This window comes from Streptomyces sp. G45 (assembly GCF_049542095.1).
GTDB lineage: Bacteria > Actinomycetota > Actinomycetes > Streptomycetales > Streptomycetaceae > Streptomyces.
In genome coordinates this window covers 4,256,749-4,483,089 of record NZ_JBMUZU010000001.1, presented here as the reverse complement: position 1 = coordinate 4,483,089, position 226,341 = coordinate 4,256,749, and the positions used below count along the sequence as shown (strand labels likewise).

General features: G+C 72.5%; 203 protein-coding genes, 2 tRNA genes and 17 pseudogenes (1 of these 222 only partly in view). 107 read left to right on the top strand and 115 right to left on the bottom strand.

Annotated elements, in window-relative coordinates; all coding sequences use genetic code 11:
* Positions 1-362 precede the first annotated feature (362 nt).
* From ACOBQU_RS18580 to ACOBQU_RS18565, 4 genes are all read right to left on the bottom strand, one after another.
* Positions 363-1,130, bottom strand: a complete 768-nt coding sequence (locus ACOBQU_RS18580; protein ID WP_423628407.1) for an SDR family NAD(P)-dependent oxidoreductase — start codon at positions 1,128-1,130, stop codon at positions 363-365.
* The gene (locus tag ACOBQU_RS18575) at positions 1,123-1,596 is read right to left on the bottom strand and encodes a cupin domain-containing protein (protein ID WP_423628405.1); all 474 of its coding nucleotides are present in this window, start codon (positions 1,594-1,596) and stop codon (positions 1,123-1,125) included. The genes ACOBQU_RS18580 and ACOBQU_RS18575 overlap by 8 nt, the downstream gene beginning before the upstream one ends.
* Positions 1,586-2,032 carry an ATP-binding protein gene (locus tag ACOBQU_RS18570; RefSeq protein WP_423628403.1) on the bottom strand — a complete coding sequence of 149 codons (447 nt, stop codon included), beginning with the start codon at positions 2,030-2,032 and terminating at the stop codon, positions 1,586-1,588. Before ACOBQU_RS18570 ends, ACOBQU_RS18575 begins: the two co-directional genes overlap by 11 nt.
* A gap of 96 nt (positions 2,033-2,128) precedes the next feature.
* Positions 2,129-2,488 (bottom strand): hypothetical protein, encoded by a 360-nt coding sequence (locus tag ACOBQU_RS18565; RefSeq protein WP_423628401.1) that lies wholly within the window; start codon positions 2,486-2,488, stop codon positions 2,129-2,131.
* Between the two features lie 151 nt (positions 2,489-2,639).
* On the opposite strand from ACOBQU_RS18565, the gene ACOBQU_RS18560 reads away from it, so the two are divergent.
* The 8 genes from ACOBQU_RS18560 to ACOBQU_RS18525 all read left to right on the top strand — a co-directional run bounded on the left by ACOBQU_RS18560 (position 2,640) and on the right by ACOBQU_RS18525 (position 6,561).
* Complete coding sequence (locus tag ACOBQU_RS18560; RefSeq protein WP_423628399.1) at positions 2,640-3,491, top strand: helix-turn-helix domain-containing protein; 852 nt, start codon at positions 2,640-2,642, stop codon at positions 3,489-3,491.
* A gap of 39 nt (positions 3,492-3,530) precedes the next feature.
* Positions 3,531-3,731, top strand: a complete 201-nt coding sequence (locus tag ACOBQU_RS18555) for a DUF397 domain-containing protein (protein WP_423628397.1) — start codon at positions 3,531-3,533, stop codon at positions 3,729-3,731.
* A 21-nt stretch (positions 3,732-3,752) separates the two neighbouring features.
* Positions 3,753-4,034 carry a DUF397 domain-containing protein gene (locus ACOBQU_RS18550; RefSeq protein WP_423628395.1) on the top strand — a complete coding sequence of 94 codons (282 nt, stop codon included), beginning with the start codon at positions 3,753-3,755 and terminating at the stop codon, positions 4,032-4,034.
* A gap of 21 nt (positions 4,035-4,055) precedes the next feature.
* Positions 4,056-4,331: a DUF397 domain-containing protein gene (locus ACOBQU_RS18545; RefSeq protein WP_423628394.1), complete on the top strand. Its 276-nt coding sequence runs from the start codon at positions 4,056-4,058 to the stop codon at positions 4,329-4,331.
* Between the two features lie 16 nt (positions 4,332-4,347).
* Positions 4,348-4,545 carry a DUF397 domain-containing protein gene (locus tag ACOBQU_RS18540; protein WP_423628392.1) on the top strand — a complete coding sequence of 66 codons (198 nt, stop codon included), beginning with the start codon at positions 4,348-4,350 and terminating at the stop codon, positions 4,543-4,545.
* Between the two features lie 16 nt (positions 4,546-4,561).
* Positions 4,562-4,840: a DUF397 domain-containing protein gene (locus ACOBQU_RS18535; RefSeq protein WP_423628390.1), complete on the top strand. Its 279-nt coding sequence runs from the start codon at positions 4,562-4,564 to the stop codon at positions 4,838-4,840.
* 411 nt (positions 4,841-5,251) lie between these two features.
* Positions 5,252-5,416, top strand: a complete 165-nt coding sequence (locus tag ACOBQU_RS18530; protein WP_423628389.1) for a hypothetical protein — start codon at positions 5,252-5,254, stop codon at positions 5,414-5,416.
* Positions 5,416-6,561, top strand: a complete 1,146-nt coding sequence (locus tag ACOBQU_RS18525; RefSeq protein ID WP_423628387.1) for a protein-L-isoaspartate(D-aspartate) O-methyltransferase — start codon at positions 5,416-5,418, stop codon at positions 6,559-6,561. The genes ACOBQU_RS18530 and ACOBQU_RS18525 overlap by 1 nt, the downstream gene beginning before the upstream one ends.
* Positions 6,562-6,833: 272 nt before the next feature.
* Here ACOBQU_RS18525 and ACOBQU_RS18520 read toward each other — a convergent pair whose 3' ends face one another.
* The 4 genes from ACOBQU_RS18520 to ACOBQU_RS18505 all read right to left on the bottom strand — a co-directional run bounded on the left by ACOBQU_RS18520 (position 6,834) and on the right by ACOBQU_RS18505 (position 8,542).
* The gene (locus tag ACOBQU_RS18520) at positions 6,834-7,793 is read right to left on the bottom strand and encodes a methyltransferase domain-containing protein (RefSeq protein WP_423628385.1); all 960 of its coding nucleotides are present in this window, start codon (positions 7,791-7,793) and stop codon (positions 6,834-6,836) included.
* The gene (locus ACOBQU_RS18515) at positions 7,772-7,987 is read right to left on the bottom strand and encodes a hypothetical protein (protein WP_423628383.1); all 216 of its coding nucleotides are present in this window, start codon (positions 7,985-7,987) and stop codon (positions 7,772-7,774) included. The genes ACOBQU_RS18520 and ACOBQU_RS18515 overlap by 22 nt, the downstream gene beginning before the upstream one ends.
* Entirely contained in the window at positions 7,984-8,193 is a 210-nt protein-coding gene (locus ACOBQU_RS18510) for a hypothetical protein (protein WP_423628382.1), read from the bottom strand. Before ACOBQU_RS18510 ends, ACOBQU_RS18515 begins: the two co-directional genes overlap by 4 nt.
* Positions 8,194-8,326: 133 nt before the next feature.
* A complete protein-coding gene (locus ACOBQU_RS18505; protein WP_423628380.1) occupies positions 8,327-8,542 on the bottom strand; it encodes a hypothetical protein in 216 nt (71 codons plus the stop codon).
* Between the two features lie 192 nt (positions 8,543-8,734).
* Here ACOBQU_RS18505 and ACOBQU_RS18500 point away from each other — a divergent pair, with 192 nt between their 5' ends.
* Complete coding sequence (locus ACOBQU_RS18500) at positions 8,735-10,291, top strand: alpha/beta hydrolase (protein ID WP_423628378.1); 1,557 nt, start codon at positions 8,735-8,737, stop codon at positions 10,289-10,291.
* A complete protein-coding gene (locus ACOBQU_RS18495; protein WP_423628376.1) occupies positions 10,288-11,493 on the top strand; it encodes a serine hydrolase domain-containing protein in 1,206 nt (401 codons plus the stop codon). The genes ACOBQU_RS18500 and ACOBQU_RS18495 overlap by 4 nt, the downstream gene beginning before the upstream one ends.
* Positions 11,494-11,516: 23 nt before the next feature.
* Here the strand turns inward: ACOBQU_RS18495 and ACOBQU_RS18490 are convergent, their stop codons facing one another.
* Positions 11,517-12,164 (bottom strand): TetR/AcrR family transcriptional regulator, encoded by a 648-nt coding sequence (locus ACOBQU_RS18490; protein WP_423628374.1) that lies wholly within the window; start codon positions 12,162-12,164, stop codon positions 11,517-11,519.
* A 147-nt stretch (positions 12,165-12,311) separates the two neighbouring features.
* Complete coding sequence (locus tag ACOBQU_RS18485) at positions 12,312-14,447, bottom strand: ATP-binding protein (protein WP_423628373.1); 2,136 nt, start codon at positions 14,445-14,447, stop codon at positions 12,312-12,314.
* A gap of 244 nt (positions 14,448-14,691) precedes the next feature.
* Here ACOBQU_RS18485 and ACOBQU_RS18480 point away from each other — a divergent pair, with 244 nt between their 5' ends.
* Together ACOBQU_RS18480 and ACOBQU_RS18475 are read left to right on the top strand one after the other, a co-directional pair.
* Positions 14,692-15,753 (top strand): PP2C family protein-serine/threonine phosphatase, encoded by a 1,062-nt coding sequence (locus tag ACOBQU_RS18480; RefSeq protein WP_423628371.1) that lies wholly within the window; start codon positions 14,692-14,694, stop codon positions 15,751-15,753.
* 188 nt (positions 15,754-15,941) lie between these two features.
* The gene (locus ACOBQU_RS18475; protein WP_423628370.1) at positions 15,942-16,970 is read left to right on the top strand and encodes an esterase/lipase family protein; all 1,029 of its coding nucleotides are present in this window, start codon (positions 15,942-15,944) and stop codon (positions 16,968-16,970) included.
* A gap of 271 nt (positions 16,971-17,241) precedes the next feature.
* Here the strand turns inward: ACOBQU_RS18475 and ACOBQU_RS18470 are convergent, their stop codons facing one another.
* Positions 17,242-17,601 (bottom strand): hypothetical protein, encoded by a 360-nt coding sequence (locus ACOBQU_RS18470; protein ID WP_423628368.1) that lies wholly within the window; start codon positions 17,599-17,601, stop codon positions 17,242-17,244.
* Complete coding sequence (gene ctaD, locus ACOBQU_RS18465) at positions 17,598-19,226, bottom strand: cytochrome c oxidase subunit I (protein ID WP_423628366.1); 1,629 nt, start codon at positions 19,224-19,226, stop codon at positions 17,598-17,600. Before ctaD ends, ACOBQU_RS18470 begins: the two co-directional genes overlap by 4 nt.
* Before the next feature lie 106 nt (positions 19,227-19,332).
* Here ctaD and ACOBQU_RS18460 point away from each other — a divergent pair, with 106 nt between their 5' ends.
* From ACOBQU_RS18460 to ACOBQU_RS18450, 3 genes are all read left to right on the top strand, one after another.
* Positions 19,333-19,869 (top strand): RNA polymerase sigma factor, encoded by a 537-nt coding sequence (locus ACOBQU_RS18460; RefSeq protein WP_423628364.1) that lies wholly within the window; start codon positions 19,333-19,335, stop codon positions 19,867-19,869.
* On the top strand, positions 19,862-20,452 hold the full coding sequence (locus ACOBQU_RS18455) for a hypothetical protein (RefSeq protein WP_423628362.1): 591 nt from the start codon (positions 19,862-19,864) through the stop codon (positions 20,450-20,452). Before ACOBQU_RS18460 ends, ACOBQU_RS18455 begins: the two co-directional genes overlap by 8 nt.
* A 203-nt stretch (positions 20,453-20,655) precedes the next feature.
* Entirely contained in the window at positions 20,656-20,811 is a 156-nt protein-coding gene (locus ACOBQU_RS18450) for a hypothetical protein (protein ID WP_423628361.1), read from the top strand.
* Between the two features lies 1 nt (position 20,812).
* On the opposite strand, the pseudogene ACOBQU_RS18445 reads toward ACOBQU_RS18450, so the two are convergent.
* A pseudogene (locus ACOBQU_RS18445) lies at positions 20,813-21,780 on the bottom strand (SGNH/GDSL hydrolase family protein).
* Positions 21,781-21,997: 217 nt separating this feature from the next.
* Between ACOBQU_RS18445 and ACOBQU_RS18440 the strand changes: the two are divergent.
* On the top strand, positions 21,998-22,375 hold the full coding sequence (locus ACOBQU_RS18440) for a nuclear transport factor 2 family protein (protein ID WP_423628359.1): 378 nt from the start codon (positions 21,998-22,000) through the stop codon (positions 22,373-22,375).
* Positions 22,376-22,441: 66 nt separating this feature from the next.
* Here ACOBQU_RS18440 and ACOBQU_RS18435 read toward each other — a convergent pair whose 3' ends face one another.
* Positions 22,442-22,774: a putative quinol monooxygenase gene (locus tag ACOBQU_RS18435; protein WP_423628357.1), complete on the bottom strand. Its 333-nt coding sequence runs from the start codon at positions 22,772-22,774 to the stop codon at positions 22,442-22,444.
* An 83-nt stretch (positions 22,775-22,857) separates the two neighbouring features.
* Positions 22,858-23,223: a PH domain-containing protein gene (locus tag ACOBQU_RS18430; RefSeq protein ID WP_030688977.1), complete on the bottom strand. Its 366-nt coding sequence runs from the start codon at positions 23,221-23,223 to the stop codon at positions 22,858-22,860.
* A 683-nt stretch (positions 23,224-23,906) separates the two neighbouring features.
* Between ACOBQU_RS18430 and ACOBQU_RS18425 the strand changes: the two genes are divergently transcribed.
* A complete protein-coding gene (locus tag ACOBQU_RS18425; protein WP_423628355.1) occupies positions 23,907-24,332 on the top strand; it encodes a pyridoxamine 5'-phosphate oxidase family protein in 426 nt (141 codons plus the stop codon).
* On the opposite strand, the gene ACOBQU_RS18420 is transcribed toward ACOBQU_RS18425, so the two are convergent.
* The 7 genes and pseudogenes from ACOBQU_RS18420 to ACOBQU_RS18390 all read right to left on the bottom strand — a co-directional run bounded on the left by ACOBQU_RS18420 (position 24,280) and on the right by ACOBQU_RS18390 (position 31,605).
* Positions 24,280-25,053: a hypothetical protein gene (locus tag ACOBQU_RS18420; protein WP_423628354.1), complete on the bottom strand. Its 774-nt coding sequence runs from the start codon at positions 25,051-25,053 to the stop codon at positions 24,280-24,282. The two genes, ACOBQU_RS18425 and ACOBQU_RS18420, sit on opposite strands and share 53 nt — an antisense overlap.
* Before the next feature lie 75 nt (positions 25,054-25,128).
* Positions 25,129-26,115, bottom strand: a complete 987-nt coding sequence (locus ACOBQU_RS18415) for a Ppx/GppA family phosphatase (RefSeq protein ID WP_423628352.1) — start codon at positions 26,113-26,115, stop codon at positions 25,129-25,131.
* 28 nt (positions 26,116-26,143) lie between these two features.
* Positions 26,144-27,616 (bottom strand): aminotransferase class I/II-fold pyridoxal phosphate-dependent enzyme, encoded by a 1,473-nt coding sequence (locus tag ACOBQU_RS18410; RefSeq protein ID WP_423628350.1) that lies wholly within the window; start codon positions 27,614-27,616, stop codon positions 26,144-26,146.
* Positions 27,617-27,820: 204 nt separating this feature from the next.
* Entirely contained in the window at positions 27,821-29,008 is a 1,188-nt protein-coding gene (locus ACOBQU_RS18405) for an ABC transporter permease (protein WP_423628348.1), read from the bottom strand.
* A 101-nt stretch (positions 29,009-29,109) separates the two neighbouring features.
* Positions 29,110-29,826, bottom strand: a complete 717-nt coding sequence (locus ACOBQU_RS18400) for an ABC transporter ATP-binding protein (RefSeq protein ID WP_423634578.1) — start codon at positions 29,824-29,826, stop codon at positions 29,110-29,112.
* 47 nt (positions 29,827-29,873) lie between these two features.
* Positions 29,874-30,958, bottom strand: a pseudogene (locus ACOBQU_RS18395) (peptidoglycan-binding domain-containing protein).
* A complete protein-coding gene (locus tag ACOBQU_RS18390) occupies positions 30,955-31,605 on the bottom strand; it encodes a hypothetical protein (protein WP_423628346.1) in 651 nt (216 codons plus the stop codon). The pseudogene ACOBQU_RS18395 and the gene ACOBQU_RS18390 overlap by 4 nt, the downstream one beginning before the upstream one ends.
* 144 nt (positions 31,606-31,749) lie before the next feature.
* Between ACOBQU_RS18390 and ACOBQU_RS18385 the strand changes: the two genes are divergently transcribed.
* From ACOBQU_RS18385 to ACOBQU_RS18375, 3 genes are read left to right on the top strand one after another with little or no spacing between them, the layout of a single operon-like run.
* Positions 31,750-32,439, top strand: coding sequence for a response regulator transcription factor (locus ACOBQU_RS18385; RefSeq protein ID WP_423628344.1), 690 nt, complete (start codon positions 31,750-31,752; stop codon positions 32,437-32,439).
* Positions 32,436-33,977: an ATP-binding protein gene (locus ACOBQU_RS18380; protein ID WP_423628342.1), complete on the top strand. Its 1,542-nt coding sequence runs from the start codon at positions 32,436-32,438 to the stop codon at positions 33,975-33,977. The genes ACOBQU_RS18385 and ACOBQU_RS18380 overlap by 4 nt, the downstream gene beginning before the upstream one ends.
* Positions 33,974-34,474, top strand: a complete 501-nt coding sequence (locus tag ACOBQU_RS18375) for a hypothetical protein (RefSeq protein ID WP_423628340.1) — start codon at positions 33,974-33,976, stop codon at positions 34,472-34,474. Before ACOBQU_RS18380 ends, ACOBQU_RS18375 begins: the two co-directional genes overlap by 4 nt.
* Positions 34,475-34,521: 47 nt before the next feature.
* Here the strand turns inward: ACOBQU_RS18375 and ACOBQU_RS18370 are convergent, their stop codons facing one another.
* The 4 genes from ACOBQU_RS18370 to ACOBQU_RS18355 all read right to left on the bottom strand — a co-directional run bounded on the left by ACOBQU_RS18370 (position 34,522) and on the right by ACOBQU_RS18355 (position 38,641).
* A complete protein-coding gene (locus ACOBQU_RS18370) occupies positions 34,522-35,850 on the bottom strand; it encodes a PQQ-binding-like beta-propeller repeat protein (protein ID WP_423628338.1) in 1,329 nt (442 codons plus the stop codon).
* Between the two features lie 136 nt (positions 35,851-35,986).
* Entirely contained in the window at positions 35,987-37,111 is a 1,125-nt protein-coding gene (locus ACOBQU_RS18365; RefSeq protein WP_423628336.1) for a hypothetical protein, read from the bottom strand.
* Positions 37,108-37,629 (bottom strand): hypothetical protein, encoded by a 522-nt coding sequence (locus ACOBQU_RS18360; protein WP_423628334.1) that lies wholly within the window; start codon positions 37,627-37,629, stop codon positions 37,108-37,110. The genes ACOBQU_RS18365 and ACOBQU_RS18360 overlap by 4 nt, the downstream gene beginning before the upstream one ends.
* Positions 37,630-37,792: 163 nt before the next feature.
* The gene (locus ACOBQU_RS18355; RefSeq protein WP_423634576.1) at positions 37,793-38,641 is read right to left on the bottom strand and encodes a DUF4394 domain-containing protein; all 849 of its coding nucleotides are present in this window, start codon (positions 38,639-38,641) and stop codon (positions 37,793-37,795) included.
* Positions 38,642-39,219: 578 nt separating this feature from the next.
* Between ACOBQU_RS18355 and ACOBQU_RS18350 the strand changes: the two genes are divergently transcribed.
* The 3 genes from ACOBQU_RS18350 (at position 39,220) to ACOBQU_RS18340 (ending at position 42,865) form a co-directional block, all read left to right on the top strand.
* Positions 39,220-40,491, top strand: a complete 1,272-nt coding sequence (locus ACOBQU_RS18350) for a PucR family transcriptional regulator (protein ID WP_423628332.1) — start codon at positions 39,220-39,222, stop codon at positions 40,489-40,491.
* Between the two features lie 407 nt (positions 40,492-40,898).
* Positions 40,899-42,200 carry a hypothetical protein gene (locus tag ACOBQU_RS18345; RefSeq protein ID WP_423628330.1) on the top strand — a complete coding sequence of 434 codons (1,302 nt, stop codon included), beginning with the start codon at positions 40,899-40,901 and terminating at the stop codon, positions 42,198-42,200.
* Complete coding sequence (locus ACOBQU_RS18340; protein ID WP_423628328.1) at positions 42,197-42,865, top strand: hypothetical protein; 669 nt, start codon at positions 42,197-42,199, stop codon at positions 42,863-42,865. The genes ACOBQU_RS18345 and ACOBQU_RS18340 overlap by 4 nt, the downstream gene beginning before the upstream one ends.
* A gap of 74 nt (positions 42,866-42,939) precedes the next feature.
* Here ACOBQU_RS18340 and ACOBQU_RS18335 read toward each other — a convergent pair whose 3' ends face one another.
* Positions 42,940-44,511, bottom strand: coding sequence for a tetratricopeptide repeat protein (locus ACOBQU_RS18335; RefSeq protein WP_423628326.1), 1,572 nt, complete (start codon positions 44,509-44,511; stop codon positions 42,940-42,942).
* On the bottom strand, positions 44,508-45,371 hold the full coding sequence (locus ACOBQU_RS18330) for a hypothetical protein (RefSeq protein WP_423628324.1): 864 nt from the start codon (positions 45,369-45,371) through the stop codon (positions 44,508-44,510). Before ACOBQU_RS18330 ends, ACOBQU_RS18335 begins: the two co-directional genes overlap by 4 nt.
* A 195-nt stretch (positions 45,372-45,566) precedes the next feature.
* Here ACOBQU_RS18330 and ACOBQU_RS18325 point away from each other — a divergent pair, with 195 nt between their 5' ends.
* Positions 45,567-48,668 carry an AfsR/SARP family transcriptional regulator gene (locus ACOBQU_RS18325; protein WP_423628322.1) on the top strand — a complete coding sequence of 1,034 codons (3,102 nt, stop codon included), beginning with the start codon at positions 45,567-45,569 and terminating at the stop codon, positions 48,666-48,668.
* Positions 48,669-49,237: 569 nt separating this feature from the next.
* On the top strand, positions 49,238-49,825 hold the full coding sequence (locus ACOBQU_RS18320) for a hypothetical protein (protein ID WP_423628320.1): 588 nt from the start codon (positions 49,238-49,240) through the stop codon (positions 49,823-49,825).
* Positions 49,826-49,861: 36 nt separating this feature from the next.
* Here the strand turns inward: ACOBQU_RS18320 and ACOBQU_RS18315 are convergent, their stop codons facing one another.
* Together ACOBQU_RS18315 and ACOBQU_RS18310 are read right to left on the bottom strand one after the other, a co-directional pair.
* On the bottom strand, positions 49,862-50,170 hold the full coding sequence (locus ACOBQU_RS18315) for a hypothetical protein (protein WP_423628318.1): 309 nt from the start codon (positions 50,168-50,170) through the stop codon (positions 49,862-49,864).
* A gap of 81 nt (positions 50,171-50,251) precedes the next feature.
* The gene (locus ACOBQU_RS18310; protein WP_423628316.1) at positions 50,252-50,902 is read right to left on the bottom strand and encodes a MerR family transcriptional regulator; all 651 of its coding nucleotides are present in this window, start codon (positions 50,900-50,902) and stop codon (positions 50,252-50,254) included.
* A gap of 366 nt (positions 50,903-51,268) precedes the next feature.
* Here ACOBQU_RS18310 and ACOBQU_RS18305 point away from each other — a divergent pair.
* Positions 51,269-52,147 (top strand): annotated as a pseudogene (locus ACOBQU_RS18305) (hypothetical protein); the annotation flags it as partial.
* Positions 52,148-52,341: 194 nt separating this feature from the next.
* Positions 52,342-52,806 carry an ABA4-like family protein gene (locus tag ACOBQU_RS18300; protein ID WP_423628314.1) on the top strand — a complete coding sequence of 155 codons (465 nt, stop codon included), beginning with the start codon at positions 52,342-52,344 and terminating at the stop codon, positions 52,804-52,806.
* Between the two features lie 50 nt (positions 52,807-52,856).
* On the opposite strand, the gene ACOBQU_RS18295 is transcribed toward ACOBQU_RS18300, so the two are convergent.
* Positions 52,857-53,711, bottom strand: coding sequence for a DUF72 domain-containing protein (locus ACOBQU_RS18295; RefSeq protein WP_423628312.1), 855 nt, complete (start codon positions 53,709-53,711; stop codon positions 52,857-52,859).
* 250 nt (positions 53,712-53,961) lie between these two features.
* Here ACOBQU_RS18295 and ACOBQU_RS18290 point away from each other — a divergent pair, with 250 nt between their 5' ends.
* Both ACOBQU_RS18290 and ACOBQU_RS18285 read left to right on the top strand, forming a co-directional pair.
* Entirely contained in the window at positions 53,962-54,834 is an 873-nt protein-coding gene (locus ACOBQU_RS18290) for a hypothetical protein (RefSeq protein ID WP_423628310.1), read from the top strand.
* A 69-nt stretch (positions 54,835-54,903) separates the two neighbouring features.
* Complete coding sequence (locus tag ACOBQU_RS18285) at positions 54,904-55,704, top strand: HEAT repeat domain-containing protein (protein WP_423628308.1); 801 nt, start codon at positions 54,904-54,906, stop codon at positions 55,702-55,704.
* Positions 55,705-55,721: 17 nt separating this feature from the next.
* Here the strand turns inward: ACOBQU_RS18285 and ACOBQU_RS18280 are convergent, their stop codons facing one another.
* From ACOBQU_RS18280 to ACOBQU_RS18265, 4 genes are all read right to left on the bottom strand, one after another.
* Entirely contained in the window at positions 55,722-56,030 is a 309-nt protein-coding gene (locus tag ACOBQU_RS18280) for a DUF6578 domain-containing protein (RefSeq protein WP_423628306.1), read from the bottom strand.
* Positions 56,027-56,116 carry a DUF6578 domain-containing protein gene (locus ACOBQU_RS18275; protein WP_423628304.1) on the bottom strand — a complete coding sequence of 30 codons (90 nt, stop codon included), beginning with the start codon at positions 56,114-56,116 and terminating at the stop codon, positions 56,027-56,029. The genes ACOBQU_RS18280 and ACOBQU_RS18275 overlap by 4 nt, the downstream gene beginning before the upstream one ends.
* Positions 56,117-56,296: 180 nt before the next feature.
* Positions 56,297-57,115, bottom strand: coding sequence for a hypothetical protein (locus ACOBQU_RS18270; RefSeq protein ID WP_423628302.1), 819 nt, complete (start codon positions 57,113-57,115; stop codon positions 56,297-56,299).
* Between the two features lie 566 nt (positions 57,116-57,681).
* The gene (locus ACOBQU_RS18265; protein ID WP_423628300.1) at positions 57,682-58,284 is read right to left on the bottom strand and encodes an HNH endonuclease; all 603 of its coding nucleotides are present in this window, start codon (positions 58,282-58,284) and stop codon (positions 57,682-57,684) included.
* A gap of 80 nt (positions 58,285-58,364) precedes the next feature.
* Between ACOBQU_RS18265 and ACOBQU_RS18260 the strand changes: the two are divergent.
* Positions 58,365-59,093: pseudogene (locus ACOBQU_RS18260) on the top strand (heavy metal transporter CzcB); the annotation flags it as partial.
* Positions 59,090-59,664, top strand: a pseudogene (locus ACOBQU_RS18255) (flavoprotein). The pseudogenes ACOBQU_RS18260 and ACOBQU_RS18255, both read left to right, overlap by 4 nt.
* 303 nt (positions 59,665-59,967) lie before the next feature.
* On the opposite strand, the gene ACOBQU_RS18250 reads toward ACOBQU_RS18255, so the two are convergent.
* The 5 genes from ACOBQU_RS18250 to ACOBQU_RS18230 all read right to left on the bottom strand — a co-directional run bounded on the left by ACOBQU_RS18250 (position 59,968) and on the right by ACOBQU_RS18230 (position 64,677).
* Entirely contained in the window at positions 59,968-60,267 is a 300-nt protein-coding gene (locus ACOBQU_RS18250; RefSeq protein ID WP_423628298.1) for a hypothetical protein, read from the bottom strand.
* Positions 60,268-60,681: 414 nt separating this feature from the next.
* A complete protein-coding gene (locus tag ACOBQU_RS18245) occupies positions 60,682-61,593 on the bottom strand; it encodes a DNA adenine methylase (protein WP_423628296.1) in 912 nt (303 codons plus the stop codon).
* Positions 61,590-62,939 carry a hypothetical protein gene (locus ACOBQU_RS18240; protein WP_423628294.1) on the bottom strand — a complete coding sequence of 450 codons (1,350 nt, stop codon included), beginning with the start codon at positions 62,937-62,939 and terminating at the stop codon, positions 61,590-61,592. The genes ACOBQU_RS18245 and ACOBQU_RS18240 overlap by 4 nt, the downstream gene beginning before the upstream one ends.
* An 837-nt stretch (positions 62,940-63,776) precedes the next feature.
* Positions 63,777-64,214, bottom strand: coding sequence for an ATP-binding protein (locus ACOBQU_RS18235; protein WP_423628292.1), 438 nt, complete (start codon positions 64,212-64,214; stop codon positions 63,777-63,779).
* Positions 64,215-64,260: 46 nt separating this feature from the next.
* A complete protein-coding gene (locus ACOBQU_RS18230) occupies positions 64,261-64,677 on the bottom strand; it encodes an NUDIX hydrolase (protein ID WP_423634574.1) in 417 nt (138 codons plus the stop codon).
* 116 nt (positions 64,678-64,793) lie between these two features.
* Here ACOBQU_RS18230 and ACOBQU_RS18225 point away from each other — a divergent pair, with 116 nt between their 5' ends.
* Positions 64,794-65,582 (top strand): GntR family transcriptional regulator, encoded by a 789-nt coding sequence (locus ACOBQU_RS18225; RefSeq protein WP_423628290.1) that lies wholly within the window; start codon positions 64,794-64,796, stop codon positions 65,580-65,582.
* Positions 65,583-65,718: 136 nt separating this feature from the next.
* Here the strand turns inward: ACOBQU_RS18225 and ACOBQU_RS18220 are convergent.
* Positions 65,719-65,792, bottom strand: a tRNA-Gly gene (locus ACOBQU_RS18220).
* 281 nt (positions 65,793-66,073) lie between these two features.
* Between ACOBQU_RS18220 and ACOBQU_RS18215 the strand changes: the two genes are divergently transcribed.
* From ACOBQU_RS18215 to ACOBQU_RS18205, 3 genes are all read left to right on the top strand, one after another.
* Positions 66,074-66,244, top strand: a complete 171-nt coding sequence (locus ACOBQU_RS18215) for a hypothetical protein (RefSeq protein ID WP_423628288.1) — start codon at positions 66,074-66,076, stop codon at positions 66,242-66,244.
* A 122-nt stretch (positions 66,245-66,366) separates the two neighbouring features.
* A complete protein-coding gene (gene dcd / locus ACOBQU_RS18210) occupies positions 66,367-66,942 on the top strand; it encodes a dCTP deaminase (protein ID WP_318202246.1) in 576 nt (191 codons plus the stop codon).
* 8 nt (positions 66,943-66,950) lie between these two features.
* On the top strand, positions 66,951-67,460 hold the full coding sequence (locus ACOBQU_RS18205) for a phosphoribosyltransferase (protein WP_423628285.1): 510 nt from the start codon (positions 66,951-66,953) through the stop codon (positions 67,458-67,460).
* A 105-nt stretch (positions 67,461-67,565) separates the two neighbouring features.
* On the opposite strand, the gene ACOBQU_RS18200 is transcribed toward ACOBQU_RS18205, so the two are convergent.
* The 9 genes from ACOBQU_RS18200 to ACOBQU_RS18160 all read right to left on the bottom strand — a co-directional run bounded on the left by ACOBQU_RS18200 (position 67,566) and on the right by ACOBQU_RS18160 (position 80,100).
* Positions 67,566-68,558 carry a Yip1 family protein gene (locus ACOBQU_RS18200; protein ID WP_423628283.1) on the bottom strand — a complete coding sequence of 331 codons (993 nt, stop codon included), beginning with the start codon at positions 68,556-68,558 and terminating at the stop codon, positions 67,566-67,568.
* A 139-nt stretch (positions 68,559-68,697) separates the two neighbouring features.
* Positions 68,698-70,182, bottom strand: a complete 1,485-nt coding sequence (locus tag ACOBQU_RS18195) for an FG-GAP repeat protein (RefSeq protein ID WP_423628281.1) — start codon at positions 70,180-70,182, stop codon at positions 68,698-68,700.
* 235 nt (positions 70,183-70,417) lie between these two features.
* Positions 70,418-71,050, bottom strand: coding sequence for an HAD family hydrolase (locus tag ACOBQU_RS18190; RefSeq protein ID WP_423628279.1), 633 nt, complete (start codon positions 71,048-71,050; stop codon positions 70,418-70,420).
* Complete coding sequence (locus ACOBQU_RS18185) at positions 71,047-71,553, bottom strand: nucleotide triphosphate diphosphatase NUDT15 (RefSeq protein WP_423628277.1); 507 nt, start codon at positions 71,551-71,553, stop codon at positions 71,047-71,049. Before ACOBQU_RS18185 ends, ACOBQU_RS18190 begins: the two co-directional genes overlap by 4 nt.
* Positions 71,554-71,740: 187 nt before the next feature.
* Positions 71,741-73,177: an FG-GAP and VCBS repeat-containing protein gene (locus tag ACOBQU_RS18180; RefSeq protein ID WP_423628275.1), complete on the bottom strand. Its 1,437-nt coding sequence runs from the start codon at positions 73,175-73,177 to the stop codon at positions 71,741-71,743.
* Between the two features lie 58 nt (positions 73,178-73,235).
* Positions 73,236-74,636, bottom strand: a complete 1,401-nt coding sequence (locus ACOBQU_RS18175; protein ID WP_423628273.1) for an FG-GAP repeat protein — start codon at positions 74,634-74,636, stop codon at positions 73,236-73,238.
* Between the two features lie 212 nt (positions 74,637-74,848).
* Positions 74,849-76,294, bottom strand: coding sequence for an FG-GAP repeat domain-containing protein (locus tag ACOBQU_RS18170; RefSeq protein WP_423628271.1), 1,446 nt, complete (start codon positions 76,292-76,294; stop codon positions 74,849-74,851).
* Positions 76,291-77,601 (bottom strand): FG-GAP repeat domain-containing protein, encoded by a 1,311-nt coding sequence (locus tag ACOBQU_RS18165; RefSeq protein WP_423628269.1) that lies wholly within the window; start codon positions 77,599-77,601, stop codon positions 76,291-76,293. Before ACOBQU_RS18165 ends, ACOBQU_RS18170 begins: the two co-directional genes overlap by 4 nt.
* Before the next feature lie 231 nt (positions 77,602-77,832).
* Positions 77,833-80,100 carry a (Fe-S)-binding protein gene (locus ACOBQU_RS18160; RefSeq protein ID WP_423628267.1) on the bottom strand — a complete coding sequence of 756 codons (2,268 nt, stop codon included), beginning with the start codon at positions 80,098-80,100 and terminating at the stop codon, positions 77,833-77,835.
* A 512-nt stretch (positions 80,101-80,612) separates the two neighbouring features.
* Here ACOBQU_RS18160 and dnaK point away from each other — a divergent pair.
* The 5 genes and pseudogenes from dnaK (at position 80,613) to ACOBQU_RS18135 (ending at position 85,711) form a co-directional block, all read left to right on the top strand.
* Positions 80,613-82,477, top strand: a pseudogene (gene dnaK, locus ACOBQU_RS18155) (molecular chaperone DnaK).
* Entirely contained in the window at positions 82,477-83,196 is a 720-nt protein-coding gene (grpE, locus tag ACOBQU_RS18150; protein ID WP_423628265.1) for a nucleotide exchange factor GrpE, read from the top strand. The pseudogene dnaK and the gene grpE overlap by 1 nt, the downstream one beginning before the upstream one ends.
* A 117-nt stretch (positions 83,197-83,313) precedes the next feature.
* On the top strand, positions 83,314-84,501 hold the full coding sequence (gene dnaJ, locus ACOBQU_RS18145; RefSeq protein WP_423628263.1) for a molecular chaperone DnaJ: 1,188 nt from the start codon (positions 83,314-83,316) through the stop codon (positions 84,499-84,501).
* Positions 84,502-84,505: 4 nt separating this feature from the next.
* Complete coding sequence (locus tag ACOBQU_RS18140) at positions 84,506-84,961, top strand: heat shock protein transcriptional repressor HspR (protein WP_423628261.1); 456 nt, start codon at positions 84,506-84,508, stop codon at positions 84,959-84,961.
* A 210-nt stretch (positions 84,962-85,171) separates the two neighbouring features.
* On the top strand, positions 85,172-85,711 hold the full coding sequence (locus ACOBQU_RS18135; RefSeq protein ID WP_423628259.1) for a hypothetical protein: 540 nt from the start codon (positions 85,172-85,174) through the stop codon (positions 85,709-85,711).
* 609 nt (positions 85,712-86,320) lie between these two features.
* Here ACOBQU_RS18135 and ACOBQU_RS18130 read toward each other — a convergent pair.
* Positions 86,321-87,307: a LuxR C-terminal-related transcriptional regulator gene (locus ACOBQU_RS18130; RefSeq protein ID WP_423628257.1), complete on the bottom strand. Its 987-nt coding sequence runs from the start codon at positions 87,305-87,307 to the stop codon at positions 86,321-86,323.
* Positions 87,308-87,792: 485 nt separating this feature from the next.
* Between ACOBQU_RS18130 and ACOBQU_RS18125 the strand changes: the two genes are divergently transcribed.
* From ACOBQU_RS18125 to ACOBQU_RS18110, 4 genes are all read left to right on the top strand, one after another.
* Positions 87,793-88,770, top strand: coding sequence for an MBL fold metallo-hydrolase (locus ACOBQU_RS18125; RefSeq protein WP_423628255.1), 978 nt, complete (start codon positions 87,793-87,795; stop codon positions 88,768-88,770).
* A 258-nt stretch (positions 88,771-89,028) separates the two neighbouring features.
* Positions 89,029-89,886: a PhlD gene (locus ACOBQU_RS18120; protein ID WP_423628253.1), complete on the top strand. Its 858-nt coding sequence runs from the start codon at positions 89,029-89,031 to the stop codon at positions 89,884-89,886.
* Positions 89,887-90,083: 197 nt separating this feature from the next.
* Positions 90,084-90,920, top strand: coding sequence for an XRE family transcriptional regulator (locus ACOBQU_RS18115; protein ID WP_423628251.1), 837 nt, complete (start codon positions 90,084-90,086; stop codon positions 90,918-90,920).
* 21 nt (positions 90,921-90,941) lie between these two features.
* A complete protein-coding gene (locus ACOBQU_RS18110) occupies positions 90,942-91,415 on the top strand; it encodes a hypothetical protein (RefSeq protein ID WP_423628249.1) in 474 nt (157 codons plus the stop codon).
* An 84-nt stretch (positions 91,416-91,499) separates the two neighbouring features.
* Here ACOBQU_RS18110 and ACOBQU_RS18105 read toward each other — a convergent pair whose 3' ends face one another.
* The 6 genes and pseudogenes from ACOBQU_RS18105 to ACOBQU_RS18080 form a co-directional block, all read right to left on the bottom strand.
* Positions 91,500-92,594, bottom strand: coding sequence for a response regulator transcription factor (locus tag ACOBQU_RS18105; RefSeq protein ID WP_423628247.1), 1,095 nt, complete (start codon positions 92,592-92,594; stop codon positions 91,500-91,502).
* 73 nt (positions 92,595-92,667) lie between these two features.
* Positions 92,668-93,647: pseudogene (locus ACOBQU_RS18100) on the bottom strand (helix-turn-helix transcriptional regulator).
* A 29-nt stretch (positions 93,648-93,676) separates the two neighbouring features.
* Complete coding sequence (locus ACOBQU_RS18095) at positions 93,677-94,564, bottom strand: helix-turn-helix transcriptional regulator (RefSeq protein ID WP_423628245.1); 888 nt, start codon at positions 94,562-94,564, stop codon at positions 93,677-93,679.
* Positions 94,565-94,811: 247 nt separating this feature from the next.
* Positions 94,812-95,657 (bottom strand): LuxR C-terminal-related transcriptional regulator, encoded by an 846-nt coding sequence (locus ACOBQU_RS18090; RefSeq protein WP_423628243.1) that lies wholly within the window; start codon positions 95,655-95,657, stop codon positions 94,812-94,814.
* Between the two features lie 268 nt (positions 95,658-95,925).
* Positions 95,926-96,906, bottom strand: coding sequence for a LuxR C-terminal-related transcriptional regulator (locus tag ACOBQU_RS18085; protein ID WP_423628241.1), 981 nt, complete (start codon positions 96,904-96,906; stop codon positions 95,926-95,928).
* The gene (locus ACOBQU_RS18080; protein ID WP_423628239.1) at positions 96,903-97,892 is read right to left on the bottom strand and encodes a helix-turn-helix transcriptional regulator; all 990 of its coding nucleotides are present in this window, start codon (positions 97,890-97,892) and stop codon (positions 96,903-96,905) included. The genes ACOBQU_RS18085 and ACOBQU_RS18080 overlap by 4 nt, the downstream gene beginning before the upstream one ends.
* Positions 97,893-98,379: 487 nt before the next feature.
* Here ACOBQU_RS18080 and ACOBQU_RS18075 point away from each other — a divergent pair, with 487 nt between their 5' ends.
* Positions 98,380-98,757 carry a hypothetical protein gene (locus ACOBQU_RS18075; protein ID WP_423628237.1) on the top strand — a complete coding sequence of 126 codons (378 nt, stop codon included), beginning with the start codon at positions 98,380-98,382 and terminating at the stop codon, positions 98,755-98,757.
* Positions 98,758-98,865: 108 nt separating this feature from the next.
* Here ACOBQU_RS18075 and ACOBQU_RS18070 read toward each other — a convergent pair whose 3' ends face one another.
* On the bottom strand, positions 98,866-99,282 hold the full coding sequence (locus ACOBQU_RS18070; RefSeq protein WP_423628235.1) for a pyridoxamine 5'-phosphate oxidase family protein: 417 nt from the start codon (positions 99,280-99,282) through the stop codon (positions 98,866-98,868).
* 184 nt (positions 99,283-99,466) lie between these two features.
* Here ACOBQU_RS18070 and clpB point away from each other — a divergent pair, with 184 nt between their 5' ends.
* Positions 99,467-102,163, top strand: coding sequence for an ATP-dependent chaperone ClpB (gene clpB / locus ACOBQU_RS18065; protein ID WP_423628233.1), 2,697 nt, complete (start codon positions 99,467-99,469; stop codon positions 102,161-102,163).
* Positions 102,164-102,268: 105 nt separating this feature from the next.
* Complete coding sequence (locus ACOBQU_RS18060) at positions 102,269-102,811, top strand: YbjN domain-containing protein (protein ID WP_423628231.1); 543 nt, start codon at positions 102,269-102,271, stop codon at positions 102,809-102,811.
* A gap of 40 nt (positions 102,812-102,851) precedes the next feature.
* Here ACOBQU_RS18060 and ACOBQU_RS18055 read toward each other — a convergent pair whose 3' ends face one another.
* Positions 102,852-104,042, bottom strand: coding sequence for a mannosyltransferase family protein (locus ACOBQU_RS18055; RefSeq protein ID WP_423628229.1), 1,191 nt, complete (start codon positions 104,040-104,042; stop codon positions 102,852-102,854).
* Positions 104,043-104,388: 346 nt separating this feature from the next.
* A pseudogene (locus tag ACOBQU_RS18050) lies at positions 104,389-105,590 on the bottom strand (pyridoxal phosphate-dependent aminotransferase).
* A gap of 817 nt (positions 105,591-106,407) precedes the next feature.
* Between ACOBQU_RS18050 and ACOBQU_RS18045 the strand changes: the two are divergent.
* The 6 genes from ACOBQU_RS18045 to fbaA all read left to right on the top strand — a co-directional run bounded on the left by ACOBQU_RS18045 (position 106,408) and on the right by fbaA (position 113,166).
* Positions 106,408-106,926, top strand: coding sequence for a DUF2617 family protein (locus ACOBQU_RS18045; protein ID WP_423628227.1), 519 nt, complete (start codon positions 106,408-106,410; stop codon positions 106,924-106,926).
* A 299-nt stretch (positions 106,927-107,225) separates the two neighbouring features.
* Entirely contained in the window at positions 107,226-108,809 is a 1,584-nt protein-coding gene (locus ACOBQU_RS18040) for a polyamine aminopropyltransferase (RefSeq protein WP_423628225.1), read from the top strand.
* 144 nt (positions 108,810-108,953) lie between these two features.
* Positions 108,954-109,709 (top strand): SRPBCC family protein, encoded by a 756-nt coding sequence (locus ACOBQU_RS18035; RefSeq protein ID WP_423628223.1) that lies wholly within the window; start codon positions 108,954-108,956, stop codon positions 109,707-109,709.
* Between the two features lie 899 nt (positions 109,710-110,608).
* Positions 110,609-111,403: an aldose 1-epimerase gene (locus tag ACOBQU_RS18030; protein ID WP_423628221.1), complete on the top strand. Its 795-nt coding sequence runs from the start codon at positions 110,609-110,611 to the stop codon at positions 111,401-111,403.
* 30 nt (positions 111,404-111,433) lie between these two features.
* Positions 111,434-111,985 (top strand): orotate phosphoribosyltransferase, encoded by a 552-nt coding sequence (gene pyrE, locus ACOBQU_RS18025; protein WP_423628219.1) that lies wholly within the window; start codon positions 111,434-111,436, stop codon positions 111,983-111,985.
* Between the two features lie 149 nt (positions 111,986-112,134).
* A complete protein-coding gene (gene fbaA, locus ACOBQU_RS18020) occupies positions 112,135-113,166 on the top strand; it encodes a class II fructose-bisphosphate aldolase (protein ID WP_423628217.1) in 1,032 nt (343 codons plus the stop codon).
* 190 nt (positions 113,167-113,356) lie between these two features.
* Here fbaA and ACOBQU_RS18015 read toward each other — a convergent pair whose 3' ends face one another.
* The 4 genes and pseudogenes from ACOBQU_RS18015 to ACOBQU_RS18000 form a co-directional block, all read right to left on the bottom strand.
* Positions 113,357-114,250: an alpha/beta hydrolase gene (locus ACOBQU_RS18015; RefSeq protein WP_423628215.1), complete on the bottom strand. Its 894-nt coding sequence runs from the start codon at positions 114,248-114,250 to the stop codon at positions 113,357-113,359.
* Between the two features lie 186 nt (positions 114,251-114,436).
* Positions 114,437-115,765, bottom strand: a complete 1,329-nt coding sequence (kynU, locus tag ACOBQU_RS18010; protein ID WP_423628213.1) for a kynureninase — start codon at positions 115,763-115,765, stop codon at positions 114,437-114,439.
* Positions 115,758-116,630, bottom strand: coding sequence for a tryptophan 2,3-dioxygenase family protein (locus ACOBQU_RS18005; RefSeq protein ID WP_423628211.1), 873 nt, complete (start codon positions 116,628-116,630; stop codon positions 115,758-115,760). Before ACOBQU_RS18005 ends, kynU begins: the two co-directional genes overlap by 8 nt.
* A 156-nt stretch (positions 116,631-116,786) precedes the next feature.
* Positions 116,787-117,199 (bottom strand): annotated as a pseudogene (locus ACOBQU_RS18000) (DUF3151 domain-containing protein).
* A 119-nt stretch (positions 117,200-117,318) separates the two neighbouring features.
* Between ACOBQU_RS18000 and ACOBQU_RS17995 the strand changes: the two are divergent.
* Genes ACOBQU_RS17995 through ACOBQU_RS17985 form a run of 3 tightly spaced genes read left to right on the top strand, consistent with a single transcriptional unit; the run spans position 117,319 to position 120,678 of the window.
* Positions 117,319-118,671, top strand: coding sequence for a sensor histidine kinase (locus ACOBQU_RS17995; RefSeq protein ID WP_423628208.1), 1,353 nt, complete (start codon positions 117,319-117,321; stop codon positions 118,669-118,671).
* Positions 118,668-119,342: a response regulator gene (locus ACOBQU_RS17990; protein WP_423628206.1), complete on the top strand. Its 675-nt coding sequence runs from the start codon at positions 118,668-118,670 to the stop codon at positions 119,340-119,342. Before ACOBQU_RS17995 ends, ACOBQU_RS17990 begins: the two co-directional genes overlap by 4 nt.
* A gap of 19 nt (positions 119,343-119,361) precedes the next feature.
* Entirely contained in the window at positions 119,362-120,678 is a 1,317-nt protein-coding gene (locus tag ACOBQU_RS17985) for a cytochrome P450 (protein ID WP_423628204.1), read from the top strand.
* Positions 120,679-120,730: 52 nt separating this feature from the next.
* Here ACOBQU_RS17985 and ACOBQU_RS17980 read toward each other — a convergent pair whose 3' ends face one another.
* Together ACOBQU_RS17980 and ACOBQU_RS17975 are read right to left on the bottom strand one after the other, a co-directional pair.
* Positions 120,731-122,353 carry an ABC transporter permease gene (locus ACOBQU_RS17980; protein ID WP_423628202.1) on the bottom strand — a complete coding sequence of 541 codons (1,623 nt, stop codon included), beginning with the start codon at positions 122,351-122,353 and terminating at the stop codon, positions 120,731-120,733.
* A complete protein-coding gene (locus tag ACOBQU_RS17975; protein ID WP_423628199.1) occupies positions 122,350-123,318 on the bottom strand; it encodes an ATP-binding cassette domain-containing protein in 969 nt (322 codons plus the stop codon). Before ACOBQU_RS17975 ends, ACOBQU_RS17980 begins: the two co-directional genes overlap by 4 nt.
* A 114-nt stretch (positions 123,319-123,432) precedes the next feature.
* On the opposite strand from ACOBQU_RS17975, the gene ACOBQU_RS17970 reads away from it, so the two are divergent.
* Complete coding sequence (locus ACOBQU_RS17970) at positions 123,433-124,053, top strand: GbsR/MarR family transcriptional regulator (RefSeq protein ID WP_423628197.1); 621 nt, start codon at positions 123,433-123,435, stop codon at positions 124,051-124,053.
* Positions 124,054-124,098: 45 nt separating this feature from the next.
* Here the strand turns inward: ACOBQU_RS17970 and ACOBQU_RS17965 are convergent, their stop codons facing one another.
* Positions 124,099-124,953: a diacylglycerol kinase gene (locus ACOBQU_RS17965; RefSeq protein ID WP_423628195.1), complete on the bottom strand. Its 855-nt coding sequence runs from the start codon at positions 124,951-124,953 to the stop codon at positions 124,099-124,101.
* A 173-nt stretch (positions 124,954-125,126) separates the two neighbouring features.
* On the opposite strand from ACOBQU_RS17965, the gene ACOBQU_RS17960 reads away from it, so the two are divergent.
* The 4 genes from ACOBQU_RS17960 (at position 125,127) to ACOBQU_RS17945 (ending at position 128,460) form a co-directional block, all read left to right on the top strand.
* A complete protein-coding gene (locus ACOBQU_RS17960; protein ID WP_423628193.1) occupies positions 125,127-126,410 on the top strand; it encodes an adenylosuccinate synthase in 1,284 nt (427 codons plus the stop codon).
* 896 nt (positions 126,411-127,306) lie between these two features.
* Entirely contained in the window at positions 127,307-127,666 is a 360-nt protein-coding gene (locus ACOBQU_RS17955; RefSeq protein WP_423628191.1) for a hypothetical protein, read from the top strand.
* Positions 127,667-127,804: 138 nt separating this feature from the next.
* Positions 127,805-128,068: a hypothetical protein gene (locus ACOBQU_RS17950; protein WP_423628189.1), complete on the top strand. Its 264-nt coding sequence runs from the start codon at positions 127,805-127,807 to the stop codon at positions 128,066-128,068.
* Positions 128,065-128,460, top strand: coding sequence for a hypothetical protein (locus tag ACOBQU_RS17945; protein WP_423628187.1), 396 nt, complete (start codon positions 128,065-128,067; stop codon positions 128,458-128,460). The genes ACOBQU_RS17950 and ACOBQU_RS17945 overlap by 4 nt, the downstream gene beginning before the upstream one ends.
* A 53-nt stretch (positions 128,461-128,513) precedes the next feature.
* Here the strand turns inward: ACOBQU_RS17945 and ACOBQU_RS17940 are convergent, their stop codons facing one another.
* Positions 128,514-130,088 carry a WD40 repeat domain-containing protein gene (locus ACOBQU_RS17940; protein ID WP_423634573.1) on the bottom strand — a complete coding sequence of 525 codons (1,575 nt, stop codon included), beginning with the start codon at positions 130,086-130,088 and terminating at the stop codon, positions 128,514-128,516.
* A gap of 105 nt (positions 130,089-130,193) precedes the next feature.
* Positions 130,194-132,100 (bottom strand): annotated as a pseudogene (locus ACOBQU_RS17935) (hypothetical protein); the annotation flags it as partial.
* A gap of 382 nt (positions 132,101-132,482) precedes the next feature.
* Here ACOBQU_RS17935 and ACOBQU_RS17930 point away from each other — a divergent pair.
* Complete coding sequence (locus ACOBQU_RS17930) at positions 132,483-132,893, top strand: hypothetical protein (protein ID WP_423628185.1); 411 nt, start codon at positions 132,483-132,485, stop codon at positions 132,891-132,893.
* 63 nt (positions 132,894-132,956) lie between these two features.
* Here the strand turns inward: ACOBQU_RS17930 and ACOBQU_RS17925 are convergent, their stop codons facing one another.
* The 3 genes from ACOBQU_RS17925 to ACOBQU_RS17915 all read right to left on the bottom strand — a co-directional run bounded on the left by ACOBQU_RS17925 (position 132,957) and on the right by ACOBQU_RS17915 (position 136,132).
* Complete coding sequence (locus ACOBQU_RS17925; RefSeq protein ID WP_423634571.1) at positions 132,957-134,867, bottom strand: serine/threonine-protein kinase; 1,911 nt, start codon at positions 134,865-134,867, stop codon at positions 132,957-132,959.
* A gap of 120 nt (positions 134,868-134,987) precedes the next feature.
* Positions 134,988-135,545 (bottom strand): MarR family winged helix-turn-helix transcriptional regulator, encoded by a 558-nt coding sequence (locus tag ACOBQU_RS17920; RefSeq protein ID WP_423628183.1) that lies wholly within the window; start codon positions 135,543-135,545, stop codon positions 134,988-134,990.
* Positions 135,542-136,132, bottom strand: coding sequence for a DJ-1/PfpI family protein (locus ACOBQU_RS17915; protein ID WP_423628181.1), 591 nt, complete (start codon positions 136,130-136,132; stop codon positions 135,542-135,544). The genes ACOBQU_RS17920 and ACOBQU_RS17915 overlap by 4 nt, the downstream gene beginning before the upstream one ends.
* Before the next feature lie 176 nt (positions 136,133-136,308).
* Here ACOBQU_RS17915 and ACOBQU_RS17910 point away from each other — a divergent pair, with 176 nt between their 5' ends.
* Positions 136,309-136,938, top strand: coding sequence for a DUF4956 domain-containing protein (locus ACOBQU_RS17910; RefSeq protein ID WP_423628179.1), 630 nt, complete (start codon positions 136,309-136,311; stop codon positions 136,936-136,938).
* Positions 136,935-137,750: a VTC domain-containing protein gene (locus tag ACOBQU_RS17905; protein WP_423628177.1), complete on the top strand. Its 816-nt coding sequence runs from the start codon at positions 136,935-136,937 to the stop codon at positions 137,748-137,750. The genes ACOBQU_RS17910 and ACOBQU_RS17905 overlap by 4 nt, the downstream gene beginning before the upstream one ends.
* On the opposite strand, the gene ACOBQU_RS17900 is transcribed toward ACOBQU_RS17905, so the two are convergent.
* The 3 genes from ACOBQU_RS17900 to ACOBQU_RS17890 form a co-directional block, all read right to left on the bottom strand.
* Complete coding sequence (locus tag ACOBQU_RS17900; protein WP_423628175.1) at positions 137,680-139,020, bottom strand: sensor histidine kinase; 1,341 nt, start codon at positions 139,018-139,020, stop codon at positions 137,680-137,682. The two genes, ACOBQU_RS17905 and ACOBQU_RS17900, sit on opposite strands and share 71 nt — an antisense overlap.
* A gap of 2 nt (positions 139,021-139,022) precedes the next feature.
* On the bottom strand, positions 139,023-139,700 hold the full coding sequence (locus ACOBQU_RS17895; protein ID WP_423628173.1) for a response regulator transcription factor: 678 nt from the start codon (positions 139,698-139,700) through the stop codon (positions 139,023-139,025).
* A gap of 118 nt (positions 139,701-139,818) precedes the next feature.
* On the bottom strand, positions 139,819-140,025 hold the full coding sequence (locus tag ACOBQU_RS17890) for a hypothetical protein (protein ID WP_423628171.1): 207 nt from the start codon (positions 140,023-140,025) through the stop codon (positions 139,819-139,821).
* A gap of 61 nt (positions 140,026-140,086) precedes the next feature.
* Here ACOBQU_RS17890 and ACOBQU_RS17885 point away from each other — a divergent pair, with 61 nt between their 5' ends.
* From ACOBQU_RS17885 to ACOBQU_RS17865, 5 genes are all read left to right on the top strand, one after another.
* Positions 140,087-140,374, top strand: coding sequence for a hypothetical protein (locus tag ACOBQU_RS17885; RefSeq protein ID WP_423628169.1), 288 nt, complete (start codon positions 140,087-140,089; stop codon positions 140,372-140,374).
* A gap of 508 nt (positions 140,375-140,882) precedes the next feature.
* The gene (locus tag ACOBQU_RS17880) at positions 140,883-142,241 is read left to right on the top strand and encodes an aspartate aminotransferase family protein (RefSeq protein ID WP_423628167.1); all 1,359 of its coding nucleotides are present in this window, start codon (positions 140,883-140,885) and stop codon (positions 142,239-142,241) included.
* A 516-nt stretch (positions 142,242-142,757) separates the two neighbouring features.
* Entirely contained in the window at positions 142,758-143,570 is an 813-nt protein-coding gene (locus ACOBQU_RS17875) for a GntR family transcriptional regulator (RefSeq protein ID WP_423628165.1), read from the top strand.
* Positions 143,567-146,029, top strand: coding sequence for a glycosyltransferase (locus ACOBQU_RS17870; protein WP_423628163.1), 2,463 nt, complete (start codon positions 143,567-143,569; stop codon positions 146,027-146,029). The genes ACOBQU_RS17875 and ACOBQU_RS17870 overlap by 4 nt, the downstream gene beginning before the upstream one ends.
* A 111-nt stretch (positions 146,030-146,140) precedes the next feature.
* Entirely contained in the window at positions 146,141-146,791 is a 651-nt protein-coding gene (locus tag ACOBQU_RS17865; protein WP_423628161.1) for a hypothetical protein, read from the top strand.
* A gap of 547 nt (positions 146,792-147,338) precedes the next feature.
* On the opposite strand, the gene ACOBQU_RS17860 is transcribed toward ACOBQU_RS17865, so the two are convergent.
* Positions 147,339-148,139 (bottom strand): SLATT domain-containing protein, encoded by an 801-nt coding sequence (locus ACOBQU_RS17860; protein ID WP_423634569.1) that lies wholly within the window; start codon positions 148,137-148,139, stop codon positions 147,339-147,341.
* 495 nt (positions 148,140-148,634) lie between these two features.
* Here ACOBQU_RS17860 and ACOBQU_RS17855 point away from each other — a divergent pair, with 495 nt between their 5' ends.
* The 7 genes from ACOBQU_RS17855 to ACOBQU_RS17825 all read left to right on the top strand — a co-directional run bounded on the left by ACOBQU_RS17855 (position 148,635) and on the right by ACOBQU_RS17825 (position 155,397).
* Positions 148,635-148,976 (top strand): YbaB/EbfC family nucleoid-associated protein, encoded by a 342-nt coding sequence (locus ACOBQU_RS17855; RefSeq protein ID WP_423628159.1) that lies wholly within the window; start codon positions 148,635-148,637, stop codon positions 148,974-148,976.
* A gap of 127 nt (positions 148,977-149,103) precedes the next feature.
* Positions 149,104-149,703 carry a recombination mediator RecR gene (gene recR, locus ACOBQU_RS17850; protein ID WP_423628157.1) on the top strand — a complete coding sequence of 200 codons (600 nt, stop codon included), beginning with the start codon at positions 149,104-149,106 and terminating at the stop codon, positions 149,701-149,703.
* Positions 149,704-149,737: 34 nt separating this feature from the next.
* Positions 149,738-150,481, top strand: a complete 744-nt coding sequence (locus ACOBQU_RS17845) for a DUF5063 domain-containing protein (protein WP_423628155.1) — start codon at positions 149,738-149,740, stop codon at positions 150,479-150,481.
* Between the two features lie 266 nt (positions 150,482-150,747).
* Positions 150,748-152,019 (top strand): aspartate kinase, encoded by a 1,272-nt coding sequence (locus ACOBQU_RS17840; protein WP_423628153.1) that lies wholly within the window; start codon positions 150,748-150,750, stop codon positions 152,017-152,019.
* Positions 152,016-153,074 (top strand): aspartate-semialdehyde dehydrogenase, encoded by a 1,059-nt coding sequence (locus ACOBQU_RS17835; RefSeq protein WP_423628151.1) that lies wholly within the window; start codon positions 152,016-152,018, stop codon positions 153,072-153,074. The genes ACOBQU_RS17840 and ACOBQU_RS17835 overlap by 4 nt, the downstream gene beginning before the upstream one ends.
* Positions 153,075-153,487: 413 nt before the next feature.
* Positions 153,488-154,144, top strand: a complete 657-nt coding sequence (locus ACOBQU_RS17830) for a SigE family RNA polymerase sigma factor (protein ID WP_423628149.1) — start codon at positions 153,488-153,490, stop codon at positions 154,142-154,144.
* Positions 154,141-155,397 (top strand): hypothetical protein, encoded by a 1,257-nt coding sequence (locus tag ACOBQU_RS17825; RefSeq protein ID WP_423628147.1) that lies wholly within the window; start codon positions 154,141-154,143, stop codon positions 155,395-155,397. The genes ACOBQU_RS17830 and ACOBQU_RS17825 overlap by 4 nt, the downstream gene beginning before the upstream one ends.
* Positions 155,398-155,531: 134 nt before the next feature.
* Here the strand turns inward: ACOBQU_RS17825 and ACOBQU_RS17820 are convergent, their stop codons facing one another.
* The 3 genes from ACOBQU_RS17820 to ACOBQU_RS17810 all read right to left on the bottom strand — a co-directional run bounded on the left by ACOBQU_RS17820 (position 155,532) and on the right by ACOBQU_RS17810 (position 158,954).
* Positions 155,532-156,314, bottom strand: a complete 783-nt coding sequence (locus tag ACOBQU_RS17820; protein ID WP_423628145.1) for an SURF1 family protein — start codon at positions 156,312-156,314, stop codon at positions 155,532-155,534.
* A gap of 112 nt (positions 156,315-156,426) precedes the next feature.
* Complete coding sequence (locus tag ACOBQU_RS17815) at positions 156,427-158,247, bottom strand: prolyl oligopeptidase family serine peptidase (RefSeq protein WP_423634567.1); 1,821 nt, start codon at positions 158,245-158,247, stop codon at positions 156,427-156,429.
* A gap of 200 nt (positions 158,248-158,447) precedes the next feature.
* Entirely contained in the window at positions 158,448-158,954 is a 507-nt protein-coding gene (locus tag ACOBQU_RS17810) for a hypothetical protein (RefSeq protein ID WP_423628143.1), read from the bottom strand.
* A gap of 292 nt (positions 158,955-159,246) precedes the next feature.
* Between ACOBQU_RS17810 and ACOBQU_RS17805 the strand changes: the two are divergent.
* Positions 159,247-161,111: pseudogene (locus tag ACOBQU_RS17805) on the top strand (GAF domain-containing protein).
* Between the two features lie 7 nt (positions 161,112-161,118).
* Here ACOBQU_RS17805 and ACOBQU_RS17800 read toward each other — a convergent pair.
* Positions 161,119-161,778 (bottom strand): response regulator, encoded by a 660-nt coding sequence (locus tag ACOBQU_RS17800; RefSeq protein ID WP_423634565.1) that lies wholly within the window; start codon positions 161,776-161,778, stop codon positions 161,119-161,121.
* Between the two features lie 2,154 nt (positions 161,779-163,932).
* Between ACOBQU_RS17800 and ACOBQU_RS17795 the strand changes: the two genes are divergently transcribed.
* Positions 163,933-164,085: a hypothetical protein gene (locus ACOBQU_RS17795; RefSeq protein WP_423628141.1), complete on the top strand. Its 153-nt coding sequence runs from the start codon at positions 163,933-163,935 to the stop codon at positions 164,083-164,085.
* Between the two features lie 77 nt (positions 164,086-164,162).
* The gene (locus tag ACOBQU_RS17790; RefSeq protein ID WP_423628139.1) at positions 164,163-164,420 is read left to right on the top strand and encodes a hypothetical protein; all 258 of its coding nucleotides are present in this window, start codon (positions 164,163-164,165) and stop codon (positions 164,418-164,420) included.
* Here ACOBQU_RS17790 and ACOBQU_RS17785 read toward each other — a convergent pair.
* Complete coding sequence (locus tag ACOBQU_RS17785) at positions 164,417-164,647, bottom strand: DUF4287 domain-containing protein (protein ID WP_423628137.1); 231 nt, start codon at positions 164,645-164,647, stop codon at positions 164,417-164,419. The genes ACOBQU_RS17790 and ACOBQU_RS17785 overlap by 4 nt on opposite strands.
* Before the next feature lie 350 nt (positions 164,648-164,997).
* Between ACOBQU_RS17785 and ACOBQU_RS17780 the strand changes: the two genes are divergently transcribed.
* Both ACOBQU_RS17780 and ACOBQU_RS17775 read left to right on the top strand, forming a co-directional pair.
* Positions 164,998-166,215, top strand: coding sequence for an amidohydrolase family protein (locus tag ACOBQU_RS17780; protein ID WP_423634563.1), 1,218 nt, complete (start codon positions 164,998-165,000; stop codon positions 166,213-166,215).
* A 51-nt stretch (positions 166,216-166,266) separates the two neighbouring features.
* A complete protein-coding gene (locus ACOBQU_RS17775) occupies positions 166,267-167,196 on the top strand; it encodes an FkbM family methyltransferase (protein WP_423628135.1) in 930 nt (309 codons plus the stop codon).
* A 345-nt stretch (positions 167,197-167,541) separates the two neighbouring features.
* On the opposite strand, the gene ACOBQU_RS17770 is transcribed toward ACOBQU_RS17775, so the two are convergent.
* The 7 genes from ACOBQU_RS17770 to ACOBQU_RS17740 form a co-directional block, all read right to left on the bottom strand.
* Positions 167,542-168,339: a glycosyltransferase family 2 protein gene (locus ACOBQU_RS17770; protein ID WP_423628133.1), complete on the bottom strand. Its 798-nt coding sequence runs from the start codon at positions 168,337-168,339 to the stop codon at positions 167,542-167,544.
* A gap of 423 nt (positions 168,340-168,762) precedes the next feature.
* A complete protein-coding gene (locus tag ACOBQU_RS17765) occupies positions 168,763-172,839 on the bottom strand; it encodes a hypothetical protein (protein ID WP_423628131.1) in 4,077 nt (1,358 codons plus the stop codon).
* Positions 172,840-173,577: 738 nt separating this feature from the next.
* Positions 173,578-174,402 (bottom strand): hypothetical protein, encoded by an 825-nt coding sequence (locus ACOBQU_RS17760; protein ID WP_423628129.1) that lies wholly within the window; start codon positions 174,400-174,402, stop codon positions 173,578-173,580.
* Positions 174,399-175,319, bottom strand: coding sequence for an AAA domain-containing protein (locus ACOBQU_RS17755; RefSeq protein ID WP_423628127.1), 921 nt, complete (start codon positions 175,317-175,319; stop codon positions 174,399-174,401). Before ACOBQU_RS17755 ends, ACOBQU_RS17760 begins: the two co-directional genes overlap by 4 nt.
* A complete protein-coding gene (locus ACOBQU_RS17750; protein ID WP_423628125.1) occupies positions 175,262-177,007 on the bottom strand; it encodes a DEAD/DEAH box helicase in 1,746 nt (581 codons plus the stop codon). The genes ACOBQU_RS17755 and ACOBQU_RS17750 overlap by 58 nt, the downstream gene beginning before the upstream one ends.
* A gap of 341 nt (positions 177,008-177,348) precedes the next feature.
* Positions 177,349-179,046 (bottom strand): AAA domain-containing protein, encoded by a 1,698-nt coding sequence (locus tag ACOBQU_RS17745; protein ID WP_423628123.1) that lies wholly within the window; start codon positions 179,044-179,046, stop codon positions 177,349-177,351.
* A gap of 307 nt (positions 179,047-179,353) precedes the next feature.
* A complete protein-coding gene (locus tag ACOBQU_RS17740; RefSeq protein ID WP_423628121.1) occupies positions 179,354-180,601 on the bottom strand; it encodes a DNA sulfur modification protein DndB in 1,248 nt (415 codons plus the stop codon).
* A gap of 1,220 nt (positions 180,602-181,821) precedes the next feature.
* Between ACOBQU_RS17740 and ACOBQU_RS17735 the strand changes: the two genes are divergently transcribed.
* The 11 genes and pseudogenes from ACOBQU_RS17735 (at position 181,822) to ACOBQU_RS17685 (ending at position 190,534) form a co-directional block, all read left to right on the top strand.
* Positions 181,822-183,432 (top strand): GmrSD restriction endonuclease domain-containing protein, encoded by a 1,611-nt coding sequence (locus ACOBQU_RS17735; RefSeq protein ID WP_423628119.1) that lies wholly within the window; start codon positions 181,822-181,824, stop codon positions 183,430-183,432.
* On the top strand, positions 183,422-184,633 hold the full coding sequence (locus ACOBQU_RS17730; protein ID WP_423628118.1) for a type II toxin-antitoxin system HipA family toxin: 1,212 nt from the start codon (positions 183,422-183,424) through the stop codon (positions 184,631-184,633). Before ACOBQU_RS17735 ends, ACOBQU_RS17730 begins: the two co-directional genes overlap by 11 nt.
* 378 nt (positions 184,634-185,011) lie before the next feature.
* Positions 185,012-185,230: pseudogene (locus ACOBQU_RS17725) on the top strand (plasmid transfer protein); the annotation flags it as partial.
* A gap of 111 nt (positions 185,231-185,341) precedes the next feature.
* On the top strand, positions 185,342-186,160 hold the full coding sequence (locus tag ACOBQU_RS17720; protein WP_423628116.1) for a DUF7221 family queuine tRNA-ribosyltransferase-like protein: 819 nt from the start codon (positions 185,342-185,344) through the stop codon (positions 186,158-186,160).
* Positions 186,161-186,181: 21 nt separating this feature from the next.
* Positions 186,182-186,852, top strand: a pseudogene (locus ACOBQU_RS17715) (DUF2637 domain-containing protein).
* A gap of 11 nt (positions 186,853-186,863) precedes the next feature.
* Positions 186,864-187,019 carry a hypothetical protein gene (locus tag ACOBQU_RS17710; protein WP_423628114.1) on the top strand — a complete coding sequence of 52 codons (156 nt, stop codon included), beginning with the start codon at positions 186,864-186,866 and terminating at the stop codon, positions 187,017-187,019.
* A gap of 24 nt (positions 187,020-187,043) precedes the next feature.
* Positions 187,044-187,358: a SpdD-like protein gene (locus tag ACOBQU_RS17705; protein ID WP_423628112.1), complete on the top strand. Its 315-nt coding sequence runs from the start codon at positions 187,044-187,046 to the stop codon at positions 187,356-187,358.
* Between the two features lies 1 nt (position 187,359).
* Positions 187,360-187,542, top strand: coding sequence for a hypothetical protein (locus tag ACOBQU_RS17700; RefSeq protein ID WP_423628110.1), 183 nt, complete (start codon positions 187,360-187,362; stop codon positions 187,540-187,542).
* Between the two features lie 275 nt (positions 187,543-187,817).
* A pseudogene (gene repSA / locus ACOBQU_RS17695) lies at positions 187,818-189,187 on the top strand (replication initiator protein RepSA).
* A complete protein-coding gene (locus ACOBQU_RS17690; protein WP_423628108.1) occupies positions 189,184-189,369 on the top strand; it encodes a helix-turn-helix domain-containing protein in 186 nt (61 codons plus the stop codon). The pseudogene repSA and the gene ACOBQU_RS17690 overlap by 4 nt, the downstream one beginning before the upstream one ends.
* Positions 189,369-190,534 (top strand): annotated as a pseudogene (locus ACOBQU_RS17685) (site-specific integrase). Before ACOBQU_RS17690 ends, ACOBQU_RS17685 begins: the two are co-directional and overlap by 1 nt.
* Before the next feature lie 545 nt (positions 190,535-191,079).
* Here ACOBQU_RS17685 and ACOBQU_RS17680 read toward each other — a convergent pair.
* The gene (locus ACOBQU_RS17680; protein ID WP_198503269.1) at positions 191,080-191,646 is read right to left on the bottom strand and encodes a peptide deformylase; all 567 of its coding nucleotides are present in this window, start codon (positions 191,644-191,646) and stop codon (positions 191,080-191,082) included.
* Complete coding sequence (locus ACOBQU_RS17675; protein WP_423628106.1) at positions 191,643-192,617, bottom strand: helix-turn-helix domain-containing protein; 975 nt, start codon at positions 192,615-192,617, stop codon at positions 191,643-191,645. The genes ACOBQU_RS17680 and ACOBQU_RS17675 overlap by 4 nt, the downstream gene beginning before the upstream one ends.
* A gap of 144 nt (positions 192,618-192,761) precedes the next feature.
* Here ACOBQU_RS17675 and ACOBQU_RS17670 point away from each other — a divergent pair, with 144 nt between their 5' ends.
* From ACOBQU_RS17670 to ACOBQU_RS17650, 5 genes are read left to right on the top strand one after another with little or no spacing between them, the layout of a single operon-like run.
* Positions 192,762-193,916, top strand: a complete 1,155-nt coding sequence (locus ACOBQU_RS17670; protein ID WP_423628104.1) for a glycosyltransferase family 1 protein — start codon at positions 192,762-192,764, stop codon at positions 193,914-193,916.
* The gene (locus ACOBQU_RS17665; protein ID WP_198503272.1) at positions 193,913-194,617 is read left to right on the top strand and encodes a hypothetical protein; all 705 of its coding nucleotides are present in this window, start codon (positions 193,913-193,915) and stop codon (positions 194,615-194,617) included. The genes ACOBQU_RS17670 and ACOBQU_RS17665 overlap by 4 nt, the downstream gene beginning before the upstream one ends.
* Positions 194,614-195,843 (top strand): glycosyltransferase, encoded by a 1,230-nt coding sequence (locus ACOBQU_RS17660; protein WP_423628102.1) that lies wholly within the window; start codon positions 194,614-194,616, stop codon positions 195,841-195,843. The genes ACOBQU_RS17665 and ACOBQU_RS17660 overlap by 4 nt, the downstream gene beginning before the upstream one ends.
* Entirely contained in the window at positions 195,844-196,710 is an 867-nt protein-coding gene (locus tag ACOBQU_RS17655; protein ID WP_423628100.1) for a glycosyltransferase family 2 protein, read from the top strand.
* A 49-nt stretch (positions 196,711-196,759) separates the two neighbouring features.
* Positions 196,760-197,284 carry an AAA family ATPase gene (locus tag ACOBQU_RS17650; protein ID WP_198503275.1) on the top strand — a complete coding sequence of 175 codons (525 nt, stop codon included), beginning with the start codon at positions 196,760-196,762 and terminating at the stop codon, positions 197,282-197,284.
* Positions 197,285-197,427: 143 nt separating this feature from the next.
* On the opposite strand, the gene ACOBQU_RS17645 is transcribed toward ACOBQU_RS17650, so the two are convergent.
* The 7 genes from ACOBQU_RS17645 to ACOBQU_RS17615 all read right to left on the bottom strand — a co-directional run bounded on the left by ACOBQU_RS17645 (position 197,428) and on the right by ACOBQU_RS17615 (position 202,918).
* Positions 197,428-199,110 carry a relaxase/mobilization nuclease domain-containing protein gene (locus ACOBQU_RS17645; RefSeq protein WP_423628098.1) on the bottom strand — a complete coding sequence of 561 codons (1,683 nt, stop codon included), beginning with the start codon at positions 199,108-199,110 and terminating at the stop codon, positions 197,428-197,430.
* Entirely contained in the window at positions 199,107-199,766 is a 660-nt protein-coding gene (locus tag ACOBQU_RS17640; RefSeq protein ID WP_423628096.1) for a plasmid mobilization relaxosome protein MobC, read from the bottom strand. The genes ACOBQU_RS17645 and ACOBQU_RS17640 overlap by 4 nt, the downstream gene beginning before the upstream one ends.
* Before the next feature lie 144 nt (positions 199,767-199,910).
* A complete protein-coding gene (locus tag ACOBQU_RS17635; RefSeq protein ID WP_423628094.1) occupies positions 199,911-200,033 on the bottom strand; it encodes a hypothetical protein in 123 nt (40 codons plus the stop codon).
* Between the two features lie 68 nt (positions 200,034-200,101).
* Positions 200,102-200,839 carry a DUF2637 domain-containing protein gene (locus ACOBQU_RS17630; RefSeq protein WP_423628092.1) on the bottom strand — a complete coding sequence of 246 codons (738 nt, stop codon included), beginning with the start codon at positions 200,837-200,839 and terminating at the stop codon, positions 200,102-200,104.
* A complete protein-coding gene (locus tag ACOBQU_RS17625) occupies positions 200,836-201,078 on the bottom strand; it encodes a hypothetical protein (protein WP_423628090.1) in 243 nt (80 codons plus the stop codon). The genes ACOBQU_RS17630 and ACOBQU_RS17625 overlap by 4 nt, the downstream gene beginning before the upstream one ends.
* A 197-nt stretch (positions 201,079-201,275) precedes the next feature.
* Positions 201,276-201,935, bottom strand: coding sequence for an ATP-binding protein (locus ACOBQU_RS17620; RefSeq protein ID WP_423634561.1), 660 nt, complete (start codon positions 201,933-201,935; stop codon positions 201,276-201,278).
* A 62-nt stretch (positions 201,936-201,997) separates the two neighbouring features.
* The gene (locus ACOBQU_RS17615; RefSeq protein WP_423628088.1) at positions 201,998-202,918 is read right to left on the bottom strand and encodes a hypothetical protein; all 921 of its coding nucleotides are present in this window, start codon (positions 202,916-202,918) and stop codon (positions 201,998-202,000) included.
* Between the two features lie 386 nt (positions 202,919-203,304).
* On the opposite strand from ACOBQU_RS17615, the gene ACOBQU_RS17610 reads away from it, so the two are divergent.
* The 3 genes from ACOBQU_RS17610 to ACOBQU_RS17600 all read left to right on the top strand — a co-directional run bounded on the left by ACOBQU_RS17610 (position 203,305) and on the right by ACOBQU_RS17600 (position 205,852).
* Entirely contained in the window at positions 203,305-203,820 is a 516-nt protein-coding gene (locus ACOBQU_RS17610; RefSeq protein WP_423628086.1) for a helix-turn-helix domain-containing protein, read from the top strand.
* A 126-nt stretch (positions 203,821-203,946) separates the two neighbouring features.
* Positions 203,947-204,306 carry a helix-turn-helix domain-containing protein gene (locus ACOBQU_RS17605; protein WP_423628084.1) on the top strand — a complete coding sequence of 120 codons (360 nt, stop codon included), beginning with the start codon at positions 203,947-203,949 and terminating at the stop codon, positions 204,304-204,306.
* Between the two features lie 28 nt (positions 204,307-204,334).
* Positions 204,335-205,852 (top strand): LacI family DNA-binding transcriptional regulator, encoded by a 1,518-nt coding sequence (locus ACOBQU_RS17600; RefSeq protein WP_423628082.1) that lies wholly within the window; start codon positions 204,335-204,337, stop codon positions 205,850-205,852.
* A gap of 325 nt (positions 205,853-206,177) precedes the next feature.
* On the opposite strand, the gene ACOBQU_RS17595 is transcribed toward ACOBQU_RS17600, so the two are convergent.
* From ACOBQU_RS17595 to ACOBQU_RS17545, 11 genes are all read right to left on the bottom strand, one after another.
* Positions 206,178-206,543, bottom strand: coding sequence for an STAS domain-containing protein (locus ACOBQU_RS17595; protein ID WP_423628081.1), 366 nt, complete (start codon positions 206,541-206,543; stop codon positions 206,178-206,180).
* Positions 206,544-206,731: 188 nt separating this feature from the next.
* Positions 206,732-207,448 carry an ANTAR domain-containing protein gene (locus ACOBQU_RS17590; RefSeq protein WP_423628079.1) on the bottom strand — a complete coding sequence of 239 codons (717 nt, stop codon included), beginning with the start codon at positions 207,446-207,448 and terminating at the stop codon, positions 206,732-206,734.
* Between the two features lie 91 nt (positions 207,449-207,539).
* Positions 207,540-208,283, bottom strand: a complete 744-nt coding sequence (locus ACOBQU_RS17585; RefSeq protein ID WP_423628077.1) for a GAF and ANTAR domain-containing protein — start codon at positions 208,281-208,283, stop codon at positions 207,540-207,542.
* 248 nt (positions 208,284-208,531) lie between these two features.
* Complete coding sequence (locus ACOBQU_RS17580) at positions 208,532-209,980, bottom strand: PP2C family protein-serine/threonine phosphatase (RefSeq protein WP_423628075.1); 1,449 nt, start codon at positions 209,978-209,980, stop codon at positions 208,532-208,534.
* A 57-nt stretch (positions 209,981-210,037) separates the two neighbouring features.
* Entirely contained in the window at positions 210,038-210,679 is a 642-nt protein-coding gene (locus ACOBQU_RS17575; protein ID WP_423628073.1) for a hypothetical protein, read from the bottom strand.
* On the bottom strand, positions 210,676-210,834 hold the full coding sequence (locus tag ACOBQU_RS17570) for a hypothetical protein (protein WP_423628071.1): 159 nt from the start codon (positions 210,832-210,834) through the stop codon (positions 210,676-210,678). Before ACOBQU_RS17570 ends, ACOBQU_RS17575 begins: the two co-directional genes overlap by 4 nt.
* Positions 210,835-210,839: 5 nt before the next feature.
* Positions 210,840-211,175 (bottom strand): DUF5994 family protein, encoded by a 336-nt coding sequence (locus ACOBQU_RS17565; protein WP_423628069.1) that lies wholly within the window; start codon positions 211,173-211,175, stop codon positions 210,840-210,842.
* Positions 211,176-211,284: 109 nt separating this feature from the next.
* Positions 211,285-212,286 (bottom strand): acyl-CoA desaturase, encoded by a 1,002-nt coding sequence (locus ACOBQU_RS17560; RefSeq protein WP_423628067.1) that lies wholly within the window; start codon positions 212,284-212,286, stop codon positions 211,285-211,287.
* Positions 212,287-212,364: 78 nt separating this feature from the next.
* Complete coding sequence (locus tag ACOBQU_RS17555) at positions 212,365-212,676, bottom strand: hypothetical protein (protein WP_423628065.1); 312 nt, start codon at positions 212,674-212,676, stop codon at positions 212,365-212,367.
* A complete protein-coding gene (locus ACOBQU_RS17550) occupies positions 212,673-212,951 on the bottom strand; it encodes a hypothetical protein (protein WP_423628064.1) in 279 nt (92 codons plus the stop codon). Before ACOBQU_RS17550 ends, ACOBQU_RS17555 begins: the two co-directional genes overlap by 4 nt.
* A 6-nt stretch (positions 212,952-212,957) precedes the next feature.
* Positions 212,958-213,533 carry a DUF5994 family protein gene (locus tag ACOBQU_RS17545; RefSeq protein ID WP_423628062.1) on the bottom strand — a complete coding sequence of 192 codons (576 nt, stop codon included), beginning with the start codon at positions 213,531-213,533 and terminating at the stop codon, positions 212,958-212,960.
* 414 nt (positions 213,534-213,947) lie between these two features.
* On the opposite strand from ACOBQU_RS17545, the gene ACOBQU_RS17540 reads away from it, so the two are divergent.
* Positions 213,948-214,418 carry a DUF5994 family protein gene (locus tag ACOBQU_RS17540; protein WP_423628061.1) on the top strand — a complete coding sequence of 157 codons (471 nt, stop codon included), beginning with the start codon at positions 213,948-213,950 and terminating at the stop codon, positions 214,416-214,418.
* Positions 214,419-214,562: 144 nt separating this feature from the next.
* Here the strand turns inward: ACOBQU_RS17540 and ACOBQU_RS17535 are convergent.
* A tRNA-Pro gene (locus ACOBQU_RS17535) sits at positions 214,563-214,636 on the bottom strand.
* Positions 214,637-214,745: 109 nt separating this feature from the next.
* Positions 214,746-215,680: pseudogene (locus tag ACOBQU_RS17530) on the bottom strand (metallophosphoesterase).
* A 196-nt stretch (positions 215,681-215,876) separates the two neighbouring features.
* Here ACOBQU_RS17530 and ACOBQU_RS17525 point away from each other — a divergent pair.
* On the top strand, positions 215,877-216,344 hold the full coding sequence (locus tag ACOBQU_RS17525) for a GatB/YqeY domain-containing protein (RefSeq protein WP_423628059.1): 468 nt from the start codon (positions 215,877-215,879) through the stop codon (positions 216,342-216,344).
* Positions 216,345-216,511: 167 nt separating this feature from the next.
* On the opposite strand, the pseudogene ACOBQU_RS17520 reads toward ACOBQU_RS17525, so the two are convergent.
* A pseudogene (locus tag ACOBQU_RS17520) lies at positions 216,512-218,814 on the bottom strand (transglycosylase domain-containing protein).
* 395 nt (positions 218,815-219,209) lie between these two features.
* Here ACOBQU_RS17520 and ACOBQU_RS17515 point away from each other — a divergent pair.
* Positions 219,210-219,581, top strand: a complete 372-nt coding sequence (locus ACOBQU_RS17515; RefSeq protein ID WP_423628057.1) for a WhiB family transcriptional regulator — start codon at positions 219,210-219,212, stop codon at positions 219,579-219,581.
* A gap of 409 nt (positions 219,582-219,990) precedes the next feature.
* Here ACOBQU_RS17515 and ACOBQU_RS17510 read toward each other — a convergent pair whose 3' ends face one another.
* Positions 219,991-221,472 (bottom strand): ArsA family ATPase, encoded by a 1,482-nt coding sequence (locus tag ACOBQU_RS17510; RefSeq protein WP_423628055.1) that lies wholly within the window; start codon positions 221,470-221,472, stop codon positions 219,991-219,993.
* A gap of 115 nt (positions 221,473-221,587) precedes the next feature.
* The gene (locus ACOBQU_RS17505; RefSeq protein ID WP_423628053.1) at positions 221,588-222,559 is read right to left on the bottom strand and encodes an ArsA family ATPase; all 972 of its coding nucleotides are present in this window, start codon (positions 222,557-222,559) and stop codon (positions 221,588-221,590) included.
* 106 nt (positions 222,560-222,665) lie between these two features.
* On the opposite strand from ACOBQU_RS17505, the gene ACOBQU_RS17500 reads away from it, so the two are divergent.
* From ACOBQU_RS17500 to ACOBQU_RS17485, 4 genes are all read left to right on the top strand, one after another.
* A complete protein-coding gene (locus ACOBQU_RS17500; protein ID WP_009189813.1) occupies positions 222,666-222,824 on the top strand; it encodes a DUF4177 domain-containing protein in 159 nt (52 codons plus the stop codon).
* Between the two features lie 5 nt (positions 222,825-222,829).
* Positions 222,830-223,300, top strand: a complete 471-nt coding sequence (locus ACOBQU_RS17495; RefSeq protein ID WP_423634560.1) for a RidA family protein — start codon at positions 222,830-222,832, stop codon at positions 223,298-223,300.
* Between the two features lie 284 nt (positions 223,301-223,584).
* Complete coding sequence (locus ACOBQU_RS17490) at positions 223,585-224,454, top strand: NUDIX hydrolase (RefSeq protein ID WP_423628051.1); 870 nt, start codon at positions 223,585-223,587, stop codon at positions 224,452-224,454.
* Positions 224,455-224,512: 58 nt separating this feature from the next.
* Positions 224,513-225,343, top strand: coding sequence for an MBL fold metallo-hydrolase (locus ACOBQU_RS17485; protein WP_423628049.1), 831 nt, complete (start codon positions 224,513-224,515; stop codon positions 225,341-225,343).
* Here the strand turns inward: ACOBQU_RS17485 and ACOBQU_RS17480 are convergent.
* Positions 225,340-226,182, bottom strand: coding sequence for a nucleotidyltransferase domain-containing protein (locus ACOBQU_RS17480; RefSeq protein ID WP_423628047.1), 843 nt, complete (start codon positions 226,180-226,182; stop codon positions 225,340-225,342). The genes ACOBQU_RS17485 and ACOBQU_RS17480 overlap by 4 nt on opposite strands.
* 102 nt (positions 226,183-226,284) lie before the next feature.
* Positions 226,285-226,341 carry the 3' end of a Crp/Fnr family transcriptional regulator gene (locus ACOBQU_RS17475; protein ID WP_006382668.1) on the bottom strand. Its footprint extends 618 nt past the window's final position, so 57 of the gene's 675 nt are visible here — the last part of the coding sequence; its start codon lies off the right edge, out of view — the gene reads right to left on this strand; it ends in the stop codon at positions 226,285-226,287.

Below are 226,341 nucleotides of genomic sequence, written 5' to 3'. Positions count from 1 at the left end.
GGGGTGGCCCTGGCACCCCGTATCGGCGCTCCGCGCCTCGTCCTCAAACGCCGGACGGGCTGGATCTGTCGTCCTCGCCGTCTTCGGCCCTCCGTGATCCGCCGCTTCGCGGCGGATGTTCCCCGCCCACCCGCCCCCTCCGGGGCGGGTGGTCTGTTCTTGGCCCGCCCGGCGCCCGAGCACGAGCCGCGCAGCGCGACCCATCCAGCCCGTCCGGCGTTTGAGGACGAGCGCGGAGCGCGATGATTCAGCCCGTCCGGCGTTTGAGGACGAGGCCGCCAGGCCGATTTACGGGGGTGCCAGGGGGCGGAGCCCCATGGTTTCGGTGAAGGGGCGGGATTGGGGCGCCCCCCCGCGAGGGTTCACCACGTGGGGCGCGCGCTCACCCCGCCGTCGACGACCAGATCCGCCCCGGTGATCCACCCCGCCGCCTCCGACGCGAGGAACACGCACGCCGCCCCCACATCCTCAGGCCGCCCCAACCGCGCCAGCGGCGCCGCCCGGCCCCACCGCTCCACCCCCTCCGGCCAGTCCTCCGCGAGCCCGGGCCGCCCGATCAGCCCCGGCGACACGCTGTTGACGCGGATGCCCCGCGCCCCGTACTCCAGCGCGGCCCCCCGCGCGAACATCACCAGGGCCGCCTTGGACGCCGCGTAGTGCGCGTGCCCCGCCGCGGGCTGGTGCGCCTCGATGGACGCGATCTGCACCACGGACCCGCCCGGCTCCATCACCTCGACCGCCGCCTGCGTACAGCTGAACGCACTGGTCACATTGGCCTCCTGCATCTCCCGCCACTCCTTGGCGGTCATCCCGGCCAGCTCCCGCACGGGCTGCACCCCGGCGTTGTTGACCAGCGTGTCCAGGCGCCCCCGCCAGGCGTGCGCCGCCTCCACCAGGCGGCGGCAGGCGTACTCCTCCCGCAGGTCGGCGGTGACCACGGTGGCGTCCCCGCCCGCCGCCTTGAGCGCGTCGGCCACCTCCTGCGCCTGGTCCGCGCCCCGGTGGGCGTGCAGCACGACCGCCGCGCCCGCCGCCGCGAACCGGCGGGCGATACCGCCGCCGAGCACTCCACTCGCCCCCGTCACGAGGGCCACCTTGCCCTCCAGGGACGGCAGTTGGGGGTCACGCACGGCACAGCCTCCTGATCATCTGGGCCCGCCCCGGATACCGGGCGGCCAACTCCTCCGGATCCCCACCCTCGTAGTCCCGCTCAAGGAACCCGGGCGCCATCGTCGTACCGAACAACGACCACGCCCCGCCCTCCCGCACCCGCGCCCCCATCCACGTCCCCGCCCGCACCACCACCTGGAACGCGTCGTCGGGCCCCGGCCCCAGCACCCGCACCTCGTCCGTCCCGTCCGGCGCGAGGAGCAGCAGCTCCAGCGGGTCGCCCCGGTAGAAGTGCCAGATCTCGTCGGTGGGGAGGCGGTGCAGCGCCGAGAAGTCACCGGGGCGCGAGGTGAGCAGCATGACGATCGCCGTCCCCGCCGGATGCCCGTCCGCGCCGCCCGGCCCCGCCCACGTCTGCCGGAACATCCCGCCCTCGAAGTCCAGCGGTACGAGCCCGTGCCGGGCGATCAGTTCCTCAGGGGTCACCGGCCACCACTCCCACTCCTTCTCGGTCGTCGCACTCGAACCAGATGGTTTTTCCCGCGCGGTCGCGCAGCACCGTAACGTCCCAGCGGTCCGTCACCGCGTCCACGAGCAGCAGGCCCCGGCCGTGTTCGGCCAACCCGCGCAGCCGTACGGGAGTGGGGAGCGCCGGGCACCCGTCGGTGACCTCCACCCGCACCCCGCCCTCCCGCCGCGCGATCAGCACCGAGCAGTGGCGGTCCGGCACGTGCCGGATGACGTTCGTGACCAGTTCCGTCAGCGCCAGCTCCGCCGCGTCCCGCAGGCCGTCGAGGCCCCAGCCGACCAGGTACATCCGCAGGATCCTGCGCACCGGTCGCACGGAGTGCTCACCCACGGTGAAGGTGAGGCGGTAGCTGTCGCCAACTCCCAGGTCAAGGAGTTCCGTTGCGTGATTCATGTCACGAGCGTGAAGTCAAGTGATTACGCACCGCTACGGATTGAGCCCCACGGCGGGCGGTGTGGGTTTGCCCGCCCCCTCCGCCGGGCCCGCTCCTCACTGGTCTTCCCCGACGTCGTCCTCGGCATCGTCCTCGGCGTCCCGCCGCGCGCAGGTCTCGCACGGCGCCTCGTGCTGCCAGCCGTCGTCGTCCGTCCACTCGATCGCGCCGCTGCCCCCGCACGACGAGCACAACGGCACCGTCCACGCCTCCAGATCCGACGGCTCCAGCTCCGCCGGGTCCACGGCCTCCAACTCCGCCGCGTCCACCAGCAGGCTCCGCCGCAGCATGTAGTCCTCCGCCTCCAGGCGGATGCGCACCTTCCCCTCGTGCCCACCCGCCACGATGGCCCGCATCCCCGCGTGCGTCACCCGCGTACCGTCCGCCGGACGGGCGCGGCGCTCTGGCTCCCGCATGGCGCCAGTGTGACAGCGCGAGCGCCAACCTCTGGGCAGAGGAGGCCAGTTCAGTGATTCCCGTCACTCCGGAGCGACGACGCCGTTACGCTCGGCGACACGTTGAATCCCATGCCGTACGGCATGTGCCTTGGGGGTGACCCGGCCCATCATGGTCAACATCCGCGATCTCGACCCCAGCGCGTCCCCGCTGGACTACTACGGCGCGGAACTGCGCCGCGCGAGAGAGGCCGCGGGCCTCAAGCAGGCGGAGCTGGCGTCCTGCATCTTCTGCGCCACGTCGCTGGTGGGCCAGATCGAGACCGCCCGGAAGGTCCCCACCAGGGATTTCTCGGAGCGGGTGGATGCGGCGCTCTGTACGGATGGGATGTTCTCGCGGTTGGTGGGGCTGGTGCTGCGCAGCCAGCTGCCGAGCTGGTTCCAGCCGTATGCGGAGATGGAGGCGCGGGCTACCTACATCTCCTCGTTTCAGGCTCAGTTGATGTACGGGCTTCTCCAGACCGAGGCCTACGCGCGAGCCGTGCTCGGTGTGACGACCGACGACAACCTTGACGCTCGCGTGGCGGCACGAATGGACCGACAACGCGTCCTGCACCGCGAGAACCCGCCGCTGATCTGGGTAGTGCTCAGTGAGGCCGTGTTGCACCAGGAGATTGGTGGCAAGCGCGTCATGCGTGAGCAACTGGCACACCTGCTACACGTGAACGATCAGAGGGAGTGGGTGAAGGTGCAGATCCTGCCCTTCACAGCAGGGGTGCATGGGGGGCTACAAGGGACGTTCAATCTGCTGCGCTTCGACGACGACCCCGACATCGCGTACACCGAGGACTTCATTCAGGGCCACATGACGGCCAATCCGCAGGCTCTCAAAGAGGGCTCGCTCCGTTACGATCACTTGCAGGCTGCCGCACTATCCGTTCAGGATTCTGCGGCACTCATCGCCCGCGTGATGGAGGAGCGTTATGAGCAGCAGCCGAACACTGACGGGCTCGGAGTGGCGTAAGTCGTCGTACAGCGGAGATAAGGGCGGTGACTGCGTCGAGTGCGCCCCCTCAGCGGTGCCGAGTGGACCAAGTCGTCGTACAGCGGCGATACCGGTGGGGACTGTGTTGAGGTAGCCGACCTCGTCCCGCACATCGCGATCCGTGACAGCAAGCGCCCCGACGGCCCGGTCGTCACGGTCCCGGCGGCCGCGTTCACGGCCTTCGTGACCGCCACCGCGAAGGGCACCCTCGTCCGATAACCCGCGTACGGGAGGAACGGCATGAGGACCAACCCGACCCTGACGAGCGCACGGTGGCGCAAGTCCTCGTACACCGGCAGCACCGGTGGTGACTGCGTGGAGTGCGCCCCACTGAACGGCGCCGAGTGGACCAAGTCCTCGTACAGCGGAAACACCGGCGGCGACTGTGTCGAAGTCGCCGCCCTCACCCCCCACATCGCGATCCGTGACAGCAAGCGCCCCGACGGCCCGGTCGTCACGGTCTCGGCGGATGCCTTCACCGCCCTTGTGACCGCCACCGCGAAGGGCGCCCTCACCCGATAACCCGCGTACGGGAGGAACGGCATGAGGACCAACCCGACCCTGACGAACGCACGGTGGCGCAAGTCGTCGCACAGCGCCTCGGGCAGCGGCCAGTGCGTCGAGTGCGCCCCGCTGAACGGCGCGGCGTGGCGCAAGTCCTCGTACAGCGGAGACACCGGCGGCCACTGTGTCGAAGTCGCCGCCCTGGCCCCGCACATCGCGGTCCGTGACAGCAAGCACCCCGACGGCCCCGTCGTCACCGTCGCAGCGGAAGCGTTCACGGCCTTCGTGACCGCCGCCGCGCAACGTGCCCTCTAGGGCAGGGAGAAGAGTCGTGGACGCAACCCCACCAAGCGCACAGTGGCGTAGGTCCTCGTACAGCGCAGACACCGGCGGTGAGTGTGTCGAGGTCGCCGACCTCGTCCCGCACATCGCGATCCGTGACAGCAAGCGCCCCGACGGCCCCGCCATCACCATCCCGGCAGCCGCCTTCACCGCCTTCGTGACCGCCGCCGCGCAACGTGCCCTCTAGGGCAGGGAGGAGTGTCGTGGACGCAACCCCACCAAGCGCACGGTGGCGTAGGTCCTCGTACAGCGGCTCGGGCGGCGGCGAATGCGTGGAGTGCGCCCCGCTGAACGGTGCCGCGTGGGCCAAGTCCTCGTACAGCGGCACCACCGGCGGCGACTGTGTCGAAGTCGCCGCCCTCGTCCCGCACATCGCGATCCGCGACAGCAAGCGCCCCGACGGCCCCGTCGTCACGGTCCCGGCGGCCGCCTTCACCGCCTTCGTGACCGCCACCGCACACGGTGCCCTCATCCGGACATGACGCTGAGGTCCGTCGCGCTGGAGATCACCGGGGCCTGCCAGCTAGCTCCACCGCACGCATTGCTTCGCTGAGTCCGGGCCGGGCGGCACGCACGGTGTGCTGGCGGCCGACGACCCACCCGGCGTGGGGCGTGCCCGGGTAGCCATCGGCGCACGCGGGCGAACCGCGCTGAGCCGTGCGCCGAGGTGTTCCGGTACGCGTCGGCATCGTGTCGGTCCTGCCCGGGCAACGGGCGGCCGAGGCACGGGTCGAACTGGAAGCCTCGGCGTGACGGCCATCCGCACGGACCGGACTCGACGACTGGGCCGGGCCGCGCCGCCTGGGGCCCGGGTGAACGTGGCGGAGCTGTGCGGGCGGTGCGGAGTCGGACAGGCGGCCGTGCTGCCGTCGGATGAGGTGACGCCGTGCGTCATGAACCTGGCGGCGATCATCGGCGGTGAGGCGTGGACGGAGGCGCTGCGCGCGGTTCGGGCGCGCGGGAGGGCCGATCCGTGTGACCCTGACCGCAAGCCCTCGCTGGACGGCGGTGACGGTTCGCCCGCGGAGCAACCGGCCTGCGACCCGAAGTACGAGTGATGAGCGCGCCGACGCAATGGAAGAGGCACGCCGAGCGGCTGGCCGCCGAGGTCACGTCCCCCGTCTCCCGGTGGCGGAACGCCGTCGCCGACACGCCGCGGCACCTGTTCGTGCCGCGGTGGTGGGAGCGGGCGGACGGCGGTGCGTGGACCCTGCGGGACGGCAGCGCCGACGCGGCGGCGTGGCTGCGTGCCGCCTACTCGGACACGTCCCTGGTGACCCGGGTCGGGCCCCGGCACGCCGACCACGCGCGGCCCGGCGAGCAGGTGTCCGGCAGGCCGACGTCGTCGAGCACCATGCCGGGCCTGGTGGTGCGCATGCTGCGGCACGCGGAACTGTACGACGGGGCGGACCTCGCCCTGATCGGGGCGGGCAGCGGGGCCAGTACCGCGCTGGCGGTCCACAGGCTGGGGGAGAGGCACGTCACGGCGGTGGACGTCGACCCGTACCTGACTGAGGCCGCGGCGGCGCGGCTCGGGGCGCTCGGCATGGCACCCCGGGTGCTCACCGGGGACGTGATGGGCTCGCTGCCGGGCGGCTTCGACCGGCTGGTGTCGCTGGTGGCGCTGCCCCACCTCGCGGGCGCCCTCGGCGCGCTCCGCCCCGGTGGCCGCCTGGTGACCACGCTCGCCCGCATGCCGGTGATCGTCACGGCCACGAAGGAGGAGGACGGCGGGGCCCGGGGGGTCGTTGAGTGGGACCGGGCCGGGTTCATGGCGGCGCGGAGCGGGGACGACTACCCGGCGGACGCGTACCGCGTGTTCACGGCGGTGCGGGACCGCGAGGGCGACGAGGTGACCAGCGGTCGCTATCCGGTCCTGAACGTGTCCGAGGCGTGGGACGTGCGCGCCATGCTCGAACTCGCCGAGCCAGGGGGCGTCGAGGCGTACTACGAGGAGGACGGCGAGCGGCGCACGGCGTGGCTGGTCCACCCCGATGGCTCATGGGCGCGCGCCCGCGCCACGTGGCTCGACCCGCCCACGGTCCACCAGGGGGGCCCGCGCCGCCTGTGGACCACGCTGGAGCGCATCCGGAACCGGCTCAACGCCGAGGGCGGCCTGCCCGTGTACGGCAGCCGGGTGCGGGTCACCCCGGACGGCGTGTGCCACTTCAGGCGCGGCGCGTGGACGGCGTCGTACGGCTGAGCGGCGGCCCCCGCGCCACACGGGTCCGTATCGCGATCCGCGACGGCAGACGTCCCCACGGCCGGTCGAGACCGGCACCGCACAGATGACCCGGCAGCGGATGCCGTAGGCGAATCCGACACCCCCCAAACACCGCCCCCAACTTGTGACACTCGCACCGAAAGCGTCACATTCCCGCAGCCAGATGCTCAGCCTCGGCGGACGCCCCGCCAGCGAAAGGCGCCCCCGCCAGCGAAAGGCGCCCCCGCCAGTGAAGCGTGCGCACCCGCGCTTCACACCGGCAGGTTCCAGCCCGGCCCCTCGGGGTCGCCGAGCCAGACGCGTTGCGCGGCGGGGGTGATGGTGAGGCCGAACTCCGACACGTGGGGGGACCCGGCGGCCCGCCAGAGGCCCACCGCGTCCTCGACGGCGTCCCACAGCCGCAGCGGGCCGCGCTGCACCACGGTCCAGCCGTCGTCGGCGGGGCGGGTGCGGGCCTGGGAGCCGGTGGCGACGTCCAGGAGGACCTGGGTGCCGCCCCCGCCGACCCGCTCCGCGGAGGGCGCGGCGAGCTGGGCGACGAACCGGCCCGTCCAGTCGTCGAGCAGCGCCGGGTCGACGCGGCTGGGCCGTGCCTCGCCGGGCAGCCACTCGACCGGGCCGCGCGGCGGGTGGGCGTGGGCACGGGCGATCATGAACTGGGCGCTGCCGGGCAGGAAGCGCCCACACGCGCCGCCGTGCTCGTCGACCGTGAGCCGCACCAGGCCGTGCCCGAAGCCCCACCCGGCGAGGGTGACGAGCAGTGTCCCCCCGGCGGTGATCTGCCGCAGCAGCCCGTACGGCACGTGCCGCATGGAGCAGAAGGCGATCACCGTGTCGTAGGGGGCGCCGTCGGGGTGGCCGAGGAGGCCGTCGCCGGTGAGGAGCGTGGGGGCGTACCCGGCCTCGGCGAGCGCCTTGCGGGCGCGCTCGGCGGCGGCCGGGTCGGTCTCGATGGCGGTCGTGTGCTCGGCGCCGATCAGCTCGCACACGTACGCCGTGGACAGCCCGGTGCCGGTGCCGATGAGGAGGACGCGCTGCCCCGGCGCGATGCCCGCCAGCTCGATCATCCGCGTGACCAGGCCCGGCAGCGTCGACGACGAGCTCGGCACGCCCGGCTGGGGCCCGCTGGCCTCCTCGGCGAGCACGCCGTCGATCTGGGTGACCCAGGTCGTGTTCTCGTACGTGAGGCTCAGCCACTCCCCGGCGGGCACGCTGTCGCGGTGCAGGGGGGTCCAGGTGGTGGGGCCGGGGGTTCGCTCGGCCGGTAGATGGCGGGGCCGAGGAAGATCTCCCGGGGCACGGTCTCCACGGCACGGCGCAGCCTCGGGTCGTGCAGGGAGCCGGTGTCGCGGAGCCTCTCCGCGAGGCGCTGGCGCAGCATCTCGGGGGCGGGCCTTGAGGTCACGTGGGTACGCCCTTCTGGAGTGTGTCGGCGAGTGCGCGGGTGACCGCGCGGCTGGTGGGACCGTCCACGAACGCCCACTGCCCGTTGGGGTTGCATTCGAGGAACCACCATGTCCCGTTGCCGTCCAGGGCGAAGTCGAAAGCACCGAAAATCAGCCCGTACGCGTGGAGGTAGGCGATCACGGCGGCGCGGACCGGCGCGGGCACGGATGCATGCGGCTGCCTCCCTCAGGGTTCCGCCGTGCTTGAGGTGTACTGTCCACCAGTTGCAGGTCAGGGGGAAGGCGGCTTTGCGCGCGAGGCGGCATCCGGTGGCCGGGCCCCGCCCGGGGGCGCCGCGTCAGACGCCGCTCGGGTCGCAGGCCGAGCAGGGGACCCGGTACGGGTGCTTCGTGGCGGGGTCCAGGAGGACCGTCAGGCGCAGGCCGTGGCAGTGGGCGCAGGCCACGATGCGGTGGCGGGACGCCGCCTGGCGGATCTGCTGGACGTAGAACGTGACGGTGCCCTCGTAGCGGGGGTCGATCCACTCGTTCCTGGCGTTGCCGTGGTCGCTCACGCGGCCCTCCTCGGCGCTCGGGAGCCCAACCTTAGGGCGGCGGGCCGCCGGGCGGGCGGCTTTCGCGGGGCGCGGTCACCTGCCCTGGGGATAACCCCCGGCCCGGCAGGCCAGGTGGCCGCATGGCCGCCAACTCCCGCCCTCCGTAGCGTCGTTGGTGATCGTTTCCCCGCCTCCCCTGGGAGCAGCAGCATGCACAAGCCCCCTCGGCGCCCCCCGTGGCGCGCCGCCGCCGTCGGCCTCGGACTGGCCGGAGTGCTCGCGGGCGCCGTGCCCGCCACCGCCCACGCCACGGCGCCCACGCCAGCGGTCCGCTGGGGCGCCTGCCCCGCCGAGCAGAAGGAACTGGTCGCGGCGGGCGCCGAGTGCGCCACGATCCCCGTGCCCCTGGACTACGCCGACCCCGGCGGCCGCACCATCGACCTCGCCGTCTCCCGCGTCAAGGCCAAGGACCGGGCGCACCGGCGCGGCATCCTGCTGTCCAACCCGGGCGGCCCCGGCGGCACCGGCCTCGCCACCACCCTCGCCCTGCGGGACACCCTGAAGGGCGTCGCGGACCAGTACGACCTCATCGGCTTCGATCCCCGCTTCCTGGGCGGCAGCACCCCGATCACCTGCGGGGACCCGGGGCCGCAGGACCCGCCGCGCGCGAGGACCTCCCCCCGGCGCGACTTCGAGGACGGCGTCGCCCGCGCCCGCCGCACCGCCGAGCGCTGCTTCGCGCACGGCGACAACGCCGCGCTGCTGCCGCACGCCTCCACCCGCAACGTCGCCCGCGACATGGACGCCATCCGCGCCGCCCTCGGCGAGCCGAAGCTGTCGTACTACGGCACGTCGTACGGAGCCGACCTCGGCGCCGTCTTCACCCAGCTGTTCCCCCAGCGCGCGGACCGGATCGTCATCGACTCGTCCACCGACCCCGCCAAGACCCAGTACGGGCTGTTCCGGGGCGCGGCCGACGCGCAGGAGAAGGGCCTTGACGAGTGGGCCGCGTGGACCGCGCGGCGCCACGGCACCTACCGCCTCGGCCGCACCGCCCCCGAGGTGCGCGCGAGCGTGGAGCGGCTCCTGAAGCACGCCGAGCGGCGGCCCGTCGGCATCGCCGGAACGCACATCGGCGCGCCCCTGATCCGGCTGCTGCTGCGGCAGTTCGTGCAGCACGCGGAGTACGACACGGCGCTCGCCAGCACCATCCGCACCCTCACCGACGCCGCCGACGGCAAGCACATCGAACCGAACCCCGAACTCAGGGCCCTGCTCGACCTGTTGGGCTCCCCCGAGGTGGAGGCCTCCATGGTCGGCGGCGCGGTCTTCATGTGCGGCGACGGCGGCTGGCCCGCGGGCGGCTGGCCCAAGGACCCCGAGACGTACTGGCGGAACATGCAGCGCAGCCGCGCCACCCAGCCCGTCTTCGGGCCCCTCGCGAACGACATGACGGCGCCCTGCGCGTTCTGGAAGGCCGCCCCCGCCGAACCCGGCACCCGCATCGTCGACAACCACGTCCCCGTCCTGATGCTCCAGGCCACCCGCGACAATAACGTCCCCTACGAGGGCGCCCTCGCCCTGCACCGCGCGCTCAAGGGCTCCCGGCTGCTGTCCGCGGACCTCCGCTCCCACGGCGTGTACGGGCGCGGCGCCGAGGGCAAGACGCCCGTGCCCTGCGCCGACGACGTCGTCAACGCCTACCTGGGCGGCGGGAAGCTGCCCGACCGCGATCTGACCTGCCCGGCCGTGGAGGTGGCGCGATGACCGCGCGGTTCAGCAGGAGGACGGCCGTCACGGCCGCCGCGGCGTCCCTCGTCGCCGGTCCGGCCACCGCGGCCGTCGCCGCGCCCGCCCGCGGGGGCGACCGGAGCGGTACCGTCCGGCGCGGCAGCCTCCAGCGCGACACCGACGCCGTCCGCGCCGCGGGCGCCACCGGCGTCCTCGCCGCCCTCCGCACCGGCGGCGGCCGGGTCGTCGAGGCCCGCGCGGGCCGCGCCGACGTGCACCGCCCCGACCCCGTGCCCTGGAACGCGTACTACCGCATCGGCAGCGACACCAAGACCTTCACCGCCGCCCTCGCCCTCCAACTCGTCGGCGAGAAGCGGCTCGCGCTCACCGACACCGTCGAGCGGTGGCTGCCCGGCCTGGTCCAGGGGCACGGCAACGACGGGCGCCGCGTCACCGTCGTCAACCTGCTGCGCCAGACCAGCGGCCTCGCCGACTACGTCGCCGTGCCCGACCTCACCCCCGACGGCTACCGCGCGGGCCGCTTCCGGCCGCCCTCCTCCCCCGAGGAGCAGGTGCGGGACGCCGTCCGCAAGGAGCCGGACTGGCTGCCGGACCGCGACCACCCCGAGGACGAGCGGCGCTGGGGCTACCGCAACACCAACTACGTCGTCCTCGGTCTCATCCTGGAGAAGGCCACCGGGCACCCGTGGGCGCAACTCCTCCACGACCGGATCATCGAACCCCTGGGCCTGCGCCACACGTTCACCCCGGGTACGTCGGTGTACGTGCCGCAGCCCACCGCCACCGCCTACACGGAGTTCCCCGGCGGTACCGGTCTGACCGACACCAGCCTCGCCGCCGGGGGCGGCGCCGACGGCGGCATCGTCAGCACCCCCCGCGACCTGACGGCCTTCCTGACCGCCCTGATGCGCGGCCGCCTCCTCGCGCCCGCGCAGCTCGCGGCGATGAAGCGGACCGTCCCCGCCGACGACTTCATCCCCGTACGGGGCGTCCGCTACGGCCTCGGCCTGGCCTGGCGCCCCACCGCGGCCGGACGCGACGGCATCTGGTTCCACGGCGGCACGCACCTCGGCATCGTCTCCGAGTCCGGGGTGACCCCCGACGGCTCCCGCGCGGTCGCCAGCGCGACGTACACGCTGCGGCTGGAGGGGGACAGCGGGGACGCCCAGACACGGGCGACGCTCCGCCTGGTGGACAACGCCCTGACCGGCGGCTGAGCGCACCCCTCAGGCCGCCGCCCTCAGGGCCCGCCCGGCTCCAGCAGGCCCATGAACATCCGCGTCAGCTCGTCCACGATGGTGTCCAGGGGCGCGTCCACGTACCCCACCGTCCAGTCGTAGAGCAGGCCGTTGACCGCCGCCACGAACCCGAGGGCCGCCACGCGGTAGTCCCGCGCGCCGATCTCGCCCCGCGCGGCGGCCTCGTCCAGCGCGCCGACCAGCAGGTCCACCCACCCCTGGCGGGCCTCGAAGCGCTGCCGCTCCAACTCGGGGCTGACGCTGGCCGCTTCGGCGAACGCCACCCGCACCAGGTGCGGGTGGGCGGTGAGGACGCGGGCGTAGGCGCGGAACGCGGCCTCGGCCCGCTCCCGTACGGAGCCCTCCGCCTCGGCGAGCGTGGCCGTGATCGCGGCCCGCGCGGCCCGGTGGATCCGGCCGTGCAGGGCGGCCAGGACCTCTTCGAGGTTGCGGAACTCCTCGTAGAACTGCCGGGTGGACAGGTCGGCGCGGGCGCACAGGGCGGCGACGGACGCGGTGCGGTAGCCGCCGGGGCGGGCGCCGAAGAGTTCGGCGCCCGCCTTCAGGAGGCGTTCGCGCCGCTCCGCGCGGCGTTGCGCGGCGGGCTTGCCGCCGTACGCGCGCCGCGCGCCCCGTGCTTCGTCGGACACCGCCGCCGCCCCCCTTCGCCCCCGCGATTCTCCCGTAACTCGGCTGGGGCTCCGCCCCTCTCCCCGCAGTCGGCGCTCCGCGCCTCGTCCTCAAACGCCGGACGGGCTGAAACGGCACCTCGCAACCGCCGGGTGAGGGACGCGCCCCTATCCCGCCATCGCCTCCGCGACGACCGCGGACAGGTCGCCCTCGTACCCCGCGCGGAACGCGGCACCGTACGCCTCGTCGCCGATGAGGCCCCGCGCGGCGGCCTCGCAGGCGCGGCGCGCGGCGGCGAAGTCCTCGGAGCCGACGCGGGCCGTGCTGCCCATGGTGGCCCAGAGCTGGTCGGCGCTGCCGAGGAGGCGCGCGGCCCGGTCGGCGTCGCGGGCGGCGACGGACGCGGCGGCCAGCAGGTCCAGGGAGAGCGCGATGCCGAGGCTGTCGCGGAAGCGGTGCTTGCCGCGCACGGCGGCACGGGCGTGCGTGACGGCCTCGGCGGGCCGCCCCCGGGACAGTTCGGCGAGGGCCCGCGTGTAGTCGCCGTACGCGTGCAGCCACCGCTCGCCGCCGCGCGCGCACTCCGCGCACAGCTCCGCCGAGACGGCCGCCGCCTCGTCGAACTGCCCGAGGCAGACGTGCGAGAAGGCACGGGCGGTCCTGATCAGACCCCACGCGGCGGCGTAGCGGCCGTGCGCGGGCCGGGCCCGCGGCACCGCGTCGAACGTGCCGATGGCCTCGGTGTGCGCCCCGCTGGTGCTGAGCGCGGCACCGCTCAGGTACGCGACGGCCTGCTCGGCGGTCGGATCGTCGCCGTCGGCCGTGGCGTCCCGCAGCGCGTCGGCGGCGCGGCGCGCCCCGGCGGAGTCCCCCTGGTTCAGGGCGATGAGGCCGCTGGCCCACAGCGCCTTGCCCCGCGCGTGCCCGCGGGTCGCCGCGTCCAGGGCCAGGGCCCGGTTCAGGTAGTGGCGCCCCTCCGTGGCGAGGCCGCACGCGAACCACACGAACCACAGCGCCCCGGCCAGCTCCTGCGCCCGCCGCCCGTTCCCCTCGGCTAGGCAGAAGTCCAGCGCGGCACGGAAGTTGGCGTGCTCGTCGCTGGCGCGGCGGTACCAGGCCTCCTGGCCGGGCCCGGACCAGGCCGCGTCGGCGGTGTGCGCGAGCGCCAGGCAGTGGTCGGCGTGGCGGCGGCGCAGCACGTCCTCCTCGCCGAGCCCGCGCAGCCAGAACGCGCCGAACTCCCGGATGGTGTCCAGCATCCGGTAGCGCGACGCGGCCCCGCTCGGCACCCACTCCACGATCGAGCCGCGCACCAGGGCCCCCAGCAGCCCCGGCACGTCCTCGGCGGGCAGCCGCGCGTCCGCGCACACCCGCCGCGCCGCCTCCTCGTCGAAGGTCCCCGCGAACACCGAAAGCCGCGCCCAGGCGAGCCGCTCGGCGGGCGTGCACAGCTGGTGGCTCCAGCCGACGGCGGTGCGCAGCGCCTGGTGCCAGGGCGGATCCGCGTCGTACACGGGGTGCCGGGTCTCGCCGAGCACGTCGAACCGGTCGTCGAGCCGCCGGTTCAGCTCGTCCGGGGGCAGCTCCCGCAGCCGGGCCGCCGCCAGTTCGATGGCCAGCGGCAGCCCTTCGAGCCTGCGGCACAGGGCCGCCGCCTCGTCGTCGCCGAGGGCGCGGCCCGGCGCGGTCGCCTCGGCGCGCCGCGCGAGGAGTGCCCGCGCGTCCGCCTCCGGCAGCGGTTCGAGCGGTACGACGTCCTCCACCGGCAGGCCGAGCGGGCGCCGACTGGTGGCGAGCACGCGCAGCCCCGGGGCGGCCATCAGGAGCGCCGTCACCGCGTCGGCGCACTCCTCGGCCACGTGCTCGCAGGTGTCCAGGACGAGCAGCGGCTCCCGGCCCGCCAGGTACGCGGCGACGACGTCGAGCACCGGCCGCCCGCTCTGGTCGACCAGCGGCAGCGCCTCCGCGATCGCGTACGCCAGCAGGGCGCCGTCCTCCAGCGGCGACAGCTCCACCCACCAGACGCCGTCGGGGTAGCGGGGGCGCGCGTCGTCCGCCACGCGCCGGGCCAGGCGGGTCTTGCCGACGCCGCCGACGCCGCTGATGGTCACCAGGCGGTTCCGGGTCAACCGGGCGGCGACGTCGGCGAGTTCGGCGCGGCGGCCGATGAGGTCGGGGCCGTCGCCGCCGCCCGCGTGGGGCGGGGCGTCCGGGTTCGCCTCCGGCTCCGGGTTCCGCTCAGGGGTCGGCTCCGGGTTCCGCTGTGGGTTCGGCTGTGGGTTCGGCTTCGGCAGCTCCGTCACTTTCGCCCCCTGGGTCGGGTCGGTGCTGGTCGGGTCCGGCGCGCTCGTCGGCCGGGTCTGGCGGCCCGGGGCGGGTGCGCGCCGCCGCACGGCGGTGCCCGCCCCGCATCCTCCCGGCTCCGGGCGCGCGGCGCGCAGGCTGTGGCGAAACGGCCACGGACCGTCATCGAAGCTGGCACAGTACCCCGCACACCGTGGCCGCGCGCGCGGAAACCGAACTTGACCGGACGACCAGGGGGACGCAGTGGAAACACGGCGCATATGGCTGGCCGCGGCGGTGGCGGCGCAGGCCCTGGCGGCGGCGGTGACGGTCGTCGCGCACGTTCCCTCGTACGGGTTGCCGCTGGTCGGACCGCTGTTGGCCGCCCACCGGCTGTCGGCGCGGGTCACGGCGGCGCTGGGCGCCGCCGCCGTCGCGCTCGCCCTGCCGGGCCCGCCGGGTGTCGTGGGGATCGTCGCGGCGGTCTCGCTGTGGGCGGTGCACTGGGCGCGCACCCGCGTGCGCGCCCAGCGCGCGCTGGACGGCGCGACCCGGCTCGCCGCCACCGCCCAGGAGGCCCTGGCCCGTCCGCTGCCGGACCGCGTCGGCCACGTGGACCTGGCGGTGCACACCCGGGCCGCCGACCCGGGCGCCCTGCTCGGCGGCGACGTCCACGACGCGGTGCTCACCGCCGACGGGCCCCGGCTGCTGCTCGCCGACGTCAAGGGGCACGGGGAGCAGGCGATGCGCACGGGCGCCGCCGTCCTCGCCGCGTTCCGGCGCACCGCCGCCGACGAACCCGACCCGGTGCGGCTCGTGCACGCCCTCGACGACCGGCTGCGGCCGGACCTCGGCCCGGAGGACTTCGTCACCGTGCTGCTGGTCGACTTCCGGCCCGGCGAGGCCCGCATCGTCAACTGCGGCCACCCGTCTCCGCTGCGCACCGGCCGCCGCCTGGCGCCGCTCGACCCGCCCTGTCCGTCGCCGCCGCTGGGCCTGCATCCGGCGCCGCGCCTCCAGCGGGTGCATCTGACCGCCGGGGAGCGGCTGTTGCTGTACACGGACGGGCTCACCGACGCCCGCGACGGCGACCGCGCGCCGTTCCGGCTCGACACTCCGCAGGTGCGCGCCGCGCTGGGCGAGCCCGCCCTGCCCGAGGCCCTCGACCGCCTGACGGACCTCGTCCACCGCCACACCGGCGGCGGCCCCCTCGCCGACGACCTCACCCTGGTCCTCGCCCAGCCCGCCCCCACCCCCACGGCCCCCGCGCCGCGGCCGGACCCCGGCGTGCCCCGCGGGCGGACGACCCGGCCTCAACTTCCCTGAGCCGGACGGAAGCCGGACGGAAATTGTCGTGTGCACGGCTCTTGTCTGCGTGCCGCCACGCCCCTACTTTCGAGTAACCCCCTTCTGAAGCGACGCCGTTTCAGAATGTGCGGCGTGTCGTCGACGGCATCGCACGGCCCGTACCGGTACACCCCCCACCGAGCACGGCAACCGAAGGGACCGGAACCGTGAGCAGAGCGTCCGCACCCACCGCACCCCCCACACCCCGCGCCTCTCATACCGCCCGCGCCTCCCGCGCGTCTCTCGCCTCCCTCTCCGCCCTCCTCCTGGCCGCCGCCGCCCTCACCGCCGCGGGCGCACCGGCCCAGGCCCAGGAGCAGGCCTTGGAGCAAGCCCAGGCGCAGCGCGCCACGTACCCCGTCGGCGGCGTCACCGAGGCCGTCAGCAACTTCCTCCTCAGCCCGGGCGCCGTCGCCGGGGTCAACGACTGGTCGTGCAGGCCCAGCGCCGCGCACCCCGAGCCGGTCGTCCTGGTGCACGGCACCGGCGCGAACCTCGGCGCCAACTGGGTGAAGATCGGGCCGACCCTCGCCAACGAGGGGCACTGCGTGTTCGCCCTCAACTACGGCATGGGCAGCCCGTACAACCTCGGTGGCCGCGTGGGCGGGCTCACCGCCGTCGCCACGTCGTCCGAGCAGCTGCGCGACTTCGTGGACAAGGTCCTGGCCAGGACCGGCGCCAAGAAGGTCGACATCGTCGGGCACTCCCAGGGCGGCATGCTGCCCCACCACTACATCAAGCGCCTCGGCGGCGACCGGAAGGTCGACCAGCTCGTCGCCATCGCCCCCACCAACCACGGCACGACCCTCAGCGGCCTGGTGAACCTCGGGCGCGCGCTCGGTCTGCTCGGCTTCGTCAACTCCGCCTTCGACCACCTGAACCTCCAGGGGCTGAAGGACCAGGAGGAGGGGTCGGAGTTCCAGAGGGCGCTGTTCGCCGACGGGGACACGGTGCCGGGTGTGCGGTACACCGTCATCGCCACGAAGTACGACGTGGTCGCCACGCCCTATGACCGGGGGTTCCTGAAGGGGGACAAGGTGCGCAACGTCGTGCTTCAGGAGCAGTGCCCGAAGAATCCCGTGGGGCACGTGGGGGTGTTCGCGGACGGTCCCACGACGCAGAACGTGGTGAACGCGCTGGGCCCGGACAAGCCGGACTTCCGGCCGGACTGCGAGGACTACGGCCCGCCGCTGTAGCCCTCGCGGGGGGCGCCCCAGACCCGCCCCTTCCCGAACCAGGGGCGGCTGCCCCTGGCACCCCGCCTTCATCGGCGCTCCGCGCCTCGTCCTCAAACGCCGGACGGGCTGGATCTGTCGTCCTCGCCGTCGTCGGCTCTCCGCGATCCGCGGCAGGAAATCAAGCCCGTCCGGCGTTTGAGGACGAGGCAGGAGGCCGATTTACGGGGGTGCCAGGGGCGGAGCCCCATGGTTTCGGGGAAGGGGCGGGATTGGGGGCCACCCGGCAGGGTCACACCCCGGCCAGGACGGCGACGGTCGCCGCCAGCACGGCCACCCCCGCCAAAAGGCCCCCGGCCAGCAACCGCAACCGCAGCACCCGGTACCGCTCCTCGTACTCCCCGCGCAGCTCCTCGCACCGCCGAGCCGTACGCCGCCACATCGCCCGGGTGAGCGCCAGGTGCTCATCGGCGAACACCCGCTCCACCTCCCCCCGCTCCGCCGCCCCCAGCCACGGCAGCCGCCCCGCGAACCGGCCCGCCGCGGCCCGGCTCTCCGCGCGGGCGGACTCGACGAGCAGATGGCCCTCGATCTCGTGGATGAGCAGGGCGGTGTCGGCGCTCACCCCGTGCCCGCGGCCCCCGGCGGTCACAGCGCGGCCTTCTCGCGGGCCCCCGCCACGGGCGCCGCGTCCGCGCCGACCTCCGGGTGGTGCAGGTCGAACGCAGGGGACTCGGAGCGGATGCGCGGCAGGGAGGTGAAGTTGTGGCGCGGGGGCGGGCAGGACGTGGCCCACTCCAGGGAGCGGCCGTAGCCCCAGGGGTCGTCCTCCGTGACGTACTCCCCGTACTTCGCGGTCTTCCAGATGTTGTAGAAGAACGGCAGGAGCGACAGGCCGAGCAGGAAGGAGAAGATCGTCGACAGGGTGTTCAGGCCGGTGAAGCCCTCGGCGTCCAGGTAGTCGGGGACGCGGCGCTGCATGCCCGCCGCGCCCAGCCAGTGCTGGACCAGGAACGTACCGTGGAAGCCCACGAACAGCGTCCAGAAGGTGATCTTCCCCAGGCGCTCGTCGAGCATCTTGCCGGTGAACTTCGGCCACCAGAAGTGGAACCCGGCGAACATCGCGAAGACGACCGTACCGAAGATCACGTAGTGGAAGTGCGCGACCACGAAGTACGAGTCGGAGACCGCGAAGTCCAGCGGCGGGGAGGCCAGCAGCACGCCCGTCAGGCCGCCGAAGACGAAGGTGATGAGGAATCCGACCGACCACAGCATCGGCGTCTCGAAGGACAGCGAGCCCTTCCACATGGTGCCGATCCAGTTGAAGAACTTCACGCCCGTCGGTACGGCGATCAGGAACGTCATGAAGGAGAAGAAGGGCAGCAGGACCGCCCCGGTGACGTACATGTGGTGCGCCCACACCGTCACGGACAGGCCCGCGATGGCGATGGTCGCGCCGACCAGGCCCATGTAGCCGAACATCGGCTTGCGGGAGAAGACGGGGATGACCTCGGAGACGATGCCGAAGAACGGCAGCGCGATGATGTACACCTCGGGGTGGCCGAAGAACCAGAACAGGTGCTGCCACAGCAGCGCCCCGCCGTTCGCCGCGTCGAAGACGTGCGCCCCGAACTTCCGGTCCGCCTCCAGGGCGAACAGCGCGGCCGCCAGGACCGGGAACGCCAGCAGCACCAGCACGCCGGTGAGCAGCACGTTCCAGGTGAAGATCGGCATGCGGAACATGGTCATGCCGGGGGCGCGCAGGCAGATGATGGTGGTGATGAAGTTGACCGCGCCGAGGATCGTGCCGAAGCCGGAGAACGCCAGGCCCATGATCCACATGTCGGCGCCGATGTTCGTGGAGTGCGCCGCGTCCGTCAGCGGCGCGTACGCGAACCAGCCGAAGTCCGCCGCGCCGCCCGGCGTGAGGAAGCCGCCCACGGCGATCAGCGAGCCGAACAGGTACAGCCAGTAGGCCAGCATGTTCAGGCGCGGGAACGCCACGTCCGGCGCCCCGATCTGCAGCGGCATGATCCAGTTCGCGAAGCCCGCGAACAGCGGCGTCGCGAACATCAGGAGCATCACCGTGCCGTGCATCGTGAACGCCTGGTTGAACTGCTCGTTCGACATGATCTGCGTGCCCGGCCGGGCCAGCTCCGCCCGCATGAACAGCGCCATCACGCCGCCGAGGCAGAAGAACCCGAACGCGGTCACCAGATAGAGCGTGCCGATGGTCTTGTGGTCCGTGGTCGTCAGCCACTTCACGGTTGCCCTCATGCCCCGTACGTGTCCGGGACCGCCCCGCGCTTCACCGCGCACCCCTGCCTCAAGAATCACAGGAGGCGGGTGTGAACATCGAAGCCATGCCGGACACCTACGGTTCATGAGCACGGACCAGGCCTTCGCGGCCGCCTACCGCGAGCACTACTGGGCGGTGAGCCGCTTCGTGGCGCGAAGACTCGACGCGGGGGAGACCCACGAGGTCGAGGAGGTCGTCGCGGACGTCTTCTCCATAGCCTGGCGGCGCCGGAGCGAGCTGCCCGAGGCGCCGCTGCCCTGGCTGTACGCGGTGGCCCGCAACTGCCTCGCCAACACCGTGCGCGGCAAGGGCCGCTACCGCCGCCTGCTGCACCGCATCAGCCACCACGAGACCGTCCGGCACGGCCAGGTCGTCGACAGCCCCGACGCCGAGCGGCCCGGCTCCTGGGTGCACGAGGCGCTGTCCCGCCTCGCCCCCGCCGACCAGGAGGCGCTGCGCCTGACCACCTGGGAGGAGCTGTCCCTGGACGAGCTGGCCGTCGCCCTGGAGTGCAGCCGCGGCGCCGCCGCGATGCGGCTGCACCGGGCCCGCCAGCGGCTCCGCGCCGAGATCGACCGCATGCAGATGCACGTACGAGCAGGAGACGGCCACCGTGACTGACGAAACCGGGACCCACGAACTCGACCTGCTGCGCGCGGCGAATCCGGTGTCCGCCACCGGCGGCCCCTGGCGCGACCGCCCCCTGGACGCCCGCGCCGAGCGCGGCCTGAACCAGCTGCTGCACCGCACCCGCGCCCGCCGCGCCCGGCGTCGCGTGGTGCTGTGGGCGGAGGCCGCCGCCGTCGCCGTCGCCGCGGTGCTCGCGCTGACCCTGCCCGACCTGGCGGCCACGCCCGCCACCGCCGCGCCCAGCGCGCTGCGCCCGCGCGCGGGGTCCGCCGCCGTGCCGCTCGCCGACGTCGCCGAACGGGCCCGCGCCGCCGCCCGCGACGGCGCCCCCAAGCTCCGCAAGGGCACCCATGTGCAGACCTGGAGCCTCGCCATGGACTCGGGCCCGGACGCCGAGCGGCCCGTGACGCTGCCCGAGGAGCGCGAGGTGCGCTGGCAGCGCGACGGCAGCCGCACCGAGCGCGTCAGCGCCGACGGCAAGCTGCTCAGCGAGCGCATCTACCCGCCGAGCTGGTCCGACATCCCGCCGCGGGCCCGCCCCCGCACACCCCGAAGGCCCTGCGCGCCTATCTGACCGAGACCCACGACGGCGGCCTCGACCGGCGCGTCGGGCAGCTCACCACCCCGCAGCTCCTCGACGCGCTGCCCGCGTACCTGGACGCGTGGACGCCCGGCGCCCGCGAGTCCGCCGCGCTCGCCCAGGTCCTCGCCGAGACCCGCGGCCTGAGGCCCGCCGGGGCCATCACCGACCGCCTGGGCCGCACCGGGCAGGCGTACGTGTACGAGGACCGGGACGCGCACCTGCGCCATCTGCTGATCCTCGACCCGGACACCGGCGCGGTCCTCGGCCTTGAGCAGATGTTCACCCGGGACCAGCCGCGGTTCGCGGTGCGCGCCGGGGACGTCATGTCGTACAGCGCCTGGCGGCGTTAGGTCACCGCCGGGCCGCGCGGGCCACGGTGTCCGTCACGGCCTGCGCGACGCGCCGGACGCCCGGGGAGCGCACCGGGCACGGGCGGGGCTTCGGCGTCGTCGGGGCCAGGCAGAAGTGCAGGTAGTCGCCCTTCAGGTGCAGGGCGGTGCGGCCACCGGGCTCGGTGCAGTACGCGGGGTGCGACCGCTCGTACGCCGTGCACGGCAGCTCCCGCACCCACCGGTAGCGGTCCCCGGGCGGGCTCACCGCGCGGCCCGCGTCGGACAGCAGGCCGCCGCTGGCCGCGGCCTGCCGCCGGTACACCCCGTTGACGTCCCGCACCCGCTCCGGGGTGATCGGATCCGGCCCCTGCAGCACCCACACGACCTTCGGCGCCCGCGCCCCCGCGTCCCGCGCGGCCCGGCCGATCTGCTCGACGAGCCGCCGCGCGTCCGCCGCGTACCGCGCGAAGTACCGCTGACGCGCCTTGTCGTACGTGATCCCGTCCATGCACGGCGTATAGCCCCAGGCGTTCCCCAGAACTGCAGCACCACGACGTCCGGCCGCCCCGCGCGCACCAGCGCCGCCGCCTTGTCCCTGTCCGGTACGAGGGAGTCCTCGCCGGTGCCCTCCAGGTAGTCGCAGAGGGTCGTGCCGGAGTAGGGCGCGCTCGTGTACCGCGCGCCGAGCCGCCCGCGCAGCAGCGACCCGAGCACGGCCTGGTTCTCCATGGCGAGGGAGTCACCGAGATACAGCACGCGGGGCCTGGACTTGAGCGCGGGCTTGGACGTGCGCTCGGGCGTGGGCGTGGCCTGATGCCCGGCCCCCTGGGGAGCGCCGCTCGGGCGCCGCTCGGCCTCCGCCCGCTGCCGGGTGGTCCGCGACGGCGCGCTCCCGTCGTCCGCCGCCTCCGATCCGCCGCCCGGGTCCCCGCACCCCCCGAGCAGCACCGTGGCAAGGACCACCCCGACGACCCACCGCGCCCGCATCCGCCAACTCCCGCCCCAGACAACGGAACCGGCCCCAAGGCAAGCACGCCGCCGCCCCCGACGGAAGGCCGTCTCCCGCCGGGCCGCGCACATGACCTCCGGGGTAATCGCGTGCCGTCGCGGTCCCCGGCAGTCTGAAGTCACCGGGGCCCGGGCGGCGCACTCCGCCCGGTCTCCGGGGTCCGCGAGTCCGCGTATCCCAGGAGGTTGAACCGCCATGGCCGCACCTGACGTCCACACGACCGCTGTCGCCCGCTACTTCGAGGCCTGGAACGCGGCCGACCCCGAGAGCGTCCGCAAGGCCGTCGCCGCGGCCTGGGCCGAGGACGGGTCCTACACCGACCCGCTGGCGGATGTGACCGGGCACGAGGCGATCGCCGCCGTCATCGCCGGGGCGCACGCCCAGTTCCCCGGCTTCGCGTTCCGGCAGACCGGCGAGGTCGACGGGCACCACGGGATCGCCCGGTTCACCTGGGAACTGGTGTCGGGCGCGGACGGCTCGGCGCCCGTCGCCGGGTTCGACGTGATCGAGCTGGCCGAGGACGGGCGGATCCGCTCGGTGTACGGCTTCCTGGACCGCGTACCGCCCCAGTGACGGACGACGCGCGAGAGCCCCGGCCGGTTCGCCCGGCCGGGGCTCCCGCGCGTCCTGCCGGGGCCCTCAGGCCTCGCGCGGCGAGACCTCGCCCATCGCGCCCCAGCCGTCCATGTCCGGGATCTCCGTGCTGACGATCTGAGGGGTGGACGCGATCGCGTACGACATGGCGTCCATGGCGGCCGCGAAGTGCGCCGACTGCACGTGTTCCCGGCCCGCCTCGCCGTCCCTGAAGGCCTCCACCAGGACGAACTGGTGCGGGTCGTCGACGCTGCGGGACCACTCGAAGAACAGGTTGCCCGGCTCGTTCCGGGTGGCCTGGGTGAAGTCGTCGACGAGGTCGAGCCAGTCGTCGCTGCGCTCGGGGCGGACGGTGAATTTCACGGTGATGAAGATCATGGGGCGTTCCTCGTAGCCTTTCGTTGCCCTACGAACGTACCCCGGACCGCAGGTCAGGCGCCTGCCGGGCCCTTACCGGGCCCCTATCGGGCGACGAACTGGGTGAGGATCGCCTGCACCTCGTAGATGTCCACGCCCTTGGTGAAGGTCTTCTCGATCGGCACCGGGTTGCTGGATATCCAGATCTTGAGCTCGGCGTCCAGGTCGAAGTGGCCCGCGGTCTCCACCGCGAAGTGCGTGATGCTCCGGTACGGCACGGAGTGGTACTCGACCTTCTTGCCGGTCATCCCCTGCTTGTCGACGAAGATCATGCGCCGGTCGGTGAGCAGGATCGTGTCGCGTATCAGCCGGTACGCCGCGTACACCTGCTCGCCGTGGCCCATCAGCCGCGCGTACTCCTGCTGCGCGGACGCCGGGTCGACGGTGTGCGCGTTCCCGAACAACGCCATGGTCAGGCCCCCTGTTTCCGTGGTTCTCTTCCGGTGTCGGACTCCCCCCAACGTATCGCTGGCGGGGGCGCCCCGAACCGGGGCCCGACGCCGCCGCGCGCCCACTGCCGTCGGCTTCCGGTCCTTCCCCCACCCACCCGCCCTCCTCCGGGGCTCCACCCCGGCCCCCAGATCGCCGCTGCGCGGCTCGTCCTCAAACGCCGGACGGGCTTTCCCCCACCCACCCGCCCTTCTTCGGGCTCCGCCCCGGCCCCCTCCCCGCATTGCCGCTGCGCGGCGTGTCCTCAAACGCCGGACAGGCTTATTCCCCGCCCACCCGCCCTTCTCCGGGGCTCCGCCCCGACCCCCGCATCGCCGCTGCGCGGCGCGTCCTCAAACGCCGGACGGGCTGGAAGAGACCACCCGCCCCGGAGGGGGCGGGTGGGCGGGGAACATCCGCCGCGAAGCGGCGGATCACGGAGAGCCGACGAGGGCGAGAAGGCAGGATTCAGCCCGTCCGGCGTTTGAGGACGAGCCGCGTAGCGGCGATGAGGGCGGTGTGGGGCGCCCACGCCAGGGGAAAGCCTGTCCGGCGTTTGAGGACGAGCCGCGGAGCGGCGATCCGGGTGGTGCGGGGCGCCCACGCCAGGGAAGGGTAGGGGCGGCGGCACACCCCGTGCCCCCGCTCCTGGAAGGAGAGGCCCGTGACGCTGACCCCCGAAGAACGTGAACTCTTCCTCGCGGAACCCCACATCGCGGCGCTCGCCGTGGCCGCGGGCCAGGGCCGCGCGCCCCTGACCGTGCCCATCTGGTACCAGTACGAGCCCGGCGGCGAGGTCTGGATCATGACGGGCCGGGACTCCCGCAAGGCCCGGCTCATCGCCGCCGCGGGGCGCTTCTCGCTGATGGTGGAGCGGGTCGAGCCGACCATCCGGTACGTCTCGGTGGAGGGTCCCGTCGTCGCCACGGAGCCCGCGACGCCCGAGCGGCTGCGGGAGATGTCCGCCCGCTACCTGCCCGCCGAGAAGGTCGACGGGTACATCGAGATGGCGTCGAAGGAGCACGGCGAGCAGGTCGTCATCCGTCTGCGGCCCGAGCGGTGGCTGTCGGCGGACCTGGGGAGCGTCTGAACCGCCCCGGGCGCCGCCACTCCCGCACCAGGGCGACGGCCACGACGACCGCCACCGCCACCAGGTGCTCGCGCCCGGCCAGGTTCGGCTTGAGGAGGGAGCCGATGACCGTCGGGACGACGGTGGCCAGGCACAGGACGGGTGCGCGCAGCCGCACCGCGAGATAGGCGAAGAGGCCGACGACGGCGGCGGAGGCCCCGGTGTCCACGGCGTGCGCGTGCTCCGGCGCGAGCCCGCCGGGCCACTCGGGGCCGAGCGCGATCAGGGCGCGGGCGCTGAGCGTCCCGGCGAGCGTGGCGCCGTACGCGACGAGCAGCGTCCGGGCGGGGCCGAGCAGGAGCTGGGCCAGGCCGAAGGCGAGGACGAGGCGGGGTATGCCGCCCCACACCGGCTGGTCGCGCGTGGGGACGAAGACGGAGACCGGGGTGCGCAGGAGCGACTGCCACAGCGGTTGGTCCGCGCGCACCTCGCCGACGGCGCGGATGACGTCGTCGCTGGCGGGCGTCTGCTGGAGCCGGTGCAGGACGACCATCGCGGTCACGCCCAGCAGGGCGAGCGCGACCCCGGCCGCCCCGCGCTCCCGCAGCGCCCGCCAGGCCCCGAGCCCCACCGTCCGCCACTCCTCCCGAAGCCCCCGCCCCACGGCCCGCACGGCACGCCGCGGGAGGCCGGGGGCGGGGCCGGGACGGGGAGTGGCCACCGGGGTGGGGTGGCGGGGCATGGGCTGGGTTCCTCGTTCTCCGCCGCGTCGCGCCGCCGCCCGGCACTTCGCACGCTCGATTCCTCGGGCCCAAGGTTAACGGAGCGCGCACGGCGGGGCGGGGGCGTCGTCGGCGTCGCGGGCGAGGCGCTCCCACCACGCCCCGCCGTCCTCCAGGTGCCGCAGCAGCACCCCCTCCCGTACGGCCCACGGGCAGACCACGGCCGACCGGACCCCGGTCAGCTTCAGGGCCGTGTGGCCGACCACCGCCCCGGCGAGGCTCTGCGCGGCGCGCGGCGCGGAGACCCCCGGCAGCCGGGCCCGCTCCGCGGCGGGCAGCGCGGCCAGCCTGCCGACGGCGTCTCGCACCCCCGCGCGCGTCAACTCCCGCCGTACGAAAGGCCCGTGGTGCCCCGGCGCCGCCCCGCTGAGCCGGGCGAGCCGCTGGAACGTGCGCGAGGTGACGACCGCCGTGTGCGGCGCCTCGCGGCGGACCCGCGCCGCCACGTCCCGCAGCTCGCGGCGGACCGCGCGGCGCAGCGCCCGCACGGCGTCGGCGGACGGCGGGTCCGCGTCGCCCAGCCACTCGTGGGTCAGCCGGTTCGCGCCCAGCGGCAGCGACGCCGCGAAGTCCGGCAGGCGCCCGTGTCCGAACGCCACCTCCAGGCTGCCCCCGCCGATGTCGAAGAGCACCAGCGCCCCGGCCTGCCAGCCCAGCCACCGGCGCGCCCCGAGGAACGTCAGCTCCGCCTCCGCCTCGCCGGGCAGCGCGCACAGCCGCACCCCGCTGCGCGCCCGCACCGCGCGCAGCACCTCGCGGCGGTTCGGGGCGTCGCGGACCACGGCCGTGGCGAAGGCAAGCGGTGGCCCGGCCCCGCGGCGCCCGGCGACGGCCGCGGCGTCCGCGACGGCGTCCGCCAGGTGCCGTACCGCCTGCTCGGGGACCGGCCCGCCGGGCGCCGCGTGCTCGGAGAGCCGCAGCTTCCACTTCACGGTGTGCACCGGCAGCGGCACGCCGTCCGCTGCGTCGGCGATCACGAGCCGTACCGTGTTCGACCCCACGTCCACCACGCTCATCCGCATGGGCGGGCGGGTACCCAGGGCCCGCGGCTCACTCCTTGAGCACGCGGACGGTGTCCAGGCGGTCGTCGGCCGGGTCCGGGACGTACATGCCCGCGGCGAGCCCGCTGCGCAGGTAGTCGAGGACCGGCTGGTTCAGCCGCTCGCCGGGCAGGAACGCCGGGATGCCCGGCGGGTAGGGCGTCGCCATCTCGGCGGCCACCCGCCCGGCGGCCTCCTCGACGGGCACCGTGTCGACCTTGCCGAAGTACGCCTCCCGCGGCGGGCACGCCTGCTCCAGGCGCAGCTCGGCCGGGGTCGGCACCGCCACGCGCGGCGGGTCGGCCAGCGCGTCGCGGTGGGCGGCCAGGTCGCGCAGGGCGTCGAGGAGCGCGTCGGCGGTCTCGCGGGAGTCGCCGTGGGTGAACTGGGCGCCGATCCGGCGGTGGTCGGAGATGTGCACGACGAGCCCGTGGTGCTGCCGCAGCCAGTCGGCGGCCCGGTAGCCGCTGGTGCCGAGCCCGCTCACGTCGATGACGGTGGGCAGCGGGTCGAGGTCGGCGGCGCGGCCGGGGCCGGTGAGGTCGGCGCGGCCGTTGACGTGCAGCCCGGGGATCCGCCCGATCGCGGCCTGCGTCTCGGCGGCGAGGTCGAGGGCGTCGGACAGCAGCCGCCGCCCGTGCAGCACCATCTGGCGGCGCCAGGCGTCGAGGCCCGCGTAGATCAGGACGGAGGGGCTGGTGGTGCCGAGCAGGTCGGCGCGGGAGGCGAGTTCGGCGGGGTCGATGCGGTGGCCCTGGAGGTGGAAGACGGAGCCCTGCTCCAGGCCGCTGCCCATCTTGTGGATGCTGGTCACGCAGAGGTCGGCGCCCGCGTCCATCGCCCACGACGGCAGCGCGTCGTGGAACGGCAGGTGCGCGCCCCACGCCTCGTCGACGATCAGCGGCAGGTCGCGGGCGTGGCACACCTCGGCGAGCGCCGCGAGGTCGGCGGCGGCGCCGTACGGGGTGGGGCTGGTGACCAGCGCGCCGCGCGCGTCCGGGTGCCGGTCGAAGGCCTCCTCGTACGCGGCGGGCGCCGGGGGGTGGGCGAGGGACCGCTCGGCGTCCCACTGCGGCTCGACCCACACGGGGTGGATGCCGCACAGGATGAGGCCCGCCACCACCGACTTGTGCGCGTCCCTGCCGATGAGGAGGCGGTCGCCGGGCCCCGCCACCGTCAGCATCGCCGCCTTCACGGACAGGGAGCTGCCGCAGGTGGTGAAGTACGTGTGCTCCGCGTGCACGGCGTCGGCCATCAGGCGCTCGGCGTCCCGCAGGACGTGGCCGCGGGCGCGGCGGTCGTCGAGCCCGCCGACGGCCAGCACGTCCGAGCGGAACACGGCGTCCCCGAGGACCCGCCGTGCCTGCGGGTCGGCCCCGCGGCCCTGCTTGTGCCCCGGCGGCGTGAACGACAGCCGCGCCCGCGCGTGGTAGGCGTCCACGGCGTCGAGCACGGGCGCGGTGGTGTGGTCGATGACGTCCATGCGGCTATGGGTACCGCGCACCGGGGTCCTCAAAGCCCCGCGGGGCCGGATGGGGTGCACGCGCCCCATCCGGCCCCGCAGTCGCCGACGGCGCTCGGCGCGAGCGGGGGGCGTCCCCGTTCTCACTGGGGGTAACGGGTGGGCGGGTGGGAAAGCACCCCCCACGCACCCGCGGCCGCCGACGGCGCTCGGCCCCGGCGGGGCCTAGGCCCCGCTCAGCGCGACGGTAGGCCGCAGCCGCGCCGCCCGCCCCGCCGGGTACAGCCCCGCCAGCACCCCCACCACCACCGTCGCCCCGAGGCCGCCCGCCAGGGCGAGCGGCGGCACCACCGGTGTCCACCCCTGCACCCGGGCGAAGCCCACCGTGGCGGCGGCCCCGAGCACCGACCCCGCGGCCCCGCCCAGCGCGGACAGCAGCAGCGACTCCGTCAGGAACTGCGCGCGCACCGCGCCCCGGGTCGCGCCGAGGGCCCGCCGCAGGCCGATCTCCTGGCGCCGTTCGAGCACCGAGATGACCATGGTGTTGGCGACGCCGACGCCGCCCACGAGCAGTGCGACCGCGCCGAGGCCGAGCATCAGCGCGGTGAGCCCCTCGTCGGTCGCGGTCTTCGCGGCGAGCGCGTCGGAGGGGCGCGACACGACGACGGAGCCCTCGTCGCCGGGGCTGACCGTGCGGGCGAGGACGGCGCGCACGTCGTCGACGGCGGCGTCGGCCGACCGCTCGAAGACGGTCGTGGGGTGCCCGTCGAAGCCGAAGTACCGCTCGGCGGCGGGGAACCCGACGAGCGCGACCCGGTCGAGGGTGGGCACGAGTTCCACGGGGGCGAGGACACCGACGACCACCACATAGCGGTCGTTGACCAGGATCTTCTCGCCGGGCGCGGTGACGCCGAGCCGCTGGGCGGCGATCCGGCCGAGCACCGCCACCGGCAGCCGCTCCCGGGCCCGGTCCAGCCAGGTGCCCCGCTCCACCCGGGTGTTGAGGGCGTCGAGCAGGTCGGTGCGGGCGGCCTGGAGGGTGACGCCCGCCGCCCGGTCCTCGGGCACGGCGGCGCTGCGCCGGATGCGGGCGTCGACGTTGCCGGTGGCGGTGGCGTGCTCCACCGGGCCGATCCGCTCGACCATGGCGACGGCGTTCTTCGGCAGCCGCGCGGCCCCGCCGTCCCGGTCCTTGCCGCCCTCGGCGGTCAGCAGGTTCGTACCGAGCCGGTCCAGGCGCTGCATCAGGTCGGCGCGGCTGGACGTGGACAGGCCGACGACGGCCACCATCGTGGCGATGCCGATGGCGATGCCCAGGGACGACAGGACGACGCGGGCGCGGCGGGCGCGCAGCCCGACGGAGCCGACGCGCAGCACGTCGGCGACCGACAGCCGGGCGGGCCGCGGCCCCACCGCTCTTCTCGTACGGGGTCCCGCCGCTCTTCTCGTACGGGGTCCCGCCGCCCTTCTCGTACGCGGCTCCGCCGCCCTCCTCGTACGCGGCCGGGTGGCGCTCACGCCACCACCTCCCCGTCCCGGAACCGGATCCGCCGCGGCAGCGAGGCGGCGATGTCCTGGTCGTGGGTGATGACGCACACGGTGGTCCCGGCCGCGTTCAGCTCCCGCAGCAGCGCCATGACGACCGCGCCGGACGCGGAGTCGAGGGCGCCGGTGGGTTCGTCGGCGAGCAGCAGCTGCGGTTCGCCGACGACGGCGCGGGCGATGGCGACGCGCTGCTTCTCGCCGCCGGACAGCTCGCCGGGCCGGTGGCCGAGCCGGTGCCCGAGCCCGACCCGGTCGAGCGCGTCCCGGGCGGCGGCCCGGCGCCGCCGGGCGGGGACGCCCGCGTACAGCAGGCCGTCGGCGACGTTGTCCAGCGCCGAACGCCCCGGCGCGAGGTGGAAGTGCTGGAACACGAACCCGATGTGCCGGGCCCGCAGCGCCGACAGCCCCGCGTCGGACAGCGCCCCCACGTCGTGCCCGGCGACCCGCACGGTCCCGGAGGTGGGCCGGTCGAGCGTCCCGATGAGGTTCAGCGCGGTCGACTTCCCGGACCCGGAGGGACCCACGACCGCGACGAGTTCCCCGGCCCGCACCACCAGGTCGACCCCGCGCAGCGCCGCGACCCCACCGGGGTAGAGCTTCGTCACCCCGCACAACTCGACGACGGCAGGCGGGACTTCGGCGCCTTCGGTGACGTCGGTGACGTCGGTGACGTCGGCGACTCCAATGGCGTCGGCCCCGGCTTCGTAGCGGGGCGGCTGCGCCCCGACGGCGGTCACTGCGCGGCCACCCCCACCCGCATCCCCGGCCGCAGGCCGTCGCCGCTGACCTCGATCCGCCCGTCGGCGGCCATGCCGACCTCCACGCGCACCATCCGGCCCCCGCCGCTCCCGCCGCTTCCGCCGTCGACGAGCTGGAGCCCGTACCCCCGTTCTCGCCGCGCAGCGCGACGACCGCCTCGACGGGTACGGCGAGGACGCCGCGGCGGCGCTCGCTGACGAACGTGACGCTGGCCGTCTCGCGCGCCGCCTTCCCGGAGGGCGCGCGCGTGCCGCGGTCGAGGGCGATCTCGACGGTGATGCCCTCGTCCTCCTCGCCGCCCTCGGCCCGCTCGTCGCGTACCGTGCCCGTGACCTTCCCCCGCACGGTGCGCCCGTCGCCGAGGCGGATCTCGGCGCGGGTGCCGGGCGCGGCGAGCGCGCCGTCGCCCTGGTCGAGGGGGACGCGGACGACGGGCCGGGGCGAGGCGACGGTCAGCGCGGGCGCCTCGGGGCCGACCCGGTCGGCGAGGGCCGCGTCGGCGGCCACGACCTTGACGGGTCCCGGCTGGAAGACGACGTGCCCGAGCCCGACCCTGCCGGTCGGCTCCCGGTTCAGGGACCGCTGCCACCGCTTGACCGCGGCCTCGGTGGCGGCGTCGTACCGCACGTCCACGTACAGCCCGGCCCCGTACCCCAAGTCCCGCAGCGCGCGCTCCAGTTGGAGCACATCGGTGCCGCGGTCGCCCTTCTTCATGGTGCGGAACACCGGCACCGGCCCGTACAGCAGCGTCACCGGCTTGTCGTCCAGCTCGTACAGCGCCTGGCCCTGCCGCACCAGCGCGCCCGCGCGGGCCGCGACGGTCACGGTGCCCTCGACGGGGGACTTCACCGCCCGGCGCCCCGCGAAGTCCAGCTTCCCGTCGACGGTCTTGCTGCGCACCAGGTCGGTGCGGACGACCTCGGCGGTCGCGGGCGGCGCCGCCGGGCCCTCGTCCCTGGCGCCGTCGCCCCGCCCGCCGCCGAAGGCGAGCGCGCCCGCGGTCACGGCCCCGGCGGCGGCCAGGGCGGCCGCCGCCGTCCACGCGGTGCGGCGCCTCACTGCATGCCGTCCAGGCCGTCGAGCAGCTTGTCCGCGCAGGCCTGCCGGGCCTGCTTGTACGTGGCGGTGGCGGTGTCGATCTCCGGTGCGGGGTAGCCGACGTCGCCGCCCGGCATGGGGCCGTCGCCGGTCATCGTGGGGTTGCGGAACTTGGAGACGCCGTGGTCGCGCATGCACTTGGCGTGCGCCAGCATCGACTCGTAGTCCTGCTGCTTGTCGCGCTTGGGCTCCAGGTCCATGGCGCGGCGCATCTCCTCGACGCAGGCGCCGTCCTTGCCGCCCTTGAACTGCTCGCCGTTGCCGATCGCGGGCAGCTCCTCGATCTTGGAGAAGTCGAGGTGCCCGCTGAGCTTGGGCGCGGGGAAGCCGGGCGCGCCGCCCTTGCCGCGCATGCAGCGCACGTAGTCCATCTGGGCGTCGTAGAACGCGCTCTTGCCCGTCGAGTCACCGGAGCCCTTGGATGAGCCGGAGTCCCCGCCGGACTTCCCGCCCTCCTCCGGCACGGACGCGACCTGGTCGCCCTTGCCGTCGCCTCCGCCCCCTCCGTCGCCGCCGTCGGAGCCTTGGCAGCCGACGGCGAGGACGAGCAGCGGCACGGTCACGAGCGCGGCGCACCGGCGGCCGCGGAACACAGTGGTGAGCGTCATGCGGCACACCGTCCGGCGCCCGCGTGATGGGCACTGCATGAGCACATGATGAGCGCGTAACAATCCCCCCGAGACGCCCGCCTTTCCCGCCCAGCGGCCGTCTGACCAGCCCGTACGCGCCTCCGCTCGCCCATAATCGAGCGCATGCCGCATGTGCTGTTGATCGAGGACGACGCGTCCGTGCGCGACGGGATGGAACTGGTGCTGCGCCGCCACGGGTACGAGGTGTCCGTCGCCGGGACCGGTGAGGCCGCCCTCGCGCTGCTCGACTCCCCCGAGGGCAGGGGCGTCGAACTCGCCGTGCTCGACCTGATGCTGCCCGGCCTGGACGGCTTCGAGGTGTGCCGCCGCATCCGGGCCCGCGCGGACCGCCCGACCCTCCCCGTGATCATGCTGACCGCGCGCGGCGACGACGAGGACGTGGTCGGCGGCCTGGAGGCGGGCGCCGACGACTACGTGGTGAAGCCGGTGACCGCCCCCGTCCTGGAGGCCCGCATCCGCGCCGCCTTGCGCCGCGCGACGCCCGTCGCCGCCCGGGACTCGTACGCGGGCCTCGACATCGACCGCGCGGGCCTCACCGTCACCCGGAACGGCACGCCCGTCGCCCTGCCGCCCACCGAACTGCGCCTGCTCCTGGAGCTGTCCGCGTCCCCCGGCCAGGTCTTCACCCGCGAGCAGCTCCTCAGCTCCGTCTGGGACCACGACTTCCTCGGCGACTCCCGCATCGTCGACGCGGCGGTGGGCCGCCTCCGCGCCAAGATCGAGGACGTCGCGTCCCGCCCCCGCTACATCCAGACGGTCAGAGGCTTCGGCTACCGGTTCGGCCCGCTGTGAAGAACCAAGGCCGCACCGGCGAAGATCCAGCCCGTCCGGCGTTTGAGGACGAGCCGCGAAGCGGCAACACCCGCGGGGCCCCGCGGCGGCGGCCACCGCGGGCCTGGGGCGTCCCGCGAGGGCTCCGCACCCGCCTGGTCGTCGCCTTCCTCGCCGTCGCCCTCCTCGGCACCGTCACCGCCACCGCCCTCGCCTACCGCGAAGCCAGTGACGCCCTCCTCAAACGCGCGCAGGACTCCGCCCAGGACGACCTGCGGGCCCGCGTCGACATCCTCGCCCCCGACTTCGGCATCCCCCCGGACCAGCGCTCCCTGAAGCGGTTCGCGGCGTCCGTCGCCGCCGGGCTCGCCGAGCGCCCGCTGGTCGTCGCCCGCTACGAGAACCTGAAGGCGGCGTCCGACGGCCCGCCCGACGACCCGCGCATCACCTCCGACCTGCGGGCCGCCGTCCGGGCGTCGGGCCGCATGAGCGCGCAGCGGGTGACGTACCGCGACGAGCCGTACCTCGCGGTCGGCACGCCCGTCACGTACGAGGGCGGACGCACCTCGCGCCTTGAGGTCTTCACGGTGAAGCCGCTGCGCGCGGAGGAGCGCGACACCGAGGCGCTGCTCGTGTCCGTGCGCGACGGGCTGCTTCCCGTGCTCGCTGTCACCGCCGCCCTCGCGCTGCTCGCCGCCCGTACGGTCCTGCGCCCCGTACGGGACCTCGGCCGGGCCACGCGGCGGCTCGCCGAGGGCGACCTCTCCACCCGCGTCGTACCGCGCGGCCGGGACGAACTCGCCTCCCTCGCCCGGGACTTCAACACCACCGCCGACGCCCTTGAGGCCTCCGTGGGGGAGCTGCGCGAGCAGGAGGCGAAGGCCCGCCGCTTCGTCGCCGACGTCTCCCACGAACTGCGCACCCCGCTCGCCGCGATGACGATGATGGCGACGGTCCTGGACGAGGACGCGGACCGGCTGCCGCCCGACACCGCGCACGCCGCCCGCACGGTCAGCGCCGAGACGGCCCGCCTGACGCGCCTGGTCGACGACCTGATGGAGATGTCCCGCTTCGACGCGGGCGTGGCCCGGCTCCGCCTGACCGAGGCCGACCTCGCGGCGACGGTCCGCTCCTGCCTGTCCCTGCGCGCCTGGACGGACCGGGTGGAGGCGCGGCTGCCCGACCGGCTCGCCGCGCTGATCGACGTACGCAGGGTCGACGTGATCGTCGCGAACCTCGTCGGCAACGCCCTGCGGCACGGCGCGCCGCCCGTGACCGTGACCCTCACCGCCGACGCGCACACCGCCACGCTCACCGTCGCCGACCACGGGCCCGGCCTGCCGCCCGACGCGCTGGCGCAGGTCTTCGACCGCTTCTACAAGGCCGACCAGGCCCGCACCCGCTCCGAGGGCAGCGGCCTCGGCACGGCCATCGCCCTGGAGAACGCCCGCCTCCACGGCGGCACCGTCGACGCCGCGAACCGCCCCGACGGGCGGCCCGGCGCCGTCTTCACCCTGCGCCTGCCGCTGCGGGCCACCGACCGCCCGGAGGCCCCGTGACCCCCGCCCGCAAGGCCGCCGCCCTGGCTGCCATCGCCCTCGCGCTCACCGCCTGCGGCATCCGCGACACCGGCGTCGTCAGCGGCGCGCGGCCCGCCACCGGGCTCACCCGCGACCTGCGCCTGTACTTCGTGCACGGCGGCGGCCTCCAGGGCGTCACCCGCCCCGGCCAGGAGATCCAGGCCACCGGCGGCGTCATCAAGCTGCTCATGGAGCCGAGCCCGGAAGAGCAGGAGCGGGGCCTGACCAGCCTCGTGGAGCTGGGCTCCTGGGAGGTCACCGGCGAGGGCACCCGCATCACGCTCCGCTCCCCGCAGCTCAGGGGCGTCACCGAGAAGGAGCGCCTCATGCACGGGCAGCTGGTCTGCACCCTGGCCCGCACCCAGGCCTACGTCCACCGTAAGGAGCGCATGCGCCCCGACGACGTCCAGGTGACCCTCGCCGGTCCCGAGGAGCGCCTGGGCCCCTACCGCTGCGCCCAGTTCCTGACCGGCTGAACCGGCTGAACCGGCTGAACCGGCTGAACCAGTCGCCGGAGGGCACGTCACTTCCGTACGAACGACAGCATCATCGGCTGCGGACGCGTCCCCGTCGGCTTGGCCAGCAGGTCCGTGCTGAGGAACAGACGGCCCCGCCGGTACCGCAGCTCCGACGACAGCGGCACCAGGGAGCTGGCGCTGCGCTTCGACGTCAGCAGGGTCCTGGACCGCATCCGCATCGTGCGCCCCTCCAGGGTCACCACCTGCGTGCCGAGCATGCTCTTGTACGCGAGGACGGCGTCGCCGTCCATGCGGATCGGGAAGATCGGGCTGCCGCCGTCGCCCGCGGACGCCCGTTGCCCGGTGGTCTTCCCGGTGGCCAGGGAGAACGCGATGATCTCGTTGGTGGAGCTGATGCCGTCGGAGGAGGTGCGGCGCGCCGTCGGCACGTAGAGACGGTCGTTGCCCACGACGATGCCGTGGCAGTCGTTGGCGAGGGACGCGCTGCCGCACTCGTGCTGGTACCGGCCGTCCGTGAGGCTGATCTTCGTACGCAGCCGTCCGCGGCCGTCGAGCGAGAAGACGTCGGTGGCGCCGGACGCGCTGATCTCGCCGGAGTCCAGGCCGATGACGACCGGGTCGGTGGAGATGACGTTGGGGCCGCGGACGCCCGAGGGCAGCCGGTGGCTCCAGCGCGGCTTGCCCGACTCGGCGCCGATGTCGCCGCAGGCGCGCACCGCCACGAGCCGCGCCCCGCCGCCGTAGCCCACGTCCTGGCACCGGTCGCCCGCCCGGGGCTTCCAGCGCAGCGCGCCGGTGCGCAGGTCGAAGGCGGCGCCGCCGTACAGGCCGCCGACGGCGACCGTGTCGCCGCTGATCGAGGCCTGGTTGAAGGCCGTCTTCTCCTTCTGGTAGCCGATGGTGACCGACCGGGTCCACAGCTTCTCACCGGTGTCGACCTTGAACGCGGTCACCTGGGTGCAGGGCGCCCGGAAGCCGCGGTCGTCGTGCGCGGTGGGCGCGGTCACCACCACGGCGATGCCGCCCGCGCCGACCTCGGGCGAGCCCGCGCACGACTGGCCGGGCTTCTTGATGCGCCACAGCGTCCGGCCCGTCGCGGCGTCGATCCCGGTGATCCTGCCGACCGACGACTTCGCGTACACCTTGTCGGTGAGCCAGGAGCCCTTGACGGGCCAAGTGCCCTCCTTCCCGGGGAGCTTCGGCGTGGGCGCCTGGCCGTGGAAGGTGGCCCGCGGGTCCTTGGGGACGGTCTCCTCGGGCTGCGGGCGCGCCCCCTCCTTCTTGCCGCCGCCGCTGTCCTTTCCGCCGCTTGTGACGTACCAGGCGCCGCCGCCCACGGCCACGGCGACGGCGACGGCGAGGACGCTCGCCACGACGACCACCGCGGTCCGGCGCCGCCGCCGCGGCGGAGGGGGCGGGGGCGGGCCGAATCCGCCCGGCGGCGGCGGAACGGGCGGCCCGAAGCCCGCGGGCACCTGGCCGCCGCTGTGGGGGCCGGATATCGGCTGCTCATGTGGCCATGGGGACGCAGGAGTTGACATGCTCAGAGTGTGCCGCACGGCCTGCGGCACGGACGCCGCCCGGTGTGCCCCGTACCCCTGGCGGCACCCCTGGCCGTGCCCCTGGCCGTGCTCCCGCCCGTACTCCCGGCCGCAGTTCGACGCGCACGGAGTCGTCGTCCTCGATCACGAACGTGGCGTCCCGGTCGTGCCGCCACCGCAGCGGCAGCAGGTAGTAGCGGTGGTCCCGCTCCACCAGGAGCCGCAGCCCGCTGTAGCGGTACCGGTAGCGCAGGCCCTTGCCCAAGTCCTCGGTGACCAGGCCGGGCCCGGTCATGCTGAGGCGGTCCTCGCTCAGTACGACGACGGCGACCCGCGTCACCAGGTGGTCCGCGGCGTGCCGCGCGTCCCGGCGGCCCAGCTCACCGGCGGCCAGGGCCACCACCCACATCAGGAACGCCCCGGCGACGACCACCGCCACCGCCCGCTCCCAGGGCCGCGGCCGCCGCCCCCGCCGCCCGGGGGCGCCGCGGACGGCCGCCGGGCTCTGGCCGAGCAGCAGCCCCCCGGCGACGCACACGGGCGCCGCCCACTGGAAGGACCCCAGGCGGGGCCAGGCCAGCATCAGGCTCACCCCGGTGGCGATCAGCGGCAGGTGCAGCCGCGCGACGGCCCGGCCGAGCCCCCGCACGCGGCGCAGGTGCCGCTCGGGCACCCGCAGCAGGGCCAGCAGCTCCGGGACGTGCGGGACCAGGAACAGCAGCGCAAGCGCCGTGAGCACGGGCAGCGTCACCAGCCGCAGGCTGCGCAGGGCGAACTCGAAGGAGTCGAAGCCGACGGCGAAGGTGCCGAGCCGGAAGTAGTCGTAGAACGCGCTGACGTAGAGGTATCCGGCGTACAGCATGAGGCCGAGGACGAACGAGCCCGCGCCGATGGCGGAGTTGGCGTAGTCGAGCCTGCTGCCGGTGCCGGTGCCGGTGCCGGTGCCGGTGCTGGTGGTGGGCGGGGTGTCCGGGGCCGTGGTCCGTGCGGGCAGGGGCCCGCGGCCGGGCGGGCGGGGCGTCGGCCTGCCGGTGCGCCGCCGCGCCGCCGCGCGCGGGTGCCGCGGCCGTCGGCGCGGTGAGGGGCGCGTCACGGGTCGGTGGGGGTCACCGGCGGGGCGACTCCGCTGCCGGTGGCGGTGCCGGTGGGCGCGGTCGGTGACGGGGCGCAGGACGGGGGTGCCGGGGTGGCGGGCTCGCCGCACGAGGGGGCCGCGGGGCTGGAGTCGGCGCCGCCGGGGTCGCCGAAGGGGGGTACGTGGACCTGGTTGCCGTCGTCGCCCGCGCCGCCGGGGCTGGCGGGCGGCGGCGCCACGGGCGGGATGTCGTCGCCGCCCTCGGCGCCGCTGCCGTCGGTGGAGCCACCGGTGGTGCCGCCGGTGGTGCCGTCTGCGGTGCCGTCGCCCGGCGTGCCGGGGGCGCCGGAAGACGCGGGCCGTACGCCGCCGCCGTCCGGCGGGGCCGTACCGGTGCCCGTGGGTGCCGGGCGCCCCGAGCCGCCCGGGTGGGCGGGGCCCGGGCCGGTGCCGCCGCAGCCCGAGACCCCGCCGATCACCAGAGCGGCGGTGAGCGCCGCCGCGCTCGCGTACCTGACGCGTCGACCTTCCCGCATCAAATCCCCCTGGACAGCTCGTGCTCGCTGCCTGTCCAGCAGAATTCCACCGCGGCTGTCGGCGCGGCAGCACCGGGAACACCTGACGTAGGAAATCTGAGCCGGATGGCGGAGCCGGTCGATTTCCCCCTGGCGTAGCCGCATTCCCCCTGACGTAACGGAATCAGTACCCGGACAGGGAAATCGCGACGTCCGTGATGTTCAGCGGGAACTCACCGGTGGACGCCGTTTCACCGGTGAACAGATTCACGCTGTAGAGCGAGGGGTTGTTCGCCCCGTTCGGAGTGAGGGAAGCGAAGCCCACGTTCGAGGTGGTCTTGCCGTTGGTGAGATAGCTGTACACGTCGAAGCCGGTGTTGAGGCCCGTGTTGAGGCCGAGCGAACCGACGGGGGACAGGGTGCCGTTGTTGGCGGGGGCTTGGAGGACGAGCTGGTCGGTGGTGGTGTTGATGTCGTGCAGGACGGTGCCGGTGGCGGCGTTCAGGTCGTTGTTGGTGTACGCGGCCGCGGTGACGCCCCGGGTGGGGGCGAGGTCCGGCGGTGTGGTGAGGGTGGCGTCCTCGGCGGTGGTGTTGTCGTTGAGGTTGTGCCGCAGGTTCTGCCCCCAGTCGCTGATCACGCGCAGCCGGTCGGCGGCCGGGTTGAAGTCGACGCCGAAGGTGGTGCCGTACAGGTCCACCGTGAGCTGGGACACCTTGGTGACGGTGACGTCCGGGGTGGTGGGCGGAGTCGTGATCGTGTAGATGCCGCCCTTGTCGCCGACGCCGTACATCAGCTTGTTCTGGATGCGGAAGTCGATGCCGATGAGCTTCCGGTCACCGGACAGGCCCTTGACGGTCCGCACCCAGTCGAGCACGTCGGGCCGGTCGGTGGTGAACGTGGCCATCAGGGTGCCGTCGCCGGTGATGCCGAAGGCGCGGAGGCTGGGGGGCGCGGCGGACCTGCCGGGGGCGTCGGGGGCGGCGGAGCTGGTGCCGGGCGCGCCCGCCAGGAGCGCGGCGGACGCGGACAGCACGGCGACGGCCGCCAGGGCGCGCCGCCCGAGCCCCGCCCTTCCCTTTCGCTGCGCTCTCCCCGCTCTCTCCGCTCTCTCCGTCCCCTCCGTTTCCGTTTCCCGTCCGGGCGTTCTCGTTCTCGATCTCGTGATCCTGGATCTCTTGGAGGAGCCCATGGTCGATTACCTCGCCGTCCGAAAGTCGTGAGTCCGAAAGTCGTGAGTTCGAAAGTCGTGAGTCCGAAGGCCGGGAGTCCGGAGGCCCGAAGGTCGCGAGCCCCGAAGGCGTGATCCCGGAAACCGGTAGGTCGGAAACCGGTGGGTCGGAAACCGGTGGTCCCAGTCGGACGTCCCGAAACGAAGTCGGTGCGGGTGCGTCTGCGGAACGGGGGCTGTTCGCTCCTCATTAAGCGCATGCCGCCGGGGCGCGACAAGCTCGGCGGACGTCAAGAAGGCCCTGGTGGGGGGAAGTTTGCGCGCGGTGACAAACGCGCGGGGCGCACGCCGGGGCCGATTCACCCGCGATGACAAAGACGGGAGGACCCCGTCCGGTTTTCCCCTGCCCGCCCGCTCGCCCCGCTGACATGCTCGCCCCCATGGGGGACCTCTTCGCCGAACTGGCCCGCAACGCGGCCGCCAACGCCCGCCGGGAGGTCGAGACCTACGCCCGCGAGATCCCGGAGCTGGCCCGGCTCGACGCGCACGCCCGGTCCCAGACCCTCGCCTACGCGGTGTGGCTGCGCCGCCGCACCGGCGAACTCGCCCCGGACAACGCGCCCCTGACCGAGGCCGACCTCGCCCACATCGCGGCGATGGGCTCGGCGCGCGCCGAGGCGGGCGTGTCGTCGGCGTCCCGGCGGCACATCCTGCGCCTGCACACCGCGCTGATGCTCCGCGAGGTCAACGAGGCCGCCGACGCCCAGAGCGGCGGGGCCGCCGCCGAACTCGTCCGCCTGATGTGCTGGTTCGGCCCGCAGGGCGAGCGCGGCATCAGCGCCTACGAGCGCGGCTTCGTGTCGGCGCTGCGCCGCCGGTTGCCGTACGCCGAGCAGGTCGCGCTGCTGACCCGCGCGCTCCTCACCGGGGACCCGCTGGCCACGGAGCTGGCCGAGGCCCTCGGCACGGAGCTGTCCGCGTCGGGCTGGTACGCCGTGACGGTGGTCCGCGTGCCGGGGCCGCCCGGCGCCGACCTCGAACGCGCGGGCGCGATGGAGGCGTTGGCGAAGGCCCACCAGGTGCCGGTGGCGTGGCGGGGCGACGGCGGTGCCGGGGCCCCGGCGGGGGAGCTGATCGCGCTGGTGCCCGTGCCCGGCCCGGACGCGCGCACCGATGCCGACGCCGAAGCCGACGCCGGGGGCGGCGACCCGCCCCCCGTACCCGGCCGGAAGGACGACGAGGAGGACCCCGTACGGGACTTGGTGCGCGACGTCGCCGACGCCCTCGGCCGCCCCTGCGCCGCGGGCACCGCCCTCGCGCCCGCCGCCGAGCTGGCCGACGGCCTCGACCGGGCCCGCCGGATCAGCGCGGCGGCCCCGCTGCGCCGGGCGTCCGCGCTGACGCGGGCGCACACCCTGGCCGACGTACACGCCGAACTGGCCCTGGGGGAGGTGCCGTTCGTCGACACCTGGCTGCACGCGGTGGGCCGCCGCCTCGACCCGGGCCCCGACCTGGTCGTGACGCTGGACGCGTACTACCGCCACGACATGAACCGCGCCACCACGGCCGCCGCCCTGAACGTCCACCCCCGCACCCTCGACTACCGCCTGCGCCGCGTCCGGGAACTCACGGGCCTGGCCCCGGCCTCGACACGCGGCGTACGCGTCCTCAGCTCGGTGGTGACCCGCCGCCTTTCGGGGGCGTGGGGCTGAATGCCGGGGGCGCCCGCGCACCACGCGGTCTCCCGGGCGCGGAACTACCCGCGGGCGATGGACGAGAACCGCCAGAGCGTCCTGGACACTCACGGCATCGACACCCGCAGGGCTCGGCGACGGTCGTCATCGGACATGTACGAGCGTCAGGCGGGCCCGCGGGAGGGACCGCCCCGTTTCGGGGGCGCCGCCGCGGAGTTACGCTGCCGCGGTGAAGCGCTGAGGGTCATGGGACCCTTGCGACGCGCTGGAACCACCGCGCTCGGCCCCCGCGTCGGGCCGACGCGACGCGCCCCGAGCCGTTGACGCCGGGCGGCAAGAATTCTGCAAGGGCCCTGCAAGGATTCCGCGAGGAGTGCCGGGAAGCCCCCGTCTGCCGGACACAGTGACGAGCGATGGGGGATCGCATGTCCTTGGGGACCACGAAGACCGCATTGATCGAGCAAGGCCACTGGCTGACCGTACGGGACTGCAAGACGGTGCTGGTGGTCGTCCACACCGTGACGTTCGCCCAGCGGCTGCGGGAGGTTTTCGGCCTGCTCCAGGCGGACCTGCGGGTGCAGGTCGTCTTCACGGTCGCACCGCATGCCTTCGGCAGCGGAGTGAACCGCTACTTGGGAGACCTGGGCATCACCACGGTGCCCTGGGACGAGGCCCTGCGGACCGAGTTCGACCTCGCGCTGGCCGCGGGTTCGCGCGGGCTGCACGAACTGCGCACCCCTCTGGTGCGCATCTCGCACGGGGCCGGACAGATCAAACTGCTCACCGACACCAGGTCGCTCGCACCTGGTCACCGGCGGACGCCGGGAATGCTGAGCCGAGTGCACCTGGTGCACGACGGCAGGGTCGTGCCGACGGCGATCGTCTACTCCCACCAGCGTGACCTGGAGGAGCTGGCGCGGTCCTGCCCGGAGGCGCTGCCCCGGGCGCACGTCGTCGGGGACCCCTGCGTCGACCGGATCAGAGCGGAGCTTCCCCGACGCGGGTTCTACCGCGACGCACTCGGGATCGAGCCGGACCAGCGGCTTGTCGTGGTGACGTCCACCTGGGGGCTGGGCTCGACGTTCACCCGGCTCGACTCGCTGCTCCCGCAGCTCCTGGCCCAGGTGCCGGGCGACCGCTACCGGGTGGCGCTGCTGCTCCACCCGAACGTGTACGCCTGCCATGGAAGATGGCAGGTGCGGGGGTGGCTGGGGAACTGCCGGGGGGTCGCGGTGGTGCCTCCGGAGGCCGACTGGCAGGCGCTGCTGATCGCGGCCGACCTGATCATCGGCGACCACGGCTCTCTCACGGCGTACGGCACCCTCACGGACGCCGCCATGCTCCTCACCTCCGCCCCTGGACGCGAGGTGTCGGGACACTCCCCGGCGGCGCTGCTGGCGGCGGCCGCACCGGTGGTCTCTCCCCTGCACCCGCTGTCCGAGCAGCTGGAGTACGCCGCGCGGCGCCGTCGGCCGGGGCAGTACGACGAGGTGGCCGCCTCGCTGTCGTCGGCGCCCGGGGAGTTCCACCAGCGGATGCGTACGGTCGTCTACCGGCTCCTCGGCCTGGGCGAGCCCGCCTGTCCACCGGTCGTCGAGCCTCCTCCCCTTCCCTCGTCGCTGGCGGAGTGGGAGGTAGGGGGAGACCGGGGAGAACGGGGAGAACGGGGAGAACGGGGAGAACGGGGAGAGCGGGGAGAGCGGGGAGAGCGGGGAGCGGTGCGATGAGCGACCGTGGAGTGCTGCCCCCCTCGGACGGGGCGCCGTCCCGTTCCACGCCGGGTACGCCGTTGCCGGGCCCGCTGCCGGGGCCCGGTGCCGCCTGGACCGTGGTGTGCTTTCCCCCGCCGGGGTGCGGCACGTGGCGGGGCGTCGACGGCCTCGCGGCGGCGACCGTCTCCGTGGCGTGGCACGCGGACACCGGGTGCGGCCGGGCCCTGGTCCGCTCCGGGGTGCTGCCGGACCGGGCGCGCGGCCTGTCCTCCTGGCATCCCGCGCCGTGTACGCACCCGGCTGGCCGGTTCCCGTGCGACGTGCACCTGCGGGTGGACCCGGACGAGGCCCGGCGGCCCGGCCTGGTGGAGCACGCCGATGTGCTGGTGGCCCGCGCGCCCCTGCCGCGGGCGGCGGCCTGCCGACGCGTACAGGACCTGCTGGCGCGGCACTTGGGGTGTCTCGTGGCCGCGGCGCCCTGCCTGGACGCCGGTGGCGCCGCGGTGGGGGTGCGGGGCGGCACGGGGACGCTGGTGCGCGTGCGCGGTGCGCGGGCGGAGCCGCCGGGAGCGGGCCTCACCCGGGTGACCGCCTCCCTGGTCCACGCGTGGTCGGCGGCCGGGAGCCCCGGTGCCCTGTGCTGCGTGGCCGCCGTGCCGCCCGGAGCGGCGCCGCGCTGACGCCGGTGCGGGAGGCGGGAGCCGCCGGTACGGGAAGGGCGGCGAGGGCGGGGGCACGGTCGATCGCGCTGGGGTCACAGCGCGCGCAGCCGGTCCGCCAAGCGCTCCGCTTCCAAGGGGTCGATCCGTTGGAAGAGGGCCAGGGCCGCGGCGTAGTGGTCCGCCGCCTCCGTCCTGTCGCCCCGCGACTCGGCGGCCAGCCCCAGCCAGCGCAGGCACCGCCCCTCCCAGTGCTCCGACGCGGCCTCGCCCGAGCGGAAGCGGCCGAGCGCCTCGCGCAGGCCCCGCACACCGCTCTCGTGGTCCCCGCCGCTGACCAGGACGTGACCGAGTTCGGCCTGGACGCGGGCCTCCTCGTACGTCTCTCCCAGCGACCGCAGGGCGTCCTGGGCCTGCCGCAGGTAGTCGGCGGCTGTGGCGAGGTCCCCGGCCTCCACGGCGGTCTCCGCCAGGCGTCTTCGGGTGAGGGCGGCTCCGCGCCGGTAGCCGATCGACTCCCTGAGCCTCAGGACGTGCTCGAAGTGCTCGCGGGCCTCGTCGAGCCGGTGGGTCAGCAGGCAGAGGTGCCCGAGGCCGCTGATCGCCTGCGACTGCTGCCGGACGTCCCCGTCCGACAGGGCCATGGCCAGGGCCTGCCGGTACCAGTCACCGGCCTCCGCGTACCGACCGGCGTTGCGCAGTCCGATCGCGCCCGAGGTGAGCATGCGGCCCTCGCCCGGCCGGGAGCCGCTGGCGCGTGCCGCGTCGAGGCCGAGGCGGTGCGCCTCGATCCACAGGTCCGTGGGGCGCAGGCGGAGGAAGAGGGGCCAGGCCAGGTCGGTCAGGCGCCAGCAGGAGGTGTGCCAGCCCGCGCGGGCGCACGTCCGGATCGCCCCCATGATCGTGTGGCGGTGGGTGTCCAGCCAGGCCAGCGCCTCCGCGGGACCGGCGAGGGGGGTGGGGGCGGCGGTGGTCCCGGGCACGTCGTGCCCGGGCAGCCGGTGGCTCGGGCTGAGGATGCGCTCCGCGTCGGCCGCGGTGGCCAGGCACCAGTCGACGAAGCCCCGCAGGGTGCCGCGGCGCCGGCCGGGGTCCTCCTGCTCCTCGCCGAGTCGGCGCGCGTGCGGAAGGAGGAGGTCGTGCAGGCGGTAGGTCGCCGGGCCGACCTCCTCCAGGAGGTGCGCCTCCAGCAGGGTCTGCACGGTGGCGTCCGTGGTGTGCCCGTCGTCCGGGGCGTGCTGGTCCCCGGCGATCGCGGTCAGCATGAACGGGTCGTAGCGGTCCGTGGGCAGCAGTCCCATCCGGCGGTAGAGGAGGGCGGCCGCCGCGGGCAGGAGGTGGTACGACAGGTCCATCGCCTTCTGGATGACGGCTTCCCCGTCGACCCGCAGGGTGCCGATGGCCCCCCGCCCCTGGGACAGGCTCTCGGCGAGCGCGGAGACGGAGCGGTGCGGACGGACGGCGAGCTGCGCGGACGCCAGGCCGACGGCCAGGGGGATGTACCCGCAGAGCCGGACCACCTCCTGGGCGGCGCCGGGCTCCCGGCACACCCGCTGACCGCCGCCGACCGCGAGCAGCTCCACCGCCGACCGCGACGGCAGTCCCTCAAGCCGGTGTACGTACGCCCCGTCGGCCCGCAGGCCGGTGAGCGCGTGTCTGCTGGTCACCACGGTGAGCCCGGTGGCGGTGCCCAGCAGCAGCGGACGTACCTGGGCGGCCGTGAAGGCGTTGTCCAGCAGGACCGCGAGCCGCAGACCCGCGGTCGCGGAGCGCCACAGCGCCCCGCGCTGGGCGCTGTCGGCGGGGATCGACGAGATGCCCAGCGCGATGAGGAAGGCTTCGAGGACGGCGTGGGGGACACCGGGCCGCCCTCCTCGTCGCTTGAGTGGCCGCCGAGATCGGCGTAGAGCTGCCCGTCGGGAAAGTCGCCGCTGTGGTCCTGCAGCCAGCGGGAGACGAGGCTGGTCTTGCCCACGCCTGCCAGGCCGGTGACCACCAGGATCCGCGACCCGCGCGCGGAGCCCCGCAGGCCCACCGAGTCCAGGACCCGCTGGTCGTCCTCCCGGTCCGTGAACAGGGCGGTCACGGCGGGGAGTTGGCGCGGTGCCGGGCGCGCGGACGGCGTCGGCCGGGGTGCGGTGGCGTGGAAGTGGACGTCGCCGTGGATCTCCCGGGCCTGCACGGTCGGGCCGTGCAGCACCGAATCCGCCATCACGTTGCCGCTCTCGGCGGTGGGCGCGGGCGGGGGCGGTGCCTGCCGCCGTAACCAGTCCGTGAGCGCGTGGTGCAGGTCCGCGTCGTACGACCCGATCCGGTCGAGTTCCTGCGCGAGGTGCCACCACGCCAGCGCTGTCCGATTCCTTGGCATGGGGTCGGCGGACCAGAGCCGGGCCAGCGCCTCGTCGTGGCGGGCGGCGGCGGTCACCACGCGCTCCAACTCGTCCCACGCCGAGGTGTGCCGACTCGGGTCGAAGGCCAGGAACGCCGAGTACAGCGCCCTCAGCAGGCCGGGTGAGGAAGCATCCACGCGCGTAGCTCCTTTGGTCGCTGCCCGATGAACACATCGAGACCTCCTCCCCATTCGAGAGGAGAAACCAACAGAGCTCCACGCGGGGCCGCATGGATTCGGACTTCGTGTCCCCCGGAGAGGGCCATGAGGACAGGTTCATGGCAATCTCGTAGGGTCGGCCAGCGGTGAGGCCCTACCGGCGGGAGGACGCTGGTGGAGTTCGAGATTCGACTCTCGGGATCAGTCGAAGTACGAGCTGCCGGACGCCGAGGTGACCTCGGATCGGTCAAGACCCGGCTCACCCTGGCCGCCCTCGCCTGGGACGCGGACCGCAGCGTCAGCGTGGACACCTTGATCCACCGCGTCTGGGACGACCACCCGCCCGCCAAGGCCAGGGAGGCACTGCACACGCATGTGTCCCGGATCCGCCGGGTGCTGCGGACCGCCGGGGGCGACGCGCCGTCGATCGTCAGCCGGACCAACGCGTACGTGATGCGGGTCGATCCGGACCGCGTGGACCTGCACCGCTACGCGACCTGCGTCAACCAGAGCCGCTCCCTGCGGGACAGCGACGAGGACGCGGCGCTGCGCCTGCTGGACCGGGCGGACAGCCTCTGGCACGGGGAGCCCCTGGCGGGGATGGCCGGGGCCTGGCCCGAGCACCTGCGTGCCGCGGTCGGCGAGACGACCCTGGCGGCGGCGGTGACGCGCGCCGACATCCTCATGCGCCGGGAGCGGTTCGCGGACGCCGTGCCCGCGCTGCTCCCCCTGGTCGAGGAGCACCCTCTGGACGAGGCCATGGCCGAGCGCCTGGCCATCGCCCTCTACGGGAGCAGTCGCACGTCCGAGGCCACCAGGCTGCTGCAACGCACCCGGCAGCGCGTCGTCCGCGACATCGGCCTCGACTCCGGGAAGCGACTGCGCCGGGTCCACCAGGGAATCCTGTCCGGCACACCGGCGAGGGAACTCCTGCGGCACGCCGACGACAGGGCGACGGCACCCGCGCGTCCCGCGAGCCCGGCCCCCGACAACCTGCCGCGTGACGTTCCGTGGGTCGGTCGGCGGAACGAACTGCGACGGCTCGACACCGCCCTGGGCGAGGGGACGGGCCAGGGGGGCGTGGTGGTCACCGTGGAGGCGATCCACGGGATGGGCGGTGTCGGCAAGACGGCGTTGGCGGTGCACGCCGGGCACCAGCTGCGGGACCGCTTCCCCGACGGTCGGCTCTTCGTCCACCTGGGAGGGCACGCGCCCGACCGGACCGCCCCCGCCCCGGCGCGGGTCCTCGCCGAGCTGCTGCGCCTGCTGGGCCTGAACGTGCGGGAACTGCCCCGCGACACCACGGAGTTGGTGGCCCTGTGGCGCTCCTGGGCCCGCGACCGCCGCATGCTGGTGATCCTGGACGACGCCGTCGACTCCGAACAGGTCCGGCCGCTGCTGCCGGGAGCCTCGCCGACCGCGGTCATCGTGACCAGCCGAAGACGGCTTCCCGGCCTCTCCGGGGTACGGGAGCTGTCCCTCGACGTGCTGTCCCCCGAGGACGCGGCCGCGCTCTTCACACAGCGGCTGGGAGCGCGCCCGGGAAGCAGCGATGCGGACATCGTCCGCATCGTCAGGATCTGCGGTCACCTGCCGCTGGCCATCGAGATCGCCGCCAGCCGCCTTCTCGCCCACCCGTCCTGGACCACCGCCGACCTGCTGCGGCAATTGGGCGGAGGCGGTGGACACCTCGCCGAACTGCGGGACGGCGAGCGGACGGTGACACAGGTATTCGAGATGTCCTATCGCGCGCTCACCGCGGAACAGCGACTCGTCTTCCGGCGCATCGGGTTGCACGGCGGTGTGGAATTCGGGACTCCGGCGGTGGCGGCACTGACCGGCCTGCGCGCTGACGTCGCTGAGCGCGTGCTCGAGGAACTCATGACCCACCACCTCGTATCCGAGCCCGCACCCCACCGTTTCACCATGCACGATCTGCTGCGCCGGTACGCGCGGTCGCTGATCGACAGCGGAGACGCGGACTCCGCGGAGGACCGCGGGCGGGCCACCCTGAAGTTGGTGGATCACTACGTCAGTGTGGCCGACCACGCGGACAGGCTGGCGTATCCCCATCGGTCGCGGATGCCCTCCGCCGCCGAGGACCAGGCAACCGCGTCACACCCCGGCATGACCGACGCGCCCAGCGCGGAGCAGTGGTTCGCCACGGAGGGCGCCAACCTCCTGGACACCCTGAACTGGGTCGCCCAGCACGGGTCGGAGCGCCGACTGGCCGAGGTGGTCCACGTGCTCGCCGGGTTCCTCGACGCGGAGGGGCACCTGGCCATGGCCGAGCCGCTGCTGCGGCGTGCGGTCCTCCACTGGAGCGCCGAGGGCGACCGCGCGCGACGGGCGCGCGCCCTGCTGGACCTGAGCGCCGTCCACACCCACAGCGCTCGCTTCGCCGAGGGGATCGCCGACGCGCGCGACGCCCTGGAGGACGCCCGGTCCCTCAGGGACCCAGAACTGGAAGTGCAGGGAATCCACCAGCTTTCCGTCCCGCTGTGGCAGACCGGCCAGTACGCGTTGGCGCATTCGCTCCAGGAGCGCTGCCTAGAGCTGTCGATCAGACTCGGAAGCCGATTGCACGAGGCGCGGACCCGTAATTTCATGGGGATCACGCACCTTCATCTCGCGGAGGACCAGAACGCGCTCGACTGCTTTGTCGCGGCCCTGTCCGACTTCAGGAGGCTCGGGGATTCCCGTGGCACGTACAGCGCGTTGAACAACTTGGCGGAACTGCACAAGAAAATGAATGAACCCGAAGCCGCCGAGCGTTTCTACCGAGAAGCCCTTGACGTGGCGAAGAGCGTCGGCAGCAAACGCGACCAGGCGACGATGCGCATGAACTTGGCAGATGTCCTGGAGGTATTGGGGAGGACGAACGAGGCCTTCGCGCTGTACGACGACGTCCTGCCGGTACTGCGTGAGGTCGGGGACCGGCGGGGCGAGGCGATCGCCCTGAACGGCATCGGCAAGGCCAACCACGCGGTCGGCCGCTTCGAGGAGGCCATGGCCTGGCACACGGCCGCCCTTGAGGTGGCCCGGCGCATCCACGCCGCGGGCGAAGAGGTCGACGCGCTCTACGACTTGGCGCGAGCCGAACAGGCCAGGGGGTGGCTGACGCAGGCCGCGGCGCACCTCGACGAGAGCCTGTCCCTCAGCAGGCGCATCGGCGCACCCGCGGAGGCGGCACGCGCCGCACGCGCCCTGACGGAGCTACGGGAGTCGCGGGAGTCGCGGGGGGCGTCCGACAGGGCGGTAGAGCAGAGCGGGTGATGCGCCACTCCGGCCCGGGTCCATTACGGGCAGGGGGAATGGCATCGGATGCCGGATTTGACGCTTGTAAATACCCGTCGGCCGCGTCGATAATGTGCTCGCTTGCCGTGGGTAGTGTGCGAAGGTCTATGCTGGCGGTCACCGCAGGGCGTGCGAGATACGTCGTTCAGGTCGGGCGTTCAGTCATGCGCGCATCGCGGTGTTCCTCGGCTCCTTGAAAAACAGAAAGCATCTTTACATGGCAAAGATTTTCTCCTCGCTCGTCACCCTTACGTGCATTGCGTACATTGCCGCCCGCGGGATATCGCGGTTCACTGAGTTCTCCTGAGAGGCATACGCCGTCGTGGAGTCCTCTGCCTGGAGCTTCGCGGCGGACATTCAATAGTGGCGATTGCCGCCACAGTCAGGCAATTAGGTACGGTCAATTGGGGGGCGGGGGCGCGCGGCGCCGAGGTGCGCCGTCGGCCCGCGGGCGCTGTCGGTGGCGTCCTGTTCACTGGGCCCATGGATGTAACGGGAGCTGTCGCTGCCATCCGGGAGGCCGTGGGGGCGGGTGGGGAGACGCCGAGGTGCTGGACATGCGGGGCTGGGCGCACCGCGCGCACTGGATCGGCTGCGGCCGGGTCGGCGTACCGCACCGCGCGCGCCTGGTCGTGGTGATCGCCCCGCGCGAGGACCCCGCGGTCGCCGGGTTCCCCCAGGGCGCCTCCTGGGCCGAGAAGCTCCGCGCCCTCACCGGCTGGGGGCCGCCGCCACGCCCGCCCCTCAACTGGCCCGCTGCCGAAGCAGAGTTGGGTACGCCGCTGCCGGGTGACTACAAGGAGATCGTGGACGCCTTCGGCCCGGGCGGCTTCGACGGGTACGTCGATCTCCTCGTCCCCGGGGTCCCGGGCTGCGACCTCGTGGGCGCGGCCCAGGACTTGCCGGTGCCGGAAGGGCTCCTGCGGTGGGGCACGTCGGAGCAGGAACTCGACCTGGTCTGGGACGCGAGGGCGCCCGACCCGGAGGAATGGGCCGTCCGCGCAGGGGAGTTCGGCGCCTGGAAGCGCTTCGACTGCGGCCTCGGGGAGTTCTTGGTCCGCCTCCTCGTGGACCGCGCGTACGGATTCCCGACAAGCCGCCTGCCCGCGCACGTCTTCGAGAGCCACGACCTCTAGCCCTGGGCGGGGACGCGCCCCTCGCGTGGCTCCGCCTCAGCGCAGTCGCGCCCGCGTCGACGGCGATCCAGGGGTGGCTCCCGATGGTCTGCTGCACATGGGCCTCGCCCGGGCCGAGTTCGCGGGAGAACCGGGCCTGCCCCTGGTAGTCGAGTGGTAGTCGAGCCAGTACAGGCGCAGCAGCCGGGGAAAGGCGTTGGCGAATGCCACGCGGGTGCTCTGGTCGGCGTGCGGGGACCGCAGTTCGCCGGTCATGGTGCCGGGCAGCGGCGGCCGCTCCGGCCAGTCCTCGGGCCGCCCGGTCGGCGCCCGGAGGTCCGGCCGGGCGCGGGGTGGTTGCCCCATCCGGGACGCGGCGCGGGCTCAGTGGTTACGGGGCCAGACGCACCTGCTCAGCGGCACAGGCTCAGCGGCACGGCCCCCCGATCAGGGACCCGTCTCCGCCCCAGGGGCAGCAGCTTCCGCCCGCTCCGCGCGGGCCCGCGCGGAACCCTCCCCGTACAACCCCGCCGAAGCATCCACATGCGCCAGCCGCCGCAGCGCGTTCAACACCACCTCGCCCAGCACCGTGCCGACCACCACGCCCTCCACCCGCTCCTCGACCGCCACCTGCCGGTCCACGTACGCGAGGTCGGCGCGGGCCACGCGCTCCGCCGCGTCGGCGTAGTCGTCGAGCAGGTCGGTGAAGCCGCCGTGGCCCAGCCGGGCGAGCGCCGCGAGGGCCTGGGCCAGGTCGACGGCGGCCGGGTCGGAGGGGCGGGTGCGCCAGCCGCGGCGGGCGATCAGGTCGGCGACGGCGTCCCGCGCGTCCGCCGACTCGCTGTCGTCGGACGCGACGCGCGCGCCCCCGATCCGGTGCGCCGCGGCGCCGAGGACCTTGTGCAGCGGCCGCGCCGGGTCGTCGATGGCGGCCAGCACGTCCGCGATCTCGGCGACCTTCATGCCGCCCACGTCGAGCAGCGCGCGGATGAGCTGGAGGCGCCGCTCGTGCGTCTCGTCGTAGCTCGCCTGGTTGCGGTGCGTCAGCTCGCCCGCGGGCAGCAGGCCCTCGCGGACGTAGTACTTGATCGTCGGCACCGGTACCCCGGTCTTCCGGCTCAACTCCCCGATGCGCACTGCCGGTTCTCTCCTCGCTCTCGACGCCGCCCGAAGCCTCGGCCCCGGTCCGCTCGCCGAACCGGCCCTTGCCAGTTCACCACCCCATGATAGATAGTTGCGCTATCGGATAGCGGATAGCGCCGCTACCCATACTCATCACGGGGGTACCGCATGAGGTCTTTCCGTACGTCTCCACGGCCACTGCCGACTCCACGGCCACCGTCGACTCCACGACCGTCCTCCGCACCACGGCAGCCCTCCCCGCGTCCACGGCCACCGTCCCCCCAGCAGCCCCCCGCCCCCTGGCGGACCTGGCACCGCCCCCTCGTCCTCTTCGCCGCGCTGATGGCGGCGATCGCGGTGCTGGCCGCGGTCGGACTCCTGGTCGACGACCACGTCCTGGCGGGCGCGCCGCTGTGGGCGAAGCCGTTCAAGTTCGCGGTGTCGTTCGTGGCGTACGCGCTGTCCCTGGCGTGGATGCTGTCGCACCTGCCGCGCGGTCGGCGCGTGGGCTGGTGGGCGGGGACCGCCGTCGCGCTGGCGAGCCTCGTCGAGATGGTGCTGATCACGGGGCAGGCCGCGCGCGGCAGGCGCAGCCACTTCAACCACGCGACGCCCTTCGACGACGCCGTGTTCGACGCGATGGCCGTCACGGTCGCCGTGCTGTGGGCGGCCACGCTGGTCATCGCCGTACTGCTGCTCCGCCACCGCGCGGTCGACCGCGCCTCCGCGTGGGCCATGCGCTCCGGCATCGTGCTGGCGCTGGCGGGGGCCGCCGTCGGCTTCCTGATGACCCGGCCCGCGCCGGGCCAGCGCCGCGGCGAGTCCGACGTGGTCGGCGCGCACAGCGTGGGCGTACCGGACGGCGGGCCCTCGATGCCGCTGACCGGCTGGTCCACCACGGGCGGCGACCTGCGCGTCCCGCACTTCTTCGGCATGCACGCCCTGCAACTGCTGCCGCTGCTGCTCATGGCCCTCACGGCACTGGCACCGCGCCACCCCCGCCTCGCCGCCGCCCGCGTCCGCACCCGCCTGGTGCTGCTCGCCGCGGCGACGTACGCGGCCGTCTTCGCCCTGGTCCTCTGGCAGGCCCTGCGCGGCCAGCCCCTGACCGCCCCGGACGCCACGACCCTGACGACGGCGGCCCTCATAGCCCTGACCGCGACGCTGGCCACGTACGCGACCCTGAGGCCACCCCGAACACCCGAGAGCGGCCCAGCAGTTGACGTACCCGCGAAGGGGCTGACCGCCGCACCCTCGAAGGGGCCGACCGACATACCCCCGAAGGAACCGACCGACATACCCCCGAAGGGACCGACCGCCGTACCCGCGACGGAACTGACCTACGTACCCCCGAAGGAACTGACCGCCGTACCCCCGAAGAACCCGACCGACATCCCCGCGAAGGGACCGACCCGATGACCGGCGCCCTCTTCGAGCTGTCCTTCTGGCTCGCCGCCCCCGTCTGGCTCCTCCTGATCTTCGCCCCGACGTGGTACGTGACCGAGCGCGTCGCCCGCTCCCCGTGGACCGTGGTCCCGGTGCTCTGCGTCTACCTCGGCCTCGCCATCCCCGTCTTCCCCGAGCTGTGGACCGCGGTCAGCGGCCCGGACCTCGACACCTTCCGCGACCTGGTCGCCCTGGCGGACGGCGCGGGCGCGATCTGGGCCCAGGTCATCGCCTGGGACCTCCTCATCGGCCAGTGGATGTACCTGGAGTCCCGCCGCCTGGGCCTCTCCCCGTACCTGATGGCCCCGCTCCTCGTCCTCACGATCCTGCTGTCACCGATCGGACTGCTGGTGTTCCTGGGGCTACGGGCCGCACTGGACCGACGTACGCGACGTACGAGGCATCCGCGCCGAACCGCTGCCAGTAGCCCCTGAAGCCGTCACCACCCCGACGGACACCCCGACAGGCCCCGGCAGGGGCACGGTCACCCCGTGGAAGGCCCGAGCAGCCGCGCCATCGTCTCCGCGGCCCGTACGGCGGCGTCACCGCAGCAGTTGTTGAACAGCACATGCACCCGCTCGACCCGCCGCGCGAGCGCCCGCAACCGGGGCACCCACTCGCCGAGTTCCCCCTCGTCGTACGCGTACCGGAAGCGGTCCTCCTTGCTTCCCGTCCCCCACGCCGCGCTGCGCCCGTGGAACCGTACGACGGACAGGCGCGGCGAAGTGACCGGTGTGCGGGGCGGGATGGACGTCGGCAGGGACTGCGTCATGTCGACGGCGACGGCGGCCATCCCGCACCGCGCGAGCAGGGCGCGCGTCTCCTCGTACCGCTCCTCGCACCACCACTCGGGATGCCGGAACTCCACGCTGACGGGCCATCCCCGCGTGCGCCGCGCGGTCGCCTCCAGGAACTCCTCGGACCGCGCCCCCGGCCGGAACCACGGCGGAAACTGGAACAGCACCCCACCCAGCCGCCCCGCCTCCCGCAACGGCCCCACCCCCGCCGCGAACCGCGCCCACACCTCGTCGAGCACCCCCGGATCGCGCGCGTCGGGCGGCACCCCGTCCGGCATCACCGCACGCCGCGTCGGATGCCCGGTCAGCAGCGAGAACGCCTTCACGTCGAACACGAACCCGTCCGGCGTCCGCTCCACCCACAACCGGCTGTTCCGCTCCCCGGGCAGCGCGTAGTACGACGCGTCCACCTCCACCACCGGAAACCGCCCGGCGTAATACCGCAACCGCCCCTCCGGCCCCCGCCGCCCCACGGGATACCACCCACTGCGCACGAGCCGGGGGTCGGTCCACGAACAGGTACCGATGAGGATGTTGTCCATGAGAGGCCGAGTGCCCGGAAGGCCGGACTACCACCACAACCCCCAACAACTTCCGTAATTACGGACAGTATTTGCCGCTCGGGGCATTACCGCAATGAGTGACTGATTCCGCTTTTCTTGTGCGTCAAAACGGGCATATGGCAAGATCAATTCAAGATCATCTTGTTCTGCCGCTTACCGGTGCATTACTCAACTCCCGGTCGAATAGCGGTGCATGTGGTCTGACATTGCTCAAAACGAGGGAGTCCCTGTGCACATATCCGCGCGCCGTTCCGTCCGTACCTCGGCGATCTCGACCATCGCCGCCCTCACCGCCGGTGCGCTCTTCGCGACCATGGCTCCCGCCCACGCCGCCACCAGCGACCCCGCGCGCGATGCCGCCACCCGGGCCATCGAGTACGCCGCCCGCGCGGAGGCCGCCGCCCGTACGGCCGCGCTCGTGCACAAGGCCGCGGGCACGCGAGTGGACCTGCCCGCCACCAGCGCCGGAAAGCTGACGGTCACGGACCCCTCCGGCACACGGATCAAGATCGGCCTGCCTGGCTCGAAGGCGGCGCAGGCCCACGCGTCCACCGGCGGCACCGTGGTCTACCCGCAGCTGACGGGCGGGTCTGTGGATGTAGCCGCGCAGGTCACGACGGACGGCAGCGCGAGCGCCCTGATCACGCTGAAGAACGCGTCCGCCCCCACCGAGTACCGCTTCCCCCTCGACCTGCCCAAGGACGCCGTCCCCATCATCACTGAGGACGGCAGCCTGGTCATCGCCGACGGCACGACCGACGGCGAGGGCGAGATCATTGGAGCGTTCGAGGCGCCCTGGGCCAAGGACGCCAACGGCAACGCGGTCACGACGAGTTACCGCCTCGACGGAACCGAGCTCGTCCAGACGATCCGGACGGACAAGTCCACCGCCTACCCGGTGGTCGCCGACCCCAAGTGGTGGGACAAGACCAAGAAGTGGGCCAAGAAGGCCGGTAAGACGGCCTGGAAGTACGCCAAGAAGTACGGCGTCAGGTGTGCCAAGGGCGCCTGGCACGGGGCCAAGAACCCCGGAGCCATGACCGCTCAGCAGAAGGCCGCGTTCGCCGCGATGGGCTGCGTGTTCTTCGCGGTGAAGAAGTAGCTCCCGGAACACCCCGAACACCCCGAACACCCCGAAGACCCGGAACACAGGAAAGGCGGGCGGGCTGACGTGACCAGCAGTCTGGAAGAGGCCGAGGCCGTTCTGCTCAGCGACCGGAAGAACGACTTCCCAGGCGCTCTGCTGAAGCTCCACGGCATCGGCGGCCCCCGAGCGGACGCCGCCGTTATGCGCTTCGTCACGTGCCTGTCCGCCCTCGACCACCTCGACGACCTGTACGAGCCCGACCTCCACGGCCTCGCGGTGCGCGTCGCGGCGGAGCTGGGCCCGGACCGGGACGTGGAACCATTCCGGGACCTGCTGGAGCCCCGCCCTCCAAAGAACCGCCTGATCCGGAAGGTCATGAGCTGGGGCGCCCTGGCGTACCCGGACACCTATCCGCGGTCGGCGTGGGGCTACACGCGGCTCAGGCGACTGAGCCCACCGCCGGTCGAGCGGTACACCCTGCGGCTGAGGGCGGACAGCGCGTCGGTTCGCGTGTCGGCGGCCATGGCCCTCGGCGACACGGCCGACCTCGCCGCCCTCGAACCGCTGGCTGAGGCCCTCGACGCTCCGTCAACCGACCTGCGCCTGCAAGCGATTCAGTCCGTACGCAGGCTGCACCATGCCGGACCTCCCTCGGCGCTGGACGACCACCCGGCCGAAGCGGGCCTCGTCAAGGCCCTGACCGACCGCAGCCCCCAGATCCGGGACGCGGCGGCACGGGCCCTGATGCTGTGGGACCGCGAGGACCTGGTCCGCCGGACGGCGGCCACCGCCGCCGCGCCCCTCGCGGAGGCCCTTCAGCAGACGCTCACCAGCCCGGTCGATCCTCTGCCGCGGACCTGGCCGGGGGACGACACGACGCTCTGAGGCCCGGGCCTCAGCTCTCAACTCCTGACGTCCGTGGCAGGCTCGGCGGTCACCAGGTAGCCCGAAAAGCGAACATCGGGCCGAGCTGCCGCCCACCCATCGGCCTCCTCGACCGGTACCAGGACGGTGCTGCCCGCGACGGGGTAGTGCACGCTGTCGGTGCTCCCCGGGGGCACCGCGTAACGGCAGTGCACCTCATCGATGGCCGTCACCCGCAACGAGGTCGGCGCGCCCTCCGCCTCCCCGTGGTGCTCCTCGCGGAACCCGATCCCGGCCGCCCGCTCACGCCCGACGAGATCGGCGTAGTCCTCCGGCCCGACCTTCACCAGGCCCCAGAGAGAACATCCCCCACCGCGAAGCGCTCCCCACAGCACTGAATCTGCCAATCATCGACCCACACCGTCACCGTCATGGAGCCATTCTCCGCAGCACAACCCGCGCTCACCAGGCCTTTAGCGCACCCCACCACAAGGGCCGATGCGCGCGTTGCAGCAGAGTGAGCTCCGCAACCCGGCCGCGGCGACCACCATGAGACCACCCCCGGGCGCTACCGCACTGTCTGCACCGAAGACGGCGCATTGTTCCGGCCGGATCAGCCACGATCACCACCTTGCCCGCCGCACGCCGCACGCACTTCGGGCAGGCTGACGGTGATCGCTTGCGCGAAGTCAGCGAGGCGGGTGGGCACGGTGCTCAGCTCGTCTGAGAGACGTTCGTACTCGTCCATTTGCTCGGAGTTCCAGGGCGCTTCGATGCCCTCCAGTTCCGAGATGCGCTGCCCCGCTGACGTCGCGCGGATCAGCGCCCCGGCAGTGGCGCGCAGGCGCTCCGCGACATGGTCCGGAGTGCGGGCAACGAGGAGGTCCCACTCCTCGGGATCGGGGAGCGCTGGGATCTGGTGCTCGATCCAGAAGACGCCCCAGAGGCGCCGCCGTCGGGCCTCCGGTTCACCGTCAGGGCCACCTGGCCCCCACGGGTTCGGTACGCCCATCGACGTGCTCAACTCCGCGAGCTGCCATGTGTAGTCATCCACGAAGGGCAACAGCGCCAGCTCTTCCTCCGTCATCACGGTGAACGGCGCCGCTCCGTCCACGCGAGCGCGCACGATGGGCGAGCCGAGGACCGCGGACTTCCACGCCACCATCGCCACATCGGCCCACCAACTGAGGAACTCGCGCGTGACATCCCGGTACTTCTTCGCGGAGTCGGTGGCCAAGTGGTCGCGGATCGACAGCAGTGCGCGCTCCGGGCGGAAGCACAATCCCGGGCGCCCTGCGCGCTCCCGGATCTCGGCTTCGCTGCGGTCGTTCCATTCCTCCATGCGCTGTTGCGCGGCCTCGCACTCCTGAAGGAGCTCGGTCGCGGCACGCGCCAGCGCGGCCAGCGTCTCGTCGACCTCGTCTGCTGTCATCTCGGCGTCTGCCGCATATCCACCGAACTTAGCGCCTGACCAGGTTGGTTGGCGTTCCACACCGAACTCCCATGATGAGGACAACGGCGATGCGCCACGCCGCTGGGCTGGGACCGTAGTCGCCCGGGTGACGGCAGACATCGAATTCGGCGAAAGACGAGAAATGCCCAACCCTGTTCTGGTAGCGAGTCAAGATGCTGCAACGCGCGTCCGAGTGCCCGTGATCGTCTGCTCGTACGACGTACGAGGTACGACGAAGACGACTGAGCCGTGGAGGTCTGCGACACGGTCACAGCGGCCGACGCGTTCGACCTGTGCTGCCAACTCCGGGAGACTTGGTCGGGTTCAGAACCCTGCCGGGCCCTTCGGGCCGCGCCTGAAGGTCGCCCAGCCTGCGATCGCCGCTCCGCGTGAGGCGGACGCGCGCCCGCCGCCCGCGCTACAAGGAGCTGAATCAACACGGGTGTGGCCAGGTCGCCGGTTGGGATGCGAGAAGAGCAGACCAAGGGCTGCACGAGAGCTGGCCCACGACCACTCTGTGGCGCTCCGGTCCAAGGTTCACCGGTTCACCGTGAAGGTTCATCCACCTGTGGACCTTCAGCTATATCGCCCGCTGCCTTGGTTTCACGCTGGATCTCCCGTGCGGCGGCCTGAAGTACGGCTTCGCGGGTGCCTTGGCTGAACCCAATCCCGAAGTGCGTCCCGGCTTGCCCCAGGAGGTCCCGAAGACGTTCCGATACCCGCTCATATGCACCTGGCTCGGTGGCTATTGAGGCAATGGCCTCTTTGAACTCTGGGGCTCGTTCGGCAGCGGCTAGCCAGGACTGGAAGGTCTCGAGTTCCTTGCTGGGCCGTTCCTCCCTGGTCGCGATCCAGCGAGCCATCTGTTGCCGGTCGGGCCAGTCTGGAGATTCTTCATGACACGATCGGCAGAGAAGGAGGAGGTTGTCGGCGTCATCCGGACCGCCGAGACTCTTCGGCACGATGTGGGCGCGTTCAAGTGTGGCGCGTTGCCAGCTGGCTTGAGGAGTGGCCTTCTTCCAGTGTTCGGAGAACCACCCACAGGCGAAACAGCATGGCTCGTCGAGGCTTAGATGGGGAGCGAACTGGTTGATACTCGGGCTTCTAGCCCAGAACTGGGCAATGCTCCATTTGCTCGGCATGGACATGGGCCCTCCTTCGTCTGCTGGCGGCAGCCTGCCACGCGTCACTGACAATCGGCGCTGGAGCTTGAGGTTCAGCAGTCGGAGTGGCAACGGCGTACCAGCCCTCGGCCGGTCCGCTTCTCAAACAGCACGATCGCGGCGACGCCTGGCTCGCGGTCGGCCGTGCCATGGCCGAGGCCGAGCGCTCCGGTGATCCGGTCGTCCTCGCCTCCAGCGTCCGTGTGCAGGCCCATGTCCTGGCCCGGGAGGCGCACAGTGCCCAGGCCGTCACCCTGGTCCGGCACACCGCGGACCAGCTGGCAGGTTCCTACGACCGCCGTACCCCGAAGTACCTCGCGGCCCTAGGCCTGCTTCTCCTGCGAGGGGTGACTGCCGCGAACGGTGGCGGTGACCGGGCAGCTGCCGATGACTTCCTGGCCGAGGCCAGCGAGGTGGCCCGGTACGTCTCTGCCGACCAGCCCGGCGCCTGGGCCAACTTCAGTGCCACCAACGTCGCGTTGCACGAGGTCAGCACGCTGGTGGCCTTCGGTGATCCCGGCCCCGCCCTCCAGGTTGCCCGTCCGCTCGCGCGTCGCCCCATCCGCGCGCCCGAGCGCCACGCGGCCCTGTGGGTGGAGACTGCCCGCGCCTACAGCCAGCAGGAGCGCCTCTCCGAGGCCTACCGCGCCCTCCGCGTCGCCGAGCGCTGTGCCGCTCAGGACGTCCACCGACCCGGAGTGCGCGATCTCGTCGCCGATCTCGCCGCCCGTGACCCGCGCCGTACGCTGCCCGAACTGCACCACTTCCACCGCAGACTGGGAGCCACCGCGTGACCGACCCGATCGCCGCCCCGGGCGGGAAGCCGTTCCTCTACGCCGTTGTCTGCGCGTGCGGTGTCGCTCCCGACGTCGGCAAGCTGATCACCGCAGCGCAGGAACGCGGGTGGTGCGTCGGAGTCGTCGCCACCCCGCAGGCCCTGGACTTCATCGAGCCCGAGGTGATCGAGGCCCGCACCGGCTACCCGATCCGCTCCGCCTGGCGCGCCCCGGAGAAGCCCGGCCCCTGCCGCCCGCGGACGCCATCGCCGTCGCCCCGGCCAGCTTCAACACCGTCAACAAGTGGGCCGCCGGGATATCCGACACCCTCGCCCTGGGCATCCTGTGCGAGGCGTACGGCATGGGCATCCCCACTGCCGTCCTCCCTTACGTGAACGCCGCCCAGGCAGCGCATCCCGCCTATGGGGAGAGTCTGGAGCGGTTGCGCGGGATGGGTGTTCTCGTCGGCTCGTACGTCCCTCACCGCCCGAAGGCCGGAGGCGGGGCGGAGCGGTTCCGGTGGGAGGAGGCGCTGGAGCTACTGGAGCCACGACTCGGGCGCGGGCGCCCGGCGGCCGGGGTGGACTGAGTCGGCATCCAGCGACCGCGGAAAGCAACAAGCCCCAGGCCGCTGACCTGGGGCTTGAGAAGAGCGGGTGACGAGAATCGAACTCGCGCTCTCAGCTTGGGAAGCTGCGGTCATTTCGGGCCCGTTCGGGTGCTGACCTGGGCGGACGGCCGGTGAGCGGTATCCTCAGGCCTGGCCACTTTCACCGTGATTCCCCGCTGTTCCCCGCTCGATCTGGTGCGCTTGTGGTGCGCAGTCGTGAGCCGCCTTACCACTTCCGCCACTTGTCCGTGAGCTGGTACCGGCCGAGGCCATGGCGGGCGGTCAGGGCGACAACATCGACGCCGTGCTCGGTGAGCGACTCGTCGATGTAGTCGCACAGCTCTTCACGTTCGTTTCCAAGGCGCTGCCGTTGTGAGCATCGTCCACCGCGTTGAGGGCCAGGAGCACGTGTTCCACCACAGCAAAGACCTGTTCGACGGGGGCCTCGCCAAGTCCAGGAAGCTCGCTCTCGAACGCGTCAAGGACTGCGTCGGTCGCCGTAAGCAGTTCCTCGGGGAACAGCATTGCCGTGCAAACGCACTCCGGGTCCAGGTTGCCGGAGGTAAGCTCCTCGGCTTCCACAGCTATGCCGTGACGCCAGCTCGTAGTCGGTCTCTCGGCGTCATTTGAAATGCCGCTCGCCCTCGAAGTGCATGAGAGCCTCGGCACTGCGGTCTCCGGACGACTAGGCGGTTGGTTCGAGCTGGACGCAAATGGGCGAGTGATTGACGTCGATGTAAGCCTACTGAGGCAGTTGGCTTACCTGAGGCCTTGGGAAGTCGAAAGTAAGAGCACTGCGCTTGAAGATCTGTAGGAGCCACGGTCAGCGATTGCATTGCGCTGTATCCGCAGTCGACGTTCCAGGTCGGTGCAGTCTCGATTGGGCGAATTGGTGCGGTCGGCCTTGATCTTCAACCAACGACAGTCCGTTACTATGCCGCAGGCGTCGACGGACCAGGCGGGATGCTCGACGTGCCCCGTCGGCGGCAGGTTGCTCTATAGGGGTGTTACTTGCTTGCTGCGCTGTTTGCGCTTTGAGGTCATCCAACGAAAACCACCATCCCCGATAATCCCCGTAACCTCAGGCAGGATCAGTTCATTTCCAAAGATCGCATACTCCGCGCCCACTCGCTGTATCTGGGCCGTGTGGAGAATATTAAATTCCACACATCGGAGACCCTTGTACAATTCTTCGGTGACTCGCCTATCGGCATCGTAAGTCAGGAGCCAGCGCAACGATGTCTGTTTGAGCAGTGCAGCCAACTGCTTGTGGTCGTCCTCGTTTAGAGAGTCGAGATAGAGCCTATCTCCTTGCAGTAGATAGGGTGGGTCGACGTAGAGCAAAACATCTGCGCTTTTCGGTTCGAGTTGCTGAATGAATGATCGCGCATCCAGTTCCGAAAGACTCACTTTGTCGGAATATTCTCCCAGCTTTCGAATCCTACCAGCCAGCGCTTCTCGGTTGAATCGAGCGTCGATTTTCCATTTTCCGTCTTGTTCAAGGCCGCCAATAGGTCGAGCGCGCAGGATTCCCGAACGGTTGCATCGATTGAGGAAAAATGTCGCGAAGCCGAGTTCAATGTCACTCTTTTGAGTGGGGTTCCTGTAAATCTCCGAATGATGGCGCCATGCGTCGACGCTGATCTCTTCACGCTCTACTTTTTTGGCCAGTTGCTCCGTATGATCGAAAATGCAACGCCACAAAGCCGAGATTCCGGGATCAAGGTCATTGATATAAATGTGATCGACTTCTCCGTCAACGAGAAGACGCAGCGCTGCGCCCGCGCCCCCTGCGAATGCTTCTGCGTATGAATGGGGGCGCGGGCGCTGTCGTGCCAGAATGTGTGAGATGTACGGTGCGAGTCGGGCCTTTCCGCCAGGGTAACGTAGCGGACTGATATACCTCATCGCTTCTTCTTTTCAATCAACTCGTCGGCCTTCAGCAAGAGGGGCGAGTATGCCAGACTCAATTTCCGTACCTCGACTGTCAGGGGGTGGTTCTGCCACGAATGAACGAATGAGTGCAGGGTCTTGAGGACTAGGGCTCCATCGTCCTCCTGTGAGAACCGCCACGCGTCGCTCAAGCTCGGGTCGTTCTTCTCCGGGTCTACTTGGTTCAGGACGGCCGAGATTCTACCCTTCAGCGTGTCCTGGTTCCGCTTCCAGCCAAGCTGCGCTGCAACATCGGTGACGACGATGTCGACAACGGCCCGGACCATGATGGCAGCGGTGTTCGGCATGTCATCGATAGTGATCTTCTTGGCTTCCTCGAGTACCTCGGACGACCTGAGGCTCACATGCCCGAGGGCAACACTCTGGAAGAGTCGTTTCTCGAAGTCAGGCCGTTTCCTCCGGGGCTTCCTACTGTCCGATTCCGCCTTCTCTTCCGCGGGTTTATCTTGGTTTGCCTCGTCCCCGTCAGAAACTTTGGAGTACTTTTCAGGTTCGTCCAACCGGTCAGCCAACTTTGGCAGGATATCTTCTACCTGCTCAAGGTACTTCTCCCGTTGCCGCTTGGTTTTGATCAGGTCGACGGAAACGGGACCGGCGAAGTCCGTGAAAAGCCGCGTGAGGATGGGATGGATCCGGTCTTTCGGGAAGTTGCTTAGCACCACGTCGCCATCGAAAGAGACGCCGAGCCGGTGCCTCACGGTCGGGTCAGCAATCATTCGGCCCAGATTGGTGATTCTGCCGTCCCGCACAGTCTCGATGTTGGCCAGAAGGTCGGCGTCCTCGGCGAACCAGTCGCTGACGGCGTCGGTGAAGAGGCGTGCCTTCTCCGTCGGTGTAGACCTTCCGCCGAACCGGCTCGCTTCGCTGGTGCTCCACCGGACCACACCGACCCCACCGTTCTCTCCGGTATGCCGGATCCTGATCCAGTGCTCTGCCTGGAGCCGACTCTCGGCGACGACGCACATGACCCTCCGCGGGATTTCGCCCCTTCTCGCAATGGCGGAAATCTGCTTCTGGAGCTTCTCGGTGGGGGCGAGCTTAGGGTTGTGTAGCAGCTTAAGCGCCGCAACCCTCCGGTTCCCTTCCAGGACTACGTTGCGGTCGCCATCTGCCATCACGACTACCAGCTCCGTGGGGTTCACTCCGTGCTGGATGATGTCGCGGGCGAGCCGGAGCAGCTTGTCAGGGCCCTTTTCGAGGAGGGCAGCGATGGATTCGGCGTCACTGGCAGTCTGCTTTGCGTGCCGAGGGTTGTTGTCGTCGAGCGTAAGAGATGCGACGTGCATGCTTGCCTGTTTCATGCCGCTCATGGTCCTAGCCCACCCCTCTTGCCGCACCATATTTTTGAAGCGTTGATCATACTTCCGTCTCGCATGCCCGCACGACAGCCCCAAACCGGCCACTGGCCGAAAGTCGATCGGTCGGCGGAGCGGCTTTGGGCTGGAGCTGCTTTGGCGCGAGTGATCATGGCCCCGTAAGCTTCCGGCGCGTCGGGCAGTCTGCGGACCTGCCCGCTAAAGCGCGACGTTGGGACCATGATCTTCGAGGTTCGCGCCAAAGTGGTTGCCTAAAGCCGTGGAGCCGACCGCCCCAGCCACGACGTACCCCCTCTCTGACTCCAGGTTATTGCCAAGCGCGCGGCACGGGCGCCGGCCGGGCTGGAGCGGGGCGGAGACAGGAGCGCGGGCCCGGCCGGGGGCCGGGCCCGCGCGCGGGGAGCGGAGCGAGCCGCCCTTGAACCAGTAGAGAAAGTTGTAACTCAGTCGGTCGCGCGGGGCGGGAAGTCCCTGTGCGTGCTGAGGGTTCAGACGCGCCATGGCTGTCCGCGAAGGGCAGGAAGAGGACCGGGCGTACCGTCCATGTGATGCGTGTGCTGGCGTACGTCATCGATATCGTGCAGGGCTCCGCGCGCAGGAGGGCCTGCCGCGTGTCGATGCGGCTCCCGTAGAGCCAGTACCAAGTCTCCTTGGGGGCCAGGGGGTTCAGCTCCGCCGTGAGGGCTCGCAGGGCCGTGGGGAGCCAGCTGTCCGTCTGGGTCGCGGAGTACGCGCCGAAGGATGTCGTCACCGTCGGCCCGCCCGGTGCCCTCAGGTCCTCCGCCCAGCACTCGCACCAGAAGCCGTGAGCCAGGCCGTCGCTCAGCATGGATGGCCCCCTGGCCCCGGCCGGGGCGAAGTGAACAGCTCTGCCGTTACCGTGTGGGCGCCGTCGCTGTTGCGCACCACCACCCGGTGGGCCAGCGCGCTGACCATGCCCAAGCCTCTGCCGTGCACCGCCTCCTCGCCGGGGTGCTCGACCTTCGGGGCGGTTCCGCCCGCGCCCCCGGCGTCCGTTACCGACAGGGCAATGACCCGGGGCGACACTGCCAGAGCCAGGTGGAAGCTGCCCGCAGGCCGGCCGCTGGCCGTGTGCAGGATCGCGTTCGCGCTCAGCTCGCTCGCGATCAGTTCGGCGTCCTCCGCGAGAGGGGAGGAGCCGAGGATGTCGCGGGTCCAGCGGCGGGCCCGGCTGACCTCTTCCGGCAGGCCTGGGCAGGTGAGGCCCCAGACCCGGGCGGTGCTCGTATACTCGTGCATACAAGTTCCTTTGTGCTGCTAGGCCGCCATGTGCAGCGGGTGCGGGCTATACGAGTTTCACGCCGTCGTGGGCGCGGATGGCCGGTGGAGCCGCCCCGTCCAAGGAGTCGAGCGCGTCCAGGACGCGGATCGCGTACGCCTCGTCGGCGAGTTGGGTGACCTCTTCGCGGGTGGCCCAGCGCAGGGCGCGGGTCTCCTCGCCGGTGGTGGGCGTGCCGTCGGCGGCCTCGCAGCGGAAGACCAGACAGACGATCAAGCCCGTCATGTTCTTGTAGACGCCGGTCAGGGTCGCGGGAAGGGCGATCTTGACGCCGGTTTCTTCGAGGACCTCGCGCTGGAGGGCTTCGGGGATGGTTTCCTCGCGTTCGAGGACGCCGCCCGGGGGCTCCCACTGGCCGTTGTCGCGGCGCTGGATGAGAAGGGCTCGCCCCTGGGCGTCGACGAGGACTCCGGCGACGCTCACGGAATGCGGGCGGTCAGGGGTCACGGTTCTCTGCTTCCTCGGCCCTCTCGGCTGGCTAGGCTCTCCACCGTAGCAACAGCACTTGCCCACTCGTCTAGATATCTAAAGGAGTATCCGTGGTTGCGCTTCCGCAAGACGCCCTCGGTGAGGTCGACCCCACGAGTGATCGTGCGGTCTTCCGGCAGATCGCCGACCAGTTGCGCGAGGCCATCGACCGCGGGCGGTTCAGGGAGGGCGAGAAGCTGCCCTCCGAGGCTGAACTGGTGGACCACTACGGGGTTTCCCGGATGACGGTGCGGCACTCCTTCTCCGTGCTGCAAGGCGAGGGACTTGTGCGCGCCGAGCACGGCAGGGGTGTCTTCGTCCGCCCGCGGCCCCCGGTGCGGCGCCTCGCCTCGGACCGGTTCGCCCGACGCCACCGGGACGAGGGCAAGTCGGCGTTCCTCGTCGAAGCCGACGCCGCCGGTAGTCACCCTCAGGTCGACAGCCTGGAGGTGAAGGAGGAAAAGGCCAGCCGTGACGTCTCCGCCCGGCTCGGCTCGGCGCGCAAGGTGCTCGCGCGCAGGCGCCGCTACCTCCTGGACGGGCGCCCCGTCGAGTTCGCGACCTCGTACCTCCCGCTCGACATCGCCAAAGGCACCCCCATCGCCGACCCCAACCCCGGCCCCGGCGGCATCTACGCCCGCCTCGAAGAACTCGGCCACCGCCTCGACCACTTCGACGAGGAGATCCGCGCCCGCATGCCCTCGCCCACCGAGGCCAAGACGCTGCGCCTCGCGTCCGGCGTGCCGGTGATCCACCTGATCCGTACCGCGTACGACACCGAAGGGCGGGCCGTCGAGGTCTGCGACACCGTGATGGCCGCCGACGCGTACGTCCTCGCCTACCGGCTCCCGGCGACGTGATCCTGCGATCGATGTCGGAAGCCGGTCGCCCCAGGAGCCGGACCGGTGCGGGGCCCAGGGGCCCCGCACCGCTGACCGGCTGGCCGCGCAAAGCAGAAGGCCCAGGTCGCTGACCTGGGCCCTGGCTGTAAAGAACTGGAGCGGGTGACGAGAATCGAACTCGCGCTCTCAGCTTGGGAAGCTGATGTTCTACCATTAAACTACACCCGCACGACAACACCGGTAGAACCGGGTTCGTATCGTCGCACACTCTACCCCATGCCGGACCCCGGGCGCTGACGCCCGGGGTCCGGCTGCGCTGGGTGGGGTCTGGGTGACTGCGCGCAAAGGGAGTTGGGGCGTACGGTGGGGGGCCTCGCGGAGGGTGTGCGCGGGGGTTGTGTGGGGTCCCGGGAGGGTCGGAGTGCCGTCTGGAGTGACGTCCCTTTCATCCCGTAATGTGGCTTTCGGCGTCCGCAGTTACGGCTTTGGGGAAGGGACTCAAGGACTTGATGGAGCGCACCGTCGTCCGTTGTGCCGAGGGGCACGTCTTCAGCACCGCTTCGTTCCCGATGCAGCAGGCCGACCGGCTCGGCCCCGGTCGGCTGATCCGCTGTCCCCGCTGCGCGCGGCTGCGGCACGCCGTGCCGGTGGCGGGTGCGGCGGAGATGGAGAAGCGGTAGCGAAGGCGGGCCGGTTCCGCCGGTAGCGGTGGGCGGGCCGGTTCCGCCGGTGCCCCCAGAGCGCGCGGGTGGCGCAATGAGCGAATTGCGGCCTTCCCGCGCGCTCTGCGTATCCTCGGTGCGTGCTTCTCTCAGACAAGGACATCCGGGCCGAGATCGACGCCGGGCGGGTGCGGATCGATCCGTATGACGAATCCATGGTGCAGCCGTCGAGCATCGACGTACGCCTCGACCGGTACTTCCGGGTTTTCGAGAATCACCGGTATCCGCACATCGACCCCTCCGTCGAGCAGGCGGATCTGACGCGGCTCGTCGAGCCCGAGGGCGACGAGCCGTTCATCCTGCATCCCGGGGAGTTCGTGCTGGCCAGCACGTACGAGGTCATCACCCTGCCCGATGACCTCGCGAGCAGGCTTGAGGGGAAGTCGAGCCTCGGGCGGCTCGGCCTTGTGACGCACTCCACCGCCGGGTTCATCGACCCCGGCTTCTCGGGGCACGTGACCCTGGAGCTGTCGAACCTCGCCACGCTGCCGATCAAGCTCTGGCCGGGCATGAAGATCGGGCAGCTGTGCATGTTCCGGCTGACCTCGCCCGCCGAGTCCCCCTACGGGTCCGAGCGGTACGGGTCGCGCTACCAGGGGCAGCGCGGGCCCACCGCCTCCCGTTCCTTCCTCAACTTCCATCGGACCCAGGTGTGACATCCCCCATGACTGCCACCCAGAGTGACGTGCGCGAGAACCTCACGTACGAGAAGTTCGGCGGCGCGATCCGCGAGCTGGCGCAGACCATCGCCGACGACGGGTACGAGCCCGACATCGTGCTCAGCATCGCCCGCGGGGGCGTCTTCGTCGCGGGCGGCCTCGCGTACGCCCTGGACTGCAAGAACATCCACCTGGTGAACGTGGAGTTCTACACCGGCGTCGGTACGACCATGGACATGCCGGTCATGCTGGCGCCCGTACCGGACAAGATCGACTTCACGGACAAGAAGGTCCTGATCGCCGATGATGTGGCCGACACGGGCAAGACGCTGAAGCTCGTCCACGACTTCTGCAAGGACCACGTCGCCGAGGTCCGCTCCGCCGTCATCTACGAGAAGTCCCACTCGCTCGTGAAGTGCGAGTACGTGTGGAAGCGCACCGACGAGTGGATCAACTTCCCGTGGAGCGTCGAGCCGCCGGTCGTGAAGCGCGCCGGGCAGGTCCTCGACGCCTGAGGGCGGCAGTACGGCGGCAGTACGGCGGCAGTACGCACGCGAGAGGCGCCCCCGCCCTGCCCGGGCGGGGGCGCCTCTCGCGTGCGTCTCTGGCGCCCGGCGGCGTCAGAACGTACCGAGCTTGATGATCGACAGGATCGCCAGGAGCTGGATCGCCGAGGCGCCAAGCGCGCGCGGCCAGGGCAGGTCGTGGGACTTGCTGACCATCAGCGTGAGCAGCGCGCCCGCGGCCAGCCAGGTGGCCCAGCCGAGCAGCTGCACGAAGCCGTTGCCGCCGCCGAGGAACAGGGCGACGATGACGCGCGGCCCGTCCGTGATCGCCATGATCAGCATGGACAGGCCGACCGTCGGCTGCCAGGCGCCGTCGCCGCCGAACTGGCGGGCCAGGCTGTGCGTGACCACGCCGAGGATGAAGGCGCTCAGGGAGATCGCCACGCCCGTGGTGAGGACGTACGGGACCGCCGTGGACAGCGTGGCGTTGAGGACGTCCTCGCGGGCCTCGTCGAAGCCGAAGACGGCCAGCAGGCCGTACAGGAACGTGACGATGACGGCCGGGGCCCACATCGCGTAGTCCCGCATCTGGAGGAACGTCGGCACCGGGCGGAGCACGATGCCGCGCAGCAGGTCCTTCCAGTGCAGCTTGGGGCCGATGGGGCCCGCCGGGGGCTGGCCCGCGCGGTAGGTGTCGCCGCTGTTGTACGGGTCCTCGCCCAGGGAGAAGGCCTGGGTGTGGCCGGGGTTGTTGGCCGCGTACGGGTCGGGGGTGCCGCCGCCGGGTCCGCCGGGGGCGCCGCCGCCGAAGTACTCGGGCTCCCCGTGGCCGCCGCCCGCGGGCTGGGGCCAGCCCTGCTGCGGGGGCTGGCCGCCGTAGTGCCCGGGGCCGGGGCCGCCCGGTCCGCCGTACGGGGGCTGACCGCCGTACTGGGGAGCGGAGGGCGCGGGCGGGTAGCCGTACGGCGCCTGGCCGCCGCCTTGGTGCGGGGGGCGCTGTCCGTACGGAGCCTGCCCGGGGCCCTGTCCGGGGTTCGGGTGCCCCTGGGGGCTTCCTTGCTGTGCGCGGTTGTCCCGGCCGCCGCGTCCGATCCTGAATCCAGCCACGGAATCGAACGTACCTGGTCCGGTGGGGAGCTGGCGTCCCTCCTGTGGAGGAGAGCCGGTTTGCGGCTGACCTGTGACAACCCCTAGGGGGGTCCCCGAGGGGTTGTCCGCAGGTCAGCGGGCTCGCGCGAGCGTCGGGTCAGCGGCCGAGGACCGCCCCGTACGCCAGTGCGGTGGAAGACGACGGCAGGGACAGGGACTTGGGCGTGAGGCTGGTGGTGCCGGGCGGGACGGCGCCGGGCAGGTCCCAGACGCCGCCGGACGCGGCGTTCTCACCGGGGGCGGCGACGGCCAGGTCCGGCTTGCCGTCGTTGTCGTAGTCGCCCGTGGCGAGCGCGGCGCCGAAGCGGTCGCCGGTCTCCGCCGCGCCCGGGATCTGGTACGTGTCCTGCTGCACCGCGTAGCCCGACGCGGCGCCGTCGCCCAGCTCGTCGTCCGCGTCGAGGATGCCCTTCTTGCCGCCGTACAGGACGGTGACACTGCCCGCGTTCTTCTTGGACCCGATGGCCTCGCCGGGCGCGCCGATGATCAGGTCGTCGCGGCCGTCGCCGTTGACGTCGCGGGCCGCGACGGCCTCGCCGAAGCCGTCGCCCTGCTCGGCGACGCCCTGCACGCCCGGCGTGTCCTGGTTGAGGGTCTGCGCGCGGGAGCCGAAGGAGCCGTTGGGGTTGCCGTAGCGGATGTGGACGCCGCCGCCCTTGGTCAGCCGCTCGGGGCCGCACGGGTCGTCGATGTTCTCGTCGGCGATCTCGCGGCAGTTGCCGAGCGCCAGGTCGTCGAGGCCGTCGCCGTCGAAGTCGCCGACGGCGAACGCGGAGGCGGCGCCGTTGCTGTTGGCCCAGCTCAGCAGGAGGCGGCGCTCCTGCTTGTCGTAGCGGTACAGCATGACGTGCGACTGCGTGTACGGCTGCTGCTTGGTGTGGTACGCCACGGCCAGGTCGGTCAGGCCGTCCACGTCGAAGTCGCCGGTGGCCAGGACGGGGGCGCGGCCGCCCATGCGGTCGGCCATGCCGGGCGCGGTCTTCGCGGCGCGCGGGTCGTAGTTGACGACGACCTTGTCGGTGCCGCCGATGGCCAGGTCGGGGCGCTTGTCGCCGTTGAGGTCGGCGGCGGCCAGGGCGTTGCCGAGGCTGTCCTTGGCCTTGGCGCCGCGGCCCGCGCTGTTGGCGGCGCCGAAGCCGTGCGCGCCGCCGTAGACGACGGTGGCGTTGCCGACGTCCGCGCGGCCGTCGTAGTCCTCGCCGGGCGCGCCGACCGCCAGGTCCGTGTAGCCGTCGCCGTTGACGTCCGCCGTGGCCACCGCGGCGCCGAAGCGGTCGCCGGACTCCGGGGTGCCGGGCACGTTCGCGGTGGCCTGGCTGACGCGGACGTTGCCCTTCGGCGCGAGGCCCTTCGGGCCGCCCCACACCACGTTCACGTACCCGGCTCCGGCCTTGCCGCCCACGGACGCCGACGGGACGCCCACCACCAGGTCGGCGTAGCCGTCGCCGTTGAAGTCGGCCTTCGGGGCGGGGCGGGTGCCTGGGGCGGGCTCGGCCGCGGTGGCGCTTGCCGCTAGGGGGAGGGTGAGGCCGGTTGCCGCCAGGGCCGTGGCGGCGGCCAGGGCGAGGGTGCGTGTGCGCACGGGGGCTCCAACTCGTTGGGGGCCGGGTGGGTTCACCTGTGTGACACGTGACGTTGGGGAACGGTTGCCCTGGGGTGGGGCCTCGCGGGGCGCCCCAGGCCCGCCCCTTCACCGAAACCATGGGGCTGCCGCCCCCTGGCACCCCCGCCCTCGTTGCCGCTTCGCGGCTCGTCCTCAAACGCCGGACGGGCTTGATTGTCGCGCTGCGCGCTCGTCCTCAAGCGCCGGACGGGCTTTATGCCCTGCGCGTGGCTGTCTCGTACGCCGTCCACAGGTCGTCGCCGTCGTACTGGTGGCGGGCCAGGGACTTGAGGGTCTGGCCCGCGTTGACCGCGACGGTGTGGTGGAGTGCGCGGAAGAGGGGGACGTCCGAGTGGGAGTCGCCGTAGGCCACGCAGGCGTCGCGGGTCAGGCCGTGGGCCGCGAGGAGGCGGTCCACGGCGGTGACCTTGTCCGCGGGCGTGAGGATGCCCGCCGGGTCGGGCGTGGTGCGCAGCGGCAGCGGCGGGAAGCGGGACGCGATGACGTCGTCGGCGCCCAGGGCGCGCAGCCCGTCGGCGAAGAAGTCGGGGGACATGGTGATGACGGCGGAGCGCTCGCCGCGGGCGGCGATGTCGGCCAGGACTTCCGGGAGGCCGCCGATCCAGGGCGCGCGGGCGAAGGCGTCCGCCGCGATCTCGGGTGTCAGCGCGCCCCACAGCGCGCACACCCGGTCCGCGAAGCCGTACGTGTCCACGGTGCCCGCGATGAACTCCGCTTCCAGGGCGGTCAGTTCGGGCAGGCAGCCGAGGTGGCGGGCGAGTTCCAGGCTGGCGCTGGTGCCGCGCAGCAGGGTGCCGTCCATGTCGAAGACGTGCAGGCGGGTCACCGGGCCGCCCCCGGGTAGAGGGTCCAGCCCGCGGGCGCGGGCTCGCCCCGCCAGGCGGCGAGCAGCGCGCCGCTCGCCGGGAACAGCGGGGCGGGCAGCTCCTCGGGCCGTACCCAGGCCCAGCGGTCGAAGACGTCCGGCTCGGTGAGCGCGGCCACGGGGTCGGGGGCGGTCGCCCGCACCAGGACGCCCGCGGTCAGGTGCGTGCGGTCGCCCAGGTGTGTGCGGTCGCCCAGGTGTGTGCGGTCGCCGCCGGTCTGGAGGGCGAACGCGAACACCTCCGGGGCGGCGACCGCGTCGATGCCGCTCTCCTCGGCGATCTCCCGTACGGCGGCGGCCTCGAAGGTCTCGCCCGCCTCCACGTGCCCGCCGGGCAGGCACCAGGTCGGCGGCTCGCCCCGCTTGGCGCGGTGGCCGATGAGCACGGCGCCGTCCGCGCGCAGCAGGACCGCGCCGACGCCGACGACGGGGTGGGGGCGCGTCGGGGGGTGGGTGGATGTCACCGCGGTGTCTCCCGTTCCCGCGGCGCCGGGGCCGCCGCGTCGTGGCCGTGGATCATCGCCGTACCGAGGGTGTGGACCGGCGCCGTGCCGATGCCGCGGATCATGATGTCACGTGCGGTTCCCGCAGGGCGTGGAGAGGCCGCGTCGGCGGGGGAAGGGCCCCGCCGACGCGGCCTCGTCGTGGGGGTCAGTGACCCAGTACGAGCCCGTACTGCCGGGCGCCCGACAGGCCGAGCCTGCCCGGGGTCACGGAGACCTGCGGCGGGTTGGGGCCCTCCTTCGGTGTCGCCCCGTACCAGACGCCGCCCTTCGAGGCGTCCTCGCCGGGCGCGCCGACGGCCGTGTCGGGGTAGCCGTCGCCGTTGTGGTCGCCGACGGCCACCGCCGCGCCGAAGCGGTCGCCCGCCTCCGCCGTGCCGGGCACGCCCGCGGAGTTCTGGCCGCGGGCCGGGCCGACGAGGTGGCCGCCGGTGCCGGTGGCGGCGAGGACCCAGTACGAGCCCGCGTCCCTGGCGGTGCCCACGGCCTCCGAGGGGGCGCCGACGACCAGCTCGTCGATGCCGTCGCGGTCGAGGTTGCCCGCGGCCAGGGCGGCGCCGAAGTCGTCGGCGGCCTCGGCGGTGCCGCCGACCCGCGGCGAGTCCTGCGTGGTGCAGGACACCGGGCCGCCCAGCGTCGTGCCGGGCCTGCCGAACACGGTGGCGACGGCGCCGCCCAGGCGCTCCTGGCAGTACGTGTCGCCGGGCTCCGCCTCCGGGTTGGGCTGCACCTGGCCGAGGGCCAGGTCCTGGGTGCCGTCGCCGTCGAAGTCGCCCGCGGCCAGCGCGCCCGCCCAGTCGGACGTGCCCCACTTCTTCTTCCACTCGCCGCCGTCGGGGCCGAAGACGGAGACGCCCGCGATCTCCGTGCCCTTGAACGACACGGCGAGGTCGGCGCGCCCGTCGCCGTCGAAGTCGCCGGAGGTCAGCGCGCGCGGGCCGCCGAAGTGCCAGCTGGCGACGCGGGTGAGGCCGGACGGCGCGCCGGGCCCGAACGGGCCGGGGCGCACCATCACGGCGGCGCTCTCGTCGTTCGCGGTGCTGAGCGCGACGTCCTGGTCGCCGTCCCCGTCGTAGTCGCCGACGGTGAGCAGGCCGCCGACGCGCTGGTAGGCGTAGGTGCCGTTGGCGGCCGTGGAGCCGCCCTTGATGCCGGACGCCGCGCCCCACAGGACGGTGAGGGTGCCCGCGTCCGCGCCCGCGTCGCCGTCCTCGTGGGGGGTGCCGACGACGATGTCGGTCCTGCCGTCGCCGTTCAGGTCGGCGGTCGCCACGGCCTGACCGAAGCCGTCGCCCTTCTCGGCGGTGCCGGGCACGTGGGCGCTGGCCTGGCTGACGGTCGTCGAGCCGTGCTTGCCGAGGCCGTTGGCGCCGCCCCAGACAACGTTGACGTAGCCCGCGCCCGCCTTGCCGCCGACGGTGGCGCCGGGCACGCCGACGGCGAGGTCCGCGTAGCCGTCGCCGTTGAAGTCGGTCCTCGGCTTCGGCGCGGGCTCGGCGGCGAGCGCGGTCGGCGCGGTCAGGGCCGCGGCGCCGAGCGCGGCCGCCGCGCACAGCACGGCGGCGGAGAGGGTCTTGTCGCGCACGTGGTACTCCCGGGCGTGAGTGACTGGAGCGCGGGGCTCCAAGGGAAGTGACGGGGGATCAGCGCAGGGTCTCGCCGAAGTGGCGGCCCGCGCCGCCGATCCCGAAGTCCGAGCCGTTGAACGAGGTGGCCTTCGACGTGGTCAGGCCCGCCGCGGAGCCGCGCAGCGACCACACCGCGCCCGCGTCCGCGCCGGACGGCCCGCTGCCGATGTCCTCGCCGCTGGCGGCGACGGCCAGGTCCGCCTTGCCGTTCTTGTTGATGTCTTTCAGGCGCAGGGACGAGCCGAAGCGGTCACCGGCCTCGGCGACGCCGGGCACGCCCGGCGTCTGCTGGTGCCAGGCCCGGCCCTGGGCGAAGCCGCGCGCCGCGCCCGGCAGCAGGACGACGCTGCCGGTGCCCGGGATGCCGTCGACGTTCTCGCCGGGGGCGCCCACGGCGAGGTCCGCCTTGCCGTCGCCCGTGACGTCGCCGACGCTGAGGGCGGCGCCGAAGCGGTCGCCCGGCTCGGCGGCGCCCGGCACGCGCGCGCTGTCCTGGTCGTATACGACCGGGGCGCTGAACTTGCCCTCGCCGCCGTAGCGCACGGCGAAGGAGCCGCCGGTGTAGTCCTCGGTGGCGTTGCCGGTGACGAGGTCGGTGTAGCCGTCGCCGTTCAGGTCGCCGACGGCGGCCGCGTCGCGGGTGACGGTGGTCTCGTCGTCCTCGCCGAGGTCGATGGCGCCGTAGCCGTAGTCGCCCACGCCGCCGTTCATGTGCGCCGTGTAGGGGCTGCCGTCGGCGCGCTCGCCGTACAGGACGAAGCCGACGCCGTCCTTGCGCAGGAAGCTGCCGGTCTCCATGCCGTCCAGGCGTACGCCGTCGGGCAGGAAGTCGACTTCGAGGCCGAAGGCGCGGCCGGTGGGCTCGCCGTCGGCGTAGTAGTACCAGTTGTCGCCGCTGATCACGGCGAGCTGGGGGCTGCCGTCGTAGTCGAGGTCGGTGAAGACGGCGGCCTCGCCGAAGCGGCCCTTGGTGTTCTCGGGGGCGTGGCCGGTGATGCCGCCGGTCTTGAAGCCGTTCTTGCCGCCCCAGACGACGGTGACGGTGCCGCTGGGCCTGCCGGTGGTGCGCTCGCCGGGGGCGCCGACGATCAGGTCCGCGTAGCCGTCGCGGTTGACGTCGCCGCTGGTGACGCTCTCGCCGAACTCGTCCTCCGGTTCGGTGGTGCCGGGCACGCCGCGGGTGCTCTGCGTGACGGTCGCCGAGCGCGCCGGGTCCAGGCCGTTCGCGGAGCCGTACGTCACCGTGACCGCGTTCGCGCCGGGCGTGCCGATGGCCAGGTCGCGGTAGCCGTCGCCGTTGAAGTCGTCCTTCAGCGCGGCGGGCGCGGCCGCCGCCGCGGTGGCGAACGGCAGGGAAAGACCGGTGGCGGCGAGCGCGGCGACGGTCGTCGCGACGGCCAGGTTTCTGAGACGCACAGGGGCTCCCGGAGAGTGGGGTGGCACTTCGGAGAGTGAGGGCACTTTCCCGGGGTACGACCGGTCAGGCGCGCGGAAGGTTGTGCCGGGGCGGCCGTGGGGTGGCCGGAAGGTGAACGGTCAACTGCCCCCGACTACGGCCGTTATGGGGCAAGTCCGACTACGGCTGTCGTGGGACAAGCCCGACTACGGCTGTCGTGGGGCAAGCCCGACTACGGCTGTCGTGGGGCAAGGCGGACACCCAGGTCCCGGGGCGTGACGTGCCAGGTGCGGCGCGCGTCGATGCCGTCCGCGCCGCCGCGCAGCACGATGAACGCGCCCTGGGAGCCGTTCCACCGCTCCGAGAACACCAGCACGTCGTCGTGGCCGTCCCCGTCGGCGTCCAGCAGGTCGGCCGCCGTGAAGTCGAACGGCTTCGCCGCGCCCGGAAGCCCGGCGTCCGCCCCGCTGACCGTCCGCGTGGGCGCCGCCGCGAGGCCGCGCCGACCGCCCGCCAGGAGCAGCACCCTGTCGGGGTCGACCAGCCGGAACCCGGGCCGCCCCACCACCAGGTCCACGCGGCCGTCGCCGGTCACGTCACCGGCCAGCGGGCCCAGGCCCCAGGTGGTGCCCCGGCCCTGGACGACCTGGTCCGGGCGCCCCGCGCCGAGCCCGGCCCGCGCGCCGTGGACCACGGTGACCTTGCCGCCGGTGATGCCGACCTCGCCGCTGGCCACGACGTCCGTGACGCCGTCGCCGTCCACGTCGGCGGCGGTGGCGCCGCGCGGTCCGTCGGCCGTGGCCAGCGCCTGGCGGAGCCGGTGCTCGGGGGCCTGGGCGCGCTCCAGACCGCCCGGAGTGCCCCGGTAGTACGCGACCGGTGTCAGGTCCGGCGGTGCCGACTCGTCCTCCTCGGCGTCGTACCCGTACAGGAACACGGCGTCCGTGCGGCCGTCCGCGTCGAAGTCGCCGGTGACGGCCTGGCGGGGGCTGGCGTAGCCGTGCTGGCCGAGGTCGAGGCCCTTGGAGGAGCGCGGCAGCCCTCCGTACGCGCGGTCGTAGGGCCCGTAGGCGACCGTCCCGAGCGCCGTCGTGCCGGGCTCGGCGTTGGGGTCGCCGCTGCCGCCCCGGCCGCCGTCGAGCAGGTCCGTGGAGCCGTCGCCGTCGAAGTCCCCGGCGGCGAGCGGCCGGAAGCCCGGCGGCAGGTGCAGGCGGCGCGGCGCGGACAGGCCGCGGGGGCCGCCGCGCATCAGGTACGCGCCCGGGTCCCGGGCGTCGCCGCGGTTGCCGATCAGGTCGGTGAAGCCGTCGCCGTCCAGGTCGGCGCGGAGCGGCGCGCGGTGGTCGGTGGCGCCCAGGGGCACCCGCACCGTCCACTGGGGGCGCGGGCCGGTGCGCGAGCCGTAGACGATCACCAGGGTGTTCGTGACGCGGCCGCCGCCCTTCGCGCCGCCGCCCTTCGCGCCGCCGTCGGCGCGGGTGGCGAGCGGCGCGGCGTAGTCCTCGTACCCGTCGCCGTTGAAGTCGCCCGGCGCCGGGTGCGCGGACGGCTTGCCCGCCGGGGGCCGCGCGCGCGGCGGCTCCCGGTCGGTCTCGGCGGTGCCGTCGCCGCCGGTGCAGCCGGTGAGCAGGGCCGCCGCGCAGCCCAGGGCGGCGGCCAGGCCGCGCAGCCGCCTCACCGGTCACCGCCCGTGGGGGCGAAGCCCGCCGTGGTGAAGGTGAGCCGCGGCGCGCGCTCCACCAGGGCGCCGCCCCTGAGCCCCCGGTACACCGCCACGGTGTCCCGGCCCCGCCCCTGGTCGGTGCGGACGACCACGTCGGCGCGCCGGTCCCCGTCGAGGTCGGCGACGGCCACGACCCGGGCCGTGCCCTGGGCGGCGGGCTCCAGGGTGGCCGTCGCGGTGCGGGCGAACCCGGCGGCGCGGCCCCGGTGGACCCGCACCTCGCCGGGGGCGGTGCCGCTGACCACGAGGTCGCCGCGGCCGTCGCCGTCGAGGTCGCCCGCGTGCACGGTCGCGCCCCTGCCGGGGAGCGTCGCGCGGGCGGTGCCCGGCACGTCGTAGCGCAGGGCGATGCCGCGCGGGCCGGGGAGCGCCGCGTCCAGCTCCCTGGCGGCGCCGCCGAACCGGCCGAAGGCGACGCCCGTGCTCTTCGGGAACAGCACACCGGTCCGGTTCGGGCCCTGGGGGCCGCCGAGCACCAGCGCCGCCTTGGACGCGCCGGTCGACTCGCGGACCACCAGGTCGTCGTAGCCGTCGCGGTTCACGTCGAGCGCCGGACCGGTCGGGGCGTTGCCGGGCGCGGTGAGGGGCGGGCCCGCGGCGCGCGGGGCGCCAGTGCGGGTGAAGGGGCCGCGCAGGAAGCTCAAATGGGCGCCGGACGCGTGCAGCACCAGGTCGCGGGCGCCGTCCCCGTCGAAGTCGCCGCACACCGGCTGGTCGGGCCAGTCGTTGCCGAGCCGCGCCCGCGCGGGCACCTTCAGGGGGACCGCCGTGCCGGTGAGCCCCTTCGGCGAGCCGAACAGGACCTGGAGCGGCACGGGCGGCCGCCCCTGTCCGTCGTACGGCGGGTCCGTCGACACCACGAGGTCGGTGAACCCGTCGCCGTCCAGGTCGCAGGACGCCTCGGACTCGAACGCGGCGGGCAGCTCGCCCCGCGTCCTGGCTCCGTTGGCGCGGGCGCCGAGCACCTGGCGCGCCCCGGGCACGGGCCCGCGTCCGCCGCCGTGGACGACGGCGATGCCGGGGTCGTCGCCCTGCCCCCGGTGGGCCAGGTAGTCGAGGACGAGGTCGCGGGCGCCGTCGCCGTTGAAGTCGTCGGGTGCGTCGCTGCCCTTGCCGCGCGGTACGGGCTGGAGCGGGGCGCCCTCGACCGCGGACCCGGAGCCCTTGGGGCGGGCGTGGGACTCGTCGCCTCCGCCGCAGCCCCCGAGCACGAGGGCGCCGCCGACGGCGACGGCCAGCAGTCGTGTCCCGGATCTCCTCATGCCCCACCCACCCCTAAGCCACCGCGCCCGCCACGCCCACCACACTCGTCATGAGCACCACAGGTTTACACGAACGCGCACGCGAACGACGAGGGGCCGGTCCCGCCGGGCGGCGGAACCGGCCCCAGGCGCCCGTCTCGTACGGGCCCCGCGCGCCGGACGGCTACACGTGCCGGATGGCTACGCGCGCCGGACGGCTACGCGCGCCGGACGGCTACGCGTGCCGGATGGCTACTTCACCGGCTCGGGCTCCGGCTCGCTCTCCGACTCGGCCTCGCCCGCCGGGTCGACCGGCGTCTTGACGGAGTCGAGCAGCAGCTGCGCGACGTCCACGACCTGGAGCGACTCCTTGGCCTGGCCGTCGTTCTTCTTGCCGTTCACGGAGTCGGTCAGCATCACCAGGCAGAACGGGCAGGCGGTGGACACGATGTCCGGGTTGAGGCTGAGCGCCTCGTCGACCCGCTCGGTGTTGATGCGCTTGCCGATGCGCTCCTCCATCCACATCCGCGCGCCACCGGCGCCGCAGCAGAAGCCGCGCTCCTTGTGGCGGTGCATCTCCTGCTGGCGCAGGCCCGGGACCTTGTCCATGATCTCTCGCGGCGGCGTGTAGATCTTGTTGTGGCGGCCCAGGTAGCACGGGTCGTGGTAGGTGATCAGGCCCTCGACCGGCGTGACCGGGATCAGCTTGCCCTCGTCGATGAGGTGCTGGAGCAGCTGGGTGTGGTGGATGACCTCGTAGTCGCCGCCGAGCTGCGGGTACTCGTTGCCGAGGGTGTTGAGGCAGTGCGGGCAGGTGGCGACGATCTTCTTGGCGGACTTGGGCTTCTTGGTCTCCGGGTCGTCGTCGTCCTCGCCGAAGGCCATGTTCAGCGTGGCCACGTTCTCGGCGCCCAGCTGCTGGAACAGCGGCTCGTTGCCGAGGCGGCGGGCGGAGTCACCGGTGCACTTCTCGTCGCCGCCCATGATGGCGAAGCTGACGCCCGCCATGTGCAGCAGCTCCGCGAAGGCCTTGGTGGTCTTCTTGGCCCGGTCCTCCAGGGCGCCCGCGCAGCCGACCCAGTACAGGTAGTCGACCTCGGTGAGGTCCTCGATGTCCTTGCCGACGACCGGCACCTCGAAGTCGACTTCCTTCGTCCACTCCAGGCGCTGCTTCTTGGCCAGGCCCCAGGGGTTGCCCTTCTTCTCCAGGTTCTTGAGCATCGTGCCCGCCTCGGACGGGAACGCGGACTCGATCATCACCTGGTAGCGGCGCATGTCGACGATGTGGTCGATGTGCTCGATGTCCACGGGGCACTGCTCGACGCAGGCGCCGCAGGTGGTGCAGGACCACAGAACGTCGGGGTCGATGACGCCGTTCTCTTCGAGGGTGCCGATCAGCGGGCGCTCGGCCTCCGCGAGGGCCGCCGCCGGGACGTCCTTCAGCTGCTCCTCGGTGGCCTTCTCCTCGCCCTCCATGGACTTGCCGCCACCGGCGAGCAGGTACGGGGCCTTGGCGTGCGCGTGGTCCCGGAGGGACATGATGAGCAGCTTCGGGGAGAGCGGCTTGCCCGTGTTCCACGCGGGGCACTGCGACTGGCAGCGGCCGCACTCGGTGCAGGTGGAGAAGTCGAGGATGCCCTTCCAGGAGAACTGCTCGACCTGGCTGACGCCGAAGACGGTGTCCTCGTCCGGGTCCTCCCAGTCGATCTCCTTGCCGCCGGAGGTCATCGGGAGCAGCGCGCCGAGCGCGGTGGAGCCATCGGCGTTCCGCTTGAACCAGATGTTCGGGAAGCCGAGGAAGCGGTGCCAGGCCACGCCCATGTTGGTGTTGAGCGAGATCGTGATCATCCAGATGAAGGAGGTCGCGATCTTCAGCATGGCGAAGAAGTACGTGAGGTTCTGGAGCGTGGTGACGTCCAGGCCGTCGAAGGCCGCGACCAAGGGGTACGAGAAGAGGTACCCGGCCTCGTAGTGGTCGACGCCGTGCAGGGCGCCCTCCAGGGCGCGCAGCGTCATGATCGAGACGCCGACGATCAGGATGACCGCCTCGACGAAGTACGCCTGCCAGGTGATGGAGCCCGCGAAGCGGGACTTGCGGCCCGGCCGGTCGGGGCGGTTGAGCTGGCGGATGACGATCAGGGTCACGATGCCGACGACGGTGAGCATGCCGAGGATCTCGACCCACAGCTCCCAGACCACCCAGTCGCCGATGACCGGCAGCAGCCAGTCGGCCTCGAAGAGCTGGCCGACGGCGTTCACGATCGTCAGGAGCAGCGAGAAGAAGCCCACCGCGACGAACCAGTGCGCGACGCCGACGATGCCCCAGCGGTTCATCCGGGTGTGGCCGAGGAACTCCCGGGCCACCGTGAGCGTGCGCAGCACCGGGTCGTTCGTCCGCGTACCGGCGGGGACCGGCTGGCCGAGCATCACGAAGCGGAAGATCTGGAGGGTGGCGCGGCCGAACAGGGCGACGCCGACTGCGATGAGGACCAGCGACACGATGATCGCGGCGAGTTGCATTTCGGGGCTCCTCGGGCCTGCGGGTGGGCGGTCTCAGCCATTACTAAGCGGTAACTTATCTAGTCCGTCTGAGACTACCCACGTCTGCAGTCGCACTGTAGCCACTGGGGCGGTGATCTGCGTCGCCCTGCCCTCGCGGGGGCGCCCCTGACCCGCCCCTTCCCGAAACCATGGGGCTCGGCCCCCTGGCACCTCCGTCGATCGGCCTTCGGCCTCGTCCTCGAACGCCGGACGGGCTGGAGGGCTGCGGGCCGGGCCGGATTCCGTGGATGCGGCAGGTGTTCAGCCCGCCCGGCGCTTGAGGGCGAGCCGCGGAGCGGCGATGAAGGCGGGGTGCCAGGGGCGGCAGCCCCTGGTTTCGGAGAAGGGGCGGGTCTGGGGCGTCCCGCGAGGGGTTGCGTGTAAGCGGGGGATAAGAGTTGAGTCGGGCAGGCTCAGGTCTGTTGACTCGGGGGAACCCGTGAGGCATCCTTGAGTCAGTTCCACTCAAGTAGTCATCTGGAGGAATCGAAATGGCACGTGCGGTCGGCATCGACCTGGGCACGACTAACTCCGTCGTCAGCGTCCTGGAGGGCGGTGAGCCCACCGTCATCACCAACGCAGAGGGCGCCAGGACCACGCCGTCCGTCGTCGCCTTCGCGAAGAACGGCGAGGTGCTGGTCGGCGAGGTCGCCAAGCGCCAGGCGGTCACCAACGTCGACAGGACCATCCGGTCGGTCAAGCGCCACATGGGCACTGACTGGAAGGTCGACATCGACGACAAGAACTTCAACCCGCAGCAGATCTCCGCCTTCATCCTCCAGAAGCTGAAGCGCGACGCCGAGGCGTACCTGGGCGAGAAGGTCACGGACGCGGTCATCACCGTGCCCGCGTACTTCAACGACTCCGAGCGCCAGGCCACCAAGGAGGCCGGTGAGATCGCGGGCCTGAACGTCCTGCGCATCGTCAACGAGCCCACGGCCGCCGCCCTGGCCTACGGCCTCGACAAGGACGACCAGACCATTCTCGTCTTCGACCTCGGCGGCGGCACCTTCGACGTCTCGCTGCTTGAGATCGGCGACGGCGTCGTCGAGGTGAAGGCCACCAACGGCGACAACCACCTCGGTGGCGACGACTGGGACCAGCGCGTCGTCGACTACCTGGTCAAGCAGTTCGCCAACGGCCACGGCGTGGACCTGTCCAAGGACAAGATGGCGCTGCAGCGCCTCCGTGAGGCCGCCGAGAAGGCGAAGATCGAGCTGTCGTCCTCCACGGAGACGACGATCAACCTGCCGTACATCACGGCCTCCGCCGAGGGCCCGCTGCACCTGGACGAGAAGCTCACGCGCGCCCAGTTCCAGCAGCTCACGTCCGACCTCCTGGAGCGCTGCAAGACGCCGTTCCACAACGTCATCAAGGACGCGGGCATCCAGCTCTCCGAGATCGACCACGTCGTCCTCGTCGGCGGCTCGACCCGCATGCCCGCCGTCGCCGAGCTGGTCAAGGAGCTGACCGGCGGCAAGGAGGCCAACAAGGGCGTCAACCCGGACGAGGTCGTCGCCATCGGCGCCTCGCTCCAGGCCGGTGTCCTCAAGGGCGAGGTCAAGGACGTCCTGCTGCTCGACGTCACCCCACTGTCCCTCGGCATCGAGACCAAGGGCGGCATCATGACCAAGCTCATCGAGCGCAACACCACGATCCCGACGAAGCGCTCGGAGATCTTCACCACGGCCGAGGACAACCAGCCGTCGGTGCAGATCCAGGTCTACCAGGGCGAGCGCGAGATCGCGGCGTACAACAAGAAGCTCGGCATGTTCGAGCTGACCGGCCTGCCCCGGCCCCCCGCGGCGTCCCGCAGATCGAGGTCTCCTTCGACATCGACGCCAACGGCATCATGCACGTGACCGCGAAGGACCTCGGCACGGGCAAGGAGCAGAAGATGACCGTCACCGGCGGCTCCTCGCTCCCGAAGGAAGAGGTCGACCGCATGCGCGAGGAGGCCGAGAAGTACGCGGACGAGGACCACAAGCGCCGCGAGGCCGCCGAGTCCCGCAACCAGGGCGAGCAGCTGGTCTACCAGACGGAGAAGTTCCTCAAGGACAACGAGGACAAGGTCCCCGGCGACGTCAAGACCGAGGTCGAGACGGCCGTCGCCGAGCTGAAGGAGAAGCTCAAGGGCGACGACCCGGCGGAGATCCGCACGGCCACGGAGAAGGTCGCCGCCGTCTCCCAGAAGCTCGGCCAGGCGATGTACGCCGACGCGCAGGGCGCCCCGCAGGGTGCCGAGGGCGCCCCGGGCGCCGGGCAGTCCCAGGCCGCTGACGGTGCCGACGACGTCGTGGACGCCGAGATCGTCGACGACGAGAAGCCCGGTGACGCGAAGGGCGGCGCTGCCTGATGACGGAGGAGACCCAGGGCTTCGGCGGGGACGCCGAGCAGCCTGACGTCCCCTCCGGCGCCACCCCTGACGAAGCGGCGCCGAAGGCCGCCGAGTCCTCCGCGAAGGAGGGCGCGGCGGCCCCGGCCGGGGACGCAACGCGCGAAGCGGGCCTGACGGCTCAGCTGGACCAGGCACAGAAGGCGCTCAGCGAGCGCACGGCCGACCTCCAGCGGCTCCAGGCCGAGTACCAGAACTACCGCCGCCGGGTGGAGCGGGACAAGGTGACGGTGAAGGAGATCGCCTCGGCGAACCTCCTCACGGAGCTGCTTCCCACCCTCGACGACATCGGCCGTGCCCGTGACCACGGGGAGCTGGTCGGCGGCTTCAAGTCGGTGGCCGAGTCCCTGGAGACCGTCGTCGCCAAGATGGGCCTCCAGCAGTTCGGCAAGGAGGGCGAGCCCTTCGACCCGACGATCCACGAGGCCCTGATGCACAGTTACGCTCCGGACGTCACGGAGACGACGTGCGTCGCGATTCTCCAGCCGGGGTATCGCATCGGGGAGCGTGTCGTGCGTCCCGCGCGCGTCGCGGTCGCCGAGCCGCAGCCCGGCGCGCAGACGGTGAAGTCCGAGTCGGCCGAGGGCGAGCAGGCTCCGTCCGAGAAGGACGACGCCAAGGACGCCAAGGACGTCAAGGACGCCAAGGACAAGGAGAGCGGTGGCCCGGACGAGGGCTGACGCCGGCGGCGGCGCCGATCCCGACTCCGGCCGCGAGGCCGCGGCCGGGGTCGGCGCTGACCGCGTGACGAGGACCACGAGGACCACGAGGACAACGAGGAAGGAGGGACGTCGGGGATGAGCACCAAGGACTTCATCGAGAAGGACTACTACAAGGTCCTCGGCGTCCCCAAGGACGCCACCGAAGCCGAGATCAAGAAGGCGTACCGGAAGCTCGCCCGCGAGAACCACCCGGACGCCAACAAGGGCAACGCGAAGGCCGAGGAGCGCTTCAAGGAGATCTCCGAGGCGAACGACGTGCTCGGCGACCCGAAGAAGCGCAAGGAGTACGACGAAGCGCGCGCTCTCTTCGGCAACGGCGGCTTCAGGGCCGGACCCGGAGCGGGCGGCGGCACGTTCAACTTCGACCTGGGCGACCTCTTCGGAGGCGGCGGCCCCGGTGGCGGGGGAGCGGGCGGCGGCGGCTTCGGCGGCGGCCTGGGTGACGTCTTCGGGGGCCTGTTCAACCGCGGCGGAGCGGGCGCGGGCACGCGCACGCAGCCGCGCCGCGGCCAGGACGTCGAGTCCGAGGTCACGCTGAGCTTCACGGAGGCGGTGGAGGGCGCGACGGTCCCGTTGCGCATGTCCTCCCAGGCCCCCTGCAAGGCGTGCTCGGGCACCGGCGACAAGAACGGCACGCCGCGCGTGTGCCCGACCTGCGTCGGCACCGGCCAGGTCTCGCGGGGCGGCGGCGGGGGCTTCTCCCTCACCGACCCGTGCGTGGACTGCAAGGGCCGCGGCCTGATCGCGGAGACGCCCTGCGAGGTGTGCCACGGCAGCGGCCGCGCCAAGTCGTCGCGGACGATGCAGGTGCGCATCCCCGCGGGCGTCAGCGACGGCCAGCGCATCCGGCTGCGTGGCAAGGGCGCCCCGGGCGAGCGCGGCGGCCCCGCCGGTGACCTGTATGTGGTGGTGCACGTGGACGCGCACCCGGTCTTCGGCCGCAGGGGCGAGAACCTCACGGTCACGGTCCCGGTGACGTTCGCGGAGGCCGCGCTCGGCGGCGAGGTCAGGGTGCCCACGCTCGGCGGGACGCCCGTGACCCTCAAGCTGCCGCCGGGCACGCCCAACGGCCGCACCATGCGGGTCCGCGGCAAGGGCCCCGCCCGCAAGGACGGCACACCCGGCGACCTGCTGGTCACCGTCGAGGTCACGGTGCCGAAGAATCTCACGCCCGCGGCGCAGGAAGCCCTGGAGGCGTACCGGAAGGCGACTGCGGACACCGATCCGCGGGCAGAACTGTTCAAGGCCGCGAAGGGAGCGTGACCTCATGGAGCGGGACGGCCGCCGACGCAACCCGTATCAACTGACGGACGAGACCCCGGTGTACGTCATCTCGGTGGCGGCCCAGCTCTCCGGTCTCCACCCGCAGACCCTCAGGCAGTACGACCGCCTGGGCCTGGTCTCCCCGGACCGCACCGCGGGCCGGGGCCGCCGGTACTCCGCCCGGGACATCGAACTGCTCCGCACGGTCCAGCAGCTCTCCCAGGAGGAGGGCATCAACCTCGCCGGGATCAAGCGCATCATCGAGCTGGAGAACCAGGTCGCGGCGCTCCAGGCCCGCGTCGCGGAGCTGTCCGCGGCCGTGGAGGGAGCCGCCGCCGCGATGCAGCAACGTGAGGCGGCGGTGCACGCCTCGTACCGCCGCGACCTCGTCCCGTACCAGGACGTGCAGCAGACCAGCGCGCTGGTGGTGTGGCGGCCCAAGCGGTCGCCGGAGCAGTAGCGCGCGGGCGCGCAGGGCGCGTGGGGGCCGGGTGGTGCGGCGCACGGAGAACGTCCGTGCGCCGCACCGCCCGGCCCCGTCGTGTGCCCGGGTCCGTGGCCGCCGCCCCCGCTGGAACGGGAGGCGGCTCGTGGCGCTCCTATAGTTGGCAGGCTGGTTGGCAGGCTGTCTGCCGGGTGTACGCCGGTGTACGGCGGTGTACGTCGGCTCGTGTCGCGGGAAAGCTGGATCTCCATGGCCATGGTGGGGCTGTTCTGGATCGCCGAGGGCGATGTGTACGTGGGTGCCAAGCCCTCCGGTCTGGCGCCCGGGGTGCGGCTGACCACCGAGGGCGTCACGGGGCTCGGGCACCAGCAGCAGGGCCTGTGGCTGTGGGACGACATACGGGCGCTGACCGTCGAGGACGTGCCCGTGAAGTCCCTGAAGCGGCAGGTCGGCATGGTGGTGGACCTGGCGCTGACGGTGGGCCTCGGCGGCGGCGACGAGGCGCCGTCGATGACGGTGTGCGTCCAGACCGCCGACGAGGAGTACGAACTGACGGCGTACACGGCGGCGGCGACCGGCTACTCGCAGCGGGAGTACGACCTGTCCCGCGCGCTGCTGACCCGGCTCACCGAGGGCGCCGCCACCCTGCACACCACGCTGTCGGCGATGGCGCAGTGGGGCCGCGCCCACGAGGGCGGCAGCCCGCGCCGCGAGGAGCGGGAGAGGCTGCTGCGGCGGTGGATCGGCGACGGGGCCGACGCCTGAGAGCCGGACGCGGCGGCCCCCGGGGCCCGTGCGTGATGGTGGTGCCCGGGCCCGTGCGCGGTGGTGGTGCCCGGGCCCGTGCGCGGTGGTGACGGCTGGCGCCCCCGCGCGGCGGCGCCCGGCGGTCCGTGCCCGGCGGTCCGTGCGCGGCCGTGACGGCCACGGCCCGTGTGTGACGACGGCAGGACGGAGCCCCGAACCCCTCCGGGACCCCCACGTCCCCCGGGGGCCCGAGGCCCCTGACCCTGAGCGCCCCGGCCCGACCACGGGGCGCGGTCAGGCCGGGGCGACCTTGGGAAGCGCGACTCTGCGGGGGGAGACCACAACAGAGCCACATGGACGCGGGAACCGGTCCGGCTCCAGTACCGGATGGGAACCGATCCGTTCCCCGCTGCCTCGACCACGATGCAACGCGCCGCCCACGCTCCGCTACCGTCATCTTGTTGCGGTGCAAGGGGCGGAGGCGGGGGCAAAGCCGGTTAATTCCGGATGTTTGATCATGTGCCGCCGGTCAAGTTCCCCTGGTCTTCGGGCGGAACCGGTCGGTTTCAGTCACCGTGGCGCGGGATGTCCGGGTCGCACGGCCCCGCTCGGAGAGCCGGGCCTCCTCTAGGGGCTCTGCTCCAGGATTCCCGACCGGCCGATGAGGAACCCGAGTTGGGCCCGGCTCTGACCGCCCAGGGTGGAGTTGAGCTTTGCGATGTGCACACGGACGGTGCGCACGTTCAGCTCCAGGCGCCCGGCGACCTCCGCGTCGCTGAACCCCTCGGTGAGCAGCTTCGCGATCTCCCGCTGGATGGGCGTGAACGCCTGCGCCGGGGGGCGCGGCGGCGCGGGCCGGTACAGCGGGTCGGCCATGCGCCACAGCACGTCGAAGGCGGTCGCCGCGTAGGTGACCAGGGCGGGGGAGCGGACCTCGAAGGCGACCTCGCCGCCCGACTCGGCGGGCAGGAGCGCGACGTCGCGGTCGAAGACCAGCAGGCAGCCGGGGATGTCGTCGAGGGTGCGGACCTCGTACTCGACGGGGAGTCCGCTGCCCGAGGCGGCGGGGCCGGGCGGCGCGGCGCCCTCGGACCGCGGCCGGGCGAGCGTGCGGATGTGGCCGCCGCGGGCGGCGAACTCGGCCATGCGCCAGGGCTCGTCGTGCGGCAGCAGCCGGGGCTGGCCGGGGTCGCGCGGCTGGATGGCGAGGACCTCGCGGGAGGCGGCGGCCAGCGCCTGCCGCACGGCCTGCCGGATGCGGGGCACGCCCTGGAGCACCGTGATCTGCGAGGCCGCGAGGTCGGGGCGGTCCTCGGGCGCCAGGTGCAGGAACGGCTCGAAGGCGTCGGCGAGCCGGGCCGCGCGGCTGCGCCGCAGGGCGATGCCCCGCTCGATGTCCTCCAGGAGCCGGGCGGCGCCGACCGCCGGGGCGGTGGGCCGCAGCCAGGGGCCGCCGGTGCCGCCCTCGGGGTCCGCGCACAGCAGGCCCGCCTCGGTCAGACAGGGCGCGGCGGCCGCGGCCTGGCGGTGGATCCGCCCCGCCCGCAGGGCCTGCCCGTACACCTCCTGACCAGCGGTACACAGGTCTCCGGCCTCATGCGCCACGTGCTCCACGCCACCACCAGTCACCTCGCCCGGGCCCTCCAGGCCCGCGCCCTCGAAGCGGCCCGGACCGCCGGGAGCCCCAGACTCCCGTGCCGCTCCGTCCCGCACCTGCTGCCCTGCCCGGCCGAGCCCGCGCGGCTGGGCATACGACGGGCTGCCCGGCCGACCGCCGACCGCCCGCCCCGCGGGCGCCGTTCGCCGTACGGCCCCGTCGACGTGCCGGGCGTCGCCCAGCGTTCCATTGTGGCCGCCGCGGCTCCCCGGATCGGGTGGGAAAATATCGCTACTATTCGCCGCCGGGCCGTACGGGGCCGACGCGCGGGGCAGCCGCACGTCGGACGCGACGCACCGTCAACTGCCCGCCGTACCAGTGGCCTTGGGCGCCCCACCGGAGGCCGCCCGCGCCACGGCGGGCGACGCCGCCCCGCCCCGCGCCCACCCCTGTGGCGTTCACCACAGGCCAACACCCCGTGACCGCCACGGAAGATACCGCTATGGAGCTTCCCGCGGACCTCACCGTCCTGTCCCCCGACGGCCTGTACCTGTGGGCGCCGAGCGGCGCCGCCGGGGCCTGGGGCCTCGCCAACTGCCTGCTCGTCGCCTCGGGCGGCGAGGCCGCGCTCGTCGACACGCCCTACGACCCGCGCATGACCCGCGCCCTGATCGCGGCGGCCGACCGCGTGCTGCCCCCGGGCACCGAGGTGACCACGGTGGTCAACACCCACGCCAACGGCGACCACTGCTACGGCAACTCCTTCTTCCCCGGCGCCGAGATCGTCTCCACGCAGGCCAGCCTGGAGCGCCACTGCCACGAGATCACCCCGCAGCAGATGCACCACCTGGTGCACGTCAGCGACCCCGACGACCCCATCGGCTGGTACGCGCGCGAGCGCTTCGGCTCCTACGAGTACGCCGACACCCGGGTCGTGCCGCCCACGCTCACCTTCAGCGGCTCGTACGACCTGAAGGTCGGCGGCGTCGAGCTGCGGCTGATCGAGGTGGGGCCCGCGCACACCGCCGGTGACCTGGTCGCGCACCTGCCCGGGCAGGGCGTGGTGATGGCGGGTGACATCGTCTTCCCCGAGGACCACCCCGTGCACTGGGAGGGCCCGCTCGCCGAGGTGGCGCGGGCCTGCGAGGACGTGCTCGCCCTGGACGCCGACCGGATCGTCCCCGGGCACGGCGGCGTCATCGGCCCCGAAGGGCTGCGCGCCCACATCGCCTACCTGCGGGAGCTGGAGGGCCTGATCCACGAGCGGCACGCGCGCGGCCAGGGCCCCTACGAGGCCGCCGATGCCATCCTCGCGGACGGCTTCCACCCGCACCTCGGGGCGCCGGAACGGGTCGTCATGGTGACGTTCGTCGAGTACCACCACCTCGCCGCGACCGGCGCCGCCCCCGACATGGCGGCCCTCGCGAGCCACGCCGCGCGCTGGGCCTACGACCGGCGGCACGCCGCCACCGGCGGCTAGCCCGATGGCGTACGTCAGCCGCCCGGGCACGGCCGACGCCCGGCACGAGGTCACCGTGGAGCTGCTCGCCGAACACCTCGCGCGCGCCTGGCCGCGCCACCCGCGCCTGCGCGCGCTGCGGGAGGCCGCGCGCGGCATGGCGGGCCAGCGGCGGCGGTACGTCGGACACCCGTACGCCGACGTGCCCTTACCCCGCGGGCGTCCCCACCGCCCGCGTTCGAGCCGCCCGCCTTTGAGCCGCCCGCCCCCGAGCCGCCCGTGCTGCCCCCGTTCGAGCGCCGCGCGACCTACGCCGACCGCGTCCGGGCCGTCTTCGCCCAGGGCGCCGACCTCGCCGAGCGGGCCGCGGCCGCCGCCCTGACCGAGGCCGGGGTGCCCGCCCGTGGCCTCGGCGGGATCATCACCTTCCAGGGCCGGGGCGTGCCCGTCCCCGGCTACGACACCCACCTCGTCGCCGCGCTCGGCGTCCCGGCCGGTGCGGTGCGGATGTCGCTCGCCGCGACCGGCGGCGCGCACGCGCTCGGCCTCGCCGCCGTCCTCGTACGGCCGCGCCGCCCGCTCCTCGTCGTCGGCGCCGACGTCCTCGGGGCCGCCGCCCATGCGTCGGGAACCGGCCACTTCGACTCGCTGCTGCACCGCCTGCTCCTCGGCGACGGGGCCGCCGCGGCCGTCGTCAGCGCCGAACCGCTCGGCGGGCCCGCCCTGCACATCGAGGACGGCTGGAACTACGTCCGGCCCGGCACCGCCATCGACCAGCAGCTGCGGGCCCACGACGAGGGCCTGCACTTCGAGTCGCCCACCGGCGCCGCCCGCGCCGTCACCCACGTCGTCGACCAGCTGCCCTGGCGGTCCGGGGCCTGGCGCCCCGACTTCACCCTCGTCCACCCCGGCGGCCCGCACTACCTGGACGCCGTCGCCGCCTCCGGCCTGTGCCCCGAGTCCGCGCTGCGGCACGCCCGCGCCGCCTTCGCCGACGGCGGCGACACGGGCGGCTCGGCGGTGCTGCGGGTGCTCGCCCGTACGTACGACGATCCGCCGCCCGCGGGTGCGCGGGGGCTGCTGCTCGGGGTCGGGCCCGGGGCGTGCGGGGCGGCCTCCGTGGTGCGCTGGGGCTGACGCGGGGCGCGCCGCGGGGGCGGTGCGGGGGGCGCGGCGGGGGCTGATACGTGGCGGTCCCGGGGCCGCCGCGGTGACGGTCTGTTGGTCGCCGGGTCGTCTGGGTCTATGGTGCAGACACCGCGCTCGTGGCTCGCCGCGATCACACGCGAGGGGAACGAGGGGGATCAGCGGCACGAGGGGAAGGGGAACGGACCGTGGACGAGGAGGGGCTTCGCCGGACCCTCAGGGAGCTCCGGGCCCGGGTCGCGCCGGAGGACGTGGGCCTCACCCCGCAGCCCCAGGGGCGGCCGGGGCCCCGCGTCTCGGGCCTCGCCCAGTCCGACATGGACATCCTGATGAACCGCGCCGTGGGCACGTACCACCGCTTCGAGAGCGGCAAGATGCTCCCGCGGGACGACTACCTCCGCCAGGTCGGGCGCATCCTGCGCATGACCGAGGACGAGTTCACCCAGGTCTACCTCTTCTGTCTCGGCCAGCGGCCGCCGCACCCGCTGGACCCCAGCGGCGGCGTCACGATGGCGGCGGCCGACGCCTGGCGGCGCGCCGTGCAGGGGCAGCGGGAGATCGCGTACGTCAACAACGTCCAGTGGGACCTGGTGGCGTACAACCAGCCGTTCGCGGACATCTTCGAGAACGGCGTGCCGGAGAACACGATGCGGTGGATGGCCCTCGCCGACGAGGCCCGCGACCACATCCTCACCGACTGGGAGACCCGCTGGGCGCCCGGTCTGCTCAACCAGATCAGGCTCGCGCACATCCAGAACCCGGAGAACCGTTCCCTCGCCCAGCTGCACCGGGACGTCACCCGCGACAAGTACGCGGGCCCCATCTACGAGCGCGGCACCGAGGTCTACATCCACCCCGACGGCGACGTCCGGCCGATCCACCACCCGAAGAAGGGTCCCGGCCTCATCACGATGGTCGTCTCGGAACCGGCGAGCTCCCGCGGGGCGCGCCATGTCGTGCTGCTCTTCGACCCCCTGCCCGGGGCCGAGGACGCCGCGCCCCCCGGCACCCACCGTGAACGCTGAGCCGAGAGCAGCGAGACCGAGATGAAGAAGAGCCCGACGGCCGCAGGCCAGCCGCCCGGGGAGGGCGTCCTCGCGCCCTCCTGCCTGGCGTCCGTGGTGCACTGCATCGCCGGTGACCTCAACGGCCGCGGCTATCCCGTCACGTGGGTCGTGGACCGCCAGCTGCTGGTGGGCGGGCTGCCGCTCCAGGTCGTCGCGAAGGTGTCCGTGGTGCGGGTCCTGAACATCGCCTTCAGCGGTGGGCGGGGCGAACGGGGCGGGCCGGGGGAACGGGACGAGGGGGGCGAGCGGGACGAGCAGGGGGAGCGGGTCGTGTGGCGGGAGCACTGCGAGCGCGCGGTGTCCTGGCGGGTGACGATGGGCCGCCCGTCCTCGGTCCGCTGGGAGCAGTCGGCGCTCCTGGACCTGGGCGCCGACGGCCTCGACGGCGAACGCGTGGTCCGGGCGGCGCTCAGGGCGCTGGGCCTGCCGCAGCAGCGCGCCGTCTACCACTAGCCCTCGCCTCTTGCCCCTTACCCCCTACCCCCCACTCCTTTCGCTGCTTTGCTGACGGGAACGTTCCCGTGGGCCTTTGGCGGATCAGTTGGTGCCGAGCCCCGACCGGCCGATCAGATAGCCGAGTTGGGCGCGGCTGTTGCTGCCGAGGGCCGAGGCGAGTTTCGAGATGTGCAGCCGTGTGGTGCGCAGATTCATGTCGAGCCGCTTGGCTATCTCGGCGTCCGTGAGGCCTTCCGCGAGAAGGCGGGCGATGGTCCGCTGGCGTGTGGTGACGCCGTTCTCCGCGGGAAGTTGGGGCACGTTCGGAAACAGCGGCGTGGCGAGCCGCCACAGCCGGTCGAAGGTGACCGAGAGATAGTCGACGATGGCCGGATGCCGGATTTCCAGGGCCACCGTGTGCTCGTCGTTGGCGGGAATGAAGGCGACCGTCCGGTCGAGCACGAGCATGTGCCCGGTGACCTCGCCGAGCGTGCGCGCCTGGATGTCCCCGTCGAGGCCCTCGAAGTACGCCAGCGCGGACTGGGTGTGCCGGGAGGAGTGCTGGTGCAGGGTGCGCACGTGCCCGCCCCGGGACAGCAGGTCCTGCTCCAGGGGTCGCGCGCGGCACAGCGGCTCCTCGGCCCAGGGCCCCTGCCGCCGGATGGCCAGCGCCTCCCGCGCGGCGTCCGCCATGGCCTGCCGCAGGGCGGTGTCGATGCGGGCGGGGCCGTCGAGCACGGTCAGCGGCGGGGGCTCGGCGGCGGCGCCCGCGGCGTCCGGTGCCGCGAGCGTCAGCAGCGGCTCGAAGGCCCGGAACAACCGTTCCTCGTACGCCCGTTGACGTGCCACCTCGTCCTCGATACCGCGCAGCAGCCGCGGCAGCGCCGTGGACGGCGGGGTCGGCAGCAGCCAGTCCAGGTCCTCCACGTCCGGGTGCAGCAGCCCGAAGTCCACCAGACACGGCGCCTGCGCGGCCTCCTCCCGCCGGATCCGCGACGCCCGCAGGGCCCTGCCGTACACGGCGGAACCGGCGGCGCAGAGCCGGTCCACACCGTGCGGGGGGTGCGCCCCGGCCGGGCTCTCCCCGCTGGCGCACCCCGCGGACGCGTGCCCCTCTGCCGGACTCTCCCCGGCCGCGCTCTCCCCGGCGGGGCTCTCCCCTGCCGCGTGCTCCCCGGGCGGATGCTCCCTGGGCATGTGCGGTTCCTCCCCGTGCGTCGGTCGGCCACCGCTCACCGATGGTGGTCCAGGAGCCGTGAGCGGTGCCCTGTCACTGAGGACGGCGGTCGAGTATGCCGGACTGGCCGATGAGATAGCCGAGTTGCGTGCGACTGCCGCTGCCGAGGACGGCGGCGAGCTTGGCGATGTGCACCCGGGCCGTGCGGACGTTCATGCCGAGCCGGTTGGCTATCTCCATGTCGGTGTGGCCCTCGACGAGGAGTTCGGCGATGGCGTGCTGACGGGGGAGATGCCGCCGTGCGAGGGCTGCGGCGCGGCGCGCGGCCACATCGGCAGGGCCAGGTGCCACAGCAGCTTGAAGACGGCGACCAGGTGGTCGACGATGGCGGGCTGCCGTATCTCCAGGGCGAGGTCGCGCCGCTCGTTGGCCGCGACGAAGGCGACGGACCGGTCGAACACCATGAGGCGCTCCGGGACCTCGTCCAGCGTGCGGATCTCGACGTCCCCCTCCAACTGCTCGTAGTGGACGAACACGGCGGGATCGTGCCGGGTCGTGTGCTGGTAGAGGGTGCGCATGCGTCCGCCGCGGGCGAGCAGTTCGTGGGCGCGGGGCAGCGCCCTGTTCAGGTCCGACGTACGCTTCCCGCCGGGCTGGATGGCGAGGGCCTCCTGGCTCGACTGGGCCACCGCCTGGTCCAGGGCCGCGTTGATGGTGGGCAGGCCGCGCAGGACGGTGACGGTGGCGGACGCGCGGGCCGCGGGCGTGGGCGTGCGCGGGGTGAGCGCGGTCAGCCGGGCGAACTCCTCCTGGAGCGCCGCCTCGCGACGCCGCTCCTCGCGGATGGCCTGCTCGATGTTCCGGAGCAGGTGCGGCAGGGCCACGGACGGGGCGGTGGGAAGCAGCCACCGCAGGTCGTCGAGGTCGGGGTGGAGCAGGCCGAAGTCCACGAGGCAGGGGGCCTTCTCGCTGTCGGACACGGAGATGCCGCCCGTGGACAGCGCTTCGGCGTACAGGGCCAGGGCCGCGTCGCACAGTTCGTCCGGGCCGTGCGTGACGTGTTCGTTCACCATTGCTGCGGCGAACCTCCTCGCCGTGGTGGTCAGTCGGTCTTCTCCAGAATTCCTGAGCGGCCGATGAGGTAGCCGAGTTCGGCGCGGCTGCGGCTGCCGAGGGCCGTGGAGAGCTTCGCGATGTGGACGCGCGCGGTCCGTACGTTCATCTGCAGCCGGGAGGCGATCGCGGAGTCGTTGAGGCCCTCCACGAGCAGGGCTGCGATGTGGCGCTGCCGGGCGGGGACGCCCTGGCTGAAGGGACGGGTCACGCGCTCGGGGTACTGGTGAGCGGCCAGCCGCCACATGAGCTGGAACGTGGTGGTCAGATAGGTGACCAGGGGGCCGTTGCGTATTTCGAGCGAGATGTGGTCGTGTCCCTGGGCCGCCATGAACGCCACGTCCCGGCCGACGATCACCAGGGGGCGGGCGACGTTGTCGAGGGCGCGGACCTCGACGTCCTCGCCCAGCGCGGCCCAGTCGTCCGGGGAGCGGCGCTGGCCGTGCGGCGACGGGCGTCGGCAGAGCACGCGCAGCCGGGCGTTCTGCTTCACCGGGCGCTGCCCGAAGGCGAGGGACACGGCCGGGTCGGCGGCGGTCGCGGTGGTGCCGGGGTGCATGACGCGTACGTCTCCGGTGACGTGGGCGCAGGCTTCCTCGACGGCGGTGCGGGTGCGCGGGAACCCCTTCAGGACGGTGATCCCGTGGCAGCCGGAGGCGGCGAAGCCGCGGTCCAGGCGCGTGAACGGTTCGAACCGGGACACCAGGTGGTTCTCGCGGCGGCGGTACCGCGCGACCGTCCTGTCGACGGCCGCGAGCAGCCGGGGCAGCGCCACGGAGGGCGCGGTGGGGCGCAGCCACTCCGTGTCGTCGGGGTCGGCGTACAGCAGCCCCGAGGTGATGGCGCAGGGGGCCGGTGTGGCGTCCGCACGGTGCACCCTGCCCTCGCTGAGGGCACGGATATACGCAGACTTGGCTGCCGTGCACAGCTCACCCGGATGATGAGGTTCGTGCGCCGTGCTCATCGTGATCCTTTCACGCGGGGCTGGCTTCTTCGACGTGCTGGGAGTCTACGAAGTGGTGCGCGGAGTGCCGTTATGGGTGGACCGATAGAACCAGCCGTTTCGCTTTCGACCTCGCAGCGGACCGGACGATCCGGGTCCGATTTTTGGCGGCCGTCCGTGCTCAGCGATTGAGCAGTTCGGACTTGCCGATGAGATAGCCGAGTTCGGCCCGGCTTTTGCTGTGCAGGATGTCGGAGAGTTTGGCGATGTGTACGCGGACGGTGCGGACGTTCATGCTGAGTCGGGAGGCGATCTGGGCGTCCGTGAGGCCCTCGATCAGCAGGCTTGCGATGGACCGCTGGCGTGCGGTGATGCCGTTCACGGTTGGTTGGGGGGTCGGCGTGGGGAATAGGGGGGTCGCCAAGCGCCACAGGAGGTCGAACACGGTGATGAAGTGACGGATCAGCGCGGCCTGATGGATCTGGAGCGCGGTGTGCTGGCCTGGTCCCGGTATAAACGCCGTGGAATCGTCGAATACGAAAAGTCGTTGGGGAAGTTCGTCCAGCGTGCGGACTTCGGCGGGCCCGCGCAATTGCTCGTAGTAGGCATGCACCCAGGAGGAGTAGCGGCTGGTGTGCTGGTAAAGGGTGCGGGTTCGGCCGCCGCGCGCGAGGAAGGCTTCCGTATGGGCCACGGCGGAGGTGGGGTCCACGTTGGTCACGTCCACGATGCGGCGTCCTGGGTGGAGGAACAGTGCTTCGTTATGGGCCGCGTCCATGGCGCGCATGATGGCGTCGTTGATCTCCTCCAGGCCCCGGAGCACCGTGTAGCCCATTGCGCCGGAAGGCGGTGGCCCGATGAGTTCATCCCTCATGAGGGCATCGAAGGCTATGGCCAGCCGTTTTCCTCGTCGGCGGTGTTGGGTGATGTCGTCCGCCGTGGCACTGAGCAGGTGGGGGAGTGCGACGGTGGGTGTCATGGCGCGCAGGATGCCGGGGTCGGTGGCATCGTCGTACAGAAGCCCCAAGTTCCAAAGACAGTCAGCCCGTTCCGCGTCCCCCGGTCGATTCCCCCGTCGTGCACGGCGCGCACGTACAGAGCCCTGCACGGCTCGCACAGTTCCCCGTCCCCGTGTGGTGCGTGAGATGCGCTCATGCCCCTCCCCGTGATCGGCAGAGCCTCATCGCTGTGATGCGGGGAATTCTACGAAAGCAAACGCTGGCGGGCACTCGTTTCCGGCAGCGTGGTGGCGCGCGCGTTCGCGTCGCGCGGTGGGTGGGCGCGGCCGGTTCGCCCTAGCGTCGCTGGTCGACGATGCCGGACTGGCCGATGAGGTAGCCGAGTTGGGCGCGGCTGCCGCTGCCGAGGATGGCGGCGAGTTTGGCGATGTGTTCGCGGGCGGTGCGGACGTTCATGCCGAGGCGGGCGGCGATCTCGTTGTCGGTGAGGCCCTCGATGAGGAGTTCCGCGATGGCGCGCTGGCGGGTGGTGACGCCGTTCTCGGAGGGGAGTTGCGCGGGGTGCGGGTACATCGGCGCGGCCAGGTGCCACAGGCGCTCGAAGGTGGTGATGAGGAAGCCGACGATGGCGGGCTGGCGTATCTCCAGGGCGACCGTGCGGTCGCGGCTCGCCGGGATGAACGCCACGGAGTGGTCGATGACGACCATGCGCTCGGTGACCTCGTTGAGGGTGCGGACCTCGACGTCGCCGTCGAGCTGTTCGTAGTGGGCGAGCGCGGGCAGGGAGTGGCGGGTGGTGTGCTGGTAGAGCGTGCGCATGCGGCAGCCGCGGGAGAGCATGGCCTGCTCGCGGGGGAGGGCGTCGGCGAGGATCTCGGGGGAGCGGGCGCCGCCGGGCTGCACGGTCAGGACCTGCTCGGTGGCTTCGCGCATGGCGTCGTCGATGGCGGTGTTGATGCGCTCGAAGCCTTCGAGGGCGACGAGTTCGGGGCCCGCGGTGCTGGGGGCGCGGCCGGTGTGGGCCGTCATCAGGTTCTCGAACAGGGCGGTCAGCTCCTCCTCGCGGCGGCGCTGGCGGGCGACGTCGTCCTCGATGCGGCGGAGCAGGTGCGTGAGGGCGACGGCCGGGGCGGTGGGGAGCAGCCAGCCGATGTCCTCCAGGTCCGGGTGCAGCAGTCCGAAGTCGATCAGGCAGGGGGCGGTGTCGGCGTCCTGGTGCCGCACGCGCCCTTCGCGCAGCGCGCGGGCGTACAGGGTCGAACCCGTCTCACACAGTTCGTCGGGGCCGTGCGGGTGAGGGTGAGGCTCGGTGGTCATTGTGGTTTGTCCTGCTCAAGGATTCCGGATTGCGCGATGAGGTAGCCGAGTTGGGCACGGCTGCCGCTGCCGAGGGCCGCGGCGATCTTGGCGATGTGCGCACGGCACGTGCGCACGTTCATGCCTAGACGACGTGCGATGGCCTCGTCTACGTGGCCTTCCACAAGAAGTCTTGCAATGGACCTCTGCACCCCCGTGATTCCGTTTGTCGGCGGGCCGTACGGGGCCTCCTCCAGGAGCGGGGACGCGCGCTGCCAGAGCTGCTCGAACACGTTCGCCAGATAGGAGACGAGCCCGGGGTGGCGGAGTTCGAGGGCGACCTGGGCGTCCTCCTGCGCCGGGATGAAGGCGACGGCCCGGTCGAAGACCATCAGCTTCTCTATCAGCTCCTCCAGCGTCCGCACTTCCACCTTGCCCTGCCGCATGTACTCGGCGTAGGCGATGGTCCCTTGGCTGTGCCGCGCGGTGTGCTGGTAGAGGGTGCGCATCCGGATGCCGCGCTCGATGACGGTCTGGCTCCGCCGCACCGCCTCCCGCAGGATCTCCTCGCTGCGCCCGCCGCCGGGCTGGACCGTCAGGATCTCGGACTGGCACTCGGCTATGGCGACCTTGATGGAGGCGTTGATGCGCTCGGAGCCCTCCAGGACGGTGATCGAGTGGACGGTGGAACGGTCCTGAGCGCTGATGGCGAGGAATGGCTCAAAGACTTCGGTCAGTTCGATGGCCACGGACCTGCGGTCCTGGATCTCGCGCTCGATCGGACGGAGCCGCTGGGCGAGTGCCGTGGTGGGCGGAACGGGGCGGAGCCACTCGGGGTCGTCGGGGTCGGGGTGCAGCAGCGCGAACTCGACCAGGCAGGGAGCGGCGGCCGCTTCGGCCCGCGCTACCCGTCCCGAGCGCAGTGCGTCGGCGTAGAGCCGCTTGCCCTCCTCGCATAGCTCGGCAACGGAGTGCGGATGTGCCCGAATTGAGCCCTTTGACGTCATAGCTCCACCCCCCAGGGTCCTGAACGTGCAGGAACATGATGCATCGCTCCTGTGGTGCTGGCATGGCCGAATGAGCCATCGTCGTTGAAGGCCGGGGGAGAGTCGCTATGGAAGTGAGGACGAAGCCCGCTATGCGCAAGGGAATGCTTCGCTCGGTACTCATCGGTGCCTTCTCGGCCGGGCTGGCCATTAGTGCCTTGGGAGCCATCGATGTCAGCCAGGGTGCCACGCACTCGTCAATGAGCAACGCTTCGGCGTCCGACCTCATACGGGACACCACGCCAGTTGGTACGGCGGGGCAGGACGACCTCGTATGGATGACCCCGTCGGCCGTCGCGAGTGGTGCGGGTGACCTCGTGTGGGCCGTGGCGCCTCCTGGCCCGTCCGGACAGGACGACCTCGTCTGGAAGGGTCAGACCTCGTCCCCCGGTGCTTCCACGCAGGTTGACCTCGTATGGGCCGTGACTCCGAAGGGGGTAGTACAGGCATGACCACCCCGCCCGACGACCGTACCTTCCGGCGTGAGATGGCCACCGCCTACCGTTCCGGCTGGCACTTCATCGACCTCGTCACCGCGATCCCCCACCCCGGCGACTCGTTGATGGTCACCCTCGTCGGAGAGCCCGTCATCATCGTGCGCGACGATGACGAGGACATCCGCGCCTACCGGTGCCTGCGCCGCCCCCGCGGCGCGCCCCAGCCGGTGCGGTGCGCTGTTCGCTACGGCATGGTCTTCGTCAACCTCGACCAGCGTGACCACCAGCTGATCGGGAAGCGGAAGCGGGATGCCGGTCAGCGGACGTCGGCCGTGTCAGCGGCCTCAGCAGCCACAGATCCCCTCACAGCCACCCCCCGCAGCGCCTGACGCGATTCCCCCGTCGTTGTAAATCGCGCAGGTGCTTCCCCCAGCAGCGGCGCCACCGTGGACCTGAACACGGTGGCGCCGCTGTGGTGTGTGCGCCAGGCGCGCAGGTCAGGCCTTGCCCATCGCCCGGGTCAGGGCGATCTCGATGACCACCCGGTTCGGGTTCACCCGCGGCGGGCGCCCGTACCGCTCCTCGTAGCGCCGCTCCCCCTCCGCGACCCGCGCCGGGTCGGAGGTCACCGTGGCGCGCCCCTCCAGCGTGGCCCAGCGGCGGCCGTCGACCTGGCAGACCGCCGCGCGGGCGCCGTCGCCGCCGTCGGCGAGCGCGGCCGCGAGGACGTGGGCGACCTTGCGGCTGCCCTTGTCGGCGAGGACCCGGGCGAGGCCCGCCTCGGGGTCGTACGTCACGCCGACGGGCACCACGTGCGGAGTGCCGTCGGGGCGGAGCGTCGTCAGCGTGCACAGGTGGCGTTCCCGCCAGAAGCTGAGGTACGCGGGAGAGGGGGAGCGCGGGTCCAGGGCCATGGCCCAGAAACCTAGCCCACGGCCCCCTGGGCGCCTGGCCCCACGTCCTTGAGTGGAATAGACTCAACTTTGTGTACGTTGACTGAGTCAGAGTGAGAACGTCTTACCCGCGCAAGGACGCGTCGTACCCGCGCAAGGACGCCAGGACGCACGTACGCCAGGACGCAAGGAGGAGTAACCCCACGTGGACGCCGAGCTGACGAACAGGAGCCGGGACGCGATCAACGCGGCCACGAGCCGGGCCGTGTCCGCAGGCCACCCGGACCTGACCCCCGCCCATCTGCTCCTCGCGCTCCTGGAGGGGCAGGACAACGAGAACATCACGGACCTGCTGGCGGCGGTCGACGCCGACCAGGCCGCCGTGCGCGCGGCCGCCGAGCGCGTGCTCGGCTCGCTGCCCAGCGTCACCGGCTCGACGGTCGCCCCGCCGCAGCCCAACCGCGACCTGCTCGCCGTGATCGCCGACGCCGACCGCCGCGCCAAGGACCTCGGCGACGAGTACCTGTCGACGGAGCACCTGCTGATCGCGCTCGCCGCGAAGGGCGGCGCCACCGCCGACGTGCTCACCGAGCAGGGCGCCACCGCCGAGAAGCTCCTCACCGCCTTCGAGAAGACCCGCGGCGGCCGCCGCGTCACCACCCCGGACCCCGAGGGGCAGTACAAGGCCCTGGAGAAGTTCGGCACCGACTTCACCGCCGCCGCCCGCGAGGGCAAGCTCGACCCCGTCATCGGCCGCGACCAGGAGATCCGCCGGGTCGTGCAGGTGCTCTCCCGCCGTACGAAGAACAACCCCGTGCTGATCGGCGAGCCCGGCGTCGGCAAGACCGCCGTCGTCGAAGGGCTCGCGCAGCGCATCGTGAAGGGCGACGTCCCGGAGTCCCTGAAGGACAAGCGGCTGGTCTCGCTCGACCTGGGCGCGATGGTCGCGGGCGCCAAGTACCGGGGCGAGTTCGAGGAGCGCCTCAAGACGGTCCTCGCGGAGATCAAGGACTCCGACGGGCAGATCATCACCTTCATCGACGAGCTGCACACCGTCGTCGGCGCCGGTGCCGGGGGCGACTCCGCCATGGACGCGGGCAACATGCTCAAGCCCATGCTGGCGCGCGGCGAGCTGCGCATGGTCGGCGCCACCACCCTCGACGAGTACCGCGAGCGGATCGAGAAGGACCCGGCGCTCGAGCGCCGCTTCCAGCAGGTCCTGGTCGCCGAGCCGTCCGTCGAGGACTCCATCGCCATCCTGCGCGGACTCAAGGGGCGCTACGAGGCCCACCACAAGGTGCAGATCGCGGACAGCGCCCTGGTCGCCGCCGCCACGCTCTCCGACCGGTACATCACCTCCCGGTTCCTGCCGGACAAGGCCATCGACCTCGTCGACGAGTCGGCGTCCCGGCTGCGCATGGAGATCGACTCCTCGCCCGTGGAGATCGACGAGCTGCAGCGCGCCGTGGACCGGCTGCGCATGGAGGAGCTGGCGCTCAGCAAGGAGACCGACCAGGCCTCCAAGGAGCGCCTGGAGAAGCTGCGCCGCGACCTCGCCGACAAGGAGGAGGAGCTGCGCGGCCTCACCGCCCGCTGGGAGAAGGAGAAGCAGTCCCTCAACCGCGTCGGTGAGCTGAAGGAGAAGCTCGACGACCTGCGCGGCCAGGCCGAGCGCGCCCAGCGCGACGGCGACTTCGACACCGCCTCCAAGCTGCTGTACGGGGAGATCCCCGCCGTCGAGCGGGACCTGGAGGCCGCGTCCGAGGCCGAGCAGGAGGCCGCCAAGTCCGGCGCCAAGGTCGACACCATGGTCAAGGAGGAGGTCGGCCCCGACGACATCGCCGACGTCGTCGCCGCCTGGACCGGCATCCCCGCCGGGCGCCTCCTCGAAGGCGAGACGCAGAAACTGCTGCGCATGGAGGACGAGCTGGGCAAGCGGCTCATCGGGCAGAGCGAGGCCGTGCGCGCCGTGTCCGACGCCGTGCGCCGCACCCGCGCCGGGATCGCCGACCCGGACCGGCCCACCGGCTCGTTCCTCTTCCTCGGCCCCACCGGCGTCGGCAAGACCGAGCTGGCCAAGGCGCTCGCCGACTTCCTCTTCGACGACGAGCGGGCCATGGTCCGCATCGACATGAGCGAGTACAGCGAGAAGCACAGCGTCGCCCGCCTCGTCGGCGCCCCGCCCGGGTACGTCGGCTACGAGGAGGGCGGCCAGCTCACCGAGGCGGTGCGCAGGCGCCCGTACTCCGTCGTGCTGCTCGACGAGGTCGAGAAGGCGCACCCGGAGGTCTTCGACATCCTGCTCCAGGTCCTCGACGACGGCCGCCTCACCGACGGCCAGGGCCGGACCGTGGACTTCCGCAACACCATCCTCATCCTGACCTCCAACCTGGGCAGCCAGTTCCTGGTGGAGCCGCTGACCAGCGAGCACGAGAAGAAGGAGCAGGTCCTGGAGGTCGTCCGGGCCTCCTTCAAGCCGGAGTTCCTGAACCGGCTCGACGACCTGGTGGTGTTCTCCGCCCTGCACAAGGACGAGCTGGCGCGGATCGCCCGGCTCCAGGTCGACCGCCTCGCCCGGCGCCTCGCCGACCGGCGGCTCGCGCTCGACGTCACGCCCGAGGCGCTGGCCTGGCTCGCGTACAAGGGCAACGACCCGGCGTACGGAGCCCGGCCGCTGCGCCGCCTGATCCAGACGGCCGTCGGCGACCGCCTCGCCAAGGAGATCCTCGCGGGCGAGGTCAAGGACGGCGACACGGTCCGCGTGGACGTCTTCGGGGACGACCTGATCGTGGGGCCCGCGAGCGGGTCCGGTACGGGGTCCGGTACGGAGCCCGGTACGGGGGCCGGGGCGGGGTCCGCGAGCGGGTCCGGGGACGCGGAATCCTCCGGAAAGTCCCTGTAGGGGGCGCGTCGGGGCGCCGTAACCGGTCACATCCGGGGGCGGGGGTTGCGGCCCCCCGCCCCGGATGGGGGAGGATGGCTCAATCCGTACGAAGGGAAATACACGGTGAGCATCGACCCGTCCTCGATTCCGAATTTCGGGGGCCAGCCTGAGCCGCAGCCCAGTGAAGGACCGGCGGGCCCCGTCGTCCCCGACCAGGACCTGGTGAAGCAGCTCCTGGAACAGATGGAGCTCAAGTTCGTCGTCGACGACGAGGGGGACCTCGCGGCGCCGTGGGAGGAGTTCCGCACCTACTTCATGTTCCGCGGCGAGGGGGACCAGCAGGTCTTCTCGGTGCGGACGTTCTACGACCGGCCGCACGGCATCGACGCCAAGCCCCAGCTCCTGGAGGCCGTGGACGACTGGAACCGCCGCACCCTGTGGCCGAAGGTCTACACGCACACCCACGACGACGGCACCGTCCGCCTCATCGGCGAGGCGCAGATGCTGATCGGCACGGGCGTCTCCCTGGAGCACTTCGTCTCGTCGACGGTGAGCTGGGTGCGCGCCGCCATCGAGTTCGACCAGTGGCTGGTCGAGCAGCTCGGCCTGGAGAAGGACGTCGACTCCGCGCAGGGCGACGACAAGCCCGGCGACGCCGAGGCCTGAGCCGCCGGGGCCTGAGCCCCAGGGCCCGCGCGGGCGGGCCCTACAACGGCATGCGGGCGACCACCACCAGGTACGCCCCGTACGTCACCGAGAGCCCGGCCAGGGCGCCGACCACCAGGGCGGCGGACCCCGGCCGGGCTCTCGCCGTGCGCACGAGCGCGCAGGCCAGCGGCAGCAGCAGCGGGAACGCGGGCAGCAGGAACCGCGGCTTGGACTCGAAGAACCCCGAGCCGCCGACGGTGATCAGCAGCAGCACCCCGGAGTAGACCAGCAGCGGCAGCGGCGCCTTCGCGGCCACGAGCAGCCCGAACAGCAGCACCGCCACCGCGACGAGCACCAGCGTCATGGAGAACACCAGCTTGTCCCCGTCGAGCAGCAGGTGCTTGACGAAGGCGAGCGAGCCCGCGCCGAAGTCGAACCGCGAGCCCCAGCGGCGCTGCACCGCGAAGTAGCCGCCGAGCGGATCGCCCTCGCGGACCCCCACCCACAGCACGTACCCCAGCCAGCCCAGCGGGGCGAGCGCCGCGCCCGTCCACAGCCTGTGGGAAACCCGGCCGCCGTGCCGCAGCACCTGGTACAGGGCGGTCGCGAGCACCGCCGCCGCCACCGCCAGCCCGTTCGGCCGGGCCAGGCCCGCGAGCGCCGCGAGGGCGCCCGCCCAGATCCAGCGGCCGGTGAGCAGCGCGTACAGCGAACCGGCCGCGAGCGCGGTGAGCACCGGCTCCGTGTACGCCATCGACAGGATCACCGAGTGCGGCAGCAGCCCCCACAGCAGCACCAGGACCGTCGCGGTGCGGCGGTCGTGCAGCCGGGCGCCGATCGCGTAGATCCCCACGGCGGCCGCCGCCGCGGCCGACCACGACACCAGCAGGCCCGCCGCGCCGTGACTGAGCGGCGTCACCGCGGTCACCGCGCGGATCAGCGCCGGGTACAGCGGGAAGAACGCGAGGTCGCTCTGCACGACGCCCGGCTCGAAGTACAGGGTGCGGCCGTAGCCGTGCGCGGCGATGCCGGTGTACCAGCGGGAGTCCCAGGAGCGGCCGAGGAGGCGGAAGGTGTCCTGGTGGGTGAGGTGCGCGGCGGCCGCGAGGACGAGGAGACCGGTGAGGCGGGCGGCGGCGAACGCGGCCAGCGCTTTGGCCGCGGTGGCCCGGACGGGTGCTGGGGGTGCGCACTGCGTGCGCGGGCCGCGTGTGACGGGGGCGGGGACGGTGGCGGTCGGGTGGGTCACATCCGCACCTTGCGGTCCCTGGGGGGCGGACGCGAGCCGGGCGGGGCCGTGTGGGTGCGCGGTGTACGTCGTCCGCGGGTCCGCTGTGGGCTGTGCCCGCCCTTCCCCAAGTTCTCGGCTTCGCTCGAACAGGGGAGACCCCACTCGCCCTCTGGGCGGCCCAGCCGCCCACAGCCGGGGCGGCGGAGAAGGCCGCGTCCGCAGCGGGGAGCCGCCCACAGCCGGGGCGGCGGAGAAGGCCGCGTCCGCAGCGGGGAGCCGCCCACAGCCGGGGCGGCGGAGAAGGCCGCGCCCGCAGCGAGGAGCCGCCCGCAGCGAGGAGCCGCCCGGAACCGGGGGCGGCGGGCTACAGGGTCTTGAGCCTGGACACCGCTTCCTCCAAGACGGACGTCCTCTTGCAGAAGGCGAAGCGGACGAAGGGGGCGCCCGCTTCCCGGTGGTCGTAGAAGACGGCGTTGGGGATGGCGACCACCCCCGCGCGCTCGGGCAGGGCGCGGCAGAAGGCGAAGCCGTCACTCTCGCCGAGGGGACGGACGTCGGTGGTGACGAAGTACGTGCCGGACGGGCGGTAGACCTCGAAGCCCGCCGCGGTGAGGCCGGAGACCAGCAGGTCGCGCTTGGCGCGCATGTCCTCGAGGAAGGACGCGTAGTACGAGTCGGGCAGCGCCAGCGCCTCCGCGACCGCGTACTGGAACGGGCCCGAGGCCACGTACGTGAGGAACTGCTTCGCCGAGCGGACCGCCGTGACCAGCTCCGGGGCGGCGGTGACCCAGCCGACCTTCCAGCCGGTGAAGGAGAACGTCTTGCCCGCCGAGCCGATCGTCACCGTGCGCTCGCGCATGCCGGGGAACGTGGCGAGGGGAGTGTGCCCGGCCTCGTCGAAGACCAGGTGCTCGTACACCTCGTCGGTGACGACGAGCAGGTCGCGCTCGACGGCGAGCTTCGCGATCTCGGCCAGCTCCGCGCGGCTGAGGACCGTGCCGGTGGGGTTGTGCGGGGTGTTGAGGAGGAGCAGGCGGGTGCGGGGGTGACCGCGTCGCGCAGCTCGTCCAGGTCCAGCGCGAAGCGGCCGTCGCCCGGCCGCAGGGTGACGGGGACGCGGGTGCCGCCCGCCAGGGCGATCGACGCGGCGTACGAGTCGTAGTACGGCTCAAGCGCGATGACCTCGTCGCCGGGCTCGACCAGGGCGAGCAGGGACGCGGCGATGGCCTCGGTGGCCCCGGCCGTGACCAGGACCTCGCGGTCGGGGTCGAAGGCCAGGCCGTAGTGCCGCTCCTGGTGCGCGCTGATCGCGGCGCGCAGCTCGGGGACGCCGGGGCCCGGCGGGTACTGGTTGCCCCGGCCGTCGCGCAGCGCGCGCACCGCCGCCTCGCGGACCTCCTCGGGGCCGTCCGTGTCGGGGAAGCCCTGACCGAGGTTGATCGCCCCGGTCCGCACGGCGAGCGCGGACATCTCGGCGAAGATCGTCGTGCCGAACTCGGCCAGGCGGCGGTTGAGCAGCGGACGGCTGTTCCGGGAGGCACCAGGCGATGACGTCATGGGCGTCATCCTGCGCCGAACCTCTGGACTTCCTCAACTCTGCTTTGGCCGCGGTTGGCCGGGGGCATCCCCTTGTCACGCAACGACGCGGGCGAACGATCCGCGAGGCGGCGACCGGTTCGGGGAACGGCCGGGAACCGCCACGGGGGGCTACGGGGGCCACGGGGGCCCACGGGCCCACGGGGGAGCAGAAAGGTAGGTGAGGGCGATGGGCGCGCTGGTCGTGACCATGTTCTTCATCGGCTGTGCAGTGATCATCGCGGTACTCGCGTACACCGTGCGCAACCGGCGCGTGACGGGCGCGCGCGGGGGCGGCAGCTGGTGGGCGGGGGCCAGTGGGAGCCAGGGGACGTCGTCCGCGTACGCGTGCGGGTCGTCCTCCGGCGACGGCGGGTCCTCGTGCGGCGGCTCGTCCTCCTGCGGCGGCGGCTCGTCCTGCGGCGGTGGCGGCGGTGGGGGTTGCGGCGGCGGAGGCGGCTGACACGGGGCAGCCGGTCCACTGGGCGGGGCGCCCGGCGGGAGTCAACTCCCGGCGGGCGCCACGTCGTTGTCCGGTCGGTTCTGGACCATATGAGTTCACCGAAACGTGAACAGATGAACTGTTCAGCCCTCTAGGGGATGGAAACCCTACGAAGTTGGGTAAAAACGCTGTGGCAGTGTCGCAGTTCATGATTCCCTCTTAACCGTCACACCGCCCTCGGACGTTCTCCGCTCAGTCAGGCACCGGGACTCCTCCGTGGGCACGCGTCAGGCGCGACGACCCGCTCGGTGTCCGACCGGGATCCGCCTGGCCCCACCTCCACTTGCGTGTTTGCGGAGCCGACCCATGCTCACGACCCTGAAGACTGTCTACACCGACACGCGCGCCGGGGACCTGGCCTGGGCCCTCGGCCGCGAGCCGCTGCCCGCGCTCGCCACGCTCGACCTCGAACTGTCCGGGGCGACCGTCCAGTTGAGACTCCTCGGGGCCTCCCACCAAGTCCTCCTCGAAGAGGAGGAGGGCAGCTGCTCGGAGACGGTCGCCTGCATCCCCGGCAGCAGCACGCCGCTGCCGCTCGGCGTCTCCAAGCGTCTCGGGGACTGGGAGTACGAGTTCGCGGCGCGCGTCGAGACGCTGTCACAGGGTCAGTTCGCGGGCCGCGCCCAGGAGTTGCTGGCACTGGTCACAGAGCATCCGCACGGCCTCGCCGGGGTGTTCCCCGGGATTCCGCACGCGTTCACGGCGATGCTGGCGCAGCGGCGGGAGGGGTCCGTGATGTGGCGCACGTGGCACGCGTACCCGCAGGACGGGCAGCTGGTGGCCACGCGGACCCGGGTCGGCGTGCGGATGCCCGCGGCGCTCTAGGGGGTCCTTTCCCACCCGCCCGCCCATGACCGTCTCCCGGGAGGCGGGCGCCCCCTGCGGGGGCTGAGCGCCGTCGGCGGCCGCGAGTTCGTGGGTGGTGTGGTTTCCCGCCCGCCCGCCCGTGGCTGTCTCCTGGGGGGGCGACCCTTGTGGGGGTTGTTCGCCGTTGGCGGCCGTGGGTTTGTTCTCGGGGGTTGTGGGGTGTTCAGGCTGCGTATGCGTTGGTTACACATCCTTGCCATCATCTCCACCCTTGTGGGGGACTTGGTGTGAGGGAGCGGTGACGTAGCGTTCGGGGCGTGATCGAGCCGCCTGTGCGTCTGCCCGTCACGCCCCGGACAGGCCGGTTCCTCGTACTCGCGGGCGTGTTCCTCTGCGCTGCCTGCGGCCTCGTGTACGAACTCGAACTCGTCGCCCTCGCCTCGTACCTGATCGGCGACTCCGTCACCCAGGCCTCCGTCGTGCTGTCCGTGATGGTCTTCGCCATGGGCGTCGGCTCGCTGCTCGCCAAACGGCTGCGCTGCCGCGCCGCCGCCGGGTTCGGGCTCGTCGAGGCGGCGCTGGCACTGGTCGGCGGGTGCAGCGCGATGGTGCTGTACGCGGCGTTCGCGTGGACCGGCGACCAGGGCGAGGTGTGGGAGAGCGGCTCCCGGTATCTGTTCGTGGCGTTCTCGCTGGCCATCGGCGTGCTCATCGGGGCCGAAGTGCCGCTGCTCATGGTGCTGATCCAGCGCGTGCGGCGGCAGGACGCGGGCGGCGCCGTCGCCGACCTGTTCGCCGCCGACTACGTGGGCGCGCTCGTCGGCGGACTCGCCTTTCCCTTCCTGCTGCTGCCGTGGTTCGGGCAGCTCACCGGGGCGCTGCTCACCGGCGCGGTGAACGTCCTCGCGGGCGGCGCCCTCGTCCTCGGCCTGTTCGGGCGCGACCTGAGCGCCCGCGGCCGGTGGACGCTGCTCGCCGTCAACGTCGTCGTCCTCGCCGTGCTCGCCTCCGCCGCCGTGCTCGTCGACGACTTCGAGCGGGCCGCCCGGCGCGCCGTCTACGGGGCGGACATCCGCGTCGCCGTGCGGACCGACGTCCAAGAGGTCGTCCTCACCGGCGGCGACCGCGCCTCCCTCCAGCTCTTCCTCGACGGCCGCCTGCGCGTCAGCGGGCGCGACGAGCGGCGCTACCACCAGGCGCTCGTCCAGCCCGCGCTGCGCGGCGGGCCGCACGCCCGCGTCCTGATCCTCGGCGGCGGCGACGGCCTGGCCGCCGCCGAGGTGCTGCGCCACTTCGGGGTGCGCCGCGTGGACGTCGTCGACGGCGACCCCGGCCTCGTCGACCTCGCCCGCACCGACCCGGCGCTCAGCGACCTCAACGGCCACGTCTACCGCGACCCCCGCGTCCACGTCCGCCACGCCGACGCCTTCCGCTGGCTGCGCGGCCCCCGCCCGCCCCGCTACGACGTCGTGCTCAGCGACCTGCCCGACCCCGGCATCACCGCCAGCACCAAGCTGTACGCGCAGGAGTTCTACGGCCTCGTCACCCGCGTCCTGCGCCCCGGCGGCCGCCTCGCCGTGCACGCCGGGCCCGCCGCCGCCCGGCCCCACACCTACTGGACCGTCGACGCCACCCTGCGCGCCGCCGGATACGCGACCGCGCCCTACCGGCTCACCGGCCGCCCCGCCGGGTACGCCGCCGGGCCCGACCGCACCGCCGACCGCACCGCCGCGCCCCGCGACTGGGGGTTCGTCCTCGCCTCCCGCGACCGGACCGCGCTCGCCGCCGCCCGCGCCTCGGCCGTGCTGCGCAGCGGGGCGCCCGCCGCCGAACGCGTCCGGCCCGCCGGGTGGCGGGCCATGGCCCCCTCCACGCTCGTGCATCCCCGGTACGCGGACTAGCGGTTCGGGCGGTACGGGCTGTACGGGCTGGCTGTACGGGCTGTACGGCGACCGGGCGGTACGGGGCTGAGGGGCGCCCGGGGGCGCGGCGGGCGCGCGCAAGTGGCGTACACCACGGGGGGAGCGTCGGTACGCTCGACTGTCATGGAGCATCAGGTGTTCGTACCGGTTCCGGAAGCCCCGCTCCGCGCGGCCCTCGCCGACCCCGAGCGGGTCGCGGGCGCGGTGCCCGGGCTGCAGCGCGACGCCGCCCCCGGCGCGGGGGCGCCGCCGGTCGCCGGGCGGCTCAAGGTGCGGGTCGGCGGGCACACCATCACCTACCGCGGGGCGGTGCGGGTCAGTGCCCGCGACGACGGGTCGTACGCGCTCGACGGCGAGGGCACCGAGGTGCGCGGCAGCGGTGCCGTGTCCTTCTCCCTGCGCGTCGCGCTCGCGCCCGCCGCCGAGGGCGGCACGGACCTCGTCTTCACCGGCACCGCCAGCGGCGACGGGCGGGTCGCCGACGTCGCCGGGGATTCTCCACAGGCTGTGGACGCGGCGGTGCGCAGGCTGCTCGGGCGGTTCGCGGAGGGGCTCGCGGCGCACGCGGACGCCGCGGACACCGTGGTCAGCGTCTTCGACACGGAGGTGCCGCCGCCGTCGCTCGACCCGGAGGCCGACGACGTGCCCGGCGACGTGCCGGGCGGGGCGCCCGCAGCGGAGGCCGCGCACGCCCGGCGGACGATGATCGGGCGCAGCGCGGAGGAGGTCGACCACGCGCCGCCCCGCGGGCGCTACGCGCCGGTCCCGGCGCCGGAGGCGCTGGCCAGCGGGGCCACGTTGCGCTGGGCGGCACCCGTAGCGGCGCTGGCCCTGGCGTCGGCGATCGTGGTGACGCGGGCGCTGCGTCGCCGCCGCTGATGCTGGCGGGGGCGCCCTGGACCCCTCCCCGCACCCGCGGGTCCCGCCGCACCCCCGGTCCCACCCACCCGCCCCACATCACCGCTCCGCGCCTCACCCTCAACCGCCGGACGGGCTCTCCCCCACCCGCCCGCCCTTATGCGTCTGCGCCCTCTCGCCCCCGAGTCGGCGCTGCGCGCCTTGCCCTCAAACGCCGGGCGGGCTTTCCCCCGCCCACCCGCCCGCCCTTTGGGTCTGCGCCCCTCGTCCCCCGAGTCGGCGCTGCGCGCCTTGCCCTCAATCGCCGGGCGGGCTTTCCCCCGCCCACCCGCCCGCCCTTATGGGGCTACGCCCCTCGCCCCCGAGTCGGCGCTGCGCGCCTTGCCCTCAATCGCCGGGCAGGCTCTTCCCCGCCCACCCGCCCCGGAGGGGGCGGGTGGGCGGGACAAGGGGGCGCGGGACAAAGGGGCGCGGAGTGAGGAGGGTGGGGCAGAAGGGGGGCGGGGCTGCCGGGGGGCGTGGTGGGTCGGTGCGAAACGGGGGGTGAGGCAAGGGGGAGCGGTGGGGTGGAGGGGAGTGGGGGGTGCGGAGGGGGATTGAGCCTGTCCGGCGTTTGAGGACGAGGCGCGGAGCGCCGATTTGGGGGAGAGGGGCGTAGCCCCATGAGGGCAGGCGGCCAGGGCCTGGCCCTACCTCGGAGCGGGAGCACGGGCGGGAAGGGGCGCCCTGCGGGCGGGGCTTGCCGTGTGCCTGGGGGGGGCACGGGTGGGTGGGTGGGGAGGGGTGTCTCGGTGGTTGGGTTGGTTGCTGATGGCGGTGTGTCCCTGTGGGCGGGGCTTGCCGTGTGCCCGGGGAGGGGGCGGCGGCGGGTGCGCCCCGCTGCTGGAGGCGCCCGCGCCAGGGAAGCGTAGGGTCGGAGCGTGCGCACCGAAGAGATCACCTTGGCCGCGGGCCCCGCGGAAGTGACCGTGCAGCCGGGCAACGGCTGCCGCCTCGGCAGTCTGAAGCTGGACGGCACCGAGCTGCTCCGCCAGGGGCAGCGCTACGGCTGCTTCCCCATGGTCCCCTGGTGCGGCCGCACCAGGGACGGCCGCTTCCACAACGGCGCCACCCTCCACCAGCTCCCCCTGAACGCACCCCCGCACGCCATCCACGGCACCGCCCGCGACGCCGCCTGGAAGACGGCCCGCGCGAGCGCGACGGAGGCGGTGTTCACGTACGACCTGACCGACCCGTGGCCCTACCCGGGCCGGGTCACGCAGATCGTGGAGCTGACGGACGGCGCCCTGACGCTGCGGATGTCCGTGGAGACGTACGACGACTCCTTCCCGGCGCAGGCGGGCTGGCACCCCTGGTTCAACCGGCGGCTCGACGCGGACGGCGAGCCCGTGCGGATCGCCTTCGACGCCGCCTGGCAGGAGCGCCGCGGCGACGACCACCTGCCCACCGGCGAGCGGATCGACCCGCTGCCCGGCCCCTGGGACGACTGCTTCGGCATGCCCGGCGGCGTCGACGTCACCCTCACCTGGCCGGGCCGCCTGGAGCTGAACGTCGCCAGCCGCGAGGAGTGGGTGGTGGTCTACGACGAGCAGGAGGCCGCCGTGTGCGTGGAGCCGCAGACCGGGCCGCCCAACGGTCTGAACACCCTGCCGCGCCTCGTGACGCCCCTGGAACCCCTGGAGACGGCGACCACCTGGACCTGGCGGCGGCTCTGAGCGGCGCGGCGCGCCCTTAAGCTCGTACCCATGACGAACGACGTACGCGGCGACCTGCTGCGGCAGATCAAGGACAAGGCCGTCGTGCACGGCAAGGTGACGCTCTCCTCGGGCCTGGAGGCCGACTACTACGTCGACCTGCGCCGCGTCACCCTCGACGGTGAAGCGGCCCCGCTGGTCGGGCAGGTGCTGCTCGACCTGACGGCGGACCTGGAGTTCGACGCCGTGGGCGGGCTCACCATGGGCGCCGACCCGGTCGCCGGGGCCATGCTGCACGCCGCCGCGGCGCGCGGCCGCCGCCTGGACGCCTTCGTGGTGCGCAAGGCCGCCAAGGCGCACGGCCTGCAGCGGCGCGTCGAGGGCCCGGACATCAAGGGCCGCCGCGTCCTGGTCGTCGAGGACACCTCCACCACCGGCGGCTCGCCGCTGACCGCCGTGGAGGCGGTGCGCGAGGCCGGGGCCGAGGTCGTGGCCGTCGCCACGATCGTGGACCGGGCCACCGGTGCCGCCGAGAAGATCACCGAGGGCGCCGGGGTCCCGTACCTGTTCGCGTACTCGAAGGACGAGCTGGGCCTCGACTGACGCCCGGTGGCCGCGGGGGCTGAGTACGTCCCGCAAGTCTGGAAAGATGGGGGCGACGACATCGCCGTCGCCGCCCCCGGTTCCCCAGAACCCCCAGGTCAGGGCCAAGCAGCACAGCACTCACCCCGCACATCACAAGGAGCGGACACATGCCCATCGCAACTCCCGAGGTCTACACCGAGATGCTCGACCGGGCGAAGGCAGGCAAGTTCGCCTACCCGGCCATCAACGTGACCTCGTCGCAGACCCTGCACGCCGCCCTGCGTGGCTTCGCGGAGGCGGAGAGCGACGGCATCATCCAGATCTCCACCGGTGGCGCGGAGTTCCTGGGCGGCCAGCACAACAAGGACATGGTGACGGGCGCGGTCGCCCTCGCCGAGTTCGCGCACATCGTGGCGGAGAAGTACGACGTCACGATCGCGCTGCACACCGACCACTGCCCGAAGGACAAGCTCGACGGGTACGTCCGCCCGCTCCTGGACATCTCCGCCGAGCGCGTCGCCCGCGGCGAGAACCCGCTGTTCCAGTCCCACATGTGGGACGGCTCCGCGGAGACCCTCGCCGACAACCTGGCCATCGGCCAGGAACTGCTCGCCAAGGCCGCCGCCGCGAAGATCATCCTTGAGGTGGAGATCACCCCGACCGGCGGCGAGGAGGACGGCGTCAGCCACGAGATCAACGACGAGCTGTACACGACCGTCGAGGACGCCATCCGCACCGCCGAGGCCCTCGGCCTGGGCGAGAAGGGCCGCTACCTCCTCGCCGCGTCCTTCGGCAACGTCCACGGCGTGTACAAGCCGGGCAACGTCGTGCTCCGCCCCGAGCTGCTGAAGGACCTCCAGGAGGGCGTCGCCGCCAAGTTCGGCAAGGCCGCCGGTGCGCAGCCGTTCGACTTCGTCTTCCACGGCGGCTCCGGCTCCACCGAGCAGGAGATCGCCACCGCGCTGGAGAACGGCGTGGTGAAGATGAACCTCGACACCGACACCCAGTACGCCTTCACGCGCCCCGTCGCGGACCACATGTTCAAGAACTACGACGGCGTCCTGAAGGTCGACGGCGAGGTCGGCTCCAAGAAGACCTACGACCCGCGCACCTGGGGCAAGCTCGCCGAGGCGGGCATGGCCGCGCGCGTCGTCGAGGCCTGCGCGAACCTGCGCTCCACGGGCACGAAGATCAAGTAAGCCTTCGTCCACCGGGCCCGGCACTCCGTGGGGGTGCCGGGCCCGCGGTGCGTCCAGGCCCTCGCGGGGGCGCCCCAGACCCGCCCCTTCACCGAAACCAGGGGCTGCCGCCCCTGGCACCCCGCCTCATCGCCGCTTCGCGGCTCGTCCTCAAACGCCGGACGGGCTATATCTGGCGCCCCCGCGAGGGCTAGAACGCCAGTTGGGCGATCTCCTCCGCCACCACCGCGCACGCGTCCGCCGCCGGGTCGATGAGGGGGAAGTGGCCCACCTCCTCAAGGAGGGTCACGCCGACCACCTCGCCCGCCTTGGCCGCCGCGTCGGCGTACGCCTCGGCCACGGCGTGCGGCACGACGATGTCGGTGCGGCCCTGCACGACGGTGGTGGCGATGCCGGTGGGCAGCAGCGCGGCGGGGTCGGCGTGGGCAAGCCGCTCCTCGTACACGGCGCCGGTGTCGGCGCCCGCGCCGAGGAACTGGCGCACCGCGCCCCCGCACACCCCCAGCTCGTCCGCGACCCGCAGGTCCGCGATCGGCGCGAGGGCGACGACGCCGCGCAGCGGGGCGGGCCGCTCCCGGCGCCACGGCGAGCCCTCGGGCAGCACGTGCCGGGCGGCGGCCCACAGCGCGAGGTGGCCGCCCGCCGAGTGGCCGGTGACGACGACGCGGCGCGGGTCGGCGGCGGGCAGCGCCTCACGGGCCAGCGCGGGCAGCGCGTCCAGGGCGGCGGCGACGTCGTCGAGGGTGTCGGGCCAGCGCCCGGCGACGGGCCCGCTGCCGCCCTGCGCGGGGATCGGGGACGCCGCGCCGCGCCGGTACTCGACGCTGGCGACGGCGAAGCCCCGGCGGGCCAGGAAGTCCGCGAACGGCGACACGTGCGCGCGGTCGTACGGCGCCCGCCACGCCCCGCCGTGCAGCACGACCACGAGCGGCGCGGGCCGTCCGGTGCCGCGCGGGGCGTAGAAGTCCACGACCTGGTCGGGGTGGGCGCCGTACGCGGCGGTGGCGTCCGGCTCCACCGCCGGGTGCGCGAAGGCGGACTGTTCCTCGGCGGCGTCGCGGGCCACGGCGGCCTCGTCCGGCATATGGCGAACCTCCCAACTCGGCGGAGTGCGGGCCCGCCGGTCACCGGCGCGACGTCCGGCGACCGGCGGGCGTTCGTCCCCCTGTGGCGGGCACGAAGGCCATGGCCTGTCCCGGCCTGCCCTGGCCTCTCCTGACCCGTCATGATCCAGATTGGCGGGACGTTATCAGGTATCCGCCACCCGGGATCAGGCGTCCCGCCCGGCGAGGGTGCCCGCGAGGACCCGCGCCGCCCGCTCGGCGTCCGCGAACGACACGTACAGCGGCGTGAACCCGAAGCGCAGCACGTCCGGCGCGCGGAAGTCACCGACCACGCCCCGCTCCACCAGGCGCGGCATCACCTCGCGGGCGTCCGCGCAGCGCAGCGCGATCTGGCTGCCGCGCTCGGCGTGCGCGCGCGGGGTGACGCACGCGACGCGGCCCGCCGGTACGTACGCCTCGACGCACTCCAGGAAGAAGTCCGTCAGGGCAAGGGACTTGGCGCGCACGTCGCTGAGCGAGACGCCGTCCCAGACGTCGAGCGCCGCCTCCAGGGCGAGCAGCGACAGGATGTCGGGGGTGCCGACGCGGCCGCGCACGGCGTCGGCGGCGGGTTCGTAGTCGCGCCGCATCCCGAAGGGGTCGGCGTGCGAGTTCCAGCCCGGCAGCGGCGAGTCGAAGCGGGCCTGGTGCTCGCGGCGCACGTACAGGTACGCGGGTGAACCGGGGCCGCCGTTCAGGTACTTGTAGGTGCAGCCGACCGCCAGGTCCACGCCGTGCTCGTCCAGGCCGATGGGCAGCGCGCCCGCCGTGTGGCACAGGTCCCACACCACGAGGGCGCCCACCGCGTGCACGGCCGCCGTCAGGCCGGGCAGGTCGTGCAGGCGGCCCGAGTGGTAGTCGGCGTGGTTGAGCAGCACCGCGGCCGTGCGCGGGCCGAGCGCGCCGGGTACGTCGGCGGGGGCGACCGGCACGACGCGGCAGCCGGTGAGGCGGGCCGCGGACGCGGCGATGTACCCGTCGGTGGGGAACGTCGTGGCGTCGACGACGACCTCGTCCCGCTCGCCGCCCCCGTCCTGCCGGGCGATGCGGACGGCGGCGACCAGCGCCTTGAACACGTTCACGCTGGTGGAGTCGGCGACGACCACCTGGCCGGGCGCCGCGCCGAGCAGCGGGGCGACGCGCTCGCCGATCCGCTCGGGCGCCGTCCACCAGCCGCTCTCCTCCCAGGAGCGGATGCGCAACCGGCCCCACTCGCGGCGGATGACGTCGACGACGCGCGCCTCGACGCCCGCGGGCAGGGCGCCCAGCGAGTTCCCGTCCAGGTACGTGGTGTCGTCGAGGACGAACTCCTTGCGCTTGGCGGCGAGCCGGTCGGCGCCGTCGAGGGCGGCGGCCCGCCCGCGCAACTCCTGCTCCCTGGCCTCGGATTGCCCGGTCTCGGGGCTCCTGGCCTCGGATTCCCCGGTCTCGGGGTTCCCGGTCTCGGGGTTCCTGGTCTCGGGGTTCCTGGTCTCGGGGTTCTTGGTCTCAGACATGACTGCGCGCCGTCCACAGCTCGGGGAACACGTTCTTCGCGGCGCGCTTCTCCAGCCAGGCGACCCCGGCGGAGCCGCCCGTGCCGGTCTTGGCGCCCATGGCGCGGCGGGTGGCCACCAGGTGGTCGTTGCGCCAGCGCCACACCAGCTCGGCGACATCGGTCAACGCCTCGCCCAGGCGGGCCAGTTCACCGCTCTCGTCGCCCGCGTACAGCTCGGTCCACACGGCCTCGACGGCGGCGGACGGCTCGTACTTCCGCGCCACGTCGCGGCGCAGCACCTCGTCCGGGATGCCGTACCCGCGCCGCGCGAGCAGCCGCAGGACCTCGTCGTACAGGCTCGGCTCCTCAAGGGCCTTCTCCAGCTCCGCGTGGACGCGGGGCGCGCCGCGGTGCGGGACCAGCATCGACGCGGACTTCTCGCCGAGCAGGAACTCCATGCGCCGGTACATCGCCGACTGGAAGCCGGAGCCCTCGCCGAGGGCGCCCCGGTAGGAGTTGAACTGCGCCGGGGTGAGCTGACCCAGCGGCTTCCACGAGTGGTTCAGCGCCTCCAGCTCCCGTACGGAGCGCTTCAGCGCGGCCACGGCGGTCGGCACGTCGTCCTCGCGCAGCGCGCGCGACGCGGTCTCCCACTCGTGGACGATGACGGTGAACCACAGCTCCATGACCTGGGTCGTGACCAGGAAGACCATCTCGCCCGGATCGTCGGAGCGGGGGTGCTGGAGGTGGGTGAGGACGTCCGCCTGGACGTAGTCCTCGTACGGGGTGGTGCCTGCGAAGTCGAGGTGGGGGCTGTCAGGACTCTCGTCGTGACCCTCATGGGTCTCGGGAGCCTCGTGTGCCGCGTTCGCCTCGTGGGACATCGCTGTCTCCTTGATGCGTACTCCGGGTAGCGGTCCGCCCCTGCCGGTACCGGCACGGGGCCCCGGTCCCCACCCGCATCCTCCGCAACATCCCCGGAAACGGCAAGACCTGCCTGGTCACACCGGGTGCCCAGGCAGGTCGTACGCGATGCTCCGCTAACCGAGGGTGTCCGCCGCCGTCGGCGAGGAGTCCCGCAGGAACGTGCTGCACCGCTCGTACTCCTCCTGCTCGCCGATCGCCTGCGCGGCGCGGGCGAGGGCGTGCAGGGCGCGCAGGAACCCGCGGTTCGGCTCGTGCTCCCACGGCACCGGGCCGTGCCCCTTCCAGCCCGCGCGGCGCAGCGCGTCCAGGCCCCGGTGGTAGCCGGTGCGGGCGTACGCGTACGACTCCACGACGCGGCCCGCCTCGAACGCCTCGTCGGCCAGGCGGGCCCAGGCGAGGGAGGACGTCGGGTACTTCGCGGCGACGTCGGCGGCGGCGGTGTCGCCCGCGAGCAGCTCGCGGGGCTCGGGGTCGTCGGGCAGATGCGTCGGGGGCGGTCCCCCAGCAGGTTCTCGTGAAGGTTCATGGCCCCCAGTCTGCTCCATCCCCACCCGCGAGGGCGCCGCGCGTAGTACCTGCGACGGACCCCGGGGACCCGTCCCGCAGGGGACGACCGGCGGCGGGCGCCCCCGTACCGTCGTAGCCGTGACCGAGAGAACCCGCAGCCCAGAGTTCCACCTGGCGCAGAACGTCCTGGACGGCCTGCGCAGGGACCTGTTCCAGGACGTCTTCGCGTACCGCCCGCTGCCGCCGCTGCGGCGCGACGCCGGGTGGGCGGCGAAGCTGCCGGACCGCGCCGCCCGGTACGCGGTGTGGCTGCCGCACGCCGTGGTGCTCGGCCTCGCGGCGCTCACCCTGTTCGTGGCGTACGCGGGCGGCTTCGGCGGCTGGGACGCCAGCGGCGAGCTGGCGTGGGCGCTCAGCGGGTTCCTGCCCGCGGGGGCGGTGGCCCTGACGCTGCTGCGGCCGGTGGCCGCCTGGTGGGCCTCGCTGGGGATGACGCCGGTGGTGCTGGTCCTGAGCGGCGGCGGCCACTCCCCGTGGGCGGCCGGTTCGATCGTGGGACACACGGCGGTGATGGCGGTGGTCGCGGCCCGCACCCGGCCGCGCACGGCGGCGTGGATGTGGGTGCTGACGGCCGCGTACTCGATGGTCGCGGAGGCGTCCGTCGGCTGGGACTCCAACTCGGTGCAGACGCTGATGTTCAGCGGCGTCGTCGTGGCGATCGTGGCGCTGGTGGAGGCCAACTGGGACGCCCGCCGCGAGGTCGTCGCCGAGCGCACCGTCACCGCCGTGGAGCGCGACCGGCGCACGCTCCTGGAGGAGCGCACGAACATCGCCCGCGAACTGCACGACGTGGTCGCCCACCACATGTCGGTGGTCGCCATCCAGGCGGAGGCCGCCCCCTACCGGGTGCAGGACCCGCCGCCGGAGCTGGAGCAGGCGTTCGCGACGATCCGCGAGAACGCGGTGATCGCGCTCACCGAGCTGCGCCGCGTCCTCGGTGTCGTCCGGGCGGAGGACTACGAGGCGCCGGACGCGCCGCAGCCGACGCTCGCCGACCTCGACCGGCTGCTCGACAACGTGCGGGAGACGGGCGCCGAGGTGGAGAAGGCCGTCACCGGGGGCGTGCGCGAGCTGCCGCAGGGGGTGGAGCTGTCGGCGTACCGGATCGTGCAGGAGGCGCTCAGCAACAGCCTGCGGCACGCGCCGGGCGCGGCGGCCCGGGTGGAGATCGGGTACGTGCTGGGGGGACTGGGGCTGCGGATCGTCAACGGGCCCGCGACCGGCCTGGTGAAGCCGCCCGCCCGTCACCCGGCCACCACCCCTCAACGAGGGCTTCGCCCGCCCCTTTCGATGGGTGCCGGGCACGGCATCACCGGCATGCGTGAGCGGGTCGGCATGCTCGGCGGGGAGATGACGGCGGGGCCGACCGCCGACGGCGGGTACGAGGTGACGGTGTTCCTGCCGGTCCCGGCCGGTGAGGAGGCCGCGTGAGCATCCGCGTACTGATCGCCGACGACCAGATGATGGTCCGCGAGGGCTTCTCCGTGCTGCTGAACGCCATGCCGGACATCGAGGTCGTCGGCGAGGCCGTCAACGGCCGGGAGGCGGTGGAGCGGGTGCGGCAGCTCGCGCCGGACGTCGTGCTCATGGACATCCGCATGCCGGAGATGAACGGCATCGACGCCACCCGGGAGATCGTCGGCGGCGACGGCACCGCCACCAAGGTGCTCGTCCTGACCACCTTCGACCTGGACGAGTACGTGTACCAGGCGCTGCGCGCGGGCGCCTCCGGGTTCCTGCTGAAGGACGCCTCGGCGCGGCAGCTCGCGGACGGCGTGCGGGTCGTGGCGGCCGGTGAGGCGCTGCTCGCGCCGAGCGTCACGCGCCGCCTGATCACCGAGTTCTCCAAGCTGTCGGACCGGCCGGGGGCGGTGGGCGCCGCGCGGGCGGGCGGCGCGTACGGGGAGCTGACCGAGCGTGAGACGGAGGTGCTGGTGCTGATCGCGCAGGGCCTGTCGAACGCGGAGATCGCCGCGCGGCTCGTGGTCGCCGAGTCCACCATCAAGACGCACGTCAGCCGGGTGTTGGTGAAGCTCGGCCTGCGCGACCGCACGCAGGCCGCCGTGTTCGCGTACGAGGCGAGGCTGGTCACACCCGGGTGAGGGGGTCTAGCGTCCGTATATGGCTGAATCGGCGGACGGCAGGGCTGAATCGGCGGACGGCAGGGCTGAATCGGCGGACGGTGGGGCTGAATCAGCGGACGGCAGCGCTCAACTGGCGGACGTGGCCGGTGTCTTCGCGCCCGCGTCGGCGGCCTTCGTCGCCGACCCCTATCCGGCGTACGCCGAGCTGCGGGCCCGGGGCCGGGTGCACTTCTACGCGCCGAGCGAGCAGTATCTGATCCCGCGCCACGCGGACGTCGCCGCGCTGCTGCGCGACCGGCGGCTCGGCCGCACCTATCTGCACCGGTTCGGCCACGAGGAGTTCGGGCGCGCCGCGCCGCCGCCCGAGCACGAGCCGTTCCACGTCCTCAACGACCACGGCATGCTCGACCTGGAGCCCCCGGCGCACACCCGCATCCGCCGCCTGGTCGCCAAGGCGTTCACCCCGAGGACGGTGGACCGCCTGCGGCCGTACGTCGAGGGCCTCGCCGACGACCTCGTACGCGGGCTCGTCGCGGACGGCGGCGGCGACCTGCTGGCGCGGGTCGCCGAGCCGCTGCCCGTCGCGGTCATCGCGCAGATGCTGGGCATCCCCGAGGGCGACCGGCATCTGCTGCGGCCCTGGTCGGCGGACATCTGCGGCATGTACGAGCTGAACCCGTCGCAGGAGACCGCCGCCCGCGCCGTGCGCGCCTCCGTGGAGTTCTCCGCGTACCTGCGGGAGCTGATCGCGGCGCGGCGGGCCGCCGGGCTCGACGGCGACGACCTGATCACCGCGCTGATCGCCGCCCACGAGGACGAGGACCGGCTTTCCGAGCAGGAGCTGGTGTCGACGTGCGCGCTGCTGCTCAACGCGGGCCACGAGGCGACGGTCAACGCCACCGTCAACGGCTGGTACGCGCTGTTCCGGCACCCGGAGCAGCTGGCCGCGCTGCGCGCCGAACCGGAGCGGCTGCTGCCGACGGCCGTGGAGGAACTGCTGCGGTACGACACGCCGTTGCAGCTGTTCGAGCGGTGGGTGCTGGACGACATCGAGGTCGGCGGGACCGTCATCCCGCGCGGCAGCGAGGTGGCGCTGCTGTTCGGCTCCGCCAACCGCGACCCGGAGGCGTTCGCCGACCCCGACGCGCTGGACCTGGCGCGCGCCGACAACCCGCACATCTCCTTCAGCGCGGGCATCCACTACTGCGTCGGCGCCCCGCTGGCCCGCGTCGAACTCGCCGCTTCGCTGGGCGCGTTGCTGCGGCGGGCGCCCGCGCTGCGGCTCGCCGCCGAGCCGGAGCATCGACCCAACTTCGTGATCCGGGGGCTGCGGGAGCTGCTGGTCGCCTGCTGAGCGGTGGGCGGGCGGGCCGGGCGGTTTCCTGTGGTGCGGCCCCCTGGGGGGCTCACCCCGTCGCCAGGTCCCGCCTGCGCAGTGCCGTCAGGCCCGCCGCCGTCAACGCCACCGCGAGGCCCGTGAGCAGCAGCACCGGCGGCCACTCCATGGCGTTGCCGGGCAGCTTCGGCAGGTGCGAGAACGGCGACACGTTCAGCACCGCCTGCGGCACGTCGAGCGCCGGGCCGATCCAGCCGACGAGCAGGGCCGCGCCCGCCGCGCCCCAGGCGCCGACGGCCAGGCGCGGGGACAGCCCGTGCAGCAGCACCGCGAGCGCGCCGATCAGCCAGATCGCGGGCACCTGCGCCAGGCAGGCGCCGAGGATCGGCCCGAGGTCCTGCCCGTACCCGAGGGCGAGGCCCAGCCCGGCGAGCAGCATGATCAGCATGGCGCCGCCGAACGCGATCACCAGGTGCCCGGCGGCCCAGCGCAGCCTGCCGACGGCGTTGGCGAGGACCGGCTCCGCGCGCTGCGAGGTCTCCTCGCCGTGCAGCCGGAGCACCGACGTGACCGCGTACAGCGCGCCGACCATGCCGACGACGCCGATGATCGCGGCGAGGAACGCGTCGGTGAGCCCGGCGTGGCCGCCCATGCGCTGGAAGATCTCCCGGGTGCTGTCGTTGTCGCCGACGAGGTCGGCGGCGCCGTCCGTCATACCGCCGAAGACGACGCCCGCCACCAGGAACCCGGCGCTCCACCCGTACACCGCGCCCCGCTGGAGCCGCCAGGCCAGCGCGCCCGCCGTGCCGAGTCGGCCCTGCGCCGGGCCCGGCCGCGACGGCAGGAAGCTCATGCCCACGTCCCGGCGCCCCGCCAGTCCGTATGCCGCCACGCACTGCGCGGCGACGGCGCCCGCGAACAGCGCCAGCACCCACCAGCGCTCGGCGCCGAAGGCGCGCACATGCTCCAGCCAGCCGACCGGCGACAGCCAGGTCAGCGGCGACGAGCCGTCCTCGGTGGCCGCGTCGCCCGCCGCGCGCAGCACGAACGCCGCGCCGAGCAGCGCCGCCGTCAGGCCCTTGGCGAGCCGGGCGCTCTCCGTGAGCTGGGCCGCGATCGCCGCCATCGTCGCGAACACCATGCCGACGCCCGCCACGGCCGCGCCGAGCGCCAGGGCCCCGGCGCCGCCCTGCCCGGCGAGCCCCGCGGCGAGCAGCAGCCCGAGCAGCGCGTTCGCCGCGAGCGCGGCCAGCAGCGCGGACGTCAGCGGCGCCCGCCGCCCCACCATGGCGGACGACACCAGCTCCTGCCGCCCGGTCTCCTCCTCCTCACGGGTGTGGCGTACGACGATGACGAGGCTCATCACGGCCGCGAGCACCCCGGCGAACGCACCGACGCGCCACGCCGTGAGGCCGCCGATCGACTGCTCGAACACCGGGCCGTAGACGGCGCGCAGGGAGGCGTTCGTGGCCAGCGAGTCCACGAGGTCCGCCCGCTTCTCCGGCGTGCCGTACACCTCCTTGAGCGTGTTCGGCATGCTCAGGACCACCAGGGAGATCACCGCGACCCACACCGGGATCAGTACGCGGTCGCGACGCAGGGCGAGCCGCAGCAGCGGGCGCGTCCCGGCCAGGGGGCGCCGCCCTTTCGCGTCGGGGCGGGCCGTCGGCGGCGTGGTGCTCAGCGCGGTCACCGGGACACCGCCTCGGCGCGGGCGCCGCCGCCCTGGGCGTCGTCGTCGGCGTCGTCTTGGTAGTGCCGCAGGAACAGCTCCTCCAGGGTCGGCGGCGTGCTGGTCAGGGAGCGGACCCCGGCGTCGGTGAGGGCGCGCAGCACCGCGTCGAGCTGGTCGGTGTCGACTTGGAGGCGCACCCGGTGGCCGCCCCCGCCCCCGTCCACGCCCCCGTCCACGGCCAGGTCGTGCACGCCCGGCAGCCGCGCGAGGCTGTCGGGGGCGCCCGCCAGCTCGGCGTGCACGCTGGTGCGGGTCAGATGGCGCAGCTCGGCCAGCGAGCCGGTCTCCACGGTCCGCCCCTTGCGGATGATGGAGACCCGGTCGCAGAGGGACTCCACCTCGCTGAGGATGTGCGAGGACAGCAGCACCGTGCGGCCGCGCCGCCGCTCCTCGTCGACGCAGGCCTTGAACACCTCCTCCATCAGCGGGTCGAGCCCGGAGGTCGGCTCGTCGAGGATGAGCACGTCCACGTCGGAGGCGAAGGCCGCGACCAGCGCCACCTTCTGCCGGTTGCCCTTGGAGTAGGCGCGGCCCTTCTTCGTCGGGTCCAGCTCGAACCGCTCGGTCAGCTCGGCCCGCCGGGCCCGGTCGAGCCCGCCCCTGAGCCTGCCGTACAGGTCGATGACCTCGCCGCCCGACAGGTTCCGCCACAGCGTGACGTCGCCGGGCACGTACGCGATGTGCCGGTGCAGGTCCACGGCGTCGTGCCACGGGTCCCGGCCGAGGAGGCGGGCCGCGCCCGCGTCGGCGCGCAGCAGGCCGAGCAGGACGCGGATGGTCGTGGACTTCCCCGATCCGTTCGGCCCGAGGAACCCGTGCACCTCCCCGGTCTCGACCACCAGGTCCAGACCGTCGAGCGCGTGCGTCCGGCCGAACGACTTGTGCAGGCCGAACGCCTCAAGAGCGGGGTGTGCCTTCGTCATGCTGCTGAAGCTACGCTAGTTTCACAAATTTGTGAAGTTAAGAAAGCGTTTAAACTCCTTGCTGTCGCGGGGGACGCCGGGAGACGTGAGCAGCCGTGGGGAGATGATCGACGCATGACGACCGAAGCGAGCGGCGACGTGAACGGGAACCCGAACGGCGACCCGAGCGGCGACCTGAACGGGAACCCGAGCGGCGACCCGAGCGGCGGCTCGAACAGGGACCCGAACGGCGACCCCACCCCGGCCTCCCGGTTCACCGAGGAGTTCGGCGCCCAGCTCGCCTGGGCCGGGATGCCCCGGATGCCCGCGCGGGTCTTCGCCGCGCTCCTCGCCTCCGACGAGGGCGCCCTCACGGCGGCCGACCTCGGCGAGCGGCTGCACGTCAGCCCGGCGGCGGTCTCCGGCGCCGTGCGCTACCTCACCCAGCAGTACATGATCACCAGGGAGCGCGAGCGGGGCTCCCGGCGCGACATCTTCCGGGTGCGCGGCAACCAGTGGTACGAGGCCCTGGGCAACCGCGACGCCGTCCTCCAGCGCTGGGAGGGCGCCCTCCGCGAGGGCATCGTCCAGCTCGGCCCCGACACCCCCGCCGGTCAGCGCCTCAAGGAGACGCTGGCGTTCTTCGAGTTCGTCCAGGAGGAACTGGCCGGGCTCCTGGAGCGGTGGCGGGTCCGCCGCGAGGAACTCTTCGGTACGGAGGCCCAGGCGCGGCGCGCGACCGCCGACGGCGGCTGACCCCGACGCCCGGCGGGGCCGCAGGGGGAACCCGGCCGCCGGAGGTCACACCGGCAGCGTCAGCTGCCAGGTCTGCGGATGGACCGCCCAGGTCCTGGTCCGCACGGGCCCGCCGGTCACCACGTCCGCCCGGTACCGGAAGTCCGGCCCCGACACCGTCACCGAGCGGGCCCGCGCCCGCACGGGCGCCCCCTGCGCCCCGACCCCAGAAGGCCGCACCTCCACCCGGGCGAGCCCCCCGCCGCCCGGCGCCACGCACACCGCCGCCACCGGCTGGTCCAGGTCCACCAGCGTCACCCCGTCCGCCTCGACCCGCAGCCGCGACGGCCCCGCCGACGCCACCCGCGAGGGCCGCGCGCCCAGCGTCCGCACCAGGGACTGGCAGGTCCGCAGCCACGGGCGCCGCTCCTCGCCCTCCGCCTCGCCCCCGACCCCGTCCACGGCGCCCTCGTCCGCGAGCGCCGGAATGCGCACGTCGCCGAGGACCACCTCGTCCCGGTCGTCCACCAGCAGGTCGAGGCGGCGCGGCGCCCCGTCGAGCACGGCCCGTGCCGCCTCGACCGCGCCCGTGGGCACCCCGAGGGCCCGCGCGAGCCGCACGGCCGACGCCGCCGCCCCGACCGGCACCACGGCGACCTCGGCCCCGGCGAGCGCCCGCTCCCGGTGCAGCACCCCGACCGCGCGCCGCAGCGCCGCGTCGTCGCCTACCACCACGGGCCGCCGCGCACCCCGCCTGAGCAGGGCACGGGCGAATTCCTCGGGGCCGTCGGGGAGGCAGACCTTGAGGGCGGCACCCGCGCCAAGCACGTCCTTGGCGATGCGCACGGACTCCCCGTCGGTGCGCCGGGCGACCGGGTCGATGATCACGATGAGGTCATCGCGATGGTCGCGAACCGACACGTGCGCCCTTTCTTTAGTCCTCGGGTAGCATCTTTGTGCAAGAGCCCCTTGCGCGATTGCGCCAGGGGCTTCGTCTATTCCGGGGCGACCAAGGCACACCCACACCGGTGGCGACGGCATCCGACCGTGGCCCCTGACCTTGGACATGCCCCGCCCGGAAGGGGTGTACGCCTGTGCCCGCACTCGTGCTGCTCGGTGCTCAGTGGGGTGACGAAGGCAAGGGAAAGGCCACCGATCTGCTCGGTGGCTCCGTGGACTACGTGGTGCGTTACCAGGGCGGCAACAACGCCGGTCACACGGTCGTCGTAGGCGACCAGAAGTACGCGCTCCACCTCCTCCCTTCCGGGATCCTCTCGCCGGACTGTGTGCCGGTCATCGGCAACGGTGTCGTCGTCGACCCGTCGGTCCTGCTCTCCGAGCTGAGCGGGCTGAACGAGCGCGGCGTCGACACGTCGAAGCTCCTGATCAGCGGAAACGCGCACATCATCACGCCGTACAACGTGACGGTCGACAAGGTCGGCGAGCGCTTCCTCGGCAAGCGGAAGATCGGCACCACCGGGCGCGGCATCGGCCCGACGTACGCCGACAAGATCAACCGCACCGGCATCCGCGTCCAGGACCTCTACGACCAGTCGATCCTGACGCAGAAGGTCGAGGCGGCCCTGGAGCAGAAGAACCAGCTCCTCACCAAGGTCTTCAACCGCCGCGCCATCGAGCCCGCGCAGATCGTCGAGCAGCTCCTGGAGCACGGCGAGAACATCAAGCAGTACGTCGCCGACACCACGCTGATCCTCAACAACGCCCTCGACGACGACAAGGTCGTCCTCTTCGAGGGCGGCCAGGGCACCCTCCTGGACGTGGACCACGGCACGTACCCCTTCGTCACCTCGTCCAACCCGACCGCGGGCGGCGCCTGCACCGGCACCGGCGTCGGCCCGACGAAGATCAGCCGCGTCATCGGCATCCTGAAGGCGTACACCACGCGCGTCGGCGCGGGCCCCTTCCCGACCGAGCTGTTCGACAAGGACGGCGAGGCGCTGCGCGAGATCGGCGGCGAGCGCGGTGTCACCACCGGCCGTGACCGCCGCTGCGGCTGGTTCGACGCCCCGATCGCCCGCTACGCGACCCGCGTCAACGGCCTCACGGACTTCTTCCTCACCAAGCTCGACGTCCTCACCGGCTGGGAGGAGATCCCGGTCTGCGTGGCGTACGAGATCGATGGCAAGCGCGTCGAGGAACTGCCCTACAGCCAGAGCGACTTCCACCACGCGAAGCCGATCTACGAGAAGCTCCCCGGCTGGTCCGAGGACATCACCCAGGCCAAGACCTTCGCCGACCTCCCGAAGAACGCGCAGGCGTACGTGAAGGCCCTGGAGGAGATGTCCGGCGCCCCGATCTCCGCGATCGGCGTCGGCCCCGGCCGCGACGAGACGATCGAGATCAACTCGTTCATCTAGGGCGGGTAGAGCGGGCTCGGCTCGGCCCGAAGGCTCGTTGAGCACGTGAGGGGGCACCCGGTTGGGTGCCCCCCTTCACGTGCCGTGTGCTCTGCGGCACCCGCCTTGGGCCAAGGCCTGCAAGTCCGGCCAGTTCCGGTCAAGGTACTGACGGTTGGTGCCCGCACGCCGCGTGATCTGCGTGGCGATTCCGGCGCTCAGTGGGTCGACGCGGCCGCTGAGGTGACGCTTCCGCCCGGTGGCGGAGGATCGCTTCGTGCACACGCTGCTGCTGCGCATCGCGCTGGATCCGTAACTCGCACGGGTGAAGAACGCGAACGAAGGCCTGGGAAAAGGGAGTTCTGGCTTGCGTTCGCGTCTTTGCGTGCCCATAGAGTCGGCGGCGACAGAGCACGACACAAACTCTATGCCGCAAGAGAAGCCCCCGCGGTGTCCTACCACCCGGGGGCGCGGCACAAGGAGCCACAACCTCCCCATGCGCATTCACCGTAGCGCGCCCAAGCGCGCCTTCACCACCTTTGCCAACGCTCTCCTCCGCGACCGGAGTATTTCCTGGTGCGCGGCGGGCGTACTGATGTACCTCCTCAGCCTTCCGGAGGGGGCCCGCGCGACGGTCCGTTCGCTGGCGGAGCAGCGTAAGGAAGGGCGGATGAGGATCGCCGCCGCGCTGCGTGAGCTGGAGGAATCCCGGTATCTGCGGCGGGTGGTCCACAAGGACCGCGAGACGGGCCAACTGGCGACTGTCTACGAGGTGTTCGACACTCCGTACGACGAGGATCCTCCGGAGGGTGACGGTGAAGAAGTCCGAAACCTGGCCTCCGGTGAGCCGTCCGCCGGGCCGTCGGGCCCTCTCCCTTCGGGAGAAAGGACCAGGGGGAAGAACCTCCTCCCCGGGGGTGGGCGCGGGCGCGGCGGCCCGGCTGCTGAGTTCGCTCGGCCGTGCCGAGCCCCGGCTCACGCTGAGCGCCGCCGAGGCGGCGCGGCTCGCGCCGCTCGTGGAGGAGTGGTGGGCCGTGGGGGCGAGCGCCGCGCAGGTGCGGGCGGCGCTGACGCAGGGGCTGCCGGAACGGGTGTACGCGCCGGGGGCGCTGGTGCGGGACCGGTTGGAGCGGAAGCGGCCGTCGCCGCCACCGGCCGCGCCGTCCGCGCCGGTTGACGCCCGCGAGGCGGGGGCGCCCGGTTTCGTGTCGGCCGCGATCAGGGGCGCGGAACTGGCCCGGACGCTGCTGCGCGGCCGGGGGCCCGTACCGGCGTGACGCCCGCGGGGCACGGGCCCCGCGAAGACTCCCGGCCGCGCGACCGCGGGGCCGGGTTACCCGATCGAAAGGGCTGCGATGAGCACAGTGCTGGAACGACCTGAGACGCGGGTGGTATACCGCGAGTATACTGTCGTCATGGCTGACACCACCGTCAAGGTCGACCCCGCTGTCCGTGACCGCCTCATGGTGCTGGCCCGCGAGCGCGGGCTCACCATGCGGGACCTGATCGCCGAGTTGGCCGGAGCCACGCCCACGCGGGAAGAACTCCGCAAGCGGTACGAGGAGACGAAGGCGTACTGCGAGACGCACTTCGGCGTGACGTTCACGGACGAGGACCACGACAGGGCCGAGAAGGTCTGGCAGGACTTGGAGGCCGGTCGGCCCGTGGACAGCCTGTGAGGGCAGGGTCGACCGCCGTCGTCTACGACGAGACGGCGCTCCTCGCGCTTGGCTCGGGCAACCGCCTGGCCTCGCAGTTCATCGCGAACACCGAGCACGGGCCGACCCGGCACGTCTACGTGCCCGCGCTCTGCCTGGCCGCGGCCGACGGTATGCGCAAAGGGCTGGCCGAGCACGTCGGCGCCCTGCCCGCCGCCGAGATCGTCGAACTCGACTTCGCCGGAGCCGCGACGGTGGGCGGTCTGTTGAGAGACGGCGTGGAGTGGCGCATCGGCCACGCGATCCACCTGGCACGCCCGACGGTGGAGTGGCCGGACGGGCGCCCCGTGGTCACCACGGAACCGGACCTGTACGCGGAGATGCCGCTGGTCCGCACGATCCGGCTTCCCTAGGTAACGCCGCACAGATCAGGGGCGCCGTCGCGTGCGGTGTCCCTGAGTGCGTTTCAGGGGGTGGGGCAGACCGGATCGTGGGGCTGGTCGGGGGTGTAGGTGGTGTGTTCCTGGCGGGTGAGGTCGCGGTGGACGGCGCGGCAGATGTCGCGGCGGGCCTCGCGGGGGGTGGGCAGGGCGACGTGCCACAGGCGGACCTGGCCGTCGTCGCCGCCAGCGGCGACGGTGTGGCCGTCGGGGCCGAACGCGACGACGCTCACCGGGTCGGTGGAGCCGGTGAGGTGGCCGCGGGGGCGGCCGGTGGCGGTGTCCCAGAGGCGGACGGCGCCGTCGGCACCGGAGGAGGCGAAGGCCCGGCCGTCGGGGGCGAAGGCCAGGGCGGTGACCTCGCCGGTGTGGCCGGTGAGGGTGGCGCGGTGGTGGCCCGTGCCGGTGTCCCACAGCCGTAGCGTGCCGTCCTCGCCGCCGGTGGCGAGGACCGAGCCGTCGGGGCTGAACGCCAGCGCCGCCACGGGGCCGGGGGCGCCGGTGAGGGTGGTGCGGCGCTTGCCGGTGGCGGTGTTCCACAGGCCCACGCCGCCGTCGCCGCCGGTGGCGAGGGTGCGGCCGTCGGCGGTGAACGCGACCGCCAGGGTGTCCTTGGTCCCGTACAGCGGACGGGCCCGGCGGACCGACGCGTCCCAGAGTTCCACGTCGCGGTTGCCGCCGACGACGGCGAGGGTCAGCCGGTCCGGGCCGAGGACCACGTCCTCCGCCAGGTGCGGGCGGCCGGGACGGGAGGTGCGCCGGGCGCCGGTGGCGGCGTCCCAGGCGCGGACCGCCTGGGTGCCGCTGGCGGTGGTCAGGGTGCGGTTGTCGGGGCTGAACGCGACGTCGAGGACGGGGCCGGAGCGGTCGGGGAGGGTGGCGCGGCGGCGGCCGGTGGCGGTGTCCCACAGGCGGGCCGTCCCGTCGTCGCCGCCGCTGGCGAGGGTGTGGCCGTCGGGGCTGAACGCGACGGTGAGGACGGGTTCGCGGTGGCCGGTGAGCGTGGTGAGGTCCGGTTCGGCGGTGGTGCGCCACAGGCGGGCCGTCCCGTCGTCGCCGCTGGTGGCGAGGGTGCGGCCGTCGGGGCTGAAGGCGAGGCCGGTAACCGGCTCGGTGTGGCCGGTGAGGGTGGTGCGCAGGCGGCCGGTGCGGGCGTTCCACAGGCGGGCCGTCTCATCGGCGCTGCCGGTGGCGAGGGTGGAGCCGTCGGCGTCGAACGCCACGTCGGTGACCGGGCCGGTGTGGCCGGTGAGGGTGGTGCGGACGCGGCCGGTGCGGGCGTTCCACAGGCGGGCCGTCTCATCGGCGCTGCCGGTGGCGAGGGTGCGCCCGTCGGGGCTGAACGCCACGCCGGAGACCGTGTCCGTGTGTCCGGTGAGCACGACCCGTGTCCGGCCGGTGGCCACGTCCCACAGGCGGGCGGTCCGGTCAGCGCCGCTGGTGGCGAGGGTGCGGCCGTCGGCGCTGAACGCCACCGAGAAGACGGGGTCGGTGTGGCCGCGGAGCGTGCCGCGGGCCCGGCCGGTGGCCGTCGACAGCAGGCGTACGGAGCCGGTCTCGGTGCCCAGCGCGAGGGTGCGCCCGTCGGGGCTGAACGCCATGGCGACCCCGGCGCCCATGCCGCTGGCGAGCGTGGCGCGGCGCCTGCCGGTGGCGGGATCCCACAGCCGTACGCGCCACTGACTGCCCGTTGCGAGGGTGCGCCCATCGGGGCTGAACGCCACGGCGGACACACCCCCGTCGTGCCCTCTGAGCACGGCCCGCGTCCGGCCGCTGGCCACGTCCCACAGGCGGACCGTCCCGTCGGCGCCGCCGGTGGCCACGGTCCGCCCGTCGGGGCTGGACGCCACCTCGTGGACGGGCCCCTTGTGGCCGGTGAGGCGGTGCCGCAGCGGCAGGTCAGCGGCGGCGTAGAGGGCGCTCAGGGCCTCCTGAGTGGGGGCGGTGCGCTCGGCGCGGACGGCGAGGAGCGCGGCGAGGTCGGGCTGGCGGTCCAGGAGGGCCGCGGACTGCGCGGCCAGCTGACGGGACTGGGCGACGCGCTGGGCGGCGCGGGCCCGGTCGCGGGCCGCGTCGCTGTCCCGGCTCTGCCGCCAGGCGATCACGCTGGTGGTGAGCAGCAGCGCGAGCAGCACCGACAGGGCGACGGTGAACCGGCGCAGACGGCGCGTCACCCGGGCCGCGGCCCGCCGCTCGCGGTCGCGGGCGGCGGTGCTCGCGGAGAGGAACGCGCGCTCCAGGACGGTGAGTTCGCGGTGGCGGGACTGCTCGGGGAAGTGTTCCCGGGCGGAGGCGAGGCGGGTGCCCCGGTACAGGGCGCCGACGTCGTGGCCCAGCTCCTGCCAGACCTCGGCGGCCTCGGTGAGCGCGCGGTGGCAGCGCAGCCGCTCGCGGTCCTCGTCGATCCAGCGGCGCAGCCGGGGCCAGCCCGTGATGACGGCCTCGTGGGCCAGCTCGACGGTGTCGTGGTCGAGGGTGACGAGGCGGGCGCGGGCCAGGCGGTCCAGGACGTGGCTGGTCCCGGCGGGGTCGCCGGTGTCGAGTTCGGCGCGCGGCACGGGGCGGCGGGTGTCGGGGGTGCCGTCGCCGGGCGCGATCAGCCGCAGCAGCAGATGGCGGGCCAACTCGGCGTGGGCGGAGGGAGCTGGGTGTAGGCGTGCTCGGCGGTGCGGGCGAGGGCGCCGGTGACCTCGCCGGAGGCCTCGTACGCGGCGACGGTCAGGGTGCGGCCCTCGCGGCGGCGCCAGGTCTCCAGGAGGGCGTGCGAGGTCAGCGGCAGGCAGCCCGGCTGGTCCACGGTCTCCTCGATGAGCCGGGCGGTCAGGGAGCGCTCCACGATGAGCCCCTGGGCGGCGGCGGGCTTGACGATGGCCTCGCGCAGCTCGGCGGGGCTCATCGGCGGCACCGGAAGCGCGGCGTCGCGCACGGTGCGGGCCAGCTCGCGGTGCTGGAGGCAGTGCCCGTAGAAATCCGCCCGTACGCCGAGGACGATCCGCAGGCGGCTGTGCGGGGCGCGGGCGGCGGCCAGCATCGCCACGAACCGGTCCCGTTCGTCGCCGTCGTGGCAGAGGGTGAACACCTCCTCGAACTGGTCGATCACCAGCCAGGTGTCGCCGTCGTCGGCGGCCGGTCGGAAGAGCCGCTCGTGGGTGCGGGCGGGCCGGGCGCCGGGCGTGAGGATGCGCAGGGCGGCGGGGCGCGGCAGGCCGTCGGCGGGCTGCTGGAGGCGCGCGATGAGACCGGCGCGCAGCAGCGACGACTTGCCGCTGCCGGAGGGGCCGAAGACGGTGACGAGGCGGTGCCGCCGGGCCAGGTCGAGGAGTTCGCCGGTGAGCCGCTCGCGGCCGAAGAACCGCTCGCTGTCCCCGGCCTCGAACCGGGCGAGCCCCCGGTAGGGCGGCTGCGCCCCGGCGTCGGCCGCGTCGGCCTCGTCGGCCGCGTCGGCGCGCTGCTCGGTCTCGGCGCGGCGGGCCTCCTCCCAGCGGCGCCGCCACGGCTCCGGATCGCCGTCGCAGGCCCGTACGTAGGCGAGGGCGACGCGCAGCGACGGCAGCTTCTCGCCCGCGACGGCGTAGGCGAGCGCCGTCGCCGAGTACTCCACGCGCCGGGCCATCGCCCGGTACGGCGGCGTGCCCGCGGCGCGCCGCAACTCCCTCAGCTCGTACGCGAACCGCTCCACCGGCCCGGCGGCCGGATCGATCGGCTTCTCCCGACGCCCCACGCGGGCCTCCCCCGTCGGCCCTCCCCGCGACGGCACCCACCCAACACGGCGCGGCGGTGGCGCGGAAGCACCCGGAGCGCCAACTCCCGTCCCGTGACAGCGGTCCCGCAGGTCGCCGCGGGCCCCGGCTTTTTGTCCCGTGGCACGGAAGGGGGCTGCGGGACAAACCGGCAGCCGCTGGAATCGCTTCCGTACCACTCGACACGACACGGCTGGATCAGCCGGTCGAGCACCGACCACGTACAGGGGGAATTCCGTGCGTACGCGTACTCGTATGGTTCCGTTCGCGATGTCCGCCGTGCTGCTCGCGGGCGGAGGCGCGGCGACGGCCGTCGGCACCGCCGGTGCGGCGGAGCCGACGGCGGACGAGGTGTCCGCCCGGTCCTGCTACGGCAGCGCCAGGAACTACACCAGCGCGCCGGGCGGCCCCGGCGGCCGCAACGCGCACTGGCCGGGGACGGGCCGCTGGGCCTACGCCACCAGGAACTGCGCCGACATCAACGTGAAGGTCAACCACAACCGCAAGGTCAAGGTCTGCTGGAAGCGCACCGGAACCTGCCAGCGTGACTGGACGAACGCGAAGCGGGGCCGCTGGGTGGCCGTGGCCACGAACGTGCGGGACGGCGCCGGGTTCTACGTCCAGTTCCGTGGCGTGAACCGCAGCACCGGAAAGATCGCCTACTAGAGCCACCGTCACGGGGGAACCGGGCGCCGGGCGGGCTGCTGACAGCCCGTCCGGCGCCCGCTGTCAGCTCTTGGTGTACGTCAGGGCGCCGGTGCCGTCCACGTTGGTGCGGCGCAGCTGGCCGCCCGGCAGTATCACGATCTCGCTGCGCTTGCCGGGGTCGCAGGTGGTGGCCGGGCCGACGGTGACGTCGGTGGGCCCGATGCTGAGCCGGTTCTCGGAGGCCGACTCCAGTTTGCCCTGGAACACGCAGTGGTAGGTGCCGCCGCTCTCCAGCGGCCCGTCGGCGGTCACGGAGAGCACGGTCTCGCCGACCTCGCCCTGCTGGATGGTGAGTTCGCGGGTGCTGCGGCCCGCGTCGGTGGTGAGGCTGCCGCTCCAGGTGCCGAGGAACTTCCTCGGTACGGTGCCGTCGTCGGCCTGCGCCGACGTGGACGGCGTCGGCGAGGCCTGCCCGGAGTCCTCGTCGTCGGTGGGGGTGCCGGGCGTCTTGGGGGCGGCGGAGCCGCGGCCCTTGTCGTCGCCGCGGGCCTTCGGGTCGCCCTCGCCCTTCATCACCGCGTACACGGTGCCGCCCGCGCCGACCGCCACGACCAGGGCCGCCGCGACGAGCAGCGCGGTGGAGCGGCCGCTGCGGCGGGGCGGGTCGAGGGGCGGCGGGCCGTAGGGCGGGGTGGGGCCGTAGGGCGGGGTCTGGCCGTACGCGGGCTGGGGGTGCGGGTAGCCGTAGGAGTGGCCCGCGGGCTGCTGCGGGTGGCCGTAGGCGGGCGCGTGGCTGGGCGTGGGCGGCGGGGCGGGCGCGGCGCCGCTGATCATGGTGGGCAGGTGGTTGACGGGCGGGGGCGCGGTGGGGGCGCCGGGCGGGGGAGGGGTGTCGCTCTCGGGTCTCGGGGCGGGCGGGGCGGCGTTCAGGGCGGCGCCGTTCACGGGGGCGGCCTGCGGCGGGGCGGGCGGGGTGCCGTTGACAGGGGAGGCGGGGGAGGCGGGGGTCGCGGGGGTCCCGGCGGCCGGTCCGGTCCCGCCTTCCGGGGTGCCGTCCGGCTCGCCGTCCGCCTCGGGGTTCTCGGTGTCCAGCAACTGCACGGCGTGCCGCCCCAGTTGCGCGACGAGCGCGCCCGGCAGCCAGGGCTCCAGGGACTTGCCCTCGAAGAGGGTGTCCTCGGTGCCGGTGCGGGCGACGATGTCGTCCAGGGACGGCCGGGCCGCGGGGTCCTTGGCGAGGCAGGCCTGGACGAGTTCCGCGATCTGCTCGGGCACGCCCTCCAGGTCCGGCTCCTCCTGCGCGATGCGGAACATCAGGGCGTGGACGCCGCTGTTGGCCGTGCCGAACGGCAGTGCGCCCGTGGCGGCGTACGCGAGGACCGAGCCGAGGCAGAAGACGTCGCAGGCGGGCGTGACGCGGTCGCCGCGGACCTGCTCGGGCGCCATGAACCCGGGCGAGCCGACGAGGGCGCCGGTGCGGGTGAGGCCGCCGTCGGTGACGGTCTGGAGGGCGCGGGCGATGCCGAAGTCGATGACGCGGGGCCCGTCGATGGTCACCAGGACGTTGGACGGCTTGAGGTCGCGGTGGATGAGCCCGGCGGCGTGGATGTCCTTCAGGGCGTGCGCGAGCCCGGCGGCGAGGATGTTCACCGACCGCTCGGGCAGCGGCCCGTGGTCGTGCGAGACGACCGCCTGGAGCGAGGGCCCGGCGACGTACCCGGTGGCCACCCACGGGATCGCCGCCTCCGTGTCGGCGTCCAGGACGGGCGCGGTCCAGGCGCCGCCGACCCGCCGCGCGGCCCCCACCTCCTGCCGGAAGCGGTCGCGGAACTCGTCCTGCGCGGCCAGCTCCTCGCGCACCAGCTTCACCGCCACCGTGCGGCCGCGGTCGGAGCGCGCCAGGTACACCTGCCCCATGCCGCCCGCGCCGAGCCGCGCGAGCAGCCGGTAGGCGCCTATCCGCTGCGGATCCCCCGGGCCCAGTTTCTCCATGGCCATCGCGGCGCCGTCCTCCCCCAGAATCCAGCCACTTCCCGCGCGGCCACTGAGCGTGAACCGCGTGCAACAGACTGAGGATAGTGCGGGGTCACGGGGGGCGGCCCGGGGTTACGTCTACGGTTCCGTAACGGCGGCCTCCAGGGCCGCGAGGGCCGCCGACAACTCCTCCAGGGCCTGGGCGGTTTGGGCGAATCGCTCCGGGCCGATGGCGTCCCTGAGCCGCCTGGCGAGGTCCGCGTGGCCCGGGCGGATGCGTGCGACGGCGGCGCGGCCCGCGTCGGTGGGGGCGAGGAGTTTGGCGCGGCGGTGCGCCGGGTTGGGCGCGTACGCGGCGAGTCCGTCGCGTACGAGCAGGTCGGCGACGCGTTGCACGCTCTGCCGCGTGATGCCCATGACCCGCGCGATTCCGGCCACCGGCAGGGGTTCGCGCAGGACGGCGCCGAGGACCTGCCAGCGGGCGGCGGTGAGCCCGGCGGGCCGGGCCAGTTCCTCGGACACGGCGAGGAACTGGCCGTTGAGCCGGAAGACACCGAGCGCGGTGCGGCTGAGCAGCTCCTGGGCGGCGCGGGTGTCCTCGGCGGCGGGATCGGCGTCCCGGGTGGCGCCGGGGGCGGAGTCGGCGTCCCGGGCGGCGCCGGTCGCGGGGGCGGCGTGCCGTGTGCGGCCGGTCATGAGTTCAGCGTCTCGTACGCGGCCGGGTCCGAGTCGTGGAACAGGCGGTACCAGGCGTCCAGCTTCTCGCCCTCGAACGCGCCCATCCGCTTGAGGACCTCGCGGGCGAACGCCACCGGCTCGGTCGGCCCGGCCGTGATCAGGTCGCCGTCGGTGACGGCGTCCGTCTCGACGTACCGCGCCCCGCCCCCGTACCCCGTGGCCGCCAGGTACATCGCGGCGGCGCTGGTGTGCGCCCGGTCGTCGAGCAGGCCCTCGCGGGCCAGGCCCGCCGTGGCGCCGCAGATCGCCGCGACCGGCACGCCCGCGTCGAGGAACGCGCGGGCGGCGCGGGCGAACGGCGCGAGGGCGTCGCCCGCGTCCCACAGGTCGGCGCCCGGCAGGAGCAGCAGCGCGCTGTCCTCGGGCCGCAGCTCGTCGAGGGTCAGATCGGGCTGGACGCGGACGCCGCCGACGCTGGTGACGGGCTCGCGGGTGGCGGCGACCGTGCGCACGCGGTGCCCGGCGCGGGCCAGATAGGCCGTGGCGTAGCCGGTCTCCCAGTCGGCGAGGGTGTCGTAGACGGCGAGGTGAACGGTGCTGCTCATGGCGGCCTCCTGCCCGGAACGTATGTAAGCATGCTGTCATTACGACAGCACACTGTCAATCACATGGGGCGCGGCACCCCGCCCATCGCACCGGACCGGGCCCCTCCGGAGTCCGCACAGCCCCCTTAACGTCCGCCAGGAGCCCCCTTAACCCGCCCCCTCCTACCGTCCCGGCCATGGACCTTCCGACGCTCGCCGCCCATCTGGGCCTGGACCTCGTGGCCGTCTCGCTGCTGACCTTCGGCGTCTTCCAGCCGCGCCACCGCAGGCGCGAGCTGGTGCCCGCCTATCTGGCCCTGAGCGTGGGCCTGTGCGCGGTCGTCGCGGGCCTGTCCCAGGCCCGGGGCGGCGGCGGACTCGCGCTCGGCTTCGGGCTGTTCGGGGTGCTGTCCCTCATCCGGCTGCGCTCCGACGCGGTGCGCCACCAGGAGGTCGCGTACTACTTCACGACGCTCGTCCTCGGCCTGCTGTGCGGGCTGCCCGGGCTTTCGCTGCCCAGGGCGGCGGCCCTCGCGGCCGTGCTGCTCCTGGTGCTGTACGCCGCCGACCACCCGCGCCTGTACGCCCGCGACCGGCGCGCGGTCGTCACCCTGGACGCCGTGTTCCGCGACGAGGACGCGCTCCGCGCCGAGCTGCGCCGACGCCTCGGGGAGCCGCTCGGCTGGACCGTGCAGGAGGTCGACTACGTACGCGACCTCATGGTGCTGGAAGTCCGCTTCCGACAGCCGGAACTCACGCAGCGCCACCGCTCGTTCACTCGGCGGACCCCGCGACCGACCCCGCGCCTCAGCAAGGAGACCGCGTGAATCCTGCCCTCCGTGCCCTCGGCCGTGCCGCCCTCGCCGCGCACCCGCTGTCCCTGGACGAGCTGAACGCCCGAGCGGAGCTGCTCGCGCGCTACGACCACAGCTATCTCGTCCCCGTGGAGATCTTCGAGGACTTCGCGGCGCTGCTCACCGACCCCCGCCGCCGCGGCGGCCCGTTCCGCGCCCTGAGCATCAACGGCCGCCGCCTGTTCGCGTATCACTCGACGTACTACGACACCCCGCGCCTGAGTACGTTCCACGCCCACCGCCAGGGCCGCAGGCTGCGCTACCGCGTCCGCGAGCGGGTCTACCGGGACAGCGGGGAGCGGCAGTTCGAGATCAAGCTGAAGACCGGCCGCGGCGAGACCGTCAAGCACCGCCAGCGCATGCGGGGCGAGGAGCACGCCCTGGACGCGGCCCGGCGCGGCTTCCTCACCGGCGTGCTCCAGGGCTCGTACGGCATGGCGGCCCCCGACGACCTCAGACCGTCCCTCGTCACGGACTACCAGCGGGCCACGTTCGTCGCCGACGGCCAGCGGATCACCTGCGACGCGCGGCTCGTCGTCACGGACGTGGCGACGGGCGCGGTCGCGGCGGCCGACAGCGGGCTCGTCCTGGTCGAGACCAAGACGCGCGGCAAGCTGACGGAGGCGGACCGAGTGCTGCACCGGTACGGGGTGCGGGCCGCGGAGTTCACCAAGTACTGCGGGGGCTTCGCCGCCGTCCGCCCCGATCTCGGGGTCAACCGGTGGGCGCGGGCGGTGCGGACGGCGTTCCCGAGGGGGGCGACGACGCGGCGCGCGGGAAGGTGAGGGTGACGCGGGTGGGGCCGGACGCGACGGCGAAGGCCCCGCCCGCGTCCTCGGCCGTGCGGCGGGCGATGTCCAGGCCGAGGCCGGTCGACCCGCCACCGCTGGCGCCCCGCGCGGGCGGGACGCCCGGGAAGCCGGGCCCCTCGTCGGCGACGACCAGCCGCACCCGGTCGCCGTCCGCCGCCGCGACGCTCACGTGGAAGGCGGTGCCCTGCGGGGTGTGGTCGAGAACGTTGCCGATCAACGCGTCGACGGCGGCGCAGAGTTCGTCGTACGGCACGGGGACGGGCACCGCCCGCGGGGGCGTGTCCACGGTGCTCGCCCGCCCCTGGTCCTCGGCCAGCGGCTGCCAGAACGCGGCGCGTTCGCGGGCCACGGCCGCCAGGTCGGCGCGCGGCGCGGCCCGCAGCGGTCGCCGCGCCGCGCGGATCACGTCGTCCACGCTGCGCTCCAGGGCGGCCACGTCCGTCGCGATCCGGCGCGCCTCGGCCCCGTCGCGCAGCGTCTCGGCGTCCAGGCGCAGGGCGGCGACGGGGGTGCGCAGGCGGTGCGCGAGGTCGGCGGCGCTCTCGCGGGCGCGGGCGCGCTCGGCGGTCAGCAGGTCGTCGATGCGGGCCGCGAGGCGGTTCAGCTCGGCCGCGACCAGGCGCAGCTCGGGCGGGCCCTCCGGTGCCGCGCGGGCGGTCAGGTCACCGGCGGCGAGCCGGTCCGCGGTCCGCGCGAGGGAGCGCGTCGCGCCCACGAGCCGCGCGCCGAGCCGGTCCGCGAGCAGCAGCCCGAGCAGGACGAGGCCGACGCCGATCCCGGCGAGCACCAGCCACGACGCCAGCGTCCCGGCGTACAACTGCCGCTCGGTCAGGGTCACTTGCACCACCGCGGTGCCGTCGGCGGCGCCGTGCACGGGCACCAGGACCTGGCGGCCGCCGGAGGACGGCTCGTAGGTGAAGGCCCGCCCGGTGCGGGCCAGCCGCACGGCGTCCGTCACCTCCACCGGCCCCGGCCCCACGCCGGACCCGTCCCCCAGGATCAGCGACGTCCGGGGCAGCCCGTGCCCGTTGACGCTCTCCACGGTCTGCTCGGCCGTCGCCCGCTCCTTCGCCGAGGCGAGCGCGGGCCCGATGGCGTGCGCCACCCACTGGGCGCGGGCCGTCGCCTCCGCGGTCGCCCGGTCGGCGGCGTGGCTGCGGGTGAGCAGGGTCAGCGGGACGAGCAGCGCCGTGAGGACCAGGGCGGTGGTCGCGGCGGTGAGCAGCAGCAGGCGGCGGCGCATGGTCAGGGGGCGGCGAGTTTGACGCCCACCGTGCGGACGGTGTGCAGATAGCGCGGCCGCTGCGCCGTCTCGCCCAACTTCCGCCGCAGCCACGACAGATGGACGTCGACGGTCTTGTCGGCGCCGCCCAGCGGCTGGTGCCAGACCTCGGCGAGCAGCTCGCGCCGCGACACCACCTGGCCCGCGCGCCGGGCCAGGTGGGCGAGCAGATCGAACTCGCGGGGCGTCAGGTCGAGTCGTACGCCGTCCAGGCTGACCTCGCGGCCCGCGACGTCGACGGCCAGGCCCCCGACCCGGATCGGCCCCTCCGGCTCCGCCGTGCCGAGGCGGCGCAGTACGGCCTTCACCCGGGCGTCCAACTGGGCGGCGCCGAACGGCTTCACGATGTAGTCGTCCGCCCCGTCCCCGAGGGCCGCGACCATCTCCGGTTCCTCGTCGCGGGCCGTCGCCACGATCACGGGTACGTCGCTGACCGCCCTCAGCATCCGCAGCACCCGTGCGCCGTCCACGTCCGGCAGCCCGAGGTCGAGCACCACCAGGTCGGGCCGGTGTGTGACCGCCGCGTCGAGGCCCGCCATGCCGGTGGGCGCGGTCGCGACGGCGTGCCCCCTGTCCCGCAGGGCGCGCACCAGGGCGCCGCGGAGCTGTGGGTCGTCTTCGACGACGAGGAGATGGGCCATGGGGTCACGTTAGCCAGACAATTGCGGGTAGTTCACTGTCTGTTCATGTCTACTGCGGGCTCTTGACCGGGGAATGCGGGTTCTTAACCGGGTTCTTAACCGGGTTCTTAACCGGACGTTAGGGAACGGTGGGGGAGGGTGGCGGGGTGGGCAAGTGGTGGAGTGCCGCGAGCACGATGGCGTGGGTGGCGGTCGGTACGGCCGCGGGGGCGCTGGGCGCCTGGCAGTTGGCCAGCGCGGACGCCGGGGGTGCGGCGATCAGCCGTCCGCTGGACGAGGGGGCGGTACGGCGGGCGCTGGCGGAGGCGTCTTCGCCGGGGACCACTTCGCCGGGGGCACCTTCGCCGGGGGCGTCACCCTCGCGGTCGCGATCCCCTTCGCCGGGGGTGCCCCCCTCGCGGTCGCGGTCCCCGGCCGACGGCGCGCGGCGGTCGACGGTCCGCTTCACCGGCGGGACGGCGACCGTGGAGTGCCGGGCCGACGGCACCGCGTACCTGCTGTCGTGGAGCCCCGCCGACGGGTACCACATCGACGACGACGTCAGCCGGGGCCCGGCGGCGGAGGTCCGCCTGGAGGCGGAGCCCAGCGACGACGACGCGGCGGAGGACGTGACGTACGCCGTCACGTGCACCGGCGGCACCCCCCACCCCCGAGCCCTCCCCGACGCCGACTGACCCACCGGCGCGGGGCCCACCGCCCGCGGCGGAGCCCCACCACCACCGCCCCCCTCTCCCACCCGCCCACCCGTGACCGCCCTCGCGGGAGGGGACCGCCCCTGGCGGGGGCGTGCCGCCATCGGCGTCTGCCCCTCCGCGGGCCGTCTCCTCGCCCACCCGCCCACCCCTTTCCGCCCTCGCAGGACGTTGCCGCTCCCCGTGGCCGCTGCCCGCCGTCGGCGTCTGACCGCCACGGGTGGGAAAGCACACGCCCCGTGGAGTGGCAGACGCCGATGGTGCTCAGCCCCGGCGGGGAGCGCCCGCGTCCGGCGAGGGCGGGGACGGGTGGGCGGGTGGGCGAGGAAGCGGGCCGCGGGGTGGTGGACGCCGAGGGGGGCAGCCCCAGCCAGGGGGCGCCCGCGGCGGTTCGGGGGCCAGGGGCCAGACAAGGTGTCGGGTCGTGGGGGGAGGGGCGGGACAGGACGCCCATGGCCCGCCCGGTATCGGGGCGTTTAGCCTCGGCGGCATGACGCCTCAGCCAAACCCCGGGCTCGGTGCGGCGGTCGCCGCAGCGGACCGCGCGCACGTGTTCCACTCCTGGTCCGCGCAGGAGCTCATCACCCCGCTCGCCGTCGCAGGCGCGGAAGGCTCGTACTTCTGGGACTACGAGGGCAACCGCTACCTCGACTTCACCAGCGGCCTCGTCTTCACGAACATCGGCTACCAGCACCCGAAGGTCGTCGCCGCGATCCAGGAGCAGGCAGCGAGCCTGGCCACGTTCGCGCCCGCGTTCGCGATCGAGGCCCGCTCGGAGGCGGCGCGGCTCATCGCCGAGCGCACCCCCGGCGACCTCGACAAGATCTTCTTCACCAACGGCGGCGCCGAGGCCGTGGAGAACGCCACCCGCATGGCCCGGCTGCACACCGGCCGCCCCAAGGTGCTCTCCGCGTACCGCTCGTACCACGGCGCCACCGCCGCCGCGATCAACCTCACCGGTGACCCGCGCCGTTGGCCGTCCGACAGCGGGGCGGCGGGGGTCGTGCACTTCTGGGCGCCGTTCCTGTACCGCTCGCCGTTCCACGCGGAGAACGAGGCGCAGGAGTGCGAGCGCGCCCTCCAGCACCTGGAGGACACGATCGCCTTCGAGGGCCCGGCCACGATCGCCGCGATCATCCTGGAGACGGTGCCGGGCACCGCCGGGATCATGCCGCCGCCGCCCGGCTACCTCGCGGGCGTCCGCGAGCTGTGCGACCGGTACGGCATCGTCTTCGTACTCGACGAGGTCATGGCGGGCTTCGGACGCACCGGCAAGTGGTTCGCCGTGGACCACTACGACGGTGTCGTACCGGACCTGATGACCTTCGCGAAGGGCGTGAACTCCGGGTATGTGCCGCTGGGCGGCGTCGCCATCTCCGGAGCGATCGCCGAGACCTTCGCCCGCCGCCCCTACCCGGGCGGACTCACGTACTCCGGTCATCCGCTGGCCTGCGCCGCCGCCGTCGCGACGATCAACGTCATGGAGGACGAGGGGGTCGTCGAGAACGCGGCGCGCGTCGGTGAGGAGATCGTCGGGCCCGGACTGCGGGAGCTGGCCGAGCGCCACCCGAGCGTCGGCGAGGTGCGCGGGCTCGGCATGTTCTGGGCGCTGGAGCTGGTACGGGACCGGGAGACGCGGGAGCCGCTCGTCCCGTACAACGCGAGCGGTGAGGCCAACGCGCCCATGGCGGCGTTCGCCGCTGCCGCGAAGGCCAACGGGCTGTGGCCGTTCGTGAACATGAACCGGACGCATGTGGTGCCGCCGTGCACCATCACGGACGCCGAGGCGAAGGCTGGCCTCGCGGCCCTGGACAGTGCGCTGGACGCCGCCGACGCGCACACCGCCTAGTCGGCGACCGCCGGTCCGTGGGCGGTCCCCCTCTCCCACCCGCCCGCCCGTGACCGCCCTCGCGGGACGTTGCCGCCCCTGGCGGGGGCTGGCCACCGTCGGCGACTGCCGGTCCGTGCGGCGCTTCCTCTCCCACCCGCCCACCCGTTGCCGCCTGGCTGCGCGGGCGGGCGCCCCACGCGGGGGTCGGGCGCCGTCGGCGACTGCGGGTCTTCGCCCCCCCCAGCGGCCCGCAGACGCCGACGGCGGCCAGCCCCGGCAAGGAGCCTTCACACCTCGCGAGGGCGGAAACGGGCGGGCGGGTGGGAAAGAACAACCACCCACGGGCCCGCAGGCGCCGACGGTGACCGGCCCCCGCGGGGAGCGTCCACGCCTCGCGAGGGCGGTCACGGGCGGGCGGGTGGGAGAGGGGCCCCGCAGCCTCGCGGCAGCGACCCGGCAGGGGAGCGCAACCCCGACCGCGTAATCTGGCGTGCTCGTAAGCGATCCAGGACGCCCACGTCAGAAAGACTCACCATGCCCGGAGCCGACGGCACCGCCGTCATCCGCAGCACCCTGCGCCAGCAGATCGCGGACGCCTTGCGGGACGAGATCCTCGCGGGCCGTCTCGTACCGGGCCAGGAGTTCACGGTGAAGGAGATAGCCGACCAGTACGGCGTCTCCGCGACCCCGGTCCGCGAGGCGCTGGTGAACCTGGCGGCGCAGGGCCTCCTGGACGCCGTACAGCACCGCGGCTTCAGGGTGCACGAGTTCGCGCTCGCCGACTACCGCGGCATGCTCCAGGCCCGCGGCCTCATCGCGGACGGCATCTTCCGCGACCTGGCGGTGACCGCGCCGCACCGCCCCGTGCCGCCCACGGGCTACGTCGCGGTGCGCCGCCGCGGCGAGGAGGCGGCGCGCGCGGCCTCCGCGGGCGACCTGACCGTGCTGATCGGCTACGACCTGCGGTTCTGGCGGGAGCTGAGCGAACTGTTCGGCAACGCGTACCTCGCGGAGTTCCTGCACCGCCTGCGTGTGCAGTCCTGGGCGTACGCGGTGCCGCACCTGCGCCGCGAGTCGGAGCGCCGCGGCCATCTGCGCGGCCGCCTGTGGGCCCGGCACACGGAGCTGGTGGACGCGCTCACCCGGCGGGACGCGTACGGCGCGCACGCGATCGTCGCGGAGTACCACGGCCACTCCCTGCGCCTGCTCGAAACCCTGGCCGAGGCCCCACCGCCCGGGCCCCGGGCCGAATCCCTACCCACGTACCAGCCCAACTCCAAAACCCCCGAGAGTCCCGAAACCCCCGAGAGTCCCGAAACCCCCGAGAGCCCCGAGCCCCCCGCATGAGCCCCGTCGACCTCAGCATCGTCATCCCCGCCTACAACGAGGAGCGCCGCCTCGGCCCCTCCCTGGAGGCGATCCGGGCGTATCTGGACGCCGCTCCGGAGGGCCCGAGCTGGGAGCTGATCGTCGTCGACGACGGTTCCACGGACGGTACCGCCGACATCGCGGCGCGGGCCGCCGCGGCCGACCCCCGTATCCAGCTGGTCCGCGGCGACGGCAACCACGGCAAGGGCCACGCCCTGCGCCAGGGCGTCCTCGCCTCGTACGGCCGCCGCGTGCTCGTCACGGACGCCGACCTCGCGGCGCCCATCGAGGAGCTGGAGACGCTGGAGAAGGCCCTCGCGGACGGCTACGCGGCGGCGGTCGGCTCCCGCGCCCGGCCCGGCGCCAGCATCGGCGTGCACCAGCACCGGCTGCGCGAGCTGCTCGGCCGGGGCGGCAACTTCCTGATACGCACGGTCGCCGTCCCCGGGATACGCGACACCCAGTGCGGGTTCAAGCTCTTCGACGGCGACCGGGCCCGGGCGGCGTTCGCCGCGTCCCGCCTGCGCGGCTGGGGCATCGACGTGGAGATCCTGCACCACTTCCGGCGCGAGGGCTGGCCGGTCACCGAGGTGCCGGTGCGCTGGTCGCACCAGGAGGGCTCGAAGGTGCGGCCCACGGACTACGTGCGCGTCCTCGCCGAGCTGACCACCCTCAGGACCCGCTCCCTACGTCCCATACGCCGCGTCGACCTCCTCGTGACGGGCCTGTTCCTGGCCATCGCCACGGCCCTGTACGCGAACCGCTGGGTGTCGCCGAACCACCGCTACCTCCCCGACGCCCTCCAGGACCAGAACCAGTGGGAGTGGTTCTTCCAGGTCACGGCCCGCAACGTCAGCCACCTCGACAACCCCCTGTTCACCACCCTCCAGAACCATCCCGACGGCGTGAACCTCATGGCCAACACGGTCATGCTCGGCCTGTCCGTTCCGCTGGCCCCGGTGACCTGGCTGTTCGGCCCGGCGGTCAGCCTGAACGTGGCGATGACGCTGGGCCTCGCCGCGACCGCGACCGCCTGGTACTGGCTGTTCGTACGGCGTCTCGTACGCCATCGCGGCGCCGCCGCGACCGGCGCGGCCCTCGCCGCGTTCGCGCCCCCGATGATCAGCCACGCGCACGCGCACCCGAACTTCATCGTCCTGTTCATGATCCCGCTGATCATCGAGCGGGCGCTGCGGCTGTGCGAGGGCCGTCACGTCGTACGGAACGGGGTGGTCCTCGGCCTGTTCACGACGTACCAGATCTTCCTCGGCGAGGAGCCGCTGCTGCTCGCGGCGATGGGGATGCTGCTGTTCACGGCGGCGTACGCGGTGGTGCGCCGGGATGTGGCGCGCGCCGCCTGGCGTCCGCTGGCGCGGGGCCTGGGCGTGGCGCTCGCGGTGTGCCTGCCACTCGTCGCGTACCCCCTGTGGTGGCAGTTCTTCGGCCCGCAGAGCTACAAGAGCGTGCTGCACGGCGACAACGCGGGCAACAGCCCGCTGGCCCTGCTCTCCTTCGCCGAGCGCTCCCTCGCGGGCGACGCGGACACGGCGGCGGCCCTGTCGATGAACCCCACCGAGCAGAACGCGTTCTACGGCTGGCCGCTCGTCACCCTTGCCCTGCTGATCACCGTCTGGCTGTGGCGCCGGGCGGTGGTGAAGGCGCTGGCGTTCACTGCGGTGGCGGCGGCGCTGCTGTCCCTCGGGCCGAAGATCCGCGTCCCGTGGACGGACGTGATCCTTCCGGGGCCGTGGAAGCTGCTCTCCGACCGGCCGCTGTTCGAGTCCGTCATCGAGGGGCGGGTGGCGATGGTGTGCGCGCCGGTGCTCGGCATGCTGATCGCGCTCGCCCTCGACCGGCTCGCGACGCCGGTGCCGTCGGCCATGCCGCCGTCGGCCATGCTGCGGACGCGCGTATTCCGGTACGCGGGTGTGGGCGCCGTCGCCCTCGCCCTGATCCCCATCGTGCCGCTGCCCCTGAAGGCCGTGGACCGGATCGACGTACCCCCGTTCATCGCCGACGGCACCTGGCGGCAGTACGTCGACACGGCGGCGGGCGAGACCCTGGTGCCGGTGCCGCTGCCCGACCCCGGGTACGCCGAGGCGCTGCACTGGCAGACCTCCGCCGACCTGGGCTTCAAGCTGCCCGGCGGCTACTTCAACGGGCCCTGGGGCCCCGACCGCGTCGGCATCTACGGCGCCCCGCCCCGCAACCTCTCCAACCTCCTGCGCGACATCCGCGGCACCGGCCGCGCGGTCCGGATCACCGACGCCTGGCGCCGCGCCGCCCGCGAGGACCTGCGCTTCTGGAACGCGGGCGTCCTCGTCCTCGCCCCCCAGCCCAGCGACGCCGCGCTGCGCGCCACGGTCGACGACCTCCTTGGACAGCGCGGAAAGTGGGTAGACGGGGTGTGGATCTGGCAGGTGCACGGGGGGTCCTGAGCGGGAGCTGTGCCACTACGCTGCCGGAACAACACGCACGGTAGCCGGGCGGGGGCGCCTTGACCGGCCCCCGTGCCCCCGGCAACCGACCGTCAACCTAGGGAGCATTTCTTGGCCTGCGACTTGTGGCTCGTCCCGCTCGTCGACGTGCTCTGCCACAGCCCCGACAACCCCTTCGCCGAGGAACTCGCCGCGTACGACAAGGCGCTGACCGAGGCGGGACTGCCGTCGGTGCCGGTGTACGCGTACATGCCGGGGCTCTCCGGCGACGTGGCGCCGGTGGCGGGCTTCGACTACGACGCGCTGCATTTCCTGCGCCGGGCCTATCTGCTGCGGGTCTGCGGCCTTGAGGTCACGCCCGTCGACGAGCTGGGCGGGGACTACGAGCAGCTCCTTGAGATGTTCGACAGCACGGCACAGCAGTCGCACCTGGTCTGGCACTACGACCACGCGGGCGCGTACGTTCCCGTGGACTTCCCGGCGCCCCTCGCCAACGACGAGCTGCTCGCCGGGGGCGGGCCGCTGGGGTCCTCCCAGGCGCTGCTGCGCGAGCTGGAGTTCGTGGCCCCCGCGATCGGGATAGACCCGGCGAACCCGCCCCTGCCGCCGGCGCCGCCCGGTGCGCCCACCACCCTGGAGGAACCGGCGGCTCCCGGGCCTCCCGACCCCAGCCCCTTCGCCCGCGAACGTCACGTGTGGCTGGGCCTGCACACCGCCACCACCCGGAGCCTCGCGCAAGGCTCCATGATCCTCTACAGCTGACCCACCCCCACCCTGCGGGCGGCCCCCCTCTCTTTCCCACCCGCCCGCCCGTGACCGCCCTCGCGAGGCGTGGACGCTCCCCGCGGGGGCCGATCACCGTCGGCGCCCGCGGGCCCGTGGGCGGCCCCCCTCTCCCACCCGCCCGCCCGTGACCGCCCTCGCGAGGCGTGGAGGCTCCTTGCGGGGGCCGGTCACCGTTGGCGCCTGCGGGTGCGTGGGTGGTTGTTCTTTCCCACCCGCCCGCCCGTTTCCGCCCTCGCGGGATGTGGAGGCTCCTTGCGGGGGCCGGTCACCGTCGGCGGCTGCGGGTCTTCGCCCTCGTGCGGTCCGCAGCCGCCGACGGCGTCCGACCCCCACAAGAGACCCCCACCCGCGCAGCCAGGCGGCAACGGGCGGGCGGGTGGGAGAGGAAGCGGCGCACGGACCGGCAGTCGCCGACGGTGGTCAGCCCCCGCCAGGGGCGGCAACGTCCCGCGAGGGCGGTCACGGGCGGGCGGGTGGGAGAGAGGAACGGAAAGAGAGCCGGGCGCCCACCGCAAGGTGGGCCTCAGCGCGCGTCGGGCGGCCGCTGCCGAGGCATGTTCGGCCGAGCCCCCGGCGGCAGCGGAAACCGCCCCCCACCACCCCCCGCCTCCCCCCGGGCGACCCGGGGCCCGGCGACCTGCATGGCCAACGGCCCGGAACCCGCGCGGAACTCCACCATCCAGTCCGCCGTCTCGGCCCGCACCAGCTCCGTCACGTCCTCGGAGAACCGCCGCAGCACCAGCAGGCACCGCTCCGCGGCCTCGCTGGCGGTGCCCTCGGTCGGCCCGAGGACCTCCCGCACGCTCTCCGACGCCCAGTCGAACTGGAGCACCTGGAGCCGCCGCTGCACGGCCTGCGCGGTGGCGACGTCCCGCATCCAGCCGGACGTGAACCCGAAGAACCGGTCGCACCCCACGCACGCCACCCCGGCGAGCAGCGAGACGAACCCCCACGCGGCCGCCCCCGGCGCCGCCCCCGCGAGGTCGAGCAGCGGCAGCACCCCCGTGCCGACGGCGCCCAGCGCGGCGCCCCCGCGCAGCAGCCGCGCCCCGAGCCGCTTGCGCCCCCGGTCGCGCAGATACCACCCGGCGGTGTCGAGGGCGCCCCGCTCCACCCACCGGTAGAGCTCGTCGAGCCGCGCGGCGGGCTCGCCCCAGTCGCCCAGCGGAAACGTTCGGCCCCCCAGGTCGCCCGGGGTGCCGGGGCCACCCCGGCCGGGGCGGCCCGGCACCGCCCCCGCCCCCTCGGGCCGCCCCGCCGCCCCGGTCCCGGGCCCGTCGGCCCCGGCCTCCGGCCCGTCGTGGGGCACGCCCTCAGGCTGCATCTCCGGCTGGTGGTGGCTCACCCGGCACTCCCTCGGCTTCCGCGAACGTCACGCAGAATGTCACGCACCGTAGGGGATGGTGCCTCCGCGCCGCACAAGTCCTACCGCCCAATGGGTGGCCATGCGGCCGTTTTCGCGGCTTTTCCGCCCGGAAGAGTCGCTTGATCAGGTATAGGGCCAGGAACGTTCTCACTCGAAAGAGTGCTCGCAACAGCGCTCGAAAGAATGAGCGAAAGAACGGGCGAGGGAACGAGCGAGAGACCGAGCCAGAGACCGAGCCAGAGACCGAGCCAGAGACCGAGCCAGAGACCGAGCCAGAGACCGAGCTGGAGACCGAGCCAGAGACCGAGCGCGAGCGGTCAGAGGGCATGCCGGGGCGCCCGCCCCGGCGACCACGTAGGCTCGTGCCAGGCGTCAAGGCCTCAAGACGGCAAGACGTCAAGGCCTCAAGACGTCAACCCGGCACGCACTCGACCGACACACCAGGAGCTGATCGTGATCCCCGGTGGTGGACAGCCCAACATGCAGCAGTTGCTCCAGCAGGCCCAGAAGATGCAGCAGGACCTCGCGAAGGCGCAGGAGGAGCTGGCGCGCACCGAGGTCGAGGGCCAGGCGGGCGGCGGCCTCGTCAAGGCGACGGTCACCGGCTCCGGTGAGCTGCGCGGCCTCGTGATCGACCCGAAGGCGGTCGACCCGGAGGACACCGAGACCCTCGCGGACCTGGTGATCGCGGCGGTGCACGCGGCGAACGAGAACGCGCAGGCCCTCCAGCAGCAGAAGCTGGGCCCGCTCGCGCAGGGCCTGGGCGGCGGCGGCATCCCCGGCCTGCCGTTCTAGCCACCGCCCGCCGTTACCTTCTAAGTCGGTCGACGGCCAACTACGGTACGTATCAAGGCTCCCAGAGCCCCGAACACTGGGGACCCCGGAACCGGGGACTCCCGCAACCGGCAGGAAAGGCGATCCGTTGTACGAAGGCGTGGTCCAGGACCTCATCGACGAGCTGGGCAGGCTGCCCGGCGTCGGTCCCAAGAGCGCGCAGCGGATCGCCTTCCACATCCTCCAGGCGGAGCCGACGGACGTCCGCCGCCTCGCGCACGCGCTGATGGAAGTGAAGGAGAAGGTCCGCTTCTGCGCGACCTGTGGGAACGTGGCGCAGGAGGAGCTGTGCGGCATCTGCCGCGACGCCCGCCGCGACCCCGCCGTCATCTGTGTGGTCGAGGAGCCGAAGGACGTCGTCGCGATCGAGCGGACCCGTGAGTTCCGCGGCCGGTACCACGTGCTCGGCGGCGCGATCAGCCCCATCGAGGGCGTGGGCCCGGACGACCTGCGGATCAGGGAACTCCTCGCCCGCCTCGCGGACGGCACGGTCACGGAGCTGATCCTGGCGACGGACCCGAACCTGGAGGGCGAGGCGACGGCAACGTACCTCGCGCGCATGATCAAGCCGATGGGCCTGAAGGTCACCCGGCTGGCCAGCGGACTCCCTGTCGGGGGAGATCTGGAATACGCGGACGAGGTCACCCTGGGCCGCGCTTTCGAGGGGAGACGACTCCTAGATGTCTAAGTCACCTGAGCCGATGTCTAAGTCACCTCAGCCGATGTCCAAGGCACCTGAGGCGATGTCCAAGGCACCTGAGGCGACGACCAAGGCGCCTCAGCCGCTGTCCACGGCACGTGAGCCGCAGCCGAGGACGCTGGTGCACTCCGCGTCGCAGGACCCGGACGACTTCGCGGTGCAGATCTCCGACCAGATCGAGAGCTTCATCGTGGCGGTCACGGAGGTCGCCCGGGGCGCCGAGCCGGACTCGGCCGTCCCCTTCCTCCTCCTGGAGGTCTCCCAGCTCCTGCTGGCCGGGGGCCGCCTCGGCGCGCACGAGGACATCGTTCCCGAGGAGCGGTACGAGCCGGACCTCGGCCCCGAGCAGGACGTCGACGAGCTGCGCGAGCGCCTCGCCGCCCTGCTCGACCCGATCGACGTCTACTCCGAGGTCTTCGACCCCTACGAGCCCCGCAAGGCCCCCGTGGCCTGCCGCATCTCCGACGACCTGGCGGACGTCGTCACGGACCTGCGCCACGGCCTGGCCCACTACCGCGAGGGCCGCGTCACCGAAGCGCTGTGGTGGTGGCAGTTCTCGTACTTCTCCAACTGGGGCTCCACCGCCTCCGGTGCCCTGCGCGCCCTCCAGTCCCTGGTCGCCCACGTCCGTCTGAACCAGCCCCTGGAGGACCTGGACGGCCTCGACACGGACGCCGACCTCGCCGACGACTCCCTGGAGGAGGCCGCGGGCAAGGTCATGGCGGAGGAGATCGCGGGCCCCCTCGGCCTGCGCCCCGTGCAGTGAGCCCCCGGGCCGCCCGGCCCGCGCCGCCATGGCGTGTGACCCACCCCACTTTCCGGAGTGGTGCGGGGCTGCGCGGGCAGAGGTCTTTCCGGAGCGGCCGAACGGTGGGCGACCGGCCCGGAAAGGGCGGGGAGGAAAAGCCGGGGTGATCAAGGCGTGAGCGGGACATCTCACAGTCTGATACTCCCGGGGCCGAATTCGGCCGCTCGTTAGACTGAGCCGACCGCCGCAGTGCGGAAAGAGACTTAATCGAGCGAGGAGCGCACGTGGGCCTTGTCGTGCAGAAGTACGGAGGCTCCTCCGTAGCCGATGCCGAGGGCATCAAGCGGGTCGCCAAGCGCATCGTCGACGCCAAGAAGAACGGCCACCAAGTGGTCGTCGTGGTGTCGGCCATGGGTGACACGACGGATGAGTTGATCGATCTTGCCGGGCAGGTGTCGCCGATTCCCGCCGGGCGGGAATTCGACATGCTGCTGACCGCCGGAGAGCGGATCTCCATGGCCCTTCTCGCCATGGCGATCAAAAACCTGGGCCACGAGGCGCAGTCGTTCACCGGCAGCCAGGCCGGTGTCATCACGGACTCCGTCCACAACAAAGCGCGGATCATCGACGTCACGCCGGGCCGCATCCGCACGGCGCTCGACGAGGGCAACATCGCGATCGTCGCCGGTTTCCAGGGTGTCTCGCAGGACAAGAAGGACATCACCACGCTGGGCCGCGGCGGGTCCGACACCACGGCCGTCGCCCTCGCCGCCGCGCTCGACGCGGAGGTCTGCGAGATCTACACCGACGTGGACGGCGTGTTCACCGCCGATCCCCGGGTCGTGAAGAAGGCCCGGAAAATCGACTGGATCTCGTTCGAGGACATGCTGGAGCTGGCCAGCTCCGGCTCCAAGGTGCTGCTCCACCGGTGCGTGGAGTACGCGCGTCGTTACAACATCCCGATCCATGTGCGCTCCTCCTTCAGCGGACTGCAGGGCACCTGGGTCAGCAACGAACCGCAAGGGGACCGCAAGGTGGAGCAGGCGATCATCTCCGGTGTCGCGCACGACACGTCCGAGGCCAAGATCACGGTCGTGGGCGTGCCGGACAAGCCGGGCGAGGCGGCCGCGATCTTCCGCGCCATCGCCGACGCCGAGGTCAACATCGACATGGTCGTGCAGAACGTGTCGGCGGCCGCGACGGGCCTGACGGACATCTCCTTCACGCTGCCGAAGGACGAGGGCCGCAAGGCCATCGACGCCCTGGAGAAGACCAAGCCCGGCGTCGGTTTCGATTCCCTCCGCTACGACGACCAGATCGCGAAGATCTCGCTCGTCGGCGCCGGAATGAAGACCAATCCGGGTGTCACGGCGACGTTCTTCGAGGCGCTGAGCGACGCGGGCGTGAACATCGAGCTGATTTCGACGTCGGAGATCCGCATTTCCGTGGTGACGCGCGCCGACGACGTGAAGGAGGCCGTGCGCGCCGTGCACACCGCCTTCGGTCTCGACTCCGACTCGGACGAAGCCGTGGTCTATGGAGGCACCGGGCGATGAGCCGCAAGCCGACGCTCGCGGTCGTCGGGGCGACCGGGGCCGTCGGCTCGGTGATGCTCCAGATCCTGTCGCAGCACGCCGACATCTGGGGCGAGATCAGGCTCGTCGCCTCGCCGCGCTCGGCCGGCCGCAAGCTGGCCGTGCGCGGCGAGGAGGTCGAGGTCCTCGCGCTGGACGAGGAGGTCTTCGACGGCGTCGACATCGCCATGTTCGACGTGCCGGACGAGGTGGCCGCCCAGTGGGCGCCGATCGCCGCCGCGCGCGGCGTGGTCGTCGTCGACAACTCCGCCGCCTTCCGCATGGACCCGGACGTCCCCCTCGTCGTCCCCGAGGTCAACCCGCACGCCGCGCGCATGCGCCCGCGCGGCATCATCGCCAACCCGAACTGCACCACCCTGTCGATGATCGTGGCGCTCGGCGCGCTGCACGCCGAGTTCGGCCTGCGCGAACTGGTGGTCTCCTCGTACCAGGCGGTGAGCGGCGCGGGCCGCGAGGGCGTGGCGGCGCTGCGGCGGCAGATCGCGCTCGTCAGCGGCACGGAGCTGGGCGTCAGCCCCGGCGACGTACGCCGTGCCGTGGGCGACGACACCGGGCCGTTCCCGGAGCCGGTCGCGCTGAACGTGGTGCCGTGGGCCGGGTCCGTGCGCGCCGACGGCTGGTCGTCGGAGGAGATGAAGGTGCGGGACGAGTCCCGCAAGATCCTCGGCCTGCCCGATCTGAAGGTCGCCGTGACCTGTGTGCGCGTGCCCGTGGTCACCACGCACTCGCTGACCGTCCACGCCCGCTTCCAGGGCGAGGTGACCGTCGAGCGGGCCCGCGAGATCCTCGCCACCGCGCCCGGCGTCGTCCTGTTCGACAACCCCGCCGCCGGGGAGTTCCCCACCCCCGCCGACGCCGTCGGCACCGACCCCACCTGGGTCGGTCGGCTGCGGCGCGCCCTGGACGACCCGGCCGCGCTGGAACTCTTCGTGTGCGGCGACAACTTGCGCAAGGGCGCGGCGCTCAACACCGCGCAGATCGCGGAGCTGGTCGCGGGGGAGCTGCACGGGGTCTGAGCGGCCCGGTGCGGGTCGCGTACGAGGTCGGGTGCGGCGCGGGGGAGCGGTGTGGCGGAGGCGGGGCTTCCGCGAGGGGAAGCCGCTCCCGAAGCGGAAGCCTCTGTAGGAACTGTGTAAGTTCTGTGTCCTATCTGGTGGTCCAGACCGCTTGAACTGGGACGTCCGCGCGTTCGAAGATTCGGGGTCCGGGCGCTGCAACCGCGGCCGCGTGGCGCGCGTCTTCGCCGTCGCCCTTCAGGGGGCGGCCTGAAGCGCTGCGAAAAGTAACTGGGGCATAGGGGAAGAGCTGGTACGCATGGGGGCATTTGATGCACCGTTGGGAACGGTGGGTGTGAGGCACGCCGCGTCCGCGCTGCCGAACGCCGTGCCTGACGCGTACAACCCTGATGGGGGAAGCGTGTCCAACAGGCGTGGCAGAGGTACTGGACTTCACAGCGGCGACCGGCGCGGCAGCCCTGCGGCCCCCGCGCCGTCCCCGGGTGCCCGGCGGCATGCCGGTGATCGCCCCCATGCCCGCGACGCGGCCCGCCCGCATTCCGACGCAGCGCGAAGGCGATGAGGCACGCGTGACCGCGGGCACCACCGTCGACCACCTCACCGAGACCTACCGCGCCCACTACCGCTCGCTGCTCGGCCTCGCCGCGCTGCTCCTGGACGACACCGCCTCCTGCGAGGACGTCGTACAGGAGGCCTTCATCCGCGTCCACTCCGCGCGCAAGCGGGTGCGCGACCCCGAGAAGACCCTGGCCTACCTCCGCCAGACCGTCGTCAACCTCTCCCGCTCCGCCCTGCGCCGCCGCATCCTCGGTCTGAAGCTGCTGACCAAGCCGATGCCCGACATGGCGAGCGCGGAGGAGGGCGCCTACGACCAGCTGGAGCGCGACGAGCTGATCAAGGCCATGCGCGGCCTCCAGCGCCGCCAGCGCGAAGTCCTCGTCCTGCGGTACTTCGCCGACATGACCGAGGCCCAGGTCGCCGAGACCCTCGGCATATCGCTCGGCTCGGTCAAGGCCTACGGCTCGCGCGGCATCGCCGCGCTGCGGGTCGCCATGGAGGCCCCGGCATGAGCAAGACGGGCGGCACGGGTGACACGGGCGGCAAGCGGGACATGAACGAACGGGACGACCTCACCGACCTCACCGGCCTCGACGACCTCACCGGCCTCGACGGTCTCGGCGACCTCAAGGGCCGCCTCGGCAAGCTGAGCGCCGTCGACCTCGACAACGACGTCAAGGGCGTCAACGGCGTCAAGCGCGCCAGTGGCCTCAGTGGCCTCGACGGCGGCGGAGCCGACGGCCCCGACGGGCTCGCCGCCGACGAGCGCGCGCTGCGCCGGATGCTGCACCAGGCCGTCGAGGAGATCGAACCCGCCGACGCGGCCCTGGAGAAGCTGCGGCGCGCCGTGCCCGCGCGCCGGGCCCGCAGGCGGCACGCCCTCGTCGGCGCCGCCGCCGTCGCCCTGCTCGTCGGTACGGCCATCCCCGCGCTCGTCCACGTCGCCAAGTCCAGCGGCGACTCCGACGCCCGGCCGTCCATCGCGGGCGCGGGCAGCAGCCAGCACAGCCAGGGCGGCACCGGCGAGGACAAGGGCGGCAAGGGCGACACCCGGCCCGACGCCAAGGACGACCCCGCCAAGAAGGAGAAGCGGAAGAAGGAGAAGAAGGACAAGGCGGACAAGGGCGGGGGCACCAAGGACGAGGGCCGCAAGGGCGGCGCCAGCGGCGGCCCCGGGCCCACCGAGGACGACGCCGAAGCCGCCAGCTCGCCCGCCTGCGACGCCGCCCAGCTCGACGCCACGGGCTCCACGGGGCCCGCCGACGGCGACGGCCGGGTCTACGGCACGTTCCGCGTCTCCAACGTCTCCGGCAGCAGCTGCACCATCGACAGCGCGGGCGCGGTCGCCGCCACGGCGCAGGGCGCGGCCGACCCCACGAAGATCAACGTCGTCGACCACACCGCGGGCGACGGGTCCGGCCTGCCGGACCCGGCACAGGAGCCCAGCTCCCTCGTCCTCAAGCCCGGCTCCGCGTACGAGGTGCGGTTCGCCTGGATCCCCTCCGCGCAGTGCCCCTCCGACGGCGGGGAGCCGTCGCCGAACCCGTCCCCCACGGAGGGCGCCACGGGCGGCACCGGGACCGGGGGACCCGAGGGCGGCGAGCCCGGAGGGCCGTCGGCCCAGCTGGTACGGGAGGACGGAGTGCAGGACGGGAGCGTGGCCGTGTCGCTGACCGCGGAGCCGGGGGCTCCGGCCGCCGGGGTGACCGTGGGCAACGCGTGTTCCGGCACGGTCTACCGCACCGGTGCGCTGCCCGCCCAGTAGCCCTTCGCCCACCCGCCCGCCCGTGACCCTCTGCCGAGGGGTGGACGCCCCTGGCGGGGGCCGTTCGCCGTCGGCGGCCACCGGTCCGTGCGTGGTTTTCTCTCCCACCCGGCGCCGTTCGCCGTCGGCGGCTGCTACGGGGCTTCCGGGGCGAGGCCCAGTTCCGTGTCCCGGGCCGCTTCCCGTTCGCGGCGGAAGAGGCGGAACCACATGAAGACCACGAAGCCCGCGAAGACGAACCACTCGCCGGTGTAGCCGAGGTTCTGGAACGCCTTCATGTCGAGCCCGGAGTCCTCCGGCGCCGACGCGGGCACCGGCCTCATGCCGGAGTCGCCCTTCTCCAGCGTGACCCAGGCGTCGTACACGTCGTCCGGCACCAGGTTCACCAGGGACGCCGCGCTGATCATGCCGACCTGCCCGGCGGGCAGCCCGCCCGCCTTGGTCACGCCGTCCGAGCTGGCGCTCTCCGAGGCCTGGAGGGCGCCGACCACGGTCACCCGGCCCTTCGGCGGCGCGGGCGCCTTCCGCGCGTCCGCGCCGCCCGGCAGCCAGCCCCGGACGACCGGCAGCGACCGGCCCTCGTCGGTGCGCAGCAGGGTCAGGACGTAGTAGCCGCGCCGGTCGTCCAACTCCCGCTCGGGGACGAGGAGTTGCTTGCCGTACCGGCCGGTGGCCGTGGTCCGCTCGCCGGAGGTCTTCTTGTCCACGGGCAGCAGGGCCTCCAGCGGGCGGGCCCGCTCGGCCGAGGCGCGGGCCCCGGCGGTGGCGGAGGCGGCGCGCTTGGCGTCCTCGTGGTCCTGTACGCGGTCCTCGAAGCGGCTGAGCTGCCAGGAGCCCATGAAGAGGCAGACGGGGACGGCCAGCGCGACGAAGACGTTGATCCCCCACCAGCGGGGCGTCAGGAGGAACCGGTACACGCCCTCCACGGTACGGGGCCCCTCCGCGAGCCTTTCCCCGCCCCGCGCCTATCCAGCCCGTCCGGCGTTCGAGGACGAGGCCGCCAGACCGATGAACGGCCCCCGCGAGGGCCTAGGGCAGGTGGCGCGCCGCGAAGTCCAGCTCCAGGGCCACCTGCTTGATCCGCTCGTCCACGACCAGCGACCCGTGCCCCGCGTCGTACCGGTACACCTCGTGCACCGCCCCGCGCGCCGCCAGCCGCTCCACGTAGTTCTCGACCTGGCGGATCGGGCAGCGGGGGTCGTTCACCCCGGCCGAGATGTACACCGGCGCCTTCACCGCGTCCACGTACGTCAGCGGGGAGGACGCCGCGAACCGCTCCGGCACCTCCTCGGGCGTGCCGCCGAGCAGCGTGCGGTCCATGGCCTTCAGCGCCTCCATCTCGTCGTGGTACGCCGTCACGTAGTCCGCGACCGGCACCGCCGCGAGCCCCAGCGCCCAGGCGTCCGGCTGGGTGCCGAGGCCGAGGAGGGTGAGGTAGCCGCCCCAGGAGCCACCGGCGAGGACGAGCCGGTCGGGGTCGGCGAGCCCGGAGGAGACGGCCCACTCGCGCACCGCCGCGATGTCCTCCAGCTCGATGAGGCCCACCCGGTGCTTGAGCGCGTCCGTCCACTCCCGCCCGTACCCCGTGGAACCCCGGTAGTTCACCCGCACCACCGCGTACCCGTGGTCCACCCACGCCGCCGGTCCCGCCGCGAAGGAGTCGCTGTCGTGCCAGGTGGGGCCGCCGTGCACCTCGAAGACGGTCGGCAGGGGGCCGCTGGCGCCCTCCGGCTTCTGTACGAGGGCGTGGACGCGGCCGCCGGGGCCCTCCACCCACACGTCCTCCACCGGCACCGAGCCGGGCGCCTTCAGGCCGGGCGGGTCCAGGACGACGGCGCCGGAGGTGGAGCGCAGGACGGGCGGCTCGGCGGCCGACGACCACATGTACTCCACGGAGCCGTCGGGGCGGGCCGTCGCGCCGGAGACCGAGCCGCGCGGCGTCTCCACGCGGGTCAGCTCGCGGGTCGCCAGGTCGTAGCGCCACAGGTCGCCGCGGGCCTCGAAGCCGTGCGCGATCAGCAGCGCCGAGCCGTCCGGGTACCACTCCGCCGACACGTCGCCCGGCAGGTCGAGCGCCAGGTCCGTCTCCTCGCCCGAGGCCACGTCCCACACCATCGGCTCCCAGCGGCCGCGGCGCTGGTGGCCGACGAGCAGCCGGGTGTCCCCGGCGACCGGCGCGAAGCCGAGCACCTCAAGGCCCAGCTCGACCGTGCCGCCCTTGGTGTCGTCCAGCTCGGCGACCGTGGAGCCGTCGAGGCGGACGACGCGCAGCGCCGAGTGCATCGCGTCACCGTGCTCGGTGTGCTCCAGGGCGATCAGCGAGCCGTCGTACGACAGGTCGCCGACGCCCGCGGACTCGCGGTGCCGGTAGATCTCGGCGGGCTCGGCGGCGCCGGGGCGCACGACGTGGACCGTCGAGCCGTCCTCGTCCGTGGAGCGGCCCACGACGACGGTGTGCCCGTCGCGGCCGAGGGCGAGGCCCGCCGGGTACGAGGGGGCGAGGCCGGGTACGGCGGGCTCGTCGGGGCCGCCGTCGAACGGCTGCCGCATCCAGACGCCGAACTCGTCGCCGTCCTTGTCGTTGAACCACCAGATCCAGGCGCCGTCCGGGGACAGCGTGCCGTCCGTGGTGCCGTTCGGCCGGTCGGTGACCTGGCGCTGGGCGCCCGTCGCGCGGTCCCAGGCGTACAGCTCGTACGTGCCCGTCGCGTTCGAGACGAACAGCGAGCGGTCCGGGGCGTCCTCCGCCCAGTCCGGCAGGGACACCCGCGGCGCCCGGAACCGCTTCTCCCAGTCCGGCATCCCGTCGGCGCCCTGCGCGTCCCGCGCGTCCTCAGCACCCTGCCGCATACCCGTCGTCTCACTCATGCCCCCCATACTGCCTCCCCCTCCCCTCCCGCCACTGCCCGGACGCCCCACCCGACCGGTCCGCGACGGGCCGGGCGTCACCCCGCGACGGGCCGGGCGTCACCCCGCGACGGGCCGGGCGTCACCCCGCGACGGGCGGGGCGTCACGACGGGCGGCGCGTCATCCCGCGACGGGCCGGGCGTCACCCCGCGCGCGGGAACAGCCACGCCTCGCCCGACGCCGCCGCGACCTCCCCGAGCTTCGTGCACCCCCAGGCCCGCAGCACGTCCTGGCCCCCCTCCGCGAAGCCCGCCACCACCACGTCCGCCCCGTGCCGGGCCAGCAGCAGATCCCGCATCCGCGTGGCCACGCCACGCCCCCGGTACTCCTCCCGCACCATCAGCTCGACCAGCAGGAACAGCCGCCCCGCGGCCGACGTGGCCACCGCGGCGTCCGCGGGCAGCAGCCCCCGCACCGACTCGTGGAGCTCCCCGCCCCGCTCGGGGCGGAAGCCGTACAGGCAGCCGACGAGCCCGTCGGACGAATCCGCGGTGACCATGTCGAAGTCCGGCTCCTGCACGTGCCGTTCGAAGCGGTCGAGGAACCCGGCCGCGTCGCGCCCGTGGCACTCCACGTACATATTCGCCACCCCGTGCCGCTGCTGCTCCGCCTGCCACCGCGTCAGCCGCCGCAGGAACACCTCAGCCATTCACGCCTCCCCACCCGCGCGCCACGCCCCCGCGCGGCGCGCCCCGCGCACCCGGACTCCGCATGGTGACAGCACCGGCCCCGCTTGCGGAACCGCGCGCGCACCGATCCGTCGGTCCGGCCCCCCGCGGCCTCGCGCCTGCCCCGCCCGCGACGGGAACGCCCGTCGGCACCAACCCGCGGAAGAGCCTCCACGCACCGCCACGCACCGGCTACCGTGAGCGTCGACACGCGGGGTGACCGCAGGGTGGGGACGTGCACGTCAGCTCGGGTGGACTCGGGTGGAGGAGCCGATGGGCCAGGCAAGCGCGAGCGGCGGTGGCCCGTTCCCGCGGCTGCGCCTCGACGAACTGCTCGAAGAGCTGGCGGCGCGCATCGGCGCCGTACGCGGCACGCGCGACCGGCTGCACAGCCTCCTGGAGGCCGTGCTCTCCGTGGGCCGGGAGCTGGACCTCGCCCAGGTGCTGCGGCGCATCGTCGAGACGGCCGTCGCGCTCGTGGACGCCGAGTACGGGGCGCTCGGGGTGATCGGCCAGGGGCGCAGGCTCGACCAGTTCCTGCCGGTGGGCATCAGCGACCAGCTCCGCGCCCAGATCGGCGACCTGCCCTCCGGGCACGGGCTGCTCGGCGAGCTGATCCGCAACCCGCAGCCGCTGCGCCTCGCCGACCTCGCCGAGCACCCGGCGTCGTCCGGCTTCCCGGCGCACCACCCGCCGATGCGCTCCTTCCTGGGGGTGCCGATCCGGGTGCGGGACGAGGTATTCGGGAACATCTACCTGACGGAGAAGCACGGCGGCGCGGAGTTCGACGCGGAGGACGAGTCGGTGCTCTCCACGCTCGCGGTCGCGGCGGGCGTGGCCGTGGAGAACGCCCGGCTGTACGAGGAGGCCAGGCTCCGCGAGCGCTGGCTCCAGGCGAGCGCGGAGGTCACCAGCGCGCTGCTGTCCGGCGCCCCGCAGGCCCGGGTGCTCCGCCTGATGGCCGAGCGCGCCAAGGAGTTGACGTCGGCGGAGCTGGGGGTGATCGAACTGACCCAGGGCGACGAGGAGTTGCGCGCCGAGATCGCCGTCGGCGAGCACGCCTGGGCGCGGCACGGCGCGTACGGCGGCGGGGTGCTGCCCCGCCGGGGCACGCTGGCGGGCGCCGCGCTCGACGCCCAGGCGCTGGTCGTCTCCCCCGACGTGCGCAAGGACCCGCGCGTCACGTATCTGACGGACCGCTGGGAGGGCCTCGGTCCGGCCGTGGCGGTGCCGATGAGCACGCGTGACGACGTGCGCGGGGTGCTGCTGCTGGCGCGCGGCGCCGGGCGGCCCGGGTTCACGGAGGCCGAGACGACGCCGCTGACCGGCTTCGCCGGGCAGGCCGCGCTGGCCCTCGAACTCGCCGAGCGGCGGCGCGACGCCGAGCAGATGAGCCTCCTCGAAGACCGCGACCGCATCGCCCGCGACCTGCACGACCTGGCAATCCAGCGGATCTTCGCCACCGGCATGACGCTGCAGAGCGTGCAGCGGTTCGTGGAGCACCCGGGCGCGGCGGAGCGGCTGCGCCGCGCGGTCGACGACCTGGACGCCACCATCAAGATCATTCGCTCTACGATCTTCGGCCTGCGCGACCACGAGGCGCCCGGCGGCGCGGCCGGGCTGCGGGTCCGGGTGGTCCGCGCCATCGAGGACGCGGTGTCCGCGCTCGACTTCACCCCCGCGCTGCGCATGGAGGGCCTCGTCGACACGGACGTCCCGCGCGAGGTCGCCGACGACGTGGTCGCCGTCCTGAACGAGGCGCTGTCCAACGTGACCCGGCACGCCCGCGCCCACCGGGCGGAGGTGTCCCTGACGGTGCGGGACGGGGCGCTGGAGCTGGCGGTGGTGGACGACGGGGTGGGGATGGGGGAGGCGGGGCCGGACGGCGCGCGGTCCGGTCGTACGGAGTCGCGGGGTGCGGAGGCGGGCGAACCGGAATCGGCGGCACCGGAAGCGGCTGGGCCGGAGGTGGGCGGACCCGAGGCGGGCGGGGTGGCGCGGCCGGGTGACGGTCGGGGCTCGGGGCTGCGCAACCTGGCGGCCCGCGCGGAGCGGCTCGGCGGCACGCTGACGGTGGGCCGGGGGACCACGACGGCACCCGCCTCACCTGGCGGGTGCCGCTGTCGCCGCCCGCCTGACCCCGCGCTACCGGCCCCCGCCCCGCCCCTTCGGCTTCACCTGGGCGGCGATGACGGCCGCCTGCACCCGGCGCTCCACGCCGAGCTTGGCCAGCATGCGGGAGATGTGGTTCTTGACCGTCTTCTCGGAGAGGTAGAGCCGCGCACCGATCTGGCGGTTGGTCATGCCCTCGCCGATGAGCGCGAGGATGTCGCGCTCGCGGTCGTTGAGGACGGCCAGGCGCGCGTCCTCCGGCTCGGGCGCGGGCGCCGGGCCCCGCAGGGAGCGCATCAGCCGGGCGGTGGTGGCCGGGTCGAGCAGGGACTCGCCGGAGGCGACGGTGCGGATGGCGGTGACCAGGTCGGAGCCCTTGATCTGCTTCAGTACGTAACCGGCGGCACCCGCCATGATGGCGTCGAGCAGGGCGTCCTCGTCGTCGAACGACGTCAGCATCAGACAGGCCAACTCGGGCATGGCCGAGCGCAGTTCGCGGCAGACGGTGATGCCGTCGCCGTCGGGCAGCCGCACGTCGAGGACCGCCACGTCCGGCCGCAGCGCGGGCCCGCGCACCAGCGCCTGCGCCCCGCTCCCGGCGTCACCGACGACCTCGATGTCCGGCTCGCTGTCGAGCAGGTCCCGCAGCCCTCTGCGGACGACCTCGTGGTCGTCGAGCAGGAACACCCTGATGGCACCCTTCCCACCCGACGCGCCCGCGGCCTTGCCGGACGCCCTCCGCGTGCTTGTGGGTTCGTCTCTGCCGGGTGTGCTTTGTGTGCCTGTGGGTTCGTCTCTGCCGGGTGTGCTTCGTGTGCCTGTGGGTTCGTCCCTGCCGGACGCGCTTCGTGTGCCTGTGGGCTCGGCTCCGCCGTGTGTGCTTCGCGTGCCCGCGGGCTCGGCCTTGCCGGATGCGCTCCGCGTGCCCGCGGGCTCGGCTCCGCCGTGTGTGCTTCGCGTGTCGGTGGGCCTGCCCCCGCCGCGTGCACTCTTGGCTTCGGGGTGCCCGGCCTGGCCGTGCGTGCGTCGTGTGTCTGTGGGCCCGGCTTCGCCGTGGGTGTCTTCGGTTTCGGGGTGCCCGGCCCTGCTGTGTGTGCGTCGTGTGTCTGTGGGCTCGGCTTCGCCGTGCGTGCTCTTGGCTTCGGGGTGCCCGGCTTGGCCGTGCGTGCGTCGCGTGCCTGCGGGCTCGTCCCCGCCGTGCGTGTTCTCGGCTTCGGGGCGTCCGGCTTGGCCGCCTGTGTTCCGGGTCTGCGGGTGCTCGGCGTGGCCTCTGCCCGTGCTCCGGGCCTTCGGGTGCTGGGCGTGGCTGCCGCCCGCGTCTTGGTCCTTCGGGTGTTTGGCTTGGCCGTGCGTGCGTCGTGTGTCTGTGGGCTCGGCTTCGCCGTGCGTGCTCTTGGCTTCGGGGTGCCCGGCCTGGCCGTGCGTGCGTCGCGTGCCTGCGGGCTCGTCCCCGCCGTGCGTGCTCTTGGCTTCGGGGTGCCCGGCTTGGCCGCCTGTGTTCCGGGTCTGCGGGTGCTCGGCGTGGCCTCTGCCCGTGCTCCGGGCCTTCGGGTGCTGGGCGTGGCTGCCGCCCGCGTCTTGGTCCTTCGGGTGTTTGGCTTGGCCGTGCGTGCTCCGCGTACCCGTGGGCCCGTCCTCGCCGTGCGTGCTCCGTGCGCCTGCTGGCCCGTCCCCGCTGTGTGCACTTTCAGCTTCGGGGTGCCTGGCCCTGCTGTGCGTGTTCCGTGTGCCTGCGGGCTCGTCCCCGCCGTGCGTGTTCTCGGCTTCGGGGCGCCCGGCTTGGCCGTCTGTGCTCCGGGTGTCCGGGTGCTGGGCGTGGCTGCCGCTCGCGTCTTGGTCCTCCGAGTGTTTGACCTGGCCGTCGGTGGCCCGGGCCTCCGAGCACTCGGCCTGGCCACCCGCGCTCCGGGTCTCCGAGCGCTCGGTCTGGCCGCCGCCCGTGCCCCGGTCCTCCTGGTGTTTGGTCTGGCCGTCGGTGGTTCGGGTCTTCGGATGTCCGGCCTGGCCGCCCCTGCTGCGGGCCTCCGGGCGCTTGGTCTGGCCACCCGCGCTCCGGCTCTCCGGGGGCCCGGCCTGGCCGCCCGCGTCTCGGGCCTCCGGGTGCCCGGTCGCGTCGTACGTGTGGCGGGTTCGGGGGCGCTCGGCCCCGCTGCCCGCGCGTTGGCCCTCCGGGCCCGAGGGCGCGCGGCCCGTGCCCCGGGTCCCCGCGCCCCCAGGCGCCCTCGTGCCGGGCCCGGCCCCCGCGCCGCCGGGCGCCCCCGCGTTCGCCTCCACCGCGGTACTCACCCCCTGCCCCCTCCCGCACCCCGCTGACGGATCGTGCCCCTGTCCCCGCCGTGCTTCCGTACCCGGGACAGACTGACGGAAAGGGCTTGCTTCCTGCCAGGGGCCCAATGGCCCTCCGAAGGGGCCCAGAGGGGGCCAAGTGGCCCTGGCCCGGGGCCACTTGGCCCTCGCGGTACCCCTCCCCCGCAGGGCACTCTGAACTCCGGACAACCCCTGGCGCAGGGTCCGGTGCCGAGCGAAGAGGCGGCGCCGGAACCGTCCTGGCGCGGTAAGGCTGAGGCCCAGTCCAGCGTGCTCCGCGCCTCGCCTGCGCGGTCGCAGGGGAGCGGCCGCGCAGGCGCATTCCGCTCGCGCGCGGCTGTGCGACCGCGCAGGCGAGCACCACGACCCCCGGGCCTACGGGGGCGAATCGGGCGACATTTGGTAGAAAGGCCTCTCGCGGACACGGGACACCAGTACGGGCGACATGCGGGCGACATACGGACGCCATACGGAAGCCGGTACCGACACCAGTGCGGACACTGGTGTCGCCCCGTGCGGAGACGGGGGAGGGGCGCGCCGATGTCGGCCGACAGCATCGACGAGCACAGTGTCGTCACCCTGATGGGCATCGTCTTCCTCGGCTTCGTGGCCGTGGTGGGCCTGACCGGCTACGCCTGTGTCACGCTCGCCCAAAGCCGCCGCGCGCCCGGCCCCTGGCTGCCCCGGCCCTGAGGGGCGCCGCGGCGCTCGCGGCGGCGGGCGCGGCGGCCGCCTACGCCTGGGCGGCGGTCAGCCTGTTCGGCGTCGACGTGACGGAGCACGTTCAGGTGTGCCGGGACGCGGTCGGCCCGGCCCGCGCGCCGCGCCTCGACGGCTACGAGGCCACGTACGCCCCGCTGGGCTTCCGCTGCCACGTGGCGGGCGGCGGCACGTTCACGGGCGGCGTGCCCGCGTACGCCAACCCGGCGGCGCTGGCCCTCGCGGCCACCGCGGCCGTGCTCGCGGGGGCGGCGGCCCTGGCCTCCCGCCACTGGGCCGCCCGCACGGCCCCGGCCGCCCGCGCCTAGCCGCGCCGCGCGTCCTCCGCGAGGGTGTGCGCGACGAGCGCGTTGGCATGCCCGTGCCCCATGCCGTGCTCCGCCTTGAGCCAGGCGACCAGCTCCATGTGCCGACGCGGGGCCGCGCCCCGGATGACCTCCTGCCACTCGGCGACGGGCCGCCCGTACTTCTTCTCGATCGCCGGGAAGTAGCTCGCGGGCCCCTTCACCGCGCCCCCGTTCCCACCAGCAGCCATGGTTCGCTCCTCACCCCTCGGCACCACACCCCGACGAGAGCCCCGCTCCCGCCCTCGCACCAGAGAAGACCCCGCCCCGCCCGCACACTCATCGCCGTCGCGAGGTGATCCACGTCACTCGACGCCGGTCCCGCGCCGCGCCCGCAGTCGTCCGCTCCCACGGCCGTGCCCGGGTGCGCGGCGCTTGCCGTCGTGTCCGTCGGCGCCCTACCCTCGATCTGATGGGTCGTCAGATTATTGGATCGGTCGGAACCGGCGTGCGGCAGGAGCGGTGACATGAGCGGCGACGGCAACACCAGCGGCACCCCTGGGGCCACCGGGACCACCGGGACCACCGGAGCCGCCCCGGCATCCCCGATGGCCCCGGCATCCCCGATGCCCCCCACATCCCCCGGGTCATCAGCGTGGACGACCACGTGATCGAGCCCGCGCACCTCTTCGCGACCTGGCTGCCCGCCAAGTACCGCGACCGGGGCCCGCAGCCCTTCACCGCCGGGATCGGCGAACTGGCGTACGTCGGCGGCAAGTACCGCTTCACCACCGACCCCGAGGGGCAGATCACCGACTGGTGGCGGTACGAGGACGAGATCTTCCCGTACAAGCGCATCATCGCCGCCGTGGGGTTCTCGCGGGACGAGATGACGCTCGACGGGATCACCCGGGAGCAGATGCGGCGCGGCTGCTGGGACCCCAAGGCGCGCCTGGAGGACATGGACCTCAACCACGTCGAGGCCTCGCTGTGCTTCCCCACCTTCCCGCGCTTCTGCGGGCAGACCTTCGCCGAGGCGCGGGACAAGGACGTCGCCCTCGCCTGCGTACGGGCGTACAACGACTGGATGGTGGAGGAGTGGTGCGGCGACAGCGGCGGGCGGCTCATCCCGCTGTGCCTGATCCCGCTGTGGGACGTGGACCTCGCCGTCGCGGAGATCCGGCGGAACGCCGCGCGCGGGGTGCGGGCGGTGACGTTCTCCGAGATCCCCACCTACCTGGGGCTGCCGTCGATCCACTGCGGGTACTGGGACCCGTTCTTCGCCGCGTGCGAGGACACCGGCACGGTCGTCAACATGCACATCGGCAGCAGCTCCCAGATGCCCGCCGCCTCCCCGGACGCCCCGCCCGCCGTGCAGGCCGCGCTGTCCTTCAACAACGCGATGGCGTCGATGATGGACTTCCTGTTCTCGGGGGTCCTCGTGCGGTTCCCGCGCCTGAAACTCGCCTATAGCGAGGGGCAGATGGGGTGGATCCCGTACGCCCTGGAGCGCGCCGACGACGTGTGGGAGGAGCACCGCGCGTGGGGCGGGGTGCGCGACCTGGTCCCCGAACCGCCGTCCACCTACTACTACCGGCAGATCTTCTGCTGCTTCTTCCGCGACCGGCACGGCATCGAGGCCATCGAGACCGTCGGCGTCGACAACGCCACCTTCGAGACCGACTACCCCCACGTCGACTCCACCTGGCCGCACACCAAACGGGTCGCCGCCGAGCACGTCGGCCACCTGCCCGCCGACGTGGCCTACAAGCTGCTGCGCGGCAACGCGATTCGTATGCTGGAGCTGCCGTTTGCTTAAGTGGGGTGCCTCAGCGGGTTCGGCGAGGGTTCCAGAGGGGCGGCGGCAGCGATGGGCGGCACGGGTGCGGCGGCGGAGGTGCTGGCCACGCTGGCGCGGCGGTATGTGCGGCACGCGCCCGGGACGTTCGGGAAGGCCGCGCTGGCCAGCCGGTTCCTGAACCCCTGGCTGCGGGACCACCCCCGGCAGCGGGTGGTCGACTCGGTCTTCGGCGCCCGCTTCGCCGTCGACACCCGGGACCTGATCCAGCGCTATCTGTACGTCTTCGGGGTCTGGGAGCCGCACCTGTCGCGGTGGCTGCGCGGGCGCCTGCTGCCGGGGGACGTCTTCGTGGACGTCGGCGCCAACATCGGCTACCTGAGCGTGCTCGCCTCCCGCCTGGTGGGGCCCTCCGGGCGGGTGGTGGCCGTCGAGGCGTCGCCCGCCTTCCACCGGCACGTGCTGCGGCACCGGGAGCTGAACGGCTGCGCCAACCTGCGCGCGGTCAACGCCGCGGTGTCCGACCGCCGCCGGACGCTCACCTTCGTGCTCGCCAGCACGCACAACATGGGCGCCAACAGCGTCGTCCCCTGGGACGGCCCGGTCGCCTCCCGCTTCGAGACCGAGGCCCTGCCGCTGCCCGACCTCCTGGAGCCGGACGAACTGACCCGGGCCCGGGTCATCAAGGTCGACGTGGAGGGCGCCGAGGGCGGCGTCATCCGGGGCCTCGCCCCCGTCCTCGACCAACTGCGCCCGGACGTGGAGATCGCCATCGAGGTCACCCCCGACCGCATGGCCCGCCTCGGCGACAGCGCGACCGAACTCCTCGCCACGCTCCGCTCCCACGGCTTCCACCCCTACCGCCTGCGCAACGACTACGACCCCGCCACCTACCCGGCAGCCACCCGAGGCCCCCTCCCCACCCCCACCCGCTGGCCCCACCCGATCACCGAGGAGATGGACCTGGTCTTCTCCCGGGTGGACGCGGAAACCCTGGCGTAAGCCGTGGGGCGCGAGCAGCGCCCCAAAGGGGCGCGGGGAACTGCGCGACCAGCCCCGACGGCGCCGCAGGCGAACGACGACCGGGCGGGCCACCCCCGACGCCGCCGCAGGCGGATGACGGCCGGGCGGTGTGAGCAGCGCCCCAAAGGGGCGCGGGGAACTGCGCGACCGGCCCCGACGAAGTCGCGGACGAACGACGGCCGGACGGGGCAGCCGCATAGGCGCGGCCACCCGCGTAGGCGCGGCCACCCGCGATGGCGCCGCAGGCGAACGACGGCCGGGCGGGGCACCCCCGACGCCGCCGCAGGCGAAGGAGGCCCCGGCAGAGCACCCGCCGCACACCGCTCAGCCGCCGCCAGGCCCATCCCCCCACCCCAGCGCCCGCAGGGCCCGCGCTCGCGCCTCCACCACCGCCATGCGCGCCCCGCGCTCCCCGGCGTCGGTGTGCGCCGCCTGCCCCGTGGCCTGGCCGGGCCACTTGCGGTAGAGCAGCCCGGGCTCGGCCGTGAACCAGCCGCGGGCCACGGCGTTGAGGGCGAGCAGCAGCCCGGTGTCCTCGGAGGCGGGCAGCGCCATCCACCCGCCGAGGGCGACCAGCAGGTCATGCCGGACGCAGAGCGTCGCGGGGTGGACGGGCGCGCGGTGCCCGTCGGCCTTCCAGGGGCCCAGCAGGGCGCCGCGTTCGATCGGGCCGGGCGCGGGGTCGCCGGGGAAGCCCGCCGTGGTGCCGTCCGGGAAGAGGTCGAGGGCGCGCGAGGTCGCCCAGCCAAGCGACCGGTCGGCTTCGAGCGCCGCCAGGTCGCGCGCCAGCGCCCCCGGCGGAAGCTGGTCGTCGGCGTCGAGGATCTTCACGTACGCGGCGTCGGCGCGCGCGAGCGCCATGGTGCGGGCCACGCCGGGGCCGCCCGCCCGCCCCTGGGCGAAGTCGACCCGGTCGTCGTCGGGCACGAAGCGGCGGACGACGTCGCCCTGGCCGTCCTCCTGGATCAGCCACCGCCACTCCCACCCCTCGGGCAGTTCCTGCGCGCACAGCGAGCGGTGGGCGTCCGGCAGATAGCGCGCGGACGGCCCGTGCACGGCGGTGACGACGGCGACCCGCCGTGTGCTCCCGGCCCTCGTACCCACCGCACTCACCGCGGCCACCGCCTTTCCGTACGGGATGTGATTTCCGGTGGAGAGGGGTGCTTGTACGTGGAAACGATCGTTTGTCCGGCTACGGCCAGGGGGTGCCGGGAGGTGAATAGGGGTGGGTAATGGAGGGGCGTTGCGCAGGGCGCAATAGAAGGCTTCTGAAGAAGGCGGGAGCGGCGGACGCGGTACGGGTCACACCCCTCGGCATCCCCGTTGGCATACCCCTTGGTACGCGCGTCGGCGCCGGTGTCGGCGCATGCAAGGGCCCGATCGCTGGCGACGGGGGATGCACCAGCGATCGGGCTCTGCCCAACGGTAACAAGCCCGCTGGCGTGAGGGGAGGGAAAAGGGCCCAATTGGCGAGTTGTGATCGGGATCATGTTCCGTTCCTCGGTCCCGGCCGCGGCGGGACCGCTCGGCGGGGGCGGCGATCCATTAGCTGTCGCACGGGGGCGCGTACGACAGCCGGGGCAGATATTCACGCCATTTCTCCGGTGTCAGTACACCGCGTGTGGTCGAGCAAATACGGCGGATCGCCGCCTCGGTGTCCAGGTTCCACAGCCGGACGGTATCGGTGCCGCTGGAAACGCCGAGCATGTCGCTGCGCGGGCTGAACGACAGGAAGCCGCCGGTCTTCGCGTTGGGGCTCATGGACTGGCCGATCGGCGAGGCGTCGGTGGGGTCGGCGACGTCCCACAGCCGGACCGTGTTGTCGTTGCTGCCGCTGGCCAGGGTGTCCCCGTCGGTGCTGAACGTCAGCGACACGACCGCGTCGGTGTGGCCCTTGAGGGTGGCGCTGAGGCGGGGCGCCCCGCGCGGGTCGGACACGTCCCACAGCCGGACCGTGCCGTCGTCGCTGCCGCTGGCGAGGGTCTCGCCGTCCGGGTCGTAGGCGAGGGAGTTGACCGGCCCGAGGTGCCCCTTGAGCGGGCCGCCGCGCCGGGCGGGCCGCTCGGGGTCGGTCACGTCCCACAGGCGTACGGTGCCGTCGGAGCTGGCGCTGGCGAGGGTCCGCCCGTCGCTGTCGTACGCGAGCGAGTTGACGTACCCCTTGTGGCCGGTGAGCGGCGGGCCGAGCGGGCGGGGGCGGCGGGAGTCGCCGACGTTCCACAGCTGGATGGAGCGGTCGTTCCAGGGCGTGACCAGGACGCGCCCGTTCGGGCTGAAGGCCAGCGCCGCCGCGAACCGGGTGCGCAGCGTGATCGGCGCGCCGAGGGCCGCGGGCCGGGCCGGGTCGGAGACGTCCCACAGGTACACCGAGCGGCTGCCGACGAGGACGGCGAGCGTATGGCCGTCGGGGGAGAACTCCAGGGCCCGCACCTCGCCCTTCCGCGGCCTGAACGGCGTACCGAGGAGCGCGGGCCGGTCGGGGCGGCGCACGTTCCACAGCCGGATGCGCTCGTCGCCCGCGGCCGTGGCGAGCACCTGGCCGTCCGGCCGGAACGCGCCGCTGCGGCCGATCATGTCCGCCGTGGGGATCGACCACAGGCGGACCTTGCTGTCGCCGCTGCCGGTGGCGAGGGTCTGCCCGTCGGGGCTGAAGCCGAGGGCGTACATCTCGCCGCTGCCACCCGCAAGCGGCTCGCCGACCTGGGAGGGGTGCGCCGGGTCGCGGACGTTCCACAGGCTGGCCGTGCTGTCGGCGCTGGCCGCCGCGAGCATGGTCCCCGCGGGGTTGAAGGCCACCGACCACAGCGGGCCGGTGTGGCCGGTGAGCGGCGTGCCCAGCGGTCGGGCGCGGCGCGGGTCCCCGACGCTCCACAGGCGCAGCGTGTGGTCGACGCCGCCGCTGGCCAGGGTGCGGCCGTCGGGGCTGAACGCCACGGAGTGCACGGTGCCCTTGTGCCCGGTCAGGGGCTTGCCGATGGGCTTGGGGGCGCGCGGGTCGGCCGTGTTCCACAGCCGGACCGTGCCGTCGTCGCCCCCGGCGGCCAGGGTCCGCCCGTCGGGGCCGAACGCCACGGAGCGCACGGCGGCGGTGTGGCCGCTCAGCCGGGCGGTCCTCCGGGGCCGGTCCGGCTGTGACACGTCCCAGACGCCTACGGTGTGGTCGTCCTGGGCGGCGGCGAGGGTCCGGCCGTCCGGGCTGAAGGCGAGCAGGTAGATGGTGCCGCCGCGCCCGGCGAGGGGCGCGCCGAGGGGGCGCGGGTGGCGGGGGTCGGTCACGTCCCACAGCCGGACCGTGCCGTCGTCGGAGGCGCTGGCGAGGAGGTCGCCGTCGGGGCTGAACACCGCGGTGGACACCCAGCTGGTGTGGCCGGTGAGGGGCGCGCCGAGCGGGCGGGGCCGGGTCGGGTCGGCCACGTCCCACAGGCGGACGGTCCGGTCGTAGCTCGCGGTGGCGAGCAGCTGCCCGTCGGGGCTGAAGGAGGTGAGGTAGACGGCGCCGGTGTGGCCGAGGAGCGGGGTGGCCAGGGGCGCGTTCACGATGGAGATCAAACGATTCTGCGTGCCCTCGTCGTCCGGTCGCAGCCGGTGGGCGGCGAGGCTGAGCTGCGCGGACAGGGAGGGGTCGGCGTCCTGGGTGCGGTCGGCCTCGGAGACCACCTGCGCGAACACCGCGTCGTTGCGCTCGGACACCGCGTCGTTGCGCTGCTGCCAGGCGACGACGGCCGAGACGACGGCCACCATGGCGAGCGCGACCAGGGCGGCCACCGCGCCCCGGCTGATCAGCCGGGTGCGCCTGCGCAGCCCGTCGGACGCGGCCAGGAACTGGGCCGCGCCGCGGGTCAGAAAGGGGTCACCGGCGGACCGGGCCCAGGCCCGCGCCTGCTCGAGGCGGGACCCCCGGTACAGCAGGGCCGTGTCGCGGCCGGACTCCTCCCAGGTCCTGCTGTCGTCCTCCAGGCGCTGGCGCAGCAGGTTGTCGTTGCGGTCCTCGTCGATCCAGTCGCGCAGCCGGGGCCAGGCGTGCAGCAGCGCCTCGTGGGTGATCTCCACGGTCTCCGCGTCGAGCGTCACCAGGCGGGCGCGGGCCAGCGCCTCGAGGGACTCCTCGGTCTTGTCCGGGTCGCTGGACTCCTCGGCGAGCTGGCGCCGGGTGCCGCGCCTGCGGGTGGCCTGGGTGTCCTCGCCGAGCCGCACCAGGCGCAGCAGCAGCGCGCGCGCCGCGGTGCGGGCCGCCGGGTCGAGCCCGGACCAGGCGCGCTCGGCGGTCGCGGCCACCGCGCCCTGGATGCCTCCGGCCGCCCGGTACCCGGCGAGGGTCAGACGGCCCGCCTTGCGGCGCTGCCAGGTGGCGAGCAGGGCGTGCGAGAGCAGCGGCAGCACGCCCGCGTCGTGCGCCCCGCGCGGCCCGTCGCTGCCCACCTCCCGCACGATCAGCTCGGCGAGGCCCGGCTCCAGCTCCAGGCCGACGGCCTTGGCGGGGGCGGTGACGGCGTGGCGCAGCTCGGCGGTGGTGAGCGGGCCGAGGACCATGTGGCGGTGCTGGAGGGCGTCGGCCAGCTCGGGGTGGGCGAGGCACTCCTCGTAGAAGTCGGCGCGGACGCCGAGGACGACGAGCGCGGGCCCGCCGGGAGCGCCGGGGTCGCCCGAGGTGCACGCGGCGTGCAGCACGCGTACGAAGGCGCGCCGGTCGGCCTCGCTGGCGCAGAGGGTGAACGCCTCCTCGAACTGGTCGACGATCACGACGGGCCGGACATCGCCCCCGTCTCCCTGGCCCCCGTCACCCTGGCCCCCGCCACCCTCGCCCCCATCACCCTCACTCCCCTCACCCTCGCCCCCGTTCCGCTCGCGCCGGGCCCAGGCGGTGACGGCCTCGCGCACGTCCTCGCCGCTCATCCGCCGCTCGGCGGCGGGCGCCAGCTCGGGCAGGCGCCGCCCCAGCTCGCCGAGGGGGTCGGCGCCGGGTACGAGGTGCAGTACCGGCCCGGCCGGGCTGTTCTCGTCGCCCAGGGCACCGGCGCGCAGGGTGGGCACCAGGCCCGCGTTCAGCAGGGAGGACTTCCCGGCGCCGGAGGCGCCCACGAGCATGACGAGGCCGCCGGTCTTCTCGGCGGCGCGCAGCTGGGCGACGAGCGCCTCGGTGCTGCGCTCCCGGCCGAAGAACCACTGGGCGTCCTCCTGACGGTACGGGGCGAGGCCGCGGTAGGGGCACACCCAGGGGACGGTGGGGGTGTCGTCCGGTGCGGCCTCCTCGGCGCTCGCGGCGGCGGGGGTCCCGTCGCCGCTGGCGGGCCCGGCGGCCCGCTCCCACAGCCGCTGCCACCGCGTCATGTCGTACAGACCGGTGGACACCGGGGTGGGCCGCTCGCGCCGCGCCTCGGGGATCAGGACGTGCAGGACGGCGGCGAGCGCGGCGAACTGGGCGGGCACGTTCTTGGCCCGCCGCCAGTCGCTGATCCGCTGCGCGGACACCCGCACGGGCCGCCCGCGCTCGTCGACGCGCTGGAGCCGGGCGACCGATTCGGCCACGCGCTTGAGGGGCGGGTTCCCGGCCTCCTGGTACAGCAGCGCAAGGCGCTCCGCGAAGGCCGTACGCGCCTCCGACTCGGAGCCCAAGACGTCCACCCCTTATCTTCCGCCGCACCGGACCATCCGGACCGGAAAACCCACTTTATACGTCTGACCTGCGACGAAGTGAGCCGTCCGGGACCGGATCCTCCTCAGCGGGGGCGGAAACTGGCAGGATCGCGGCGCAGCAGCGAACCCATGCGTGGCGTCAGGGCAGGCCACCCGCTCGGCGCTCGGAGAGGCATCTCATGGCGCGGTACGTTCCTGGCTGGAAATCGCCGGAGACACGGCGGGGTGGCACGGGCTCACCCACAGGGGCCCTTCAGCCCTACGCGGCCGCTCACATCAGGAGCGCTTCTGCACCCCCCGCGGTCCCGCACCTTCCCCCATCCGTGACCGTGCCCCCACGGCACGGGTTGGTGCGGGCCGCGTCGCCGTCGGGTACCGGTCCCCACGAGGGGAGGGACCGGTACCGACGCGACACCCTCCACGGCTACCGGTGCGACACCTCCCACGGCGACTCGGGCTGGGGCCCGGTCCGCCGCCCCTGACCCCACGACTCAGGCCGGGGCCCGGCCCGCCGCCCCTGCCTCCACGACTCCCGAGGCGACCCCGCGCCCACGAACCGGGGCCGCCTCGGGGCCCAAGCCCGGGCTGCCCCGCCCAGCAGCGCACGCGGGCCCGATCGACTTGCCCGACGGCCCTGTGAGCGTGGCGTGGGAACTCCGGCGCCACTGGGGTCTGGTCCTGCACGCGGCGTCTAGGTGTGGTTTGCGTTTGCCGGGCCGCCTTGGGCTACGAGTCGGCGAGGTCGTTCAGGACCGCGTTGACGACAGGCCAGCACATGTCCAATGTGTCGCGGTCCGGCGTATGCGCCTCGCGGATCTCGGCGCGAGGATGGACGAAGTTTCGGTACTTCCGCAGCTCGTGGCAGAGGCGCTCGACATCGGCGCCGATCCAGCCCGCGTCATGGCACGTCTTGATCAGCGTGTCCAGGCTCACGTGGTCCGGGGACTTGTTGCCGAGAAGGGACGCATCACGTTCCAGAACCACATAAACCAGGACGCCTTCCAAGAGGCTGCCGAGCATGATGATGGCAGCCACGTGGGCGCCGTTGGCGTAGCAGGTACGAGCCTCGTCCAGGCGGTGCTGGAGGAGTTCGGCCATTTTCTGGTCGCTGATGACGTCGGTCATGGCTGCTCTGAGCTCGACCGGACCCTGGCTGCCCGGATGAGCCAGAGAGGGGTCGCAGGCGACCAGGCGGGGTCGGCCGCCGGGGTTCTCCAGGCGTGCGCCCTCGTGGATGAGGAAGGCGTTGACGGCGGAGATGACGGCTGGGAGCTGGTCTGGTTCGTCGAAGTACTCGCGCGGGTCGGCGAGCCGGAGCAGGACCTTTTCCAGCTCCGTGGGATCCTCTCGGCGCTCGGTGAGCCGGGCAAGCGTCCACTCCCTGCGGTACTCGCCGTCGTACTCAGGCACCCGCTGCCAGCCCGCGTGCTCCAGGAAGCGGGCGATCTCGTAACCCTTGCGGTAGTAGAGGTGCTCGTCGCCGCAGATGACGCGGGCCAGCTCCTCCAGGGTGTTGGCGTCCAGGATGCCGAGTGGGGACTGCGGAATCATGCAGGGCCTCCCGTGCTGGTGCCTTCGGGTTCGTCGTCTTCGGTCATGTCGAGTGCAGCGACCGGATTGGTCGTGTCCGGGGTGTCGGGTGCCTCGGTTGAATCCCCGGCCAGCCCCTCGTCGGAGGAGAGGTCGAGCGGGGTCCACCGAGGAGTGCCAGATGCGGAGGACGAGCGGGACTGGCCGTCGGCGCCGCCGAACGTGGCCGGATGGATCCCCAGCCGGTTCAGTTCTTCCCACAGGCCGGACAGCGCTTCGTCCGGGTCGAATCGGAACTCGCTCTCGCGGATGCGCCAGAACGTCCAGCCCACCCTTTGGAGCTCACGATCGCGCTGCTGATCGCGCCGGATCTGCTCGGGGGTCGAGTGGTACCGCTCGCCGTCACATTCCACGGCCAGGCGCCCGCGTGCCCCTACGACGACAAGGTCGATGCGTTTGCTGCCCGCCGGGTACTGCGGAATGACGTGATAGCCGTGCTCCTTCAGACGTAGATAGACGTGCTGCTCGAAGAGTGACTCGAATGGTTTCTGCGGGATGTCACTCGAAACCTCTCCGATGGTGTCGGAGCTGGCCAGTGCGGCGGGCGGGTTCTCCATATAGGCCAGCAGGTTGAAGCGGAGATCCTCCTTCTTCAAGCGGTCCGGCGGAACCGAGTAGAAGAGCCACATCTGGTCCTGGGCCCGGGACGCGGCGACGTTGTACGCCTGCCGCTCGCTGCGCGCGCCGCCCGCAATGCGCGGCGGGTCGGTGGCGACCATCGACAGCAGGATGACGTGGCGTTCGTCACCTTGGAACGACGCCGGGTTGCCCACACGGATCTGGTGACGCTCGCGCACTGGCGCCGGGATGCGCTCATTGATCAGCTGCTCCAGGAGTTTGACCTGGCCGATCGGGCCCTGTAGGGCGATGACACCCATGGTCTTCCCCGATAGGCGGGATCCTGCACGAGCTGGGCCAGGCAGTCGGCGATGGACTCGGCTTCCTTGGGGTTGCGGAGCCGACTGTCGCGGCCCTGGGTGACGGCTCCTTCGACGAACTGCGTCACGAGCGGATCAAGGCGCTCTCCGCCGAACTGCCGCAGGGGTTGCAGCTTGTTGTTGTAGAAGGTCTGGGAGGACCAGCCGATGATCTCGGGCATGCATCGGAAGTGCTCTTCCAGCCGGATCACTTTCGGGAAGAACGTGGACAGCAACTGGTAGAGGTTGGTGGCGGGCGTGTAGAGCTGGCGCAGCATGGGGGGCATGTCCGGCAGATGGGAGATGAGCCGGTCCTGGATTGCCTGAAGGCGGCCCATGCCGCTGATGGGGGGCGCGCACTGCTTGTCGTCCCCGACGACGACGACGCGGGGAGCGAGCCACAGAAGGAACAGCGCGTCCATCCCGGCCTGACTGGCCTCGTCGACGATAACGACGTCGAACGCGTCTCGTTTGGGCAGCACCATCTCGGCCACCTGTGAGATCGGCATGACCCATGCGGGTACCGCCCCTTGCGCCGTCCTCATGGCGTCGTGCGCCGCGGCACGGTACTTGCCCGCGTTGCGGCCCTTGCCCTTGCCGTAGGAGGCCATGTGGTTGCGGTACGCCTGCAGCGCGGACCGCTGCTCCTGTGTCATGCGCTGCAAGCAGTGCAACCGACCCCAGGTGGCGGCGAGTTCACCCGTCAGGTCCTCCAGGTTCCTTTCGCACTGGGCCAGTTCTGCCTCCAGCTGGCGCTCGCGGCCCGGTGTGCGCTGGCGGCGTACGAACGCAGAGGCCACGGCCCATGCCCACGCCTCGGCCAGCGAGTCCAGCCGTGACTCCCAGGCAGGATCGTCGGGTGCCTGCGTCAACTGGTCGGCGAGCAGGGGGTGGGTCGTGCGGACGCTGTTCAGGAGTACGGCGCACCGGCGCCGACGATGCTCCCGCCGATGTGCTTCCCGCAGCGCCTCCAGCTCCTTGGCGTAGCGGACGGTGTCCTGTTCTCGGATGGCCTGGGCGGCGGCCAGCGCTTCCGTGGAGGAATGAGAACCCTCCACCGGCGTACGGAGCTGCTCCTCCCATGCGGCCAGCTGAGCCATGGCTTCGTCGGCTGCCCGCCGACCGGACAGAGCAGCCAGCGCGCTGGTGAAGTCCTGCCAGGCCGCGCGGGAAGTGAGGGCGATATGCACGCCGTGGCCTACGAGCAGTGCGTCGATGCGCTCGCGAGCGGCGCCGAACGCGTCGACGTGCTCCAGACGTGCGTAGGCCTCGGCCAGTGAGGCCAGACGGAGCTCCACTGGCCCTTCCGGTAGGGGGACCCCGGCCTGTGCCCATCGCTCGGCGAGCGTGGCGACAGCGGAGTGAGCGCGCAGGTGGGCGAGGACAGAGTCGAGATCATCCAGCGTCTCGGGCGATCGACCGCTCACGGTGCATGTGTCGAGCAGCTCCTGAGCGGCCTTCTGGGCCCTCGGCGCACGGAAGCTGCCGCGGGCACGCAGCTTGCCGCCCGCGGCGAGATGCTCGCGCAGCGCAGAGCCAGTCGCGGACATGGCATCGGCCCGCTCGGCGGTGAGCTGCTCCGGCACGATGACGCGTTTCATTCCCAATGCGCCCAACTGCTCGGAGGCGCAGGTGAGTTGCTCGGCCAACTCGGACACCCGACCCCACAGGACGAGGTTCTCGCGAGAGAGCCGGTCCAAGAGGGCCTTGGTGGTCCATTTGGCTGTGTCCCACTGGTCGGCTGAAACCGGCAGCCCGAGATGGTGCAGTGCCGTACGGCAGTCACCGGCAAGCGAGGCCAGTTCATCGGTGACGGAGGTGTCGAGCTGGGCGAGGGAGTCGCGAATGCCAGTGGCGGTGGAGGACAGACCGTCATCGGTGATACGGCCGACCGCGAGAGCCTGGGCCAGGGCCTCGGACGAAGGCAGGGTGTCAGGATCCGGCAGAGTGCCGCCCGCGCGCGGCTCAGCTGCTCCGTCCCGCAGCAGACTCAGCAGTTCCGCTGCCTGTGCGGGAGAAAGCGGGGAACTGAGGGCGTCGGTCCTTCGTCCGGAACCAGGCCGATCCAGGAGTGACGAGCGGCATTGTCCCGGACGCGCTGCACGATAGCGGCCAGGGGGCCAGCGTATCCGGGCGCGATCTCCGGGTGACGGTAGACCTCCTCCTCCCGCAGCGCGATCACCTGCTCGGTGAGGGCGCCGATCCTCCCTCGCACCTCTTCACGGCGCGCGGAGAGCCGACGGATCTCGTCCTGAAGCTGCTCGGGATCACTGGCGGCGACCTGGTCCGTCAGGGCGTTGATCGTACGCTCCAGTTCATCCGTCCCGTCCTGCCGCGCGGAACTGAGCAGGAGGACGCACAAGTCCCTCACCGCAGGCGGGAGCTTGTCCCGTAGAACCGTCAGCGCCTGATCGCGGGCACTGGTCACCAGGACCCGCTGCCCCTGTGCGAGCAGTGCGGAGACCAGGTTGGCAATCGTGTGTGTCTTGCCAGTCCCCGGTGGCCCCTGTACCACTACACCCGTGTCGTGCTCCAGGCGCCTCAGCACACTCCGCTGTCGCTCGTTGGTTTTCCCGGGGAAGAGCGGGTCATCTCCGAAGAGGGGCGGGATCTCGCGGTCACCCCAGTTCGCGCGCTCCTCCGGGCCCAGTGTCATCACCAGCTGAGCGAGCCCCAGAGGAGCGTGCGCCTCGGAGGCCACACTGTCCGCGATTCGGTCATAGAAGCCCAGCAGGGCGTTTCGGTCCCGTGGGCGCACCACCAGGGCTGGAGCGTAGGTCAGCCGTGCGCCCGGCTCCGGCTCGCGTGGAGGCTGCCACTCCGCGCTGAACGCGACCGGCCGCTGCAGCACGCGCTCCTGCCACTGGACCAGTTGCTCCAGTGCCTCCGTGCCGAGCAGGTGCAGCGACTGGGAAGCTATCTCCTCTGCGAGCGCGGCCGAGCGCTCGGGGGCCCAGCCGTCGTCTGTGTCGAGAAACGCCTGATCCTCGAGTCGCACCGCGCCTTCGGCCATGAGCCGCACTGTTAGCCGAGCGGTCTTGCGCTCCACCGACGTCTCAACCCGGTGAGTGAGCAGATGACGATGGACGGCGTCGCCGCGCGGATCGCTCCATGTCAACAGGCCAGCAGCCAAAACGAGTTCGAGCTGGTCGTCCTGCTGGGTCAGCTTCTGGTGCCAGTGGTAGATCTGCTCGTACAACTCCCGAAGGGATCGCTCCGTGCGCTCCCGCTCTGCCCACCGGCGCCAGCGGTCGAGCCACGGACCGTAGGCCCGCAGCACTTCGGCTGCATCCTCTCGGCGGACGGTGTGATCCTCCGCCTCCTCCCACCACTGACGGCCGTCCGCAGCTCGCACCAGCTCTCGCCCCGGCCCCTCGAGTGCCAGCGGTGGATCACCGCCATCAGCGTCCTGGCACTGTTCCGCGGAAACCCATCCATCCAGCACCTCCGGCAGGGGCGGTGGCGCCGTTTGCGGCACGTGGTCGAGTGTGAGCAGCAGCCCATCGACTCGGTCTGACGGGCGTCGTACGGATGTGGGCAGGTGAGCCAGCCATATGCGCTCCCGTGGGCGGCGGTCGTCACGCAGACGGTTATGGCTGCTCTGTACGACTTCCTTGAGGAAGCCGAGCAGACCGGTGGTCTGCCCAATGACGTCATGGTCGTTCGCGGCACGTCGTGGCACGTCCACCTTGCTCCCCTCAGCTGATGGCGAACGTTTCAGGATGAGGTCACCAGGTAGGCAGGACAACGTGCCCTGGGAGAATGGCGTGATATGCGCAGCGCATAGGCCGGATCGGCATGACGCCAGGAGATTGTGCTGGCCAAAGGGCGAACGCACGCTCGATGAAAGCCAGGTCGGGGCCCGCCGTGAGGTAGCACCGGAAGGGTCACATCGGTCACTGGGTGTGGAGCCCTCGGGCTGGTCGGAACATGTACGCGACGCAAGGAGCCCCCTCCACGTGAGATGTGGAGGGGGCTCTGGTGTTGCTGCTCGATCAGATGGAGGTCGGGGCCTTCTTGTACCAGTCCGTGATCACCTTGGTCAGGTGCACAACGTTCTGCTGACGCATGATCGGGGCGGAGGCATTCGGCTCGAAGTCCTCGTTCGCGTCCGTGGTACGCCAGATGCTTTCCTCGGTGACCGGGGCCGTCATGTGCCGGTCGAGTCGCTTGAAGAACTCCTGGACGTCACCGTCCTCGGCTCCGTCCTCCCGTAGATTGCGATAGACGCCGCCCAGGACGCGGAGCATGCCCACCGAGCCCAGAAGCGAGGACTCGCGCAGTCTCATGGCCTTGGTGGGGGGCGCCGGCGGCTCGTTCTTCTTCTTCTCGGAAAGCGAGGGGTCGTAGTTGTCCACGTCCTCCTCGGTGATCTCCGCCAACTCGGTGAAGGCGGTCGAGATGACGTCCAGGAAGCCGCGGACGCTCTCGATCACCTCGTTGTCCGTCAGCGACTCGACTTTCTTACTGACACGGCCACCGGGACCGGCAATGACGGCGCGCGTGATGTCGGCGACGTGCTTGGCGCCCATCAGGTTGCGGTTGGTCAGGGTCATCCGATCCCGCTCGATGTCGATCTTGCCGAGGAAGAGGGGGTGGGTGACGATGTCGCTGAGCGTGCGGTTGGCGATGCGCGAGGTGTCGAAGCGGGCCCGGACGGCACCGGAGATGCCCTTGGCGTTGTCCGCGACGTCCACGAACATCTGCTGGCCCTTGACGCCGTCGGGCTCCACGTAGATGTCGATGCCGACGAACTCGTCCTTCAGCCGCTGCATTCGGCCGATCAGGGCCTCACGGTCCTGCTCCAGCTTTGCTTTCTTGGCCTCGTTGGCGCGGTGCAGCTCCCGGTCGATCCGGGATACCTCGTCCGTGATGCGCTTCTTCTCCAGGTGGACACCGAGGATTCGGTGCTGGCCGTCGATCGTGATCAGACGACCGATACCGCCGATGGACCACGGGACGGTGAGGTAGCCGACCGAGCCATCTTCGCTGATCGGCTCGAAGCGACAGCCGCCGGTGTCGCGGATGAGGAGGGCCGGAGCCACCCAGCCGGGGTTACCGGCGAGGTACTGGCCGAAGCCCTTGGCGTGATTGATGTCCACCTTGCGGTTGTCCGGGTCCGGCTTGGCCGGGTCGGGGATGGTGAGGATGACCGAGAGGTCGGCGAGCGGGATGCGCGTGCTGTAGACGGTCCGACCGCCCTGGCTGGTGCGGATCGCCAGGTAGGTGGACTCCTCGCGCACGAGAGAGGCGCGACGAGTCGACAGTAATACTCAAAGGTAACTTCCCTCACAGGCAGGTGACTTGCTACCCAACGCACTCAAGCACGAAAAACGACTGTCATCTCATCAACCGGCAAATTTGCTTCGTAATTGAGGATTTAAGGCGCAAGGTCTGTGCTCGTCTGGTAAACGCTGACGCGGCGACGTCCGGGCGCCTCTATCCCGTATGTCGGTCTAATGTCATGAACTAATCAAGACATAGACCCGGTGATCATTGGCAAGGTCTGTTCCCGCGGGGGTGGCGTGTGCCGCAGCCGGGCCCTGTCGACGGTCTTCTCGGTGGGAGTGAGTTCCTGCAATCGAGCAATGTGATTGAGGCTCAGATATTTCGATCAACAGGATGGTGACCTCGTTCGTTGCGCTTAACGGCCCTTCGCCCGACCGGTGGCCAACTCGACGAAGCTCAATGAGGTAGGCGCCGTCGCGTGGGGGGACTGGGGTCAGCTCGGCTGAGGCCCTGCTCCGGCCGAGCTGGCTGGGAACGGTGGCTCGGGAGGAGGGAGAGGAGGGTGCCTGCATGGGCTGTCCGTGTCAGCACCCGCTTCGCGCTCTGAGTAAGCCGCAGTCACGCGTGCGGTCAACGCCTCCGCGTGGTGGACCAGGCGCTATCTGTCGGGGGGGGGGGGGGGGGGGGGGGATGCTGGGGGCGGCTTCTGAGTCCGGTTCCCGGGCGGTTCCCAGGGAAGCCAGGAAACCACTCAGGGGCCCGACCCACTTTCGCGGATCAGGCCCCTGACCTGGTACTACGGCTGTCGGGGTGGCGGGATTTGAACCCACGACCTCTTCGTCCCGAAGCAACTCGGGCGGACGCTCGACCTGGGGTTGGTGTGCTTCTCACCTGCTGGGATGGTCCGCAGGTGTGCGCGGTTGTCCGCCGCTGTCCGTCGGCGTTGTCACGCAGTTAGACACTCACCGCGGCAGCAGCGTCCATCACTCAGGTTCGGCTGGGCAGACAACCTGGGTGCTCCTCTGGAGACCAGCATCGCCTGCTTGTCGTCGCCGCTTGCTGTGGCGGGTGACCGACAGCCGCAAGGATGGTACGGCACTAGGGTGGGCGACCGGAGGCGTTCTGAGCGGGGGAATGGCCTCTGACCTGCGCGCCCGCCACGGCGTCTCGGCAGCGCGTTCTATCATCGGCAGGGGCTCATTAAGGGTGGAGAGGCGGTCCGGTGGCTCACAACATGGTGCAGCAGACCATGGCCATGTCTCTGAGCGAGCTCGTGAGGCTGGCGGAAGAGGGTCAGTTCCGCGCCAGCACGTACTCCCGCCCGATTGTGTGGGGACCTAAGCAGATCACTGCATTCTTCGACTCCCTATCCCGAGGTTATCCCGCCGGACAGCTGCTCTTTGCTGAGCAGCCAGCGGGCGCAGAGGAAATGGAGCTGGGCGGCGTGGCGATCCACGCTCCAGAAAACCCTGTCGCGTGGACGATTATCGATGGATTCCAGCGCCTGTCCGCGCTCGTCGGAGCATGGCACGCGAACGAGGATTCGCCATATTTGGTCTGTTACGACCTCGAAAGCAGGCGTTTCGCAACCGGGTCGCCTCAGCACCTTCTCATGTTGCCGATTCCAGTTGCGGTGCACAGGCGTCAACTGCTCGAATGGCTTCGAGAGCGGCCTTTCCTTTCTGAGGAGAGTCGAAGCGAGGCCCTGAGTTTGGGAAGTCGCCTGGCTGGGTATGCCATGCCGGTCATCGTGATGCGCGGTTTCGAAGATACCAGCGCCCTCTACGATGTATTTACTCGGATTAACCGCGGCGGCGTCGGCCTAGCCCAAGCAGATTTGGATCGTGCCCGTAAGAGGCCCAGAAGGAAACCTCGTGGAGGTGTGGAGACACTCTCGTCACACAGTGAGAGATTGGGCTTCGGTCGCCTTAAAGAGGAGCTAGCGGCTCAGTGTGTGGTCGCAGCCCTTTCCCCGCGTGCTGATGCGCCTGTCGGCATGGCTGAGACTTTGCAGCTGTACCATTCCAGCCCGCGGCATGCCTTCGTGGAAGGCGAGACGAAGCTGTCTGAAGCACTCAGTTCGACTGTGAGATGGTTGCGGAAAGATGCCCGGATTCCGCATGTACGGTTGTTGCCCGCCGAGGTAGTGCTTCCGGTGGTGGTCAGGTTCTTCAGCGTGTTCGGTGCTCCGGAACCTCATATTCGCGAGTTGCTGCGGCGCTGGGTGTGGCGCACGGACGTAATCCGAAGAGAGGTCGATAAACGTAGGGCGCTCGAGGCAGTGGCAAGCACCGCAGGCGATGAGGTCCGTAGACTCCTCGATTCCCTTCCGCCTTCGAAGAGCAGACGGTACAGAACTGACGTGCATGCTAAGGGACTTGAGTCCCCTGAGGGCCGGATGAACGTGCTGGGCCTCCTTGGGGCGCAGCCGCTCTTGATCGTGCCCTCCAGACAGTTCAGCGAGCTGCCGGGTGCTCCGCTGACGGATAGCGGGATCCTTACGCCGTGGCTAGATAGCGGGGGAGAAATGTTTTCCTTGGTGACAGGTGTCCCCGTTATGGAAGCAACAACGTTGGGTCACTTTCTTCTGCATCCGTCCGTTTCTCGTGAGCAACTGCTGGAGTCCGTGATCTCGCTTCCGTCAGGGCACGAAGCCCTGGAGGGCCAGTTTCTTGATGAGGTGAGCGTTGTTCTCTTGCGTGAGGGGCGATTTGACGAGTTCGCCCTTCGACGTGATGAAATTCTTAGCGCTGAAATCAGTCGCCGGATCCAGGCTTTCGCGCGTGTAGGGTTCCGCGAAAAGGGGCGTCTGCCGACGTTGATGGGGGACGACTATGGCGGCTAGGACGGCGAGGGCCCGTGTTTTGCTCGGCGACCGGCACGTGGGCGTTCTCCATTACGCACAGGGCCGTACATTCTTCACCTATGAGGATCTGGACCCTGATCACCCCGTGCTCGGGCTCCCTTTTGAGTACAACCCTGACGTAGCTTCCCGCCCCGTAACCGGTGTTCCCAGTTGGTTCGCCAATCTACTACCCGAACGTGAATCCGCGCTGCGTAAAATTTATAATCAGCAGCTTCGTCGACGTGACGTTCCAGACTTTTTGCTTCTGCTTCACCTCGGTCACGACCTGCCTGGTGCTGTTCGGGTGGAGGCTGAGGGCGACCTCCCAGGCGACATGGTAGAGGTGCTGGAAGAAGCACAAACGACTTCTGGGAATTCGGCAATTGGGTTCTCCTTGTCGGGTATGCAGCTGAAGTTCTCGATGAAGTCTGAGGGAGATAAATTTTACCTACCCAACCTTCATGAGCTTGGCGATTGGATCGTGAAACTGCCGAGCAACGTTCACGCCGAGCTTCCTGCCAATGAGCACATCGCCATGGCATGGGCGGCTGCCATTGGTATCGATATTCCCGAGAATCGTCTCGTTCCACTATCATGCCTGCAACGGCTTCCTCAGGAGTACCTCGGTAACGGCGGAAGCGCCTTTGTGGTTCGCCGCTTCGACCGCACTGAACGCGGGCGAGTGCATCAGGAAGACTTTGCTCAGATCTTCGACGTCATGCCAGCAAGCAAGGACCGTGGCACTCAGGAACTCATCGGCCAGGTTATTCTGGAAAACTGCCCTGAAGACTTTGATGAGTATATCCGCCGTCTAGTGTTCTGCATTGCTGTCGGAAACAACGACGAGCACCTCAAGAACTGGTCTCTGCGCTACGCCGACGGACGCACGCCCCGGCTATCGCCCGCCTATGACCTTGTTGCCGTCACCTCTTATGCGCTGTACCAGCGCAAAGGGCTCACCCTGCCCATAGCCGGACAGACGGACATGCGATACCTGACCAGGGAACACTTCAGGCGGTTTGCCGAAAGCCTCCATGGCAGCGGTGCGGAACCATCCCGAGTCGTGGACGTAGTGGATACGACCGTGCGACAGCTACATGAGACCTGGCCTCAGATCCGAGACATCGCTAGTGCGCCGGATTTCGTAATTGAGCATCTGGATTGGCGACTCAGAAGTCTCCCACTCCTGCGCGACTCGTAATGCAGATTTCGAGCGAAGGGTACATCCGAGGTTGGATGTCCGTGGGTGCTGGAGATTGACAGGCATATGGTGTCCGGACCGGATACCTAATAGAGGTCGGCGTAGCGGCTTTGGGCTGGAGCTGATTTGGTGCGAGTGATCATGGCCCATTCCGCAAGCTAGCGGATCGGGCAGGTTTGTGAGCCTGCCCGTTAGTGCCGGTCTTGGGCCATGATCTTCGAGGCTCGCGCCAAATTGGCTGCCTAAAGCCGTGGAGCCGACCGCCCCAGCCACAGAGGGTGTCTGCCCACTTCATGCCCGCAGCCGCCGAGCGCTCGCGCCGTGCGCGGGCCTTGATGAACGTAGGGAAAGTTCTACCGCGCTGCTGGCTGTTGATCCCCCGCCGAGACGCGCGGGCTGGCCATCGGCGGGGACTCCACCGGCGGCTGGCATCGCATCCGCGCCCCGCACACCTCGCTGTGGCAGGCGGTGAACGTCTGCAACAAGTACGCCGACCGCACCACGGACCTGCCCGCGCTGGCGCCCTACCGCCCCGCGGCTGCCGCGCTGCCCTCGGCTCGTGTGCCGCTGTCCAAAACGGCTCCTGCCACGGCCTGATCTTCCCTCTCCCCGTCGGCGCGACTACTTCGCGCCATGTCTCTACCCCGCCCATGCCGAAAACCAGGCACCGGCATCTCCCCGAACCCGACCACGTGAGGGAACTCCCCGATGAGGTTCTACGTGACCACCCATAAACGGCACTGGGTCAAGCTCACCGATCTTCCGCTGTTCTTGAAGTCGGAGCACTTCGCTGTGGCCCGCACGCTGCATGAGGCTCTCGGCCCGTACGCGGTGGACTCCGGCGGCTTCACCGAACTCCAGCGCCACGGCCAGTGGACCCGCAGCCCGCGCCAGTACGTCGATGACCTGCGCCGCATCTGGGAGCACGTCGGCCCCTACGACTGGGCTGCGCCTCAGGACTGGATGTGCGAAGACCTGATCATCCACGGCGGCACAGTGGGCAAGCTGCACTTCGTCGGCACCCATCTGAGCGTCATTGAGCACCAGCGCCGCACCGTGGCCAACTTCCTCGAACTGCGCTCCCTCGCCCCCGACCTGCGGATAATCTCCGTACTACAGGGCCGGACGATCCCCGACTACGAACGCTGCCTGGCCATGTACGAGCGGGCCGGGGTCGACCTGCGCCAAGAGCCCGTTGTGGGGCTGGGCTCGGTATGCCGTTTGCAGTCCACCCTTGAGGGCGCGGCGATCGTCACCGCCATGGCCTCTCTCGGGCTGCGCCTGCACGGCTTCGGCTTCAAGACCCTCGGCCTCGCCAAGGTCGGCCACCTGCTGGCTTCCGCGGACTCCGCTGCCTGGAGCTCCCACGCCCGCCACCGGCCCGCCTTGCCCGGCCACCCGCACAAGTACTGCGCCAACTGCCTCGACTACGCCCTGCGCTGGCGCACCCGCGGCCTCGACGCCATGCGCCCTACCGCGCCGACCCAAAACCCGGATGCCTCGCACGCACAAATTCCCCTGTTCTGACCCGAAGGGAGGTGAAGACCCATGCCTCGATCGAACCGCCTGGATGCCGTCCTGGTTCAGGCCGTGATTGCTGGCGCGCTGTCATTCGCCCACCTGCACGACCTGGCCGCCGCTGCCGGACAGGACGGCTGGAAAGCCTGGGCCTACCAGGTCAGTGTTGACCTGCTCCTGGTCGCTGCCTGGCGACGGCTCCGCACGGACGGCCCGTCCCGGCTGGCCTGGTGCTGGTTCGTCATCGCCCTGGTGGCCTCGCTCGGCGCCAACGTCGCCACCGCCGGACTCCTCGACCTGGGCGACGTCCCGGCGTGGCTGCGCATCCTGGTCGCCGCGTGGCCCGCGCTGGCCTTCATGGGCGGCACTCTCCTCGCCCACTCGGCCACGGACCGGGTGCCGGATCCGCCGGCACCCGCAACCCTGGCCCCCCTCCCGGAGTCGAGCCCGAACCGCGGGCGGATGTAGCGGAGTTGGACGCCTCCCTAGCGCCTGCGGTCCAGGAAGCTCCCGCGCTTCCCGCCTCTGAGCCCGCCTCGGCTCCGCCCGTTGTCCCGGCCGCGCTGGTCGACCACGCCCGCAAGGTCGCCGCCGACCACCGCGCCCGTACCGGCGCCCCGATCGACACCGACACCGTGCGCGCCCGCCTCGGCGTCCCGCCCCAGCTCGCCGCCCGCACCCACCGCTGCAAGGTCCGCTAGGAGGCACCGCCGTGGAAGTACCGCTCTGGCTCGCCCTGCTCGTCGTCGGCTACCTCGGCATCAAGCTCATCCGCCCGCCCTGGTGGCTCATCGCCGTCCTGCTGCTCGGCGGCTTCCTCCTCGCCGACAGCGTCCTCGCCCCCGCCATCAACACGTTCATGAAGTAGCCCAGCACTGAAGGGAGTTCACCGATGTTCCGCCCGAAGATCCCGACCATGCCCACCTTGACCGGCCACACGGCCCCACCCGTTGTGATCGAGCCGACCGCCGTCGTCCCGGCTGCCCAGACCCCGCCGCCCGCTCCGGTGGCACCGGACCAGTCCCGGCCCGTCGTGCAGCTCACGCCCGGCGCCGCGCTAGCCCTCGTCGGCGGCGGCACCGCCGTCGTCCTGGTCATCGGCGCCGTCCTGGTCTCCATGCTCCTGGCCGTCGCCATCACCGGCGCCTCCGTCGCTGCGTGCGCCGTCGTCCTGCGCTCCCTCCTCAACGCCGAAAGGAAGCACTGACATGCGCATCTTCAGCAAGTGTCCCGCCACCGATCCCGTCAAGGCCGAACGCGAGTACCGCGCTATCAAGCGTGAGGCCGTCCAGCGGCACCACGAGATCGCCGACCGAATCCAGAACGGCACCGCCACGCCGGAGGAAAAGCGCATCTTCAACGCCGGACGTAGGCGCTCCGGCCGCATCTGACCGGCCCCGGAGCGGCCTCGGTCGCCAAACTTCCGCCGCTCCGGGCGCCGTCCCTGTCCGATCCAAGAAACCGGAAGGACCTCCATCATGACCGGCCCCACCCCGGCCCCCAACACAACCGCGCGGATCTGCCCGAACTGCGACGGTTTCGCCTCCGCTGCCATCACCATCGGCGGCCGTGACCGGCGTGGGCAGCTGCCCACGCTCACCATCGCCTGCCCGGCCTGCAAGGGCCCTGGACACCGTTCCCGCCCGCCGCGTCCGGGAGGGTGCCGGTGCCTGACCTGCTGCTCGACCCGACCACCCTCGGCGACCTGCTGAGGGTGGCTTCGGCCCCCGACTACACCCGCCGGGAAGACCAGATCCGCCGTACCGGAGGCTGCGCCGACCCCATCCACCTGCGCGCTGGATCCTGCATAAGGACAAGGTCACCGGCGAGACCCCGCACCACTACTCCACCGAGAACGAGCCGGGCGGCCGTCTCCGCGTCGCCTGCGGCAACCGCCGCGCCTCCCGCTGCCCGGCCTGCGCTTGGACCTACGCCGGGGACACCTACCACCTCATCCGAGCCGGTCTCGCCGGAGACGACCGCCGCGACATCCCCGCCACCGTCCGCGACCATCCCCGCGTCTTCGCCACCCTCACCGCGCCCTCCTTCGGCCCGGCCCACAACCGTCCCGACCGAGGCGTCTGCCGCTGCGGCACCCGCCACGCCGCCGACGACCCCGCCCTGGGCACCGCCCTGGACCCGGAGACGTACGACTACGCGGGCGCCGTGCTGTTCAATAGCCACGCTGGGCAGCTCTGGCAGCGCTTCACCAACCGGCTCCGCCGCGAGATCGCCGCCCGCGGCGGCATCACCCAGCGGGAGCTGAAGGAGTGTGCCCGGCTCTCCTACGGCAATGTCGCCGAGTTCCAGAAGCGCGGCGCCGTGCACTTCCACGCCGTGATCCGCATCGACGGGCCTGAAGGACCAGACACCCCGCCACCTGCCTGGGCCACGGTCGATCTCCTCGCCGACGCCATCCGTGCAGCTGCCGCGCACTCCTAGACCTCGGTATCCGTCCCGGCCGCCGACGGCCAACCGGCCCGCACCTTCCGCTGGGGCATCCAGCTCGACGTCCGGTCAGTGAAGGCGTTCGGCGACGGCTCCGAAATCACCGAACAGGCCGTGGCCTCCTACGTCGCCAAGTACGCCACCAAGGCCGCCGAGAACACCGGCACCCTTGACCGCCGCATCGCCGAACTCGACCGCCACGGCGTGCCCGACCACACCCGCCGCCTCATCGAAGCGTGCAAGGTCCTCGATCCGCTGTACCCGGATCGGCGCCTGTGGGCCTGGGCGCACATGCTCGGCTTCCGAGGCCACTTCTCCTCTAAGTCCCGCCGCTACTCCACCACCCTCGGCGCCCTCCGCCAGGCACGCGCTGACTACCGCGCCGCCCAGAAACGCGAAGCCTTCGGCCTGGACGACGCCGAGCCGGACACCGTCCTGATCCTGGCCGACTGGCAGTACGCCGGACACGGCCACACCCCGGGCGAATCCGCCCTCGCCGCCACCATCACCCGCGACCTCCAGCTCAACCGCGAAACCGCCCGCGAAGCCCTACGCGATCAACTCGTCCTGGTAGGAGCCGCAGCATGACTGCTACCCCTGAACTGCTGACGGTGTCGGACGTCATGGCGCGGCTCAAGGTCGGACGCTCCAAGGTCTACGACCTGATCCGTACTCATCGGCTCGCCTCCATCAAGATCGATGGTGCTCGCCGGATACCTGCTGACGCCGTACGCGACTTCATCGAGCACCAGCTTGAGGAGGCCGCCTGATGACCAAGCGGCGCGGCCGCGGTGACGGCGGGCTCCACTGGGACGAGAAGAGACAGCGTTGGATCGCCACGGCGAACCTGGGCTTCGACCCGAGCGGCAAGCGGATCGTGAAGCGGGGGGTGGCAAGACCAAGACTGAGGCGAAGAACAAGCTTAAGGAGGTGTTGCGGGATCACGAGGATGGCCTTGCGATCGCCCCCACGGGCTACACCGTTGCAGACGCCGTGAACGACTGGCTTGCCTTCGGCCTGGCGGGCCGTGATCCGGGCACCGTCGAGAACTGCACCATCCTGAGTCAGAACCACGTGATCCCATCTCTGGGCGCCCGGAAGCTCCGCGACCTCAGCGCGGAAGACGTCGACCGCTGGTTGGCTGACAAGTCCAAGACCCTCAGCACACGCACGCTGCAGGCCATCCACTCCTGTCTGAACCGCTCGGTCAAGCGGGCCATGGCGCGGGACAAGGTGAAGCGCAACGTAGTCGAGCTGTGCTCCGTACCCCAGGGCCAGGCTGGGTGGCCGTCCAAGGCTTTCACCTTGGCCCAAGCCGAGGCGGTGCTCAAGGCGGCCGAGGGGACTTCCATGCACGCGTACATCGTCGTCGCCCTGCTGACTGGCGCGCGCACCGAGGAGCTGCGGGCCCTCACCTGGGACCACGCCTTTCTGAAGGGACGACCAGATGCCGACCCGCCGCAACCTCCGCACATCGCGGTTTGGCGCTCCGTTCGGAGTGGCGGTGACACCAAGCCCCGGAAGTCCCAGCGCACGCTCGCTCTGTCGGCGCGTTGCGTGGAGGTCCTATGGCAGCACTTCGAAGACCAGGGCTGGGAACGGCTCGCTGCTGGCGACAAGTGGGAGGAACACGGCTTGGTCTTCTCGTCGGCCGTCGGCAAGTCGCTCGACGCGACCAACGTCCGGCGCGCCTTCCGTCAGGCACTCAAGGAGGCCGAGGGGATCAACGCCGACGAGTGGACGCCTCGGGAGCTCCGGCACAGCTTTGTGTCCCTGCTCTCGGACCGAGGCGTCCCGCTGGAGGAGATCTCCCGTCTCGTCGGTCACTCCGGCACGGCCGTGACCGAGGAGGTCTACCGGAAGCAGATCCGGCCCGTGATCCAGACCGGTGCCGTGGTCATGGATGGCATCTTCAGGCGGGATCCGGAGCGCTAGTCACGCAGATAGACACGCACAACGAGTCAGGGTCACCTCCGAAATTTCGAAAGTGACCCTGACCTCGTATTTCGCTGTCGGGGTGGCGGGATTTGAACCCACGACCTCTTCGTCCCGAATGAGGTTCGGTTGGTGATCTCGCCTGCATGGATGGTGTTTGCGCAGGTCAGAGGCGTGGGCTCAATGAGGCTTGCGTGGTGTCGGAAGGGCTCGGGGAGCAGGTTGGCTCCCAAACGGCTCCCACGACGCCCGGTGCCGAGGGCGCACGTCAACGGTGGGACTTGGGTGGTGCAGCAGGGGCTCCTCGCGGTGCAGGTGATCGGCGCGCTCCCACCCGGCCCGGACAAGCTGCTGATACTGGCACCAGAACCGGCCCGCGAACCAGGGCAGCGCCCGCCGTAAACAGCCATGAATCATCCCGTTGTGGGCGACCTTGGGGGACTCCGGTTTCACTGTCAGGCCGGTCTCCTCGCACACTATCGGACTGCGGTTTCGGTGATCGGTTCGCCGGGCTCGCCTCCCAGCCCTCCCCGCGCAGTTGACGGCTACTGCTCGTATGCCCAGGCCCGACCGGTCTGCCGGTATTCCTCGACGGGGATGGGGGTGATGCCGGTGCGCATGCGGGTGGTGTAGAGCAGGCCGTCGAGGTGGTCGATCTCGTGGTGGATGAGGCGGGCGAGGCCGCGTTCGTACACGGTGGTTACGGTCTCGCCGGTCAGGGCCGTGGTCTCCACGGTGATCTTCAGAGGGCGGGGGACGAGGCCGCGGACGTCGAAGAAGCTCAGGCAGCCCTCGTACTGCTCGTCCAGCTCGTCGGAGCGGTCGGTGATCTTCGGGTTGAGCAGGATGATGGCGGGTGCGTCGCCGGGCGGCTGGACGACGGCGGCGGTGCGGCCGATGCCGATCTGTGGGGCGGCGATGCCCATGCCTTTGGCGAAGGGGTGGACCTGGCCGATCCGTTCCATCGCGGCGAACAGCTCGTCGGTGATGCGCTCGGCCTCGTTGCGCTCGGCGGGCAGGGTGAAGGTGCGGGCCGGTTCGGCGAGGATGCCGGCGCCGTGTTGAACAACGCCGAGGTCTCGCATCTGCTGGCTGGGCCGCACGTCAATCACCTGAAGTCCCCTTGTGCCGTGTCGTGTTCGGGTCGTGCCCGGAACCTCCACTCAAGACGGTACCGAGCGTGGAGGGCGGGCGTGGTCGTGATCCAGGTGAATTGCCTCAGTTCACCGTCGTCGCTGCGGACGGGCGGGGTCCGCAGCGGGGAGGCTTCGGCTGTCATGGAGGTCTCGGTGCCCCACACGACGGGGTCGAGGGCGGCGGGGAAGGCAAGCTGGACTTCGAGTTGTTCGGTGGGCAGGCGGACGGCTCGCTGGAACCAGTTGCCCCATTTGTCGTCGCCGACGGTGTAGGCGTACTCGATCCATACGGACTCGCCGGGGTAGAGCGGGAAGCGGCCGTGTTCGTTGTCGAACAGCAGCCAGACTTCCTTGAAGGCGTCGCGGTCGTGCTTGGCCTGCCAGCGCATCGTCTCGCCGCGGCAGGTGGCGGTGAGGTCGAGTTCGTCCCAGGTCAGCGGGTGGACTCGGTAGTGGGCGTTGGACTGCTCGGGGTCGCCGGGGTAGCGGTCGACGGAGATGCGGATCAGGTAGCGGGTCACCGGTTCGTCGCCGGTGTTCCGCAGCAACCGTCGCATGGTGAGCCGGTAGGAGTGGCCGTCGTACTGGAGGCGGGCGGCGTCGTGTTCGACGACGAGGGCGGACCCGGTGGCATACGGCTGCTCGTGCCTGCGCTGGGCCGGTGGGGCCGCAGGTTGGCGACGGGTCCTGGTGCGGGCCTGCTCGTAATCGCACCAGCGCCGCCAGATCGCTTTCCCGGCGTTGAGGTGCTCGTCGGCGAGCCGGGCGAACTCCTCGGTGGGCTTGTGGCGGCCGGACTCGACGTGGCTGACGTAGGACGGGTCGAAGCCCATGGCCAGCGCTAATGCCCGCTTGGACATGCCGCGTACTTCCCGCCATCTGGCTACCTCAGCCGCGAAGTCCTCGGCCGCCTGCTCGACGGTGATCTCCTCGCTGTGCGCGTCCATCGAAGCCCCGCTCCGCGTCACTTGGTGAGCATGAATGAACCGTGAGTGATCCAAGTTCATCATCCCGTCACGGCTCACGTCGCCGTTTTCCTTCCCTCAACGGCCCGGATCGACCCCCGGGCGAACGAGGGAGGCGACGCAACCATGCGCGTGCTGTACCTGCTCAACATCTCCAACCCCGACCGGTTGTCGGCGGATTCGGGGTGGATCTTCGCGGATCTGCTGGCCCCGTCCCTGGCCGACGCCGGGGCGGACGTAACCGTCGCGGCCCCGGCTGCGGCCGGGGATGCCCGCTGCGGCTTCCACCAGACCAAGGTGCCCGGGACGAAGTACCGGGCCCGGTTCTCGGCGGACATCGACGAGTTGGTGGCCCTAATCGGGGCGGAGAAGCCGGACGTGGTGGTGGCCAACCAGATCGAGGAGGCCCCGGCCGTTCGTACGGCTCTGCTGGAGGCCAGGTCGGATGCGCTGCTGGCCGGGTACTGCCACTACCTGCCGTTTTCGTTCGCGGGCGGCGGGCAGATGCTGCCCGACCCGTCGTTGGACGACGCGGGGCTGGGGCGGCCGGTGCTGCTGGCGTTCGCCGCGGGCCTGGCCGCGTGCGACCGGGTGATGGTCCACTCCTCCACGGCCGCCTCCTGGGTGTCGGCCGCCGCTGCCCGGATGACGCTGGACCTCGGCAACCGGCTGCGAGTGGTGCCCGCACCGCGTGACGAGCGCCTGGTCCGCGACCCGGCCACGGCCCAGCCCACGACCGGTACGGCGATCGGTGTCTACAACCACCGGCTGTACGCGCACTACGGCACCGAGCAGTTCGTGGACGTGGCCCGCCGGCTCAGCGACTCCGGTGCGGTGCGGCTGCGGGTGATGGACCTGTTCGGCCAGCGCCGGGCCGAGCGCAAGGGCCTGGACGACAGCCCCGAGAAGATGCGCGAGAAGCTCGCCGCATTGCCGCATGTGCAGGTCGTCTCCGACCGTGGCGACCGCGTCCGCTACAAGAACCTGCTGGCCGGCGCCCGCTTCGGCATCGCCCCGTTCAGGCCCGGCTGCCCGTGGTCGATGAGCGTCATCGACTGCCAGGGCATGGGCCAGCCGGTCATCTCGCCTCGCCTGGGCTGGCTCGCCGAACACATCGACCCCGAGCTGTGCTTCACCACCCCGGACGAGGCCGTCGCCTTGGCCGAACGCCTCGCCACGGACGACGAGTTCCACGCCGTCCACGCCAAGCGGGCCCACGCCTCCACCGCCGACTTCACCCCCGCCCTGGTCGCCGCCCGCTACCTGGAGGCCATCTCGTGACCGGCTTCGACGCCGTCTTCCTCTCCTACGACGAGCCGATGGCCAACTCCCTGCACTCCCGCCTCCAGCGCACCCTCGGCGGCACCGTAAAGCGCCTGCACGGGGTCCACGGGATGCGCCGGGCCTACCGGCTGTGCGCCGAGGTCGTCGAGCGCGAGCAGTTCTTCCTCGCCGACGGCGACTTCGCCATCGACACCGACTTCGATGTGGCCACCGTCGAGCCGCTGGACGAGGGCGTCTCCATGCGGGTGTGGCGGGCGGTCAACCCGGTCAACGGCCTGACCTACGGCTACGGCGGCCTGAAGCTGATCCGCCGCAGTGCTCTGCGGGAGATGGGCGACGCCGTGGACGTGCTCGCCGCCCTGCCCGGAAGGATCGAATTCGCCCAGCACACCGCCGGGATCACGCGGTTCAACCAGAGCCCCTTCCACGCCTGGAAGGCCGGTTTCCGCGAGTGCGCGATGCTGTCCCGCGGCAGCGAGTACGGCATGGCCGACGACGACGCCCACCAGCGCGTCGATGCCTGGATGCTCAGCCGCAGCGGCGAGTTCGCCGCCTATGCCGCCGCTGGGGCGACCGAGGGCGTCGCCTTCGCCCGGCAGGCCGCGCGTGACCCGCAGCAGTTCGACCACCTCAACGACCCCACCTGGCTGCGGGAGAGGTTCACCGCCGCCCACGGAGACCAGGCGGTGTCCGGATGACCGGTCCGCTCGTACTCATCGAGCCGTACGCGAACCGCCTGGGCGGGCACCATCAGCGCACGCTGGCGGCCCTCGCCCAGGCCCGGCCCGGCAGCCTCGTCATCGCCCCGCACGGGATCGCCTCCGAGGCGGTACGTGCCCTGCGCGAGGCGGGTGCCCGGCTGGTGACCGCACCGGCCGGGCCGGCGGCGACCGTGCTGTTGGCCGTCTCCCGCCTGGCGGCCGGGCTCTCCTCGGCCGGTCAGCGTGTGTTCCGCTCGCGGCGCTGGCCCCGCCGCCTGCGGAGGGTGCCGCACCAGATCACCCTGATCGCCCGCTGCCTGTCCGAGGCGTCCGCGCTGCGGTCCGGCCGCCGGTTGGAGTCCGGCGCCGACGCGGTGGTGATCCTGACCGCGAGCGAGGCCCTGCACGGGGCCGCCGCCCTCCTCGGCGGGCAGCCGCACCTGCGGTTCGTCCACGAGGCGGTCACGGCCGAGGACGCCGTCGTGCGGATGCTGGGCCGGCTCGCCCGCCGGGGCGAGCAACGGGTGGTTGCCGTGTACCCGACGCAGGCCGTCGGCGATCAGTTCGCCACAGCCTTCGCCGACCTGCCCGCGGTGGTGGGCGCCTTCGCAGTCGACGACGGCCACCGCCTGAGCGACGCCGAACGTGACGGGGGCCGAGCCGCATTCGACATCCCCGCCGCCGAGGCGGTGGTCTGCCTGGTCGGTGGGTGGTGGCCCTACAAGGACATCCCTGTCCTCGACGCCGCCCTGGACCGGCTCAAGGAGCCCCTGCACCTAGTGGTCACCGGCTCCCCGCTCGACGAGGCCGTCCTTGAGCGATGGCAGTCCCTGCCCGGCCTGCGGGTGCACACCGTGCCCGGCCCGGTCAGCGACTCCGTGCTGCGGCTGGTGTACGCCGCCGCGGACGCCGCCCTGGTCACCCGCCACCCCGGGACTGGCAAGGAATCCGGGCTCGTCATGGACGCCGCCCGGCTCGGCGTCCCCCTGATCGTCTCCGAGCACGACGACGCCCTCACCGCCCGCCTGTACGGCCAGCCCTGGGCCCTGACGTTCCCTGCTGGTGACCCGGACGCCCTCGCCGACGCACTGCACACCGTCATCCGCCAGCCGCCCGGTTACCCCGGGCAGGAGGCCCCGGGACTGCTCGGGATGCGGTCGGCCGCCGAGCAGGCCGACTTCCTCACCCGCACGTTTGCCCCCTTGCGCACGAAGGAGTCCTGAATGCTGAGCACGCCTCCCGCGCTGATCGCCGTCGTCGGTCCCGTCGAGCCGCCGCTGCTGGCCGCCTGGGTCCGCCACTACCGGTGGCTGGGCGTCGAGCGGTTCCTGATCGCCTTCCACTTCCCCGACCACGTCCCCGACCGGCAACGGCACGAACTCCAGGCCGCGTGCCGCGAGCTGGGCATCATCCCCACCGGCACCAGCACCGGCCCGTGGCACGAGCACACCAACACCCAGCTCCGCGACGCCCTGCGGCACCGGGCCGGTCCCGGCTGGCACCTGCTTGCCGACGTTGATGAGTTCCAGCAGTACCCCGCCCCGCTGAACGAGGTGATCGCCCAGGCCGAGAAGTCCGGAAACCAGGTGGTCGGCGGTCTGATGCTCGACCGCATTGCCGCGAGCGGACGCCTGACCGGCTGGCGGCCCGAAGGCGGCCTCAATCTCGCCTATCCCCTCGGCGGCCACCTCACCCACCGGCTCCTGCATGGCGACCCGAGGAAGATCGTCCTCACCCGCCACGACGTCACCGTCTCCTCCGGCAACCACCGCGCTCCGGGCCACCGGCCCGACGCGGACCGCATCTGCGCGGTTCACCATTTCAAGTGGCGCTCGGGAGTCCTGGACGACCTGCGCCGCCGGGTCCAGCACTTCACCACAGGCACCTGGCAGGAACACACACCGGCCGTCCGCGACGAGGCCGGACGCCTGCTCGCCCACGTCGGCCAGCACGGCGGAGTGATCAACACCAGCGATCCGCGGTTCGCCTTCCGCCGGGTGAGCCTGGACCAGATGCCCTTCAGCTGGCCCTCCGAGGCTCGCAGCATCTTCACCACCTGGCGTCCGCACGCCTACAGCGGCCAGGATTGACACAACGACGCTCTCACGCGCGGACAGCATGTCGCGGAAGGATGACCACGTGCCCCTCGCCGTACTCCTGGCCGGCCTCACCGGCTCCGGGAAGACCACCGTCGCCCAGGCCCTGGCCGACCGCGGCTACCTCCGGCTGTCCGTGGACGAGGAGGTCCACCGCCTCCACGGCCGGTACGGGGTGGACTACCCCGAGCACACCTACTTCGAGCGTGAACGGCCCGTGGTCGAAGCGACCCGGGACCGGTTCATCAAGGAGATCGAGGCCGGGAACGACGTCGTCCTGGACCACGGCCTGTGGCGCCGGGCCGAGCGCGACGCCTGGCGGCAGGCCGCCCGCGAAGCGGGCGGCCTGCCCGTCGTGGTCTACCTCCCCGCCGACCGCGACGAGCTGCTGCGGCGCCTGGCCAAGCGCAACGAACGCGAGGACGCCAACGCGCTGGCCGTCACCCCCGAGGCGCTGGACGACTTCTTCGCCCGCTTCGACGCCCCGGCCGACGACGAAGACGTGATCGTCCACACCGGCGCCCTGGACGTATTGGTGGCGGCGCTCATCGAGGCCCGGGGTCGGTAAGGCCGCCGGGGTCTTGGTCCGGAGGCCGTCAGCAGCACGCCCGTACGAGGCCGTGCCGCTGCGAGCGGCGGGCGGTACCCGGCGCCGCACGTGGAGTCGAAGCCGCATGGCGCCGACTCCACGCGAGGCTCGCGATGGGCGTGTCAGCGTCGCCGCGCCTGGGGCCACTGTGGTTGAGCAGCCGGTGGTGATTGCACCGGCGTGCTCGAACGCCGCGCATGGCTCCGCACCTGTGCCGCACGCGCGCGGGTGCTGGGCGCCGACCTCGTACTGAGGCGTTCGACGCGCCACATCAGCACCCGCGCGGGGCGGCGGGCATCGTCGAGCGCACGTTGGTCGGCGGCCTGTTGCAGGAGCTGCTTCGGGTCGTGCCCGGCCTTCTCTGCGTCCGCGAGCACGGCAGCGAGCGCGTCGAAGGCCGGATCCTCCAACACCTGTTCCGCGTGATCGGACACTGTCTGCCGGACGAGGAGGATGTGCCGCTCCACCACCTGCTGGGGCGGCCTGCGCTGGGCGAGCACGGTCAGTGGCGCGATGGCAGTTTGTTCGTAGGCGGCGTGTAGGTGGACCAGGGCCTGGTGGGCCGCGGCCACCTGTTGGTCGTGGTGGCGGAGCTGGTGCCAGCGGGCGGCGGCGATGATGGCGAGGATCGCGGCGTCGAGGAACATCGCCAGCAGGGCGCCGTCCTTGGGGGTGGGCTCGCGGACCATGGCCCGCACGGCGCCGCGCAGAGCGCGGGCGTGCTGGTGCTCAGCCTGGATACGGGAGCGAGTGGCGCGCTCGAACGCCTCAGCTGCCTGACGGAGTTGGGGCTGAATTGCCTGGGGCGCGCGAAGGGGTAGGGCGTCGAGGGCTTCACCGAAGGCGGTCAGATGGGCTTGAGCGGCTACGTCGTCGCCGTGTTCGAGGTGGTGGGGGATGCGTTCTGCGGCGGCCGTCGCCTGATGCCACGGGTTGGTCTTGCGCGGGCATCGTTGCGGGTCGGTGGCGTCGAGGCGCTTGCGGATCTTGGGCAGGGAAAGGTCGGGGGAGAGTTCGGAACCGGAGTACCAGATCGGTTCCTGTACGGCGTTGACGTCGCCTTCGAGGGCGACGGTGTAGCCGCGTACGTCTCCGGAGGGGAAGTGCTTGACGTCCACGAGGATGCCGTCGGTGTGCTCCAGGAGACGGATGAACTCTTCGGTGCTGGTGGCGGCGGCCACGGCGGTACGGATCGTGGCGCGCAGGTGTTCGCGGGCGGTGCGGGCCTGGCCGGCGCGCCTGGCCTTCTCCTGCTCGGCGCGGGTGGGCCGCTTCGCGGCGGTGCGGTCCCCGCGTATGACTTGGAAGAGGTCGTACTCCTTCTCGATGGCGGCGAGTTCGCGGTCGGCGGTGAGGTAGTCGTTCCAGTGGCGGGCGGTGCGCAGGTCGGAGCGGACTTTGGTGGCGGCGATGTGGATATGGTCGGGTGCGTGCCGTACGGCGACCCAGCGACATCCGTCCGGATCACCGTCCGGCGCGATGCCGGTGGCGGCCACGACGCGGCGGGCGATGTCGCCCCACTCCTCGTCGCTGAGGTGACGGTCGGTCTTGGCGGCACGGACTGAGCAGTGCCACACATGCTTCTCGGGCGCGCGACCGAGCCGCTCGGCCTGCTTGACGTGCAGGTCGAGGTCCGCGACGAGAGCCCTCTTGGTGGCGTCGAAGTCGTCGGCGCGGCCGGGGTCGGGGGCGAAGCCATCCCAGGAGGCGACCCGGTGCGGGTCGGTGTGGCCCTTCTTCTTCGTGTTGTACAGGTAGCGGATCAAGTCGGCGGTGTCCTGGCCGCCGGTGATCTTCGCGATCATCGGGCCGCCTTGTGGCTGACGGCCTGATTCGCGGCTGCCGCGATGTGGCGCACGGCCTCACCGACCGCGTCCAGGGTGCGGTCGGTCTGGGCGAGGAGGGCGCTGTCCCCAGGGTGTGGATGGCCGCCGGAGTTGAGCTTCTTGGCGATCTGGTTGACGTTGCGGCCAATGGTGGCGACCTGCTGGCGCAGGGCGTTGAGCTCGTCGATGTAGTCGTCCAGCTGGGTGCGCTGGCCGGGCACGGTGAGGTCACCTTCAACATGGGCCAGGGTGACGGCGGCGACGTAATGGGCACCGCTGAGGTTCAGTGACGTGGCCTTGGCGCGGATGGCGTCCCTCTCCTCAACGCTGTAGCGGGCATCGACCCGCTTCTTACGCCGGCCGCTGGGGTCGGGCTTGCGACGTTGGGCGACACGGTGCAGGGCGGCTGCTTCGGCGGCGCGCGGCAGCGGCACGGCGGCGGCGGGATCGGCGTCGGCGGGCTGCTTCTCCTCGGGCACCCCCTGGTGCCCGAGTGCCTCCGCCACCCCCGGGGCGGAGGCTTCCCCGTGGGACCGGCCCGTGGACGGTCCAGCGGGATACCTTGCTGATGCGGTGGCTTGGGTCGTGGTCATCCCCTGCTGAGGGGAGGGGAGTTCGTGGTGCTGATCGTGCATGGAGTGCGTCTCCGTAGTGGGTGGGGTGGTGATGTGCTGCGGGAAGGGGCTGTGCGCGCGGTTGCGAGGGCGTGTGCCGGAAGTGATTCCGGCACACGCCCACGGCATTCCGGTACGGCCTTCGGGGCGTAAGGGCCCGTACCGCTAGTGGCTGGTGGCGCCCTGCAGGATTCGGACGGCATCGCTGTCGGCCTTGAGGGCGTCGAGGATCGCTGCGACCCGGTGGTTGGCAGCTTTGCGGTTGCGCTTCTTGAGTTCTGCGCGCATGTCCGCGACGGAGGGCAATCCGGTGTCGTCGGCGAGGTCCAGGGCAATGGCCCGCAGCTCGCCATCGGTCAGGTCGGGCTTGCGCCCGGGGAGCCGCCCTTCCCCTTCCCGGGTTGCTTCCGTTCCGGTTTCACCGGCGGATTCCTGTCCCCCTCGGGCTGTTCCGGAACGTTGTGGGCCAGATCCTCGCTGCGTCGACCGCTGAGGGCGTCTTCCGGTTTGGGATCGCGTGCCGGATGCGTTTGGTCATGGGAACGCGGACCGGTACCGGATGCCGGTTCCTGCGGCGTTCCGGATGCGGCGGCCGGTGGATCGACGGGGCCGTTGGGTTCAGTGACCGGTGCTTCCTGCGCCAGAGCGGAGACCGGATCCGCGCGGTCGGTGGGACGCTCGACGAGCTGGTGGATCTGGCGCATCAGTACGGCGAAGGCCAGCATCGCGGCGAGTGGTGGCACTGCGGCGACCACGTAGTCGAGCAGGGACACGGTACTGGGTCTGCTTGTGCCGCTGACCCCGGCCACGTTCAGGGCGATGGAGCCGACCGAACCGATCACGGTCACGGCGATGGCCCATCGGTCGGTGACCCGGCGCAGGCCCGCGCGGAGCATGAGTAGTTCGCCGGCGACGATGAACGCGTCCAGGGTGGCAGGCCATGCCCAGCGGCGGACCGGTGAGCTTCCCAGCCCGTGCTGGCCGGCGACGTCGGCCAGGTGTGCGTAGGAGAGCCAAAAGGCTCCGGCGGTGAGGACGACGATGACGGCGCCCGCCGCCATGAGGGCAGCTCGCTCGGCGGCGTGCTTGGTCATCGCTTCCCGCCCATCGCCGTGGCGCGCACGCTCGCGATCCATACGAGCCGGGGGTCCAGGGGCGTGCCGGGGCGCCAGCCGATGTCGGGCCGGGCGAAGGCGTGTGGGGTGATGGCGGAGAGGGCTCCGGCGGTGGCGCCGGAGGGCAGGGCGAAGCCGACTCGGTCGAGTGAGGTGGTGCCGCTGCGGACGGATCGGCTGCCGCGTGTGGCGGGGGGTATCGGGGCGGGGGAGTGCAAGGCGGAGGGCTCCAGGGTGGTGCGGTGGGGCTTGTGGAGTGGGGGCGAAGGGCGTTCACGTTGGCCCCCGTCTCAAGGGGCCCCGCGCGTGTATGCCTGGGCGCGTGTACGACGCGGACGCTCGCGTGATCGCTTTGCGCGGGGCCGGTAAGGGCTCGGCCCACGGCAGTGCGGTGGCGCCGGGGCGCAGGCGCCTGTTAACGCCCGTGTGGGCCGGTGCCGGTGCGGCGCCTGCGGTCGGGGCCGTCGAGGATGACGCGGCGGGTCATCTCGGCGAGGCGGGAGGCGACGCGGTCGCCGACGGCGGTGCGCAGGTCGGCGATGGAGAGGTTGGTGGTGATGAGGGTGGGCAGCTCGTGGACGTACCGGTGGTCGATGAGCCGGTAGGTCAGCTCCTCGGTCCACTCCGACGACTTGGCGGCGCCGAGGTCGTCGAGGAGCAGCAGCGGGCTGCGGGCCAGTTCCTGGAAGCGGCGTTCGCCGTCGTGGCCCTGGCGCGGGCGCACGGTGGCGTGCAGCTCGGCGGTGGTGATGGCCTCCCAGCGCAGCCGGACCCCGGCGCCGAGCAGCGAGCGGATGGCGCCGTACGCCTGGTAGGTCTTGCCGGTGCCGGTCGGACCCGCGATCAGCAGCGAGGGACCGTAGGCGATGCCCGGCGCGCCGCCCGGGCCCGGCCGCCCGGCAGCCGCGATCTCCTCGACCCAGGCCGATACGTGGGCGTGATCGGCCAGGGCGTCGCGGTAGCGGCGCGGGATGCGGGCGGCGGCCAGCTCCAGCGCCGTCACCGGCTCCGGCGAAGGTGTCGCGTCGACCACGGCGGTGGGGTCGATGTCGCGGGCGGCCAAGATCGCCTCCAGCTTGGCCACGGCGCCGCCCAGTTGGCGCGGCTCGCGGGCAGCGGTCGCAGAGGTTGTCGTGGTCACAGCTCACCCCCGTACGCGGCCTGCGCGTCGACCGGGTTGGTCCACGGCCGGTGCCCTGCGGACGTGCCACCCGTGGTGGGCGGGTTCATGGCCTCGTTGACCAGGCTCGGCAGCACGCTGGGGTGCAGGCCCTTGGCGCGCAGCCGCTCAAGCCCGGCGCGCACATATGCCGCGTCGATGCCTTCGCCGAGCAGCTTGGCGGTCTCCTTGCCGAGATGCCCCAGGAAACCGCTGGGCGGTCGGTTGGCGCATGCGGCGGCGTACTCGGCGATGAGCGTCTTGGCCGAGACGGACTCGGGTGTGGGGGCGCTCGCGTCCCCCACCGGAGGTGATCCTAGATCCAGGATCCTAGGTCCTAGATCCGGACCCTGAGGGTTCACCGAGTCCTCCGTGAGCCCTCCCGGAATCCTCCGTGATGCCTCACTGAAACCCTCCTGACCCGCGGGTTCGCCGTTCTTCAGCGAAGGCTCCCGCAGAGTGCGCGCGTCCTCGGTGAGGACTCCGGGAGGGCTCACTGAAGGCTCCGTGAGTTCTCCGTGATGGCTCCCGGCAGGCAGCGCGGGCCGTCCGCCCTCATGGTGCGGGCAGGCAGGGCAGCGGCTGCCGCTGGGCCGGTTGATCTTCTGGTGCTTGGCCCAGGTGACGATGTGCAGGTAGTTCTTGCCGTCGTCGCCTTCGTAGCGGCAGATCAGCCCGGCTCCGGCGAGCTGGGTGAGGTCGTCCTCGACCGCCAGCGGGCCGTGCTCGGGGCGCAGTGCCCACAGCGCACCGGCGATGACGGCGGCCTGGTCGCGGAAGCGGCCGTGGTCGTCGGCCTGAGTGAGGAGCCCGAAGAAGGTCCGTTCCGCGGAGATCGAGACCTGGGCCAGCGACTCCGAGGTGAAGGCTTCCGGCTTGATGGTGCGTATCCGTGCCATGTCTATCGCCCCGCCTTCGCCGCCGACGGCGCTGCGGGCATCGGGTGGGCAGTGACGTGCGCGGATGGCGTTTTCAGTTGGGCATCGGCCATACTGGGCATCAGCTCCTCTGCTCGCGGGCCATGTGGGACGGCAATCCCGGTCTCCGCGGGTCGATCGCTAGGGATGGCGGTTGAGAGGTTTGCGCTTGAGCCCCCGGCACCGCCGGGGGCTTCTTTCATGTGACGTGCGGTCGTGCGGGGCTCCTCGGGTTGGTGGGGTGGGTGCCACCAGTATGCCACATGAATTGCAGATCGCAGCAGTGTTTTGCATCTCGCAGTGAAGATGCTACTGTTTAGGTCGTGCTGCAAACCGCAGTGCGTCGCTACGAACGGAAGGAGGTGGCGGTGGCGGAGGAAGAACCGTCCGAGGGCGCCCTGCTCAGCGGCGAGGCGAACGTCGCAACCCGCATCAGGGTGGAGCGCGAGGCGCGCGGCTGGAGCACCAACGCCCTGTCCGACCGGCTCAACGAGGCCGGCTTCGAGATGAACCCGTCCGCGGTCTGGCGGATCGAAAACGGGAAGCGCCGCATCAACCTCGACGACGCCATCGGCTTCGCCGAGGTCTTCGGCATCGACCTGCGCAACCTCGTCGGGCCGCCCCAGCTGGCGGCCAAGGCCCGTGCCATGGAGCTCATCGACGAGGTCGTGGACGCGTTCCGCGCGACGCAGCGGGCCAACATGGCCTTCACTGAGGCGCGCGACGCTCTCGACGCCTACCTCGCCGAGCACCCCGACATCCGCGAGGAGGCCGACCTCATGGTCCAGTCCGCCATGGCGGAGGAGGCCAGCAAGACCATGCTGAAGATGCACGGTCCTCCGCCCGGTGAGCACGGTGATACCGGCTCCGTCGCCGAGGCGTAGCCTCCAGTTCCTACTTCCGCCCTGGGTCCGCAAACCCCCAGCGCGGGAGCTTCACCTTCATCCCTAGCGATCGACCGGCGGGTCGGCATTGCCGTGCCACATGCCCGCCAGAAGAGGACTCACCCGTTGCGCCAACCCGCAATATCCCCTGCCTCCACACATCTTCCGCGCCTCTACCTACCCGAGGAGGTCGCCGAGGCCCTCGGCTGCTCCGCCTGGTGGGTCAAGGACCGCGCCCGCCGCCGCCTGATCCCCTACACGCGGGTCGGCCGTGCCTACCGCTTCACCGGCGAGCACCTCGCGGAGATCATCCGCATGCACGAGGCCCACCCGGCTGCCCCTCAGCAGCAGGTTGCGGCTGCCCGTGCTCCCAAGGCGCCAACCTCCCTCCCTTCCGCATCGCCTGCTGCGTCCGCGCCCACGGCTCGCCTGCGCGCCCGGCCTCCGCGCCGAGTCCGCCAAGGCCAGTTCGGGACCGCCGCATAGCCGACGACACAGGAAAGGGGAGGAGTACGTGGGTTTCGCGGAGAAGCGCGGAAACTACTGGCGCGGTCGCTACAAGATCGCGCCTGGCAGGCACCTGACGGTCGTCGACGAGAATGGCAAGGCGCTCAAGTTCGCCACCAAGGGCGAGGCCCAGCGTGCCGCCAGCGAGGCGGAGAACAAGTACCGGCGCGGCGACTGGCGCGACCCGGCGCTCGGCCAGGAGACCTTCGGCGAGTACGCAAACCGCTGGTACGCCGCCCAGGACCTGGCCGCCTCGACGATGCAGAACTACAAGCGCCACATCGAGGAGCACCTGCTCCCCGAATTCGAGGACAAGGCGCTCGCGGGCATCCTGCGCACGGACGTCGAGCTGTGGGAAAAGAAGGAGCGAGCCGCGTACGCGGCCTCCAGCGTCAAGACCTGGCGCTCCACGCTCCACCTGATCTTTGAGGACGCGATCGACGAGGGTCTGCTCACGTCCAACCCGGCCGCCCGGCGACGCGGCCGCGGCAAGCGCGCCGGGCGCTCCCGCGCCCGCGGCCCGGAGAAGGTCGTCACCGACGCGCTCGGCATCCTGCTGACCGCCGAGCGGGCATCCCTGCTCTCCGGCCGCGACGACGAGTTCGTCGCCACAGTCCTCAAGGGCTACACCGGCAAGCGCTGGGGCGAAATCGTGGGCCTGGAAACGGAGTTCGTGCGCCCCAACGCCTTCAGGGTCGAGTGGCAGCTGTACGAACTCGACACGGGCGAGCTGGTTCGCTGCCCGCCCAAGGACGACAGCTACCGCACCATCGACGCGATGGACTGGCTGTCCGCCCTGGTCGCCAACCACGTCGCCCGTACGAAGCCGACGCCCTGCCCCTGCCACGGCAGGACGTACGTCTTCCGAGGGCAGGGTGCGGCGCGCACCGGTGGCCACCAGGGCGCGAAGCTCGTCGACGTCGCCCGCCGCGCCGAGGTCTCCACCGGTACGGTGTCCAACGTCCTCAACCACCCCGACCGCGTACGCGAGGACACCCGAGTCCGCGTCGAACTCGCCATCGCAGAGCTCGGGTTCGTACGGGGAGGCGCCCCGTCGGAGCACGCAGCCCACTGGCGCCGAAACGGCTTCGCCACCTGGCTGTTCACCCCGGCTGTCTCCGGCTGGTACCCGAAGAAGGCACCCCAGGAGGCACGCCCGGTGCCGATCCTCGGCGAGCCGTGGCCCGGCATCCCGGCGCGGGGCCGAGGCGCCACCGACCGGGCCGACGCCTGCTGGCTCCCGGTCACCAAGGGCCTCACACCCCACGGCCTGCGCCACACGCACCGGACGATGATGGAGGACCTCGGCACCGAGAAGGTCCTCATGGACGAGCGCATGGGACACGTCGACGGCTCCGTCTCCGCGCGCTACGCCCACGTCACTCCTGGCATGCGCAAGCGCCTCATGCTCGGCCTGACCGAGCAGTGGGAGGCGGCGCTCGACGCCCGGCTGGCCATGTGCCCAACGTCTCCGGTGCGCGTGCTCAATGACCTCCTGCGCGCACGCGCGGCCGCCCTCGGGTAAACGGCTCCCGGAGAGCCGGGACGGACCTGGCGCTTCTCTTGTGGACGGCGTTTCCGGACGTTCAGCGGCTGTTCCGATTGGTCCTTGGCAGTCACGGAAGGGGCTTCGAGAGAGTGGAGGCGGAGCCCAGGAGACACCGTGGGGACTGCCATGCGCCCGGCCTGCGGACCCACTCCCCATGGGGCCGCGGCCGGGTTGCCTCGACCGGTCCGCTGAGTACCCCTGAAGACGCAGCGGACGGGAGGCGCACAGTCGACCGGGGACTGGGGCCGCTTGGTGAGCCTAGCCGCGCTGGGGCGGTGAGCCCAGGGGGATTTCGCGTCGGTCAGGCCGCAGCCTGCGGTGGTACGGGTGCGGGCAGCTCGCTCAGGATCTCGAAGTCCAGGCGCAGCTGTGGATGGCGGAGCAGGTGGAGGGTTGCGTGACCGGTGCAGATGAGGCGTAGGCGTCCGTGTGGGCTGCTGGACCTGGCTCGGGCGCGGTTGAGAAGTCGTACGCCGGCGCAGTCCATGAAGTCGACGGGGCGCAGATCGATCAGCAGGTCGGTGTCATTGGCGTGGGTGAGGCCGTCGAGGAATTCGATGATGCCGGGGGCTGTGTGGATGTCGATTTCGCCGCACAGGACCACCAGGGTGCAGTCTCCGTGGGGGCGGACTTCCTTGACACAGATCACTGACGGGGGCGGGGTCATGGCGACCCTCTTCTCCGGGGCAGATGTGCGTGGGGACCGGATACCAACGGGATCTGGGTCGGCAATTCAGAGTAGCGGGCTGTGCCGGCCTGCTGACCGGTTGTGCCGAAAGGCTGCGGACGTGAAGGCTCCGCTGCTACAGGGCGACGGGCTGGGCACCTGACGGCGGGCTTCTCGGCGGGGCGCTGTCATGGGACAGGTCTGGGTTCGCCGTCTCCGTTGTCGTCCAGGCGTAGTCGGCGGGCCAGTACGTCGCGGGCGACGTCCAGCAGGGGCCGGTCGTGGCTGAAGGCGTGGCCGCGCAGGCGGATCAGGGCGTGGTCGCAGTCGGTGTCCAGTTGGTCCGCGAGCATGCCGGTGGCCTGGTGGACCTCGGCGAAGTGCAGGCCGGGCTCGTCGAGCAGCGGAGTGTGGGGAAGCTCCGCCCGGGTGGCGGTGGCGATGGTGACCTGAGCGATGGTGTCGGCCAGACCGAACGCGTCGGTGAGCTGGTCGGTGGACATCGGTCCTGGCCGGGTGCGGTGGCCGGTGAGCGCGCCGAGCGCGATGACCCCGATGCGCAGCGGGAAGGAGAACACCGCGCGTACGCCCAGCGCCTCGATGGCGCCCGGCAGGCCGGGCCAGCGGTCGGTGGCGAACGTGGCGGTGTCGGTCACGTCGGGCAGCAGCATCAGGGCCCCGTGGCCGGCGGTGTCCAGGCTCGGGCCCTGGCCCTGGACCTGTTGCAGGTCTTCCAGCGCGAGGGTGCGTTCGCCGTAGGACTGCACCAGTTCGGCCGGGTTGCCGCCGGGCGCCAGGAGCAGGGCGAGACCGTCCAGGCCCAGCATGTCGGCGCAGGCCGCGAGCGGCAGCGGTGCCAGACCGGGGCCGGTGTGGGAGCTGAGGGTGCGCAGGTAGTCAGCCATCACCGGATGAATCACCGAAGCCGCCCCCTTTCGGACACAGTGCAGATCATCCGGCAGTCGGCCCACCAGCCAGCACCGATGGGCCGACGCTTCACCGATCGCGCCGCGTGAGGAGAGAGGCGTCGGCCGTGCCTTGCAGGACTTGGCGGGCGATCTCGGTGAGCCGTGTCTGGTGATCGCGAGCGTAGCGCCGCATGAGGGTGAACGCCTCCTCGACACCGATGGCGCGGCGGTTCGCCAGATAGCCCTTGGCCTGCTCGATGATGACGCGGCTGTCCAGGGCGGCCTGTAGCTGTGCGGTCACTGTCATCTGCTCACTCACCGCCCGCTGCTGCAGGACGCCGATGGTGGCGGTATCGGCGAGCGCCTGTCCCAGCTTCACCTGGGAGTCGTCCAGGGGGCCTGGCTGGTCCCGGAAGAGGTTCAGGGCTCCGATCACCTGGTGGTGCAGCCGGAGCGGGGCCGCCACGACCGAGGTGAAGCCGAGCTCCACGGCCCGCGGCGCGAACCGGGGCCAGCGCATCGTGGCCGCCCGCGTGGCCAGCGGTACGTCAGGCACCTGTTCCCTGGTCCGGAAGCAGTCACGGCAGGGGCCCTCGTCCCACTCGATGCTGGCCAGTTCCAGCCGGCGGGTGCGCTCATCTGAGGCGGCGGCGTCCACCAGCCGACCGCCGGGAGTGGCGAGCATGACTCCGGCCGCGGCGACGTCCAACAGGTGCACGCAGTGCTCGGCGAGCGTGTGCAGGAAGCCGATGACGTCGAAGTCCTGCACCAAGGTGTCGGCCAGGTCGACGAATGCCGACGCCAACTGCTCCTCACGTGGCAGTTCAGGCATGCCCCACCCACCTCCAAGAGTGATCCGGGGACACCTTCCCACAGGATGCCGTCTCCCGCTGCCACCTAGTCTCGTCCCCCTCGCGTGCCGTGACCAGTGTCCTGTGAAAGTGCCGCCCCGGCGTAGCCGGAAAGCGGCCGGGGGCTCCCTCCACGCTGTTCGCGGTTCTCCGGTACACCGGTCCAGTCGCGGGACCGGACCGACCGAGGGGCTGGAGGCAGCACTCGACGTCCGTCTCGCGACCTGGCTCATGTCAGCGGTGAGCGTGCTTCTAGTGTCCTGGTGGCTCTCGCGGCGGCGAGGGGGACGCTGGTGTGGGTGGTGCCCGATGCGCCGATGGGTGTCCCGTTGGCTTCCAGGGGCGTCGCGCTGAGGGCCAGGAGGGCCACGTCGTCCGCCGGGCCGTCGGGGAAGGTGGCGAGGAGAGTGGTGAGGTCGTCGATGATCGCGGCCGCGCCGGGGGCCGTGCTGGTGGCCGCGTGGTGGGTGAGGTGCGCGGCCAGGCTCTCCTCGTCGAATCGGGCGCCGTGGGAGGTTCGGGACGCGATGAGGCCGTCGCTGTAGAGCAGGAGCGCCTCGCCCGGTGCCAGGTGCAGTGTCCGGGAGGCGAACGGTGCCTCGGCGAGTGCGCCGAGGAGCATGCCGCCGGTCAGTTCCACCGGTTCCGCACGGGGCCGCCGTCCCCGGCGTGCCGGGCGTAGGTGGTACGTGGGAGGGTGGCCGCCCCCGGTCAGGGTGATGGCGAACCCGCCCGCGGGGTCGGGAACCAGGGTGCCGAGGACCAGTGTGCACAGGTGGACGTCGGCGGCCCGATCCGCCAACAGGGCCCTGTTCAGCGTCTCCAGGACGGTGCGCGGGTCGGTCTCCAGCGGCGCCGTGGCACGCAGGGTGTGGCGGATCAGCGAGGTGAGGGAGGCCGCCGTCGTGCCTCTGCCGCTCACGTCACCGAGGCAGAACGCCCACCGGTCGGCGCCGAGGGGAAAGACGTCGTAGAAGTCGCCGCCGATGTCGTGGACGGAGGCGGTGGTGTAGTGGCAGGCCGCCTGCAGGCCCGGGACCTGGGGCAGGGCCGGCGGCAGCAGCGTGTTCTGCAGGGCCGCGGCGAACTCGGCGGCCCTGGCCCGGTCCCGTTCGGCCCGGTCGCGCGCCGCGTGTGCGGCCTGGAGGAGTTCGCGTTCCCTGCGCAGCACCCGCAGCGCGGAGAGGCGCAGCTCCAGCTGGTCCATGACTAGCGCTGCCAGGTCGGTCAGGGCGGCGGCCCGCTCGGGTGGGATCCGGCGGGGCCGGATGTCCAGGACGTCGACCGCGCCGAGGCGGTGGCCGTCTGGGGTGGTGATGGGGGCGGCAGCGTAGAAACGGACGCCGGCCGGGCCGGTCACCATCGGGTGCGCGCGGGCGAGAGGGGAGCGATGGGTGTCGCGGATGACCAAGGGGGCGTCGGAGAGGACGACCGAGGTGCTCAGGCAGGCATCCCGGCCGGCCTGGGTGACACCGGCGAGCCCGTACGCGGCCTTGAACCAGACCCGGTCGGTGTCGACGATCGTCACCCTCGCCATCGGCGCCCCGAAGAGACGCGCGGCCAGCGCGGCGATCCGGTCGAACGCCCCGTCCGGCGGGGTGCCCAGGACGTCGTAGCGGCGTACCGCCTCGACACGCCGCGCCTCCCGATCCTGATCCCGCTCGGGGGGCGACTCCATGCTTCCCGTCCTGTCCGTCATCTGGATCGCTCCCCCGTCCTGCGGGGCTCGTTCCGGTTACTCGGGGCGCTGTGTACGGGCGTTGTGCGCGAGGCCGTCCGGACGGCCCGCCGCGCGTTCTCCCAGGGGAAGGACCAGGGCGCGCAGCACCGCGGGGTCGGAGGGCCTGCGGACCTGTCCGATGTCCTCCCACCCCCACGTCTGGAAGGCGGCGTGGACCGTACGATCAGCCTGGTCCACCAAGGTGGCGCCGAGTGAGGCGTGGTGGTCGGCGAGCAGCCGCGTTTGCAGCAGCCGGGCGAGACCGGCTGTGCGCTCGTGCGGGTGGACCACGATCTCCGTGACGGCGAAGGCGTGCCCGGAGGAGGTCAGTTGCTCGACGGACTTGGGGAGGTCGCCCTCGAAGCCCAGCCACCAGGTCCCGTCGCGTGCGATGGGGAAGCCGAAGGCACAGCCCGCCAGGGTGGTCGTCTCGGCGAGCAGCATCGAGAAGCCCGGGCGTCGTACGGAGTCCGCGAGGCGCCGTAGGAAGTCCTCCCTGCGGCGGTACGTCTCGCCGGTCGCGGCGTCGGAAGACTCGACGTACAGATCCGCCAGGTCCTCCCGGAGCGTCTCGGCCTGCCAGCGGTTCAGGCAGCGCAGGCGCACCGCGTCCAGGGTGGAGCGCTCGTGGCCCGGTCCGGAGCCGGCGGCCGTCATCGCGCACCTGCCGACGACAGGGGCGCGGGCCGCCGCGCGGTGGGCGCGCCCCCGGTGCGGCTCGCCGGTGTGTCGATCAACAGGAACGCGCAGTTGTGCATGTGTACCGCCATGGTGACGAGGGGCAGGGTGATGGTGGGCAGGGCTGTGGCCATGGCGGTTACTTCGCCACGGCGGATGCCATGAGCGGTTCGGCGTCCGCTTGGTCGATCTCCGGTGGCACGACGAGGAGGTCCCATCGGCCACGGCCCGGGGTGAGCAGGCAGATGCTGTGGCGGCCGTGCGCGCCGGACGTTTTGTGCAGGCGTACGACTCGGTTGGCGATGAGTACGCGGCCGGGCGCGGTGGCCCACATCGACGCGTGCACGCTGACGGCGGCGATGTGTCCCCAGGACGGTGGCAAGGCTGCCAAGAGCGGCGGAAGTTCGGCCATCAGGTCTCGGGAGCGGGGCCACCAGGCGCCGTCGATGCGGCGCGGGATCGCTTCGCGGGGCATCACGCGCAGACGCACGGCAGGTTGAACCGGAAGGGGGAGGTCTGGGGGGTGTGCGGTTGAGGTCATGGGGGCTCCTGTTCGGGGCGAGGGGGCGGTTTGCGCAGTGCGTTCATGAGCGGCGGGTGGCGAGGCGGTCCGGGGTGGGCCAGCGGACGTCGTGCACCCAGCCGAGGCGTTCGAGGAGGCGGATGACGGCGGCGGAGGGGTCGATCTGGCCGCGGTCCACGCCGTGGCGGGCGCTGGTGGGGTCGGCGTGGTGCAGGTTGTGCCAGCTCTCGCCGAAGGAGAGCAGGGCCAGCGGCCACAGGTTGGTGGCGCGGTCGTGGCGCCGGGTGCGGAAGGGGCGTCGGCCGATCACATGGCACAGGGAGTTGACGCTCCAGGTCACGTGGTGGAGCAGCGCGATGCGCACCAGGCCCGCCCACACCAGGGCGGTGGTGGCGTGTACCCAGGTGCCGCCGATCGCCCAGCCGAGGGCGAAGGGGAGGGCCAGGGTCAGGACGCACAGGGCCGGGAAGGCCCGCGAGACGGCGCGGATGTCGCGGTCGGCCAGCAGGTCGGGGGCGTAGCGCTCGGCGGGAGTGGGGTCGTTGCGGAACAGCCAGCCGACGTGGGAGTGGGCCAGGCCGCGCAGCTGGCCGCGCAGGTGGGTGCCGTAGCGGTAGGGGGAGTGCGGGTCGCCGGGGCGGTCGGTGAAGGCGTGGTGGCGGCGGTGGGTGGCGACCCAGCCGATGACGTCGCCCTGGAAGCTCATCGACCCGGCCACCGCGAGCACGATCCGCACGGGCCGGGCGGCCCGGTACCCGCCGTGGGTGAGACCGCGGTGGAAGCCGACCGTGACGCCCAGGCCGGTGAGCGTATAGAGGACGAGGGCGAGCAGGACATCGGCGGGGCGGATGAGACTGCCCCACAGCAGCCAGGCGGCCAGGCCGAGTGCCAGGAACGGGAGCACGACGATCGTCGCCGTCACGGTCACGTACAGGCGGTCGCCGGGGCCGCGTGGAGGCGGCGGGTCCTCGGCGGGGAACGGGGCCGTCCCGTCGTACGTGTGGGATGTGGTGAGGGCGTGCGGCGGGGCGGGGACTTGGGAACGGGTGGTACTGGGGGACATGCAAGGCTCCTTGACCTCGGTCCGGAGGGGGCGGGCCGGGGTCCGGGGCCAGCGGGTGCGCGAGGGGCGACCCAGAGGTCAGGTCGTTTCGTCGACGTGGGTGCGCTGTGTCTGTGAGCGGCTGTCGGCAAGCCAGGACCTGGGTGCCGGTTCCGGCTCTCGGGTGCGCAGGGTGTCCACCGTCAGGTGGAGGCGGGTGCCGCATCCCTCGCCGCCCGCAGGGTAGCTGCGGGGCTCGTCGCAGACGAGGATCCGGCCCAGGGCCCGTGCAACCAGCCGGGCCGCGTCGGGGTCGGCCGCGATGATGCGGACCTCGACGCGCCCGCCGGCCGATTGCTCCTGTGAGCTCGGCCCGGCCGTGCCATGCTGCGTCGCCGTACGCCCGGTCATGCCCTACGCCCCTTCGTGGCCCTGTTGACCTTGCGCCGTGGACGGAGACGTCCGCGACCTCCATCCCGGTGGTCGCGGCGGACGCGGACGGCGGGCGGACGAGCAATGTCGGACGGCGGCCGTGCAGGGCTGCGGGTTCCGGTACGGCCGGTGAGGCGACGGCTGTACTGGCGCAGAGCGATCCGCCCGGCCTGCTGGTCGTTGAGACGGTGGATCACGAATGCTCCCAGGGCGATCATCGCGAGGATGACGGCGACGGTGAGGCCGGTGTCCATGGCCCGTCACCTCCCGCCGGTCGTGCCGACGGGCGGCGCGGCCATGGCGCCGCCCTCCGCCTCCCACGCCTCTGCCTGCGTGCGGCCCGGCGGGTCCGCCTCGGTCGGGGCCACGGGGTAACGGTCCAGTTCGTCGGCGAGGAGAGCGCTGCCCGTACGGACGATCAGAGGATCGCAGGCGGCGGCCATGAGACGCCCGGCGGCAGCCGCCCCGGTCTCCGGGGGAATGATCAGCAGGTCCCAGCGCCCGACGTGGTAGGAGAGCACCAGGAGTTGGTGCGGGTCCTGTTCGTCCTTGTACCAGCCCACCTTGACCACGTGGCCGTTGACGGGGACCTTGCGCGGTACGACTGGCCAGTGCGTCGGGTTGACCGTGACGCGCGTGATGCGGCCCCACAGCGGATCCAACAGGTCGGTCAGAGCGGGAAGTTCACGAGTGAGATCCCGGGAGCGCGGCCACCAGGCGCCGTCGAGCAGTCCGGAGAGCGGGCCCGGAGGCTTGAGGGAGAGCCGCAACGGCGGGTAGCCGGAAGGCTTGGTGATCGGTGTGGCTGGCGGGGGTCGTGCGGTGAGCACCGTCATGGTGTCAACCCGTCCCCGGGTCCGTCGTGCCCGGCCCGGTGCTGTCGAATCGAGAGAGATACCGACATGGAAGCCGGTCAAGAAATGCTCTCGGTACTACCGAGCGTACTCCTGCGGCAGAACTAACCACGACTGCCTGACCGTTCCCTGTTGAGGGACTGTGCCTGCCGGCAGGGGTAGCGGCCAGGAGTAGGCTGGCAGCACCGAGGGATCTGCGTACACAGGCCCAGATGCCCGTGTCGCTCTCGGCGAGTCACCGGACCGGGTCCGCCTGGGGCGAGGTCGCGCCATGATCATGAACACGCTTTGTTCGAAGAGGGCGCCCGTCAACGGCCGTGTGTTGTCTGCGGGTTGCCTCACAGCTGAGCAGTACCCCCAGCGGCTGCTGCCGCCCTCCGCGGCGGGCGGCACGCCATGACCGCCGACCCCACGCCTCCCGCGATGCTCCTCGCGGACACCCAGGCCCATCAGGCGGCCCCCGGCACGGCCGTCCTGAGGATGGAGACGACGCCCCGCCGCGACGGGACCTTCGACGGCGCGTGGTGGCCGCGATCCAGGGACCTCGAAACCCAGCTGCCCGGCCTGATCCGCGCGCTGACCGAACGCCTCGGCCCCCTCGCGCGTATCGGCCTGGACGCGAGCGCCTGGGACGTGCACACGCGCCACGCGATCGTCGACGGTCACATGGTCCGCATCGACTGGTCCGCCGTCGACGACAACACGATGCTCATCACCCGCGGGCGGCAGGACATCTTCTCCTTCCTGATGCTCCCGCCGCAGATCGACACGACCGCCGCGCGCGCCGCCATGGCCATGGCCGTACAGGACGGCAACAGCGCATCGGCCGCGGAGATCCTGACGGCCACCGGAATCACCTCCGCTTGAGGGACCTCCGCAGGGGCTCTCTCCGCGGCTCCCCGGGAGCCGGATCTCGAAGTCGGCTCCCACATGGCTCCCAAAATGGCCCCCGGAACTACTCAGGGGCCTGACCCGCTGCGCGGATCAGGCCCCTGACCTGGTATTTCTCTGTCGGGGTGGCGGGATTTGAACCCACGACCTCTTCGTCCCGAACGAAGCGCGCTGCCAAGCTGCGCCACACCCCGGTGTCGATGCTCCGCTGCCTGTCAGCTCTGCTGTGCAGGTCGCGGCGACATCGATTACTTTAGCGGACCGGCGGCCGGAGACGAAATCCGGTTTTCCGCGGGGGCCGGGTCAGGGCCGGGCGGTGCGTTCCGTGAGGGTCAGGAGGGTGGCCTCAGGGGGCAGGCGAAGCGGAACGGGGTGTAGCGGTTGGCGCCGCAGCCTGCGGAGACGTGGAGGTACGAGGTGTGGCCTCCGGCCTCGTGCGTGGAGAGGCCCTTCACGCGGTCCGTGTCCAGGTCGCAGTTGGTGACGAGCGCGCCGTAGAAGGGGACGCACACCTGGCCGCCGTGGGTGTGGCCCGCGAGGATCAGCGGGTAGCCGTCCGCCGCGAAGGCGTCCAGGCTGCGCAGGTACGGCGCGTGGACGATGCCCATGGAGAAGTCGGCGGCGGTGTCGGGGCCCCCGGCCACGGCCGCGTACCGGTCCCGCTTGATGTGCGGGTCGTCCAGGCCGGTGAACGCGATCTCGTAGCCGTCGATCTTGAGGTTGCCCCGGGTGTTCGTGAGGTTCACCCAGCCCGCGGAGTCGAAGCCGTCCCGCAGGTCCTCCCACGGGTTGTGGATGGCGCCCACGACGGGCGGGTTGCCGTTGAGGCCGTGGCGGCCCTGGACCTTCTCCAGCAGGTAGCGGGCGGGGTTGCGCGGCCTGGGGCCGTAGTAGTCGTTGGAGCCGAAGACGTACGCCCCGGGGAACTGCATCAGCGGGCCCAGCGAGTCCAGGACCTCCGGCACGCCCTCGGGGTCCGAGAGGTTGTCGCCGGTGTTGATCACCAGGTCCGGGCGCAGGCCCGCGAGCGAGCGCAGCCAGCGCTGCTTCTTGCGCTGGCCGGACACCATGTGGATGTCGGAGACCTGGAGCACGCGGAGCGGTCTCATGCCGGGAGGCAGTACGGGCACCGTCACTCGCCGGAGGCGGAAGAGGCGGGACTCGATGCCGACCGAGTAGGCGATTCCGGCTGCGGCCGTCGCCGTGATTCCCAGGGGTACTGCGTATCGCGCGCGCATGTGTCCATCGTGTCAGACCGGGGCGTCAAGTCGGTTCGGGGGGACGGGGGATGGGCGTCCCGCGGTCCGTCCGGCGCCTGAGGACCGGCGCGGCGGCACGTCAGCGGGGCCGCCGGGGCCGCCCCGGCCGCCCCGCCGAGGCGGCCCGCCCGAAATGCGCGGGCACCCGGCCCCGCCCACCTGCCACAATTGCCCCATGACCACGCTCAAGTCGAAGCTTCAGGACGACCTCAACGCCGCGATCAAGGAGCGCGACGAGCTGCGCTCCTCGACGCTCCGGCTGACGCTCGCCGCCGTGACCAAGGAGGAGGTCGCGGGCAAGGAGAAGCGCCAGCTCTCCGACGACGAGGTGCAGAAGGTGATCACCCGCGAGGCGAAGAAGCGCCGGGAGGCCGCCGAGGCCTTCGCGCAGGGCGGCCGCGCCGAGCAGGCCGAGCGCGAGAAGGCCGAGGGCGAGGTCCTCGCCGCGTACCTGCCCAAGCAGCTCTCGGACGACGAGCTGGAGCGGATCGTCGCGGAGGCCGTCGCCGAGGCGAAGGCCGCGGGCGCGGAGGGGCCGAAGGCCATGGGTCAGGTCATGAAGATCGTGAACCCGAAGGTCGCGGGCCAGGCGGAGGGCGGCCGCGTCGCCGCCGCCGTGAAGAAGCTGCTCGCGGGCGGCTGAGCCCCCGGCCCGCCGCCGCTCCGGGCGTCCGCCCGGCACCTGCCGGGACGCCGATCCGGTACGCAGATGGGGGCGCCCCCGAGTCCGGAACCCTGCGTCCGGCTCGGGGGCGCCCCCATCTGCGTACCTACGACATTCGGATGCCCTACGGGCAGCGGTACGGACAGTCAGTGGCGGCTCCAGCCGCCACCGCCGCCATGGCCGCTCCCGTTCCCGTTCCCATTCCCGTTCCCGCCGATGACCCCCGGCGGGAGCGAGATGCCCGGCCACGGATCGCGGCCGTTGCCCCGGTCGCCGCGGTCACCGTCGCCGTCGTCGTCGCCCGGCCGCCCGTCGTCGTGACGCCCGTCACCCTCGTCACCGTCACCGTCACCGTCACCGTCACCGGAATCCCGGTCGCGGTCCCGGTCGCCGGGGACGTGGACGGTGTGGAAGCCGGGGTCCGGCTTGCCCGCCAGCGCGCCGCGCATCGCGTCGCGCCAGATCGGGCCGGGGACCTCGCCGCCGAAGACCTTGCCGTAGGGGCGGCCGCCGATGGTGATGTCGATCATCTTGCGCTCGTGGGCGGGGTCGCCGACCCACACCGCGCCGGACATGTTCGGCGTGTAGCCCGCGAACCAGGCCGCGTACCGGAAGTCCGTCGTACCCGTCTTGCCCGCGCTCGCGCGGGAGCCGAGGCCCGCCTGCTGGCCGGTGCCGTCCTCGACGACGCCCTTCAGGAGCGTGTTGACGGTGTCGGCGGTCCGCTCGGACATCGCGCGCGAGCAGGTCGACTTCGGCACCGGCAGGGACTTGCCCGCGACCGTCCTGATGGATTCGATCGCGATGGGCGTGCAGTACGTGCCGCGCGCCGCGAACGTCGCGTACGCGCTGGCCATCGTCAGCGGCGACACCTCCTGGGTGCCGAGCGCGATCGACGGGGCCTGGTCCATCGGCTTGCCGTTGGCCCGCTTGACGCCCATCTTCTCGGCCATCTCCGTGACCGGGCAGATGCCGATGTCCTCGATCATCTGTACGAAGTAGGTGTTCACCGACTTCGCGGTCGCCTCGCGCAGGCGGTAGGGGCCGACCTCGGACTCGTTCTCGTTGGTGAGCTTCGCGGGCTGGTTGGGGTCGTTCCGCCACCACTTGCCGTCACAGGCCGCGACCCGGTCCGGGTAGGGCATCTCGTACGGAGCCGAGTACCGCTTGCCCGCGTACATGCCGCGCTCCAGGGCGGCCGCCGCCACGATCGGCTTGAACGTCGAACCGGGCTGGTAGCCCGCGCCGCCGCCCATCGCGTTGTCCACGGACAGGTTGATCTCGGTCTCGTTCTTGCCGTAGCCGAAGGGGCGGGACTGGCCCATGCCGAGGATCTTGCCGGTGCCGGGCTCGACGATGGTCGCGGCGGTGGCGACGTCGTCGGTCCGGTAGACGTGGTCCTTGATCGAGTCCTGCACCGATTCCTGGGTCTGCGGGTCCAGGGTCGTCCTGATGCGCAGCCCGCCGCGGTTCCACAGCTTGGCGCGGGCCTCCTTGGTCTTGCCGAAGGCCGGGTCGCTCTTGAAGACCTTCTCCACGTACTTGCAGAAGAACCCGGCGCCCTTCACGGCCGTGATGCAGCCGTTCTTCGGGCGGCTCACGTCCAGGCCGAGCGGGGTCTTCTTGGCGCGGTCGGCCTCGGCCTGCGAGATGTCGTGGGTCTCGGCCATGCGCTGGAGTACGACGTTGCGGCGCTGCTTGGCCTCCGTGGCGTCGTTCACCGGGTCGTAGCGGCTCGGGGACTGCACGATGCCCGCGAGCAGCGCGGCCTCCTGGAGCTTCAGGTCCTTGGCGGGCTTGGAGAAGTACCGCTGGGAGGCGGCCTCGACGCCGTACGCCGCCTGACCGAAGTACGTGATGTTCAGGTAGTTCTGGAGGATCAGCTTCTTGCCCAGCTCCTCCTCGACCTGGATCGCGTACTTCAGCTCGCGGATCTTGCGGCCGAGGGTCTGCTGGGTGGCCTCGGCGACCTTCGCGGGGTCGTCGCCCGCCTCCTCCACGAAGACGTTCTTCACGTACTGCTGCGTGAGCGTCGAGGCGCCCTGGGAGACGCCGCCGCTCTGCGCGTTCTGGTTGAGGGCGCGCAGGATGCCCTTGAGGTCGACCGCCCCGTGCTCGTAGAAGCGGGAGTCCTCGATCGCGACGATCGCCTTCTGCATGTACGGGGAGATGCGGTCCAGCGGGACCACCGTGCGGTCACGGGAGTACACCGTGGCGATGGGGCCGCCCGCGGAGTCCAGGATGGTGGTGCGCTGGCTCAGCGGCGGCTGCTTCAGATTGGCCGGGAGCTCGTCGAAACCCTCGACCGAGCCCTTGGCCGCGAGCCCGAGCGCCCCCACGGCGGGCAGCGCGATGCCCGCGAGCACCGCGCCCGCGAGCACGCTGACGCCCAGGAACTTGGCGGCCTGCTGCGCGGGGAGAGCCCTCCGCCCGATCGCTTGTTTCCCATGGGGGCAGCCTACGTTCTGAATCGCCGGACAGGCGTATATGCCTTGGCCTAAGCTGCACCCAACTGTCACAGCAGTGCGGTTCCGCACCAGTGCCAGTGCCGTTCCCGAACCCCGCACGTGTCCGTCACGCGTCCGTCACGCGCTCCCCCCTCGCGTGCCCGCGGCCGCCGTGACCCGCGCTGAACTGCCCGTATTTGCCGGGTTGGTCGCGCATGTCGCCAGCTCACTCCGTCGGGTGATCTGCCGCTTACGCATAGTCCGTTCGGGCCATTCAAGATTGGGCCCGAAGGGGGTGTTGCGCTGTGCCCACCTTCCGTAACGTCCTCAACTGGCGGCGGTGAATATGCCGCTGCCGCCGTGGGGGAGCCTCGATTCGGGAGAGGACGGCGCCGGTATGGGCTGGGTAACCGACTGGAGTGCGCAGGCCGCCTGCCGCACTACCGATCCGGATGAACTGTTCGTACAAGGAGCAGCGCAGAACAGGGCCAAGGCGGTGTGCACCGGATGCCCGGTGCGGACCGAGTGCCTCGCGGACGCGCTGGACAACCGCGTCGAGTTCGGCGTGTGGGGCGGCATGACGGAGCGGGAGCGGCGTGCGTTGCTGCGCCGACGCCCCACCGTCACCTCATGGCGTCGGCTCCTTGAGACAGCGCGCTCCGAGTACGAGCGCGGCGCGGGCCTGCTGCCCGTGGAGTTGGACGGCGAGGAGACGGCTGGCGCCCGCCACCAGTACCTCGTCGACGAGAGTTACGCGGCCGTGGGCTGATCCCCACGGGGTGTGACACCGAGCCAGGTGGTGTGACATCGGGTCGGGGTCGGATGGTGTGACGCCAGGTCAGGCGAGCCAGGTCGGTGTGGGGCGCATGACGCCGACACGCCGATGCGTGACGCTGGGTCAGGTCCGACCGTGTTCGATCACACTCGATCACGTGGGGCACGCTCGATCACGTGGGGCGTGCGTCGCGACCGCCATGCCGGGTCCGGCACTCGCGATCCGAGTGCGTGAGCGGCCCCGGGGCATGCGCGAGTACGGATGAGTACGGACGAGTACGGGTACGTGAGTACGGCTCCGCGGGACGCCGCCGACCCTGAGGCGGTCCCAGGAGCCGAACGCCGACGGGGCGGACCCCTCCACGGGGGGCGTGGCGCCGTCGGGAGCAGGGTGGGAGGCCGGGCTAGGCGGCCCCCGCCGGACCGCCGTCCGACGCCGCGAGCCGGTCGCCGATGGCGCGCAGCCCCGCCAGGTCGTGCACATCGCCCGGCAGCGCGGGCACCTCCGCCACCGCGACCTCCGGGTGGAGCGCGGTGAAACGGTCACGCGTGTGCCGCTCGCGGGCGATCAGCCGCATCCGCTCCGCGTGCAGCCGGAGCAGGCCCGCGGTCAGGCGCTCGACGGGCACGTCGGCGTCGGGGGACGCCGCGGACTCCGAGGGCGCCGCGACCTCACGCGGGGTGTCGACCTCACGCGGGGTGTCACGGGGGCCGTCGCCGCTGCCGCCGCTGCCGTCGTCGTCCGGACTGTCGCTGGCGTTACTGGTGTCACTGTCGTCTTCTGAGCCGTCGAGGCCGTCTAGGCCGTCTAGGCCGTCTAGGCCGTCTGAGCCATCTGCGTCGTCTGAGCCATCTGCGCCGTAAGAACTGCGGGGAGCCCCGGGAGAGTCGGGAGCCTCTGCGGGGCCACGCAGTCCAACCTTCCCGCCCTCCTGATCCACAATGCGGCGCTCCTCAAGATTTTCCGCCGCCGCGAGCGCCCGCTCGGCCGACAGGTCGTCCGCGCCGCTGCCGTGCACCCGGTTCAGCACGAGACCCGCCAGCGGCATGCGGTCCGCCGCGAGCCGCTCCACGAAGTACGCCGCCTCCCGCAGTGCGTCCCGCTCCGGCGACGCCACCACCAGGAACGCCGTGCCCGGCGCCTGGAGCAGCCGGTAGGTGGCGTCCGCGCGCGTGCGGAAGCCGCCGAACATCGTGTCCATCGCCGCCACGAACGTCTGCACGTCCCGCAGCAGCGGGCCCCCGAGCAGCTTTCCCAGGGCACCCGTCATCATCGACATGCCGACGTTCAGGAACTTCATCCCGGCCCGGCCGCCGACCTTCGCCGGGGCCATGAGCAGCCGGATCAACTTCCCGTCCAGGAACGACCCGAGGCGCTTGGGCGCGTCCAGGAAGTCGAGCGCCGAGCGCGACGGCGGGGTGTCCACGACGATGAGGTCCCACTCGTCGCGCGAGCGCAACTGGCCCAGCTTCTCCATCGCCATGTACTCCTGCGTGCCCGCGAAGCCCGCCGAAAGCGACTGGTAGAAGGGGTTGTCGAGGATCGCCCTGGCCCGGTCGGCGTCCGCGTGCGCCTCGACGATCTCGTCGAAGGTGCGCTTCATGTCGAGCATCATGGCGAACAGCTCGCCCTCGCCCTTGACGTCCTCCACCCGCCTCGGCACGTTGTCCAGCGCGTCGATCCCCATCGACTGGGCCAGCCTGCGCGCCGGGTCGATGGTCAACACGACGACCGTGCGCCCGCGTTCGGCGGCGCGCAGGCCGAGCGCCGCCGCCGTCGTGGTCTTGCCCACGCCCCCCGAGCCGCAGCACACCACGATGCGGGTCTTCGGATCGTCGAGCAGCGCGTCGACGTCGAGCGGGTCACGTGCCAGGTCGAGGCTCATGGTGTCCTTGGCTTCCGCGAGGGGGCGAGGGAGCGAGAGGGGACGCGGGCCGACGGGGCGGGGGTCGGCGGGGCGGGGGTTGGCGGGGCGGGGGTCGGCGGGATGGGGGCCGCTGTCACGAGACGCCCTGCCGCCGCAGCTCCGCGGCCAGCTCGTACAGGCCCGCCAGGTCCAGTCCGTCGGCCAGCAGCGGCAGTTCGTGCAGGGGCAGGCCCAGGTCCGCGAGGACGGCGCGCTGGGCACCCTCCAGGGCGTGCCGCTCGGCGTACTCGGCGGCCTGGTCCAGGAGCGGGTCCACGAGCCGCTCGGCGCCCCTGGCACCGCCGAGGCCCGCCGCCGCCAGGGAGCGGGCGAGGGCGGCGCGGGGCGCCGCGCGCAGGCCGAGGTCGAGCGCGGCCTCGTCGAGCAGCGCCGGGCGCACCATGTTCACCAGGACCCGGCCCACCGGGAGGTTCGCGGCGCGCAGCTCGGCGATGCCGTCCGCGGTCTCCTGGACCGGCATCTCCTCAAGGAGCGTCACCAAGTGCACCGCCGTCTCGGAGGACTTGAGTACGCGCATGACGGCCTGCGCCTGGTTGTGTATCGGCCCGATCCTGGCGAGCCCGGCGACCTCGTCGTTCACGTTCAGGAAGCGGGTGATGCGGCCCGTGGGCGGGGCGTCCATGACCACGTAGTCGTACGCGTACCGGCCGCGCTTGTCCTTGCGGCGCACCGCCTCGCAGGCCTTGCCGGTCAGCAGGACGTCCCGCAGGCCGGGCGCGATGGTGGTGGCGAAGTCCACGGCACCGAGCTTCTTCAGGGCCCGGCCCGCGCTGCCCAGTTTGTAGAACATCTGGAGGTAGTCCAGGAGGGCCAGCTCGGGGTCGATCGCCAGGGCGTGCACCTCCCCGCCGCCGGGCGCGACCGCGATCTTCCGCTCCTCGTACGGAAGTGCCTCCGTCTCGAAGAGCTGGGCGATGCCCTGTCTGCCCTCGACCTCCACGAGGAGGGTGCGCCTGCCCTCGGTCGCGAGGGCGAGCGCGAGGGCCGCGGCGACCGTGGTCTTGCCGGTACCGCCCTTGCCGCTGACGACCTGGAGCCTGCTCACGTCTTCGAGCCTAACCAGTCCCCTCGCCGAGTACGCACGAGGCTGCCGCGGGACGGTCGGTGAGGGCTTGGGCGGCGGGCGTCGCGGCAGGCATTACAGTCGCCGTATGACCAAGTGGGAATACGCAACGGTGCCGCTGCTCGTCCACGCCACGAAGCAGATCCTGGACACCTGGGGCGAGGACGGCTGGGAGCTCGTCCAGGTCGTCCCGGGCCCCAACCCGGAGCAGCTCGTCGCCTACCTGAAGCGCGAGAAGCAGGCGTGAGCGCCGTGAGCGGGGCCGTCGAGGCGAAGCTTGCGGAGCTGGGGCACACGCTGCCCGAGGTCGTCCCGCCGCTCGCGGCGTACCAGCCCGCCGTGCAGTCGGGGGTGTACGTGTACACGGCCGGGCAGTTGCCCATGGTGGACGGCAAGCTGCCCGTCACCGGCAAGGTCGGCGCGGAGGTCACCCCGGAGGAGGCCAAGGACCTCGCCCGGGTGTGCGCGCTCAACGCCCTCGCGGCCGTCAAGTCCGTCGCCGGGGACCTCGACCGGGTCGCCCGCGTTGTGAAGGTCACCGGCTTCGTGGCCTCGGCACCGGACTTCACCGGGCAGCCCGGCGTGCTCAACGGCGCCAGTGAACTGCTCGGCGCGGCGCTGGGCGACGCCGGGGTGCACGCCCGTAGCGCGGTGGGGGTGGCTGTGCTGCCGCTGGACGCGCCGGTGGAGGTGGAGATCCAGGTCGAGCTGACCTCGGCGTAGCGGCTGCCGCCGCCTCCTCGCCCGCCCGCCCACCCGCTGCCCCCTACCGAGGGGTGGACGCCCCTCGCGGGGGCCGCGCGCCGTCGGCGTCTGCGGCTCCGGGGCACTCGGCGGCACCGGCGGGGCCCCTGCTCAAGGCGGGGCGCCAGAGAAGGACGGGACTCCAAAGCAAGGCGGGGCTCCAAAGCAAGCCAGGACGCCAGAGGGTCGCGGAACGCCAGAGCAAGGCGGGACGCCAGCGACGGCCTCTCGAACATCCGCAGCACACCCGATAGCCTCCGCCCATGGCAGATGGGCAGTGGTACCACCCGGAGTGGCTCGACCGCGTCCGCGCGCTCGCGGCGGGCGAGCTGACCCCGGCGCGCCCCCGCCCCGCGGCGACGGTCATGCTCCTGCGGGACACCCCGGCCGCGGGCCCGGAGGTGCACATGCTGCGCCGCCGCACGTCGATGCCGTTCGCGGGCGGCGCGTACGCCTACCCCGGCGGCGGCGTCGACCCGCGCGACGACGACCGGGACGTCCGCTGGGCGGGCCCGCCGCGCTCGGCGTGGGCGGCCCGGCTCGGCCTCGACGAGTCCGCGGCCCAGGCGATGGTCTGCGCCGCGGTCCGGGAGACGTACGAAGAGGCCGGAGTGCTGCTCGCGGGCCCCTCACCGGACACGGTCGTCGGCGACACCACCGGCGACGACTGGGAGGCCGACCGGGAGGCGCTGGTGGCCCGAGAGCTGTCCTTCGCCGAGTTCCTCGACCGCCGCGGCCTGGTGCTCCGCAGCGACCTGCTGGGCGCCTGGGCGCGCTGGATCACCCCGGAGTTCGAGCCGCGCCGCTACGACACCTGCTTCTTCGTGGCCGCCCTGCCCGAGGGCCAGCGCACCCGCGACGTCTCCACGGAGGCCGACCGCACGGTGTGGCTGCGCCCCGCCGCGGCCGCGGCCCGCTACGACCGCGGCGAACTCGGCATGATGCCGCCCACCATCGCGACCCTGCGCCAGCTCGCGCCGTACGCCACGGCCGCCGCCGCCCTCGCCGCCGCGCCCGGCCGCGACCTGACGCCCGTGGTGGCCGAAGCCCGCCTGGAGGACGGCGAGTTGGTGCTGGTCTGGCCGGGGCACGACGAGTTCACCCAGCACATCGGGACCGGCGGCGCGGCGTGACGCCCACCCGGTCCTCCACTCCGCCCGCCCACCGGACCCCCACGGGAGTCACCCCGCGATGACGAACGCAGCCGCCCTCCCCGGCCAGCCCCGGGGCGGTGTCCTCAGCGGACCCGCCACCCCCCGCGCGGTCAACGTCCTGGCGCCCAACCCGTCCGCGATGACCCTCGACGGCACCAACACCTGGATTGTCTCGGAACCGGGTTCCGGCCTGGCCGTCGTCGTCGACCCGGGCCCCCTGGACGAGGCGCACCTGGCGAACGTCGTCGACACCGTCGAGCGGTCGGGCGCCCGCGTCGCCCTCACCTTGCTCACCCACGGCCACCCCGACCACGCCGAGGGCGCCACCCGCTTCGCCGAGCTGACCGGCAGCAAGGTCCGCGCCCTCGACCCGGCGCTGCGCCTCGGCGACGAGGGCCTGGCCGCCGGTGACGTGATCACGACCGGCGGTCTGGAGATGCGGGTCGTGCCGACGCCCGGCCACACCGCCGACTCGCTCTGCTTCCACCTCCCGGCCGACCGGGCCGTGCTGACGGGCGACACGATCCTGGGGCGCGGTACGACGGTCGTCGCGCACCCGGACGGCCGTCTGGGCGACTACCTGGACTCGCTGCGGCGGCTGCGCTCGCTGACCGTCGACGACGGCGTGCACACGGTCCTGCCGGGCCACGGCCCGGTCCTGGAGGACGCCCAGGGCGCCGTCGAGTTCTACCTGGCCCACCGCGCCAACCGCCTCGCCCAGGTCGAGACGGCCGTCGAGAACGGGTACACGACGGCGTCCGAGGTCGTCGCGCACGTGTACGCGGACGTCGACCGCTCCCTGTGGCCCGCGGCGGAGCTGTCGGTACGGGCCCAGCTGGACTACCTGAAGGAGCACGGCCTGATCTAGGCGCCGCCGGGGCGCCCCGCGCCGTCCTCGGGCCGGGGCGCCTTGACGCCGTGGACGGCCGCGTACTCCCGTACGAGCCACTCGCCGAGCCCGTCCAGGAGTTCGCGCAGCGTCTCCGCGTCGCCGACGGGCTCGTACGCCACCTCGACGGCGGCCCGCGCCCGCCCGGCCCACTCGGGGTAGAACTGGCCGAACGCGTCCGCCATCTCGGCCAGATCGCTGGTCCAGCCGCGCCAGCGGGACATGACGAGCGTGAACGCGGTGCGCACCAGGTGCCGCGCGACCTGGCGGCACAGGGCGCGCAGCGCGGCCTCGTCACCGGCCGCGGCGGCGGCCCGCTCCCGCCAGCGCCGCTGGAACAGGGCGATGTCGCCGTTGGTCTCGCGGGCGAGGCGGCTGTCGGGGCGGTAGCGGGGGAGGAATTCGGCCAGGTCCTCGCCGAGCAGGGGCGTGCAGAGGCAGGCGACGAACCAGCCGAGGTCGTGCGTCTCCAGGTCGCTGAGCACCCGGTCCCGGCTGTGCAGCAGGATGCCGACCCCGTCGATCTCGGCGAAGTCGCGGTCGACGGCCGCCGCCACGGCGTGCGCGTCGGCGCGGTCGGCCGGGGTGGGCGCCGCGCGCAGGACGAGCAGCAGGTCGAGGTCGGAGCGGCCGACGCGGGCGGCGCCGCGCGCCACGGACCCGTACAGGTACGCGCTGTCGAGCCGCTTCCCGAAGACGTCCGCGACCTGGTCGCGCGCGGCGGCGACGGCGGGCCGGAACGCGTCCTGGATCCGTCCGAGCGCGCCTTCGCGCGCGATGTACCCCTGGCTGTCGAGCCCTCGGCTTGCGGTCGTCATGGGGCCACTGTGCGGGGTGGAGACGGACGGGGCACGCCGATTCGGCGCGCGGGCGCCGGGTGGCGTGCCCCGGTGTCGTACGAGTGGTCGTACTCCGCGCGGTCAGCGGGACCGCTTCGCGAGGCGCTCCACGTCCAGGAGGATCACCGCGCGGGCCTC

Excerpts from the sequence above, each read along its gene's own strand:
- ACOBQU_RS18315 (WP_423628318.1), bottom strand. The coding sequence starts at position 50,170 with ATGGGGCAACCACCCCGCGCCCGGCCGGACCTCCGGGCGCCGACCGGG.
- ACOBQU_RS17910 (WP_423628179.1), top strand. The coding sequence starts at position 136,309 with ATGGACCTTCCGACGCTCGCCGCCCATCTGGGCCTGGACCTCGTGGCC.
- ACOBQU_RS17755 (WP_423628127.1), bottom strand. The coding sequence starts at position 175,319 with ATGGGTGTCATCGCCCTACAGGGCCCGATCGGCCAGGTCAAACTCCTG.
- ACOBQU_RS17575 (WP_423628073.1), bottom strand. The coding sequence starts at position 210,679 with ATGACGGCCGCCGGCTCCGGACCGGGCCACGAGCGCTCCACCCTGGAC.
- ACOBQU_RS18430 (WP_030688977.1), bottom strand. The coding sequence starts at position 23,223 with ATGGCGTTGTTCGGGAACGCGCACACCGTCGACCCGGCGTCCGCGCAG.
- ACOBQU_RS18295 (WP_423628312.1), bottom strand. The coding sequence starts at position 53,711 with ATGGACAACATCCTCATCGGTACCTGTTCGTGGACCGACCCCCGGCTC.
- ACOBQU_RS18085 (WP_423628241.1), bottom strand. The coding sequence starts at position 96,906 with ATGACCACCGAGCCTCACCCTCACCCGCACGGCCCCGACGAACTGTGT.
- dnaJ (WP_423628263.1), top strand. The coding sequence starts at position 83,314 with ATGAGCACCAAGGACTTCATCGAGAAGGACTACTACAAGGTCCTCGGC.
- ACOBQU_RS18340 (WP_423628328.1), top strand. The coding sequence starts at position 42,197 with ATGAGCGACCGTGGAGTGCTGCCCCCCTCGGACGGGGCGCCGTCCCGT.
- ACOBQU_RS17920 (WP_423628183.1), bottom strand. The coding sequence starts at position 135,545 with ATGACCGGCCGCACACGGCACGCCGCCCCCGCGACCGGCGCCGCCCGG.
- ACOBQU_RS18265 (WP_423628300.1), bottom strand. The coding sequence starts at position 58,284 with ATGTCCATGCCGAGCAAATGGAGCATTGCCCAGTTCTGGGCTAGAAGC.
- pyrE (WP_423628219.1), top strand. The coding sequence starts at position 111,434 with ATGACGAACGACGTACGCGGCGACCTGCTGCGGCAGATCAAGGACAAG.
- ACOBQU_RS18165 (WP_423628269.1), bottom strand. The coding sequence starts at position 77,601 with ATGAGGAGATCCGGGACACGACTGCTGGCCGTCGCCGTCGGCGGCGCC.
- ACOBQU_RS18045 (WP_423628227.1), top strand. The coding sequence starts at position 106,408 with ATGCTCACGACCCTGAAGACTGTCTACACCGACACGCGCGCCGGGGAC.
- ACOBQU_RS17760 (WP_423628129.1), bottom strand. The coding sequence starts at position 174,402 with ATGATTCCGCAGTCCCCACTCGGCATCCTGGACGCCAACACCCTGGAG.
- ACOBQU_RS18140 (WP_423628261.1), top strand. The coding sequence starts at position 84,506 with ATGGAGCGGGACGGCCGCCGACGCAACCCGTATCAACTGACGGACGAG.
- ACOBQU_RS18545 (WP_423628394.1), top strand. The coding sequence starts at position 4,056 with ATGAGGACCAACCCGACCCTGACGAACGCACGGTGGCGCAAGTCGTCG.
- ACOBQU_RS18070 (WP_423628235.1), bottom strand. The coding sequence starts at position 99,282 with ATGGCCCTGGACCCGCGCTCCCCCTCTCCCGCGTACCTCAGCTTCTGG.
- ACOBQU_RS18410 (WP_423628350.1), bottom strand. The coding sequence starts at position 27,616 with ATGGACGTCATCGACCACACCACCGCGCCCGTGCTCGACGCCGTGGAC.
- ACOBQU_RS18350 (WP_423628332.1), top strand. The coding sequence starts at position 39,220 with ATGGGGGACCTCTTCGCCGAACTGGCCCGCAACGCGGCCGCCAACGCC.
- ACOBQU_RS17640 (WP_423628096.1), bottom strand. The coding sequence starts at position 199,766 with ATGCACGATCAGCACCACGAACTCCCCTCCCCTCAGCAGGGGATGACC.
- ACOBQU_RS18215 (WP_423628288.1), top strand. The coding sequence starts at position 66,074 with ATGGAGCGCACCGTCGTCCGTTGTGCCGAGGGGCACGTCTTCAGCACC.
- ACOBQU_RS17700 (WP_423628110.1), top strand. The coding sequence starts at position 187,360 with ATGCGCATCTTCAGCAAGTGTCCCGCCACCGATCCCGTCAAGGCCGAA.
- ACOBQU_RS17560 (WP_423628067.1), bottom strand. The coding sequence starts at position 212,286 with ATGTCCCCCAGTACCACCCGTTCCCAAGTCCCCGCCCCGCCGCACGCC.
- ACOBQU_RS18035 (WP_423628223.1), top strand. The coding sequence starts at position 108,954 with ATGGAGCATCAGGTGTTCGTACCGGTTCCGGAAGCCCCGCTCCGCGCG.
- ACOBQU_RS17795 (WP_423628141.1), top strand. The coding sequence starts at position 163,933 with ATGTCGGCCGACAGCATCGACGAGCACAGTGTCGTCACCCTGATGGGC.
- ACOBQU_RS17825 (WP_423628147.1), top strand. The coding sequence starts at position 154,141 with ATGAGCAAGACGGGCGGCACGGGTGACACGGGCGGCAAGCGGGACATG.
- ACOBQU_RS18300 (WP_423628314.1), top strand. The coding sequence starts at position 52,342 with ATGACCGGCGCCCTCTTCGAGCTGTCCTTCTGGCTCGCCGCCCCCGTC.
- ACOBQU_RS17895 (WP_423628173.1), bottom strand. The coding sequence starts at position 139,700 with ATGGCCCATCTCCTCGTCGTCGAAGACGACCCACAGCTCCGCGGCGCC.
- ACOBQU_RS18390 (WP_423628346.1), bottom strand. The coding sequence starts at position 31,605 with ATGACGCTCACCACTGTGTTCCGCGGCCGCCGGTGCGCCGCGCTCGTG.
- ACOBQU_RS18075 (WP_423628237.1), top strand. The coding sequence starts at position 98,380 with ATGACCACCCCGCCCGACGACCGTACCTTCCGGCGTGAGATGGCCACC.
- ACOBQU_RS18560 (WP_423628399.1), top strand. The coding sequence starts at position 2,640 with ATGGTCAACATCCGCGATCTCGACCCCAGCGCGTCCCCGCTGGACTAC.
- ACOBQU_RS18495 (WP_423628376.1), top strand. The coding sequence starts at position 10,288 with ATGACCGCGCGGTTCAGCAGGAGGACGGCCGTCACGGCCGCCGCGGCG.
- ACOBQU_RS17985 (WP_423628204.1), top strand. The coding sequence starts at position 119,362 with ATGGCTGAATCGGCGGACGGCAGGGCTGAATCGGCGGACGGCAGGGCT.
- ACOBQU_RS18415 (WP_423628352.1), bottom strand. The coding sequence starts at position 26,115 with ATGCGGATGAGCGTGGTGGACGTGGGGTCGAACACGGTACGGCTCGTG.
- ACOBQU_RS17735 (WP_423628119.1), top strand. The coding sequence starts at position 181,822 with ATGGTGCAGCAGACCATGGCCATGTCTCTGAGCGAGCTCGTGAGGCTG.
- ACOBQU_RS18345 (WP_423628330.1), top strand. The coding sequence starts at position 40,899 with ATGTCCTTGGGGACCACGAAGACCGCATTGATCGAGCAAGGCCACTGG.
- ACOBQU_RS17525 (WP_423628059.1), top strand. The coding sequence starts at position 215,877 with ATGACCACGCTCAAGTCGAAGCTTCAGGACGACCTCAACGCCGCGATC.
- ACOBQU_RS18550 (WP_423628395.1), top strand. The coding sequence starts at position 3,753 with ATGAGGACCAACCCGACCCTGACGAGCGCACGGTGGCGCAAGTCCTCG.
- kynU (WP_423628213.1), bottom strand. The coding sequence starts at position 115,765 with ATGTCTGAGACCAAGAACCCCGAGACCAGGAACCCCGAGACCAGGAAC.
- ACOBQU_RS18435 (WP_423628357.1), bottom strand. The coding sequence starts at position 22,774 with ATGATCTTCATCACCGTGAAATTCACCGTCCGCCCCGAGCGCAGCGAC.
- ACOBQU_RS17595 (WP_423628081.1), bottom strand. The coding sequence starts at position 206,543 with ATGACCCCGCCCCCGTCAGTGATCTGTGTCAAGGAAGTCCGCCCCCAC.
- ACOBQU_RS18500 (WP_423628378.1), top strand. The coding sequence starts at position 8,735 with ATGCACAAGCCCCCTCGGCGCCCCCCGTGGCGCGCCGCCGCCGTCGGC.
- ACOBQU_RS17585 (WP_423628077.1), bottom strand. The coding sequence starts at position 208,283 with ATGCCTGAACTGCCACGTGAGGAGCAGTTGGCGTCGGCATTCGTCGAC.
- ACOBQU_RS17480 (WP_423628047.1), bottom strand. The coding sequence starts at position 226,182 with ATGACGACCGCAAGCCGAGGGCTCGACAGCCAGGGGTACATCGCGCGC.
- ACOBQU_RS18385 (WP_423628344.1), top strand. The coding sequence starts at position 31,750 with ATGCCGCATGTGCTGTTGATCGAGGACGACGCGTCCGTGCGCGACGGG.
- ACOBQU_RS17900 (WP_423628175.1), bottom strand. The coding sequence starts at position 139,020 with ATGCGCCGCCGCCTGCTGCTGCTCACCGCCGCGACCACCGCCCTGGTC.
- ACOBQU_RS17975 (WP_423628199.1), bottom strand. The coding sequence starts at position 123,318 with ATGACGAAGGCACACCCCGCTCTTGAGGCGTTCGGCCTGCACAAGTCG.
- ACOBQU_RS18245 (WP_423628296.1), bottom strand. The coding sequence starts at position 61,593 with ATGAGGTATATCAGTCCGCTACGTTACCCTGGCGGAAAGGCCCGACTC.
- ACOBQU_RS18270 (WP_423628302.1), bottom strand. The coding sequence starts at position 57,115 with ATGACAGCAGACGAGGTCGACGAGACGCTGGCCGCGCTGGCGCGTGCC.
- ACOBQU_RS18240 (WP_423628294.1), bottom strand. The coding sequence starts at position 62,939 with ATGAAACAGGCAAGCATGCACGTCGCATCTCTTACGCTCGACGACAAC.
- ACOBQU_RS18570 (WP_423628403.1), bottom strand. The coding sequence starts at position 2,032 with ATGAATCACGCAACGGAACTCCTTGACCTGGGAGTTGGCGACAGCTAC.
- grpE (WP_423628265.1), top strand. The coding sequence starts at position 82,477 with ATGACGGAGGAGACCCAGGGCTTCGGCGGGGACGCCGAGCAGCCTGAC.
- ACOBQU_RS17925 (WP_423634571.1), bottom strand. The coding sequence starts at position 134,867 with ATGGAGAAACTGGGCCCGGGGGATCCGCAGCGGATAGGCGCCTACCGG.
- ACOBQU_RS18005 (WP_423628211.1), bottom strand. The coding sequence starts at position 116,630 with ATGTCCCACGAGGCGAACGCGGCACACGAGGCTCCCGAGACCCATGAG.
- ACOBQU_RS17815 (WP_423634567.1), bottom strand. The coding sequence starts at position 158,247 with ATGCGGCAGGGTGCTGAGGACGCGCGGGACGCGCAGGGCGCCGACGGG.
- ACOBQU_RS17845 (WP_423628155.1), top strand. The coding sequence starts at position 149,738 with ATGTCCAAGGCACCTGAGGCGATGTCCAAGGCACCTGAGGCGACGACC.
- ACOBQU_RS17870 (WP_423628163.1), top strand. The coding sequence starts at position 143,567 with ATGAGCCCCGTCGACCTCAGCATCGTCATCCCCGCCTACAACGAGGAG.
- ACOBQU_RS17570 (WP_423628071.1), bottom strand. The coding sequence starts at position 210,834 with ATGGCCACAGCCCTGCCCACCATCACCCTGCCCCTCGTCACCATGGCG.
- fbaA (WP_423628217.1), top strand. The coding sequence starts at position 112,135 with ATGCCCATCGCAACTCCCGAGGTCTACACCGAGATGCTCGACCGGGCG.
- ACOBQU_RS17485 (WP_423628049.1), top strand. The coding sequence starts at position 224,513 with ATGACGAACGCAGCCGCCCTCCCCGGCCAGCCCCGGGGCGGTGTCCTC.
- ACOBQU_RS17515 (WP_423628057.1), top strand. The coding sequence starts at position 219,210 with ATGGGCTGGGTAACCGACTGGAGTGCGCAGGCCGCCTGCCGCACTACC.
- ACOBQU_RS17950 (WP_423628189.1), top strand. The coding sequence starts at position 127,805 with ATGGCTGACACCACCGTCAAGGTCGACCCCGCTGTCCGTGACCGCCTC.
- ctaD (WP_423628366.1), bottom strand. The coding sequence starts at position 19,226 with ATGAGGGCAACCGTGAAGTGGCTGACGACCACGGACCACAAGACCATC.
- ACOBQU_RS18530 (WP_423628389.1), top strand. The coding sequence starts at position 5,252 with ATGAACCTGGCGGCGATCATCGGCGGTGAGGCGTGGACGGAGGCGCTG.
- ACOBQU_RS17835 (WP_423628151.1), top strand. The coding sequence starts at position 152,016 with ATGAGCCGCAAGCCGACGCTCGCGGTCGTCGGGGCGACCGGGGCCGTC.
- ACOBQU_RS18275 (WP_423628304.1), bottom strand. The coding sequence starts at position 56,116 with ATGACGGTGACGGTGTGGGTCGATGATTGGCAGATTCAGTGCTGTGGG.
- ACOBQU_RS17730 (WP_423628118.1), top strand. The coding sequence starts at position 183,422 with ATGGCGGCTAGGACGGCGAGGGCCCGTGTTTTGCTCGGCGACCGGCAC.
- ACOBQU_RS17580 (WP_423628075.1), bottom strand. The coding sequence starts at position 209,980 with ATGGAGTCGCCCCCCGAGCGGGATCAGGATCGGGAGGCGCGGCGTGTC.
- ACOBQU_RS18235 (WP_423628292.1), bottom strand. The coding sequence starts at position 64,214 with ATGCACGAGTATACGAGCACCGCCCGGGTCTGGGGCCTCACCTGCCCA.
- ACOBQU_RS17565 (WP_423628069.1), bottom strand. The coding sequence starts at position 211,175 with ATGCCCCGCGAAGCGATCCCGCGCCGCATCGACGGCGCCTGGTGGCCC.
- ACOBQU_RS18110 (WP_423628249.1), top strand. The coding sequence starts at position 90,942 with ATGAAGAAGAGCCCGACGGCCGCAGGCCAGCCGCCCGGGGAGGGCGTC.
- ACOBQU_RS17775 (WP_423628135.1), top strand. The coding sequence starts at position 166,267 with ATGGGCGGCACGGGTGCGGCGGCGGAGGTGCTGGCCACGCTGGCGCGG.
- ACOBQU_RS18460 (WP_423628364.1), top strand. The coding sequence starts at position 19,333 with ATGAGCACGGACCAGGCCTTCGCGGCCGCCTACCGCGAGCACTACTGG.
- ACOBQU_RS17720 (WP_423628116.1), top strand. The coding sequence starts at position 185,342 with ATGAGGTTCTACGTGACCACCCATAAACGGCACTGGGTCAAGCTCACC.
- ACOBQU_RS18205 (WP_423628285.1), top strand. The coding sequence starts at position 66,951 with ATGACTGCCACCCAGAGTGACGTGCGCGAGAACCTCACGTACGAGAAG.
- ACOBQU_RS17510 (WP_423628055.1), bottom strand. The coding sequence starts at position 221,472 with ATGAGCCTCGACCTGGCACGTGACCCGCTCGACGTCGACGCGCTGCTC.
- ACOBQU_RS18080 (WP_423628239.1), bottom strand. The coding sequence starts at position 97,892 with ATGACGTCAAAGGGCTCAATTCGGGCACATCCGCACTCCGTTGCCGAG.
- ACOBQU_RS17500 (WP_009189813.1), top strand. The coding sequence starts at position 222,666 with ATGACCAAGTGGGAATACGCAACGGTGCCGCTGCTCGTCCACGCCACG.
- ACOBQU_RS17630 (WP_423628092.1), bottom strand. The coding sequence starts at position 200,839 with ATGACCAAGCACGCCGCCGAGCGAGCTGCCCTCATGGCGGCGGGCGCC.
- ACOBQU_RS17660 (WP_423628102.1), top strand. The coding sequence starts at position 194,614 with ATGACCGGTCCGCTCGTACTCATCGAGCCGTACGCGAACCGCCTGGGC.
- ACOBQU_RS17810 (WP_423628143.1), bottom strand. The coding sequence starts at position 158,954 with ATGGCTGAGGTGTTCCTGCGGCGGCTGACGCGGTGGCAGGCGGAGCAG.
- ACOBQU_RS17590 (WP_423628079.1), bottom strand. The coding sequence starts at position 207,448 with ATGGCTGACTACCTGCGCACCCTCAGCTCCCACACCGGCCCCGGTCTG.
- ACOBQU_RS17690 (WP_423628108.1), top strand. The coding sequence starts at position 189,184 with ATGACTGCTACCCCTGAACTGCTGACGGTGTCGGACGTCATGGCGCGG.
- ACOBQU_RS18420 (WP_423628354.1), bottom strand. The coding sequence starts at position 25,053 with ATGCCCCGCCACCCCACCCCGGTGGCCACTCCCCGTCCCGGCCCCGCC.
- ACOBQU_RS17940 (WP_423634573.1), bottom strand. The coding sequence starts at position 130,088 with ATGGCGTTCAGCCCCGACGGGCGCACCCTCGCGCTGGGCACCGAGACC.
- ACOBQU_RS18015 (WP_423628215.1), bottom strand. The coding sequence starts at position 114,250 with ATGCCGGACGAGGCCGCCGTGGCCCGCGACGCCGCCGAGGAACAGTCC.
- ACOBQU_RS17915 (WP_423628181.1), bottom strand. The coding sequence starts at position 136,132 with ATGAGCAGCACCGTTCACCTCGCCGTCTACGACACCCTCGCCGACTGG.
- ACOBQU_RS17540 (WP_423628061.1), top strand. The coding sequence starts at position 213,948 with ATGACCGCCGACCCCACGCCTCCCGCGATGCTCCTCGCGGACACCCAG.
- ACOBQU_RS17860 (WP_423634569.1), bottom strand. The coding sequence starts at position 148,139 with ATGCAGCCTGAGGGCGTGCCCCACGACGGGCCGGAGGCCGGGGCCGAC.
- ACOBQU_RS17555 (WP_423628065.1), bottom strand. The coding sequence starts at position 212,676 with ATGACCGGGCGTACGGCGACGCAGCATGGCACGGCCGGGCCGAGCTCA.
- ACOBQU_RS17875 (WP_423628165.1), top strand. The coding sequence starts at position 142,758 with ATGCCCGGAGCCGACGGCACCGCCGTCATCCGCAGCACCCTGCGCCAG.
- ACOBQU_RS18440 (WP_423628359.1), top strand. The coding sequence starts at position 21,998 with ATGGCCGCACCTGACGTCCACACGACCGCTGTCGCCCGCTACTTCGAG.
- ACOBQU_RS17705 (WP_423628112.1), top strand. The coding sequence starts at position 187,044 with ATGTTCCGCCCGAAGATCCCGACCATGCCCACCTTGACCGGCCACACG.
- ACOBQU_RS17970 (WP_423628197.1), top strand. The coding sequence starts at position 123,433 with ATGACGACCGAAGCGAGCGGCGACGTGAACGGGAACCCGAACGGCGAC.
- ACOBQU_RS17930 (WP_423628185.1), top strand. The coding sequence starts at position 132,483 with ATGGTTCCGTTCGCGATGTCCGCCGTGCTGCTCGCGGGCGGAGGCGCG.
- ACOBQU_RS17490 (WP_423628051.1), top strand. The coding sequence starts at position 223,585 with ATGGCAGATGGGCAGTGGTACCACCCGGAGTGGCTCGACCGCGTCCGC.
- ACOBQU_RS17545 (WP_423628062.1), bottom strand. The coding sequence starts at position 213,533 with ATGACGGTGCTCACCGCACGACCCCCGCCAGCCACACCGATCACCAAG.
- ACOBQU_RS17675 (WP_423628106.1), bottom strand. The coding sequence starts at position 192,617 with ATGGACGCGCACAGCGAGGAGATCACCGTCGAGCAGGCGGCCGAGGAC.
- ACOBQU_RS17670 (WP_423628104.1), top strand. The coding sequence starts at position 192,762 with ATGCGCGTGCTGTACCTGCTCAACATCTCCAACCCCGACCGGTTGTCG.
- ACOBQU_RS18125 (WP_423628255.1), top strand. The coding sequence starts at position 87,793 with ATGGAGCTTCCCGCGGACCTCACCGTCCTGTCCCCCGACGGCCTGTAC.
- ACOBQU_RS17550 (WP_423628064.1), bottom strand. The coding sequence starts at position 212,951 with ATGGACACCGGCCTCACCGTCGCCGTCATCCTCGCGATGATCGCCCTG.
- ACOBQU_RS18360 (WP_423628334.1), bottom strand. The coding sequence starts at position 37,629 with ATGCGGGAAGGTCGACGCGTCAGGTACGCGAGCGCGGCGGCGCTCACC.
- ACOBQU_RS18525 (WP_423628387.1), top strand. The coding sequence starts at position 5,416 with ATGAGCGCGCCGACGCAATGGAAGAGGCACGCCGAGCGGCTGGCCGCC.
- ACOBQU_RS18160 (WP_423628267.1), bottom strand. The coding sequence starts at position 80,100 with ATGCAACTCGCCGCGATCATCGTGTCGCTGGTCCTCATCGCAGTCGGC.
- ACOBQU_RS17615 (WP_423628088.1), bottom strand. The coding sequence starts at position 202,918 with ATGGCACGGATACGCACCATCAAGCCGGAAGCCTTCACCTCGGAGTCG.
- ACOBQU_RS17635 (WP_423628094.1), bottom strand. The coding sequence starts at position 200,033 with ATGCGCGCAGAACTCAAGAAGCGCAACCGCAAAGCTGCCAACCACCGG.
- ACOBQU_RS18105 (WP_423628247.1), bottom strand. The coding sequence starts at position 92,594 with ATGCCCAGGGAGCATCCGCCCGGGGAGCACGCGGCAGGGGAGAGCCCC.
- ACOBQU_RS17880 (WP_423628167.1), top strand. The coding sequence starts at position 140,883 with ATGACGCCTCAGCCAAACCCCGGGCTCGGTGCGGCGGTCGCCGCAGCG.
- ACOBQU_RS18565 (WP_423628401.1), bottom strand. The coding sequence starts at position 2,488 with ATGCGGGAGCCAGAGCGCCGCGCCCGTCCGGCGGACGGTACGCGGGTG.
- ACOBQU_RS17785 (WP_423628137.1), bottom strand. The coding sequence starts at position 164,647 with ATGGCTGCTGGTGGGAACGGGGGCGCGGTGAAGGGGCCCGCGAGCTAC.
- ACOBQU_RS17645 (WP_423628098.1), bottom strand. The coding sequence starts at position 199,110 with ATGATCGCGAAGATCACCGGCGGCCAGGACACCGCCGACTTGATCCGC.
- ACOBQU_RS17655 (WP_423628100.1), top strand. The coding sequence starts at position 195,844 with ATGCTGAGCACGCCTCCCGCGCTGATCGCCGTCGTCGGTCCCGTCGAG.